Source organism: Propionicimonas sp. T2.31MG-18 (genome assembly GCF_964266745.1).
In the GTDB taxonomy this organism is placed as follows: domain Bacteria; phylum Actinomycetota; class Actinomycetes; order Propionibacteriales; family Propionibacteriaceae; genus Propionicimonas.
Genome location: NZ_CAXWGX010000001.1, coordinates 113,097 through 343,782, shown reverse-complemented (window position 1 = coordinate 343,782; position 230,686 = coordinate 113,097). Strand labels below are relative to the sequence as shown.

At 72.5% G+C, this 230,686-nt stretch carries 194 protein-coding genes, 2 pseudogenes and 1 riboswitch (1 of these 197 running past the window's edge); of the genes and pseudogenes, 111 read left to right on the top strand and 85 right to left on the bottom strand.

The window, feature by feature from the left end; genetic code table 11:
- Positions 1–545 carry the 3' portion of a trans-sulfuration enzyme family protein gene (locus tag ACFQQJ_RS01455; RefSeq protein WP_377103330.1) on the top strand. The gene continues 610 nt to the left of window position 1, outside the view, so 545 of the gene's 1,155 nt are visible here — the last part of the coding sequence; the start codon falls outside the window, past its left edge; its stop codon occupies positions 543–545.
- Between the two features lie 436 nt (positions 546–981).
- On the opposite strand, the gene ACFQQJ_RS01450 is transcribed toward ACFQQJ_RS01455, so the two are convergent.
- Both ACFQQJ_RS01450 and ACFQQJ_RS01445 read right to left on the bottom strand, forming a co-directional pair.
- On the bottom strand, positions 982–1,917 hold the full coding sequence (locus ACFQQJ_RS01450) for a proline dehydrogenase family protein (protein ID WP_377103328.1): 936 nt from the start codon (positions 1,915–1,917) through the stop codon (positions 982–984).
- The gene (locus ACFQQJ_RS01445; RefSeq protein WP_377103326.1) at positions 1,914–2,573 is read right to left on the bottom strand and encodes an HAD family hydrolase; all 660 of its coding nucleotides are present in this window, start codon (positions 2,571–2,573) and stop codon (positions 1,914–1,916) included. The genes ACFQQJ_RS01450 and ACFQQJ_RS01445 overlap by 4 nt, the downstream gene beginning before the upstream one ends.
- Before the next feature lie 114 nt (positions 2,574–2,687).
- Between ACFQQJ_RS01445 and ACFQQJ_RS01440 the strand changes: the two genes are divergently transcribed.
- The 7 genes from ACFQQJ_RS01440 (at position 2,688) to ACFQQJ_RS01410 (ending at position 9,895) form a co-directional block, all read left to right on the top strand.
- Positions 2,688–3,626: a hypothetical protein gene (locus ACFQQJ_RS01440; RefSeq protein WP_377103324.1), complete on the top strand. Its 939-nt coding sequence runs from the start codon at positions 2,688–2,690 to the stop codon at positions 3,624–3,626.
- Positions 3,627–3,769: 143 nt separating this feature from the next.
- A complete protein-coding gene (gene dnaK / locus ACFQQJ_RS01435) occupies positions 3,770–5,623 on the top strand; it encodes a molecular chaperone DnaK (RefSeq protein ID WP_377103322.1) in 1,854 nt (617 codons plus the stop codon).
- Complete coding sequence (gene grpE, locus ACFQQJ_RS01430; RefSeq protein ID WP_377103320.1) at positions 5,620–6,192, top strand: nucleotide exchange factor GrpE; 573 nt, start codon at positions 5,620–5,622, stop codon at positions 6,190–6,192. Before dnaK ends, grpE begins: the two co-directional genes overlap by 4 nt.
- A 16-nt stretch (positions 6,193–6,208) precedes the next feature.
- Positions 6,209–7,348, top strand: coding sequence for a molecular chaperone DnaJ (gene dnaJ / locus ACFQQJ_RS01425; RefSeq protein WP_377103318.1), 1,140 nt, complete (start codon positions 6,209–6,211; stop codon positions 7,346–7,348).
- Positions 7,345–7,764, top strand: coding sequence for a heat shock protein transcriptional repressor HspR (locus ACFQQJ_RS01420; protein ID WP_377103316.1), 420 nt, complete (start codon positions 7,345–7,347; stop codon positions 7,762–7,764). Before dnaJ ends, ACFQQJ_RS01420 begins: the two co-directional genes overlap by 4 nt.
- A 32-nt stretch (positions 7,765–7,796) precedes the next feature.
- Positions 7,797–9,230, top strand: coding sequence for a sensor histidine kinase (locus ACFQQJ_RS01415; protein WP_377103314.1), 1,434 nt, complete (start codon positions 7,797–7,799; stop codon positions 9,228–9,230).
- A complete protein-coding gene (locus ACFQQJ_RS01410; RefSeq protein ID WP_377103312.1) occupies positions 9,227–9,895 on the top strand; it encodes a response regulator transcription factor in 669 nt (222 codons plus the stop codon). Before ACFQQJ_RS01415 ends, ACFQQJ_RS01410 begins: the two co-directional genes overlap by 4 nt.
- A gap of 56 nt (positions 9,896–9,951) precedes the next feature.
- Here ACFQQJ_RS01410 and ACFQQJ_RS01405 read toward each other — a convergent pair whose 3' ends face one another.
- From ACFQQJ_RS01405 to ACFQQJ_RS01395, 3 genes are all read right to left on the bottom strand, one after another.
- Positions 9,952–10,206 (bottom strand): hypothetical protein, encoded by a 255-nt coding sequence (locus ACFQQJ_RS01405; RefSeq protein WP_377103310.1) that lies wholly within the window; start codon positions 10,204–10,206, stop codon positions 9,952–9,954.
- A 70-nt stretch (positions 10,207–10,276) separates the two neighbouring features.
- The gene (locus tag ACFQQJ_RS01400; RefSeq protein ID WP_377103308.1) at positions 10,277–11,431 is read right to left on the bottom strand and encodes a phosphotransferase; all 1,155 of its coding nucleotides are present in this window, start codon (positions 11,429–11,431) and stop codon (positions 10,277–10,279) included.
- A 4-nt stretch (positions 11,432–11,435) separates the two neighbouring features.
- Entirely contained in the window at positions 11,436–11,837 is a 402-nt protein-coding gene (locus tag ACFQQJ_RS01395) for a hypothetical protein (protein ID WP_377103306.1), read from the bottom strand.
- A gap of 513 nt (positions 11,838–12,350) precedes the next feature.
- Here ACFQQJ_RS01395 and ACFQQJ_RS01390 point away from each other — a divergent pair.
- From ACFQQJ_RS01390 to clpB, 11 genes are all read left to right on the top strand, one after another.
- Positions 12,351–13,562 (top strand): glycosyltransferase 87 family protein, encoded by a 1,212-nt coding sequence (locus ACFQQJ_RS01390; RefSeq protein WP_377103304.1) that lies wholly within the window; start codon positions 12,351–12,353, stop codon positions 13,560–13,562.
- Positions 13,559–14,755, top strand: coding sequence for a glycosyltransferase 87 family protein (locus tag ACFQQJ_RS01385; RefSeq protein ID WP_377103303.1), 1,197 nt, complete (start codon positions 13,559–13,561; stop codon positions 14,753–14,755). The genes ACFQQJ_RS01390 and ACFQQJ_RS01385 overlap by 4 nt, the downstream gene beginning before the upstream one ends.
- A complete protein-coding gene (locus ACFQQJ_RS01380; RefSeq protein ID WP_377103301.1) occupies positions 14,752–16,446 on the top strand; it encodes a DUF4185 domain-containing protein in 1,695 nt (564 codons plus the stop codon). The genes ACFQQJ_RS01385 and ACFQQJ_RS01380 overlap by 4 nt, the downstream gene beginning before the upstream one ends.
- A 49-nt stretch (positions 16,447–16,495) precedes the next feature.
- The gene (locus ACFQQJ_RS01375; protein WP_377103299.1) at positions 16,496–17,698 is read left to right on the top strand and encodes a glycosyltransferase 87 family protein; all 1,203 of its coding nucleotides are present in this window, start codon (positions 16,496–16,498) and stop codon (positions 17,696–17,698) included.
- Between the two features lie 166 nt (positions 17,699–17,864).
- Positions 17,865–19,082: a hypothetical protein gene (locus ACFQQJ_RS01370; RefSeq protein WP_377103297.1), complete on the top strand. Its 1,218-nt coding sequence runs from the start codon at positions 17,865–17,867 to the stop codon at positions 19,080–19,082.
- 177 nt (positions 19,083–19,259) lie between these two features.
- Entirely contained in the window at positions 19,260–20,207 is a 948-nt protein-coding gene (locus ACFQQJ_RS01365; protein WP_377103295.1) for a sulfite exporter TauE/SafE family protein, read from the top strand.
- Positions 20,197–21,408: an adenylyl-sulfate kinase gene (gene cysC, locus ACFQQJ_RS01360; RefSeq protein WP_377103293.1), complete on the top strand. Its 1,212-nt coding sequence runs from the start codon at positions 20,197–20,199 to the stop codon at positions 21,406–21,408. Before ACFQQJ_RS01365 ends, cysC begins: the two co-directional genes overlap by 11 nt.
- A complete protein-coding gene (locus ACFQQJ_RS01355; protein ID WP_377103291.1) occupies positions 21,398–22,156 on the top strand; it encodes a 3'(2'),5'-bisphosphate nucleotidase CysQ in 759 nt (252 codons plus the stop codon). The genes cysC and ACFQQJ_RS01355 overlap by 11 nt, the downstream gene beginning before the upstream one ends.
- The gene (gene cysD, locus ACFQQJ_RS01350) at positions 22,153–23,055 is read left to right on the top strand and encodes a sulfate adenylyltransferase subunit CysD (protein WP_377103289.1); all 903 of its coding nucleotides are present in this window, start codon (positions 22,153–22,155) and stop codon (positions 23,053–23,055) included. Before ACFQQJ_RS01355 ends, cysD begins: the two co-directional genes overlap by 4 nt.
- Entirely contained in the window at positions 23,055–24,302 is a 1,248-nt protein-coding gene (locus ACFQQJ_RS01345) for a sulfate adenylyltransferase subunit 1 (protein ID WP_377103287.1), read from the top strand. Before cysD ends, ACFQQJ_RS01345 begins: the two co-directional genes overlap by 1 nt.
- Before the next feature lie 127 nt (positions 24,303–24,429).
- Positions 24,430–27,024 carry an ATP-dependent chaperone ClpB gene (gene clpB, locus ACFQQJ_RS01340; protein ID WP_377103286.1) on the top strand — a complete coding sequence of 865 codons (2,595 nt, stop codon included), beginning with the start codon at positions 24,430–24,432 and terminating at the stop codon, positions 27,022–27,024.
- A 61-nt stretch (positions 27,025–27,085) separates the two neighbouring features.
- Here clpB and ACFQQJ_RS01335 read toward each other — a convergent pair whose 3' ends face one another.
- Positions 27,086–28,711: a hypothetical protein gene (locus ACFQQJ_RS01335; protein ID WP_377103284.1), complete on the bottom strand. Its 1,626-nt coding sequence runs from the start codon at positions 28,709–28,711 to the stop codon at positions 27,086–27,088.
- A gap of 98 nt (positions 28,712–28,809) precedes the next feature.
- Between ACFQQJ_RS01335 and ACFQQJ_RS01330 the strand changes: the two genes are divergently transcribed.
- The 3 genes from ACFQQJ_RS01330 to ACFQQJ_RS01320 all read left to right on the top strand — a co-directional run bounded on the left by ACFQQJ_RS01330 (position 28,810) and on the right by ACFQQJ_RS01320 (position 31,132).
- Positions 28,810–29,619: a spermidine synthase gene (locus ACFQQJ_RS01330; protein WP_377103282.1), complete on the top strand. Its 810-nt coding sequence runs from the start codon at positions 28,810–28,812 to the stop codon at positions 29,617–29,619.
- A gap of 17 nt (positions 29,620–29,636) precedes the next feature.
- A complete protein-coding gene (gene pyrE / locus ACFQQJ_RS01325) occupies positions 29,637–30,179 on the top strand; it encodes an orotate phosphoribosyltransferase (protein WP_377103280.1) in 543 nt (180 codons plus the stop codon).
- 131 nt (positions 30,180–30,310) lie between these two features.
- Complete coding sequence (locus tag ACFQQJ_RS01320) at positions 30,311–31,132, top strand: LemA family protein (RefSeq protein WP_377103278.1); 822 nt, start codon at positions 30,311–30,313, stop codon at positions 31,130–31,132.
- Between the two features lie 194 nt (positions 31,133–31,326).
- On the opposite strand, the gene ACFQQJ_RS01315 is transcribed toward ACFQQJ_RS01320, so the two are convergent.
- Both ACFQQJ_RS01315 and ACFQQJ_RS01310 read right to left on the bottom strand, forming a co-directional pair.
- The gene (locus tag ACFQQJ_RS01315) at positions 31,327–32,205 is read right to left on the bottom strand and encodes a Sir2 family NAD-dependent protein deacetylase (protein WP_377103276.1); all 879 of its coding nucleotides are present in this window, start codon (positions 32,203–32,205) and stop codon (positions 31,327–31,329) included.
- Positions 32,206–32,231: 26 nt separating this feature from the next.
- Positions 32,232–32,933, bottom strand: a complete 702-nt coding sequence (locus ACFQQJ_RS01310) for a DedA family protein (RefSeq protein ID WP_377103274.1) — start codon at positions 32,931–32,933, stop codon at positions 32,232–32,234.
- Positions 32,934–32,958: 25 nt separating this feature from the next.
- On the opposite strand from ACFQQJ_RS01310, the gene ACFQQJ_RS01305 reads away from it, so the two are divergent.
- The 7 genes from ACFQQJ_RS01305 to purB all read left to right on the top strand — a co-directional run bounded on the left by ACFQQJ_RS01305 (position 32,959) and on the right by purB (position 40,222).
- On the top strand, positions 32,959–33,618 hold the full coding sequence (locus ACFQQJ_RS01305) for a TrmH family RNA methyltransferase (RefSeq protein WP_377103272.1): 660 nt from the start codon (positions 32,959–32,961) through the stop codon (positions 33,616–33,618).
- 10 nt (positions 33,619–33,628) lie between these two features.
- The gene (locus ACFQQJ_RS01300) at positions 33,629–34,144 is read left to right on the top strand and encodes a hypothetical protein (RefSeq protein WP_377103270.1); all 516 of its coding nucleotides are present in this window, start codon (positions 33,629–33,631) and stop codon (positions 34,142–34,144) included.
- 132 nt (positions 34,145–34,276) lie between these two features.
- Complete coding sequence (gene fbaA / locus ACFQQJ_RS01295; RefSeq protein ID WP_377103268.1) at positions 34,277–35,299, top strand: class II fructose-bisphosphate aldolase; 1,023 nt, start codon at positions 34,277–34,279, stop codon at positions 35,297–35,299.
- A gap of 177 nt (positions 35,300–35,476) precedes the next feature.
- The gene (locus ACFQQJ_RS01290; RefSeq protein WP_377103266.1) at positions 35,477–36,109 is read left to right on the top strand and encodes a DUF1294 domain-containing protein; all 633 of its coding nucleotides are present in this window, start codon (positions 35,477–35,479) and stop codon (positions 36,107–36,109) included.
- Between the two features lie 75 nt (positions 36,110–36,184).
- A complete protein-coding gene (locus ACFQQJ_RS01285; protein ID WP_377103264.1) occupies positions 36,185–37,468 on the top strand; it encodes an adenylosuccinate synthase in 1,284 nt (427 codons plus the stop codon).
- Between the two features lie 85 nt (positions 37,469–37,553).
- Positions 37,554–38,798, top strand: coding sequence for a phosphoribosylamine--glycine ligase (gene purD / locus ACFQQJ_RS01280; protein ID WP_377103262.1), 1,245 nt, complete (start codon positions 37,554–37,556; stop codon positions 38,796–38,798).
- Positions 38,795–40,222, top strand: a complete 1,428-nt coding sequence (purB, locus tag ACFQQJ_RS01275) for an adenylosuccinate lyase (protein WP_377103260.1) — start codon at positions 38,795–38,797, stop codon at positions 40,220–40,222. The genes purD and purB overlap by 4 nt, the downstream gene beginning before the upstream one ends.
- A gap of 18 nt (positions 40,223–40,240) precedes the next feature.
- On the opposite strand, the gene ACFQQJ_RS01270 is transcribed toward purB, so the two are convergent.
- Both ACFQQJ_RS01270 and purL read right to left on the bottom strand, forming a co-directional pair.
- Positions 40,241–40,417 carry a hypothetical protein gene (locus tag ACFQQJ_RS01270; protein ID WP_377103258.1) on the bottom strand — a complete coding sequence of 59 codons (177 nt, stop codon included), beginning with the start codon at positions 40,415–40,417 and terminating at the stop codon, positions 40,241–40,243.
- Positions 40,418–40,645: 228 nt separating this feature from the next.
- The gene (purL, locus tag ACFQQJ_RS01265) at positions 40,646–44,536 is read right to left on the bottom strand and encodes a phosphoribosylformylglycinamidine synthase (RefSeq protein WP_377103256.1); all 3,891 of its coding nucleotides are present in this window, start codon (positions 44,534–44,536) and stop codon (positions 40,646–40,648) included.
- Positions 44,537–44,663: 127 nt separating this feature from the next.
- Between purL and ACFQQJ_RS01260 the strand changes: the two are divergent.
- A pseudogene (locus ACFQQJ_RS01260) lies at positions 44,664–45,515 on the top strand (phosphoribosylaminoimidazolesuccinocarboxamide synthase); the annotation flags it as partial.
- Positions 45,516–45,630: 115 nt separating this feature from the next.
- Positions 45,631–46,719 (top strand): hypothetical protein, encoded by a 1,089-nt coding sequence (locus ACFQQJ_RS01255; protein ID WP_377103254.1) that lies wholly within the window; start codon positions 45,631–45,633, stop codon positions 46,717–46,719.
- A gap of 54 nt (positions 46,720–46,773) precedes the next feature.
- Here ACFQQJ_RS01255 and ACFQQJ_RS01250 read toward each other — a convergent pair whose 3' ends face one another.
- The 4 genes from ACFQQJ_RS01250 to ACFQQJ_RS01235 are packed head-to-tail and all read right to left on the bottom strand — an operon-like array spanning position 46,774 to position 51,727.
- Positions 46,774–47,679 carry an N-acetylglucosamine kinase gene (locus ACFQQJ_RS01250; RefSeq protein WP_377103948.1) on the bottom strand — a complete coding sequence of 302 codons (906 nt, stop codon included), beginning with the start codon at positions 47,677–47,679 and terminating at the stop codon, positions 46,774–46,776.
- A 59-nt stretch (positions 47,680–47,738) separates the two neighbouring features.
- Entirely contained in the window at positions 47,739–49,463 is a 1,725-nt protein-coding gene (locus ACFQQJ_RS01245) for a bifunctional chorismate-binding protein/class IV aminotransferase (RefSeq protein ID WP_377103252.1), read from the bottom strand.
- The gene (locus ACFQQJ_RS01240; protein ID WP_377103250.1) at positions 49,460–50,245 is read right to left on the bottom strand and encodes an SDR family oxidoreductase; all 786 of its coding nucleotides are present in this window, start codon (positions 50,243–50,245) and stop codon (positions 49,460–49,462) included. The genes ACFQQJ_RS01245 and ACFQQJ_RS01240 overlap by 4 nt, the downstream gene beginning before the upstream one ends.
- Before the next feature lie 3 nt (positions 50,246–50,248).
- Entirely contained in the window at positions 50,249–51,727 is a 1,479-nt protein-coding gene (locus ACFQQJ_RS01235) for a succinic semialdehyde dehydrogenase (RefSeq protein ID WP_377103248.1), read from the bottom strand.
- A 145-nt stretch (positions 51,728–51,872) separates the two neighbouring features.
- On the opposite strand from ACFQQJ_RS01235, the gene ACFQQJ_RS01230 reads away from it, so the two are divergent.
- The 4 genes from ACFQQJ_RS01230 to ACFQQJ_RS01215 all read left to right on the top strand — a co-directional run bounded on the left by ACFQQJ_RS01230 (position 51,873) and on the right by ACFQQJ_RS01215 (position 55,788).
- Positions 51,873–52,898, top strand: coding sequence for a DUF4870 domain-containing protein (locus ACFQQJ_RS01230; RefSeq protein ID WP_377103246.1), 1,026 nt, complete (start codon positions 51,873–51,875; stop codon positions 52,896–52,898).
- A 42-nt stretch (positions 52,899–52,940) separates the two neighbouring features.
- Positions 52,941–54,398 carry an amidophosphoribosyltransferase gene (gene purF, locus ACFQQJ_RS01225; RefSeq protein ID WP_377103244.1) on the top strand — a complete coding sequence of 486 codons (1,458 nt, stop codon included), beginning with the start codon at positions 52,941–52,943 and terminating at the stop codon, positions 54,396–54,398.
- Positions 54,388–55,455 carry a phosphoribosylformylglycinamidine cyclo-ligase gene (gene purM, locus ACFQQJ_RS01220; RefSeq protein ID WP_377103242.1) on the top strand — a complete coding sequence of 356 codons (1,068 nt, stop codon included), beginning with the start codon at positions 54,388–54,390 and terminating at the stop codon, positions 55,453–55,455. Before purF ends, purM begins: the two co-directional genes overlap by 11 nt.
- A 102-nt stretch (positions 55,456–55,557) precedes the next feature.
- Positions 55,558–55,788 (top strand): DUF3073 domain-containing protein, encoded by a 231-nt coding sequence (locus tag ACFQQJ_RS01215; RefSeq protein ID WP_377103240.1) that lies wholly within the window; start codon positions 55,558–55,560, stop codon positions 55,786–55,788.
- Positions 55,789–55,828: 40 nt separating this feature from the next.
- Here the strand turns inward: ACFQQJ_RS01215 and ACFQQJ_RS01210 are convergent, their stop codons facing one another.
- A complete protein-coding gene (locus tag ACFQQJ_RS01210; RefSeq protein ID WP_377103238.1) occupies positions 55,829–56,710 on the bottom strand; it encodes a hypothetical protein in 882 nt (293 codons plus the stop codon).
- Positions 56,711–56,999: 289 nt separating this feature from the next.
- On the opposite strand from ACFQQJ_RS01210, the gene ACFQQJ_RS01205 reads away from it, so the two are divergent.
- Entirely contained in the window at positions 57,000–88,139 is a 31,140-nt protein-coding gene (locus ACFQQJ_RS01205; RefSeq protein ID WP_377103236.1) for a hypothetical protein, read from the top strand.
- On the top strand, positions 88,075–89,202 hold the full coding sequence (locus tag ACFQQJ_RS01200) for a right-handed parallel beta-helix repeat-containing protein (RefSeq protein ID WP_377103234.1): 1,128 nt from the start codon (positions 88,075–88,077) through the stop codon (positions 89,200–89,202). The genes ACFQQJ_RS01205 and ACFQQJ_RS01200 overlap by 65 nt, the downstream gene beginning before the upstream one ends.
- A gap of 4 nt (positions 89,203–89,206) precedes the next feature.
- Here ACFQQJ_RS01200 and ACFQQJ_RS01195 read toward each other — a convergent pair whose 3' ends face one another.
- The 8 genes from ACFQQJ_RS01195 to sucB form a co-directional block, all read right to left on the bottom strand.
- The gene (locus tag ACFQQJ_RS01195) at positions 89,207–91,009 is read right to left on the bottom strand and encodes an ABC-F family ATP-binding cassette domain-containing protein (protein WP_377103946.1); all 1,803 of its coding nucleotides are present in this window, start codon (positions 91,007–91,009) and stop codon (positions 89,207–89,209) included.
- 3 nt (positions 91,010–91,012) lie between these two features.
- Complete coding sequence (locus ACFQQJ_RS01190) at positions 91,013–91,774, bottom strand: DUF4191 domain-containing protein (protein WP_377103232.1); 762 nt, start codon at positions 91,772–91,774, stop codon at positions 91,013–91,015.
- A 15-nt stretch (positions 91,775–91,789) separates the two neighbouring features.
- On the bottom strand, positions 91,790–92,725 hold the full coding sequence (lipA, locus tag ACFQQJ_RS01185; protein WP_377103230.1) for a lipoyl synthase: 936 nt from the start codon (positions 92,723–92,725) through the stop codon (positions 91,790–91,792).
- A 99-nt stretch (positions 92,726–92,824) separates the two neighbouring features.
- A complete protein-coding gene (locus ACFQQJ_RS01180; protein ID WP_377103228.1) occupies positions 92,825–94,210 on the bottom strand; it encodes an FG-GAP repeat domain-containing protein in 1,386 nt (461 codons plus the stop codon).
- A gap of 26 nt (positions 94,211–94,236) precedes the next feature.
- Complete coding sequence (locus ACFQQJ_RS01175) at positions 94,237–94,938, bottom strand: hypothetical protein (protein WP_377103226.1); 702 nt, start codon at positions 94,936–94,938, stop codon at positions 94,237–94,239.
- 158 nt (positions 94,939–95,096) lie between these two features.
- The gene (locus ACFQQJ_RS01170) at positions 95,097–95,603 is read right to left on the bottom strand and encodes a VCBS repeat-containing protein (protein WP_377103224.1); all 507 of its coding nucleotides are present in this window, start codon (positions 95,601–95,603) and stop codon (positions 95,097–95,099) included.
- Positions 95,604–95,833: 230 nt separating this feature from the next.
- A complete protein-coding gene (lipB, locus tag ACFQQJ_RS01165) occupies positions 95,834–96,616 on the bottom strand; it encodes a lipoyl(octanoyl) transferase LipB (protein ID WP_377103222.1) in 783 nt (260 codons plus the stop codon).
- Complete coding sequence (sucB, locus tag ACFQQJ_RS01160; RefSeq protein WP_377103220.1) at positions 96,613–98,457, bottom strand: 2-oxoglutarate dehydrogenase, E2 component, dihydrolipoamide succinyltransferase; 1,845 nt, start codon at positions 98,455–98,457, stop codon at positions 96,613–96,615. Before sucB ends, lipB begins: the two co-directional genes overlap by 4 nt.
- A gap of 66 nt (positions 98,458–98,523) precedes the next feature.
- On the opposite strand from sucB, the gene ACFQQJ_RS01155 reads away from it, so the two are divergent.
- Positions 98,524–98,856, top strand: coding sequence for a hypothetical protein (locus ACFQQJ_RS01155; RefSeq protein ID WP_377103218.1), 333 nt, complete (start codon positions 98,524–98,526; stop codon positions 98,854–98,856).
- 25 nt (positions 98,857–98,881) lie between these two features.
- Here ACFQQJ_RS01155 and ACFQQJ_RS01150 read toward each other — a convergent pair whose 3' ends face one another.
- Positions 98,882–100,429: an FAD-dependent oxidoreductase gene (locus ACFQQJ_RS01150; protein WP_377103217.1), complete on the bottom strand. Its 1,548-nt coding sequence runs from the start codon at positions 100,427–100,429 to the stop codon at positions 98,882–98,884.
- Positions 100,430–100,431: 2 nt separating this feature from the next.
- Complete coding sequence (locus ACFQQJ_RS01145; protein ID WP_377103216.1) at positions 100,432–101,928, bottom strand: leucyl aminopeptidase; 1,497 nt, start codon at positions 101,926–101,928, stop codon at positions 100,432–100,434.
- A 168-nt stretch (positions 101,929–102,096) separates the two neighbouring features.
- On the opposite strand from ACFQQJ_RS01145, the gene ACFQQJ_RS01140 reads away from it, so the two are divergent.
- Together ACFQQJ_RS01140 and gcvT are read left to right on the top strand one after the other, a co-directional pair.
- On the top strand, positions 102,097–103,221 hold the full coding sequence (locus ACFQQJ_RS01140) for an iron-containing alcohol dehydrogenase (RefSeq protein ID WP_377103215.1): 1,125 nt from the start codon (positions 102,097–102,099) through the stop codon (positions 103,219–103,221).
- Between the two features lie 30 nt (positions 103,222–103,251).
- Positions 103,252–104,346 carry a glycine cleavage system aminomethyltransferase GcvT gene (gcvT, locus tag ACFQQJ_RS01135; RefSeq protein ID WP_377103214.1) on the top strand — a complete coding sequence of 365 codons (1,095 nt, stop codon included), beginning with the start codon at positions 103,252–103,254 and terminating at the stop codon, positions 104,344–104,346.
- A gap of 30 nt (positions 104,347–104,376) precedes the next feature.
- Here gcvT and hutI read toward each other — a convergent pair whose 3' ends face one another.
- Genes hutI through hutH form a run of 5 tightly spaced genes read right to left on the bottom strand, consistent with a single transcriptional unit; the run spans position 104,377 to position 111,002 of the window.
- Complete coding sequence (gene hutI, locus ACFQQJ_RS01130; RefSeq protein WP_377103944.1) at positions 104,377–105,522, bottom strand: imidazolonepropionase; 1,146 nt, start codon at positions 105,520–105,522, stop codon at positions 104,377–104,379.
- A 5-nt stretch (positions 105,523–105,527) separates the two neighbouring features.
- Positions 105,528–106,652, bottom strand: a complete 1,125-nt coding sequence (locus ACFQQJ_RS01125) for a formimidoylglutamate deiminase (protein WP_377103213.1) — start codon at positions 106,650–106,652, stop codon at positions 105,528–105,530.
- On the bottom strand, positions 106,649–107,836 hold the full coding sequence (locus tag ACFQQJ_RS01120; protein ID WP_377103212.1) for an allantoate amidohydrolase: 1,188 nt from the start codon (positions 107,834–107,836) through the stop codon (positions 106,649–106,651). Before ACFQQJ_RS01120 ends, ACFQQJ_RS01125 begins: the two co-directional genes overlap by 4 nt.
- Entirely contained in the window at positions 107,833–109,485 is a 1,653-nt protein-coding gene (gene hutU / locus ACFQQJ_RS01115) for a urocanate hydratase (protein WP_377103211.1), read from the bottom strand. Before hutU ends, ACFQQJ_RS01120 begins: the two co-directional genes overlap by 4 nt.
- A complete protein-coding gene (gene hutH / locus ACFQQJ_RS01110; RefSeq protein ID WP_377103210.1) occupies positions 109,482–111,002 on the bottom strand; it encodes a histidine ammonia-lyase in 1,521 nt (506 codons plus the stop codon). The genes hutU and hutH overlap by 4 nt, the downstream gene beginning before the upstream one ends.
- Positions 111,003–111,079: 77 nt before the next feature.
- On the opposite strand from hutH, the gene ACFQQJ_RS01105 reads away from it, so the two are divergent.
- Entirely contained in the window at positions 111,080–111,823 is a 744-nt protein-coding gene (locus ACFQQJ_RS01105) for an IclR family transcriptional regulator (RefSeq protein ID WP_377103209.1), read from the top strand.
- A gap of 12 nt (positions 111,824–111,835) precedes the next feature.
- On the opposite strand, the gene ACFQQJ_RS01100 is transcribed toward ACFQQJ_RS01105, so the two are convergent.
- Positions 111,836–112,039 carry a hypothetical protein gene (locus ACFQQJ_RS01100; protein ID WP_377103208.1) on the bottom strand — a complete coding sequence of 68 codons (204 nt, stop codon included), beginning with the start codon at positions 112,037–112,039 and terminating at the stop codon, positions 111,836–111,838.
- Positions 112,040–112,041: 2 nt separating this feature from the next.
- Complete coding sequence (locus ACFQQJ_RS01095; protein ID WP_377103207.1) at positions 112,042–112,620, bottom strand: DUF3043 domain-containing protein; 579 nt, start codon at positions 112,618–112,620, stop codon at positions 112,042–112,044.
- Positions 112,621–112,697: 77 nt separating this feature from the next.
- Between ACFQQJ_RS01095 and ACFQQJ_RS01090 the strand changes: the two genes are divergently transcribed.
- From ACFQQJ_RS01090 to ACFQQJ_RS01055, 8 genes are all read left to right on the top strand, one after another.
- Positions 112,698–113,042: a hypothetical protein gene (locus ACFQQJ_RS01090; protein WP_377103206.1), complete on the top strand. Its 345-nt coding sequence runs from the start codon at positions 112,698–112,700 to the stop codon at positions 113,040–113,042.
- Positions 113,039–113,995, top strand: a complete 957-nt coding sequence (locus tag ACFQQJ_RS01085) for a glycerate kinase (protein ID WP_377103205.1) — start codon at positions 113,039–113,041, stop codon at positions 113,993–113,995. Before ACFQQJ_RS01090 ends, ACFQQJ_RS01085 begins: the two co-directional genes overlap by 4 nt.
- Before the next feature lie 94 nt (positions 113,996–114,089).
- Positions 114,090–114,440: a HesB/IscA family protein gene (locus ACFQQJ_RS01080; protein ID WP_377103204.1), complete on the top strand. Its 351-nt coding sequence runs from the start codon at positions 114,090–114,092 to the stop codon at positions 114,438–114,440.
- A 210-nt stretch (positions 114,441–114,650) separates the two neighbouring features.
- Positions 114,651–115,364: a cytochrome c oxidase subunit II gene (coxB, locus tag ACFQQJ_RS01075; protein ID WP_377103942.1), complete on the top strand. Its 714-nt coding sequence runs from the start codon at positions 114,651–114,653 to the stop codon at positions 115,362–115,364.
- Between the two features lie 74 nt (positions 115,365–115,438).
- Positions 115,439–117,064: a cytochrome c oxidase subunit I gene (ctaD, locus tag ACFQQJ_RS01070; protein ID WP_377103940.1), complete on the top strand. Its 1,626-nt coding sequence runs from the start codon at positions 115,439–115,441 to the stop codon at positions 117,062–117,064.
- On the top strand, positions 117,061–117,456 hold the full coding sequence (locus tag ACFQQJ_RS01065) for a cytochrome c oxidase subunit 4 (protein WP_377103203.1): 396 nt from the start codon (positions 117,061–117,063) through the stop codon (positions 117,454–117,456). Before ctaD ends, ACFQQJ_RS01065 begins: the two co-directional genes overlap by 4 nt.
- Positions 117,457–117,543: 87 nt before the next feature.
- Positions 117,544–118,560 (top strand): alpha/beta hydrolase, encoded by a 1,017-nt coding sequence (locus ACFQQJ_RS01060; protein ID WP_377103202.1) that lies wholly within the window; start codon positions 117,544–117,546, stop codon positions 118,558–118,560.
- Positions 118,561–118,640: 80 nt separating this feature from the next.
- A complete protein-coding gene (locus tag ACFQQJ_RS01055; RefSeq protein ID WP_377103201.1) occupies positions 118,641–120,518 on the top strand; it encodes a hypothetical protein in 1,878 nt (625 codons plus the stop codon).
- A 238-nt stretch (positions 120,519–120,756) separates the two neighbouring features.
- On the opposite strand, the gene ACFQQJ_RS01050 is transcribed toward ACFQQJ_RS01055, so the two are convergent.
- The 6 genes and pseudogenes from ACFQQJ_RS01050 to ACFQQJ_RS01025 all read right to left on the bottom strand — a co-directional run bounded on the left by ACFQQJ_RS01050 (position 120,757) and on the right by ACFQQJ_RS01025 (position 126,995).
- The gene (locus ACFQQJ_RS01050) at positions 120,757–122,202 is read right to left on the bottom strand and encodes a GuaB1 family IMP dehydrogenase-related protein (protein ID WP_377103200.1); all 1,446 of its coding nucleotides are present in this window, start codon (positions 122,200–122,202) and stop codon (positions 120,757–120,759) included.
- A gap of 33 nt (positions 122,203–122,235) precedes the next feature.
- Positions 122,236–122,676 carry a GNAT family N-acetyltransferase gene (locus ACFQQJ_RS01045; protein ID WP_377103938.1) on the bottom strand — a complete coding sequence of 147 codons (441 nt, stop codon included), beginning with the start codon at positions 122,674–122,676 and terminating at the stop codon, positions 122,236–122,238.
- Between the two features lie 92 nt (positions 122,677–122,768).
- Positions 122,769–124,476 (bottom strand): annotated as a pseudogene (locus ACFQQJ_RS01040) (cytochrome bc complex cytochrome b subunit).
- The gene (locus ACFQQJ_RS01035) at positions 124,476–125,519 is read right to left on the bottom strand and encodes a Rieske 2Fe-2S domain-containing protein (RefSeq protein WP_377103199.1); all 1,044 of its coding nucleotides are present in this window, start codon (positions 125,517–125,519) and stop codon (positions 124,476–124,478) included. The pseudogene ACFQQJ_RS01040 and the gene ACFQQJ_RS01035 overlap by 1 nt, the downstream one beginning before the upstream one ends.
- Positions 125,516–126,352, bottom strand: coding sequence for a c-type cytochrome (locus ACFQQJ_RS01030; protein WP_377103198.1), 837 nt, complete (start codon positions 126,350–126,352; stop codon positions 125,516–125,518). The genes ACFQQJ_RS01035 and ACFQQJ_RS01030 overlap by 4 nt, the downstream gene beginning before the upstream one ends.
- A 22-nt stretch (positions 126,353–126,374) precedes the next feature.
- The gene (locus ACFQQJ_RS01025; RefSeq protein ID WP_377103936.1) at positions 126,375–126,995 is read right to left on the bottom strand and encodes a heme-copper oxidase subunit III; all 621 of its coding nucleotides are present in this window, start codon (positions 126,993–126,995) and stop codon (positions 126,375–126,377) included.
- Positions 126,996–127,167: 172 nt separating this feature from the next.
- Here ACFQQJ_RS01025 and ACFQQJ_RS01020 point away from each other — a divergent pair, with 172 nt between their 5' ends.
- Genes ACFQQJ_RS01020 through trpD form a run of 3 tightly spaced genes read left to right on the top strand, consistent with a single transcriptional unit; the run spans position 127,168 to position 129,622 of the window.
- Positions 127,168–128,169, top strand: coding sequence for a cytochrome c oxidase assembly protein (locus ACFQQJ_RS01020; protein ID WP_377103197.1), 1,002 nt, complete (start codon positions 127,168–127,170; stop codon positions 128,167–128,169).
- The gene (locus ACFQQJ_RS01015) at positions 128,166–128,579 is read left to right on the top strand and encodes a response regulator (RefSeq protein ID WP_377103196.1); all 414 of its coding nucleotides are present in this window, start codon (positions 128,166–128,168) and stop codon (positions 128,577–128,579) included. The genes ACFQQJ_RS01020 and ACFQQJ_RS01015 overlap by 4 nt, the downstream gene beginning before the upstream one ends.
- Positions 128,576–129,622: an anthranilate phosphoribosyltransferase gene (trpD, locus tag ACFQQJ_RS01010; RefSeq protein WP_377103195.1), complete on the top strand. Its 1,047-nt coding sequence runs from the start codon at positions 128,576–128,578 to the stop codon at positions 129,620–129,622. The genes ACFQQJ_RS01015 and trpD overlap by 4 nt, the downstream gene beginning before the upstream one ends.
- Here trpD and ACFQQJ_RS01005 read toward each other — a convergent pair.
- The 3 genes from ACFQQJ_RS01005 to ACFQQJ_RS00995 all read right to left on the bottom strand — a co-directional run bounded on the left by ACFQQJ_RS01005 (position 129,597) and on the right by ACFQQJ_RS00995 (position 131,667).
- Complete coding sequence (locus ACFQQJ_RS01005) at positions 129,597–130,268, bottom strand: prepilin peptidase (RefSeq protein WP_377103194.1); 672 nt, start codon at positions 130,266–130,268, stop codon at positions 129,597–129,599. The genes trpD and ACFQQJ_RS01005 overlap by 26 nt on opposite strands.
- Positions 130,269–130,277: 9 nt before the next feature.
- The gene (locus tag ACFQQJ_RS01000; protein WP_377103193.1) at positions 130,278–130,526 is read right to left on the bottom strand and encodes a hypothetical protein; all 249 of its coding nucleotides are present in this window, start codon (positions 130,524–130,526) and stop codon (positions 130,278–130,280) included.
- A 91-nt stretch (positions 130,527–130,617) separates the two neighbouring features.
- Positions 130,618–131,667, bottom strand: a complete 1,050-nt coding sequence (locus ACFQQJ_RS00995; RefSeq protein WP_377103192.1) for a hypothetical protein — start codon at positions 131,665–131,667, stop codon at positions 130,618–130,620.
- 101 nt (positions 131,668–131,768) lie between these two features.
- Here ACFQQJ_RS00995 and ACFQQJ_RS00990 point away from each other — a divergent pair, with 101 nt between their 5' ends.
- A complete protein-coding gene (locus ACFQQJ_RS00990; RefSeq protein ID WP_377103191.1) occupies positions 131,769–132,296 on the top strand; it encodes a peptidylprolyl isomerase in 528 nt (175 codons plus the stop codon).
- A gap of 38 nt (positions 132,297–132,334) precedes the next feature.
- On the opposite strand, the gene ACFQQJ_RS00985 is transcribed toward ACFQQJ_RS00990, so the two are convergent.
- The 3 genes from ACFQQJ_RS00985 to ACFQQJ_RS00975 are packed head-to-tail and all read right to left on the bottom strand — an operon-like array spanning position 132,335 to position 135,564.
- The gene (locus ACFQQJ_RS00985; RefSeq protein ID WP_377103190.1) at positions 132,335–132,613 is read right to left on the bottom strand and encodes an Lrp/AsnC family transcriptional regulator; all 279 of its coding nucleotides are present in this window, start codon (positions 132,611–132,613) and stop codon (positions 132,335–132,337) included.
- Positions 132,610–134,316 (bottom strand): DEDD exonuclease domain-containing protein, encoded by a 1,707-nt coding sequence (locus ACFQQJ_RS00980; protein ID WP_377103189.1) that lies wholly within the window; start codon positions 134,314–134,316, stop codon positions 132,610–132,612. The genes ACFQQJ_RS00985 and ACFQQJ_RS00980 overlap by 4 nt, the downstream gene beginning before the upstream one ends.
- Positions 134,317–134,376: 60 nt before the next feature.
- Positions 134,377–135,564, bottom strand: coding sequence for a hypothetical protein (locus ACFQQJ_RS00975; protein ID WP_377103188.1), 1,188 nt, complete (start codon positions 135,562–135,564; stop codon positions 134,377–134,379).
- Positions 135,565–135,622: 58 nt separating this feature from the next.
- Between ACFQQJ_RS00975 and ACFQQJ_RS00970 the strand changes: the two genes are divergently transcribed.
- From ACFQQJ_RS00970 to ACFQQJ_RS00960, 3 genes are read left to right on the top strand one after another with little or no spacing between them, the layout of a single operon-like run.
- Positions 135,623–135,856, top strand: coding sequence for a hypothetical protein (locus ACFQQJ_RS00970; protein WP_377103187.1), 234 nt, complete (start codon positions 135,623–135,625; stop codon positions 135,854–135,856).
- A gap of 36 nt (positions 135,857–135,892) precedes the next feature.
- Positions 135,893–136,951, top strand: coding sequence for an NlpC/P60 family protein (locus tag ACFQQJ_RS00965; RefSeq protein WP_377103186.1), 1,059 nt, complete (start codon positions 135,893–135,895; stop codon positions 136,949–136,951).
- Positions 136,952–136,989: 38 nt separating this feature from the next.
- A complete protein-coding gene (locus ACFQQJ_RS00960) occupies positions 136,990–138,021 on the top strand; it encodes a hypothetical protein (protein ID WP_377103185.1) in 1,032 nt (343 codons plus the stop codon).
- Between the two features lie 3 nt (positions 138,022–138,024).
- On the opposite strand, the gene ACFQQJ_RS00955 is transcribed toward ACFQQJ_RS00960, so the two are convergent.
- Positions 138,025–138,762, bottom strand: a complete 738-nt coding sequence (locus ACFQQJ_RS00955; protein WP_377103184.1) for an alpha/beta hydrolase — start codon at positions 138,760–138,762, stop codon at positions 138,025–138,027.
- Between the two features lie 23 nt (positions 138,763–138,785).
- Here ACFQQJ_RS00955 and ACFQQJ_RS00950 point away from each other — a divergent pair, with 23 nt between their 5' ends.
- The 7 genes from ACFQQJ_RS00950 to ACFQQJ_RS00920 are packed head-to-tail and all read left to right on the top strand — an operon-like array spanning position 138,786 to position 144,377.
- On the top strand, positions 138,786–139,547 hold the full coding sequence (locus tag ACFQQJ_RS00950; RefSeq protein WP_377103183.1) for a lysophospholipid acyltransferase family protein: 762 nt from the start codon (positions 138,786–138,788) through the stop codon (positions 139,545–139,547).
- Between the two features lie 44 nt (positions 139,548–139,591).
- Complete coding sequence (locus ACFQQJ_RS00945; protein ID WP_377103934.1) at positions 139,592–140,941, top strand: class II 3-deoxy-7-phosphoheptulonate synthase; 1,350 nt, start codon at positions 139,592–139,594, stop codon at positions 140,939–140,941.
- Positions 140,942–141,979 (top strand): threonine aldolase family protein, encoded by a 1,038-nt coding sequence (locus ACFQQJ_RS00940; protein WP_377103182.1) that lies wholly within the window; start codon positions 140,942–140,944, stop codon positions 141,977–141,979.
- Complete coding sequence (locus ACFQQJ_RS00935; RefSeq protein WP_377103181.1) at positions 141,976–142,791, top strand: shikimate dehydrogenase; 816 nt, start codon at positions 141,976–141,978, stop codon at positions 142,789–142,791. The genes ACFQQJ_RS00940 and ACFQQJ_RS00935 overlap by 4 nt, the downstream gene beginning before the upstream one ends.
- Complete coding sequence (locus ACFQQJ_RS00930; protein ID WP_377103180.1) at positions 142,788–143,288, top strand: shikimate kinase; 501 nt, start codon at positions 142,788–142,790, stop codon at positions 143,286–143,288. Before ACFQQJ_RS00935 ends, ACFQQJ_RS00930 begins: the two co-directional genes overlap by 4 nt.
- 5 nt (positions 143,289–143,293) lie before the next feature.
- On the top strand, positions 143,294–143,734 hold the full coding sequence (gene aroQ / locus ACFQQJ_RS00925; protein WP_377103179.1) for a type II 3-dehydroquinate dehydratase: 441 nt from the start codon (positions 143,294–143,296) through the stop codon (positions 143,732–143,734).
- Between the two features lies 1 nt (position 143,735).
- A complete protein-coding gene (locus ACFQQJ_RS00920) occupies positions 143,736–144,377 on the top strand; it encodes an MBL fold metallo-hydrolase (protein ID WP_377103178.1) in 642 nt (213 codons plus the stop codon).
- A gap of 45 nt (positions 144,378–144,422) precedes the next feature.
- On the opposite strand, the gene pknB is transcribed toward ACFQQJ_RS00920, so the two are convergent.
- Positions 144,423–146,429 carry a Stk1 family PASTA domain-containing Ser/Thr kinase gene (pknB, locus tag ACFQQJ_RS00915; RefSeq protein ID WP_377103177.1) on the bottom strand — a complete coding sequence of 669 codons (2,007 nt, stop codon included), beginning with the start codon at positions 146,427–146,429 and terminating at the stop codon, positions 144,423–144,425.
- A 118-nt stretch (positions 146,430–146,547) separates the two neighbouring features.
- Between pknB and ACFQQJ_RS00910 the strand changes: the two genes are divergently transcribed.
- Positions 146,548–147,255: a thiamine phosphate synthase gene (locus ACFQQJ_RS00910; RefSeq protein WP_377103176.1), complete on the top strand. Its 708-nt coding sequence runs from the start codon at positions 146,548–146,550 to the stop codon at positions 147,253–147,255.
- Between the two features lie 233 nt (positions 147,256–147,488).
- On the opposite strand, the gene ACFQQJ_RS00905 is transcribed toward ACFQQJ_RS00910, so the two are convergent.
- The gene (locus ACFQQJ_RS00905; protein ID WP_377103175.1) at positions 147,489–148,874 is read right to left on the bottom strand and encodes a DUF222 domain-containing protein; all 1,386 of its coding nucleotides are present in this window, start codon (positions 148,872–148,874) and stop codon (positions 147,489–147,491) included.
- Between the two features lie 350 nt (positions 148,875–149,224).
- Between ACFQQJ_RS00905 and ACFQQJ_RS00900 the strand changes: the two genes are divergently transcribed.
- Both ACFQQJ_RS00900 and ACFQQJ_RS00895 read left to right on the top strand, forming a co-directional pair.
- On the top strand, positions 149,225–149,719 hold the full coding sequence (locus ACFQQJ_RS00900; RefSeq protein ID WP_377103174.1) for a hypothetical protein: 495 nt from the start codon (positions 149,225–149,227) through the stop codon (positions 149,717–149,719).
- Positions 149,720–149,973: 254 nt separating this feature from the next.
- Positions 149,974–150,516, top strand: a complete 543-nt coding sequence (locus ACFQQJ_RS00895; RefSeq protein ID WP_377103173.1) for a hypothetical protein — start codon at positions 149,974–149,976, stop codon at positions 150,514–150,516.
- 71 nt (positions 150,517–150,587) lie between these two features.
- Here the strand turns inward: ACFQQJ_RS00895 and ACFQQJ_RS00890 are convergent, their stop codons facing one another.
- Positions 150,588–151,685: a polyprenyl synthetase family protein gene (locus ACFQQJ_RS00890; RefSeq protein WP_377103172.1), complete on the bottom strand. Its 1,098-nt coding sequence runs from the start codon at positions 151,683–151,685 to the stop codon at positions 150,588–150,590.
- 51 nt (positions 151,686–151,736) lie between these two features.
- Between ACFQQJ_RS00890 and metF the strand changes: the two genes are divergently transcribed.
- Positions 151,737–152,663: a methylenetetrahydrofolate reductase [NAD(P)H] gene (gene metF, locus ACFQQJ_RS00885; RefSeq protein WP_377103171.1), complete on the top strand. Its 927-nt coding sequence runs from the start codon at positions 151,737–151,739 to the stop codon at positions 152,661–152,663.
- Here metF and ACFQQJ_RS00880 read toward each other — a convergent pair.
- Positions 152,587–154,776 (bottom strand): HelD family protein, encoded by a 2,190-nt coding sequence (locus ACFQQJ_RS00880; RefSeq protein WP_377103170.1) that lies wholly within the window; start codon positions 154,774–154,776, stop codon positions 152,587–152,589. The two genes, metF and ACFQQJ_RS00880, sit on opposite strands and share 77 nt — an antisense overlap.
- A 70-nt stretch (positions 154,777–154,846) precedes the next feature.
- The gene (locus ACFQQJ_RS00875) at positions 154,847–155,746 is read right to left on the bottom strand and encodes an NADP-dependent oxidoreductase (protein ID WP_377103169.1); all 900 of its coding nucleotides are present in this window, start codon (positions 155,744–155,746) and stop codon (positions 154,847–154,849) included.
- Between the two features lie 158 nt (positions 155,747–155,904).
- On the opposite strand from ACFQQJ_RS00875, the gene infA reads away from it, so the two are divergent.
- From infA to rplQ, 7 genes are all read left to right on the top strand, one after another.
- Positions 155,905–156,126 carry a translation initiation factor IF-1 gene (infA, locus tag ACFQQJ_RS00870; RefSeq protein ID WP_083851572.1) on the top strand — a complete coding sequence of 74 codons (222 nt, stop codon included), beginning with the start codon at positions 155,905–155,907 and terminating at the stop codon, positions 156,124–156,126.
- Between the two features lie 77 nt (positions 156,127–156,203).
- Entirely contained in the window at positions 156,204–156,317 is a 114-nt protein-coding gene (gene rpmJ / locus ACFQQJ_RS00865) for a 50S ribosomal protein L36 (protein ID WP_002514836.1), read from the top strand.
- A 225-nt stretch (positions 156,318–156,542) separates the two neighbouring features.
- Positions 156,543–156,917 carry a 30S ribosomal protein S13 gene (gene rpsM / locus ACFQQJ_RS00860; protein WP_377103168.1) on the top strand — a complete coding sequence of 125 codons (375 nt, stop codon included), beginning with the start codon at positions 156,543–156,545 and terminating at the stop codon, positions 156,915–156,917.
- Between the two features lie 35 nt (positions 156,918–156,952).
- Positions 156,953–157,372 carry a 30S ribosomal protein S11 gene (gene rpsK, locus ACFQQJ_RS00855; RefSeq protein ID WP_377103167.1) on the top strand — a complete coding sequence of 140 codons (420 nt, stop codon included), beginning with the start codon at positions 156,953–156,955 and terminating at the stop codon, positions 157,370–157,372.
- Between the two features lie 25 nt (positions 157,373–157,397).
- Entirely contained in the window at positions 157,398–158,003 is a 606-nt protein-coding gene (rpsD, locus tag ACFQQJ_RS00850) for a 30S ribosomal protein S4 (protein ID WP_377103166.1), read from the top strand.
- 128 nt (positions 158,004–158,131) lie between these two features.
- The gene (locus ACFQQJ_RS00845; RefSeq protein ID WP_377103165.1) at positions 158,132–159,136 is read left to right on the top strand and encodes a DNA-directed RNA polymerase subunit alpha; all 1,005 of its coding nucleotides are present in this window, start codon (positions 158,132–158,134) and stop codon (positions 159,134–159,136) included.
- A gap of 28 nt (positions 159,137–159,164) precedes the next feature.
- Positions 159,165–159,755 (top strand): 50S ribosomal protein L17, encoded by a 591-nt coding sequence (gene rplQ / locus ACFQQJ_RS00840; protein ID WP_377103164.1) that lies wholly within the window; start codon positions 159,165–159,167, stop codon positions 159,753–159,755.
- A gap of 77 nt (positions 159,756–159,832) precedes the next feature.
- On the opposite strand, the gene ACFQQJ_RS00835 is transcribed toward rplQ, so the two are convergent.
- Positions 159,833–160,756 (bottom strand): oxidoreductase, encoded by a 924-nt coding sequence (locus ACFQQJ_RS00835; protein WP_377103163.1) that lies wholly within the window; start codon positions 160,754–160,756, stop codon positions 159,833–159,835.
- Between the two features lie 171 nt (positions 160,757–160,927).
- On the opposite strand from ACFQQJ_RS00835, the gene ACFQQJ_RS00830 reads away from it, so the two are divergent.
- The 4 genes from ACFQQJ_RS00830 to ACFQQJ_RS00815 are packed head-to-tail and all read left to right on the top strand — an operon-like array spanning position 160,928 to position 163,866.
- Positions 160,928–161,341, top strand: a complete 414-nt coding sequence (locus tag ACFQQJ_RS00830) for a hypothetical protein (RefSeq protein WP_377103162.1) — start codon at positions 160,928–160,930, stop codon at positions 161,339–161,341.
- Between the two features lie 58 nt (positions 161,342–161,399).
- Entirely contained in the window at positions 161,400–161,828 is a 429-nt protein-coding gene (locus ACFQQJ_RS00825) for a hypothetical protein (protein ID WP_377103161.1), read from the top strand.
- On the top strand, positions 161,828–163,246 hold the full coding sequence (locus ACFQQJ_RS00820) for a sensor histidine kinase (RefSeq protein WP_377103160.1): 1,419 nt from the start codon (positions 161,828–161,830) through the stop codon (positions 163,244–163,246). The genes ACFQQJ_RS00825 and ACFQQJ_RS00820 overlap by 1 nt, the downstream gene beginning before the upstream one ends.
- Positions 163,243–163,866, top strand: coding sequence for a response regulator (locus ACFQQJ_RS00815; protein ID WP_377103159.1), 624 nt, complete (start codon positions 163,243–163,245; stop codon positions 163,864–163,866). Before ACFQQJ_RS00820 ends, ACFQQJ_RS00815 begins: the two co-directional genes overlap by 4 nt.
- Before the next feature lie 111 nt (positions 163,867–163,977).
- Here the strand turns inward: ACFQQJ_RS00815 and ACFQQJ_RS00810 are convergent, their stop codons facing one another.
- From ACFQQJ_RS00810 to trmB, 11 genes are all read right to left on the bottom strand, one after another.
- A complete protein-coding gene (locus tag ACFQQJ_RS00810; RefSeq protein ID WP_377103158.1) occupies positions 163,978–165,099 on the bottom strand; it encodes a transglycosylase family protein in 1,122 nt (373 codons plus the stop codon).
- A gap of 117 nt (positions 165,100–165,216) precedes the next feature.
- Entirely contained in the window at positions 165,217–165,828 is a 612-nt protein-coding gene (locus ACFQQJ_RS00805; RefSeq protein ID WP_377103932.1) for a superoxide dismutase, read from the bottom strand.
- Between the two features lie 57 nt (positions 165,829–165,885).
- Positions 165,886–166,668: an ECF transporter S component gene (locus tag ACFQQJ_RS00800; protein ID WP_377103157.1), complete on the bottom strand. Its 783-nt coding sequence runs from the start codon at positions 166,666–166,668 to the stop codon at positions 165,886–165,888.
- Positions 166,668–168,260, bottom strand: coding sequence for an ABC transporter ATP-binding protein (locus ACFQQJ_RS00795; protein WP_377103156.1), 1,593 nt, complete (start codon positions 168,258–168,260; stop codon positions 166,668–166,670). The genes ACFQQJ_RS00800 and ACFQQJ_RS00795 overlap by 1 nt, the downstream gene beginning before the upstream one ends.
- Complete coding sequence (locus tag ACFQQJ_RS00790) at positions 168,251–169,438, bottom strand: energy-coupling factor transporter transmembrane component T (protein ID WP_377103155.1); 1,188 nt, start codon at positions 169,436–169,438, stop codon at positions 168,251–168,253. The genes ACFQQJ_RS00795 and ACFQQJ_RS00790 overlap by 10 nt, the downstream gene beginning before the upstream one ends.
- Positions 169,417–170,238, bottom strand: a complete 822-nt coding sequence (locus ACFQQJ_RS00785) for a hypothetical protein (protein ID WP_377103154.1) — start codon at positions 170,236–170,238, stop codon at positions 169,417–169,419. The genes ACFQQJ_RS00790 and ACFQQJ_RS00785 overlap by 22 nt, the downstream gene beginning before the upstream one ends.
- Positions 170,235–171,842 (bottom strand): hypothetical protein, encoded by a 1,608-nt coding sequence (locus ACFQQJ_RS00780; protein ID WP_377103152.1) that lies wholly within the window; start codon positions 171,840–171,842, stop codon positions 170,235–170,237. The genes ACFQQJ_RS00785 and ACFQQJ_RS00780 overlap by 4 nt, the downstream gene beginning before the upstream one ends.
- A gap of 80 nt (positions 171,843–171,922) precedes the next feature.
- Positions 171,923–172,064: riboswitch (cobalamin riboswitch) on the bottom strand.
- A 75-nt stretch (positions 172,065–172,139) separates the two neighbouring features.
- Positions 172,140–172,505 (bottom strand): hypothetical protein, encoded by a 366-nt coding sequence (locus ACFQQJ_RS00775; RefSeq protein ID WP_377103151.1) that lies wholly within the window; start codon positions 172,503–172,505, stop codon positions 172,140–172,142.
- Positions 172,506–172,574: 69 nt separating this feature from the next.
- Positions 172,575–173,123 carry a class I SAM-dependent methyltransferase gene (locus ACFQQJ_RS00770; RefSeq protein ID WP_377103930.1) on the bottom strand — a complete coding sequence of 183 codons (549 nt, stop codon included), beginning with the start codon at positions 173,121–173,123 and terminating at the stop codon, positions 172,575–172,577.
- A 50-nt stretch (positions 173,124–173,173) separates the two neighbouring features.
- On the bottom strand, positions 173,174–173,989 hold the full coding sequence (gene truA, locus ACFQQJ_RS00765) for a tRNA pseudouridine(38-40) synthase TruA (protein WP_377103150.1): 816 nt from the start codon (positions 173,987–173,989) through the stop codon (positions 173,174–173,176).
- Positions 173,986–174,699: a tRNA (guanosine(46)-N7)-methyltransferase TrmB gene (gene trmB / locus ACFQQJ_RS00760; RefSeq protein ID WP_377103149.1), complete on the bottom strand. Its 714-nt coding sequence runs from the start codon at positions 174,697–174,699 to the stop codon at positions 173,986–173,988. Before trmB ends, truA begins: the two co-directional genes overlap by 4 nt.
- A 120-nt stretch (positions 174,700–174,819) precedes the next feature.
- On the opposite strand from trmB, the gene ACFQQJ_RS00755 reads away from it, so the two are divergent.
- Positions 174,820–175,230 carry a YccF domain-containing protein gene (locus ACFQQJ_RS00755; RefSeq protein ID WP_377103148.1) on the top strand — a complete coding sequence of 137 codons (411 nt, stop codon included), beginning with the start codon at positions 174,820–174,822 and terminating at the stop codon, positions 175,228–175,230.
- Between the two features lie 70 nt (positions 175,231–175,300).
- A complete protein-coding gene (locus ACFQQJ_RS00750; protein ID WP_377103147.1) occupies positions 175,301–175,924 on the top strand; it encodes a MarC family protein in 624 nt (207 codons plus the stop codon).
- Positions 175,925–175,949: 25 nt separating this feature from the next.
- Here ACFQQJ_RS00750 and ACFQQJ_RS00745 read toward each other — a convergent pair whose 3' ends face one another.
- The 3 genes from ACFQQJ_RS00745 to ACFQQJ_RS00735 all read right to left on the bottom strand — a co-directional run bounded on the left by ACFQQJ_RS00745 (position 175,950) and on the right by ACFQQJ_RS00735 (position 180,163).
- Positions 175,950–176,645, bottom strand: coding sequence for a DsbA family protein (locus ACFQQJ_RS00745; protein WP_377103146.1), 696 nt, complete (start codon positions 176,643–176,645; stop codon positions 175,950–175,952).
- A 74-nt stretch (positions 176,646–176,719) separates the two neighbouring features.
- A complete protein-coding gene (locus ACFQQJ_RS00740) occupies positions 176,720–178,795 on the bottom strand; it encodes an elongation factor G-like protein EF-G2 (RefSeq protein ID WP_377103145.1) in 2,076 nt (691 codons plus the stop codon).
- A gap of 87 nt (positions 178,796–178,882) precedes the next feature.
- Entirely contained in the window at positions 178,883–180,163 is a 1,281-nt protein-coding gene (locus ACFQQJ_RS00735; protein WP_377103144.1) for a citrate synthase, read from the bottom strand.
- 161 nt (positions 180,164–180,324) lie between these two features.
- Between ACFQQJ_RS00735 and ACFQQJ_RS00730 the strand changes: the two genes are divergently transcribed.
- The 5 genes from ACFQQJ_RS00730 to glmM all read left to right on the top strand — a co-directional run bounded on the left by ACFQQJ_RS00730 (position 180,325) and on the right by glmM (position 184,882).
- Complete coding sequence (locus ACFQQJ_RS00730) at positions 180,325–181,539, top strand: hypothetical protein (protein WP_377103143.1); 1,215 nt, start codon at positions 180,325–180,327, stop codon at positions 181,537–181,539.
- On the top strand, positions 181,536–182,402 hold the full coding sequence (locus ACFQQJ_RS00725; protein ID WP_377103142.1) for a hypothetical protein: 867 nt from the start codon (positions 181,536–181,538) through the stop codon (positions 182,400–182,402). The genes ACFQQJ_RS00730 and ACFQQJ_RS00725 overlap by 4 nt, the downstream gene beginning before the upstream one ends.
- Positions 182,403–182,527: 125 nt before the next feature.
- Positions 182,528–182,971: a 50S ribosomal protein L13 gene (rplM, locus tag ACFQQJ_RS00720; protein WP_377103141.1), complete on the top strand. Its 444-nt coding sequence runs from the start codon at positions 182,528–182,530 to the stop codon at positions 182,969–182,971.
- Positions 182,968–183,501: a 30S ribosomal protein S9 gene (rpsI, locus tag ACFQQJ_RS00715; RefSeq protein ID WP_377103140.1), complete on the top strand. Its 534-nt coding sequence runs from the start codon at positions 182,968–182,970 to the stop codon at positions 183,499–183,501. The genes rplM and rpsI overlap by 4 nt, the downstream gene beginning before the upstream one ends.
- Before the next feature lie 13 nt (positions 183,502–183,514).
- A complete protein-coding gene (glmM, locus tag ACFQQJ_RS00710; RefSeq protein ID WP_377103139.1) occupies positions 183,515–184,882 on the top strand; it encodes a phosphoglucosamine mutase in 1,368 nt (455 codons plus the stop codon).
- 90 nt (positions 184,883–184,972) lie between these two features.
- Here the strand turns inward: glmM and coaA are convergent, their stop codons facing one another.
- Complete coding sequence (gene coaA / locus ACFQQJ_RS00705; protein ID WP_377103928.1) at positions 184,973–185,944, bottom strand: type I pantothenate kinase; 972 nt, start codon at positions 185,942–185,944, stop codon at positions 184,973–184,975.
- Positions 185,945–186,033: 89 nt separating this feature from the next.
- Here coaA and glmS point away from each other — a divergent pair, with 89 nt between their 5' ends.
- From glmS to ACFQQJ_RS00650, 11 genes are all read left to right on the top strand, one after another.
- Positions 186,034–187,878: a glutamine--fructose-6-phosphate transaminase (isomerizing) gene (gene glmS / locus ACFQQJ_RS00700; protein WP_377103138.1), complete on the top strand. Its 1,845-nt coding sequence runs from the start codon at positions 186,034–186,036 to the stop codon at positions 187,876–187,878.
- 5 nt (positions 187,879–187,883) lie between these two features.
- Positions 187,884–188,234, top strand: a complete 351-nt coding sequence (locus ACFQQJ_RS00695; protein WP_377103137.1) for a holo-ACP synthase — start codon at positions 187,884–187,886, stop codon at positions 188,232–188,234.
- A 1-nt stretch (position 188,235) separates the two neighbouring features.
- A complete protein-coding gene (locus ACFQQJ_RS00690; RefSeq protein ID WP_377103136.1) occupies positions 188,236–189,669 on the top strand; it encodes a bifunctional ADP-dependent NAD(P)H-hydrate dehydratase/NAD(P)H-hydrate epimerase in 1,434 nt (477 codons plus the stop codon).
- 135 nt (positions 189,670–189,804) lie between these two features.
- Positions 189,805–191,868, top strand: a complete 2,064-nt coding sequence (locus ACFQQJ_RS00685) for a PTS mannitol transporter subunit IICBA (protein ID WP_377103135.1) — start codon at positions 189,805–189,807, stop codon at positions 191,866–191,868.
- Positions 191,869–193,008 (top strand): mannitol-1-phosphate 5-dehydrogenase, encoded by a 1,140-nt coding sequence (locus tag ACFQQJ_RS00680; RefSeq protein ID WP_377103134.1) that lies wholly within the window; start codon positions 191,869–191,871, stop codon positions 193,006–193,008.
- Between the two features lie 78 nt (positions 193,009–193,086).
- Positions 193,087–194,031: a tRNA (adenosine(37)-N6)-threonylcarbamoyltransferase complex ATPase subunit type 1 TsaE gene (tsaE, locus tag ACFQQJ_RS00675; protein ID WP_377103926.1), complete on the top strand. Its 945-nt coding sequence runs from the start codon at positions 193,087–193,089 to the stop codon at positions 194,029–194,031.
- Positions 194,028–194,687 carry a tRNA (adenosine(37)-N6)-threonylcarbamoyltransferase complex dimerization subunit type 1 TsaB gene (gene tsaB / locus ACFQQJ_RS00670; protein ID WP_377103133.1) on the top strand — a complete coding sequence of 220 codons (660 nt, stop codon included), beginning with the start codon at positions 194,028–194,030 and terminating at the stop codon, positions 194,685–194,687. The genes tsaE and tsaB overlap by 4 nt, the downstream gene beginning before the upstream one ends.
- Positions 194,684–195,157 carry a ribosomal protein S18-alanine N-acetyltransferase gene (gene rimI / locus ACFQQJ_RS00665; protein ID WP_377103132.1) on the top strand — a complete coding sequence of 158 codons (474 nt, stop codon included), beginning with the start codon at positions 194,684–194,686 and terminating at the stop codon, positions 195,155–195,157. The genes tsaB and rimI overlap by 4 nt, the downstream gene beginning before the upstream one ends.
- Entirely contained in the window at positions 195,154–196,197 is a 1,044-nt protein-coding gene (gene tsaD / locus ACFQQJ_RS00660; RefSeq protein WP_377103131.1) for a tRNA (adenosine(37)-N6)-threonylcarbamoyltransferase complex transferase subunit TsaD, read from the top strand. Before rimI ends, tsaD begins: the two co-directional genes overlap by 4 nt.
- Before the next feature lie 2 nt (positions 196,198–196,199).
- Positions 196,200–196,685 carry an NUDIX domain-containing protein gene (locus ACFQQJ_RS00655; RefSeq protein WP_377103130.1) on the top strand — a complete coding sequence of 162 codons (486 nt, stop codon included), beginning with the start codon at positions 196,200–196,202 and terminating at the stop codon, positions 196,683–196,685.
- Positions 196,686–196,765: 80 nt separating this feature from the next.
- Complete coding sequence (locus ACFQQJ_RS00650) at positions 196,766–197,272, top strand: hypothetical protein (protein ID WP_377103129.1); 507 nt, start codon at positions 196,766–196,768, stop codon at positions 197,270–197,272.
- A gap of 6 nt (positions 197,273–197,278) precedes the next feature.
- Here ACFQQJ_RS00650 and ACFQQJ_RS00645 read toward each other — a convergent pair whose 3' ends face one another.
- Complete coding sequence (locus ACFQQJ_RS00645) at positions 197,279–197,542, bottom strand: hypothetical protein (RefSeq protein WP_377103128.1); 264 nt, start codon at positions 197,540–197,542, stop codon at positions 197,279–197,281.
- Positions 197,543–197,600: 58 nt separating this feature from the next.
- On the opposite strand from ACFQQJ_RS00645, the gene ACFQQJ_RS00640 reads away from it, so the two are divergent.
- The 4 genes from ACFQQJ_RS00640 (at position 197,601) to ACFQQJ_RS00625 (ending at position 202,232) form a co-directional block, all read left to right on the top strand.
- Complete coding sequence (locus ACFQQJ_RS00640; protein WP_377103127.1) at positions 197,601–198,764, top strand: class I SAM-dependent methyltransferase; 1,164 nt, start codon at positions 197,601–197,603, stop codon at positions 198,762–198,764.
- A 763-nt stretch (positions 198,765–199,527) separates the two neighbouring features.
- Positions 199,528–199,824 carry a co-chaperone GroES gene (gene groES / locus ACFQQJ_RS00635; protein ID WP_377103126.1) on the top strand — a complete coding sequence of 99 codons (297 nt, stop codon included), beginning with the start codon at positions 199,528–199,530 and terminating at the stop codon, positions 199,822–199,824.
- Positions 199,825–199,835: 11 nt separating this feature from the next.
- The gene (gene groL / locus ACFQQJ_RS00630) at positions 199,836–201,440 is read left to right on the top strand and encodes a chaperonin GroEL (protein ID WP_377103125.1); all 1,605 of its coding nucleotides are present in this window, start codon (positions 199,836–199,838) and stop codon (positions 201,438–201,440) included.
- A 204-nt stretch (positions 201,441–201,644) separates the two neighbouring features.
- Complete coding sequence (locus ACFQQJ_RS00625) at positions 201,645–202,232, top strand: calcium-binding protein (RefSeq protein ID WP_377103124.1); 588 nt, start codon at positions 201,645–201,647, stop codon at positions 202,230–202,232.
- A 17-nt stretch (positions 202,233–202,249) separates the two neighbouring features.
- Here ACFQQJ_RS00625 and ACFQQJ_RS00620 read toward each other — a convergent pair whose 3' ends face one another.
- On the bottom strand, positions 202,250–202,582 hold the full coding sequence (locus ACFQQJ_RS00620; protein ID WP_377103123.1) for a DUF3054 domain-containing protein: 333 nt from the start codon (positions 202,580–202,582) through the stop codon (positions 202,250–202,252).
- Positions 202,583–202,674: 92 nt separating this feature from the next.
- Here ACFQQJ_RS00620 and ACFQQJ_RS00615 point away from each other — a divergent pair, with 92 nt between their 5' ends.
- On the top strand, positions 202,675–203,640 hold the full coding sequence (locus ACFQQJ_RS00615) for an ABC transporter ATP-binding protein (RefSeq protein WP_377103122.1): 966 nt from the start codon (positions 202,675–202,677) through the stop codon (positions 203,638–203,640).
- On the top strand, positions 203,637–204,860 hold the full coding sequence (locus tag ACFQQJ_RS00610; RefSeq protein WP_377103121.1) for an ABC transporter permease: 1,224 nt from the start codon (positions 203,637–203,639) through the stop codon (positions 204,858–204,860). Before ACFQQJ_RS00615 ends, ACFQQJ_RS00610 begins: the two co-directional genes overlap by 4 nt.
- On the opposite strand, the gene ACFQQJ_RS00605 is transcribed toward ACFQQJ_RS00610, so the two are convergent.
- From ACFQQJ_RS00605 to mptB, 6 genes are all read right to left on the bottom strand, one after another.
- Complete coding sequence (locus tag ACFQQJ_RS00605) at positions 204,857–205,546, bottom strand: response regulator (RefSeq protein WP_377103120.1); 690 nt, start codon at positions 205,544–205,546, stop codon at positions 204,857–204,859. The genes ACFQQJ_RS00610 and ACFQQJ_RS00605 overlap by 4 nt on opposite strands.
- Complete coding sequence (locus tag ACFQQJ_RS00600) at positions 205,539–206,360, bottom strand: sensor histidine kinase (RefSeq protein ID WP_377103119.1); 822 nt, start codon at positions 206,358–206,360, stop codon at positions 205,539–205,541. Before ACFQQJ_RS00600 ends, ACFQQJ_RS00605 begins: the two co-directional genes overlap by 8 nt.
- Positions 206,361–206,370: 10 nt before the next feature.
- A complete protein-coding gene (locus ACFQQJ_RS00595; RefSeq protein ID WP_377103118.1) occupies positions 206,371–207,477 on the bottom strand; it encodes a GuaB3 family IMP dehydrogenase-related protein in 1,107 nt (368 codons plus the stop codon).
- Between the two features lie 18 nt (positions 207,478–207,495).
- Positions 207,496–209,016: an IMP dehydrogenase gene (gene guaB / locus ACFQQJ_RS00590; protein WP_377103117.1), complete on the bottom strand. Its 1,521-nt coding sequence runs from the start codon at positions 209,014–209,016 to the stop codon at positions 207,496–207,498.
- A 133-nt stretch (positions 209,017–209,149) separates the two neighbouring features.
- On the bottom strand, positions 209,150–210,028 hold the full coding sequence (locus tag ACFQQJ_RS00585) for a TIGR01777 family oxidoreductase (protein WP_377103116.1): 879 nt from the start codon (positions 210,026–210,028) through the stop codon (positions 209,150–209,152).
- A 40-nt stretch (positions 210,029–210,068) separates the two neighbouring features.
- A complete protein-coding gene (gene mptB, locus ACFQQJ_RS00580) occupies positions 210,069–211,430 on the bottom strand; it encodes a polyprenol phosphomannose-dependent alpha 1,6 mannosyltransferase MptB (RefSeq protein ID WP_377103115.1) in 1,362 nt (453 codons plus the stop codon).
- Positions 211,431–211,538: 108 nt separating this feature from the next.
- On the opposite strand from mptB, the gene ACFQQJ_RS00575 reads away from it, so the two are divergent.
- The gene (locus ACFQQJ_RS00575) at positions 211,539–212,879 is read left to right on the top strand and encodes an MATE family efflux transporter (protein ID WP_377103114.1); all 1,341 of its coding nucleotides are present in this window, start codon (positions 211,539–211,541) and stop codon (positions 212,877–212,879) included.
- A 10-nt stretch (positions 212,880–212,889) separates the two neighbouring features.
- Here the strand turns inward: ACFQQJ_RS00575 and ACFQQJ_RS00570 are convergent, their stop codons facing one another.
- From ACFQQJ_RS00570 to ACFQQJ_RS00550, 5 genes are read right to left on the bottom strand one after another with little or no spacing between them, the layout of a single operon-like run.
- Complete coding sequence (locus ACFQQJ_RS00570) at positions 212,890–213,174, bottom strand: chorismate mutase (RefSeq protein WP_377103113.1); 285 nt, start codon at positions 213,172–213,174, stop codon at positions 212,890–212,892.
- A 9-nt stretch (positions 213,175–213,183) separates the two neighbouring features.
- Positions 213,184–213,474, bottom strand: coding sequence for a hypothetical protein (locus tag ACFQQJ_RS00565; RefSeq protein WP_377103112.1), 291 nt, complete (start codon positions 213,472–213,474; stop codon positions 213,184–213,186).
- 19 nt (positions 213,475–213,493) lie between these two features.
- Positions 213,494–213,988, bottom strand: coding sequence for a serine O-acetyltransferase EpsC (epsC, locus tag ACFQQJ_RS00560; RefSeq protein ID WP_377103924.1), 495 nt, complete (start codon positions 213,986–213,988; stop codon positions 213,494–213,496).
- A gap of 59 nt (positions 213,989–214,047) precedes the next feature.
- The gene (gene cysK / locus ACFQQJ_RS00555; protein ID WP_377103111.1) at positions 214,048–214,980 is read right to left on the bottom strand and encodes a cysteine synthase A; all 933 of its coding nucleotides are present in this window, start codon (positions 214,978–214,980) and stop codon (positions 214,048–214,050) included.
- Between the two features lie 47 nt (positions 214,981–215,027).
- Complete coding sequence (locus tag ACFQQJ_RS00550) at positions 215,028–216,311, bottom strand: O-acetylhomoserine aminocarboxypropyltransferase/cysteine synthase family protein (protein ID WP_377103110.1); 1,284 nt, start codon at positions 216,309–216,311, stop codon at positions 215,028–215,030.
- 294 nt (positions 216,312–216,605) lie between these two features.
- Here ACFQQJ_RS00550 and guaA point away from each other — a divergent pair, with 294 nt between their 5' ends.
- A complete protein-coding gene (guaA, locus tag ACFQQJ_RS00545) occupies positions 216,606–218,159 on the top strand; it encodes a glutamine-hydrolyzing GMP synthase (protein ID WP_377103109.1) in 1,554 nt (517 codons plus the stop codon).
- Between the two features lie 72 nt (positions 218,160–218,231).
- On the opposite strand, the gene ACFQQJ_RS00540 is transcribed toward guaA, so the two are convergent.
- Genes ACFQQJ_RS00540 through ACFQQJ_RS00530 form a run of 3 tightly spaced genes read right to left on the bottom strand, consistent with a single transcriptional unit; the run spans position 218,232 to position 219,908 of the window.
- A complete protein-coding gene (locus ACFQQJ_RS00540) occupies positions 218,232–218,501 on the bottom strand; it encodes a PspC domain-containing protein (RefSeq protein ID WP_377103108.1) in 270 nt (89 codons plus the stop codon).
- A gap of 37 nt (positions 218,502–218,538) precedes the next feature.
- Entirely contained in the window at positions 218,539–218,712 is a 174-nt protein-coding gene (locus tag ACFQQJ_RS00535) for a hypothetical protein (protein ID WP_377103107.1), read from the bottom strand.
- Positions 218,709–219,908: a PspC domain-containing protein gene (locus ACFQQJ_RS00530; protein WP_377103106.1), complete on the bottom strand. Its 1,200-nt coding sequence runs from the start codon at positions 219,906–219,908 to the stop codon at positions 218,709–218,711. The genes ACFQQJ_RS00535 and ACFQQJ_RS00530 overlap by 4 nt, the downstream gene beginning before the upstream one ends.
- Positions 219,909–220,177: 269 nt before the next feature.
- Between ACFQQJ_RS00530 and ACFQQJ_RS00525 the strand changes: the two genes are divergently transcribed.
- From ACFQQJ_RS00525 to ACFQQJ_RS00500, 6 genes are all read left to right on the top strand, one after another.
- A complete protein-coding gene (locus tag ACFQQJ_RS00525; RefSeq protein ID WP_377103105.1) occupies positions 220,178–221,476 on the top strand; it encodes an ABC transporter substrate-binding protein in 1,299 nt (432 codons plus the stop codon).
- An 85-nt stretch (positions 221,477–221,561) separates the two neighbouring features.
- Positions 221,562–222,497, top strand: a complete 936-nt coding sequence (locus tag ACFQQJ_RS00520) for a carbohydrate ABC transporter permease (RefSeq protein ID WP_377103104.1) — start codon at positions 221,562–221,564, stop codon at positions 222,495–222,497.
- A complete protein-coding gene (locus tag ACFQQJ_RS00515; RefSeq protein ID WP_377103103.1) occupies positions 222,494–223,402 on the top strand; it encodes a carbohydrate ABC transporter permease in 909 nt (302 codons plus the stop codon). The genes ACFQQJ_RS00520 and ACFQQJ_RS00515 overlap by 4 nt, the downstream gene beginning before the upstream one ends.
- 189 nt (positions 223,403–223,591) lie before the next feature.
- Positions 223,592–224,599: a LacI family DNA-binding transcriptional regulator gene (locus tag ACFQQJ_RS00510; protein WP_377103922.1), complete on the top strand. Its 1,008-nt coding sequence runs from the start codon at positions 223,592–223,594 to the stop codon at positions 224,597–224,599.
- Complete coding sequence (locus ACFQQJ_RS00505; protein ID WP_377103102.1) at positions 224,596–225,912, top strand: PspC domain-containing protein; 1,317 nt, start codon at positions 224,596–224,598, stop codon at positions 225,910–225,912. Before ACFQQJ_RS00510 ends, ACFQQJ_RS00505 begins: the two co-directional genes overlap by 4 nt.
- Entirely contained in the window at positions 225,909–226,580 is a 672-nt protein-coding gene (locus tag ACFQQJ_RS00500) for a LuxR C-terminal-related transcriptional regulator (protein WP_377103101.1), read from the top strand. Before ACFQQJ_RS00505 ends, ACFQQJ_RS00500 begins: the two co-directional genes overlap by 4 nt.
- Before the next feature lie 70 nt (positions 226,581–226,650).
- Here ACFQQJ_RS00500 and ACFQQJ_RS00495 read toward each other — a convergent pair whose 3' ends face one another.
- Together ACFQQJ_RS00495 and ACFQQJ_RS00490 are read right to left on the bottom strand one after the other, a co-directional pair.
- The gene (locus tag ACFQQJ_RS00495; RefSeq protein WP_377103100.1) at positions 226,651–226,902 is read right to left on the bottom strand and encodes a GlsB/YeaQ/YmgE family stress response membrane protein; all 252 of its coding nucleotides are present in this window, start codon (positions 226,900–226,902) and stop codon (positions 226,651–226,653) included.
- A 66-nt stretch (positions 226,903–226,968) separates the two neighbouring features.
- Positions 226,969–227,220 carry a GlsB/YeaQ/YmgE family stress response membrane protein gene (locus ACFQQJ_RS00490; RefSeq protein ID WP_377103099.1) on the bottom strand — a complete coding sequence of 84 codons (252 nt, stop codon included), beginning with the start codon at positions 227,218–227,220 and terminating at the stop codon, positions 226,969–226,971.
- A gap of 57 nt (positions 227,221–227,277) precedes the next feature.
- Here ACFQQJ_RS00490 and pcrA point away from each other — a divergent pair, with 57 nt between their 5' ends.
- The gene (gene pcrA, locus ACFQQJ_RS00485) at positions 227,278–229,677 is read left to right on the top strand and encodes a DNA helicase PcrA (RefSeq protein ID WP_377103098.1); all 2,400 of its coding nucleotides are present in this window, start codon (positions 227,278–227,280) and stop codon (positions 229,675–229,677) included.
- Positions 229,678–229,680: 3 nt separating this feature from the next.
- Here pcrA and ACFQQJ_RS00480 read toward each other — a convergent pair whose 3' ends face one another.
- Positions 229,681–230,628 (bottom strand): M23 family metallopeptidase, encoded by a 948-nt coding sequence (locus ACFQQJ_RS00480; protein ID WP_377103097.1) that lies wholly within the window; start codon positions 230,626–230,628, stop codon positions 229,681–229,683.
- Positions 230,629–230,686 lie beyond the last annotated feature (58 nt).

Below are 230,686 nucleotides of genomic sequence, written 5' to 3'. Positions count from 1 at the left end.
ACGTCGTCGCGGGGGCGATCGTCGCCGGGACCCGCGAGGTCGCAGACGAACTCGCCTGGTGGGCGAACACGCTCGGTGTCACGGGCGGCGCGCTCGACTCCTACCTCGCCCTGCGCGGCCTCCGCACGCTCCACCTGAGGATGGCGGCCGCCCAGGCCAACGCCGCGGCCGTCGCAGACCTGCTGGTCTCCCACCCGGCCGTCACCGCCGTCCACTACCCGGGCCTGCCCACGCATCCCCAGCACGCCCTCGCCACCCGTCAGATGGACGGCTACGGCGCGATCGTCACGTTCGACGTCGGCACCGAGGCCGCCGTCCGGGCGCTGGTGGACGGGATGGAGTGTTTCTGTCTCGCCGAGAGCCTCGGCGGGGTGGAGTCGCTCATCTCGCACCCGGCCACGATGACCCACGCCGCGATGCCGCCGGAACTGCGGGCCGGGGCGGGCATCACCGAGGGCATGCTGCGGCTCAGCCTCGGCGTGGAGGACCCCGCCGACCTGGTCGCGGACCTGAGGAACGGGCTGGACCGGGCGCTCGACGCCTGACCCGGGCGGGCCTTCAGCGCGGCGGGGGCAGGGCAGCGCCGGGCGGCCTGGTGGGTCCGGAGGCGTCACCATGGCAGCCGCAGTCGCAGTGCCAGACGTACGTGGCCCTGGCCGGCCCCATCCGGATGCTCCCGACGCAGCCGTCGTGGTCCCGGGCGATGCAGCGCCCGCATCGAATGCCGCTCACGCCAGGCCCCGCGCCGGGCTCGGGGACACGTCCCACGGACACGCCGGACAAGAGCATCCGGGGCCACGGCCCCACCCACCGAGCGCCCGCGCTCCCTTCGCCGCCTCCATGGTCCGCCCTTCCCGATCGTTGCCCCCACCGTAACGCGGGGGCTGTCCGGGGCGGCAGGGGAGTTCCTGCCACCCCGACGGTGCGGCAGCGCCGCGAGGCTCCCCTTACCCGCCCGCGCTCCGGCCGAACCGGTGGCGGTCAGCGGCTGAACAGCGCGCGCAGGAAGAACAGCAGGTTGGCGGGACGCTCGGCGAGGCGGCGGACGAGGTAGCCCCACCAGTCGGTGCCGAAGGGGACGTAGACGCGCACGGTGTGGCCGGCGGCGGCCAGCCGCCGCTGCTCGTCGGACCGGATCCCGTAGAGCATCTGGTACTCGTAGCTGCCCGGCGCCCGGCCGTGTCGCAGGGCGAGCTCGCCGACCGCGGCCACCATCTCCGGATCGTGCGTGGCGAACATCGGGTAGCCCTCCCCTGCCAGCAGCGTGCGCGCGCAGGCGACGTAGGAGGTGGACACCTCCTCCCGCGTCTGGTGGGCGACCTCTGCCGGCTCGGCGTAGGCGCCCTTGCACAGGCGGATCCGCGAGCCGGGCCCCGCGAGAAGGACGCAGTCGTCGAGCGTCCGGTGGAGGTACGCCTGGAGCACGCCGCCGGCGTCGGGGTACGCGCGGCGCAACTCGGCGAGGATCCCCAGCGTCGCGTCGGTGGTCGTGTGGTCCTCTGCGTCCACCGTGATCGTCGTGCCGGCCCGGGCGGCCGCCGCGCAGATCTCGCGGGCGTGGGCGAGCGCGAGCTCTCGCCCGCCGGGCAGCGCCAGGCCGAGCGCGGTCAGCTTGACCGAGACCTCCGCGGTCGCGGCGAGGCCCTCCTCCTCCAGCCGCGAGAGCAGGCCGAGGTAGGCGTCCCGGACGGCCTCTGCCAACGCCGGGCTCGTGGTGTCCTCCCCGAGCACGTCGATGCTGGCCCGCAGCCCGTCGGCGGCCAGCCGGCGCACCGCGGCGATGCAGTCCTCCACCCTCTCGCCGGGCACGAAGCGCGCCACGAGCGCCGCCGTCGCCGGCAGCCGCAGCGCGAACGCCTTCAGCCGGGCGCTGCCAGAGGCGGCCAGCAGGCCGCGCCGCACCAGGTCGGCGATCATCGTGCCTCCAGCAGGTCGGCGACGCGGTCGGCGGTGAGCTCGTCGAGGGAGTCGAGGACGAGGTCGGCGAGGGCGAGGGTCTTCGCGGGAGGCGGGTTGAAGTGCGGGGGGATGGCGATGACGGCCAGCCCGGCGGCACGGGCGGACAGGATGCCGTTGTGGGCGTCCTCGACCGCGACCGACCGGGTCGGGTCGGCGCCGAGCCGGCGGCAGGCCTCGAGGTAGACGTCCGGCGACGGCTTGCCGGCCTGGAGTTCCTCCGTGCTCAGCGTGGTGCCGAACACCCCGTCCAGGCCCATCGCGTGGACGGCGGCGTCGATCAGGACTCTCGGGGACGAACTGGCCAGTCCCACCGGCCAGCGCCCGGCCATCCTGCGGACGGCGGCGACCGCCCCGGGCAGCAGGTCGAGCCCCGCCTCGTAGTGGGCCACCATCGCGCCGATCGTGCGGCGGGCGGCGTCGTCCGCATCCCCCTCCAGGCCCACCACGTCGCTGAGGTAGGCCGACCACTCCTGGGTCGACATGCCCATCATCGCCCTGCTCGCCTCGGCCGGCCAGGGGCGCCCTTCGGCCTCGGCGAGGCCGCGCCGCACCACGTCCCAGACGTGCTCGGTGTCGGTCAGCGTCCCGTCCATGTCGAACACCACAGCGCTCATGCCCGCCATTCTCACCCCTGGGACGGAGCGCGGCGAACCGGGTCCGGCCCGCGCCCGCCCCCGGCGGTGGCCGGGGATGCCCGGGGCCCTCGCGGCGTCGCTACCATCGAACCCGTGGACGATGTCGCGCGACCCCGGCTGGTGATCACCGCCGACGGGCGCGCCGTCCGGCCCCGCCCCGCGATCCAGGTGCGGCAGCACACCCTGCGTCCGCGCGGGCTCGCGCCGCTGGACGCGCTGGTGGCGACCCCACCGGAGCCGGCCGGGGTTCTCGTGTACTTCCCGGGGTTCAACACCACCCTCGGGCCATGGGAGATCGCGAAGTGCGCGCACCTCGCCGACGCCACGTCGCTGACCGTCGTGGTGACCGAGATCCCCGGCATGAGCAGGTTCGCCGACCCGATCCCGCGGACGATCCGCAAGGAGATGCTCCGGGGGCGCATCGAGGCGTGGGCCGAGCTGAATCTCGCCTACGTCCGCGAGGCGCTGGACGTCGGTGACGTCGGCAACACCGAGTACCTGCAGGTGCTCGGCTACTCGACGGGCTGCTCGCTGGCCGTCGCGTCGCTGCCCGTGCTGGGGGAGTGGGGGCCGATCGAGGGCCTCAACCTCGTGGAGCCCGTGGCGATCACCGAGCGCAACATCGCCGCGCTCCAGGCCCACAACCTCGCCGACTGGGGGCGCATGCCCCGCGTCCTGGCCACGAACAAGGGCCACGAGTGGGTTGTCGCCGCCCGGAGGGCGCAGGAGCGCGAGCCGTCGGTGCGCTACTCCCCGGTCGACCTGGTCGCGATCGCGCAGGTGCTGGCCACCCAGGGCCTCCTCGACGGGCTGGACGCGGTCGAGCTCGCACGGGTCGCGCTGGTGCGTGGCTCGCGGAGCTCCCTGTGCCGCCTTCGCGACTACGACCGGTTGCACGAACTGCTCTGCGAGCGGGGTGTTCCGGGGCCGACGATCACGGTGGACGGACTCGGCCACCAGCTGTGGCACTCCTTCCCGGTCATCGTCCAGCTCACGAAGGCGATGCTCGGCGACGTCGGCCTTCCGGGCTGACCCGCCGTGCCGGGTCGGCGACGGTGACAGGGCGATCAGGGAATACCCCCAGGCGACCCACAGTTGAGTCTGGTGAACTCAATCTGTGGAGTTGAGCGTGCTAAGCTCAACCCCGTCCAAGACTCAACCGGAGGTAGTACACCATGGCACGAGCAGTCGGCATCGACCTCGGCACCACCAACTCTGTCGTCGCCGTTCTCGAGGGCGGCGAACCCACCGTCATCCCCAACGCCGAGGGCTCGCGCACCACGCCGTCCGTGGTCGCCTTCGCGAAGGGCGGGGAGGTCCTGGTCGGTGAGGTCGCCAAGCGGCAGGCCGTCACCAACGTCGATCGCACGATCCGTTCGGTGAAGCGTCACATGGGCACCAACTGGACCGTCGACATCGACGACAAGAAGTACACCCCGCAGGAGATCTCCGCGCGGGTGCTGATGAAGCTGAAGCGGGACGCCGAGGCCTACCTGGGCGAGCCGGTCACCAACGCGGTGATCACCGTCCCGGCCTACTTCGGCGACGCCGAGCGGCAGGCCACCAAGGAGGCCGGCGAGATCGCGGGCCTCGTGGTCGACCGGATCATCAACGAGCCGACCGCCGCGGCGCTGGCCTACGGCCTGGACAAGGGCCACGTCGAGCAGACCATCCTGGTCTTCGACCTCGGCGGCGGCACGTTCGACGTGTCCCTGCTGGAGATCGCCGAGGGCGTCTTCGAGGTGAAGGCCACCAAGGGCGACAACCGCCTCGGTGGCGACGACTGGGACCAGCGCGTCGTCGACTGGCTGGTGACCCAGTTCAAGAACAAGAACGGCATCGACCTGAGCAAGGACAAGATGGCCCGCCAGCGCCTCCAGGAGGCGGCCGAGCGCGCCAAGATCGAGCTGTCCAGCGCCCAGGAGACCGCGATCAACCTGCCCTACATCACGGCCGGTGCCGAGGGCCCGCTGCACCTGGACGAGCGCCTCACCCGCGCGGAGTTCCAGCGCCTGACCCAGGACCTGCTGGACCGGTGCCGGGCGCCGTTCAACGCGGTGATCGCCGACGCCAACACCTCGATCGGCAAGATCGACCACGTGATCCTGGTGGGCGGCTCGACCCGCATGCCGGCCGTCGTCGACCTGGTCAAGGAGCTGACCGGCGGCAAGGAGCCCAACAAGGGCGTCAACCCCGACGAGGTCGTGGCACTGGGCGCGTCCCTGCAGGCCGGCGTGCTGAAGGGCGAGGTGAAGGACGTGCTGCTGCTCGACGTCACCCCGCTGAGCCTCGGCATCGAGACCAAGGGCGGCGTGATGACCAAGATCATCGAGCGCAACACGACGATCCCGACCAAGCGCAGCGAGGTGTTCACCACGGCGGAGGACAACCAGCCGTCGGTGATGATCCAGGTGTACCAGGGCGAGCGTGACTTCGCCCGCGACAACAAGAGCCTGGGCAACTTCGAGCTCACCGGCCTGATGCCCGCCCCGCGCGGCGTCCCGCAGGTCGAGGTCGCGTTCGACATCGACGCCAACGGCATCGTCCACGTCCACGCCAAGGACCTGGCCACCGGCAAGGAGCAGTCGATGACCGTGACCGGCGGTTCTGCCCTCGGCCGCGAGGACATCGACCGGATGGTGAAGGAGGCCGAGGCGCACGCGGCGGAGGACCACAAGCGCCGCGAGGCGGTCGAGATGCGCAACGAGGCCGACAACCTCGCCTTCCGCACCGAGAAGCTGCTGGCCGACAACGCCGAGACCCTCCCCGAGGACACCAAGGCGCCCGTCGTCGAGGCCCTCGCCACGCTGAAGGAAGCCCTGAAGACCGACGACAACGACGCGGTCAAGGCGGCGATGGACGACCTCAACACCAAGGCCGCGACCATGGGCCAGGCGATGTACGCGGCCGCCCAGGCCGCCCAGCAGGCCGAGGCCTCCGCCCCGTCCGACGCCGGCTCCGGCCCCGCGGCCGCGGACGACGACGTGGTGGACGCCGAGATCGTGGATGAGGACGGCAAGGAAAAGTGAGCGGATCCGACACGATGCCCGAGCCGGAGGACGGCCTGGTGCCCGAGCCCGGTGAGGGCTACGTGCCCGACGGCGAGGCCGGCGGGGACGGTGCGGAGGAGCCGCTGGAGGCGAAGGCCTCCCCGGTCCTGGACGCCAAGGTGGCCGAACTGCAGGAGCTGGTGGACGAGCGGACCGCCGACCTCCAGCGCCTGCACGCGGAGTACGCCAACTACAAGAAGCGGGTGGACCGCGACCGGGCACTGTCGCGCCAGGGCGGGATCGAGGCGGTCGTGCTCGACCTCCTCCCCGTCCTCGACAGCGTCGAGGCCGCGCGCGAGCACGCCGAACTGGTGGGCGGGTTCAAGCTGGTCGCCGACGAGCTGGAGAAGATCACGGCCAAGTACGGCCTGGAGACCTTCGGCGAGGTGGGTGAGCCGTTCGACCCGCAGGTGCACGACGCCCTGATGCAGATGCCGTACGAGGGAGAGGTCAGCGAACCGACGATCTCCGCGGTGATGCAGCGCGGCGTGAGGCTGAACGACCGGGTGCTGCGACCGGCCCGCGTGGGCGTCGCGAACCCCGAGTAGGAGGAGAGGAGGCGCGATGAGTACCAAGGACTGGCTGGAGAAGGACTACTACAAGGTGCTCGGCGTCGCCTCCGACGCCACGCCGGAGGACATCAAGAAGGCGTTCCGCAAGCTGGCCCGGCAGTACCACCCGGACCAGAACAAGGACAACGCCGGCGCGGAGTCACGGTTCAAGGAGATCTCCGAGGCCAACGCGATCCTGTCCGACCCGGCCAAGCGCAAGGAGTACGACGAGGCGCGCCGGCTGTTCGGCGGCGGGGGGTTCCGCTTCCCCGGCGCCGGGCAGGGCGGCCCGTCCATGGAGGACCTGTTCCGCAACGCGACGGGCGACTCCGGCATCTCCGACCTGTTCGGCAACCTGTTCGGCGGGAGCACCAGCCGCCGGACGAGCCGCGGCCCGCGCCGGGGCTCGGACATCGAGGGCGAGGTCACCATCGACTTCGCCGACGCCCTCGCCGGCTCCACGGTGACCATGCAGACCACCTCGGACGCCGCCTGTCCCACCTGCCACGGGACGGGGGCCCGCCCGGGCACCCAGCCCACGGTGTGCCGCGCCTGCCAGGGCAGCGGCATGCAGACGTCCACGTCCGGCGGGGTGTTCGCGGTGAGCGAGCCCTGCCGCGAGTGCCGGGGCCGCGGCATGGTGGTCGAGAGCCCGTGCCCCACCTGCGCCGGCAGCGGACGGGGGCAGTCCACCCGCAGCATGCAGGTGCGCATCCCCGCCGGCGTGACCGATGGCCAGCGCATCCGCATCAAGGGCAAGGGCGGCGCCGGCGAGAACTCCGGCGCGGCCGGTGACCTGTACGTGCTCGTGCACGTCCGGCCCCACCGCGTGTTCGGGCGCAAGGGCGACCACCTCACGGTGACGGTCCCGGTGACGTTCGCCGAGGCAGCGCTCGGCGCGGAGATCTCCGTGCCCACCCTCGACGACGGCCCGGTGCGGCTGAAGGTCCCGGCCGGCACCCCGAACGGGCGGACGTTCCGCGTCCGCGGTCGCGGGGTGAAGGGCGGGGCGGCCGACGGCGACCTGCTCGTCACCGTCGAGGTGCAGGTGCCCAAGCACCTGTCGGAGGACGCGCGGGCCGCGCTCGCGCAGTTCCAGAGCCTGGCCGGCGGCGGCGACCCGCGCGCCCACCTGCTCGAGGGCCACCGGTGACCGCGGGACTGCCGGACCGGCTGGACGCCGACGCCCCGATCTTCGTGATCTCCGTCGCGGCCCAGCTGGCCGAGATGCACCCGCAGACGCTGCGCGGCTACGACCGGCTCGGCCTGGTCGTGCCCGGCCGGACCCGGGGGCGCGGCCGCCGCTACTCGCTGCGCGACATCGCGAAGCTGCGGCACATCCAGTACCTGTCCCAGAACGAGGGCATCAACCTCGAGGGCGTGCGCCGGATCCTCGCGCTGGAGGCGGAGCTCGACGGGCTGCGCCAGCAGCTCACGCGGCTCGCCGAGGTCGTGCAGGAGCTCCAGCTGCTGCCGGAGGGATCGCGGCTGTTCACCGCGGAGGCCGGGGGGCCGGTGCACATCGGACGCGCGCGGCTGCGGCGTCCGCTGGCCCTGCCGCCGGCCTGAACCCGCTTCGGTCCTCGGGCAGACTGGGCGGCGTGCCCCGCTCCGTCCCCGGTCCGCTGCGTCCCGCCTGGAGCGTGCGCGCGCGAGTGATCGCCGCCGTCGTGGTGCTCACCGGGCTCGCCCTCCTGCTGTCGGGGGTCATCGTCTACAACCGGGGCCACGCGCTCACCCAGGAGCGCGTCGCCGCGGAACTGGGGCGCGCGGCCGACGAGTTCCGCGCCCTCGCCACCGAGGGGCTCGATGCCGCGACCGGTGCCCGGTTCGCCGCGGCGGAACCCCTGCTGCGCGTGGCCGTCCAGCGGTCGGTCCTCGCCCCCACCGAAGGCGTCCTGGGGATCGTCGACGGCCGGGTGCGCTGGGCCGCCCAGTCCGGCGTCGAGCTGAGGCTCGAGGACGACCCCGAGTTCGTCGCGGCCGTGCTGCCGCTCGCCAGTGCCTCGACGATCAGCCAGGGCACCCTGGCCACGTCCCTGCGCGACTACCGCTACCTCGTGGTGCCCGTCGGGTTCGGGGACGCCGCCCCGTCCGGGGCCCTCGTCCGCGCGGTCGACTTCGGCGCGGAGGAGGCGCTCCTGGGCGAGGTGTCGCGGAGCTTCGTCCTGGTGGCGGTCGGGTCGCTGCTGCTGGTCGGCCTGCTCATCTGGCTGCTGGTGGGACGGCTGCTCGAGCCCATCAGCTGGATGCGTCGGACGGCCGACGAGATCTCCGAAACCGACCTCGGCGCGCGCATCCCGGTGCGGGGGGCCGACGACGTGTCCGCCCTCGCGGAGACCTTCAACAGCATGCTGGACCGGCTCGAGGGCGCCGTCGGCGCACAGCGGGCCCTGCTGGACGACGTGGGCCATGAGCTGCGGACGCCACTGACGATCATGCGCGGGCACCTGGAACTGCTCGACCCCCACGACCCCGACGACGTCGCCGCCACCCGGGCGCTCGTGCTCGACGAGGCCGACCGGATGGGTCGCCTCGTGGACGACCTGCTCGCCCTCGCGAAGGCCGAGCGGGCCGAGTTCATGCAGCCCGAGGCCACGGACCTCGCCCGGCTGACCGACGAGACCCTGGTGAAGGCGACCGCGCTCGGCCCCCGTCACTGGGTGCTCGACGAGCTCGCGGAGGCGGAGGTGGTGCTCGACCCGCAACGCGTGGCGCAGGCGTGGCTGCAGCTGGCGGCGAACGCCGTCCGCTTCTCCGCGGACGGCAGCACAGTCGGCCTCGGCAGCAGGATCGAGGGGGAGCAGGCCCGGTTGTGGGTCCGGGACGAGGGCGCCGGCATCGACCCGGCCGACCACGAGCGCGTCCTGCGGCGCTTCGAACGCGGGTCGGCGGCCGGCGGGAGCGGACTCGGCCTGGCCATCGTGGCGGCGATCGCGCGGGCGCACGGCGGCCGGGTGGAGATCGAGTCGGAACGCGGACGGGGCAGCCGCATCAGCATGGTGGTGCCCGTGCGGACGGAGGAGGACGGATGAGCCAGATCCTGATCGTCGAGGACGAGCCGCGGATCGCGGCGTTCGTGGCGAAGGGGCTCCGGGCCGCGGGTTTCACGACCCTGGTCGAGTCCTCCGGGGAGGCCGCGGTCGAGCTGGCGCTCGGCGAGCAGATCGACCTCGTGGTGCTCGACGTCGGCCTGCCCGGCATCGACGGGTTCGAGGTGCTGGCCCGGCTGCGCGGCCAGGGTGCCACGATGCCGGTGATCATGCTCACGGCCCGCTCCTCGGTGGCCGACCGCGTCCAGGGGCTGCAGTCGGGCGCGGACGACTACGTCCCCAAGCCGTTCGCCTTCGAGGAGCTCCTCGCCCGGATCCAGCTGCGTCTGCGCACCGAGGGCGTGCCCGACCCGTCGCTCGTGCTCTCCCACGGCGACCTGTCGCTCGACCTGCGGACACGTCGCGCGGACGTGGCCGGGCGCAGCGTCGACCTGACCGCGCGCGAGTTCACCCTCGCCGAGATGTTCCTGCGCAACCCGGGGATGGTGCTCAGCAGGGAGCAGTTGTTGTCCGGGGCGTGGGGCTACGACTTCGACCCGGGCTCGAACGTCGTCGACGTCTACGTCCGCTACCTGCGCCGCAAGTTGGGGGCGGAGCGGTTCGAGACCGTCCGCGGGATGGGCTATCGCCTGGTCTCCCCGTCGTGATCGGTGAGGTCGCGGCGACTCCCCGCTGGGCGGCCACGCTTGCCGACCGGTGACTCCTAGTCGTCCGGCGTCTCCGCACTCGGCGGGGACACCGGCGAGGGGCCGGTGGTGTCGTCGGTGTCGGTGGGGTCGGCCGAGGGACGGGCCGTCGGGCTCTCGCCCGGGAGCGCTGTGCCGGAGACCGTGACCGCGGGACGCGGCGCAGGCGGCTCCGCGGCCTCGCCGTTCCCGGTCACCAGCAGCCCGGTGGCGAAGGTCGCCACCCCGAGCGCACCCGAGACGGCCCAGGCCGTGGTCGCCGTGATCCTCATCCGTCCTCCTCCTCCGTTCACCGTAGCCGCCGGCCGGTGACCACTGAAGGGCCCGCCGGTGAGGGTTCTCTCATGCTGCGCGGCCGGCCCACTGCTCGGCCGACGCGAGCCGGGTCGCCGCCTGGCCGGCGTCCCCGGCGACCAGGCTGAGCAGGACGGCGGACACGCGCGCCGCCAGCGCCGCCGGCTCGGGCGTGGCTGCGGCGAAGGCCTCCCACCAGGCCTCCAGCAGCGCGGGCACCGCCGCGTAGTGGCCGGGCGACAGCGACGGGAGAACCGCCAGGTGGGCGAGCAGGCAGGCCAGGTCGTCCTCCCGGTGGCCGGGGCCGGCCGCGTCCAGGTCGATCAGCGACAACCGGCCGTCCTCGACCATGATGTTGGCCTCGTGGAGGTCGCCGTGGGTGGGCACGGTGGGCCCGACGGGTGCGGTGGCGAGGACCCGCTCGAGCCGCGTCCGCAGTGCGCCGACCCGACCGGCGGCGTCGGGGAGGCGGTCGACAGCAGTGGCGGCGTGGAAGTCGAGCCTTTCTGCCCAGGGCGCGCGCCGGGGCAGCGACACCAGGCCGGGGGGCAGCCGGTCGAGGAGGGCGAGCAGGTCGCCGGCACCCGGCAGCCCGAGCCCCGGGTCGGCGAGGTGCGCGGCCAGGGGACGCCCGCCCGCGGCCGGCGTGACCAGCACGCCCGGCGCGGGCCGGGACAGCAGCGCGGGCGTGAGGCCCGCACCGGCGAAGAGCCCCTGCCGTTCGGCAAGGGCGTCGGCCCGCCCTGGCCGCAGCACCTTGAGATAGGCCACGTCGGCGTCCGCCGTGGCGCGCAGGACCGCCCGGCGCAGCGGCCGGTAGCCCAGCAGCGACAGGTCGAACCGTTCGGGACGGACGCCGAGCCACCCCATCACGGTCGCGGGGTCACAGGACGGGGCCAGGCCCGGCAGGCGGGGGTCGTCGGGATGGCGCCAGACGGCGAACCGCGACGCCCCCCGGGCCAGCACCGCCGCGGGGGCTCCGACGGCGGACGTGGTGGCGAACAGGTGTTCCACGACGTGGCCGCCCGGGGTGTCGTACCCGACGCGGTACCCCGCGGTCACCTCCGCGCCCGGGCGGTAGTGCCAGTCGGTGAGCGCTGCCGTGAACCCTGCGGGTTCCGGCCCGCCCGTGAGGGCGGCCGCGAGCAGCCCTCCCGCGTCCGTGGATCGCAGGAGGGCTGCCGCCGCCGTGAGGTCGTCCACCCGGTCAGTCTGCCGAAGGGGCGCTCGGAGCGCTGGTCGGGCTGGTGGGCGAGTTGGGGGTGTTCGGGGTGTTGGGGCTGTTGGGCGTGTTCGGGCTGTTGGGCGTGTTCGGGGTGTTGGGCGTGTTGGCGGTGTTGGGCGTGTTGGCGGTGTTGGCCGTGGCCGGTGTCGCCGGGGTGTTCGCGGTGGGCGCGGTGTTCGCCGTGACGACCGTGGGCGACGACGCCGCCCCCGCGGTGCCGGACGGGGTCGCGGTGGGCGCGGGTGACGACGGGACCGTCACGCTGCTCGTCGGGCTCGGCGTGGGCGTGGCCTCCTCGGCCATGGCGACGGCGGTTCCCCCCAGCAGCGTGACGCCGATCGCGCCGGTGACGGCCCACAGGGCGGTGGAGCGGTTGATCCTCATGGTGGTTCCTTCCTCGTGTCTTGCGGTGATGGGGACGAGTCCACCAGCGCCGCGTGAGACCACCGGGAGAACTCCATGAGAGACCTCTCACGCCCGACCGCAGCGCCAGAGGTGGCGGCGGGAGGCTGCGGCGTCAACCTTTGTCTACGACTGTCTTGAACAATTCGGGCCGCAGTGGTCAACTAACCCGTTGAACCGTGGACGCCGTTCGCGGGCTCGGGGTCACTGTGCGAAGGCATCAGGCCGTCCTCACCGACGGCCCCCACGCCGGGGTCCCGGGCAGGCCGCGCTGAGGGGAAACAGGGCGATCACGGTTCACTCGGACGACCGGGCTTGGCGGAGAACGGTCGTCCGGACCAGCCGGACCCACCCGCCGCGTCGGGAGACCGGCGCGGCCGGTGGGGCCAGCCGTCGCCGACGTTCCCGTCCCACCTGTCGCCGTCCCCGCGCGGGGAACAGACGCCGCACGCGCGCCGCGGCTAGCCTTTTCCGGACGAGACGGAAGGGCCGAGCGTGAGCGACACAGCGACCACGACCCGGCGTACCGGCATCCTCGCGGTGGTGCTGGTTGCCGGCGCGATCGCGGTCGGTGCGCTGCTGGTCTACGGGCTGGTGGTCACGTCCGGGACCGCGGGGATGCTGGGCGACCTGGACATCTACCGCGGCGCCATCTCCTACGCGTTCGGCGGCGGGAACCTCTACGAGTACACCTACACCCACCCGACGGTGCACGGACTGGGCTTCACCTACCCGCCGTTCGCCGCCATCCTGCTGACCCCGTTCGCCCTCATGGACTCCCTGACGGCCAAGGTCGTCTGGACCGTCCTCACCTTCGCCGTCGTCGTGGCCTGCCTCGCCGTCCTCGTTCGGGCGTCCGGACGCGACCGCGGGGCCGACGGGACGCGCTCGTCCACGCTCGGCGTGGCGTGGGTCGCCGGGCTCGCCGTACCGGTGATGGCGACCTACCCGTTCCTGCACAACCTGATCGTCGGCCAGGTCAGCCTCTTCGTGATCGCGCTCGCGCTGTGCGACCACCTGCTCCCACGCCGCTGGCAGGGTCTTCTCGTGGGCCTGGCGGGAGCGATCAAGCTCACGCCGCTGGTGTTCCTGCCCTACTACCTGCTCACCCGCCAGTGGCGGCAGGCCGCGGTCTGCGGCGGAACCTTCGCCGCGGCAACGGGGCTGGCTCTCGCCGTGCTGCCCGGTCCGTCCGTGGCGTACTGGACGGACAAGCTGTGGCAGACCGGCCGCGTCGGGCGGACCGACTCGACGGTGAACAAGTCACTGCTGGGCACGCTGGCCCGCCAGCTCCCCGACGGCGCCCCCGTGACGCTGGTGTGGCTGGGCGTGGCCGCCGCGGTCGCCGCGCTCGCGTACTGGCGGGCGGCGCAGCACCTCCGCGACGGCGACCTGCTCTCCGCCACCCTGGCGGTCGGAGCCCTCTCGGTCGCAGTGTCGCCGATCTCGTGGCCGCACCACCAGCTCTGGCTGGTGCTCGCCGCGGCCTGGTACCTGCTCCAGCGGGGTCCGCTGCCCGTGGCGCTGGGCGCCGTCCTGTTCGTCATCTTCCTCGGCTACCCGTGGTTCGGCGACTACCCGGCCGGCACGGTCGGCACCCTGCTGGGTGCCGGGGTCGAGCTGCCCGCCCTGGCCGTCCTGCTGGTGCTCGGGTTCGGCCTGCGGCCCGGGCGGCGGAGGCCGGACCTGCCCGGCGCGACGCCGTGACGACGACGTCGGAGCCGCGTCCGTGGGGGGTCGGGCGCCGGGGCATCGCCCTCGCGGGGATCGCCGGGGGGCTGACAGTCCTGGGCTCCTTCGTCGTCGCGCTGGTGCGGGACGTCCGGTACACCGACTACGAGGTGTACCGGGGGGCCGTCCAGTACCTCCTCGACGGACGCGGCCTGTACGACTTCGTGCTCGAGGGGCTCCCCGGCCAGCACATGCCCTTCACCTATCCGCCCTTCGCGGCGCTGGTGTTCCTCCCGTCGGCGTGGCTCCCCCTGGGCGTGGGGCTGTACGGCTGGATGGCGGTCCTCGCGCTGCTCACGGTGGGGCTGGCGGCGGTGGTGATCGACCGGTCACCCGCCCGCGCCAGGAAGGGGACGACGGAGGGCCGGCTCGTGCTCGGCCTCGGCGCCCTGGGCCTGCTGCTCAGCGAGCCCGTGGTGAACGGCATCACGGTGGGCCAGGTCAGCCTGGCGCTGGTCGCGGCGGTGATCGCGGACGCCGTCCTGGTGCCCCCGCGCTGGCGGGGCGTCCTCGTCGGCCTCGCCGGCGCGATCAAGCTGACCCCGCTGGCCTTCATCCCCTACTTCCTGGTCACCCGGCAGTGGCGCGCCGCGGCGGTCGCCTCCGCCACCGCTGCGGGGGCGACCGCGCTGGGCTTCCTGGTGCTGCCCGGGGAGTCGGTGCGGTACTGGACCCAGCTCCTGCTGGACACGAGCCGGGTCGGGGAGGTGGACGGGGTCCGGAACAAGTCCCTGCTCGGGGTGATGGCGCACTGGGGCATCGGGGGGGATGCGCAGCGCCTGCTGTGGCTGGTGCTGGTGCTCGTCATCGGTGGCGTCGCCCTGGCCAGGGCGCGACGCCACCACCTCGACGGGGACGAACTGGCCGCCGTCCTCGTCGTCGGAATGATGACCACCGTGGTCAGCCCGATCAGCTGGCCGCACCACCTCGTGTGGCTCCCCCTCGCCGGCCTGTTCCTCGCCCTGCGCGGGGGATGGGCCCGCTGGGCGGGGTGGGCGGTGCTCGTCGGCTTCTCCGCGCTGGTACCCACGATCAGCTTCCGGCCGGACCTTCCCACAGGCCTGCTGCTGCTCGGCGACTCGGCCACCCTCGTGCTCGTCCTGTTCTGCCTGCTCGGGCTGCCCAGGACCCCGTCGCAGGCACCGGCCGTGCCGGCGCACACGCGGTGAGCCGGCCGGGCATCGGACCGGCCAGCCTGGTCGCGTCCGGGTTGCCGCGTCCCCGCCTCGACGCGCTCGTGCTCACCGGCACCCGCCTCGACCACTACCGTCGGCGCCTCGACCGCCCCGACCGTCCGTGGGAGCGGGTCGCGACCGTCGTGACGGGGGCCACCGGCCCCGGCGTGCTCGTCCGCAGGGGGCGCCGCCTGTTCGCGGTCGTGCCGACCGGGAACGGCTCGACCGTCCACGTCCATGGGCGGGACGGCTGGCGACCGGCGATCGGCGTCACGATCCGGCCGCTGGAGGGCGCCGGGGACGCCGGAACGTTGTCCCCGGCGCAGGTCGTGGCCGGATCGCGACAGGTCCGGGCGGTGGCGGTGGCGTCGGTCCCGGGCGGCGGGCACGCCCTTGTCGACGAGGACGGGTCGATCTTCGGCTACCACCGCACCCCGGGCGGCGCCTGGGAGCGGTCCTCCTGCCTGCGCCTGGTCGACGAGGAGCCCTTCTCCGTCGCGACGACCGAGTCGGTGAAGCTGGCGCAGGTGACCGGCGAGCGGGACGCGACCCCGACGCCCTGGGGTGAGCGGGCACCGACCCTGTCGTCGTCGCTGTCGACCGCCGGAGTGCGCGGCACCGACCTCGGCGTGCGGGTCGACCACGCCGGCCGCAGCTTCCTCCTCTTCGGCGACACCCACTGGGCCGCACGGCCGTGGCTGGCCACCCGCGACGCGATCGCCGAGGTTCTGCCGGACGCGGGGCCTGACGTCCCCGGCCTGCTCGCGCCCGGGCTCCCCGGCGTCCGGTTCCACGGCTCTCCGCTGAAGGTCGTCGGACGCCGCGCCGGGCGGGTCACCATGCGCGAGTACGACGTGCCCCTGGACGGCTTCTCGCACGGCGGCCGGCTGTACGCCTTCTTCACGTCCGACCACTTCCGCGGCCACCGGGTGATGGGACGCTCGGTGCTGGCGAGGGCGGTCGAGCAGGACCTGGTGATCGACCCGTCCACGCGTCGCAGCCCGGTGCGGTTCGAGGCGGTCCGGACGTTCAGCGCGCGGCACTTCGTGAACGTGTCGGTGCAGCAGCGTCCGGCGGCAGCCGTGCCGGGCTGTGGTGGGGACGGAGAGGTGCTGCTGGTGTGGGGGAGCGGTCCGTACCGGGCCTCCGACCCCCGCCTCGCCGTGCTCGACCAGCCTGCCCTGGCCGCGCTCGCCGCCGGGGAGGCCCCGGCCGCGCGCTACTGGGCGGGGTCGGGCTGGTCGGACGCGGAGGACGACGCCGCGCCCCTGTTCGGCCCGGCAGCGCTGGGCGAGCTGTCGGTGCGCTGGGTGGCCGCCGCCGGACGGTACGTGCTGCTCACCACGTCCGCCCCGGAGGAGCCGATCGGCCCGTCCGTCGTGCTGCGCACCGCCACGGCGCCGCAGGGTCCGTGGTCGCCCCGGCTCCGGCTGCTGGACTGGGTGCGGACCGGCATGAGCACCGACCCGAACACGCGGTTCATCAAGGCCTCGCCCGCGGACGAGGTCGGCGACCGGGTGTTCCGCGCCCAGGCACGCCGGACGGGCGCCGCCTACGCGCCCTACCTCTTCGATGCCGCCGTCGAGGGCGACGACCTCGTGCTGCGCTACACCCTGTCGACGTGGAACCCCTACCAGGTGGTGCTGATGCGCCACCGCCTTCCGCGGGCGGACCTGCCGGGCTGAGCCGGCGCGCCCGCTCGCTACGCTTGGACGGGCCCGAGGAAGGTGAGGGATGGGGACGCGACTGCGGACATGGGCGGTGCGGGGTGCGCTCGCGCTGGTGCCGGTCCTTGCTGCGCTGTACGTGGCGGGCGTCCAGATCCCCGGCAGCACGCTCGTCCCCTGGCAACCGAACATGATGGACCTCGGCGTCTACCAGCGGGTCGGCCGGATCGTGCTGGACGGCGGCGACATCTTCGACCCCCAGGGCCAGCTGCCCTGGATCTACCCCGCCTTCGCCGCGCTGCTGACCGTGCCCTTCGCCGTGGTGCCGTTCACCGTCGCCGCCGTGGTGTGGCTCGTCCTGTGCACCGCGGCGCTGGCCGCCGTGCTGTACCGGCTCGGGCTGTCGGGGTGGCGGCTCAGCCTGCTCACCACCGCGGTGATCCTGCTCGTGCAGCCGGTGCGTGACACCCTCGGCTTCGGCCAGCTGGCGATCTTCCTCGTGGCCGCTGCCGTCCTCGACTCGATGCCGGGCCGGCGACTGCTGCGCCGGCGGATCCTGCCCGAGGGCTGGCTGGTGGGCGCGGCCACGGCGGTCAAGCTGACCCCGGCCGTGGTGGCCGCCTACAACTTCTTCGCCGGGCGCCGGCGCCCCGGCCTGGTGGCGTTCTCCTCGTTCGTCGTGGCCACCGGTATCGGCTTCCTGCTCCTCCCCGCCGCCTCGATGCAGTACTGGCTCAAGCTCGCCTCCGGCGACTCGGGGCTGAACTCCGGCATCGTGTTCGCGTCCAACCAGTCGGTGCTGGGCGTGTGGAACCGGCTCACGGGCGCGCCGAGCCGCGGCGGCATCATCCTGAGTGCGCTCGTCGTGGTCCTCGGGCTCGCGGCGGCGGTGCTGATGCACCGTGCCGGGCAGGTGGCCCTCGCGCTGTGCCTGGCGGGCTTCACCAGCCTGCTGGCGTCCCCGATCTCGTGGTCCCACCACTACGTGTGGGTGGTGCCGCTGGCCGTCGTGCTCTGGCAGGCCCGCGACCTCCCGGCGTACCTGCGCCTGCCCGGGCTCGGGTACGCGGCGTGGGTGGCGGTCGCGCCGTTCATGTGGCTGCCCTCCGGAGACAACGTCGAGCTCACCTACGCGCCGTGGCAGCAGGTGGTCGACAACATCGGCGTCGTCGCCGGCGTCCTCCTCCTCGCCGGGTCGCTCGCCACGGCCCTCGGCCCGTGGGGGCGGACGCGTGCCGCGGCCGCGCAGGAGCAGCCGGCGCAGGCGTGAGCCGTCCACGCCGCCGTCGCGGGCTGGCCGTCCGTCCCGCCGAGCCGGTAGGGTCCTCGATTGTGAGAAATCACAGCTGATTCTCAGCTGGCGATGCGTCTCCCCGCAGGGTCCGGTGATGTCCTGTCGTCGCCGGCTGCGCAGATCGAGAGGGGAACACACACCGATGACCCGGGTGGAACCACTGCCGCGCGGAGCACGACTGTTCCAGATCGGCCCGCAGAAGACGGGGACGACGGCCCTGCAGGCCGCCGGCGCGGCGTGCCGGACGGAGCTGCGCGCCCACGGCGTGCTCTACCCTGGCTCGGCGGTGAACCACCGGCTCCCGGTTGCAGCGCTCATCGGGAAGGGCATCGGGTGGAAGTCCTCTGCCGACGGCCGCCCGACCAAGCCCCCGCCCCGCTGGTACTGGACGCGGCTGGTCTCCGAGATCGACGCCCACCCCGAGCTGACGGCCTGGTTCGGCCACGAGTACGCCGCCGGCGCGAAGGAACCCGTGGTCGAGGAGGTGGCGCGCACCTTCGGCGACGACCTCCACGTGCTGGTGACGCTGCGCAGCGTCGCCCAGATGCTGCCGTCGATCTGGCAGGAGACCAACAAGTCCGCGGGCAACCGCGGCACGTTCGACAAGTGGCTGAAGGAGGCGTTCGAGCCCGGCTCGCGCATCCACGACATCGTCCAGACCCGGCACGACCAGGGGGCGCTGGTGCGCCGCTGGGCGAACGTGATCGGCCCTCGGAAGGTGGTCGTCGTCGTGCTCGACCCGGGCGACCACGACTTCCTGCACCACAGTGTGGAGGACCTCCTCGGCCTGCCGCGCAACCTGCTGGCGGAGGCCGAGACCGAGGCGCACGCCGCCAACCGCAGCATGACCGTCCCCGAGATCGAGCTGTTCCGGCAGTTCAACAAGCGCTTCCGGGCGGAGGCCACCACCTGGGAGCAGTACGACGCGCTCGCCGTCCGCGGGGCGATCGCCCGCGTGCTGGGGTACCGGACGCCGGCCCAGGGCGAGGCCCGCCTCACCATGCCCGACTGGGCGGCCGACCTCGCCGATGCGCAGGCACGGGCCAACGCGGACGCCGTCGCCGCGAGCGGCGTCCGGATCATCGGCGACGTCGAGCGGCTCGCCCGGCCGGCGCAGCGCCGTCGCAGCGCGGCGGAGGACCACCGGAAGGCGGGAGCCGTGCCGGTGGACCTCGCAGCGGAGGCGATGCTGGGGATCGCCGCGGCCGGGCTCGGCCTCGACGCCGGCTTCCGGACCGGCGAGGGGGCGGACGGGCGGACGCGGGCGCTGGCCCGGTTCACGTCGAAGGAGCTGCTCGACGAGCTGTACCAGCGGGGCAGGAAGAAGGCCACACGGACCCTGAAGAGGGAGCGCGACTGACCCCGTTTCGAACCCCCACAGGCCGGTTCGGTATCCTGAGCCGGCCCCCGCGGCCCCTCACGAGGGGGCCGTCGTCCGCCGGACCGGCCACGTCCCGGACCTGAGCGCGGGGCGAACGCCTGCCGGACGGGCTCCCGGCAGGACCCCCCAATTGACCGACGAACGAGGTGAGGACACATGGACGCGGGCATCGCCCTGGCCGGCCTTGTCGTCGGCATCGTCGTCGGCCTCACCGGCATGGGGGGCGGCGCGCTGATGACCCCGGTCCTGGTGTTCTTCTTCCGGGTGGACCCCCTGACAGCGATCTCCAGCGACGTCGTGAGCAGCCTGTTCATGAAGCCGGCCGGGGCGATCGTGCACATCGTGCGCAAGACGGCGAACCTGGAACTCGTGCTGTGGCTGTGCATCGGGTCGGTGCCGGCGGCGTTCCTCGGCGCGATGGTCGTCGACCACCTCAAGGTGATCCCCGGCTTCGAGCAGCTGCTGCTCGCGATGCTCGGCGTCGCGCTGCTGCTGGCCGCGTCCGGGCTGATCATCCGCTCGTGGTTCCAGATGACCCGCAAGCGACTGCCCTGGGGCGAGGGGCCCGCGCCGATGACCTCTGCCGACGTGCAGGTCCGCCGGCTGCCGACCGTCCTGCTCGGCGTGCTGGGTGGCGCGATGGTCGGCATGACCTCGGTCGGGGCCGGCTCGCTGATCCTCACCCTGCTGCTGGTGCTCTACCCGCAGCTGAAGCCGTCCCAGCTCGTCGGCACCGACCTGGTGCAGGCGGTGCCGCTGGTGGCCGCGGCCTCGCTGGGGCACCTGATGTTCGGGCAGGTGTCGCTGGGCATCACCGGCTCGATGCTGCTCGGCGCGATCCCGGGGGCCTTCATCGGCGCGCAGATCTCCTCGCGCGCCCCCGGCGGCATCATCCGCCGCGCGCTGGCCGTCCTGCTGATGGCCTCCGGCCTCAAGCTGCTGGGCATGCCGACCGCCGGCGTCCTGGCGGCCGGCGCAGCGGCGATCGTGGCCGGGCCACTCGCCTGGGCCATCCTGCGCCACCGCTACAGCTTCACCCACGGCACGCACTCGCCGAGGAACCGTGCCCCCGCCGACGATCTGGAGTCGATCGATGACCCCTGACCTGACCGACCTCGCCCAGCTGCCGACGCTGACGGTCGAGGCGGGCGACCTCGACCTCGTCGAGCTGGTCCAGCTGGGCCTGGTGCCACCGAGCCTGCGGCTGGGCCATTCCGCGCTGGCCGCGCTCGACGGTGTGGAGGAGGTCGTCGTCCGCGACGTGGAGGCGACCCCGCTGCTGCTGGCACGCCACGACGCGGGCACGCTGTCGGTCACGCCGCTGCGGCCCGTCGCCGGTTCCGCCGTCGGTGAACCGTCGCCGCGCGCCGGGCTGGTCGTCGTCGTGCGCGACACGCCGAACATCGCCGATCTCGCCCGGGTGGACGCGTTGACGCCTCCGCGGGCCACGGTGGTGTGGCTGGTGCTCGCCGGCCGGACGAAGGCGGGACGCCGGCTGCTGGCCGAACTGCCGGACGTGCTGGACGCGCGTCCGCACGGGGAGCACACGCTGGTGCGCGTCCCGTGGCCCGCGCCGGGCACCCGGGGCGTCTTCGAGCGCCCCGAGCTGCCCACGGTGGCCGCGCTGGGGCAGGCGTACGGCACGAGCAGGGTGGTCGCCGTCGGCGACGGCCATGCCGGCGAGCCCCCGCGCAAGGACCGCGGCGGAACGGTGGTGTTCTTCACCGGGCTGTCCGGCTCCGGGAAGTCGACGATCGCCCGCGCGCTCCACGATGCCCTCGAGCAGCGCACCGAGCGGGAGGTCACCCTCCTCGACGGCGACGACGTGCGCCGCATGCTGTCGGCCGGCCTGGGCTTCGACGCGGAAGGACGCGCGGCCAATGTGCGCCGGGTGAGCTGGGTCGCCGCGATGCTGGCGCGACACGGCGGCATCGCGATCACGGCCCTGATCGCCCCCTTCGCCGAGGGCCGCGCGGATGCTCGCCGGATGGCCGAGGACGGTGCGGAGTTCGTCGAGGTGTGGGTCTCCACGCCGCTCGAGGAGTGCGAACGACGCGACCGCAAGGGCCTCTACGCCCAGGCGCGCGCCGGCCGGCTCACCAACTTCACCGGCATCGACTCCCCCTACGAGGTGCCCACCGGCGCCGACCTGGTCATCGACACCACGACGACCGGCGTGACAGAGGCCGTCGAGCTCGTGGTCGCCGAACTGGAGGCGCGGGCGCTGCGGCGGGGCGAGGAGTTCGCGCCGCGCGAGCGTGCCGAGGCGCCGGCCGGGGGAGAGGTGCTGGGCTATGACATCTGACGCCGCGCTGGCCGCCGCACTCGCCGAGGGCGCAGGGCGCGTGCTGCTCGACCTCCGTGCGCAGGACCCGGCGGACCTGGGTGCGGAGGGCGACCGCCGTTCGAACGCCTTCCTGCTGGAGCGGCTCGGGCAGTTGCGCCCCGCGGACGCCGTGCTGTCGGAGGAGGCGAAGGACGACCACCGGCGCCTGTCCGCGGACCGGGTGTGGATCGTCGACCCGCTCGACGGCACCCGGGAGTACGCCGAGCGCACCGACGGTGCCTGGCGCACCGACTTCGCCGTCCACGTGGCCCTGTGGCAGCGCGGGGCCGGCCTGGTCGCCGGCGCGGTCGCACTGCCGGCCCGGGGCCAGGTCTTCGGCACCGAGCGACCCGTGCCGCCCCCGGCCGCGCGCGAGGACGGCCCGCTGCGGATCGCGGTGAGCCGCAGCCGCCCGCCGGAGCTGGTGCGTCGCCTCGGCGCGCTGCTGCCGGTGGAGCTCGTCGGGATGGGCTCGGCCGGGGTGAAGGCGATGGCGGTGGTCACCGGCGAGGCGGACGCCTACCTGCACGGTGGCGGGCAGTACGAGTGGGACTCCGCGGCCCCCGTCGCGGTCGCCGCGGCGTCGGGCCTGCACACCAGCCGGCTGGACGGCTCGCCGCTGGCCTACAACAATTCGGATCCCTGGCTGCCGGACCTCCTGGTCTGCCGGGCCGGACTCGCCCCCCGGCTGCTCGCCGCGGTGGCACAGATCGAAGGAGGACGATGACCGGCTACGTGCTCAGCCAGCTCCGCGCCCTGGAGGCGGAGAGCATCCACATCATCCGGGAGGTGGCCGCGGAGATGCAGCGTCCCTGCCTGCTGTTCTCCGGCGGCAAGGACTCGGTGGTGATGAGCGTGCTCGCGCAGAAGGCGTTCGCCCCGGCGCGCATCCCGTTCCCGTTCATGCACGTCGACACCGGGCTGAACTTCCCCGAGGTGATCGCCTTCCGTGACTGGTGGATGGAGCAGCTCGAGGTGCAGCTCGTCGTCGCGTCCGTGCCGGACGCCATCGAGCGCGGGCTGGTGCAGGAGGAGCCCAACGGCTCCCGCAACCGCATCCAGACCCCCGTCCTGCTGGACGCGGCGGAGCAGCACCGTTTCGACGCCCTGTTCGGCGGGGCCCGCCGCGACGAGGAGAAGGCCCGCGCCAAGGAGCGCGTGTTCTCCTTCCGCGACGACTTCGGCCAGTGGGACCCCAAGAACCAGCGTCCCGAGCTGTGGAACCTCTACAACGGGCGGGTGTTCTCCGGGGAGAGCATCCGGGTGTTCCCGCTGTCGAACTGGACCGAGCTGGACACCTGGGCCTACATCGAGGCCGAGGACATCCCGCTGCCGAACCTCTACTACGCCCAGGAGCGGGACGTGGTGAAGCGCGACGGGATGCTCTACGCGGTGAACGAGTTCGTCGTCCCGAAGGACGGCGAGGAGATCCGCCGTATGCGGGTGCGCTACCGCACGATGGGCGACGCGAACCTGACCGCCGCGGTCGAGTCCGACGCGGAGACCAACGAGGCCATCGTGGCCGAGATCGCCGCCGCCCGCCTGACCGAGCGCGGGGCCACCCGTGGCGACGACCGGGTGAGCGAGGCTGCCATGGAGGACCGCAAGAAGGAGGGCTACTTCTGATGAGCGACCTGTTGCGGTTCGCCACCGCCGGAAGCGTGGACGACGGCAAGAGCACCCTGATCGGGCGCCTGCTGTACGACTCGAAGGCGATCTTCATCGACCAGTACGAGGCCGTCGAGCGGGTCAGCACCCAGCGCGGCGACGACTACGTCGACCTGGCGCTGCTCACCGACGGCCTGCGGGCCGAGCGCGAGCAGGGCATCACGATCGACGTGGCGTACCGGTACTTCGCCACGCCGCGGCGCAAGTTCATCATCGCCGACACCCCCGGGCACCCGCAGTACACGCGGAACATGGTGACCGGCGCCTCGACGGCCGACGCGGCGCTGATCCTGGTGGACGCCCGCAAGGGCCTCACCGAGCAGAGCCGGCGGCACTCGTTCCTCGCCACGCTGCTGGGCGTGCGCCACCTCGTCGTCTGCATCAACAAGATGGACCTGGTCGACTTCTCCCAGGAGGTCTACGACGCGATCGTCGACGAGTTCACCTCGTTCGCGAGCCGGCTGCACGTCGGCGACCTGGAGTTCATCCCGATCTCGGCGCTCGCCGGCGACAACGTGGTGACCCGAAGCGCGCGGACGCCGTGGTACGACGGCCCGGCCCTGCTGTACCACCTGGAGCACCTCCACGTGGCCAGCGACCGCAACCTCAGCGACGTCCGCTTCCCCGTGCAGTACGTGATCCGTCCCCAGTCGGTGAAGGCGCGCGACTACCGCGGCTACGCAGGGACGGTGGCCAGCGGGGTGATCCGCGCCGGGGACCCGATCATGGTGCTGCCCAGCGGGTTCACGACGACGGTGGCCGGCATCGACACCCCGACCGGGGAGGTCCCCGAGGCGTACCCCCCGATGTCCGTGGTGCTGCGCCTGGCCGACGAGATCGACATCAGCCGCGGCGACATGCTGGTGCGCCCGAACAACCAGCCGACCGCCCGGCAGGACCTCGACCTGCGAGTGTGCTGGATGGACGAGTCCACGCCGTTGTCCGCCGGACGGACGCTGGCGATCAAGCACACCACGGTGTGGGCGCGGGTGAAGATCCGCGAGGTCGTCTACAAGGTCGACGTGAACACGCTGCACCGCGACGAGTCGGCCCAGCAGCTGGAGCTCAACGAGATCGGGCGGGTGCGCATGCGCGCCTCGCGTCCGCTGTTCATGGACGACTACGCGGAGAACCGTGCCACCGGCGCCGTGATCCTGGTTGACGAGGCCACGAACCGCACGGTCGGCGCCGGCTTCCTCGCCTGACGCACGTCCCGGCGCCCCGCCCCCGACACCGGGGCGGGGCGTTCGTCGTCCCCGGAATAGCAGGGGCGCTAAGCTAGTTGAGCCTGGTGAACTCAACTTTGCTTTCCCAAGGAGAAGACGACCCACGATGGACACCGAGAAGCTGACTTCCCGCAGCCGGGACGCGGTGTCGGCTGCCGTCCGCACGGCCCTGACCAACGGCAACCCCACCGCGGAGGCCGTGCACCTGCTGCACGCGTTGCTGCTGGTGCCCGACAACCCCGTGGCACCCCTGCTCACCGCCGTCGGCGCCGACCCGCAGGTCGTGGACGCCGCCGCCCGCGGCGCGATCACGAAGCTGCCGTCCGCCCAGGGCGCGTCGGTCACCCAGCCGGCCATGTCCGGCGGGCTGGCCCGCGTCCTCGCCGACGCGCAGACGCGGGCCCAGCAGCTCGGCGACGCCTTCGTCGCCACCGAGCACCTGCTGCTCGCCCTTGCCGCGGTGCAGACCGACGCCCGCACGATCCTCAACGACCTCGGCGCGACCCTGGAGAAGCTCACGGAGGCGTTCGCCCAGCTCCGCGGCACCAAGCGCGTCACCTCGCCCGAGGACGAGGGTGCCCAGTCGGCCCTCGACAAGTACTCCGTCGACCTCACCGCCCGCGCCCGCGAGGGCAGGCTCGACCCGGTGATCGGCCGGGACGCCGAGATCCGCCGCGTGGTGCAGGTGCTCGCCCGGCGCACCAAGAACAACCCTGTGCTGATCGGCGAGCCGGGCGTCGGCAAGACGGCCGTCGTCGAAGGCCTCGCCCAGCGGGTCGTGGCCGGCGACGTGCCCGACTCCCTGCGCGACCGGCGCGTGGTGTCGCTCGACCTGGCCTCGATGGTGGCCGGCGCCAAGTACCGCGGCGAGTTCGAGGAGCGGCTGAAGGCCGTCCTCAACGAGATCCGCGACGCGGAGGGGCGGATCATCACGTTCATCGACGAGCTGCACACCGTCGTCGGTGCCGGCGCGAGCGGCGACTCGTCCATGGACGCCGGCAACATGCTCAAGCCGATGCTGGCGCGCGGCGAGCTGCGGATGATCGGCGCCACCACCCTCGACGAGTACCGCGAGCGGATCGAGAAGGACCCGGCGCTGGAGCGCCGCTTCCAGCAGGTGTTCGTCGGCGAGCCGAGCGTGGAGGACACGATCGCCATCCTGCGCGGGTTGCGGCAGCGCTACGAGGCGCACCACAAGGTGCGGATCACCGACGCCGCGCTGGTCGCGGCCGCGTCCCTGTCGAACCGGTACATCACCAGCCGGCAGTTGCCCGACAAGGCGATCGACCTGATCGACGAGGCCGCGTCGCGGCTGCGCATGGAGATCGACTCCTCCCCGGAGGAGATCGACCAGTTGCGACGCGACATCGACCGGATGACCATGCAGGCCTTCGCCCTGGAGAAGGAGGAGGACCCGAGCTCGCGGGAGCGCTACTCCCGGCTGACCGCGGCCCTCGCCGACGCCAGGGAGGAACTGCGCGGGCTCGAGGCCCGGTGGGAGGCGGAGAAGTCCGGTCTCAACCGGGTCGGCGAGGTCAAGGAGAACATCGACAGGCTGCGCATCGAGGCCGAGAAGGCCCAGCGCGAGGGCGACCTGACCAAGGCGTCCGAGATCCTGTACGGGCGGATCCCCGCGCTGGAGGCGGAACTGGAACGGGCCACCGAGGCCGAGAAGGACGCGAAGCCGATGGTCAGCGAGGAGGTGTCGGCCACCGACATCGCCGAGGTCGTGGGCGCCTGGACCGGCATCCCGGTCGGCAAGCTCCTGCAGGGCGAGAGCGAGAAGCTGCTCGCGATGGAGGAGCGGCTGGGCGAGCGCCTCATCGGCCAGCGCGCAGCCGTCCAGGCCGTGTCGGACGCCGTCCGTCGCGCCCGGGCCGGCATCTCCGACCCGAACCGGCCGACCGGCTCGTTCCTGTTCCTCGGGCCGACCGGCGTGGGCAAGACCGAGCTCGCCAAGTCGCTGGCGGAGTTCCTCTTCGACGACGAGCACGCGATGGTGCGCATCGACATGAGCGAGTACGGCGAGAAGCACACCGTCTCGCGGCTGGTCGGCGCCCCGCCCGGCTACATCGGCTACGAGGAGGGTGGCCAGCTCACCGAGGCCGTGCGGCGACGCCCCTACTCGGTGGTGCTGCTGGACGAGGTGGAGAAGGCGCACCCGGAGGTGTTCAACATCCTGCTCCAGGTGCTGGACGACGGGCGCCTGACCGACGGCCAGGGCCGCACGGTCGACTTCCGCAACGTGATCCTGATCATGACCAGCAACCTCGGCTCGCAGTTCATGGCCGACCCGGCCCTGCACGCCGACACCAAGCGGGAGGCGGTGATGGGCGTCGTGCGGCAGGCGTTCAAGCCGGAGTTCCTCAACCGGCTCGACGAGATCGTGATCTTCGACGCCCTCGGTACCGAGGAGCTCACCCGGATCGTCGACATCCAGCTGCACCGGCTTAACCAGCGGCTCGCCGACCGCCGGATCGCGGTGGAGGTGAGCCAGGCCGGCAAGGACTGGCTGGCGCTCACCGGCTTCGACCCGGTCTACGGCGCGCGTCCGCTGAAGCGGCTGGTGCAGACGACGATCGAGGACGCGCTGGCCAAGCGCGTGCTGTCCGGGTCGGTGGTGGACGGCGACGTCGTGCAGTTCGACGTCGACCCCGACGGCACCGGTCTCGCGGTGACCGACACGGTCACCGTCGTCTGAGGCACCACGCAGGAAGGGCCGCCCGGGATCCCGGGCGGCCCGTCCTGCGTGTGCGACCGGGTCAGGGGAAGGTGACCTTCACCGACTCCCCCGACAGGTCGGCGAGCACCAGGTAGATCGCGCTGTAGCCGTACCAGCGGCGTCCGTTGGTCGAACTGAGGTTGACCTTGACCTGCACGTTCACGCTCGCCCGCGCCATCGTCGGGTTGCCCGCGTCGAGGGCCGGCTTGATCTTCTTCATGGCGTTCGCACCCTTGGTGACCGTCCAGCGGATCGTCGAGGTGCGGGCCTTGTTGCCCTTGGGCAGGTAGGTGCCGAACGCGCAGCCGGCGGGCGCCAGCGAGCGGGTCCGCAGGCACGAGTTCAGCTTCTTCTGCGCGGCCGCCCGCACCTTCGCCGTCCCGGCGGAACTGAGCTTCAGCTCCATCGAGAACGTGTCCGGCGTCGCGCCCGGCGACTCCACCAGGAAGGTTCCGTGGCTGACCGCGAAGCGCGCGTCCTGCGCGGCGACGGTGTAGCTGCCCGGGAACAGCATCACCGACGCGGAGCTCACCGGGACGCCGTTCACAGCGAGCGGGACGGTGGCCGGCGACAGCGAGGTGAGGCTCACGCTCGCGGCCACGTCCTGGAGCAGCCACGCGCTGCCGGTCTGGACGACCTCGAACGACGCGTCCACCACACGCTCGCCGACCTTGTAGCTGGCCGAGACGGTCTCCGTCCCCGAGGCGCCGGAGGACGGGGCCACGCGGATGTCGCTGATCGGCGCGACGAGGCGCCCCGCGGCGAGCATCTCCGCGGAGAGCAGCGAGGTGTCGGCCGGTGCCACCGCTGCGTAGGACAGCGCGGTCGCCGCGTCGCCCTGCGCGAGCGCGTCGAGGTAGCCCTGGACGGCGGCCGCGGCGTCGGCCGGCGTGGGCGGCGGCGCGGAGGTGCTCGTTCCCGTCGTGGGCGCCCCCGAGGTCGCGGGGGCTGTGGCTTGGGGGCCCGCCGTCGGGGACGCGGGGCGGAACAGGGCGAACACCGCGACCAGCGCCAGCACGAGCGCGCCGGCCCCGAGCAGGATGAACAGGCCGGTGCGGTTCTTGCGGGGCGCGGGCGGCGTACCCGGCGGCTGGGTGAACTGCCCGGGGTAGGACGCGCCGGCGTAGGGCTGTCCGGGGTAGGGCTGGCCCCCGGGGTAGGCCTGCGCGTACTGGTCGGCGGGGTACTGCTGCCCGGCGAAGGCCTGGTCGCCCGGGTAGGGCTGGCCGGGGTAGGGCTGGCCGAGGGAGGACTGATCGGCGGGGTAGCCCTGCGGCGGCACCGGGCCCGGCGGGTAGGCACCGCCCGCGACCGGGTAGCCCGGCGTGCCGGGCGGGTAGGGCGCGCCGGGCCAGGCCGCCTGTTCCGGATAGCCCGGGCCGGGGGCCGCCCCGGGCGGCGGGGCGCTCGCGAACGACCCGACCGGCGCCTGGGGCGCGGCGGGGTCGAAGGCCAGCGTCGGCTCCGGTTGCTGCCCGATCGGCTGGGTGGCCGTGAGGTCGGGTCCCGCGGTCGCGTCCCAGGCCGGCTGGTCGGCGCCCGGCGCGGCGTCCTGCGGTGGCGTCGCCTCCGCCGGCACGCCCTGGGTGGACTCCGGGTCCTGTCCGGTTCCTGCGGGCTGGGCGCCCTCGCCCGGTTCGGCCCCTGACTGCTGCTGTGTCACCATCGCCCCACCTGCGGAAGAGAAAGCCGGTCTGCTGGCCAAACCCTAGTGGCGCGGAGCGGATCCGAACCAGCACCCGGGGCGTCGCCTAGGCTCCGTGCATGAGCCAGGTGGTGCCCGCCCCGGACGACCGGCGCGCGTTCCTCGTGGTGAACGGGCGCACGGAGCAGTCCTGGGTGGACCCAACCGACCCGCTCCGGCTGGAGTTCGAGTACGTCCGCCGCATCGCGGAGGTCCTGGAGGAGACGGTGCTGGCCCGCCCGCCGCAGGAGCGGGTGCGCATCATCCACGTCGGCGGCGGCGGGCTCACGCTGCCCCGCTACGTCGAGGCCCGCCGTCCGCGCACCGCGCAGGTGGTGCTCGAGCCGGACGAGGCCCTGATCGCCCAGGTCCGGGACCGGTTGCCCCTGCCGCGCCACTCCGGGATCCGCATCCGGCCGGTGGACGGGCGCGCCGGCACCGCGGACCTGCCCAGCGGCTGCGCCGACACGGTGATCGTGGACGCCTTCGCCGGCGCCAGCGTCCCGCCGGAACTGGGCACGATGGAGTTCCTCGCCGAGGCCCGGCGCCTGCTGCGTCCCGACGGGCTCGTGGTGATGAACCTGACCGACGCCGCGCCGTTCGGGTGGGCGCGGCGCTGCCTCGCCGGGTTCGCGGCGTCCTTCGGGCAGGCGGCGGTCAGCGCGGAGGTGCCGGTGTGGAAGGGCCGCCGCTTCGGCAACCTCGTGGTCGCCGCCGGGGAGCGCGTGCCCGTCCAGGCGCTGGAACGCAGGGTCGCCCGCGCCGTGTTCCCCTACCGCCTGCTGGCCGGCCGCGAGCTCGCCCGGTGGCTGGGCGGCGCCGTCCCGTTCACCGACGCGGACGCGGAGCCGTCCCCCTCCCCGGCCTGGAGCCGGGGCTGGTTCTCCTGACCGCTACGGTTGCGCCCATGGCTGCGCGCGAAGAGCTCATCGAACAGATCCAGACCCTTGCCGTCGTCCGGGGACGGGTGACCCTCGCCTCCGGCAAGGAGGCCGACTACTACGTGGACCTGCGGCGGGTCACCCTGGACGGGTTCGCGGCGCCGCTGGTCGGGCAGGTCATGACCGACCTCGTCGCGGACTGGGACTTCGAGGCCGTCGGCGGGCTCACCCTTGGCGCCGACCCGGTCGCCGTCGCGATGCTGCACCACGCCGCCCACGCCGGGGGCCGGCTCGACGCCTTCGTCGTGCGCAAGGAGTCCAAGGCCCACGGGCTCCAGCGACGGATCGAGGGCACCGGGGTCGCCGGACGCCGCGTCCTCGTGGTGGAGGACACCTCGACCACCGGCGGTTCGGTGATGACGGCCGTGGAGGCCGTCCGGGAGGCCGGGGGAGAGGTGGTCGGCGTCGCGGTGATCGTCGACCGCAACACCGGCGCCCGCGAGCGCATCGAGGCTGCGGGCGTCCCCTACCGGTACGCCGTCGGCCTGGCCGACCTCGGCCTGGAGTGATCCGCGCGATCCTGCTCGACTGATCCTGCGCGACTGATCCTGCGCGGCCCTGCGCTCCCGGCCCTCGCCAGCACCGGTGGGGGTCGTTAGGCTGGGCTCGGCCGGTCACCTAACCGAATGGAGAAACCGGGATGCTGTGGTTCTTCCTCATCCTCCTGCTCGTCGTCCTCGGCATCGGGTTCTACGCGGTGTCGCTGTACAACGGCTTCGTCCGCTCCCGGAACCTGATCCAGGAGTCGTGGCGACAGATCGACGTCGAGCTGAACCGCCGCTACGACCTGATCCCGAACCTGGTCGAGACGGTGCGCGCCTACGCCGCACACGAGCGCAACACCCTCGAGGGCATCACCCGGCTGCGCAACCAGGCAGCGGCGCTGGCCCAGGCCGGTGGCGGCTCGGTGACCCAGGAGCGGGCGCAGGTCGAGGAGCAGCTGAGCGGCGCCGTGCGCAACCTGCTCGTCTCCGTCGAGGCGTACCCCGAGCTCAAGAGCAACGTGAACTTCCTCGAGCTGCAGCGCGAGCTGACCGCCACCGAGGACCGGATCGCGGCCGGCCGTCGCTTCTACAACGCCAACGTGCGCAACTACAACACGCAGGTCGAGTCGTTCCCCTCGAACATCCTCGCCGGGATGTTCACGTTCGAGAAGGCGACCTACTTCGAGGTCAACGAGGCAGCCGTCCGGCAGGCGCCGAAGGTCAGCTTCGGCGAGATCAGCGACCGGCCGGAGGGCGCCGTCCCCGAGCCCACCAACGACCAGCTCGCCGCCGGCAGCCAGCCGTCCGCCCTGCCGAACCCGCAGGCCTACCCGCAGGCGAACCCGGCCGCTCCGGCGCCGGGGGAGTTCGGCGCCCCGCAGCCGCCGACGTATGCCCCGCCGCCGCAGGCGCAGGCACCGGCTCCGCAGCCGCCGACCTACCAGCCGCCCACCTACCAGCAGCCCCCGCAGCAGTAGGACGTCTCCCGAGAGCCGCCGGCCCGCCGGCGGCTCTCGTGCGTCCTGCGTCCCCGGCATCCGTCCTGCGTCCCCGGCATCCGTCCTGCGTCCCCGGCATCGCCGAGGGCCAGCCTTAACGCCGAGGGCTCGCACCCCGGTGCTGGCCCTCGACGATAGGGCTGGCGCTCGATCGGGAGGGCTGGCCCTGGGCGCTAGGGCTGGCTATCGATCGCGAGGGGCAGGCGACGCTCGAGGTAGGTCAGCACCGGGGTCGTGCCGGCGTTGAGCCGGACGGTGGCCAGGTCGTCGCCGCGGGTGAGGCCGCGGTTCACCAGGACGATCGGCAGGCCGAGCCGGGCGGCGTGGCGGACGAACCGCAGCCCCGACATCACCGCCAGCGACGTGCCGGCGACCAGCAGAGCGCCCGCGTCCTCGACCAGCTCGAACCCGGCGCGCACGCGCGCGGGCGGCACGGACTCGCCGAAGAAGACGATGTCGGGCTTGAGGATCCCGCCGCACGCCGGGCAGTCGGCCACGCGGAAGCCCGCGGTCGCGGCGAGCACGACGTCGGCGTCCGGGGCCACCTCGATGTCGCCGAGCTCGTGGACGCTCTCCAGGAACCCCGGGTTCAGCTCCTGGAGGCGGGTGTCCAGCTCGCCCCGGCTGCACGTCCAGCCGCAGGAGAGGCACCGCACCAGCTGGTAGTGGCCGTGCAGGTCGACCACGTGCCGCGACCCGGCGCGCTGGTGCAGCCGGTCGACGTTCTGCGTGATCACGCCTGTCACCACCCCGGTGCGCTCGAGTCGGGCCAGGGCGAAGTGGCCGTCGTTGGGCTCGGTGGCGTGCATGTGGTGCCAGCCGAGGTGGTTCCGCGCCCAGTAGTGCCGCCGGAAGTCGGTGCTGGACACGAACTGGTCGTACGTCATCGGGTTCCGCGGACGCGCGTCCGGGCCCCGGTAGTCCGGAAGGCCCGAGTCGGTGGAGAAGCCGGCCCCGGTGAGCACCGCGACCCGGCGCCCGGCGAGCGCGTCGACGGCGGCGTCCAGGTCGGCCTGCCCGGCCGGCGGACGGGTGTCGGGTTCTCCGGGCATCCAGCCGATGCCCCCTCGGGGGACGCTCAGGGCTCGGTGACCTCCGCCGCCGCGCGGCGGCGGTGCAGCCAGGCCTCGATCACCATCGGCACGACCGAGACCAGGACGATCGCCACGAGGACGGCGTCGATGTTGGCCTTGATGAACTCGATCCGCCCGAGGAAGAAGCCGAGCAGCGTCACGCCCGCGGCCCAGATGACCGCCCCGATGCCCGTCCAGGTGATGAAGGTGCGGAAGCTCATGCCCGCCGCCCCCGCAACCATCGTCACGAAGGTCCGCACGAACGGGACGAAGCGTCCCAGGACGAGGGCCTTGGAGCCGTACCGCTCGAAGAACAGGTGCGTCTGGGTCAGGTGCCTGGCGGAGAAGATCCTGCCGATCACCCCCGGCCTCGGCGCGAACATCCAGGGCGAGATCGTCTTGCCGACCCAGTAGCCCACGACGTTGCCCAGGACGGCGGCGGTCACCAGCACCAGGATCGAGATGGCGAGCACGGCCGGCTTGTCGAGGTTGCCGAAGTGGATGATCTCGGCGTCGTTGGCGATGAACATGCCCACCGCGAACAGGAGGGAGTCGCCGGGGAGGACCGGGAAGATGGCGCATTCGATGAAGACGATGAACGCAGCACCCCACAGCGCCCAGTTGCCCAGGGAGGTCAGCAGGTACTCGGGATCCAACCAGTCGGGCAGCAGCAGCGGCACGAGGGTCAGCGGGAGCAAGGGGTTCACGATCACTCAGAGTACCGTGGCCGCCATGACGGGCCTGAGCGAGGACGAGCTGGCAGCGGTGAGCAGCCCCGGCGTCGGGCCCCATCCGCTGCCCTGGCCGGACGACCCCCGGCTGGACCCGGAACTGCTCGCAGGAGGCGACCGGCGCAATGTCGTGGACGCCTACCGCTACCTCAGCGTCGAGGCGATCGTGGCCGACCTGGACACCCGCAGGGCGCCGCTCCACGTGGCCATCCAGAACTGGGAGCACGACTTCAACATCGGCTCCATCGTGCGCACGGCCAACGCCTTCAACGTGGCCGGCGTGCACATCATCGGACGGCGCCGCTGGAACCGCAGGGGGGCCATGGTCACCGACCGCTACCTGCACGTGCACCACCACCGTGACGAGGCTTCCCTCCTCGACTGGCTCGCCGCGCACGGCGTGACGCCGGTCGGGGTCGACAACATCCCCGGTTCCGTCCCGCTCGAGGGGACGGCGCTGCCCCGCGACTGCTGCCTCGTCTTCGGCTCCGAGGGCCCCGGCCTCACCCCGGAGCTCGCGGCCGGCTGCGCGCGCGTGGTCGCGATCACCCAGTACGGGTCCACCCGCTCCCTGAACGCCGGTGCCGCCGCGGCGATCGCGATGTACCACTGGTCGCTGCAGTGGCCGACCGCTCCCGGGGCGGGGCGGACGGACGCCTAAGCTGGTCCCGATGAGCGACGAGTACGGCGTCTACTACCGCGCGGGCGTGGCCGAGCGCGAGATGGCTCGCGCACGCAGCCTGCTGCTTTGGCGGATCGGCTCGCTGGGCCTGAGCGTCGCGATCACCGCCGCCGTGTGGTGGGCCTGGCCCGGAGAGTTCGGGCAGTGGGCGCCTTGGATCCTGGGGACGTCGCTGGCGATCGGCCTGGTGACGGTCGTGGTCGGCGTGGTCCGGCTCGTCCGGGTGCGCGCGGACGCCGACGCCGCCCGCTCGGGCCTGGCGATCGGGCTCAACCGGGACGGCATGCTGGTCGGCCAGCACTGGCTGCCGTGGCCCGAGGTGGGTGCGGTCGTGGTCCGTCCGGGTGCCCTCGGTGCCTCCACGGCCCTGGTCGCCACCGGCCGCGACAGCGCCACGGTCCGGGTGCCGCTCGACTACACCGACACGATGCCGGCCACCCTCGACACCGCCGTCCGCGTGCTCTCCTCCGGCCGGGCCTGGCTCGACCTGTCCCGTCTCGACTGACGCCGGGGCGGCTGTCCGCGCCGTCCAATCTCCAGCCCGGTTCGGCAGGGCGAGCCGACATTTGAGAGACTGGGACCGTTCTGCCTGGCGGCCGCGATGTCGCGGGCGCAGTCACTGAGAGAGGCCAATCGCATGCCCATTGCAAGTCCGGAGAAGTACGCCGAGATGCTCGATGCCGCCAAGGCGGGCAAGTACGCCTACCCGGCGATCAACATCACCTCGTCCCAGACGCTCAACGCCGCGCTGGCCGGCTTCGCCGAGGCCGGGTCCGACGGCATCATCCAGGTCAGCATCGGTGGCGCCGAGTACGCCTCCGGCCCGACGATCAAGGACCGGGTCGCCGGTGCGGTCGCGCTCGCCGAGTACGCCCACGTCGTCGCCAAGAACTACCCGATCAACGTGGTCGTGCACACCGACCACGCCCAGGTCGACAAGATCGAGACCTGGGTCAAGCCGCTGATCGCGATCTCGCAGGAGCGCGTCGACCGCGGCCTCGAGCCCCTCTTCCAGTCGCACATGTGGGACGGCTCCGCGGTGCCGATGGAGCAGAACCTGGCCCTGGCCGACGAGCTGCTCGCCCTCACCAGCAAGGCCCGTCAGATCCTCGAGATCGAGGTCGGCGTCGTCGGTGGCGAGGAGGACGGCGTCAAGGCCGAGATCAACGAGAAGCTCTACACCACGGTCGAGGACGGCCTGCGCGCCATCGAGGTGCTCGGCCTGGGCGAGAAGGGCCGGTACATGACCGCCCTGACCTTCGGCAACGTGCACGGCGTGTACAAGCCGGGCGCGGTCAAGCTGCGTCCCGAGGTGCTCAAGGAGATCCAGGACGCCGTCGGCGCGAAGTACGGCAAGGAGAAGCCGTTCGACCTGGTGTTCCACGGTGGCTCCGGCTCCACCCCGCAGGAGATCTCGGACGCCGTCGACTACGGCGTGGTGAAGATGAACATCGACACCGACACCCAGTACGCCTTCACCCGCCCGGTCGTCGACTGGATGCTGAAGAACTACGAGGGCGTCCTCAAGATCGACGGCGAGGTCGGCAACAAGAAGCAGTACGACCCCCGCGCGTGGGGCAAGGCCGCAGAGGCCGGGCTGTCCGCCCGCGTCGTCGAGGCCTGCACCTACCTGCGCAGCGTCGGCAAGACCATCGGCTGAGACCGGCCGACGACCGACGGCCCGGGACGCTCGTCCCGGGCCGTCGGCGCGTCTCAGGCCTCGGGAACGCCCGTCCTGAGGGCCGGGACGCCGGGCTGCCGGCCGTTGCGTTGCCCGCCTGCGCACGTGTGCGGACATTCCCTGATTTCCGTAGCCAGTGGCCGTTATCATCGGCGCATGTTTCCCCGCGGCGAGCGCCGGACCGGCGTGCTCGCCGAATGGAATGACGAGCGTGGCTTCGGCTTCGTCGAGGTCGGTGGCCGCCGCACCTTCGTGCACATCTCCGCCTTCGAGACCGCCGCCGGCCGTCCGCAGTCCGGCGACTTCGTCGAGTTCGCGATGGGGGCGGACGCCGACGGGCGTCCCTGCGCCGTCGCGGCCACCCGCGTCTACCCGCTGCAGAGCGCGCCGGCCCCCGTCCGGCACCGGCCGTCCGGCCACCGCCGGGGTGAGGTCGAGTGGGTGGCGATCGGGATCGTCGTCGCTTTCGCCGCCTACGTCGCACTGGCGATCCACGCCCTCGGCGTGACGCCGTGGGTCGCGGTGTTCTACTCCGCGATCAGCCTGGTGACCTTCGGGGTCTACGTCGCGGACAAGCGCGCCGCCCTCAACGGCGAGTGGCGCACCAGCGAGCGCACGCTGCAACTGGCGTCGCTGGCGGGCGGCTGGCCCGGGGCGGTGCTCGCCCAGCAATTCGTCCGCCACAAGAACCGCAAGCCGAGCTTCCAGCTCACCTTCTGGTTCGCCGCCTCGGCGAACGTCGTGGTCTTCGTCGTCGTCACGATGGGCTGGCCCCGCCTGCTCGGCTGAGCCGAACCGCTAAGGTGTGGACGCAAGAGCCCGCTCGGCATTGCCGCGGGCTTTCCTGACGAAAAGGGGCAGGCCATGCCGGGAATCGTGGTCGTCGGCGCGCAATGGGGCGACGAGGGCAAGGGCAAGGCCACCGACCAGCTCGGTGACCGTGTCGACTACACCGTCCGTTACTCCGGCGGGAACAACGCCGGGCACACCCTTGTGGTGAACGGCGAGAAGTACGCGCTGCACCTGCTCCCCTCCGGCATCCTCAGCCCGACCAGCACCCCCGTGATCGCCAACGGCGTCGTCGTCGACCTCGACGTGCTGTTCGAGGAGATGGACGGGCTGAACGCGCGCGGGGTGGACACCTCGAAGCTGCTCATCTCCGCGAACGCGCACATCATCGCGCCCTACCACAAGGTGCTCGACAAGGTCACCGAGCGATTCCTCGGCAACCGCCGCATCGGCACCACCGGCCGCGGCATCGGCCCGGCCTACTCGGACAAGATCAACCGCCTCGGCATCCGCATGCAGGACCTCTTCGACGCGTCGATCCTGTGCCAGAAGGTGGAGGCCGCGCTGGAGCAGAAGAACCACCTGCTGGTGAAGGTGTACAACCGCCGCGCGATCGACCCCGCCGAGGTCGCCGAGGAGCTGCTGGCTCACGCGGAGCGCGTCCGCCCGATGGTGACCGACGTCGTCCGCGTCCTGAACGACGCCCTGGACGCCGGCAAGGTGGTGCTGTTCGAGGGTGCCCAGGCCCACCACCTGGACGTCGACCACGGCACCTACCCCTACGTCACCTCTTCGAACCCGATCGCGGCGGGCGCGTGCACCGGCGCGGGCGTCGGCCCCACCCGGATCGACCGCACGATCGGGATCATGAAGGCCTACACCACGCGCGTCGGCGAGGGCCCGTTCCCCACCGAGCTGCTGGACGCGGACGGCGAGAAGCTGCGGACCGACGGTGCCGAGTTCGGCACCACCACCGGACGCAACCGCCGCTGCGGCTGGTTCGACGCGCTGGTGGTCGAGGCAGCGGTGACCGCGAACGCGTTCACCGACATGTTCCTGACCAAGCTCGACATCCTCACCGGGTGGGAGAAGATCCCGGTCTGCGTGGCCTACGAGGTGAACGGCGAGCGCACCACGACGCTGCCGATGACCCAGACCGACTTCCACCACGCCGTGCCGGTCTACGAGTACCTGGACGGCTGGAGCGAGGACATCTCCGGCTGCCGCAGCTTCGACGAGCTGCCGGCGAACACGCAGGCCTACGTCCGCCGGCTCGAGGAACTCGTGCGCTGCCGGATCTCCGGCATCGGCGTCGGCCCCTCGCGCGAGCAGGTGGTCATGCTGCACGACCTCCTCTGAGGTCGTGGCGGCGTCCGCCGCCGCCGGCGCGACCGGGGACGGACGCCCCGTCCTGCCCCCGGCACCCCCTCGATAGGATCACGCCGTGACTCAGTCGGTGTTGGTGGTCGGATCCGGTGGACGCGAGCACGCCCTGGCGTGGGCGCTGGCGCGCGACCCGCAGGTGCGCGTCCACATCGCGCCCGGCAACCCGGGGACCGCTGCGGTCGGCACCAACCACCCGGTCGACGCGCTGGACGGCGAGGCCGTGGCGGCACTGGCCGTCGCCCTGGGCGCCGACCTCGTCGTGGTCGGACCGGAGGCGCCGCTGGTGGCCGGGGTGGCCGACGACGTCCGCGCGAAGGGCATCCCGGTGTTCGGGCCGTCCGCCGCCGCCGCGCGGCTGGAGGGCAGCAAGGCCTTCGCCAAGGAGATCATGGAGGCGGCCGGTGTCCCGACCGCGGACGCCCGGCTGTGCCTCGACATGGGTGAGGTCGTGGCGGCGCTCGACGAGTTCGGCCCACCGTACGTGGTCAAGGACGACGGGCTGGCCGCGGGCAAGGGCGTCATCGTCACCACCGACCGGGACGCGGCCATCCGCCACGCCGCCGGGTGCCGCGCGGTGATCGTCGAGGAGTTCCTCGACGGGCCGGAGGTGAGCCTCTTCGCGCTCAGCGACGGCACCCACGTGCTGCCGTTCGAGCCGGCCCAGGACTTCAAGCGGGTGGGCGACGGCGACGCCGGTCCCAACACCGGCGGCATGGGCGCCTACACCCCGTTGCCGTGGGCGCCGCCCGGGCTGACCGACGAGGTGGTGCGGACGGTGATCCAGCCGACCGTCGACGAGCTGCGTCGCCGCGGCACCCCGTTCGTCGGCCTCGTGTACGCCGGGCTGGCCCTCACCTCCCGCGGCCTGCGGGTCGTCGAGTTCAACTGCCGCTTCGGCGACCCGGAGACCCAGCCGCTGCTCACCCGCCTCGAGACGCCGCTGTTCGAGGTGCTGCACGCCGCCGCCACCGGCGGTCTCGGCGGGCACGCCCCGCTGGCCTGGGGCAGCGGCGCAGCGGTCGGCGTCGTCGTCGCAGCGCACGGCTACCCCGACTCGCCGCGCAGGGGTGACCCGATCACCGGCGCCGACCAGGACGGGGTCTTCCACGCCGGCACCGCCCTGGACGCGGACGGGCGCCTGGTGAGCGCCGGCGGGCGCGTCCTCACCGTTGTCGGCACCGGCGACACCCTCGCTGCCGCCCGGGACGCCGCGTACGCCACCGTCGCCCGGATCGGGCTCCCCGGCGGGTTCTCCCGCTCCGACATCGCCCTCAAGGCCGCCAACGCAGAGGTGAACGCATGATTCCCGACGTCCTCGCCACCCGGTACGCCTCGGCGGCGATGCGGGAGATCTGGTCGCCGGAGGCCAAGATCGTGGCCGAGCGCAGGCTGTGGCTGGCGGTGCTGCGCGCCCAGGCCGACCTCGGCGTGGACTTCGGCGGCGACGACCCGGACGCGGTGATCGCCGACTACTCCCGGGTGCTCGACCAGGTCGACCTGGCCTCCATCGACGCCCGCGAGCGGGTCACCCGGCACGACGTGAAGGCCCGCATCGAGGAGTTCAACGCCCTCGCCGGCCACGAGCACGTGCACAAGGGCATGACCAGCCGCGACCTCACCGAGAACATCGAGCAGCGCCAGCTGCTGTCATCGCTGGAGCTGGTGCGGGAGCGCATCGTCACCGTCCTGGTGAACCTCGCGCGCCTCGCCGTGCAGTACCGCGACCTGCCGATGGCCGGACGCTCGCACAACGTCGCGGCCCAGACGACCACCCTCGGCAAGCGGTTCGCCTCCGCCGCAGACGAGCTGCTCGTGGCCTTCGACCGGGTGGACGAGCTCATTCGCCGCTACCCCGCGCGCGGGATCAAGGGCCCGATGGGCACGGCGCAGGACATGCTCGACCTGCTCGGCGGGGACGCGGACCGGCTGCGACAGCTGGAGGAGCGGGTCGCCGACCACCTCGGCTTCGGCGGCGTGTTCACCGCGACCGGCCAGGTGTACCCGCGCTCGCTCGACTACGACGCGCTCACCGCCCTCGTCCAGGTGGCGGCGGCGCCGTCGAGCCTCGCGACCACGATCCGGCTGATGGCCGGCCAGGAGCTGGTGACCGAGGGCTTCGCCGAAGGGCAGGTCGGCTCGTCTGCGATGCCGCACAAGATGAACACCCGCTCCTGCGAACGGGTGAACGGCCTCATGGTGGTGCTGCGCGGGTACGCGTCCATGGCCTCTGAGCTCGCCGGCAACCAGTGGAACGAGGGCGACGTCTCCTGCTCGGTGGTGCGCCGGGTCGCCCTGCCGGACGCGTGCTACGCGCTCGACGGACTGTTCGAGACGTTCCTCACCGTGCTCGCCGAGTTCGGTGCCTTCCCGGCCGTGGTCGAGGCCGAGCTCCAGCGCTACCTCCCGTTCCTGACCACCACGAAGGTGCTGATGGCCGCCGTCCGGGCGGGGGTCGGACGCGAGGCGGCGCACGAGGCGATCAAGGAGCACGCCGTCGCCGTGGCCCTGGCGATGCGCGCGGGCGCGGCCACCAACGACCTCTACGACCGGCTCGCCGCCGACCCCCGCCTCGGCCTGAGCCGCGAGCAGCTCGCCGCGGTCGTCGTCGACCCGCTCGAGCTGACCGGCTCGGCGCGCGACCAGGTGGACGCGATCGCCGCCCGGGTCGCCGAACTGGCCGCGCGCTTCCCCGCGGGCGCCGCGTACACCCCGGGCTCGGTTCTCTGAACCACCCGGTGGTGGTGCTCAGGACGGGTTCGCCTCCACCAGGGCGTAGCGCGGGGCGTGCGGGCGCAGCACGTGGTGCCAGCCGGTGACCACACCTGCCAGGGGCGAGCCCACGGCGGGCTCGAGGGCGCGTCGCGCGGACGGGCGGTCCGCAGTGGGGGCGGAAAGGACGAGGGGTGCCTCGGTAGTGGCCATCGGACGACTCCGTTACTGGGGGGTGAGTACGGCGGATTCGGGAATCCGGTGAGGAATTCCCCGGGGGTGTTCGATCCGTTACCGGTTCGTCGGGCACCACTGTGACACAACGCGGCAGGGCGCGAGGAGAATTCCGGTGAACATTCCTCGCACCCGGTGACCGGCGTGTGAATCGATTCTCCCCGGGGCGGCGATCCTCACCGGTGGTGAGTTTCCCCGGTGGCCGGATCAGCCAACCCAGACCCTCGCGTTGCGGAACATCCGCATCCAGGGGCTGGCGCCCTCCGGGCCGTCCGGCGCCCAGGAGAGCTGGGCGTTGCGGGCCACCCGCTCGGGGTGGGGCATCATCGCGGTGAAGCGGCCGTCGGTCGTGGTCACGGCCGTCAGTCCCTCCGGTGAGCCGTTCGGGTTGGTCGGGTAGGTCTCGGCGGGGTTGCCGAAGCCGTCCACGAACCGGGCCGCCCGCCGCACCGTCGCGAGGTCTCCCCGTGCCCCGAAGTCGGCCAGGCCCTCGCCGTGCGCGACGGCGATCGGGAGCCGGCTGCCGGCCATCCCGGTGAAGAACACCGACGGCGACTCCAGCACCTCCACCTGCGCCAGGCGGGCCTCGTACTGCTCGGACCGGTTCCGGGTGAACAGGGGCCAGGCCTCCGCCCCCGGGATCAGGCCGGCGAGGGAGGCGAACATCTGGCACCCGTTGCAGATGCCGAGGCCGAAGGTGTCGGTCCGGGCGAAGAAGGCGGCGAACGCCTCGGTCAGCCGCGGGTTGAACAGCACCGTCCGCGCCCAGCCCTCGCCGGCGCCGAGGGTGTCGCCGTAGGAGAAGCCGCCGGCGGCCACCAGGCCGGTCGCGTCCGCGAGGTCGAACCGGCCCGCCAGCAGGTCGGTCATGTGGACGTCGTAGGCGTCGAAACCGGCCATCGCGAACGCGTGCGCGGTCTCCACGTGGCTGTTCACGCCCTGCTCACGCAGGACGGCGACCTTCGGCCGGGCGCCGACCGACAGGTACGGCGCTGCGACGTCGTGGGCCGGGTCGAAGGTGGGCGCGACGACCAGGCCGGGCACGTCCGCTCCGAACGCCGCGTGCTCCTCGTCCGCGCACTCCGGGTTGTCACGCAGCGCACAGATGCGCCACGACACCTCGTCCCAGGCCTGCGCGAGGTCGCGAAGGTCCTCGTCGAGGAACGGCTCCCCGGCCAGGCTCACCCGCACCCGCCGGTCCTGCGAGGTCTGGCCGACGAGGCGGGACAGGCCGCCCAGACCGTGCCCGGACAGCACGGCGAAGACCCGGTCGACGTCGTCGTCGGCCACGCCGAGAACCACCCCGAGCTCCTCGCTGAACAGCGCGGCCACGCCCGGCACGTCCAGGTCGACGCCGGTCGCGCCCGCGAAGGCCAGCTCGCAGGCGGTGGCCCACAGGCCCCCGTCGGAGCGGTCGTGGTAGGCGGTGACGAGTCCCTCTGCCCGGAGCTGCCCCAGCGCCGCTGCCAGCGCGACCAGCCGCGCCGGGTCGTCGAGGTCGGGCACGACGTCGCCGAACTGGCCGGTGACCTGGGCCAGCATCGAGCCGCCGAGCCGGTCGCGCCCGGCGCCGAGGTCGACCAGCACCAGGGAGGAGCCGGGCCTCAGCTGCGGCGTCCAGGTGCCCGCGACGCTGCGCAGGGACGCGAACGCCGACACCACCAGCGACACCGGCGAGGTCACCTGGCGGGGCCGGCCGGACTCGTCGGTCCAGCGGGTGCGCATCGACAGCGAGTCCTTGCCGACCGGGACGGAGATGCCCAGCGCCGGGCACAGCTCCATCGCCACGGCCCGCACCGTGTCGTAGAGGGCTGCGTCCTCACCCTCCTCGCCGCAGGCGGCCATCCAGTTGGCCGACAGCTTCACCCCGGACAGCTCCACCGGGGCGGCGAACAGGTTGGTGAGGGCTTCGCCCACGGCCATCCGCCCAGACGCCGGGGCGTCGACGGCCGCCAGCGGCAAGCGCTCGCCCGAGGACATCGCCTGGCCGGCGAGCCCGGTGTGGTCGGACAGGGTCACGGCGACGTCGGCCACGGGCACCTGCCAGGGCCCCACCATCTGGTCGCGGTGGTTGAGTCCGCCGACGGTGCGGTCGGCGATCGTCACGAGGAACCGCTTGGAGGCCACCGAGGGGTGGCGGAGAACCGCGTAGGCGGCGTCCCGCAGGTCGACGCCGTCCAGGTCGAGGGGCGGAGCACTGCGCGGGACGCGGGTCGCGTCGCGGGTCATGCGCGGCGGCTTGCCGAGCAGCACCTCCATCGGCATGTCGATCGGCCGATCGTCGCCCTCTGCGTCCTGCGGGCCGGGGGCGAGCACCAGCTGGCCGCCCTCACGGGCGACGCCCACGACCGCGTAGGGGCAGCGCTCCCGGTCGCACAACGCGGCGAACCGCTCCAGCGACCCCGGCGCGATGGCCAGGACATAACGCTCCTGGCTCTCGTTGCACCAGACCTCCTTCGGCGCCAGGCCCGACTCCTCCAGCGGCACGGCGGACAGGTCGAACCGGGCGCCGAGCCCGGCGCCGTCCACGAGTTCGGGGAACGCGTTGGACAGCCCGCCGGCGCCGACGTCATGGATCGAGAGGATCGGGTTGTCGGCGCCCAGGCTCACGCAGTGGTTGATGACCTCCTGCGCGCGGCGCTGGATCTCGGGGTTGCCGCGCTGGACGGAGTCGAAGTCGAGCTCGGCGGCGTTCGCGCCGGAGGCCATCGAGGACGCGGCCCCGCCGCCCATGCCGATGCGCATGCCGGGCCCGCCGATCTGGATCAGCAGCGTGCCCGCCGGGTAGGTGATCTTCTCGGTCTGGGACGCGCTGATCGACCCCAGGCCCCCCGCGCTCATGATCGGCTTGTGGTAGCCGCGGCGGACGCCGTCCACCGTCTGCTCGAAGACGCGGAAGAAGCCGCCCAGGCCGGGCCTGCCGAACTCGTTGTTGAAGGCCGCGGCGCCGAGCGGCCCCGCCGTCATGATCTCCAGCGGGGTGGCGATGTGGGCGGGCGCGCCGTACGGGTCGCGCTCCCACGGCTCGTCCGTGCCCGGGAGGTGGAGGTTCGACACGGCGAAGCCGGTGAGGCCCGCCTTGGGACGGGACCCGCGCCCGGTGGCACCCTCGTCCCGGATCTCGCCGCCGGAGCCGGTGGCCGCGCCGGGGAAGGGGCTGATGGCCGTCGGGTGGTTGTGGGTCTCCACCTTCATCAGCACGTGCACGTCGTCCTCGCGCGCGACGTACCGGCTGGGGCCGTCGGCACCCTCGGGTGCCCAGACGGTGATCCGCCCGCCCTCCATGATCGAGGCGTTGTCCTTGTAGGCCACCACGGTGCCCTGTCCGCAGACGGCCTCGGTGTAGCGGATCATCGAGAACAGCGACCGCTCCTGCGGGACGCCGTCGAGCAGGAAGTCGGCGTTGAAGATCTTGTGCCGGCAGTGCTCGGAGTTCGCCTGGGCGAACATCATCAACTCGACGTCGGTCGGGTTGCGGCGTAGTTCAGTGAAGGACGTCACCAGGTAGTCGATCTCGTCGTCGCTGAGGGCGAGGCCGAAGGCGGTGTTGGCCTCCTCGATGGCCGCCCGGCCGCGCCCGGTGACGTCGACATGCGCCATCGGCTCGGCTTCGCGCTCATCGAAGAGGGCGGCCGAGGCCTCGACCGACGCGAACGCCGACTCGGTCATCCGGTCGTGCAGCAGCGCGGCGCAGGCGGTGCGGTCGGCGTCGGTCAGCGGGGCGTCCGCCGCCAGCGTGTACTCGACCACCCGCTCCACGCGGTGGATGGCCACGCCGCAGTTGTGCGTGATGTCGGTGGCCTTCGACGCCCAGGGCGAGACCGTGCCCAGCCGCGGAGCGACGACCACGACGGCCGTCGCCGCGCCCGAAGCGGGCTCCCCGGCCGGCGGCCCGTAGGTGAGCAGGCGGCGCAGCGTGTCGGTGGTGTCGGCGTCCAGCGCGTGCGCAGAGGCCACCCAGTGCACGTGCCGGGCGCTGACGGCGGTGAGCCCGGGCACCGCCTCTCGCAGGCGGCGGACGAGCGCCGCGGCGCGGAACGGCGAGAGCGCGTTGCCGCCCCCGAAGCTGGTCAGCACGAACGCGTGCGAGGGGGGCATGGGACCTCCGGAACGGCTGGACGGACGGCGGGTACAGGCTAACGTCCCGCGGAGCCCACCGGTTCCCGGCCTCGGCCGGCGAGAACGCCCCGGACCCGTCGCCGCCTCCGGCCCCTGCGCCGTTAGGCTGGCCGTCGTGCTCGACGCCCCGATCCACACCGGCAAGGTCCGGCGCCTCTACGCCTGGCCAGGCGACCGCATCCTGATGGTGGCCACCGACGCCATCTCGGCCTTCGACCACGTGCTCCCCACGCCGATTCCCGACAAGGGCGCCGTCCTCGCCCAGCTGTCGCTGTGGTGGTTCGCTCAACTGGCCGACCTGATCCCCAACCACGTGGTCTCGACCGACGTCCCGCCGGAGGTGGCCGGACGGGCGATCGTCGTGGAGAAGCTCGACATGGTGCCCGTGGAGTGCGTGGCCCGCGGCTACCTCACGGGCTCGGGCTGGGCGGAGTACGTCACGGCCCGGTCGGTGTGCGGCGTCCCCCTGCCCGAGGGCCTGCTGGACGGCTCGCGGCTGCCCGAGCCCATCTTCACCCCGGCGATCAAGGCGCCGATGGGGGAGCACGACGAGAACGTGGGCTTCGACACGATCGTTGCCCTGCACGGGGCCGACCTCGCCGGACGCCTGCGCGAGGCCACCCTGGCCATCTATGCCCGGGCGGCGGAACTGGCCGCAGGTCGGGGGATCATCCTCGCCGACACCAAGTTCGAGTTCGGGCTGCGCCCCGACGGGACCCTGGTGCTCGCCGACGAGGTCCTCACCCCCGACTCCTCACGGTTCTGGGACGCAGCGGCCTGGCAGCCGGGCCGCAGCCTGCCCAGCTTCGACAAGCAGTACGTGCGCGACTGGCTGGCCAACGACTCCGGCTGGGACCGTGTCTCGCCGCCCCCGGACCTGCCGGACGAGGTCGTCGCGGCCACGCGGGAGCGATACCTCGAGGCCTACCGGAGACTGACCGGCCACGAATTCGGGGACGGCTTCACAACCACTTCCTGACGCACTATCCTGAGCGCAAGCTGAGAGGCTCTCAGTGATCTCCCCCGGGATTGCTGAGAGTTTCCCTGTTCCCCCCGAACAAGGAAGTCCGCCAATGACGTTCTCCCGCGCCCGTCTCGTCCGGGCCCTGGTCGCAGCCTTCGCCGCGACACTCGTCAGTGCGCCGGCGTGGGTGCCTGCCCCCGCCGCCGCCGTCGACACCCCCACCGCCGCGACCGCGGACGCCGCGCTCCGCGTGGGCACCTTCAACGTCCGCTGCGCCAACTGCTCGAAGAACCCGGTCAACAGCAGGGAGAAGAGCTGGAGCGTCCGCGGCCCGGTCGTCGCCCAGTCGATCGTCGACGAGCGCCTCGACGTGATCGGCCTCCAGGAGGCCTCCCCGGGCCTGCTCAGCGGCACGAAGATCGCCCAGTTCGAGAACCTGCTCTCCCTGGTGAACGAGCGCGGCGGCTCCTACGCCGTCACCAACGACGCCCGCTACAACTGCACGCGGACCTCGACCACCTTCAGCAGCTGTGGCGGGTACCTCAACCGTGGTGCCTCCCAGGACGCGCGCATCTTCTACAACACCCAGCGCCTGTCCCTGGAGGACAACGGCTCGCTGCGCCTGGACGGTCGCTCGATCGGCAACGGCAGCGCCCGCTACATGGCCTGGGCGCAGTTCAGCGACAAGGTGACCGGGAAGCAGTTCATCTTCGCCACCGCCCACTTCGAGCCCGGCGTGAGCAAGAGCAAGACCTCCGTGCGCGTGAAGCAGGTGAAGAAGGCCGTCGCAGAACTCAACCGGGTCAACGACGGACTGCCGATCATCTGGGGCAGTGACCTCGCCAGCAGCAAGCTGACCCACGTCGGCAACAAGGCCTACGACGCCTTCCGGGCCGCCGGCTTCACCGATCCGCTGGGCAACACCTACAAGTCGAAGGTCATCCCCACCAGCGCCGATCTGACGCCCTCGACGGCGGTGAACGAGGAGTACTTCACCCTCAACAACTTCGCGAGCGGCCCGAAGGACTACGTCAGCCGTGGCTACAAGCTCGGCGCCCACCTCGACTACATCCTGGTCAAGGGCAACGTGCGGACCACGGCGTGGAAGGAAGTCATGAACCTCGACTCCGGCGGCAAGTTCGCGGGGGTCATCCCGTCCGACCACAACATGGTGGTCGCCTCGGTCGCCCTGGCCTGATCTCCCGGTCTCCGGCCCGGTCCGCTGCGGCGGGCCGGGCCGAGCCGTGCCCGGCTAGGGGAGTTCCGCCCGGGCGACCAGGGCCGCCAGCGGGCTGTCCTCGCCGAGGTTGGCCAGCAGGGACGCGCCGTGCAGGGCGTTGCCGAGCGGCTCGGTGAGCGTCAGCGACGGCCACTGCATGCGCAGGTAGCTGGTGAAGCGGTCGCGCACGTGGCGCGAGCGCAGCACCTGGCCCAGCGCGCACACCTGCGGCGGCTCGTGGCCCATCAGCCCCACCCGGCGCAGCCCGGCCAGCACCGACTCGCTGAGCTCCGCCGCCGCGGCGTCCATGATCCCGGCCGCCACCGGGTCGGTGTCGGCGGCCTCGTCCACCACCCGGGCGAAGTCGGCGATGCGGCTCACCCTGCGATGGTCGGACTGGAGCTCGACGTACGCCGTGGACAGGTCGGGGAACAGCTCCGCCAGGCGCGCGGTCAGCCGGGTCATCCGCCCCCGGCCGTCGTAGCCGCGCATCGCGGCGTCCATGCCCGCACGCCCGATCCAGAACGCGCTGCCGGCGTCGCCGAGCAGGTGGCCCCAGCCGTCCACCCGTGCCACGGACCTCGGGCCGACGGCGAGCGCGACCACGCCGGTGCCGGCCGCGACCACGGCACCGGGGGAGTCCCCGAGCGCACCCAGGTAGCTGGTGGTGGAGTCGTGGGCGACCGCGACCTCGGTGATGCCGGCCGGCGCCACCAGCCCGAGGAGCTCTGCGGCCTCCGGCGCCACCAGGCCGGAACTGCCCACGCCGAGCACGGTCGGCGTCAGCCGGTGCTCGGTGAGGAACGCGATCGCCGCCTCCGCCACCTGGGGCATCAGCGGGCGGTCGGTGAGGATGCCGGGGGCGTCGCCCTCGAGGCGCTCCAGGCCGTGCTCCCACCGCAACCGGATCCCGCTCTGGCCGGCGTCCAGCGCCAACATTCCGCCCACGTCGGCAGCCTAATCCGCGATCGCGCCCCGGATCCGGGGAACGTACGGACTCACCCCGACAGGGTGGCCGGGCACCAGCCGCGCAGCCCGTTGAGGAAGGCGAGCCCCTCCGCCCGGTCGAGGTCGGCGACGACGAGCCGGGCCTCGCGCAGCCGTCCGGACGCGAGTAGTTCGGCGCGCAGCGTCCCCGGGAGCAGGCCCGAGGACGCCGGCGGTGTCACCCACGCGCCGTCGAGGAGTACCGCGAGGTTGCCCAGCGTGCACTCGGTCAGCTCACCGCGGGAGTTGTGGCACACGACGTCGTCGACGCCCGGCCCGGCCGCCCGGCGCAGCCGGTCGTAGTGCGCACGGTGGGTGGTCTTGTGCCGGATCACCGGGCCCAGCAGCCCGTCGGCGTCCAGCGGTTCGCGGGCCAGCGCGAGGCGCACCGGGCGGCCCTCCTCCGGTGCCGGCGCCACCTCGACCGCCGGCGGGCCGTCGCCCGCGACCAGCCGGACGCGGTGCCGTCCCGTGGGATGGGCGGACGCGGTGCGGTCCAGCAGGTCCTCCACCGCCGGGGCAGCCAGCGGCAGCCCGTGCGCGGCGCAGGTGGCGGCCAGCCGCGCGAGGTGGGCGGCCCGGCGGGCGAACCGGCCGTCGGCCAGCAGCATCGTCTCCAGGCCGCGCAGCGGGACGCCGGCGAGGAAGGCGGCCTTCGCGTGCCACTCGGCCACCTCCGCCGCGGGCAGGGAGTCGGCGACGACGCCGCTGCCGATGCCGCAGGTGAGCACCCCGTCCCGGGCGGTGACCGTCCGGATCGGCACGTTGAACACCGCGTCTCCGCCGGGCCGGATGAGCCCGAGCGCGCCGCAGTACCAGCCCCTCGGGGCGTCCTCGAGGTCGGCGATCACGCCCATCGCTGCGAGCTTCGGCGCGCCGGTCACCGACCCGCAGGGGAACAGTGCGGCGAAGACCTCCGCCAGCCGGGTGCCGGGCGGCGTGCGTCCGCTCACCGTGGAGGTGAGCTGCCAGACCGTCGGCAGCCGGTGCACCTCGAACAGCCGGTCCACGTTCACGGTCCCGGGGAGGCAGACCCGCCCGAGGTCGTTGCGGAGCAGGTCGACGATCATGAGGTTCTCGGCCCGCTCCTTGGGCGTCGCGAGCACGTCCGGCCCGGCGGACGCGGGCGCGGTGCCCTTCATCGGCTCGGTCACCACCCGCTCGCCGCGGCGCGCGAAGAAGAGCTCCGGCGACACGCTGGCCACGCCGGCGGCAGCCGAGTAGACGGCGTAGCCGCCCGGCTGGGCCGCGGCCAGCCCGCGGAAGAGCTCCCACAGGTCGGCTCCGGGGGCGACCGCCCGCCACCGCGAGGTGAGGTTCACCTGGTAGCAGTCGCCCGCGGCGATGTGCCCGACGACCCGCGTGACCCCGTCCTCCGGGCCCAGCCCGTGCGCCAGCGTCCGGTCGGGTCGCCAGTCGAGGGCGGGCAGTCCGGCCGGGTCCTCCGGCCAGGGTCCGGGCGGGTCGGCGTAGACCTCGAAGTGCGCGGCGGGGGTGTCGTCGCGCCGCGCGTGCTGGGCCGCGTCCCACGCCCCGGCGGCACCGTAGGACAACCCGCCGAGCACCCACGCGCCGGCCAGCGCCGCGGCCTCGGCCGCCTCGACGACGGCTGGCACCTCCGCGGGGGAGTCCGCCCGGAGCACCCGGGGACGCCCCAGGAACACCCCGCGCAGCCGTTCCTGCCTCCCCGGCGGATCGGCGGGCAGGTCGAACGCCGCGCTGACCGCTCGGCTCAACGGACCTGCCGTCCCCGGAAGTGGTCCATCGTGTGGTTGATGCCGAACAGGTCGACCAGCGCCTCGAAGGCCCGTCCCGGCAGCACGCGCAGCGCCGGGACCACGCGCACCAGCGGCGGGAGGATCAGCTGGCGGCGGTCGCGGGCGATGGCGTCGAGCACCTTGGCCGCCACCTCCGCCTCCTTCAGGATCGGCAGGAGCAGGGGGAACCTCGTCCGCACCCCGGCGAACATGCCGGTGTCGATGTAGTAGGGCGCCACCAGCACCGTGTGGACGCCGCTGCCGCGCAGCTCCGCCCGCAACGACTCGGTGAAGCCGACCGCAGCCCACTTGCTGGCCGCGTAGTCGGTCTGCCGGGCGACGCCCACCAGGCCGGCGGCGCTGGCGATGGTGACGAGGCTGCCGCGTCCACGGGCGACCATGCCCGGGAGGAAGGCGCGGGTGGTCCAGTACATCGCCAGGGTGTTCACCTCGAAGGTGCGCCGGATCCCCTCCTCGGTCGCCTCCAGCAGGGGCTTCCCGGTGACCACGCCGGCGCAGTTCACCAGCACGTCCACCTCCCCGGCGTCCGCGGCGGCGGCGGCCACCGCGGCGGCGTCCGTCACGTCCACGCGGGCGCCGGTCGCCCCGGCCCCCGCCTGTCGCGCGGTCTCGGCCGCGGCCTCACCGTCGAGGTCCCACGCGACGACGCGGGCACCGCGGCCCGCAGCCTGCAGGACGAGCCGGCGGCCCAGACCGCTGCCCGCACCCGTGACGAGCACCCTCGCACCATCGAGCTCCACGGCTCACCCCCACCGGTTCAGCAGGCCGATGGCCCGCGTCATGACGTCCGCGTACCCCTTGTTGCCCACCCCTCGCGGCGGCGCGATCGGGTGCAGCCGCTGCACGGCCACCGTCTGCGGCTCCGTGTACTTCAGCAGGCCGTGGCTGCCGTGCCGGCGTCCCATGCCCGACTCGCCCATCCCGCCCATGGACGCGGCGTGGGAGCCCCAGGCCGCGGCGTAGCCCTCGTTGACGTTCACCGTGCCCACGCGCAGGCGGGCAGCGACGGCCTCGCCCCGTCCGGCGGACCAGACGCTGGCGTTGAGCCCGTAGCGGGAGTCGTTGGCGCGCTCGACGGCCTCGTCCTCCGACGCCACCCGGTACAGCGAGAGCACAGGGCCGAAGGTCTCCTCCCGGCACAGCGCCATCTCCTCGGTGACCCCGGACAGCACGGTCGGCTCGTAGAAGAACGGGCCGAGGTCGGGCCGCGGCCGTCCGCCGGCGAGCATGAACGCGCCCTTCGCGACGGCGTCCTCGACGTGCCGGGAGACCGCGGCGAGCTGCCCCGCGGAGGCCAGCGAGCCGACGTCGACGTTCCAGTCCAGGCCGGCGCCGAGGCGCAGCGAGGCGACCTGGGCGAGGAGCTCCTCGACGAAGCGGTCGTAGACCTCGCCCACCACGTACGCCCGCTCGATGCCCACGCACACCTGGCCGGTGTTGGCGAAGGCCGCGCGGACGGTCCCTGCCGCGGCGGCCCGCAGGTTCGCGTCGGCGAGCACCAGCAGCGGGTTCTTGCCGCCCAGTTCCCCGGAGAAGCCGATCAGCCGCTCGGCGCAGGCGGCGGCCAGCCGGCGTCCGGTGGCGGTGGAGCCGGTGAACATCACGTAGTCCACCTCCGCGACCAGCGCCGGCCCGAGCACCGACCCCGACCCCGGCAGCACCTGGAAGAGGTTCTCCGGCAGGCCGGCCAGGGCGAACAGTTCCGCGAGCAGCCGCGCGGTGAACGGCGTCTGCGAGTCGGGCTTGAGCACCACGGCGTTGCCGGCCAGCAGCGCCTGGGCCGCGTCGGAGGCGGGCAGGTTGAACGGGTAGTTCCAGGGGTTGATGATGCCCACCACACCGACCGGGCGGTGGTACTCCCTGGTGCGGGTGAGCAGCGGGATGGCTCCGGCCCTTCGGGACGGCCGCAGCAGCCCGGGAGCCTGGGACGCGAACACGCGCACCGCGCGGGCCGCGTCCAGGAACTCCTCGAGGGCGCTGATCCGGGCCTTGCCGGTCTCCTCCTGGATGGTGTCGAGGATCCGGTCCCGGTGGGCGAGGATCAGCCGGGCCAGCTCGCGGAACACCGCGGCGCGCCGGGTGACGGGGACTCTCGCCCAGGCGCGCTGGGCGACCCTGGCCCGGGCGACGGCCGGCGCGATCGCGTCCGGCGGGGTCGCGGGCAGGACGCCGTAGACGGTGTCATCGAAGGGACGGCGAACGACCAGGTGCTCGGGGGCCACGGGCATCAGGGTACGCGGACGCTACCCGCGCGCGGCCCCCTTGTGCAGGTCGTGCCCCACGGGTCCCCGGGCGTACCCCGATCGGCCCCCGGCTTCCCCCGCGCGAGCCTGTGCAGCCACCCCACCCACGCCTAGGGTGAGCAGCATGGAACCGAGCAGCAACACTCCTGCCGACGAGCGCGAGCCGATCGAGACCGAGCCCGCCGTCGAGCCCACGACCCCCGCCGACACCGACCCCGAGCCGGTGGACGCAGAACTGGTCGATCCCGAGCCGGTCGCACAACCCGTCGCCGAGCCGGTGGACGCCGAGCCGGTGGACGCCGAGCTTGTCGATCCCGCGCCGGTCGCGCAGCCCGTCACCGCGCCGGTCGCGCAGCCCGTCACCGAGCCGGTCGAGGACGCCGTCCCCGCAGAGCCCGGCCCCCTCGCCCTCGACGACGTCGAGCCCGAGGCCCCGGTCGCCCCGGACCTCGGTGCGCTGGAGACGGAGGCGCGCCTGCCCGGCCAGGCCACCAACCTCGACCTGCCGAGCCTCGAGCTCCCGCACCCGGCGCCCGAGCCGGCACCCCCCGCACCGCCGGTGGCGCCGGCGGTGCCCTTCGGCGGCGACTACTCCCAGAACCTCGCGCAGTCGGCCTACGGCCAGCCCGCGCCCCAGCCGTCGCCGGCTCCGCAGGCGGTCCCGCAGCCGCAGGCGCCGTACGCGGAGTCCCCGTACGCCGTGCCCCCGGCGCAGCAGTACGCCCAGCCGGCCTTCGGGCAGGACCCCTACGCGCAGGCCGGCTACCAGCCCGGCTACGCCCAGCCCGGGCAGATGGTGCCCGCCGCCTCGATCTCGCCGGCGGAGGAGAACACCTGGGCAACGGCCGCGCACTGGTCGTCCCTCGTCGCCGGTCTGGTGAGCCTGCCGTTCCTCGGCCCGCTGCTGGTGATGCTGGTGCAGGGCCCGAAGAGCGCGCGGGTGCGCGCGAACGCGGTGGAGTCGCTGAACTTCGACATCACCATGTCGATCGCCATGATCGTCAGCATCGTGCTGATGGTGGTCATCGTCGGCTTCATCCTCGCCCCGCTGGTCGGCCTGCTCTGGCTGATCTTCAAGATCGTCGCGGCCGTCCAGACCACGAGCGGGCAGGACTACCGCTACCCGTTCAACATCCGCATCGTGAAGTGAACCCCGTCCGGGGTCGTCGGCCGCGGCCGGTAGACTCGGGCCGTGCAGAGCCCGGGTGACGACTGGACCGACGACCCCGGACCCAGGGACGCCTGTGGCGTCTTCGGCGTGTGGGCGCCCGGCGAAGAGGTGGCCAAGCTCACCTACTTCGGCCTCTACGCCCTCCAGCACCGCGGCCAGGAGTCTGCCGGCATGGCGGTCAGCAACGGCGAGCGCATCATGGTCTTCAAGGACATGGGCCTGGTCTCGCAGGTGTTCGACGAGCCCACGCTGAACTCCCTCAACGGGTTCCTCGCCGTCGGCCACTGCCGCTACTCCACCACCGGCGCCAGCACCTGGGACAACGCCCAGCCCACCTTCCGCGGCACCCGCGACTTCAGCCTCGCGCTCGCGCACAACGGCAACCTCACCAACACCGACGAGCTCGAGGCCTGGCTGGGCCAGAGCGTCGAGCCGTCCCAGGTGCCGCGCAAGAACCGCATGGACTCCACCTCCGACACCGCGCTGGTCACCGCCCTGATGACGGCCCACGCGGAGAACGGCCTGAAGGAGGCGGCGCTCGAGGTGCTGCCCCGGCTCCAGGGCGCCTTCTGCCTGGTCTTCGCCACCGAGCACACGCTGTTCGCCGCGCGCGACGCCCAGGGCATCCACCCGCTCGTGCTCGGCCGGCTGGCGTCGGGCTGGGTGGTCGCGAGCGAGACCGCAGCGCTCGACATCATCGGGGCGTCGCTGATCCGCGAGGTCGAGCCGGGCGAGCTGATCTGGATCGACGAGTCGGGGCTGAACAGCACGCGCTTCGCGCAGGCCGACCCCAAGGGGTGCCTGTTCGAGTACGTCTACCTCGCTCGTCCCGACACCCTCATCTCCGGCCGCCGGGTGCACGCGGTGCGCGTCGAGATCGGCCGGACGCTGGCCATGGAGGCCCCGGCAGACGCCGACCTGGTGATCCCCACCCCCGAGTCGGGGACGCCGTCGGCCATCGGGTTCGCGGAGGCGTCCGGCATCCCCTACGGCCTGGGCCTGGTGAAGAACTCCTATGTCGGGCGGACGTTCATCCAGCCGTCCCAGACCATCCGGCAACTGGGCATCCGGCTGAAGCTGAACCCGATCCGCGACGTCATCGAGGGCAAGCGGCTGGTGGTGGTGGACGACTCGATCGTCCGCGGCAACACCCAGCGCGCGCTGGTGAAGATGCTCCGCGAGGCCGGCGCGGCCGAGGTGCACGTGCGCATCTCGTCCCCGCCCGTGCAGTGGCCGTGCTTCTACGGCATCGACTTCGCCACGCGCGCCGAGCTGATCGCGCCCGGTCTCAGCGTGGACGAGATCTGCCGCTCGATCGGCGCCGATTCCCTCGGCTACATCAGCCTGGAGGGGCTCACCGCCTCCACCGGCATCTCCGGGCGCAAGCTGTGCCGCGCCTGCTTCGAGGGCACCTATCCGGTGCCGATCCCCGCCGACCGTGCCCGCCAGATGGGATTGGAGCAGAAGCTTGGCTGCTGAGCAGAGCGCCTACGCCGCCGCCGGTGTCGACATCGTCGCCGGTGACCGGGCCGTGGAACTGATGAAGGCCTCCGTCGCGGCCAGCCACCGGCCGGAGGTGCTGGGCGGCCTGGGCGGCTTCGCCGGCTTCTTCGACGCCTCGGCGCTCGCGCGCTACCGGCGTCCGGTCCTGGCCACCTCCACCGACGGGGTCGGCACCAAGGTGGCGATCGCCCAGGCGATGGGCGTCTACGACACGATCGGCTGGGACCTCGTCGGCATGCTCGTCGACGACCTGGTAGTCACCGGCGCCGAGCCGCTGTTCGTCACCGACTACATTGCGTGCGGGAAGGTCTTCCCCGAGCGCATCGCGGCGATCGTCGGTGGGATCGCTGCGGCGTGCACCGCGGCGGGCGCCGCGCTGCTGGGTGGCGAGACCGCTGAGCATCCCGGCCTGCTCGAGCCCGAGGAGTTCGACATCGCCGGCGCCACCACCGGCGTCGTCGAGTACGACCGGATCCTCGGGGCCGACCGGGTGCGTCCCGGCGACGCCGTGCTGGCATTGGCGTCCTCGGGGCTGCACTCCAACGGGTACTCCCTCGTGCGGCACGTGGTCGCTTCCGCCGGCTGGGAGCTCGACAGGGAGGTGCCGGAGCTGGGCCGCACGCTGGGCGAGGAGCTGCTCACCCCCACCCGGGTGTACGCCAGGGACCTGCTGGCGATCATCGACGCGGTCGAGGTGCACTCGATCAGCCACATCACCGGCGGCGGCCTGGCCAACAACCTCGTGCGGGTGCTGCCCGACGGTGTCGTCGCGGACCTCGACCGTGCGTCGTGGACGCCCCCGGCGGTCTTCGGCCTCGTGCAGGACCTCGGACGCATCTCGCAGCCGGACGTGGAGGCGACCCTGAACCAGGGCGTCGGCATGGCCCTGGTGCTCCCGGAGTCCTCGGTCGCCACCGCGAGCCGGCTCGCCGAGCAGGCGGGCATCGCGTCCTGGGTGCTCGGCGGGATCCGTCCCGAACCCGGGGCGCCCGCCCGCGTGGAACTGCACGGAGAGCACCCTCTCCGGGGCTGAGCGTCGTCTTTGCGGCCGTGCGCTGATTGGGTACCCTTGGCCTCACGAAGACACTTGATTGATTCTTGAAGCGGCTCGACCGCTGCGAAGGGGGCTGACCTCATGGGGCGCGGCCGTGCGAAGGCGAAGCAGACCAAGGTCGCTCGCGATCTGAAGTACCGTTCCTACTCCACCGACTTCAGTTCGCTCGAGCGCGAACTTCGTGGAGACGGCCTCGAGCCCGGGTTCCAGCCCGAGGACGAGGTGGAGGACGACCAGTACAGCGACCTGGCCGGTCGCTACGACGACGGTGACGACACCGACGACGCCCAGGATTACCGCCGCATAAGTTGAGCGGCACCCCCACGCACCACTGACACCCCTGGCCCGCGGGTCAGGCGTGTGGCGTGCGTGCGGCCAGCGCGGCCATGGTCGCCAGCAGCGCGCCGGTGACAGCGACGGCGAGCGCCGGGGAGGCGAGCGGCGCCAGGGCCGTCTCCGCCACCGCCCCCGCCACGGGGGAGAGTGCGGGAGACAGCCCGTCCACCAGCGCACGGACGAAGGCCGTCGTCGCCCACCACGTGGCGACGATGCCGACGGCGATCGCTGCGCCGACGGTAATCAGCGCGCGGCGCCGGGGTGGCCAGACCGCCACGGCGCCGATCGCCGCGAGGAACGCCAGGACCCCGAGCCAGGCGGCGCCGATACCGAGCACCCGGTAGGCCGCCTGGAGGGTGGGCAGCAGGGCGGGGTCGACCCGCAACAGCGTGAAGCCGCCGGTGACCTCCGGCAGGCGGTCCAGGAACGGGACGCCGGCCTCGGTCAGCCGCTGGGTGACGGCGTCCACGAACGGCGCGAAGCGCAGCTGCACCTCACCGTCCACCACCTGGAGCCGCCCGGGGTCGCCGGAGAGCAGCGCGCGCAGTTCGGCGTGCGCGAGGCGCAGGCTGGCCGTCCAGGCCGTCTCGAACGCGTCGCTGCCTGCAGCCTGCCCGACGGCCCGCTGGACGAGCGCGCTGGCGAGCCGGTTGTCCTCCAGCCCGAGCTGCCGGTTGATCGCGTCGGTGAGGGAGGCGGTCAGGGCCTCCTGCACGCGTGGGTCGCGGACGAGGGGGCCGTAGGCGGCAACGAAGGCCTCGGTGTCGTCGACCTGGTGGTGCGCCCAGTCCGCCACGACGGCCGCCGGTGCGAGCACGCCGGCCAGCACCGCGAGCACCACCCCCAGTGCCGCGCGCCACCACCGCGGAGGACGGCCGACGCTCTCGGATCGGGACATGGTGCCTCCACCTTCTCGGGTCAGGGCCGGTCCGGCCCGCTGCAAGGTGGTAACAGCGTCCTCCGCCGACGGCCGCGCCGCACCCCCGTGGAGGCAATTTCCCGTTCCCGACTTCCGGCACGGAATCCCTGTCACCTGTCCGGGTGACAGCGCCATTCACTGTCGTGTGAATTCGCAATTGGCGGGTAACAATTCCGGTCGGGCAGCGGTAGCCTCAGCACGAGATCTCGCCATTCGCTCCCGCCAGTGCACGGCACCGGCACGGAGCACCACATGGACGCGGAGCGCGATGAGGCTGAGCCGGGAGAGCAGGGGGCAGGGGGGCCGCCCCCGTTCCTGGCTGCGCCCGGTCTCGCTGGCCGTCTCCTACGCCCTCGTCGCGGGGCTCCTCCTCTCTGCTCCCGTCGCGCAGGCGGCCGAGCCCACAGCCCGGCCCGCCGGCACGGCGCCGGCCGCGGGCACAGGGTCGACACCTTCCTCCGAGACCGGGACGACCGTCCGCCTCAGGGACGCCGCCACACCGCAGCAGCCGCTCACCCGTGCGCGTGCGGCCGCCGTGATCAAGAAGCTCCTCGCCGAGCAGCGCCTGGCCGCGAGCCAGGCGGCCGCCGCCCAGCAGCGCACCGCCCTGCTGAAGAGGGCGAAGGCGATCGCCGCAGCCCGCGCGCGGGCGAACCGCCAGCTCCAGAAGGCGCTCGAGGCGTTGTCGAAGGCACTGTCCACCAGCCAGTGCGTGGCCGTCGGTGGGGCGACCGGCGGGGCCGCGTCCATCTCGTGCCCGCTGGCCTCCGACGGCAGCGGCGGCACGGGCGGCACCGGGTCGGGAGACACGTCCGGGGACGGGACCCAGGATCCCCCCGCGACCGGTGAACCGCTGCGCAGCGCGGTCGGGCCGTCCGGCGACGTACGCATTTTGTCCACCCGGGACCTGCGGGCGACCCTGCCGCGCGTGCTCGCCGAGTGGCGCGCCGCCGGTGCCGACACGGGCGGAGTCACCGCGCGGGTGGCGGACCTCCCCGACGGCTACCTCGGCCTGGCCGAGGGGCGCCGGGTGACCATCGACCGGGACGCCTCGGGCTGGGGCTGGGACCGGATGGACCTGGCGACCGTCCTGCGCCACGAGGTCGGCCACGCCATCGGGCTGGGCCACAGCCGCCACGGCGTGATGGCCCCGGAACTGCTGCCCGGCCAACGCAGGCACGTGCCCGCGGCGCTGCCGGCCACGGACGCGCCGGCTCGGGGCGCGCAGGCACTGATCACGCCGCTGGAGGAGACCGCGGGCGCCGCGGCGGACGCGCCGGCAGCGGACGAGCCCTCGGTCCCCGCCGCGGAGGAGCCGGCGCCGGCACCCACCACCGCGGACGAACCGGCGCCTGCCACGACGGACGCACCTGCCACCGATGCGCCCGCCACCACCGGTGCCGGCGACGGCGCAACGGACGAGCCGGCAGCCACCGTCCCCGCCCGCTGGCAGGTCGACGGGGCGAGCGCCGTCCTGTACCCGGGCACCGCCTCCGGCAAGGGCAGGGTCTGGTTCGACCCGGAGGCCGGCCAGTGGGTCTTCACCCGCGGTGACACCTCCGTCCGGGTCTCGGGCGACGGCATCACCCACGTCCGCGTGGCCGGTGGCCAGGCCTCGATCAGCATCGACCTGAGCGGCCTGCGCAGCAGCCTCGAGGTGGACGTCGAGGGCCAGGACGAGGTGGGCGTCGACGGCTCGGGCGACCTCTCGCTCACCGGGGACGACCACCAGCTCCTCATCCGCAGCCTGCTCGCGCTGCTCCGGGTCGTGGCCCCGTCGTACCGGTTCTCCGTGACGGCGAGCGGGTCGACGGTGACCTTCAGCGGACACGTCGAGCTCGCCACCGGCGCCGACCTCAGCGTGGTGGCCGAGAGCATCCTCGCCGACAGCGCCACCATCGACACCCGCGGCGGCGACGGTGCCGGGGACATCACGCTCGGCGCCGTCGCCGCGGGCGACGCGGCCCACGCGCTGCTCGTCCTGAAGGACACAGAGGTCTTCGGCGGCGACGTCGACCTGTCCGCCTCCGCCTCCGGCCGCTCGGACGCCGGCGCCGTCGTGCAGGTCACGGGCTCGACGATCGGGGCGACCGGCTCGGTGGCGATCAGCACGCGCGCCGACCTGCGGGCCGTCCTCGGTGACGGGACGGCGGCAACGGCCCTCGCCGCGACGACGGTGCAGGGCACGTCCGTCTCTGCGGGCCAGGAGCTGGCCGTGACCGCCGCGACCACGACGGACCTCTCCGCCGACGCCGGCACCGCACTGGTCGCGGGACTGACCCGGGTGACGAGCGTCTCGGTGTCCGATGCCGACCTGGCCGCAGCGGGCGTCCGGCTGGCCGCCACGGCCGGCGGGACGCTGTCCTTCTCTGCCGGCACCGACCTGGCAGCAGGGCTGTCCAGCACCACCTCCGCCGGTCTGTCCGGCACCGTCCACATCGCCGCCGGCTCGGCAACGCAGGTCGACGCGTCCACGACCGACCGGCTGCGGCTGGCCGCGGCCGGCGACGCCGTCGTCCGCGTCGTGCTGACCACCACGAGCGGCATCGATGACGGCGCACTGGTCAGCGTCGACAACGGCCTCGCCGTGAGCGCGAGCGCCGGCCACCAGCTCGAGGTCACCGCCGGCGGCCTCGGTGTCGCGGTCAGTTCGGCGCGGACCGCGGCCGGCGTCGGCGAGGCGGCCGACCTGCGGGGGGCGGGCTCGCTCGGCCTCGCCGCCACCAGTACCGATGCCACCTCGGTCACCGCCGGGGGGCCGGCACTGGTCTCCTCGCTCGCCGACACCGGTGCCCGGCTGTCCGCCGGGCCGGCCCTCACCGTCGGGGACCTCACGATTACCGCCACCCAGGACGCCACGGCGATCGCCAGCGGCCAGGGCACGGCCCTCGTCGCGGCCGACCACACCACGACCGCCGCCATCGGACGCTCCCTCCTGCTCACCGGCGCACTCGACGCCACCGCCACCGGAACCTCCCGCACGACCGCTCACGCGCTCGCCGGGCGGTGGACGCCGGTGGCCGCGGACGCCCTGGCCGGCCTGGGCGGGCTGCCCTTCACCGCTGTCGCCCTGCCGGTGCGGCTGTCGGGCCAGGCGGGCGTCGGCTCGTCCGCGCTGGCCGTCGTCGACCTTCCCGCGGGGCTCCTGGCCGAGGTGGCGGGCGGCGCGCGGCTGCAGGCTCTCGTCGGCGGTGCCTCCGCAGCGACGGTCGGTGGCGGCACGGGCCTCCCCGACCCGGGGGTGGCCGTCAACGACGCGGGGTTCTCCGCCGTGGTCGGTGCGTCGTCGCCCGTCCTCGCCGGCGGCCCCCTGGTGATCCACGCCGGACGCGGCCCACCGGCGATCGAGACCCGTACCGACGCCACCGTCACCGCAGACCTCACCCGCTTCGGCACCACCCTCCCGACCGGCCGTCCCGCCGGCGCCGTCCTCGTCCTCGCCGCCCTCGGCGGAACCCTCACCGCCCCCGGCGCCACCCTCAGCTTCGCCCCCGGATCGCTCCCCGCCGACGCATGGGTGAGCATGACCCCCCGCGCCGCGACGATCAGCGGCCTCCACCTCGGCTCCCCGGTCTACGATCTGCACGCCCGGGACGCCCGCACCGGCGCGGTGATCAGCACCTTCGCCATCGCACCCCGGCTGTCCATCCAGGTCGCGGCCGCCGACGCCGGTGCCGTCATCTACTACGTCGCCGCAGACGGGACGCTCCAGCAGCAGGCCACCACCTGGGACCCGGCCACCGGGACCCTCACCGCCGACCTCCCGCACTTCTCGGCCTACACCACCGGCAGCCCGCTGCAGGGCGTGGTCGCGTGGATCGTCGGGAAGCTCAACGGAACGCTCAGCGACACCACCCTCGCGCTCGCCCCCGGGGTCACCCTCAGCGGCCTCGCGGTGACCGCGACCTTCGACCCGGCCGGGGCCACCTGGAGCGGCAGCGCGAGCGTGACCGGCACGATCGCCGTCGACCTCGCCAGCGGTGGGTGGCGGGTGTCCGGAAGCACGACGCTCTCCGCCACCTACACGGTCACGGGCGAGCCCGACTCGGGCACCCTCACCCTCACCGTGACGAACCTGACGCTCAGCGTCGCCCAGGGCGGGGAGGTGGCGACGCTGTCGATCGCCTCGGCCTCGCTCAGCCAGACCGGACGCGACCTCGTGCTGACCGCGGCGGGCGTCACGGCGACGGTGGCGGGTGGCCTCGTCTCGATCGCCGGCGACCTGGTCCTCACCAGCCGCGCGGCCACGGGCCAGGTGGAGTTCTCCCTCACCGGCGCGGTGACCTTCGGCTCGGCGGGCGCGGGGCTCGCGCTGACCGGCGCCGAGCTCACCTACGGCGCCGATGGCCTGGTCGTCGGCGGCACCCTCGCCGCGAGCATCGCCGGCCAGTCGATCACCGCGACCGTCCGGGCGGCGGCGAGCGCCGACAGCCTCGAGCTGGCGGTGTCGGGCCTCGCGCTGGACCTCGGCGCGGGCACCGCGCAGCGCCTGGAGGTCACCGGCGGCGAGGGCAGCCTGACGATCACCGACGCCGGCTACGAGGGCACGATCACCGCGACGGCGGTCGCCACCGGGCTGCTCTCGGCGACGGTGGGCCTCCGCCTCGGCCTGGCGCGCTCGGCCACGAGCAGCACCGTCTCCGCGCTGCTGGCGCTCACCGCAGGAGACATCTTCCTCGGTGCGGACGGACGCGGCGTGCGGCTGTCGGGTGCGGCGGTCGCGCTGCTCGTCGAGGCCGACGGGACGGGCGTCCGCTACGCCCTGGACGCCTCCGGCTCGCTCGCGCTGGAGGGTTTCGCCGGAGTCACCGCAGCCGGCACCGTCCGTGCCCGGGTGAACAGCTTCGCCACGGCGGTCGACGAGACCGCTCCGGTGGTGGGCGGCACCGGTGACCGCCTGCTGTCGTTCACGGGAGCAGAGGTCGCGGACGCAGGGAACGCCTTCGTCCAGGTCATAGCGACCGGCGCCACGCTGGTGATCGGTGGCCAGGCGCTCACCGCAGACCTCGCCATCACCCAGTCCGCGGACGGGCTGACCGTGGCGGCGACCGCGCTGCGCCTGACGCTCGGCGGCGCGGGTTCCGGCATCGCCTTCACCGGGGCGGGCGACCTCGCCCTCACCAGCACCGGCGCGTCGGGCAGCATCGCCGGCACGCTCGTCGTCACCGCCCCCGGCCTGGCCGCGTCCGGCGACTTCAGCCTCGACCTGGCCTCCGACGCGTCCGGCCAGTCGCTGGCGATCACCGGCACCACCGTGACGGTGACGCTGGCCACCGTGGAGCTCGAGGTCGCATCGTTCCGCCTGTCGGCCACCACCACCGGCGGCGTCACCACCGTCGAGCTGGGCGTCACCGGCGGGTCGTTGCGCATCGCCGCCGGCGCCGCCACGCTGCTCGCGGTGGACGGCATCACCGGCGCGCTGGCGGTGAACAGTGCCGGGGTGTCCGGTTCGCTGTCCGGCACGGTGAGCTCCGACCTGGACGCCCTCCAGTTCAGCTCCGACGTCTCTGTCGAGGTCAACACCTCCGGTGTCGCCGTCGGCGGCCTCCCGGCCGGGCCGTGGCTGCGCGTGGTCGCCTCTGGCGCGCGGCTGACGATCGGCGGGCAGACGGTCACCGCGACGCTGGCGGTCAGCCGGGGCGTCGACGGCACCGGCGCCACCGTGGCCACCATCGCGGTGAGCGACGCGGCGTTCTCCCTCGGCGGAGGAGTGCTCACGCTGGCCAACGGCAGTGGCGAGTTCGTGGTCACCGCCGCGGGCCTCACCGGCACCGTCGCCGGCGACCTGGCGCTGGCCGTCACCGACGTCACGCTGTCCGGCTCGCTCGCCGCGTCCTTCGACACGGCCGCCGGCACCTTCTCCGTCGCGGGCACCGGCGTCACGCTCGCCGTCCTCGGCCAGACGATCAGCGGCGACCTCAGCGTCACCGCGGCGGACGACCTCGAGTTCGTCCTCGCCAACGGCACCGTCGAACTCGCGGGCGGGGCCGTCCGGCTGACCGGCGCGGCGGCCACCCTGACGGTCTCCGCCGCCGGCCTGACGGGGGCCTTCAGCGGCAGCGTCGCGCTGAGCGTCCCCGGGGTGAGCCTCGGCGGAGACATCGGCGCGGAACTCGACACCGCGGCCGGCAGGGTCAGGGTCGGCGGCAGCACGCTCGAACTGACCGTCGCCGGCGTCCTGATCCGGGCCGGCGAGGCCTGGTTCTCCCGCACCGCGGACGGCATCGAGCTCACCGTCGCCGACGGCGGCTTCTCCTTCGCCGCCGATCCGTCGGCCACCGATCCCGCGCTGGAGGTCTCCGAGCTCGACGCCACCCTGATCGTGGCCGCCGACGGCGTCCGCGGGACGCTGTCGGCGCGGGCGACGTTCGCGCTCGCCGACCTCGTCAGCGGAACCTTCGACGTGGCCGTGGCCATCGACACCGCCACCGGCGCCTTCCGCGTCACCCTGATCGTCCCGGCCGACCAGCCGCTCTCGGTGGCGTCCCTGGGCCGCATCAGCGGCGCGCTCTCCTTCTCCCGGGCCACGGTGGACGGCGGCGTGCAGACGGTGATCGCCGTCAGCGGGCTCACCGCCTGGATCGGCACCGCGACGGAGGCCGCCCTCACCAACGGGTCCGGCCTGCTGGTGATCAGCGACGGCGGCGTCGCCGGCTACCTGTCCGGCACCGCGGCCGCGTCCGCGGGTGGGGCGTCGATCTCCGGCAGCGCGCTGCTCCAGGTCAACACGACCAGCGGCGACGTCGAGGCGAGCGTCGAGCTCGACGGACGCACGCTCAGCGTTGCGGTGCCGGCGAACTTGTTCAGCCTCAGCATCTCCGACGCCACGCTCACCATCGGCGACTTCGTGACGATCGAGGGCAACGTCAGCTTCTCCGACGGCACGATCACCGTCGGCGGGGCGGGCGTCGCGGCCCAGGTGTTCGCGGGCACGGGCCTGATGGTGTTCCTCGGACGCGGCCCGGCCAAGCTTGCCAGTGGCGCGGTGAACCCGCTCGCGGTCGGCGTCCTGCTCAGCGACGCGCGGATCGGCCTCATCTCCTACAACGGCGGCTACGCCCTCGTCGCCTCCGGCACCGTCAGCATCGTCGGAGTGTCCGGGCTCACCCTCGCCGGCACGACGGCGGTGCGGGTCAACACCACCGGCGCGGTCATCGACGAGACCCTCGTCATCCCCGGCAGCACCGACGCCGGCGTCGACGTCGCCTTCGACGCCACGACGACGGTCACCGAGTTCACCGTGAGCGGGGCGACCCTCGCCTTCGGCGGCGTGGCGCTGACCGGCACGATCGGCTTCGGCCGCACGGGCGGCGACGTCACCGTCACGCTGGCGGACGCGGGCATCGACCTGGGTTCCGCCGTCACGGTCAGCGCCATCAGCGGCTCACTCACCCTCACCGCCGCCGGCCTGTTCGGCAGCCTCCAGGCCACCATCGACGTCCCCGCCCTCGGCCTCGACGGCACCACCGTGACGGTCGAGGCCGACACCCGTGCCGGCGCGGCCACACCGCTGCGGGTGGTCGCCGACGACCTCGCCCTGACCATCGCGGGCCAGGAGCTGACCGCCGACGTGCTCGTGCAGCGCGGGACGGACGCGGACGGCGCGGCCGTGACGATCCTCGGCCTCGCCGACGTGGGCCTGTCCATCGGCGGCCCCGGGTACGGCGTGGCGCTGGTCGGCGGCACGGGCCTGCTGGTGGTCTCCGGCAGCGGGCTCGCCGGCACCATCTCGGGCGCGATCACCCTCGACCTCGGCGCCGACGCGGGGTTCAGCGGGACGCTCTCGGTCGCGGTCAACACCACGGCGGCGGAGGTCGCGGCGTCGGTGACGTTCGCCGGCCACACCGTCGACCTCTCCCTCGCGGCCGGCCCGTACCTGCGGGTCGAGGGCACCGGCATCGCGCTGACGGTGTTCGGCCAGTCCTTCTCCGGCAACATCGCCGTCGAGAAGGCCACCACAACAGCCACCTCGCCCAGCACGGTGCTGCGGGTGGCCCTGAGCCAGGTGACGGTCAGCTTCGGGGGGTTGCTGACCGTCACCGGCGGGACCGCGCTGCTGGTCTCCGGCACGGACGGGCTGGCCGGCCGGATCGCCGGCACGGTCGCGCTCTCCGTCCCGCAGGTGAGCCTGTCGGGCAGCCTGGAGGTCGTGCTCAACACCGGCACGGCCGAGCTGTTGACGAGCTTCCGGATCGGTGACGGCGAGCCCATCGAGCTCGCCGCGCCACCCGGCGACTACCTCGCCGTGGTGGGAGAGGACATCACCCTGGAGGTGGCCGGCCAGCGGCTGGCCACCGACCTGGCCATCGTCCGCGACACCGCGGCAGGCACGCTCACCCTGCGCCTGCGCAACACCAGCCTCGCGCTGGGCGGGACGGCCGACGCGCCGGTCCTCACCGCGCGCCAGGTGACCGGCACGACCGCGGAGGTCGTGCTCTCCGCTGCCGGTCTCGTCCTGTCACTGGACGTGTCGCTCGCCCTCGCCGCGGGCGGGGTGTCCGTCACCGGTGACGTGTCGATCGACCTCGACACCACCGGTGCCTCACCGATCGCCGTCGCGCTCGCCGGCCACGCGCGGGTGGCCGTCCTCGGTCAGGAGCTCGAGGCGGACGTCGCCTTCGAACAGGCGACGACCGCCGACGGTGCCGCCGTGGTCCGCGTCGGGCTCGCCAACGGCTCCCTGGCCCTGGGCGGTTTCGGCGCGGACCAGATCTCGGGGCTGCTGGTCCTCACCGGCTCCGGTGTGGCCGGCACGCTGTCGGCCACCCTCCAGGTCGCGTCGGCGCCGTTCAGTGTGACCGGGACGATCCGGCTGGCCGTCAACACCAGCGGCGTCGCGGTCGCCGAGGAGCTCGTCGTGGGCGGCGGACGGGTGTCGCTCGACCTGCCCGCGGGCCCGTACCTGCGGGTCGAGGGCGTCGGCGTCACCGTCGTCGTGGCCGGCCAGAGCCTGCGTGGCAACCTCCTGCTCGAGAACGCGACGACCGACGACGGCGGCAGCGTGGTGCGCCTGGCCCTCACCTCCGTGCAGCTCTCCCTGGGCGACGGCACCCGCACCCTGCTGACGCTGACCGACGGCACGGCGCTCTTCGTCCTCCCCGGCACCGGGATCGCCGGGCGCGTGAGCGGCACCGTCGCACTGGTCGGCGTCCCCGGGCTCACGCTGGCGGGCACCCTCGGCCTGGAGCTGAACAGCACCGGCGGGACCGTCACCGAGTCGTTCACCGTCGCCGGAGTCACCACCCCCCTGAACATCGGCGCGGACGTCCCGCTGCGGATCTCCGGCACGGGCGTGACCCTCGCGGTCAGCGGCGCGGTCGAGCTGGTGGCCGACGTCAAGATCACGAAGGCGCCCGGCTCGCTGTCGATCGACGTCCGCAACGGCCGCATCGCGTTCGGCGCGGGACCCCTCGTGCTGGCCGGCGGGATCACCGGCACCCTGACCACGACGGCGGCCGGCAGCGTCGGCGCCCTGACCGTGACCACCCTCCAGGTGAACACCGGAGGGCTGACGGTGACCGGCTCGGTCGCGGTCGCCTTCAACAGCGGCACGACCACCTCCGGCGGGATCGCGCCGGGTGTCGCCATCCGTGTCACCGGCGCCTCGATCACGCTCGCCGCCCCCGCGTTCAGCCTCGGCGCCGACAGCCTCGACGTCCGCTACGACGCCCTGACCGGTGAGGTGGCGCTGGCGGCCACCACGGTCACCTTCACCCTCGGCTCCGCCGTCACCGTGACCGCGGACAACCACTGGTCCGGCGCACTGGTGGTCACCACCGCCGGCGTCGCCGCGAGCTTCAGCGGCTCGCTCGACGGCGTCTTCCACCTCCCCGGCGTGACGCTGGCCGGAGCGGTCGCGCTCCAGCTCAACACGACGGCCGCCGACGTCGCGCGACCGGAACTCGGCATCGACGTCGCCGCCGGACCCTTCGTCGCGGTGACCGTCGTCGACGGCGCCCTCGGCATCGGGGGGGCGGGCGGCTTCACGCTGCGCGGCAGCTTCGCCGTCAGCCGCAGCACCCAGGGGGCGACCACCTCGACGGTGGTCGCGTTCACGGGCGTCAGCGTCTCCCTCACCCCGACCGGCGGCACGGACGGCCTCTCGGTGACCGAGGGCGAGGGCGTCTTCCTCGTCACGGCGGCCGGCGTCGCGGGCTACTTCGCCGGCGCGGTGTCGGTGTCGGCGAGCAGCGCGTTCAGCGCGGGCGCCCGGGTCTCCGTCCGCTTCAACAACACCACCGGCGCGGTCGACCAGGCCGTGGCCGTGGGCACCGCGACACTCCAGCTCACCTTCAGCGACACCGAGGTCGCCAGCGCGGGCTCGCCGTTCGTCGTGGTGACCGTCTCCGGCGGCATCCGGATCGGCGACAACGTCGAGATCTACGGCGACCTGACCTTCGGCGCCGGCGTGCTGACGATCACCTCGGCGCGGGTCTTCGTCGGCAAGGGCCCGGGCTACCTCGACGACGCGGGCACCGAACCCAACCCGCTCGCCCAGGGCGTGTACATCGCGGTCACCGCGGGCCAGGCGATCAAGGCCGGCACAGGGCACGCCTTCGCCGTGACCGGCACGATCACCCTCGCCGGCTTCTCCGGGGTGACGCTCACCGGCACGGTGGACGTGCGGCTCAACAACACCGGTTCGCCGCAGACCCTGCTGGGGGAGTCGGTCGCCAACGGCACGATCAGCGTGGTGGGCGACGACCTGGCGATCGGCGTGGGCGGGCAGCTGCTCACCGGCACGGTCGCGGTGGCCACCTCACCCTCCGGCCTGACGATCAGCTTCGGCACCAGCGCCCGCGCGGGCGGCGACCCGCTGACCCTCAGCCTGGGCAACGGCGTCGCGGTCGTCACCGTGGCGGCGGGCCAGATCAGCCTGACCCCGGCCGGCACGGCGTTGGCGCTGACCGGCGACATCACCTTCGCCGGCGGCGCAGCCATCGACCTCGCCGGCGCGGTGAGCCTGCAGCTGAACACGTCCGCGGCGGCGAAGGTCGTCGACGGTGTCGAGCTCGCCGCACGCTCGGTGCGCGTCCAGGTCGGCACGACCGCAACCCCGGCACACCTCACCGTCGCCGGGCAGCAGCTCGGCGGTGTCTTCGTCTTCTCCCAGGTGACCGGCCAGGTCAGCCCGCAGGCCCCCGCCGGCACGCAGCCGCCGGTCACCGTCCAGGTCGTCGCCACCCGGGTCACGCTGGTGCTGGGCACCACGGACGCGGGCGGTGCGCTCACCGCCGGCGTCAGCCTCACCGACGGCACCGCGTACTTCGCGGTCACCGCTGCAGGCGTCGCCGGCCGGGTCGGCGGCACCGTCCGGCTGGTCGTCCCCGGGGACGCGGTCAGCTTCACCGGCACCTTCGCCGTCGCCGTGAACTCCACCGGCACGAAGGTGACCCAGGAGGTCTCCCTCGACGGCCAGACGCTCAGCCTCTCGCTGCCGGCGGGACCGTACCTGCGGGTCGAGGGCACCGGCGTCACCCTGGTGATCGCCGGCCAGCGGCTCTCCGGCGACATCAGCGTCGAGAAGTCGGGCACGACGACCACCGTCACCGTCGCCAACCTCCAGGCGGGCTTCGGCGACGGCACCACCGACGTCGTCCGGCTCACCAACGGCACGGGCTCCCTGGTGCTGGACGCCACCGGGCTGGCCGGCTCGGTGTCGGGAACCGTCAGCCTCGCCGTCCCCGGCCTCGACCTGTCCGGCGACCTCGCCCTCGCGGTGGACACCAGCCCCGCCCCCGGCGAGCCCAGCCTGTCGCTCAGCGCCGACGACGTCACCCTCACCGTGGGCGGCTTCGCCCTGGTGGGGAGCGTGGGCGTGGTCCAGGCCACCACCGCCGCCGGACGCACCACCAGGATCACCCTCTCCGTCGAGGTTGACCTCGGCGACCCGATCGGGCCGCTGAGCCTGGACGGGGACCTCACCCTCACGCCGACGGGCCTGCGCGGGACGGTCGCGCTGACGCAGACCAGCATCGACCTCGGCTCCGGCTTCACCCTCGACGCGGACGCGCTGCGCTTCGAGGTGGACACCGCTGCGGGAACGGTCGGCTTCACCGGCACCGGCATGGCGATCGGCCTGGGCGGCCCGGTGCTGTCCGGATCGTTCCTGGTCAGCCGCGCCACCACGAGCCTCGGGGCGGCCCGGACGGTGATCGCGGTCAGCGGGGCTGCCTTCGCCCTCTCGGCCACCGACACCCCCATCCTGGACGGGGTCACCGGCCTGTTCGTCGTCACCACCGCCGGCATCGCCGGCAGCCTTGCCGGCCGGATCGACCTCGGCAGCCTGCTGCCGGACTCCGTCGCGGTCTCGGGCACCTTCGCCCTGCTGGTGAACCGCTCCGACCAGCCGGTGCGCGAGTCGGTGACGGTGGGAGGCACCACCGTCGCGCTCGACGTGAAGGCGGGGCCGTACCTGCGGGTCGCCGGCACCGGGATCGCGCTCACGATCGCGGGGCAGACCCTGCGCGGCTCGGTCTCGGTGGAGCAGGACGGCACCACGACCCGCGTCGTGCTCGCCGACGCCTCCCTGCGCCTGGGCGACGGCACCACCGACCTGGTCGTCCTCACCGAGGGCAGCGGCAGCTTCGTCCTCACCGGTGGAGCCACCCCGGCGATGACCGGCTCGCTCAGCGTCACGGTCGCGCTGAACGTGCCGTCGGTGAGCCTGGGCGGCACGGTGCGACTGGAGATCGACACCGCGGCGAACAGCCTGCGCATCGGCGGCACCGACGTCCAGCTCTCGGTCGCGGGACAGACCCTGTCGGGCACCTTGTGGATCACCCAGTCCGGCCCGGCCGGCGCGCGCGTCACCACGATCAGCGCCAGCGGGGTGCGCCTCTTCCTCGGCGACGCCGGGTCCGCGTCCACGACGGACGACGACCGCGGGCTGCAACTCACCGACGGCCACGGCAGCCTGCTGCTCACCCGCGCGGGCCTCGCCACCCAGCTGGCCGGCACCGTCGAGCTGATCGGCCTGGACGACACCGGGCTCGTCCTCGGTGCGACCGACGTCGCCCTCTCGGTGAACACCACGACCTCCCCGGTGAAGGACGCCGGCCTGGGCCTCGACCTCCCCGCCGGGCGCTTCCTGCGCGTCGAGCTGGGCAGCACAGCGCACCCGGTGAGCGTGAGCATCGCCGGCCAGCAGTTCGGCGGCGCGTTCTCGTTCGAGCAGGTCGCCACCGCCGGCGCCGACCGCCGGCTGGGCACAGGGGACGACGGCAGCAGCCTCAAGATCGCGGCCACCGGCGTCACCCTCTTCCTGGGCGCGGACGGCGGCACGACCGATGACACCACCGACGACATCGGTGTCCGGGTCAGCGGCGGCACGGCACTGATACTGGTCACCGCGGACGGCCTGGCCGGCTCGGTCTCCGCCACGGCCACGATCAGCCTCGGCGCGGGCATGGCGCCCATCAGCGCGGGCGTCGCGGTCTCGATCAACCGGATGGCGCGCACGACGGGCGGCGTCACCACGCCGCTGGCGGTCGACGAGCTGTTCAGCGTCGGCGGCACCACCACCCGGCTCCGCCTCGAGGCCGGGGACTTCGTCGCCGTCGCGGTCACGGGCGTGTCGATCGACCTGGGCGGCCAGCGGTTCGCCACCGACCTCAGCGTCGAGCGCCGCGCGCAGCTCGACGACGACGGCAACCTGCCGGCGACCCGCAGCTACCTCACCACCGTCGGGTTCGCCAACCTGTCGCTCCGGCTGGGCAGCGACGGTCGCGACGTCGTCGTCGTCAGCAACGGCTCCGGCACCCTCCAGATCGTCCCGCCGTCCGCCGGTCAGCCGGGCGGCATCGCCGGACGCATCACCGCGACGGTAGCGATCGACATCCCCGGCGTCACGTTCTCGGGCACCTTCGAGGTCTCGGTCAACACCCTGACCCGCGCCTACGACCTCGACGGCACGACCCTGGCCGCGTCGTCGGTCGCGGTGAGCGGCGCCGGGCTGGTCGTGGGCATCGCGGGCCAGCGCCTGACCGGCGACGTCGGCTTCGCCCGCAGCGGCACGGAGCTGACGCTCGTGGTCAGCAACGCGAGCCTCACCCTCGGCGACGGCGCCACGAGTTTCGCCACCGTGACGGTGAGCACCGGCGCGCTCCTGATCACCCGCGGCGGGATCGCCGGATCGCTGGTGGCCGGGATCACGCTCTCGCCGACGCTGTCGAAGGACCTCAGCCTGGACGCCACCGTCGTGCTCCAGGTGAACACCACCGCCGCCGCGGTCTCGCGCACCATCACGATCGGTGCGGTCACGGCGTCGCTGGTCGTCCCGAAGAACACCCTGCGCGTGCAGGTGGGCCTGCTGGACGACCCGGCCGCGATCACCCTGTTCGGCCAGAGCCTGTCCGGCGTCGTGCTCTTCGAGCAGACCCGCACGGCGGCAGGGGTCAAGGTGGTCCGGATGGGCTTCAGCGACGTCAGCCTCTTCCTCGGCGACGCCGGCGACCCGGACACCACCGACGACGACACCGGCCTCCGGCTCACCGGCGGTGGCGGCGTCCTGCTGATGCTGCCCACCGGTTTCGCCGGTGAGCTCACCGGGACGATCGCCCTGGTGAACCTGCCGGTGGGGGTCAGGACCGACCTCACGCTCCAGGTGAACACGCTGGGCGTCGCGGTCAACCAGACCGTCTCCTTCACCGGCGTGGACGGGACGCCCGCCGGCACCCGCAGCCTCGTGCTCCGCAAGGGCCCCTACCTGCGGATCGCCGCCAGCAACATCGACATCACGATCGGCAGCCTCGCGGTGCACGGCGACATCGCATTCGACCGGTTCGGGTCGGGCACCGCGACCGTCACCCGGATCGCGATGGCGAACATCAGCATCGGCGCCGGTGCGGTCTCCGGGGGGCCGGGCGTCACCGGGGCCAGCGGCGCGCTGATCGTCTTCGGCGCGGGCGCGGTCACCGTCCCCGCGGTCGGCACCACCCCGGCCGTGCGGACGACCACCGGCGGCGTGGCCGGCGTGCTGACCGGCACGGTCGCGGTGGCCGGCGACGGCTTCGCGCTCGACGCGTCGGCCGGCTTCACCGTGAACACCACGGGCGTGGCGGTCGACCAGAGCATCGAGGTGGGCACCCAGACCCTCGACGTCACCCTGGCGGCGAGCCCGACCTTCGCCTTCATCGTCTCCGACGTGTCGTTCAGCTTCGGCGACATCCTGGAACTGCGGGCCGGCCAGTTCTCGATCGGCGCCGACGGCACCTTCGCCGGCACCGGGCTGGAACTGTTCGTCGGCAAGGGCCCCTCGAAGCTCGCCGACGGCAGCGACAACCCCGACGCGATCGGCGTGCTGGTCCGCAACGCCAGCCTCGCGTTCGTGAAGGACGCCACCGGCTTCGCCCTGGTCGCGTCCGGCACCTTCGCCCTGTTCGGACTCGACGGCCTCACCGTCTCCGGCACGGTCGCGTTCTCGGTCAACACCAGCACCGCAGCACTCACCCCGCCCGTCCTGCCCGGCTCGGGGACGCCCGCCGCCGCGATTCCGGCCGGCACCTTCTCGTTCCGGGCCACCAACCTGGCCATCTCGGTGGCCGGGGTCTTCCAGATCGCCGGCAACCTGGCGCTGACCCGCCAGCCCAACGGCGACCTGGACGTGGCGATCACCCCGGCGTCCATCGTGGTGAAGATCGGCGACACCCGCGTCGCGAGCCTGCTCGGCTACGGCGCCTTCAGCATCTCGCGGGCGACCGGCTTCCGGCTCACCACCTTCAAGATGGTCAGCTTCGAGCTGTTCCCGAACACCGACGTGCTCACCGGCGCCGTGACCGCGCCGACGCTCTTCCCGACCGCCGACCTCGCCGGCCCGCTGAAGAACCAGGTGCTGCCGACGGCGCCGACGACGATCAGGATCGCGGTCAACGACGTCAACGGTGTGGGCATCAACCCGCAGACGATCCTGGACGCTGCGCCGGAGTTCCAGGTGCTCGTGAACGGCACGGTCTCGACCACCGTCTCGATCGGCACGCCGAAGCTCGTCGGGAACGTCTGGGAGTATGCGGTCTCCGGCCTCCCCGCCAACGGGCTGGTCACCGTCCGCTTCATCTCCGGCTCGTTCGGCGACAACAACGGCGCGCTCACGATGGGAGAGGACGAGTCGTTCGTCCTGTTCACCGCCACGCCGACCCAGACAGCTCCCGGCCCGATCGCGGCCATCGCGTCGCCGGCCAACGGCGGCACGATCACCGTCGGGCAGCTGAACGCCCAGCGCTACCTCGACGTCACCTACACCAGCCTCGACGGGGCGGCAATCGACAAGACCGGCCTCGCCACCGCGCCGTTCGTGCTGTCGGGCAGCGGCGTCGCGGACGCGCAGTTCGCCGGAGCCCTGCTGATGTCCGGACGCGACGCGAGCGCCACCTCCGTGACGTACCGGTACTTCCTGACCGACAAGAACACGGCCAACCAGGTCGGGCTGTTCACCACCGGCACCGTGCTGCTGACCTTCGCCGCCAACGGGTTCGCCTCCACCAACGGCAACCGCAACTTCGCCCAGACCCAGTCGTTCACGATCGACCCGTCCGCGCCGGGGGAGAAGGTGGCCAGCGGAGCCCTCTCGCTCGGGCCGCTGACGCTGCAGGACCCGAGCATCGGGCTGGGCGACTTCGGGTTCGCCGACGGCATGGTCGTGATCACCATCACGCTCACGGTGAACCGCGCCAGCCTCGCGTTCGGCCGCACCGGCGCGACCAACGGCGCCGCCCCCACCAGCGCGCAGACCTCCAGCGGCGTCAGCGTCGACCTGATCGGGCTGAGCGGCAGCTTCGGCCTCGCGGTGGACGTCTTCGGCCTGCTCAGCGGCAACGTCCGGGTCGAGCCGACCGGCGCCTGGTCGATCGGTGTCGCCTCGCTGGCCGCGGAGATCCCGAACGTCGCACAGCTGAGCGCCACCGGCGTCCAGGTGAAGTACGACCCGGACGCGGCGGTCGGCCAGCAGCTGGTCGTGATCAACACCGCCACGCTCACCCTGCCGCGGTTCGGCATCACCGGGAACCTGCGGCCCTACAACCCGACGGCGAAGTCCAACATCACCGCCAACAACGACGAGGTGCTGGCCGCCGGGCTCGTCCCCGGCCTGGTGATCCGCGACAACGGCTTCACCCTCGGCACAGCGGAGCTGGTGTTCCGTTCGCCGTCCTCCACCCTGCCGGCGCCCGCGGACGGGAACGGCCTGACCTCCACCTCCGGCGCGTCGAAGCTGAGCTTCGGCGGCATCCTCGAACTGGACGACATCCGGGTCGGCGTGTCCGGGCTGAGCGTCACGATCACCGACGGCAAGGCGGACGCCGACTTCACCGGCCAGATCTACCTGGCCTCCGGCGGCGCGGCGCTGTTCCCGGGCAAGACGTTCTCCGCCACCCTCACCGACCGCAAGACCGCCGACGACAAGCGGGTCGACGGCACCGCGGACGACGAGGCCTTCCGGATCGCCGTCACCTTCACCCGCGGCAAGGTGGACGCCTTCCAGATGAGCGTCGACACGCTGTCGGTGGTGATCGGCAGCTACGTCACGCTGAGCGCCCGCGACTTCCGCCTTGACACCGGCGCGGCCGGCACCGACGCGCTGATGGTGAGCTTCGGCTCGGTCGGTGCCACGGTCAGCATCGGCTCGCTGGTCCTCGGTGGCGAGGGACGCAACTTCGCCTTCACCGGCAACGGCGGCTTCCGGGCGCTCACCGGCTTCGGCATCTTCCTTTCGGTGGGCTCCGCCACCGGCGACTCGTTCAAGTGGCCGAGCTGGCTGCCGATCCGCATCAACGCGCTCGGCATCCAGTGGGACGACATCGAGAACGCCCCCGGCGACTTCGTGATCACGCTGTCCGCCTCGGTCACCGGCCTCCAGGGTCTGGCCGGCCTCCAGTTCTCCGGCGCGGTCGAGGGCGTGAAGATCCAGCCGTCCCTGCTGGCGGAGGGCAGGTTCCCGATCATCGCGATCGAGTCGTTCGGCGTCACCGTCGCCGGCGACCTGTTCGGCGGCCAGATCAGCGCCGGCCTGGTCGGCGGCATCCTGCGCCTGGACTCCTCCTACAACATCATCGGCACCTTCGACACGACCACGCCGGTGGCCCAGCGGGTGTTCTACCTCGGCCTCCAGGGCGGCTTCTCGATCGCCGGACTGGCCGGGTTCACCATCCGGCTGGGCCTCAGCGAGCTCGGGCCGCTGTCGGTGTTCCTCAGCGTCGAGGTGCCCGGCGGCATCCTGCTCGAGCCGAACTCCGGCCTCAGCATCAACGACTTCGCCGCCGGGGTGGAGTTCTTCAAGTCCCTGCCCTCGCTGGACGACCCGTTCGCGCTGCGCTCCACGGTCGCCGGACTGCCGACCCAGGAGACCGCGGAGACCTGGCTGGCCTCCCTGAAGTCGCAGGTGGCCGCCCAGGCGAAGGCGATCGCGGCCAACCCGTCCATGGGCGGCTTCCTCGCGGCCTTCACCGCGCCGATGGTGATCACCGGCTCGGCCAAGATCTACTCGATCTATACCTCGGAGCAGCTGTTCAACGGCCAGGTGATCCTCAAGATCTCCACCGACGGCAAGGTGCTGATCATCGGCAAGCTGAACTTCCTCGCCGACCAGCTCTCGCTCTCCGGGCGCCTGTACGTCGACCTGTCCAAGGTCGCCCAGGGCAACGCCACCGTGCTGTTCCTCGCCGACATCCCCGACCAGGTCCGCCTGCTGACCCTGTACGGCAAGCTGAAGATGGGCTTCCGGAACTCCTCCGGCAACGAGGTCACCTTCGACGTGTTCGACGCGGCCGACCCCACGGCCACCACCGGCCAGCCGGGCGTCGACCTCGGCGGCCCGGGCAGCAACGGCGGCAGCGTGGACGTGGACAAGGCCTCCACCTGGGTCGACGTGGTGTTCACCGCCCCGTCCGGCGCAGCGCTCGACCTGGCCGACATCCTGGACACCGGCCAGGAGTTCACCCTGACGCTCAACGGCACCCCGCTGACGCTCGCCAGCGGCACCCCGGTGCCCATCGTCGCGGTGACCACCGCGACCGGGATCGTGTTCGCACCGTTGCTGGTCAGCAGCGGCGTGGCGTCCTACACCTACGACGACGACGGGGACGCGGCCACGGCCGCCGTGACCGTCCAGGTGCTGAAGCAGGCCGACCTCGCGAGCGGGCAGGACCTGCTCACTGCGGCGACCGCAGCCCTGGGCGTCAGCCGGTTCCGCTACAGCCTGGCCAGCGGCACGCTCGGGCTGGGCACCTACACGCTCACCTTCGCCGCCGGCGCGGTGAAGAACGCCGACGTCACCGCCAACGGCACGACCACCACCGGCGCCGGCAGCGCTGCGACGACGCTCTCCTTCACCGTTGTCGGCCCGACCGCCGTGATCACCGACCCGGCCTCCGGGGCGTCCATCGACATCCACGTGATCAACGGCCGCGACCCGCGCACCTGGATCGACGTGGTCTTCACCGCCCCCGACGGGCGCACCATCGACCTCGCCTCCCTGCTGGACGCCGCCGCGGAGTTCACCCTCTCCGGCGCGGGCCTGGGCAGCGCAGCCCTCGACGCCACCCGCGCGCCGCTGCTGGTGGCCGGCACGGGCAGCAGCTACACGATCCGCTACTGGATCACCGGCTCGTTCGGCAGCGGCACCGTCGCCGTCACCCCGCTGGCGGGCTCGTGGTCGTTCGCGACCACCGCACCGGTCACGCTCGGCACCGTCACGATCACGATCACGGCCGCAGGCAAGGCCGTGCTGTCGCTGGCCGTGGCCGACGGTGTCGACCTGGCCTCGCTGCTGGACGCGGCGTCCTACCTCGACGTCGACACGACCACCGAGGGACTCCAGCTGTACGTGGACACCGCCAACAACGTGTCGGTGACCCTCGATCCCACGCGCAACATCGTCCGGACCGCCGACGGCGTGGCGATCCCGGTCACGGTGGCCGGCACCGGGGCGCTCAGCGTCACGGTGACCGGCGCGACCGGGCAGGTGTCGGAGGTCCTCGCCGACGACGCGTACGCCGGGCATGCCGCCCCCATCGCGCTGGCGATCAGCGCCAGCAGCTACCTCGACATCACCTTCACCGGGCACGCCGGCTGGACCCTTGACCCGTCCCGGATCACCTCGGACAAGGTCACCCTGTCGGGCGCGGGCGCCACAGCGGTGACCGTCTCCGGCCAGGCGCCGATCCTCGTGTCCGGCACCACCTACCGGTTCCTGCTCGACGGTGCGTTCACCGTCGGCGCGGTGGTCGTCACGGTCTCGCTGGCGATGTTCACCCCCGAGGCCGGCCGGGCGCCACCGGCGGACGCCCGCTACGGCTTCACCGTCGTCGGCGCCACCGCGGACTCCGCGGACTCCGGCCAGACGGTCGGCCGCGACGTCATCAACCTCCGCAAGTACATCGAGATCACCTTCCGCGGGTCGTACGGCTACGACATCGACCCGGCCACGATCGGCGGCGGGGAGGTCATCCTCCGCGACGCGTCGGGCGCAGAGATCGCCCTCGGCACCCCCGTCCGGGTCGGCACAACCAACACCTGGCGGTACTCCTTCAGCGGCACCCTCGCCGTGGGGCGGTACACCATCACCTTCGTCTCCGGCAGCTTCGCCGACACCTCCGGCACCCGCAACGTCGGGGAGACAGAGACCTTCACCGTCGCGAGCCCGACCGCCACCGTGACCGGCCCCTACACCGGCCAGGTCGTCGACGTCGTGGTGTTCAACAACCGGGGTTACGTCGACATCACCTTCGCCGACATCAACGGGTACGCGGTCGATCCCGCGACGATCACCGACGCGGCCGCAGAGTTCACCTTCACCAGCGGCACGGTCACCCTGATCGGCACCCCGGTACTCGTCAGCGGTTCGACCTTCCGGTACTTCTTCGGCTTCACCGGCTCGATGCCGGCAGCCTCCGGCATCAGCTTCGTCGCCGGCAGCTGGGCCAGCACGACCGGCCAGGCCGCCACGGCGGGCGCCGCGACCGCGGCCACGCCCGTCCAGGCCGTGTGGTTCGACGTCACCTACAGCGGCGTCGGCGGCCTCACCCTCGCCACCCTGCTCACCCGGACGCTGTCGCTGAGCGGTGCGGGGGCCTCGGCGCTCGTCGCGGCCGGCGCGATCGCCGTCGACGGCGACACCGTCCGCTACTTCTACACCGGCAGCCTGGTCGCCGGTGCGGTGGACGTCGGCCTCGCCGCCGGCTGGACGGACGCCGCGGGCAACGCCGGCGCCGCCGCCGCGGGCCACTTCACCCTGATCGAGCAGGGGAAGTCGTTCTTCATCGAGCTCTCCGGCGGCATCCTGCTGCAGGCCCTGGGCCTGATGGACGACCCGCTGCTCGACCTGCACGCGCAGGTCACCCTCGAGATCGACGTGGCGCGCAAGGTGTTCATCCTGACCTTCTCCGGCGCGATGTCGATCTACGGGCTGGGTACGGTGGGCGCCACCGCCGGACGGTTCATCCTCGACCTGGGCGACCCCAGCACCTCCGTCCCGCAGTTCTGGGGCGTGGCGACGGTCAACACCGACTTCTCGGCCCTGGAGCCCTACGGCCTGTCGCTGTACGGCGCGGGCACGCTCCAGATCAACCTCACCGGCCAGACCCGCACCGAGACGCTCACGCTCGAGGGCCTGGGCGCCAACGGCGGGCCGCTCACCAAGACCTACGCGCTGAACCCGTACAGCTTCGGGCTCGAGCTGGCAGCGAAGGTCGAAGTGAAGATCCCCACCACCAGCACGGTGCTGTTCCGGGTGCAGGGCGGGGTGTACCTGTCGGTCTCGATGTCCGAGCACCCGCAGATGGACCTCTACCTCACCGGCGAGTTCACCTACGGCACCGGCGCGTACGCGATCACCTACGGCTCGGTGACCGGCGTCCTGTTCGTGCGCACCGACCCCGGCCACATCGGCGTGGCCGGCAGCATCACGGTCGGCGCGGGGGTATCGGTCGGCCTGCCGACCTTCGAGGACATCTTCGAGGTGACCGGCTCGGTGTCGCTGATGTTCAACACCACGCGCGAGACCCTGAGCCTGGACGTCCCGGTGGCGCTGCGTCCGCTGCTCAAGCCCGGCGACCCGACCACCCTCACCATCTACGCCAGCGCGCCGGGGCTGGACGGCAAGCCGGTGGCGGGCGCCACCCCGGAGTTCTACGTCAAGGCGACGGTGAAGGCGACCATCGCCATCACGAAGGTCATCCGGCTGGACGGCTACCTCGGCATCACGGCGGCCGGCTCCGGCCTCGACGCACGCCTGGAGGTCATCGGTGCCGTCGGCGGGACGATCCCGTTCCTCGGCGCCGTCACCGGCCTGGTGAACCTCAACGCCTACGTCGGGCCCGGCAACACCGGCTTCGTCGGCCGCATCGAGCTGCTCGTCGGCACGAGCTCCGTGCCGGGCGTGAAGTTCAACGGCGCGTTCCTGCTCAGCGTGAACACCTTCGCCGACGAGCGCGAGGTCGAGATCTTCGCCGTCGACCACGACGCGACCGGCGGCTTCACCGGCTTCACCCTCGACGGCGACGGCAACATGGTGCCCGAGACGGTCACCGTCCCCTCCGGGGTCGCACTGACGATGACCGGCGACCTGGTGCTGCTGAACGTGCTCACGATCCACGGCAGCGTGGAGTTCGCGGTCTCGACGACGGAGCTGTCCCTCCACGTCGTCGGTGACCTGGCCCTGGCCGGCATCGGGACCATCGGGGTGGACGCCGGCCTCACGGCGAACGCCAAGGGACTGGTGGCCTCGTTCGAGCTCGTCCTCGACGCGGGGCTGGGCTTCGGCTCCGGCATCGGGCTGACCCTGTCCGGGGCCGTGCTGGTGCAGGTGAACACCACCGGGGCGCTGGCGACGCTCCCCGGCGGCACCACCGTCGCGCCCGGCTTCCTGCTGCGCATCACCGGCACCGTCACCTTCATCGGCCTGGCCAGCGCGAGCGGCAGCGTCGAGATCGCGATCACGCCCGCGGGCTTCCAGCTCGCCTTCGCCGTGCACTTCGACATCGCCGGGCTCGCGTTCGACGCCGCCGGCGCTGCGACCGTGCAGAGCGCGGGCTTCGCCATGCGCCTCGCGGTGTCGGTGAAGGCCGGCGGCGACTCCGGGGTCTTCTCGATCGAGGGCAGCGGCTACCTCAGCCTGAACACCGCCGGCGTCGCACTGCTCGGGATCCGTGCCCACTCGTTCAGCCTCAGCCTCAGCGGCAAGGTGTCGATCCTGTCGATCATCGACGTCAGCACCACCTTCTCGATCGAGGTCGTGGGCAGCAAGTGGGAGCTGCGTGCCACCGCGAGCATGAAGCTGTTCGGGCTGGTCGGGATGAGCGGTTCCATCTGGCTGAACTCGGCCGGCAGCTTCGACGTGTCGCTGTCGGGCTACCTCCAGATCGGGTCGAGCAGCTTCGGCATCCGCGGCGACTTCAGCTTCCGCATCGCCTCGGTCGCCCGCGACAACGGCACCTACTACTTCACCCTCGGGCTGTCCGCGGACGTCTCGGTGCGCGCGTTCGGCTTCACGATCGCCGGCGCCGGCATCTCCGCCTGGTTCTCCCTCGACACCGCCACCGCGGGCCAGAACGGCCGGGTGAAGGTCGAGCTGAGCATCGAGGTCCGGATCAAGTTCCTGTTCTGGACGTTCCGCAAGACCGCCAGCTTCACCCTCGGCTACCTGCAGTTCCCGCAGCCCACCTACCTCGCCGGCGGGGCGGGCGAGACCGAGTCCGACCACACGTGGTCCGGCGGCACGCTCTACCTGAACGTCGGCGACCGGGCGAGCCTGCGCAACATCGGCGAGACCGACACCGCCGAGTCGTACGTGATCGAGCAGGTCGGCGGCACCGCGGACGACGCGACCATCAAGGTGACCGCGTTCGGGCGCAGCAACACCTACACCGGCGTGACGAGCATCGTCGGGAACCTCGGCGCGGGCGACGACTCGGTGGTCGTCGGCGACTCGGTGCTGGTGCCGGTGGAGCTCGACGGCGGCACCGGCGAGGACGTGATCACGGTCTCCGGCAGCGGGACGGCCACCGTCCGCGGCGGTGGGGACGACGACGTCCTGACCGCCTCCGGCACCGGCGGGGGCACGCTGCGCGGCGGCGACGGCAACGACGTCCTGTCCCACGAGGGACGCGGCGCCGTCCAGCTCTACGGCGAGGGCGGCGACGACCACCTGCTCGGCAACGGCTACACCGCGCGGCTGGACGGCGGCAGCGGCGACGACGCCCTGGAGGCCGTCCTCAACGGCGCCGCCACCACCGTGATCGACGGCGGGACGGGTGCCGACAGCCTGCTGCTCACCCTGACCGGCGGCAGCGACACCCTCGTCGTCGGTGCCAGCGGCACCTCGGTGAGCTACACCTCCGGCGCGACCTCCCGGACGTCGTCCGCGGTCGAGAGCATCGTCATCGACGCGGGCAGCGGTTCCGACAGCGTGACCGTGCAGGACCAGGACGGCACCGGGGTCACGGCGCTGGCCGTCCAGTTCGGCGCGGGCGGGTCCGACCGCCTGGTCGTGCAGGGCTCGGGCGCCGCGGACTCCTTCACCGTGGCCACCGCCACCTGGGACGACGGCAACCCCGACACCCCCGACAGCACCCAGCTGCGCATCACCCGGGTCTCCCACTACAGCGTGTGGGCCGTCGGTGCCGTGCGCGCGGAGGGCGACGCCGTGACCGTCCAGGGGCTCGGCGGCAACGACACGATCACCGCCTCCGGCATGGCCGACGACCGCGCGTCGCTGTTCCTCTCCGGCGGAGAGGGCGACGACGTGATCGTCGGATCGCCGTACGCCGACGCCATCGACTCCGGCCTCGGCGACGACACGGTCACCGGTGGCGCGGGCCGCGACACCTTCGCCGACGCGGGGGGCACGGACACCCTGGTGGAGACCTTCGACGCCGACATGGGCCTGTACGACAACCTGTTCGTCGTCGGCACGGTGAGCGGCACCGACTTCGCCGGCGACGTCACGGTCGAGGACCTGGGCGGCCTCTTCGAACGGGCCGTCCTCACCGGCGGCGCGGGGGCCAACCGCTTCCTCGTGGGCGACGCGGACGGCGTGCTGGTGGCCGGCACCACCCGCACGGTGCTGGCCTGGACCGGCGCCGTCACCATCGCCCCGGCCGGGGGCGACGACAGCGTCCGCGTCGAGCTGCGCGGGGCGGCGGGCGCTTCGATCGCCGTCGAGGCCTCCGCCGGCACCGACACCCTGAGCGTGTTCGGCACCAGCCTCCGCGAGGACGTCGTCGTGACCGTCGGGCAGGTCCTGGCCCGCACCGGGGCCGACGCCTGGGTGACGATCACCCACGGCGCGGACGAGGTGTCGATCGACACGGGCAACGGCAGCGACCGGGTCGCCGTCCGCGGCATCGCGGTGCCCCACACCGTCGTCACCGGGTCGGGCGACGACCTCGTGCTGGTCGGCAGCGGCGCGGCGAGCGGCGACTGGACGATCGGCAGCGGCACCCTGAACGGCATCGGCGCACTGCTCACCCTCGACCTCGGCATGACCGGTGACCAGGCCGGCCTCGACACGCTGGTGGCCTCGGACGCAGCGGACGGCGCGGACAACACCGGCACGCTGACCGCCACGGCGATCACCGGGCTCGGAATGACCGGCGGGATCGCCTACGCGGGCGTCGAGGCGCTGACGCTGCAGCTCGGCTCCGGCGACGACCTGCTCGCGGTCCTCGGCACGCACGGCGGCACCACCCTCGTGGACGCCGGTGCCGGCGACGACACCGTCCGGCTCTCCTCGACCGGCGGCGCCGCGGGCAGCGTGCTGACCGGCATCGACGGCGAGGTCACCCTCGCCGGAGGGGCGGGCACCGACAGCGTCGTGCTGGACGCGAGCGGGTCGCTCGCCGACCTGGCCGGTGTCGTCCGCGCCACGACCGTCACCGGCTTCGGCATGCCCGGCACCGTCACCTACGGCACCGCTGAGGCCCTGTCGGTGCTGCTGGGCAGCGGCGACGACACCGTCCTCGTGGCGTCGACCAGCGTCGCGACCCTGGTCGACGGCGGGGCCGGTGACGATGCCTTCACCGTCAACGAGACCCCGGACACCCCGGCGACGCCGAACGCCCTGGCCGGCCGCCTGCACCTCGAGGGCGGGCTCGGCGCGGACACCACCACCGTCCACCTGTGGGGCAACGGCACGTCCCGCGTCGACGTCACGGACGCGGACCTCGCGCACGTGCTGACGGTCAACGCCACCGGCCTCGCCGACGTCCTGCTGCTCCGGGCCACCGCGGCGCTGGGGCTCGTGGCCTCCCTGACCGCGGCGGTGGCCGGTGCCTGGACGGCCGCGGAGTGGGTCACCTACGCCGCCGACATCACCGGGGTGGCCCTGAACACCCTGGGCGGGGACGACGTGGTCGCCTTCGACAGCACGGCCGCGCGCGTGACCGCCGACCTCGGCGCAGGCAACGACCTCACGCGCATCGGCCAGGTGTTCACCGACTACGTGGCGAACGTGGAGTTCGGGGCGGGCGCCACCTTCGAGTCGACCCGCGGCTGGCTCTCCGACGGCGTCCACCGGGCCGCGACGATCAACGGCAACGCCGGCAACGACATCTTCGAGGTCTACCGCAACCAGGCGGCGATCGCGCTCAACGGCAACGACGGCGACGACATCTTCGTGGTCCGCACCTTCGTGGACAAGGACTCCCTCGCCGCGATCAACACCGGCGCCGGCTCCGACCAGATCACCTACTCGCTGAACTCCCCGGTCGACATCGACGGCGGCGGCGGCAAGGACCTGGTCGTGATCGTCGGCGACGAGTCGAACAACCTGTTCGTGATCACCGCGGACGGCATCTGGGGCAGCGGGATCCAGGTCAGCTACGCCAACATCGAGAAGCTCGTCGTCTACGGCATGCAGGGCGACGACCGCATCTACGTGCTGTCGACCTCCGCCGAGGTCGCGGTGTCCGTGTTCGGCGGCCTGGGCAGCGACCGCATCCAGGTCGGCGGCAGCGCGCCGGACGTGACCGTCCGGGCCGCGGACGGGACCACCACCACGGTGTCCTTCGCCACCACCACCCTCGCCGCCGTCCAGGGCGCCCTGGTGGTCGCCGGCGGCAACGACCCGGACCCTGACTACGACATCGAGATCGACACCTACCTGCCCGTGCTGCTGCCCGGCGAGTCGTCCGGGCACCCGCACCCGGTGACCGCCACCACCGGTGCGGCGATCGAGACGGGCCAGGTGGACACCGTGGTGTTCGACGACCGCGCACGGACGGCCGGGGCCTCCGGGACGCTGGACAGCGACACCCTCACCGGGTTCGGGATGCTCGACTCCGGCGTCACCTACCTCGACGCGGAGGCCGTCCAGCTGCTGCTCGGCAGCGGCGCCGACACCCTGACGGTCGAGGCGACCCACTCCGGCACCACGGAGGTCGACGCAGGAGAGGGCGACGACCGCGTGGTCGTCCGCACGATCGACGGCCACACCCGGATCGCCGGCGCCGGCGGCGACGACACGATCGTGGTCGGCAGCGCGGACGGGCTGCTCGACCTGCTCGCGGCCACGCTCCTGCTGGACGGCGGCGCGGGCGACGACACCGTCACCCTCGACGATTCTGGCGACACGAACGCCAACCTCGGGTGGCTGACCGGGACGACGCTGACCGGCCTCGACATGGTGGCGCGGGCCGCGCTCGACGCGCTCGGCCGCTCGCTCGACCTGCTGTACGCGGTCAACCCGGCCGCCGCCAGCTTCACCCTCGGCCTCGCCCGGCTGGTCGGTGGCGTGAGCAGCGCACTGGGCAGCATCATGGTGGCCGCCGGCACGAGCGCCGCCGACCTCGCCGCAGCCCTCCAGGCGCTGATCTTCCCCGACGCCACCAGTTGTGGCCTCGGCGGGGAGACCGTCTGTGCCGTGTCGGTCTACGTGTGGCAGGTCGGCACCGGCTACCTGATCGGGTTCCGCGGAGAGGCGAACGCCGATCCCGCGCACCCCGTCCAGTACGTGCTGACCGCCACCGGCGCGACGTCGGCGATCGACGGCCTCCTGCGCACCGACGGCATCACCTACACCGGCGTCGAGACCCTCGACCTGGCCCTCGGCACCGGCGACGACGTGCTCAACGTCCGCGGCACCACGGCGACGACGAACGTCGACCTCGGCGCGGGGGACGACCGGGTGTACGTCTCCTCGATCGCCGACGTCCGCCTCGACGGGCATCCCGACGCGCTCGGCGGCGTGCTGGACGACCTCCGTGGCACGATCAACCTCCAGCTGGGCGCCGGCCACCACACCCTGCTGGTGAGCGACCAGGCCTCGACCGCCGGCGACGAGGACGTGCTGGTCACCGACCGGATCGCCGCGGCCCGCGACCGTGACGCAGCGGTGGCGGACTGGGCGGAGATCGCGATGCTCGGCCTGGCCGGCGGAGCGCTCAGCTACGCGGCCGCCGGCGGCGACTTCTCCGGCGGGATCCGGGTGTGGCTCGGCGCGGGCGACGACCGCCTGCGGCTCGACGGCGCCTTCCGCCGCGAGGGCGTCCGCACCACCACCTGGCTGTCCACCGGGCTGGGCGACGACACGGTGGTCGCCACCCTCACCGACGGCGAGGACGGCTTCGTGGTGCTGCACCTGCAGGGCCCCGACCGCAGCCTGCCCACCGCCTCCGACGACGACACCCTCGACGCGTCCGGCTCGACGCTCCCGCTGGTGGTCTTCGGCGGCCAGGGCGACGACCGGATCACCACCGGCAGCGGCCGCGACGTCGTCGTCGGCGACCACGGGCTCGTCCTCTGGTTCGCCGTGGACGCCGTTCCGGTCCTCACCGGGCTGGCCGACGGCGTGCTGAGCGCGTCCGAGTACGCGGCGCTGGCAGCGGTGGCCGCCGGTGTGGCGGGCTGGGGAGGGCCGGGCGACTTCTCCACCAACACCGAGACGCTCTTCGGCCTCGTACTCGCCGTCACGCCTGCCGTGGCCGGCGACGACACCGTGTCCGCGGGCGCCGGCGACGACATCGTCATCGGCGGCACCGGCGCGGACGACCTTTCCGGCGACGCGGGCGACGACGTGGTGGTCGGCGACCTCGGCTACGTCGCGCAGACCCTGTCCTTCGACGAGCTGCTCCAGCGCCGGGTGTCGGCCCGGGGTGACACGCTCGGCGGCGACGACGTCCTGCGCGGCGGCGACGGGGCCGACCTGCTCGTCGGCGGCCAGGGCGACGACCGGGTGGACGGCGGTGCGGGCACCGACCTGCTGTTCGGCGACAGCGCCCGCGTCGACCAGGCCTGGACGCGGACCGCGACCGGCTGGAACCCGTCGTTCCTGCGGATCACCCTCCTCGACCACGACGTGCTGGCGCTCAAGGCCGCCGTGAAGGCGTTCGGCGACGACGACCTCGCCGGCGGGGCGGGCAGCGACGTGGTGTTCGGGCAGCTGGGTGACGACGTGATCCAGGGCGACGGCTCGATCGACCTGGCCGTCGGGGCGTCCCGCGACGAGCAGGGCCGCCTCGTGCTGAGCCCGTCCGAGCTGGCCCCCACCGATGGCGACGACTACATCGAGGGCGGCGGCGGCAACGACGTCATCTTCGGCAACGGTGGCAGCGACGACATCATCGGCGGCAGCTCGGCGCTGTTCTCGCTGGTCACCGTCGACGACCGCCCGGACGGCCGCGACATCCTGTTCGGCGGGGCGGGCACGCAGGCGGGACGCAACGACGACACCGTCGCCACCGGCGACTCCGACGTCCTCGTCGGCGACAACGGCTACGTGCTCCGGCTCACCCCGGTGGCCGCGATCCTCGCCGGGCTGACCGGCGTCCCGTCCGTCGCCGCGGGGGCACTGGGCGCCACGGTGCTGCGGGTCGTCGTGCTCCTCGACTACACCGACGGCGGGCCGGACGCGCGCACCTGGCTGTTCCCGCGGATCACCGCCACCCAGCTGGCGACCAGCGGCACCGGCCTGCTGGACGTGTGGGGCGCGGACGAGCTGCACGGCGAGGCCGGCAACGACGCCCTCTACGGCGGCGGCGGCAATGACGTCCTGTACGGCGACGCAGGCAACGACCACCTCGTCGGCGGATGGGGCCACGACTGGCTCTCCGGCGGCACCGGCGACGACGTCCTCTTCGGCGACGAGGCGTGGGCGGCCAACTCCGACATCAACGCCTCGCAGCCCAAGAAGGTGCGCTACTCCAACGACGTGATCTTCGGCGGCTGGGACGACGACATCGTCGATGGTGGCTGGGGCGACGACCTGGTCAGCGGCGCGGAGGCCCTCGCCGACTCCTGGGCGCTGGACAGTTCCGGGCGGGTCGTGGAGAGCAGCTGGAACCGTCCGTTCAACGACGGCACGCTGCTGACGCGGGTGATCATCGCCAGCGTCACCCGCAAGACGAAGGCGTTCGCGAAGCTGCTGAAGGCGTGGAACGGCCGCCTGCCGCTGTGCGCGGACGGGACGCTGAGCACGACGTGCGCCAGCCCGCTGGTGTGGTTCGGCAGCACAGACATCACCGACGGGCGGCCGGGCTCCTACGGCGTGGACACCGACGGCGCGGACCTGGTGATGGGCGGTGCGGGCCGGGACTGGGTGATCGGCGGCACCGGCCAGGACGCCCTGTGGGGCGGCAGGGACAACGACGTGCTCGCCTCGGTCGACGACCCCGCGCTGGTCGACGCCTCGACCGCAACCGGGGTCAACCCCGACTACTCCGACATGGTGGTGGGCGGCTACGGCTGGGACACCTACATCAAGCACAGCGCAGCGGTCGACCCGCGCTGGCGCGCCAACGGCAAGTCCTTCGCCTGGTCGTGGACGCCGCTGGGCAGCTTCCGCGGCGAGCCGATCAAGGTGCGCGTGCCGAAGATCCTGGCCGGGATGCTCGCCCGGGTGTCGCTGGACTCCGGCCCGCTGGTGGCCCGGGTCCTGTCCGCCGGACAGGCGTGGCTGTCGAAGGTCAGCTCGAAGTCGCTGTCGAGCTACCTCAAGCCGGTGGTCGTGAACGGCGTCCGCGTGGTGCCGCTGGAGAACAACTTCCGTCCGACCCCCGACCCCGCGGACTTCGCCCGGTGGGCGGGTGCCCTGTGGCGCGCCGTTGCCCCGGTCGACGCTCCCGCGCTCGTGCTGGTGGGCACGGTGGGGCCGCTGTCGCCGCTGAGCCCGCTCAGCGGCCTGCGGGCCGGCTGCCCGGCCGGCACCGCGCTCGCCGCCGGCGGGGCGTGCCTGCCGCTGGTGAGCCAGGTCGACGACATCGCGGGTGTATGTTCGCTCGGTGAGGACGGCCCGAACGCTGGTTGCCGCAGCGGTGTTGGTGGCCTGTGGTGGCTGTGGCGCGACCCCGCCGCAGGTACCGACGCCTTCACCGACGCCCGATCCCTGCCGGAGTGCAGTGTCGGCGGTGGTGACGGCAGTGGACCGGTACGTTGCGTCGTACGAGACAACCGCCGCTTCACCGCAGGCATCTGGCCCGTCTGAGCCGGCTCCCGACCCCGAGACCGCCGCCGCGGGCCTCCAGCAGGCCCTGGCCACCGCCAACGACCAGCTCTCCGCGGGCTGCGACAAGCAGGCGTTCGTCGACGGGCTGAAGGACGGGCTGGCCGGCGTCCGGGCCGAGTCGGACGTGGCCCTGGCCGTGCTCGCGCGCATCACCGCGAACCTCACCGGTGCCACCGGGAACCGCCGCAGCGTGCCGGTCGGCGAGGGCGAGGACCTGCTGGCCGCCGTCGCCACCGCCGCGCCCGGGGCGACCCTCAACCTGGCGGCGGGGGAGTACCGGCTCAGCCACAGCCTGGTGCTGCTGGACGGGATCACGCTGTCCGGCGCAGGCAGGGACGAGACCCGGCTGGTCTCCTCGGCCACCGACGTCAGCGTCCTGGTGATCTCGCCCGACCTCGTCGGCCTCGAACAGCTCACCGTCTCCCGCGACCACGCTGCCCCGGGCAGCGTGCTGATCGCCAGCGCGACCACATCGGTCTCCCTCGACGCCGTCACGCTGGAGGGTGCGCGGACGAGCAGCGACAAGCGCGGCGGCGCCGGGCTCGACCTGGCGTCCGCGTCCGGGACGACGTCGCCGGGACGCACCACGGTGCAACTGACCGACGTGGTGCTGCGGGACAACGCGTGGGCGGGGCTCGCCGTCGGCGGCGGGCACCGGGTGAGCGTGCTGACCTCGCGGTTCGCCGACAACGGCCAGTGCGGCGCCTGCTTCATCGGCGCGGCGGAGGGTTCGATCGAGCGCAGCCGGTTCACCGGCAACGGCGTCGGGGTCGCCGTGGTCGGCGCGTCGACGGCCGTGCTCGGCGACAACCGCATCGCGGGCGGCGACGTGGGCATCCAGGTGGGCGACCAGGCCACGCCGACGATCACCGGCAACCGGGTGTCGGGGTCGAAGCGCGCAGCGCTGATCTACACCGACACCGCCGGGGGGGTGCTGAAGGGCACGACCTGCTCCGGCGTGGACGTGGGGATCGTCCTGTCGGCGAAGGCACTGCCGAGCCTGTCCGGCAACGACTGCACGCTGGCGCGCGCGTCGACATAGGGCGCTACTCGCCGACCTGCTCCGCCAGTTCCAGCCACTGGGCCTCCAGGTCGTCCTGGCGGGCGAGCTCCGCGTCCAGGTCCGCGCCGAGGGCCACCAGCCGCTCGTAGTCGCTGGCGTGCCGGGCGAGCAGGTCGTGCAGCTCTGCGATCCGGGTGCCCACCCTGGCCAGCTGCGACTCCACGCGCGCGAGGTCTTTGCGCGCCTGCCGCAGCCGGGCGGCGTCCCCGGCCCCGCCACGGGGCGGGCCGTCCCCGCCGGACGGCGTGGGACGCGGCGCCCGCGCCCCTGCGGCAGCGGCGGTGCGGCGCCGCTCGAGGTACTCCTCCACGCCTCCGGGCAGCATCACGCAGCTGCCGTCGCCGAGAAGGGCGTACTGCACGTCGCAGGTCCGCTCGAGGAACCAGCGGTCGTGGGAGACGACCACGAGTGTGCCGGGCCAGTCGTCGAGGTAGTCCTCGATGACCGTCAGGGTGTCGATGTCGAGGTCGTTGGTGGGCTCGTCGAGCAGCAGGACGTTGGGCTCGCTCAGCAGCAGCCGCAGGAACTGGAGCCGCCGCCGCTCGCCGCCGGACAGCTCGCCGATGCGGGTCACCAGCCGCTGCCCGGAGAACCCGAAGTCCTCCAGAAGGCTGGACGCGGAGGAGTCCCGGCCGGTGGCCAGGCGCACCTGGCGCTGGAGGCGCTGCACCGACTCCAGCACCTGCTCGGAGTCGTCGAGCTGGGTCACGTCCTGGGAGAGGTGCCCCAGGCGCAGCGTCCGTCCCTGTTTCACCCGGCCGTGCTGCGGCGTCACCTCGCCCTCCAGCAGGCGCAACAGCGTGGTCTTGCCCGACCCGTTCACCCCGACGATGCCGATGCGGTCGCCCGGCCCGATCGACCAGTCGAGCCGGTCCAGCAGCGTGCGTCCGTCGGGCAGGGAGTAGCCCACCTCGTGCAGGTCGAACACGTCCTTGCCGAGCCGCGCGGTGGCGAACTCGCGCAGCCGGAGGCTGTCACGGGCGGGCGGCTCGTCGCGGATCAGCGCGTTGGCCGCGTCGATCCGGAACTTGGGCTTGCTGGTGCGCGCTGGCGGGCCCCGGCGCAGCCAGGCGAGCTCCTTGCGCAGCAGGTTCTGCCGTCGCGACTCGTTCGCCGCCGCCTGCCGGACACGCTCGGCGCGGGCCAGCACGTAGGCCGCGTACCCGCCGTCGTAGGCGTCGACCCGGGCGTCGTGGACCTCCCACACCCGGGTGCAGACGGCGTCCAGGAACCAGCGGTCGTGGCTGACCACGAGCATCGCGGTGCCGGCGGACTGCAGCAGGTTCAGGTGGGACGCCAGCCAGGCGACGGCTTCCACGTCGAGATGGTTGGTCGGCTCGTCCAGCACCAGCAGGTCGTGGCCGGCGAGCAGCACAGCGGCGAGGCTGACCCGCCGCCGCTCGCCGCCGCTGAGCTCCGCCACGTTCCGGGCGAGGTCGACGGTGCCGAGCAGGTGGGTGACCACCGCGCGCTTCGCGGCGTCCGCGGCCCACACGTGGTCGGCGCGCCCGCCCACCACGACGTCACGGACGGTCGCCGACTCGGCGAAGTCCTCCACCTGGCCCAGGTGGCCGATCGACGCGGAACGGTTGCGGACGACCTGGCCCGAGTCGGGCTCGCGCTCGCCGACCAGCACCTCCAGCAGGGTGGTCTTGCCGTCGCCGTTGCGTCCCACGACACCGACGACGTCGCCGGCGTCGAGGCCGAGGCTCACCTCGTCCAGGAGAATCCGAGTGCCGAAGGCGAGGGAGACCTTCTCGGCGTTGACCAGGTTGGCCAAGGTCAGCGATCAGCGCCCGCGCATCGCGCGGTTGACGCCCTTCATGGTGGGCAGGGGCCCGCGCGGGATCGGCACCTTCGGCCGCACCGCGTCCAGCGCCCGCAGGCGGGCCTTCAGGTCGTTGACCTGGCTGGCCTCGAGCTTGCGCGGCAGCTTCTTGATCGTGTCGGCGAGCTTCGCCAGCGGCACCTGCCCCTCGCCGTCGCCCATCACGATCGTGGTCACCACGACGCCGTAGGCGACCTGCTCGTGCTTCTTGGTCTCGCTGGCCAGCAGCGGCTTCACGCGGCTCGCCGCGCCCTCGCCGATGAGCACGATGCCGCCGGGGCCGACCGCGCGGTGCACGACGTCCAGCTGGCGGGTGGCGGTGATCACCGGGGTGTAGAACCACTTCTTCTTGTCCAGCATCGACAAGGCGACCTCGGCGGAGCCCGGCTGTCCGGCGTACCGGGTGAAGGTGGCCTTCTTCGCGCGGTCGAGCATCACCCACAGGGCGGCGGTGAGGCCGCCCATCACGCCGATGAGCAGCCACATCCACCACGGCGGCAGGAAGATGCCGACCACGACCGACAGCGCGACGACGCCGAGGAAGGACCCGGCGAGCAGCAGGTTGAGCTGCTTGTCGACCTCGGCGGTCACCTTGTAGGTCTGCCAGATCTGGCGGTACCACGGCCAGTCCGCGGGGTTGGTGGAGTTCTTCTTCGCCAGCTTGGCGGCCTTCACTTCGGCCTTCTGCTTGGCGGCCAGTTCCTTGGCCTTCTCGCTCGCCATCTCGGTGCTCCGGGTCTAGTTCTGCGGCTGCCGTGCGCGGGCCGCCATCGCCTGCCGGTACAACCGGCCGGCTCGGTAGGAAGAACGTACCAATGGTCCGCTCAGGACGCCCACAAAGCCAATTCCGGTGGCCTCGGCGGCGAACTCGTCGAACTCCTCCGGGGTCACCCAACGGTCGATCGGGTGGTGCCGCACCGACGGGCGCAGGTACTGGGTGATCGTCAGCAGTTCGGTGCCGGCCTCGAACAGGTCGCGCATCGCCTGGCTGACCTCCTCGCGCGTCTCGCCCATGCCGAGGATGAGGTTCGACTTGGTGACCAGGCCCTCCTCGCGGGCCCAGGTCAGCACCTGGAGGGACTTCTCGTACCGGAACCCGGGACGGATCTGCTTGAAGATGCGCGGCACGGTCTCGACGTTGTGCGCGAACACCTCCGGACGGGTGTCGAACAGCTGCTGGAGCAGCTCCCGGCGTCCGGAGAAGTCGGGGGCGAGCATCTCCACGCCCACGCCGGGGTTCAGCGCGTGGATCTGGCGGATGGTCTCGGAGTACAGCCAGGCGCCCTCGTCCTCCAGGTCGTCACGGCAGACGCCGGTGACGGTGGCGTACCTCAGGCCCATCGTCCGCACCGACTCGGCCACGCGCAGGGGCTCGGCCGTGTCGTAGCCGGACGGCTTGCGGGACTCGATCTGGCAGAAGTCACAGCGCCGGGTGCAGGAGTCGCCGCCGATCAGGAAGGTCGCCTCGCGGTCCTGCCAGCACTCGAAGATGTTCGGGCAGCCGGCCTCCTGGCAGACGGTGTGCAGGCCCTCGTCCTTCACCAGCTGTTGCAGCTCACGGTAGTCCGGCCCCATGGTGGCGGTGGTCTTGATCCACGGTGGCTTGCGCTCGATCGGGGTCTGCGCGTTGCGCACCTCGAGGCGGAGCAGCCGGCGGGGCTGGGTGTCGGTCACCGGGCAATCCTAACCGGCGTTGTCCGGACCGCCTCCGCCGGGTCCCGGCCGTTCGCTGCGGACGGAACCCGGACCCCGCGCCACGACGGGTCGTGCCGGTCAGCGTCCGGCGAAGCCGTAGATGAGGTCGTTCTCGTAGTGCAGCTGCGAAAGTGTCGTCGCCGACCAGCTGGCCATCACGCCGTTCGGGCCCTCGCTGAAGGAGCCCCAGCCCCCCATCAGGATCCGGTCGGCCGGCTCGCCCCCCTGGTGGATCACCGCGACGGAACTGCCGAGCGCACGCGAGTCGGCGGGCTTCACGCCGATGCCGTGACCCTCCCACAGCTGGCGGGCCGGGCACGCGCTGGTGATCTTCACCGGGATCACCCAGACCGAGCCGTCGTTCTCGTGGCCGTTGGCGACGGACTCGCCGAGCCCGCCCACGACCACCGCCGGGACGCCGGTGCAGGCCTGGCCGATCTCGACCGACGAGCCGAAGTAGTCGTACCGCTCGGCCTTGCCGGGCACGCCGGTCGTGCCCTGCCAGAGCCGTTTGACCGGTGTGACCGAGGCCGACCGGACGCTGAACAGCTGCACCGAGCCGGTCCTGGCGATGCCCCCGACGGTGTCACCCGGAGCGCCGACCGCCAGGTAGCCGTCCCGGGCGGCGAGACTGTCGCCGAACCGGTCGAGCTTGCCCGCCGCTCCGGTGACGCCCTTCGTGCTCTGGGTGATGAGCTTCGCCGAGCTCACGCCCGAGCTGCCGAAGACGATCTCGGTCACGGCGCCGGCGTAGCTCGCCGAGCCCACCTTGGCGTAGGGAGCACCGACGAACAGCTGGCTGCCCGAGACCGCCAACGCCGCCCCGAACGACCCGCGGTCGGTGAGCCTGGGGAGCCGGGCAGAGCCGGGACGCAGCACGCTGGCGGCGCCGAAGGGGAGCCCGGCCGGGCTCAGCGCGTAGACGACCACCACTCCGGACGTGCCGCTGTCCAGGGTCGTGGTCGCCCCGAGAGCGACCCGGGGCGCCGGGCCGGTCACGACGGCCAGCGAGAAGACGCGGTGGCTCGTGTCGACGGCGGGCACGGCCTGCAGGTGCAGCGTGGTGAGGTCGAGCCCGGATGCCGACCCGAACACGACGCCCAGTTGCTGCTCGTCGAACAACCCGTCCGCCGAGCCGCGGGCGGTGAACAGCAGGTCGGTGTACCCGTCGGCGTTCAGGTCGCGGGCGACGGGGTTGTCGGTGTACCCGGAGGGCTTGCCGATCGTCAGCTGGGTCGACAGCGTGAGCGAGCTCCCGCTCCCGTAGCGCACGACCACCTCGGGGAAACCGTCGCCGACGGCGTGGACGAACGCGTAGTCGACGAGGCCGTCGCGGTCGAAGTCCGGCGTGGAGGTACTCGCCGGCGCGACCTGTGGCGCCGACGTGGCCGGGGGCGCGGACGGCGTGCACGCGAGGCACAGCCCGGCGATCAGGGCGGTGATCAGGGTCCTTGTGCGGGTCATGGCTTCCTTCGTCGCTGTGTTCGGTGTCAGCGTCCGGCGAGGGCCAGGACGGATTCGGAGCGCGAGGCCAGCGTCGTGTGGGTGCGCGTCGACCAGGTGATCAGGCGGCCGCTCTTGTGGTAGTCCCCTGCACCGCCGATCACCACGGTGTCCCGACTGGTCCCGGCGTCCCTGGCGACGCCGACCGACGAGCCGAGGAACATGCCGTAGGCGGGCCTGCCGGGCAGGCCGTGGCCCGCGTACAGCTGGCGGGCCGTGCAGGTCCGGCTCTGTGACAGCGGGACGACCCAGGCCGCTCCTGCGAGGACGGACGTGCCGATGGCCTCGCCCGGTCCGCCGACGACCACGCCGGTGACGCCGGTGCACACGGTGCCGAGGGCGACGGCGTGGCCGAAACGGTCGTGCTTCTCCGCGATGCCGGGGACCCCGGAGGAGGACTGGGAGATGCGCGCGCGCGGGGTGACCGTGGTCCCGCTGATCCGGAAGACGGCGACCGAGCCGGTGGCCCGTGCCGGTCCGACCGCATCGCCGGGAGCTCCCACCGCGAGGTAGCCCTCGGACGCGGCGAGGCTGTAGCCGAATGCGTCCCCGCGCGCGGGAACCCCGGCGACGCCCGCCGTGGCCTGGGACAGGATCCTGCTGCTGTGGACACCGTCCGGGCCCATCGTGATCACGGCGACCGCCCCGGCGTTGAGGACCGTGCCGACGTCGGCGACGGGCGCCCCCACGAACAGCAGGCTTCCCGTCGCCGCGACGCTCTGGCCGAAGTAGGACGAGGAGTCGCTGATCCCGACCGAGGACGGGGTGACCAGCGTCGGTGCGCCGGACGGGACGCCGTCCGCGTCGAGGTCATAGACCGCGACGCCACCGGTGAAGTCGCCGTAGCCTAGCCGATCCCGACCGCGAGACGCCGCACCGGTGCGTCCAGGACGGCGAGCGACTCACCGAACACCCCCTTGTCGTCGACCTGGGTGGGTGCCGGCACGGCGACCGGTGCGGAGAAGTCCAGCCCGGACGCGGACCCGAACAGCAGGTAGACCAGCTGCGTGGTGCCGAAGGCCGCCCCGACCGCGAGGTCGGTGTAGCCGTCTGCGTCCAGGTCGTGGGCGACCAGCCCGCGCCGCACCTGGCCCTCGGCATCTCCGGTGAGCTGGGGCGCGCTGACGGTGACCGTCGCGCCCGAACCGTAGTGGACGCGCAGGGCGGTCATCTGCTCGTCCGGGATCACCGACACGGCGAGGTCCACTGTGCCGTCGCCGTCGAAGTCCGGTTCCGCCGCGGGAGCCGCGGGGGCCGACGGCGCGGTGAGCGGGCGCGCCACTGCCGGCAGCGGACCGGGCACGGCGAGCGCGATTGCCGCGGTCGCCGCGACGAGCATGAGCGGGAACCTCATCGATGGCCTCCTGGGGACACGTCCCACACGCGCGAAGGGCTGTGGGGATGCTCTTCACGCTGCCACGCGCCATCGCGGGAGGCACGTCGTGGACGAGAGTTCGTACAAGGTTCGTACGTCGCCCCGCGCCCCTGCCGCCCCCGCTCGCGCCCGCCTTCCCCCGCTCGCGCCCCCTTCGGCAGCAGGAACGGGAGGGGAGGGCCGGGCGGCCGCGGGGTGGGTGGCGGGCGTCAGCCGGTGAGGCCGTAGGTGATGGTGGGAGCGTCGGGGAGCTCCTCGGGGGCTGCGACGCCGGGGTGCAGGTCCGGTGACTGCTCGAAGGGCTGGAAGGCGAGCAGTTCGCGCAGGTGCGGCTCCAGGTCGCGGCCGACCTCGAGCAGGGACGGCGCCGGGCGGCCGAGCTCGGCTTCCAGGGACGTCACGCCGGCGTCGGTGATGCCGCACGGGACGATCCGTCCGAAGTCGGCGAGGTCGGACGCCACGTTCAGCGCGAAGCCGTGCATGGTCGTCTGCCGTGACACGCGGATGCCGATCGCGGCGATCTTGCGCTCCGGACGGTCGCCGTCGGCGGCGAGCCACACGCCGGTGCGACCCGGGACGCGTCCGGTGGCCACGCCGTAGCCGGCGAGCAGGCGGATCAGGGCCTCCTCGACCCGGCGCACGTAGTCGACCACCCCGACGGCCCGGGGCAGGAACACGATCGGGTAGCCGACCAGCTGCCCGGGGCCGTGGTAGGTGATCTTGCCGCCGCGGTCCACGTCCACCACCGGCGTGCCGTCGAACGGGCGCTCGTGCGGCTCGGTGCGCCGTCCCGCGGTGTAGACCGGCGGGTGCTCGACGTACAGCACCTGCGGCCCGAGCTCACCGGACGCGACCCGGGCGTGCACCTCACGCTGCAGGGCCCAGGCCTCGTGGTAGTCGCTCAGGACGCCCTCGGCCAGGCCGAGGTAGCGGAACTCGACCGGACGGGGGTCGGCGACCTGCTCGCGCGAGCCTGCGGGAGGGACCGTCACAGGTCGAAGTCGCCCTCCTCGAGCCGCGCCTTCACGAAGCTGAGGAAACGGGCAGCGTCCGCGCCGTCCACCAGTCGGTGGTCGTAGCTCATCGAGAGGTACATCATGTCGCGCACCGCGATGATCTCGCCCAGGTTCGGGTCCTTCACCACCATGGGGCGCTTCACCAGCGCGCCCGTGCCGAGGATGGCCACCTGCGGCTGGTTGATGATCGGGGTGTCGAACAGGGTGCCGGCCGAGCCGTAGTTGGTGATCGTGAACGTGCCGCCCGAGAGCTCGTCCGGGGTGACCTTGTTCGAGCGGCTGCGGGACGCGAGGTCGCCGATCTTCTTGGCCAGCCCGGTGACCGACAGGTCGCCGGCGTCCTTGATCACCGGGACCATCAGGCCCTTCTCGGTGTCGACGGCGACCCCCAGGTGCTCGGCGTCGGCGTAGGTGATGGTGCCGGCCTCGGTGTCGATGGTGGCGTTCACCTTCGGGAACTGCTTCAGCGCCTCGACGGCGGCCTTCGCGATGAAGGGCAGGTACGACAGTCCGACGCCCTCGCGTGCCCGGAAGGCGTCCTTCTCCTTCGCGCGGAGCTTGGAGATGGCCGTGAGGTCGACCTCGACGGTCGCCGTGAGCTGGGCCGACACCTGCAGCGACTCGACCATGCGCTTGGCGATCGTGGCGCGGATGCGGGTCATCTTCTCCGTCGTGCCACGCTTGCCGGTGCCGTCGCCACTCGGGGCGGGGCTGGACGGCGCCGCCGGCGCGGGCTGGGTGGCCTGCGGGGCGGGGGAAGCGGCCGCGCGGGCGGCCTCCTCCGCGGCCTTCCGTGCCGCCTCGTCCGCGGCCTTCTTGGCCTCGGCCGCGGCCAGGACGTCCTGCTTGCGGATGCGTCCGCCCACGCCGGTGCCGGTGATGGAGGCGAGGTCGACGCCTGCCGACTCGGCCATCTTGCGGACCAGCGGTGTCACGTACCCCGCCTCGGGAGCCTCCTCCGCGGCGCGGCGTGCCGGCACCGGGGCTGCCGGTGCGGCGGCAGGGACGGCCGGCGCGGCCGCGCGGGCGGGAGCCTCGGCGGCGGGAGCGGGGGCCGACGCGGCAGGGGCGGCGGGAGCGGGGGCGGCAGGAGCGGGGGCGGCCGGAGCCGGCGCGGGCTCCGCGGGGGCCGCCGCGGCCCCGGAGCCGATGACGGCGAGGACGGAGCCGACCGCGGCCACGGCGTCCTCGGCCACCCGGATCTCGAGCAGCACGCCGGAGGCGGGGGCGGGGATCTCGGTGTCGACCTTGTCGGTGGACACCTCGACCAGCGGTTCGTCGGCCTCGACCTGGTCGCCGACCTGCTTCAGCCAGCGCGAGATGGTGCCCTCGGTGACGGACTCACCCAGCTGGGGCAGCAGCACCTCGGTGCTGTCGGACCCAGCCCCGGCGGGGGCGGGGGAGGCCGCCTGCGGCTGCGCGGGGGCCTGCTCTGCGGGGGCCTGCGGTGCGGGCGCGGGGGGCTCGGGGGTCGCCTCCGCGGACTCCTCCTCCTGGTCTGTCTCGAGCGACTCGGCGGCGGCGGTCTGCGCCGTGGGCTCCGGCTGCGGCGCCGCCGGCGCCTCGCCCGCGGCCTCGCCGGGCTCGCCGATCGTCGCGAGCACCGCGCCGACGGCGGCGACACCGTCCTCCGGCACCAGGATCTCCAGGACGACGCCCGCGACGGGCGCCGGGATCTCGGTGTCGACCTTGTCCGTGGAGACCTCGACCAGCGCCTCGTCCACCTCGACCCGGTCCCCGACCTGCTTCAGCCAGCGGGAGATGGTGCCCTCAGTGACGCTTTCCCCGAGTGCCGGCAGCGGGACGGGAGTGGACATGTCGTGAGCTCCTTCGAGATCTGGTCAGTGCAGGTTTTCAGACTAGCCCGGTTTGCGCCAGCCATAATGGGCGCCGTGGGCTGGTTCTCAAGAAAGCGCGGGCGGGCCGCCGGCGGTGGTCGCGAGGCCGCCATGGAGCCCGCGACCGTCGCCCATCTCGAGGACTTCGTCGCCACCCGCCGTGGGGTCGAGGCATTCATCGAACTACCCACGACGATGACCCGCGCAACCCTCCTGCTGATCGCCTTCGACGGCGAATGGACGCGGCGCAGCGTCGCCAGCGTCGAGTGGGCGCGCCACTTCGCGGCCCGGCACGGCCTCCCGGCCTACGACGCGGGCGTGGTGGGCTACCCGCAGCGCATGCGCGACTACAACGCGCGCCGACGCTCGGCCGGCTGACCTCCACCCGCAGGGCGCTCGCGCCTCAGTCGAGGGGACGGTGGGTCGCGGCGAGGAACGCCTCGACCAGCGCCGACCCGAGCGCGGCGCCCGGCGCGGGGGAGACCCCGTGGAACAGGGACGCAGCGGACCCGCCGCAGGCGTACAGCCCCGCCAGCGGCGTGCCGTCCGGACGCAGCACGCGCGCGTCCGCGTCGATGAGGAGGCCGCCCTTGGTCCCGGCGTCGCCGGGGTACACCTTGACCGCCCAGAACGGCGACTTGTCGAGCTTGCCCAGGCTGGCGTTGCGGCGCTTCCCGCGTTCGCCCGCGGCCACGGCGGAGGCCGACTCCCCGCGCGAGAAGTCCAGGTCCTTGCCCTTGGCGGCGAAGCCGTTGAAGCGCACCACCGTGCCCAGCAGGCCGGCCCGGTCGACCCCGAGGGCCTGCGCGAGGTCGTTGAGGGTGCTCGCGCGGACGATCTCGCCGGCGTCCAGGGCCTTGCGGGGCGTGCTGCCCGCGGGCCACGGGCCGAGCTCGACCGACTGGCGGTGGCGGTTGTCGAGCACGAGGAAGGACGGCACGGCCCGCACCCCCCTGCTGCGCTCGTAGAGCGTCCGGCCGGCGGTGTTGGCCGGCAGCGTCTCGTCGAAGAAGCGGTCGCCCGCGGTGTCGACGATGACGCAGTGCGGACGCCCGCGGACCTCGTCCAGCGACCACGCCCTGCCCTCGGCCACCATCACGGGCACCCACCACGCGTCGTCCAGCCCGCCGGTCGCCGCCCCGTGCACGACGGCGAGGTTCAGCAGGTCGCCGTGGTTGGCGCCGCCCGACAGCGACCACGCCGCGTCGGTCGGCAGCGGCAGGTACTCCTCCCGCAGGCCCTGGTTGTGCTCGAAGCCGCCGGCGGCCAGCAGCACGCGGGTGGCGGTCACCGGGGTGACCACATCGTCGTGGCGCACGACCGCCCCGGTGACGCCGTCCGGGCCGGCCAGCAGGTCGACCACGGGCGACTCCAGCCAGAGGTCGACGCCGTTCGCGGTCGCGCGGTGCAGGAGGTGGGCGACCAGGGCCTCGCCGGGAGTGGAGGTGGTGCGCCGGAGCGGGAGGAAGCGGGCGAGCGGGCCGGGCGCGTCTGCCTGGCGCAGCGCGGCGTCCCACTCGCCCAGCACGCGGCGGTCCATCGGCTGGGCTGCGAGCACCCGCCCCGTGGTGCGCGAGCCGGGCAGGTCGGTCCGCTCGTCCGGTGCGCCCTTGACCACGCCGAGGGCGATGTTGGACGACGTCAGCCAGCGCGCCACCTTCCCGGCCGTGCGGACGTACGCCGCCCGCCGCTGCGCCGACGACGGGGTTGCGGCCGGACCCAGGAGCGCCTCGAGGTAACTGCTCGCCTCCTCGACGGTGTCCGGGCCGCCGGCCCGGGCGGCCAGGGGGTTGCCCGGCAGCCACATCCGGCCGTCGGAGCTGGCGGTGTTGCCGCCGGCGAGGGCGCCGGAGTCCACCACCAGCACGCGATCGCCGAGGCGGCGCGCGGCGACGGCGGCGAGCAGTCCGGCGGCGCCGGCGCCCACCACGAGGAGGTCGTAGTCGGACATCGTCAGTTGGCCAGGGCGTGGGCCAGCGCGATCAGGGTGCGCACCGCGGCGCCCGTCCCGCCGGAGGGGGTGTAGTCGTAGGCTGCGCCGGAGTTGAACGCCGGCCCGGCGATGTCGAGGTGGCCCCACGGGATGTCCGTGGGGACGAACTCGGACAGGAACGCCGCGGCCGTGAGCGCGCCGCCGTACTTGTCCCCGGTCGACTTCAGGTCGGCCACCTTGGACTCGAGCTTGGGCCGCGCGTCCTCGGGGATGGGGAGCTGCCAGAACTGCTCGCCGGCGGCCTCCGCCGCGTCCAGCACCAGGTCGGCGGTCTGGTCGTCGCGGGCCATCAGGCCGGCGACCCGCTCGCCGAGCGCCACCATGCACGCCCCGGTGAGCGTCGCGACGTCGAGCACCAGGTCGGGCTTCTCCTCCGAGGCCTTCGCGAGCGCGTCCGCCATCACCAGGCGGCCCTCGGCGTCGGAGTTGCCGTTCTCGACGGTCTTCCCGCCGTACATCGTGAGCACGTCCGAGGGCCGGAAGGCCGTCCCGGAGGGCATGTTCTCCGCCATGGCAGCCCAGGCGGTCACCCGGATCCGCAGCCCCAGCTCGGCGATCGCGGTGACCGCGGCGAGGATGGCGGCGGCGCCGGCCATGTCGCACTTCATGGTGTACATGCCGTCGGCGGTCTTCAGGTCGAGCCCGCCCGCGTCGAAGGTGATGCCCTTGCCGATCAGGGCGAGGTGGAAGCGGGCGCCGCGCGGGGCGTAGGAGAGCTTCAGCAGCCGGGGCTTGCGGTGCGAGCCGCCGCCGACGGCGAGGATGCCGCCGAAGCCGTCTCGCTCCAGCGCCTTGTCGTCCCACAGCTCGATGCCGATCTTCGCCCCACGGGCCAGTTGGCGCGCGTCGTCGGCGAAGCTCTCCGGGTAGAGCAGGTTGGCGGGGGTGTTCACCCAGTCGCGGGCGGTGTTCACGGCCTTCGCCGTGGTCGCGGCAAGGTCGAGCGCCTGCCGGGCCTCGGGCTTGCGGCTGGGGCTCACCAGCACGAGCTGGCTGATGCCCGCGGCCTCGCCGGTGGCCGGACGGTAGGAGTACGCGCCGAGCAGGGCGCCCTCCGCTGCGCCCTTGATGACCTGCGGCTCCGCGGTCTCCAGGCTGATCGCGACCACCTGCGGTGCGGACGCGGGCAGCCCGGCCACGAGGCGGACGGCGGCACCCACGGCGCGGCGGACCTGTTCGGGCGTGACGTCGATGGGGCCGACCCCCACGACCACGACGCGCAGGCCGGCGGGACCGGCGAGCAGGGCGGTCCTGCCGGGCTTCGCCGACGCGCCGAAGCGGCGGGCGAGCGCGATCGGCTCCAGCCCGGTGGTCTTCGACAGGCTCTTCGCCACGTCCTCGGGGAGGCCGATCAGGATCTCTGCGTCACTCGCCTCCGCGAGTCCGACCACGAGCGCGTCCAGCTGCCGGGGAACGCTCGCTGACAAGGTGATCGGGGGAACATCGGTGGTCGGCACGAAAGGTCCTCTCTGCACATCGCCAGGTCTGCTGCGACTCCTAAGGCTAGTCCCGACTCCGGCAGGGATGTTCCAGAACCGGTCCCGAAGCCGGACGGCGCCTCCGCGGACGGCCGGGCGACCGCGCGGAGGCCCGCGCCGCGGTCCGCGGTGGGGCAGACTGCACCCGTGACCTCCTTCACCTTCGCCACCGCCGCCAGCATCCGTTTCGGCGCCGGACGCAGCTCCGAGCTCGCCGCCGCCGTGGCGGCCCTGGGCTCCCGTCCCTTCGTGTGCACCGGCTCCGACCCGTCCCGCCACGAGCGCCTGATCGACACGCTCCCCGGCGCGGCCACCTTCCCCGTGAGCGGGGAGCCGACGATGGAGGTCGTGCGGGCCGGGGCACAGGCCGCGCGCGAGCACGGGGCGGACGTCGTGGTCGGCATCGGGGGCGGGGCCGTGCTCGACGCGGCCAAGATCGTCGCGGCGCTGGTGACCAACGGCGGTGACCCCCTCGACTACGCGGAGGTCATCGGCGAGGGCCGGCCGCTCGCGGCCCCGTGCCTGCCGTTCGTCGCCGTCCCCACCACCGCCGGCACCGGCTCGGAGGTCACGGCGAACGGGGTGGTGACCTCGACCGAGCACCGCGTGAAGGTCAGCCTCCGCTCGCCGTCCATGCTGGCCCGGGTGGCCATCGTCGACCCGGCGCTGACCCTGGAGTGCCCGCCGTCGGTCACCGCCCACGCCGGGCTCGACGCCCTCGTGCAGTGCATCGAGCCGTTCGTCTCCCCGTTCGCGAACCCGCTCACCGACGGGTTCTGCCGCGAGGGCATCCGGCGCGCCGGATCCGGGCTGCGGCGGGCCTACGACGACGGCACCGACCTGGGCGCGCGGACCGACGTCGCCCTGTGCTCGCTGCTGTCCGGGCTGGCGCTGGCCAACGGCAAGCTGGGCGCGGCCCACGGGCTCGCCGGGCCGCTCGGCGGCCACCTGGGCGCGCCGCACGGCGCCCTCACGGCGAGCGTGATGGTGGAGGTCTGCGAGTTCAACCTCGCCCACGGCACGGACGCGGTCGTCGCGCGCTACGCGGAGGTCGCCGCCCTCCTCACCGGCCGCGACGACCCGACAGCCCTCCTGGACTGGTGGAACGAGAGCACCGCGGAGCTCGGCGTCCCCGGGCTGGCCGCCCTCGGCCTCACCGAGGACGCGATCGCGCCGGTGGCCGCAGCGGCGGCCTCCGCGTCCAGCACGAAGGGCAACCCGGTCGCCGTGACCGCGGACGACCTCGCCGAGATCCTGCGCCGGTCGCTCTAGCTAGGCTGACCCCGACAGGAAGGGCCACCGATGACCGAACCGCTCACCTCGCCCCTGCACGACCGGCACGTCGCCCTCGGCGCAAAGTTCTCCGAGTTCGGCGGCTGGCTGATGCCACTGCAGTACTCCGGTGTCGTCGCCGAGCACCGCGCGGTGCGGTCCGCCGTCGGCGTCTTCGACGTCAGCCACCTCGGCAAGGCCCGGGTCCGTGGGGCGGGGGCGGCGGCGTTCGTCAACGCCTGCCTGACCAACGACCTCGACCGCATCGGCCCCGGGCAGGCGCAGTACAACCTGCTGTGCGCGGCGGACGGGGGAGTGGTGGACGACCTGATCGCCTACCTGATCTCGCCGGAGGAGGTGTTCCTGATCCCCAACGCCGCCAACACCACCACGGTGGTGCGCCTGCTGTCCGAGGCGGCCCCGGCCGGCGTCGAGGTGGTCAACGAGCACACCGCGCACGCGGTCATCGCCGTCCAGGGCACCAGCTCCGACGAGGTGCTGTCGGCGCTCGGGCTGCCGGTCGGCCAGGACTACATGAGCTTCGCCAGCGGCACGTGGGGCGGAAGCGGGCTGATCGTCTGCCGCACCGGCTACACCGGTGAGCGGGGCTACGAGCTGGTCGTCCCCGCCGAGGCCGCAGCGCCGCTGTGGGACGCGGTCCTCGCCGCCGGCGCCGAGTACGACATCCTGCCCTGCGGGCTCGGGGCCCGGGACACCCTGCGCACCGAGATGGGCTACCCGCTCCACGGCCACGACCTGAGCCCGGAGATCTCGCCGGTGATGGCCAACCTCGGCTGGGCCGTCGGCTGGGCCAAGCCGTCCTTCTGGGGCGCGGACGCGCTGCGCGCACAGCGGGAGGCGAAGTCCGGCCCGCTGCTACGCGGCCTGAAGGCCCTGGGGCGCGGCATCCCGCGTCCGCACATGCGCGTGCAGGCCGGCGGCGCGGACGTCGGCGAGGTCACCTCGGGCACGTTCTCGCCCACCCTGGGCACGGGCATCGCGCTGGCGCTCCTCGACCGCTCGGTGGCCGTCGGCCACACCGTCGACGTGGTGGTCCGCGACCGCCTGGAGCCGTTCGAGGTCGTCAAGCCGCCGTTCGTCACTCCCGGCGTCCGCGAGTCCTGACCCGTCGGCCCGCCCCGGGTGAGGGGTGGCTCAGGAGGCCAGCACCCGGGTCACCAGCGGGACGCCCGGCCGGTAGGCCAGGTGGACGTGGCTGGGCGCGTCCAGCAGGACGAGGTCCGCGCGGGCGCCGACGCGCAGGTGCCCGACATCGGTGCGACGCAGGGACGCGGCCCCGCCCTCGGTGGCGGCACGGAGCGCCTCCGTCGGGGTGAGCCCCATCTCGCGCACGGCGAGCGCGATGCAGAACGGGATCGACGACGTGTAGGAGGTGCCCGGGTTGCAGTCGGTGGCCAGGGCGATCCGCACGCCGGCGTCCAGCAGGCGGCGGGCGTCCGGGTAGGGGTGACGGGTGGAGAACTCGACACCGGGCAGCAGCCCGGCCACCACGCCGGTCCCGGCGAGGGCGCCCACGTCGGCGTCGCTGAGGTAGGTGCAGTGGTCGGCGGCGGCCGCGCCCAGCTCGCAGGCCAGCTGGACGCCGGGCCCGTGGCCGAGCTGGTTGGCGTGCACCCGCGGCTGGAGGCCGGCCGCCATGCCGGCGGCGAGCACGGTCCTCGCCTGGTCCGCGTCGAACGCCCCCCGCTCGCAGAACACGTCCACCCACTTCGCGTGCGGTGCGCAGCGGGCGAGCATCTCGCCCGTGACGAGGTCGACGTAGGCGTCGGCGTCCTGCCCGGAAGGGACGACGTGCGCGCCGAGGAAGGTCGTCTCCTGGGTGAGCCGGTGCGCGACGCGGAGCAGCCGCTCCTCCGTGGCGGTGTCGAGGCCGTAGCCGCTCTTGATCTCCACGGTGGTCGTGCCCTGCGCGCGCAGCTCGGCGAGCCGGGCGCGGGCGAGGCGGTCGAGGTCGTCCTCTGCGGCCGCCCGCGTCGCCGCGACGGTCGTCCGGATCCCGCCTGCCTCGTACGGCCGGCCGGCCATCCGCGCGGCGAACTCCTCCGCCCGGTCGCCGGCGAACACGAGGTGGGTGTGGGAGTCGACGAAGCCCGGCACCACGGTGGCGCCGCCCGCGTCCAGCGCGTGGTCGGCCGCGGGCGCGTCCGCGGTGTCGCCCACCCAGGCAACCCGCCCGTCCTGCACGACCAGGGCGGCGTCGTGCCGCACGGGACGCTCGGCCTCCCAGGTGACCAGTTCGCCGATGCCGGTGACGACCAGGCTCTCCGGCGCCTTCTCCACGACGCTCACACGCGCCTCCAGACCTCGTCGACGACGGCGGACAGTTCGGCACGCACCCACTCCGGGTCGAGCCCGTCGGGGGCCACCACGTCGGCGGCGGACGCCGCCCACAGCGGTTCCGGCGCACCGGCGGTGCGTACCGAACCGGCGAGCTCGAACCCGCCGAGCCCGTCGAAGCCGAGCGACGCGGCGCCGTCGGTGGTCGCGGCCCGCCACAACTCGGCTGCCGTCCAGCCCTCGCGGCGCCCGGACGCCAGGCGTTCGTTCATGGCGAGCCCGCGGGCCTCGGCGAACATGTCGATGACGGTGTTCGAGTCCGAGCCGAGGGTGATCCGCACCCCGGCATCGCGCAGCCGTGTGCTCGGGCCGATGCCGTCGGCCAGCTCCGCCTCCGTGGTGGGGCAGAAGCAGGCGTACCCGCCCGCGGCGCCCAGCGTGGCGATGTCGGCGTCGGAGAGGTGGGTGGCGTGGACGGCGGTCGTCCGGGGCTCCCACACCCCCGCGTCGGCCAGCAGGCCCACCGGGGTGCGTCCGGTCGCCGCGAGGCAGGCCTCGTTCTCCGCGGGCTGCTCGGACACGTGCACGTGCAGCGGCGCGTCCGGGAGGGCCGCGGCGACCACCGGCAGGGACGCCTCGTCGACGGCGCGCACGGAGTGGATGGCGGTCCCGACGACGACGGCCGGGTTGCCGGCGTACCGGGCGGCCAGGCCGGCGACGCCGGCGGCCCACTCGTCCGCGTCACCGTGCACGAAGCGGAGCTGCGCGGGGTGCAGCTGCTCGCCGGCGAAGCCCGCGCGCAGGTAGCAGGTGTCGAGCAGGCAGATCCGCACCCCGACCTCCCAGGCCGCGGCGACCACGGCGTCGGCCATCGCATGGGGGTCGTCGTACGGCACGCCTCCCGGCCCGTGGTGCAGGTAGTGGAACTCGCCGACGGCCCCGATCCCGGCGAGCGCCATCTCCGCGAAGGTCGCCCTGGCCAGCCGGTGGTAGAGGTCGGGGTCGAGCGCCTGGGCGACCGCGTACATGCCGTCGCGCCAGCCCCAGAAGTCCGCGCCGCCGACGGCGCGCCCCCGCAGCGCCCGGTGGAACGCGTGGGAGTGGCAGTCGGCGAAGGCCGGGTGGGACCTCATCCGAGTTCCCCGATCACCCGGGTGAGGGCCGCGACGCCCTCGTCGATGTCCTCTGGCGTCGCGGACTCCTGTGGGGCGTGGGAGACCCCGGTGGGGTTGCGGACGAAGAGCATCGCCGTCGGCAGCTGCGCGGCGAGGATGCCCGCGTCGTGCCCGGCGCCGGTCGCAAGGACCGGGGCGTCCAGCAGGCCGGCGAGCCGGTGGCGCAGGGCGTGGTCGAACTCGACCGCGCCGGTGACCGACTCCGGCGTCAGCGCCACGGTCGTGCCGTCGGCGGCCGCCGCGGCCTCCGCGCGCGCGGTGATGCCGGCGACGAGGGCCTCGAGCTCGCCCTGGTCGGACGCGCGGGCGTCCAGCCAGGCGGTCACGCGGGACGGGATGGAGTTGGTGCTGCCCGGCTCCACGCGGAGGCGCCCCAGGGTGGCGCGCTGCCCGGACGCGGACGCCAGCTCGCGGGCAGCCAGCACGGTGGCGGCGTAGGCGAGCATCGGGTCGTGCCGGTCGGCCATCGCTGTGGCGCCGGCGTGGTTGCCCTGTCCGCAGAACTCGAAGCGGTAGCGGCCGTGCGGCCAGATCGCCGACGCGACGCCGACGGCCGCCCCGTGGGGAGCGAGCCAGCGGCCTTGCTCGACGTGTAGCTCAACGTAGTACTTCACGTCGGTCAGCCAGTCGGCGGGACCCGCGGCGCGAGGGTCGCGCCCCTGCGCCTGCATGGCCTCGGCGAGCGACGTGCCGTCCTCGTCGCGCAGCCCCAGCGCGGTCCCCGGCGCGATCGCGCCGGTGGCCAGCCGCGAGCCCAGGCAGGCGATCCCGAAGCGGCCGCCCTCCTCGTCGGTGAAGTTGGCCACCGCCAGGGGGCGCGAGGGGGTCCAGCCCGAGGCCTTCAGCGCGCCCACAGCGGCCAGGGCGGAGGCCACGCCCAGCGGCCCGTCCAGAGGCCCGCCCTCGGGGACGGAGTCCAGGTGCGAGCCCACCAGCAGCGCGTCCGGGCCGTGCCCCCACCAGGCGAGCTGGTTGCCGTTGCCGTCCTCGACGAGGTCGAGCCCCAGCGCCAGCGCCTCCCCGGCGAACCACTCGCGCAGCGCCATCGTCGCCGGGTCCCAGGCCAGCCGGGTGTACCCGCCGCCGGGCGTCCGGCCGACGTCCCCGATCGAGGCCAGCAGTTCGTTGGCGCCCACGCTCACTGCTCCATCATGGGGATGCGGACGCCGCGCTCCCGGGCCACCTCGCGCGCCCGCTCGTAGCCGGCGTCCACGTGCCGCATGACCCCGGTGCCCGGGTCGTTCACCAGCACCCGGGAGATCTTCTCCGCCGCGAGCGGCGTGCCGTCGGCGACGACCACCTGCCCGGCGTGGATCGAGCGGCCGATGCCGACGCCACCGCCGTGGTGCAGCGACACCCAGGTGGCGCCGGACGCCGTGTTGAGCAGGGCGTTGAGCAACGGCCAGTCCGCGATCGCGTCCGAGCCGTCTGCCATCGCCTCGGTCTCCCGGTACGGAGAGGCGACCGAGCCGGAGTCGAGGTGGTCCCGCCCGATCACGACGGGCGCGGAGAGCTCTCCGGAGGCGACCATCTCGTTGAACTTCAGCCCGGCCAGGTGCCGTTCGCCGTAGCCCAGCCAGCAGATCCGTGCCGGGAGACCCTCGAAGTGCACCTGCTCGCCGGCCTTGGTGATCCAGCGCCGCAGGTGCTCGTCGTGCGGGAAGAGCTCGAGGATCGCACGGTCCGTCGCGGCGATGTCGGCGGGGTCGCCGGAGAGGGCCGCCCAGCGGAACGGGCCCTTGCCCTCGCAGAACAGCGGACGGATGTAGGCCGGCACGAAGCCGGGGAAGGCGAACGCCCGGTCGTAGCCGCCCAGTTCTGCCTCGGCCCGCAACGAGTTGCCGTAGTCGAACACCTCTGACCCGGCGTCGAGGAAGCCGACCATGGCCTCGACGTGCCGCGCCATCGACGCCCGGGCGCGGTCGGTGAACCCGGCCGGATCCTCGGCGGCGACCCGGTGCCAGTCCTCCACCGGGATGCCGATCGGCAGGTAGCTGAGCGGGTCGTGCGCGGAGGTCTGGTCGGTGACCACGTCCACCGCGACGCCCTCGGCGAGCAGCCGCGGGAACACCTCCGCGGCGTTGCCCACCAGCCCCACCGACAGCGGGCGCCGCTCCGCCTTCGCCGCCAGGACGCGCTCCACGGCGGTCGGGTAGTCGGCGGTGTACTCGTCGAGGTAGCCGTGCTCGACGCGCCGTGCGAGCCGGCCGGCGTCCACGTCGACGATCAGCACCGCACCCTCGTTCATGGTGACCGCCAGGGGCTGCGCTCCGCCCATGCCCCCGCAGCCGCCGGTGAGGGTGAGGGTGCCGGCGAGCGTGCCGCCGAAGCGCTTGCGCGCCACGGCGCCGAACGTCTCGTAGGTGCCCTGGAGGATGCCCTGGGTGCCGATGTAGATCCACGAGCCGGCCGTCATCTGGCCGTACATCATCAGCCCCTTGGCCTCCAGCCGGCGGAACTCCGGCCAGGTGGCCCAGTCGCCGACGAGGTTGGAGTTGGCGATGAGCACCCGCGGGGCCCACTCGTGCGTCCGGAACACCCCGACCGGCTTGCCGGACTGCACCAGTAGGGTCTCGTCGTCCTCGAGGTCGCGCAGGGTGGCGGCGATGGCGTCGAAGGCCTCCCACGAGCGCGCCGCGCGGCCGGTCCCGCCGTAGACGACCAGGTCGTCCGGCCGCTCGGCCACCTCGGGGTCGAGGTTGTTCATCAGCATGCGCAGCGGCGCCTCGGTCTGCCAGGACTTCGCGCTCAGCGCGGTCCCCCGGGGGGCGCGGACGGGATCGTGCGTCATGAGTTCTCCTTCGCTGCCGCCACCAGCGCTCCGCTGGCGACGAGTCGGTGGGTGGCTTCGATCTCGGGGGCGAGGAAGCGGTCGGGGCCCGGCCCGGGGACGGACGCGCGCAGCACGGCGATCGCCGCGGCCGTCGCGGGGGCCGGACGCAGAGGGGCGCGCAGGTCGATGCCGCGGGCCGCGGCCATCACCTCGACGGCGAGCACGCGGGCGAGCCCGTCCACGGCGGTGCGCAGCTTGCGGGCGGCCGCCCAGCCCATCGAGACGTGGTCCTCCTGGAGGGCGCTGGAGGGGATCGAGTCGACGCTGGCCGGGACGGCCAGCCGCTTCAGCGTGGAGACCACCCCTGCCTGGGTGTACTGGGCGATCATCAGCCCGGAGTCGATGCCCGGGTCGTCGGCCAGGAAGGGCGGGAGCCCGCGGTTCCTGGCGACGTCGAGGAAGCGGTCGGTGCGGCGCTCGCTGATGCCGGCGACGTCAGCGACGCCGATGGCGAGGAAGTCCAGCACGTGCGCCACCGGCGCGCCGTGGAAGTTGCCGTGGGACTCCACGCGCCCGTCGTCGAGCACGGAGGGGTTGTCGATGGCGGACGCGAGCTCCCGCTCGGCGATCGTCGCGGCGTGGTCCACGGCGTCGCGCACGCTGCCGTGCACCTGCGGGGTGCAGCGCAGCGAGTAGGCGTCCTGCACCACGCCGTCGCCGTGCCGGTGGCTCGCCACGATCGGGGAGCCGGCGAGGAACCGGCGCAGGTTGGCCGCGCTCGTGGCCTGGCCCACCTGGGGACGGAGCGCCATGAGGTCCGCGGCGAAGGTGCGATCGGTGCCGAGCTGGCCCTCGACGCTCATGGCCGCGGCCAGGTCGGCGGTGTCGAGCAGGACCTCGAGGTCGGCGAGCGCGAGCACGAGCATGCCGAGCATGCCGTCGGTGCCGTTGATCAGCGCCAGGCCCTCCTTCTCCGCCAGCACCACGGGGGCGAGGCCGTGGTCGGCGAGCGCCTCCGCCGCTGGCCGCACCACGCCGCCGTCGCGCACCTCGCCCTCGCCGATCAGGGCCAGCGCGCAGTGCGCGAGCGGGGCCAGGTCACCGGAGCAGCCCAGGCTGCCGTACTCGTGCACCAGCGGCACGAGCCCGGAGTTGAGCAGCGCCGCGTAGGCCTGCGCGGTCTCCAGCCGGACGCCGCTGTGGCCGCCGGCGAGCGTCCGCAGCCGCAGCAGCATCAGCGCGCGGACCACCTCGTCCTCGACGAGCGGGCCGTTCCCGGCGGCGTGGGAGCGGATGAGGCTGCGCTGGAGCCGCGTGCGCTCGGACGCGGGGATGCTGCGGGTGGCCAGCGCGCCGAACCCGGTGGAGACGCCGTAGACGCCGTCGCCGGCGGCGGCCAGCGCGTCGATGTGCCGGCGGGAGGCCCTGATGGCCGCCTGCGCACCCTCGTCCAGCCGGACGCGGGCGCCCTCGCGCGCCACCGCGACCACGTCCGTACGGGCCAGCGGCCCGGTGCCCACAGCGATCTCGACCATGGAGCCATTCAAGCCCCGCCGGGGCCGGGCGTGAACGCCCGTCCCGGCACTGCTGTCTCGGATGCGAGACTGGTGCCATGAGTCGTCCCGTCCCGGCTGCGACCGCGGCGCTGCGGGTGCTGCGCTTCCTCTCCGGGCGCACCGCACCCGTCCCGGCGCAGCGGATCGCCGCGGAGATCGGGCTGCCGCGCTCCACGACCTACCACCTGCTGCACGCGATGGCGGCTGAGTCCTTCGTCGTGCACTACCCGGAGGACCAGATGTGGGGCGTCGGCGTCGCCGCGTGGGAGGTCGGCCAGGGCTACACCCGCCAGGCGCCCCTGACCCGGCTGGCCCGGCTGCCGATCGCCCGGCTGGTCGACTCCCTCGGACTGTCGGCCCACCTGGCCGTGCTGTTCGGCGCCGACGTGGTCTACCTGGTCGAGGAGCGTGCAGCGGGGCGGGCGCGGCTGGTGACCGACGTCGGCGTCCGGCTGCCCGCCCACCTGACCGCGTCCGGGCGGGCCATCCTCGCCGGCCTGCCCCCCGCGCAGGTGCGTGCCCTCTACCCGTCGCGTGCCGCGCTGGTGCGGCGCACCGCCATCGGGCCGGGGACGCTCGCCGAGCTGCGCGGGATTCTCGCCGCCACCCGCCGGCAGGGATTCGCGGAGGAGGACTCCGAGGTCACGGAAGGCTTCGCGTCCGTCGCGGTGGCTGTGCCCTCGCCGTCGAACCTCGCGGCGGTCGCCGTCACCTGGCAGGCCCCGCTGCCGGTCGACCGCGACCGGGTGCTGGAGCGGCTGCGGGCGACCGTGGAGACGCTGGCCGCCCGGCTGCGCTGACCGCCCCTGCGGTCAGTCGTCCAGGCTCATCGGCCCGTAGACGAGCCGGTCGTTCTCGTACAGGGTCACTTCGTGGATGCCGGCACCGGAGAGCTCCAGGTAGCTCGTCGTGAGCCACGCCTCCGCCTGGCCCTGGTCGTCGAACTCGACCTCGAGGCCGAGCTCTGCGGCGTCCTCCTCCGTGGGCTCCGGCGTTACCGCCCAGTAGTAGCCCACGGCTAGATCTGGTCGCCCGGCTTCACCCGCGGCGCGGGCAGCCGCAGCCGGCGGATGTTGATGGCCCGGTTGAGCATGTAGCCGACCAGCCCCTTCAGGGGCTCCTTCGGCAGGCGCTCGGCGTGCAGCTTCTTGAAGCCGCGCCAGGTCAGGAACAGGTCGACGGCGATCAGCAGGAAGATCGAGTAGGTGAAGCCGGTGACGGCCAGCGCCGCGTCGTTGCCGAACCCGCTGATGACCAGCGAGAGGGCGAGCGTGATCATCAGGATCGGCATCGACCACTGGGCAACCCCGCGCCGGGAGTCGACGTAGTCGCGCATCAGCACCTTGCCGGGAGCCGCCTCCGTGCGGGCGAACTGCTCGTCGCGCAGGGCGTTCTTCGCTGCGCGCTCGCGCTGGCGGAGCTCCTTGGGCGACAGGGTCGGGTTGAGCCGCTCGCGGCGGGCGGCCTCCGCCTCGCGACGCGACGGGGTGGGCGCGCCCTTCCCCACCGCCCTGGCGGTGTCGGGGGTGGCGGCCGGGGTGGGCTCGGGCGTTGCCGATTCACCCTCGGGGCGCTCGTAAGGGCGGAACAGTCCCACTTCAAACCTCGCTTGGTGCGAACATGACTGCCACATCCTAGGTCACTCGGCGGCCCGGGGAACGAGGGGAGTCGGACGTGGTCGAAGCCGGTGGTCGCGAGGCGGCAGAGCTCGCCTACCAGCGCGCCCTCGCCTCCCTCCACGACGTGCGGGCCGACCTCGCGGACGTCGCCGCTGCCCGCCGGCGGCTCGCCTTCGACCGGCCGCGCCTCGACCCGCCCGAGGCACTGCGGCGCGAGCAGGCCCTCGCCGCCCGGTTCGACGAGTTGTCCGTGCGCGCCGGCCGGTTGCGCGACGAGGCCGCCGCGCTCCGCGAGGCCGTGCGGCGCCTGCACGGCGAGGGGGCCGTCGAGCCGGTGGAACTGCCCCCCGAGACGCCGTCCGGGCGCTTCGAGCAACCGCCGTTCCCGGAGCAGGCGTGAGCAGGCTGCGCGTCGCTGTCGTCACCGGCGCCATCGGCGACCTCGACCCGGTCGCGGCGGGGACAGCCCTCGGCCGCGGTTTCGCGCCTTCCGCGGAGGTGGCCGTCGTGCCGGTCGCTGCCGGCGGCCCGCCGCTGGCGATCGCGGTCGCGGCCCTGTGGGGCGTGTCGCCCCGGATCGAGGGCGATCGCTGGCTCGTGCGTGGCGACGGACGGCTCCTGGTGGGCCTCCAGCAACCGCAGACGGCACCCTGGGCGCCGGAGGCCGGCACAGCGGACGTCGGCGAGTGGCTGGTCGCGTCGCTTCGTCCCGACGACCGCGAGGTGGTGCTCGACCTGACCGGCGTCACCGCCCACGACGGTGGGGCCGGTCTGCGGGAGGTGGCCGGCGCGGCCCTCGCCGGACGCGTGGTCACCGGGCTCGTGCCCGCCGAGGAGCTGGAGCTCCCGGCGACCGGGATCGGGGGCGGGCTGGCCCGGCGGGCCTTCGCCGCCCGCCTCGACGTCGCCGAACTCCTGGCCGCCGACGCGGCGCTTGCCGCCCGTGCCGCGGAGTGGGGGGACGGCCTGGCGGTCGCGCCCGGTGGCGGGGCCGCCGGCGGGACGGGGCTGGCGATCCTCGCGTCCGAGGGACGGCTCCTCAGCGGTACGCAGTTTTGCCACCGGGAGGCGGGCCTCGAACGGACGCTGCGGGCGGCCGACCTGGTCGTCACCGGCTGCACAGAGCTGTCCGCCCTGGACCGCGGCGGCCCGGTCGTCGTGGCCGTCGCCGAGTGGGCCGAGCAGGCCCAACGCCCGTGCGTGCTCGTCACGACGGGGACGGGCCTCGCCCGCCGCGAGCTGCGCACGCTCGGCATCGAGGCCGCGCACCTGTTGCCGTCCGGGCCGGTGGACGCGGCAGCCCTGGCCGGCGTGGCGGCACGCATCGCCTCCGGCTGGGTACCGGGTTCCTGAGCCCCTCACGTAGACTGACCTGACTGCGGAATACCCGTCCCACAGGGGCGGTTGCAGTGCAGGAAGCCTCATTCCGGAAGGATCCAGGAACAATATGACCCTCGACTCCCAGGTCACCACCGACGGCATCACCCTCACCGAGGGGGCTGCCGCCAAGGTCAAGGACCTCATCTCCAACGAGGACGTCGACAGCCTGGCGCTGCGGATCTCGGTGGCCCCCGGCGGCTGCTCGGGCCTGCGCTACCAGCTCCAGCTCGACGACCGCACCCTCGACGGCGACGTCGTCGCCGACTGGTACGGCGTCAATGTGGTCACCGACCGCATGAGCGCCCCCTACCTCATCGGTGCCACGATCGACTTCGTCGACACCATCGAGCAGCAGGGATTCACCATCGACAACCCGAACGCGACGGGCTCCTGCGCGTGTGGGGACAGCTTCCACTGACCTGCCCCTGAAGCTAGGGTTTCGCGCATTCCAAGAGCAGGCATCGAACCGGAAGGGCACCTCGTGGGGCGACAGGGACGGTCGAGGCGACGTGTGCTGGCCACGACGGCCCTGGTCGGGACGGTGGCCCTCAGCGGCTGCAGTGCCGAGACCGTGGCCCAGTGGGGACGGTTCGGACTGCCGGAGGCGGCGTCCGACCGGGCCCCGCTGATCGGCAACCTGTGGGTGGGTTCGTGGATCGCGGCACTGGCCGTCGGCGTCTTCGTGTGGGGCCTGATCATCTGGGTGATGGTCCGCTACCGCAAGAAGGGTGACGACCACCTGCCGGCGCAGCGCCAGTACAACCTGCCGCTCGAACTGCTCTACACGCTGGTGCCGTTCCTGATCATCGGCGTGCTGTTCTTCTTCACCGTCCAGACCCAGAACGGCGTCCAGGCGAAGGTCACCGACCAGCCGGTGCACACCATCAACGTGGTCGGCCAGAAGTGGTCCTGGTCGTTCTCGTACATGGAGGACGCCAACCCGGCCGTCGGCGCCGTCGTCCACGAGGCCGGCACGATCGACAAGATCCCCGACCTGTACCTGCCGGTGGACAAGCCGGTGCGGTTCAACCTGCGTTCGGCCGACGTGATCCACTCCTTCTACATCCCGGCCTTCTACTACAAGCTGGACGTGATCCCCGGGCGCCTGAACTCCTTCGACGTCACCCCGGACAAGATCGGCACCTACTCCGGCAAGTGCGCGGAGCTGTGCGGGACGTACCACGCCGCCATGCTGTTCACCGTCCACGTCGTCAGCGAGGAGGACTACGTGGCCTACCTGAACACGCTGAAGGCGTCCGGCCAGACCGGCGAGATCACCGCCCCGGTCTACCCGAACGTCGTGCCCAGCGTCCCGGCAGCGGAAGGGGAGGAGCAGAAGTGACCGTCGCCCGCCTGAGCCTCGACGAGGTCGACGCCCGCCCGCTCGTCGAGCGCCGTCGCTGGGGTGCGCTCGCGATGAAGCTGCTCACCACGACCGATCACAAGGTGATCGGGAACATGTACTTCATCACGTCGCTGCTCTACTTCGCCTTCGCCGGCCTGATGGCGCTCGCGATCCGGGCAGAGCTGGCCTACCCGGGCCTGCAGTTCATGCACTACGAGACGTTCAACCAGCTGTTCACGATGCACGGCACGCTGATGCTGCTGATGTTCGCGACGCCGATGTTCGTCGCTTTCGCGAACGCGATCATGCCGCTCCAGATCGGCGCTCCGGACGTGGCCTTCCCGCGGCTGAACGCCTTCAGCTACTGGCTGTACCTGTTCGGCTCGGTCACGGCCTGCCTGGGCTTCCTGACCCCCGGCGGCGCGGCCAGCTTCGGCTGGTTCGCCTACGTGCCACTGTCGGACGCGGTGAACTCGCCGGGCATCGGCGGCGACCTGTGGATCATGGGCCTCTACGTGATGGGCCTGTCCACCATCCTCGGCGCGGTGAACTTCACCACCACGATCATCACGCTGCGCGCCCCGGGCATGACGATGTTCCGGATGCCCATCTTCACCTGGAACATCCTTGTCACCTCGATCATGATCCTGATCTGCTTCCCGGTGCTGGCCGCGGGCCTGCTGGTGCTGGAGGCCGACCGCCGGATGGGGACGCACATCCTCGACCCGGCCACCGGAGGGGCGGTGCTCTGGCAGCACCTGTTCTGGTTCTTCGGGCACCCCGAGGTCTACATCATCGCGCTGCCGTTCTTCGGCATCATCACCGAGATCCTGCCGGTCTTCAGCCGCAAGCCGATCTTCGGCTACATCGGGCTGGTGGCGGCCACGCTGGCGATCGGCGCCCTGTCGATCTCGGTGTGGGCCCACCACATGTTCGTCACCGGAGCGGTGAACCTGCCGTTCTTCTCGTTCATGACCTTCCTGATCGCCGTCCCGACCGGGGTGAAGTTCTTCAACTGGATCGGCACGATGTGGGGCGGTGCGCTGACCTTCGACACGCCCATGGTCTGGGCGATCGGCTTCCTGACCTCGTTCCTCTTCGGTGGCCTGACCGGCATCATGCTGGCGTCCCCGCCCCTGGACTTCCCGGTGTCGGACACCTACTTCGTGGTCGCGCACTTCCACTACGTCCTGTTCGGCACCGTGGTCTTCGCGATGTTCGCGGGCTTCTACTTCTGGTGGCCGAAGCTCACCGGACGGATGCTGAACGAGCGCCTGGGCAAGCTGCACTTCTGGCTGCTGTTCATCGGCTTCCACCTGACCTTCCTCGTGCAGCACTGGCTGGGCGTGGAGGGCATGCAGCGACGGATCGCCGACTACCTGCCGGGTGAGGGCTTCACCTTCCTCAACCAGGTCTCGACCGTCGGCGCCTTCCTGCTCGGGGTCTCGATGCTCCCGTTCCTGTGGAACGTGTGGATCAGCCGCAACGCCCCGCTGGTGAAGACCAACGACCCGTGGGGGTGGGGACGGTCGCTGGAGTGGGCCACGTCGAGCCCGCCGCCGCGGTTCAACTTCGACAAGATGCCGTCGATCCGGTCGTTCTCCCCCGCGCTCGACGCGTCCCGTCCGGAGCTCCGCCAGCCGGTCAACCCGGCCCAGGACACCATCGACGAACTGACGAGCGGAGACGCGAAGTGAAGGCCGAGCGGTTGATCTTCGTGATGATCACGGTCTTCTTCGTGGCCGTGGCACCGGTCTACTGGTTCGTCTCCCGCGAGATCATCGGGACGGTGGCGCTGCTGCTCACCCTGGCGTTCTTCGGGATGCTGTCGACGTACTTCTCGATCCAGTCGCGCAAGATCGACGCGCGTCCGGAGGATCGCAAGGACGGCGAGATCATCGAGGGCGCCGGCGAGGTCGGGTTCTTCCCTTCCACGAGCATCTGGCCGTTCTGGACCGCCCTCACCGTGATGCTGATGGGCCTCGGCCCGGTCTTCGGCTGGTGGCTCACTCTCCTCGGGGTGGGCCTGGGCATCTGGGCGGTCACCGGCTGGACCTACCAGTACTACCGGCGCGACTACCAGCACTGAGCATCGGTGCCGGCGCTCGGGAATCCGTGCAGCGGCTCGCGTCCGGATTCCCCGGTGGGGGAGATCCGTCCGTCCTAGCCTGAAGTCATGGCTCGTCGCCGCCGGAAGGTCCTCCGGCGCGTCCTGTGGGTGTTGCTCGCCCTGCTCGCCGCGCTCGCGCTCGTTCTCTTCACCCCGGTCCTTGATCCCGACCTGACCGCGCGTCCCGAGCCGGACGGGTCCTACGCGAAGGCGGTCGCCGGGATCGATGCCGTTCTCGCCGCGGAGAAGCAACTGCCGCTGCTCGCGCGGGGCGGCAGCATCGCCGCGCTGACCGGCGCCCGCTCCCCGGTGGCGCTGGTGATCTTCCACGGCTACACCAACACCCCCGACGGGTTCCGGCTCGTCGCGAAGGCGTACCGCGACCAGGGCTACAACGTGTGGGTGCCGCGCCTGCCGCACCACGGGCTGGCCGACAAGATGACCGACGAGTTCTCCCGGCTGACGGTGGAGGAGCTCCGCACCTTCGCCGACCAGGCGATCGACACCGGCGCGGGGCTCGGCGACCAGGTCCAGGTGATGGGACTGTCCGGCGGCGGGGCGCTGGCCATGTGGGCCGCGGCGGCGCGTCCGGAGGTGGCCCACACGGTGCTGATCTCGCCTCTGCTCAACCCCGGGGGCTACGCCAGCTGGGAGGTGCCGGCGATGACGCGTGCCCTGCGCCTTTCCCCGGTGGACAGCTATGCCTGGTGGGCGCCGGAGAAGGGCGCGGACAACGTGGCCGGGATGGTGTACCCGCGCTACTCCCTCAAGGGCATCGCGGCGTTCCTTGGGCTGCGGCTGTGGCTCGAGAGGCAGCCGGCCGCCTCGGTGCGCGGCTCCGTCCTGCTGGTGCGCAATGCGGGGGACGCCAGCATCGACCACGACTTCAACGAGCAGCTGGTGCGCCGCCTCGTCCCGCCCGACCGGGTGCAGGTCTACCAGGTGCCCCTGGAGGCCCACCTGCCCCACGACTACGTGTGCCCGGATCCGGAGTTCGGGCCCGACGCCCAGATCGTCGAGGGCTACCGGCAGCTCTCCCTGGCCCTCGGCATCCCGATGCCGGATCCCCTCGCCGAGCGCTGAGCGCGTCCCTGGCCGGACGGAGGCGTCCGCTGGCGCCCACCCAATAGGCTGCTGCCGCAGCGTGACAGGGGGAGAAGCCGATGAAGCACAGCGCCGGCGAGCGGTTCCGCTACTGGTTCGACAACGTCATGTCGCGCGGGACGATCGCGCTGATGGGGCTGCTCGGCCTGGCCACCGTTGCCCTGGTGCTGCTGGTCAGCGGCCTGGTCTGGGTGTTCCGCGCGTTCCCGGACGACGCAGGCGACGGCGACTTCATCGACATCCTCTGGGGCGGCCTGATGCGCACCCTGGATCCCGGCACCATGGGCGGTGACGCCGGCTGGGGCTTCCGACTGCTGATGCTGGTGATCACGATCGGGGGCCTGGTGATCGTCGCGAGCCTCATCGGCATCGTCTCGGGAGCCTTCGACGCGAAGGTCGAGGAACTCCGCAAGGGGCGCTCGACGGTGCTGGAGCACGACCACACGCTGATCCTGGGGTGGAACCCGAAGATCCACTCGATCATCCACGAGCTCTCGATCGCCAACCAGTCCCGTCGCCGGGCATCCGTCGTGGTGCTCGCCGAACGCGACAAGGTCGAGATGGAGGACGCGATCCGTGCGTCCGCCGGTGACCTGGGACGCACCTCGGTCGTCTGCCGCACCGGCGACCCCAAGCGTGCGGCGGACCTGACGCTCGTCAGCCCGGCGCAGGCGCGCAGCATCATCATCCTTGCCCCGGAGGGTTCGAACGAGCCGGACGCAGAGGTGATCAAGACGGCCCTGGCCCTCACCAACGACCCTGGCCGCCCGGACGGCCGCTACCACATCGTCGGGGAGCTGGCGGACCCGGCCAACCTCGAGGTGGCGCGACTGGTCGGCCGGGACGAGGCCCACTGGGTACTCGGGTCGGAGCTGATCGCGCGGATCACCGTGCAGACCTGCCGCCAGTCCGGACTCTCCGTCGTGTACTCCGAACTGCTCGACTTCGACGGCGATGAGATCTACTTCACCGAGCAGCCCTCGCTGGTGGGCGGGAGCTACTTCGACGCCCAGCTCGCCTTCGCCGACTGCACGGCGATCGGCCTGGTGGCCGACGGCCGGGTGCTGATCAACCCCGCCCCCGACACCGTCCTCGGAGACGGCGACCAGGTGGTCGTGATCGCGGAGGACGACAGCCGGATCAGCCTCGCCGAGCCCGGCACGCCCGACCTGGAGAACGTGGCGGACGGGGCGGTGGTCGCGATGCGTCCGGAGCGCACGCTGGTGCTCGGCGTCAACGCGAACCTGCCCCTGATGCTCAGCGAACTCGACGAGTACGTCGCTCCCGGCTCCCAGGTGCGCATCGTGGCGCCGACCGAGCCGCCGGAGCTGCCTGCGCTGGTGAACATCGAGGCGACCGTCCAGCACGCGTCCCCCACCCGGCGCTCGGTGCTCGAGGGGCTCGATGTGTCGGGGTTCGACCACATCCTCGTGCTCGCCGACACCTCTGATCCGGACCTCCAGCGGGCGGACAGCCGCACCCTGGTGACCCTCCTCCAGCTGCGCGACCTCTCCAGCCACGGCGGGTTCACGCTGAACATCGTGAGCGAGATGCTGGACGACGCCAACCGCGAACTCGCCGAGGTGACCCAGGCCGACGACTTCATCGTCAGTGACAAGCTGATCGCCCTGCTGCTCTCGCAGGTGTCGGAGAACCGTCGCCTGACGGAGGTGTTCGAGACCCTCTTCGAGAGCGAGGGCAGCGAGATCTACCTCAACCCGGTCACTGAGTACGTCGTCCCGGGCCGACCCGTGGATTTCTACACGGTGCTGGAGGCGGCCCGCCGCCGCGGCGAGACCGCGATCGGGTACCGGGTCGCCGAGCACGCCCACCACGGACGCCACGGCTACGGCGTCCGCGTGAACCCGAAGAAGGCCGAGCGGATCACGTTCGATCCCGCCGATCGCGTGATCGTCCTCGCCACCGGACGCGCCTGAGCCGCTCGGCGCATCCACACGGCACGTCCACCCGGGGCGTCCGCCCGGCTGGACGCGTCAGCCCGGCTGAACACGTCCGCCCGGCTCGACTGCGAGGGCCAGCGTTACGGCCGAGGGCTCGCACACCGGTGCTGGCCCTCGACGCGAAGGCTGGCCCTCGAGTGGGAGGGCTGGCCCTCAAGCGAGCCGGCCCGCCTCAGGTGGGCTGCTCGCGGGCAGCGGGACGGACGGGAGCGTCCTACCAGCTCGAGTGCAGCGGACGGCCTTCGGCGTAGCCGGACGCGGACTGCACGCCGACGATCGCCTGCGATGCGAACTCGTGCAGGGTGCGGGCGCCGGCGTAGGTGCAGGAGCTGCGGACGCCGGAGGTGATGAAGTCGAGCAGGTCCTCCACGCCGGGTCGGGCGGGGTCGAGGTACATGCGGGAGGACGAGATCCCCTCCTCGAACAGGGCCGCGCGTGCCCGGTCGAAGGCGGACTGAGTGCGGGTCCGGGCCCGCACCGCACGGGCGGAGGCCATGCCGAACGACTCCTTGTAGGGACGCCCGTCCGAGGCGAACAGCAGCTCGCCCGGAGACTCGTGCGTCCCGGCGAACCACGACCCGATCATCACCGCGCCCGCGCCGGCGGCCAGTGCGAGGGCCACGTCTCGGGGGTGCCGGACGCCGCCGTCGGCCCAGATGCTCTTGCCGGCATCCTGCGCCTCCTGGGCACACTCGAGCACCGCGGAGAACTGCGGGCGCCCGACGCCGGTCTGCATGCGCGTGGTGCACATGGCGCCCGGCCCGACACCGACCTTCACCACGTCGGCGCCGGCCTCGATCAGGTCGGCGGTGCCGTCGGCGGTGACCACGTTGCCGGCCACGATCGGCACGTCCAGCCCGGACGCGGCGACGACGGCCCGGCAGCGCTGGACGGCGCTGATCATGCGCTCCTGGTGCCCGTGTGCCGTGTCCATCACCAGGACGTCCGCCCCGGCCTCGAGCAGCGACTCCGCACGGTGCTCCACGTCGCCGGAGATGCCGACGGCCGCCCCGATCCGCAGGCGCCCGTCGGCGTCAAGGGCGGGCGCGTAGAGGCCGGCCCGCACGGCGCCCCGGACGGTCAGCAGGCCCACCAGTTCGCCGTCGGAGACGGCGAGGGCGGCCTTGTGGCGCCGGGTGGTGAGCTCGTCGAACACCTCGGTCGGCGTCGTGTCGGGGGAGACCAGCGTGAGGTCGGTGACCATCGCCTCGTGCACCTGGGCGAAGCGGTCCATGCCCTCCAGCTCAGCCTCGGACACCGTGCCCAGGGGTGCGCCGGTGCCGTCGACCACGACGACCATGCCGTGGGCGCGCTTGGGCATCAGCATCAGCGCCTCGCCGACCGTGGCGTGGGGGCCGATCGTGAGCGCGGTGTCGAACACCGTGTGGGCAGCCTTCACCTTCGCGATGGCGCCACCGACGATGTCGACGGGGAGGTCCTGGGGGATGATCGCGACGGCGCCGCGCCGGGCGACGGTCTCGGCCATCCGGCGGCCGGCGACCGCGGTCATGTTGGCGACGACCAGCGGCAGGGGCAGGCGCAACCCGTCCGTGCTGGTGAGGTCGACGTCGAGCCGGGAGGTGACCGACGAGCGCCGCGGCGCCATGAAGACGTCGTCGTAGGTCAGGTCGTAGCTGGGCTTGCCGGTGAGGAAACGCACCGGACAAGGGTACCGGGCGCCACCAACGGGGGGTCAGCCGTGGATCAGCACCAGCCCCGGGCTGCCGCTGGGCGTCTCGGGCCCGTATCCGAGCGGACGGTAGCCCATGCGGCGGTACAGCCGTCGCGCAGGGGTGTCCAGGTCGCTGGTCGCCAGCCAGTGGACGGCCGACGCGGACGCGATCATCAGGCGTTTCAGCAGTTCGAAGCCCAGCCCGTTCCGGGTGAAGGACGGGTGCACGGCCAGCAGCTGGACCGCGAAGGACCCGTCCAGGCCCGGCGCGTCGTCACCGAGGCGCCCGGCCAGGTCGGCCGACCACTCGTCGGTCTGCTCGCTCCAGCGCCACGCGTGCCCGTACGCGAATCCGACGAGTTCGCCGACCTCGCGGGCCGTGACCGCCACCAGGTCGGGCCGGTCCAGCGTGAGGTCGTACAGCGTCGCGTAGAGCTCCGCGACCTCGACCGGCTCGGCCAGCGGCCCGCGGGCGGACGCGAGCGCGTACAGCTGCTCGACCTCCTGCGGCGACGGCAGCGTCGACCCGGCGCGCGCGACCTCGACGACGGGGCTCAGCGTGCGTCCCCGGCGTCGCTGCCCTCGAGGGCGGGCGCGTCGTGGCCGGCGTCCACCGCGGGGGTGTCGTGGTCTGCCTCGAGGGCACCGTGGTGGGCCGCTCCGGCGATCTCGGCGGCCGTCGGCTTGGGCAGCTGCCCGTCGGCGTACCACGCGGAGAGCCGGCGACGCAGCCGTCCGACCTTCTTCCCGTTCGGCACCAGTGCCTGGGGCTGCGGGTGCCGGGTCAGCGAGTACGCCTCACCCGGGGTGATCGGCACGTGCGCCTCGGAGAAGCCGCCGTCGGGGCTGCGGACGATCACGCCGGATTCCGACCCGTGCAGGACACGCTCGGCGTCCTGGCGCTGCAGTGAGATGCAGATGCGCTTGGTGACGATGAACGCGATCACCGGGGCGACGAAGACGGCGACCCGCATGACGTACGTCACGGCGTTCAGCGACACGTGGAACTGCGTGGCGATGATGTCGTTGCCACCCGAGAGCCAGAACATCGCGTATGCGGTCATCCCGGCCACGCCGATGGCCGTCCGGACGGGCGCGTTGCGCGGACGGTCGAGCAGGTGGTGCTCGGAGGTGTCGCCGGTGATCCAGGCCTCGATGAACGGGTAGAGCGCCAACCCGGTGAACAGCAGGCCCATCAGGCCCACGCCGGGGAGGAAGATGTTCCACGACCAGGTGGTGCCCAGGATGTGCCACTCCCAGTTCGGGATGATGCGGATCGCGCCCTCGACGAAGCCCATGTACCAGTCCGGCTGCGAGCCGGCGGTCACCTGCGACGGGTTGTACGGCCCGTACAGCCACACGGGGTTGATCTGCATCAGCGCGCCCATGAGGATCGTCACGCCGAACACGATGAAGAAGAAGCCGCCGGCCTTCGCCACGTAGATCGGGAAGAACGGGTAGCCCTGGATGTTCCGGTTGGTGCGCCCGGGGCCCGGCCAGTGGGTGTGCTTGTGGTAGCGCTAGCAGCGCCATGTGCGCGCTGATCAGGCCGAGCAGGAGCCCCGGGATCAGCAGGATGTGCACCATGTACAGCCGCGGGATCACCAGCTCTCCGGGGAACTCGCCGCCGAAGATGAAGAACTCCGCCCAGGTGCCGATCAGCGGGATCGAGCGGACGAGCCCGTCCACGAACCGCAGGCCGGTGCCCGACAGCAGGTCGTCAGGCAGCGAGTAGCCGGCGAAGCCTTCGACCAGGCCCATGGAGAACAGGCCGATACCGATGATCCAGTTGAGCTCGCGCGGCTTGCGGAACGCGCCGGTGAAGAACACGCGCAGCATGTGCGCGGTCATCGCCGCCACGAAGAGCATCGCCGCCCAGTGGTGGATCTGCCGAACCAGCAGGCCGCCGCGGATGTCGAAGCTGATGCTCAGCGTGGACGCGAACGCCTCCGACATCGGGATGCCGTGCATGAGCTCGTAGGTGCCGGCGTACTCCACCTCGGCCATCGAGGGCTTGAACCAGATGGTGAGGAAGACTCCGGTCAACAGCAGGATCACGAAGGAGTACAGCGCGATCTCGCCGAGCAGGAACGACCAGTGGTCGGGGAAGACCTTGCGGATGTTGCCGGCGAGCTTCGCCAGGCCGATCCGGTCGTCGACCCAGGTGGCCGGGCCGGCGAGCTTGCCCGGTCCAGAGTCCTTGGGCGGTGTCCGGACCTCCAGCGCGGGGGAGTCGGGGTTGAGTTCTGCTGGCTTGGCCATCAGCGGTCACCCTCCTGGAAGTCCTTCGACGAGTCCCGTTCGAAGTAGCTCGGCCCCACCGGGACGGTGAAGTCGCTCCTGGCCACCAGGTACCCCTCCGCGTCCGTCGTGATCGGCAGCTGCGGCAGCGCGCGGGCGGCCGGGCCGAACACCACGACGCCGGAGTTGCCCAGGTCGAAGGTCGACTGGTGGCACGGGCAGAGCAGGTGGTGCGTCTGCTGCTCCCACAGGCTGATCGGGCAGCCGACGTGCGTGCAGATCTTGGAGTAGCAGAGGATCCCGTCCACCTGCCAGTCCCGCCGTGACTCGGGGATGCGGATGCTGTTGGGGTCCATCCGGACGACGATGATGGACGCCTTCGCCTTCTGCTGCTGGAGCGCGGCCCCGTGGTACTCCTGAAGCGTCTCCGGCTGGGCGTTCACCAGCTGTCCGACCACCAGTTCGGTGGCCTTCAGCCGGGTGAAGGTGACGTCGTTGACCAGGTGGACGCCCTCTGCCCAGATCGTCTTCTCGATGGTCTTGGCGCGCAGCTCCGCGGTGGGCCACGGGCCCATGTCGGCCAGGCTCACCACGGCCGGAAGGGCCATCATGCCGAGCGCGCCGGCCATGCCGGTGCCGAGCAGCTTGCGCCGGCGGATGCCGGACGCCTCGATGCCGGTCTCCAGGTCGGTCAGCACGCGCTCGCGCGCCTCGGGCGGGGACGCGGCACCGTGCCGGTCGCCGACGATCTCCTCGTCGCTCATCAGCATGCGCGCCCAGTGGATCGCGGAGATGCCGATCAGCAGCGTCGCCACCCCCGCGGTCAGGCCGAGGAGGGTGGTCTGCATCTTCAGGTTGGCGCCGAACAGCACGAGCTCCGCGTCCCTGGGGACGGCGAAGTAGACCACGAGGAACGCGACCACGAGCACCGGGACGGCGGCCAGCATGCCGACGATCTGCTTGTAGGCGCGGTCCGCGGCGGCGTCGTCCACGTCGGTGAAGCGCGGCGGGTGCTCCTCCAGTCCGGGGTCGGGCACGGGGAGGTCGGTCTGCGGGTCGTTCATGCGCGGGCTCCCCGGGAGGCGATCCAGACGGCGAACAGGACGAGGCCGCCGATCCCGACCACCCAGGCCCAGAAGCCCTCCGAGACCGGGCCGAGGCCGCCGAGGGTGAGGCCGGCGGACGGCGTCGCGTTCACCTGCTCGAGGTAGCCGATGATCGACTTGACGTCCTCGTCGGGGACGGCGCCGGGGGCGAAGACGGGCATCTGGCCGGGGCCGGTGCGCAGCGCCTCGTAGACCTCCCTGGGGGTCGACTCCTGCAGGCTCGGGGCGACCAGGCCGTTCGGCAGGGCACCGCCGGCGCCCTTGAAGTTGTGGCAGGCGGAGCAGTTGGTGCGGAACAGCTCACCGCCGCGGGCGACGTCCTCCGGGCTCAGCCCGGCCGGGTTGTACTGGTCCTCGGTGGGGATCCCGGGGCCGTCGCCGAGGCTGGCGACGTAGGCGGCCAGCGCTGCGATCTCGTCGTCGGTGAAGACGTTCTCCTTGCGCGGGGCCTGGGCCAGAGGGTTGGCCATCGGCATGCGGCCGGTGCGCACCTGGAAGTCGACCGCGGCGGCGCCGACGTTGGTCAGCGACGGGGCCCCCTGCTGGGCGAGGCCCTCGGCGTTGAGCCCGTGGCACGACGCGCAGTTCACGGCGAAGAGGTTCTTGCCCTGCGCGACGAGCTGCTGGTCCGTGGCACCCTCCGCGGAGGACGGCGCTGCCGGGGTGAGCGCGGCGTAGAGCGTGCCGACGAAGAGCAGGCTGAGGCCGAGCAACAGGGGACGCGCAGCGCGGTGCCGGCGCAACGATGCTCGGGGTTTCGGCGACCGACCTCCGCGGGTCAGGAATCTCATCAGGGGTTCCTCCTTGGGAAGTTCAGCGCAGCAGGTAGAGCACGCCGAAGAGCACGACCCAGATCGCGTCGACGAAATGCCAGTAGTACGAGGTAACAATGGCGTGGACGGCCTGTTCATGGGTGAACCGGCGGGACAGATAAGTCCGTCCCAACATAAGCAAAAATGCCACCAAACCGCCGATCACGTGCAGACCGTGGAAGCCGGTGGCGAGGAAGAACGCCGACGTGTAGGCATTCACCGAGAGCGTGAAGCCCTCGCTGACGAGGGTCGCGTACTCGAACGCCTGGCCGCCGATGAACACCGCGCCCATCACGAACGTGAGCGTGTACCACTCGCGCAGGCCCCAGCCGCCGATCCGCGCCAGCGAGCCGGAACGACCCACCTGGCCGCGTTCCGCGGCGTGCACGCCGAGCTGGCAGGTCACCGACGACAACAGCAGGATCGTGGTGTTGATCGTCGCGAACCACGGGAAGCTGATCCCGAACCAGTCGTTGAGTAGGTGGTTCGACCCCCACTCCCACATCGGGGTGGTGCCGGCGGCGACCGCGGCCGCGGTCGTCGTCTCGCGCAGCGAGAAGTACGCACCGAAGAGGGCGGCGAAGAACATGAGCTCGCTGGCGAGCCAGATGATGACGCCCACCGACAGCGCGTCTGGGCGTCCGCGCAGGCCCTGCAGGCGGCTGGGCGCGACCTCGTGGACGGCTCCGTGGGGCAGGCCGGTCGGTGCGCTCAGCGGTGTGGTGTGGGCCATTGCGCCATTATGACGAACGGCTGCCTTAATGGGCACCACCCGATCCATCGATAATTGCCCCATGGGATTCGCCGGACTCGTGCCGCTGCATGCCGACCCCACCAACCAGCCGCCGCCGCTGACCTGGCTCCGCCTGCTCACCGAGTGGAAGTGGGACTGGCTGTTCGCCGTCCCCGCGACCCTGGGACTGGCGCTCTACCTGTGGGGGGTGTGGCGGCTGCGCGCGCAGGGCGTCCGGTGGCCGGCGGTGCGCACCTGGTCGTGGTGCGTGGGCGGCATCGGGACGGCGACGGTGGCCGGCATGAGCGCACTCGGCGCCTACGACACCGTGCTGTTCAGCGTGCACATGGTGCAGCACACGATCCTGACGATGATCACTCCGGTCTTCCTCGCGATCGGGGCGCCGGTGACCCTGCTGCTGCGCAACCTCGGCAAGGACGGGCGTCGCCGCGTGATGCGGGTCCTGCACTCCTGGCCGGCGAAGGTGCTGTTCAACCCGGCGCTGGCGACCGCCCTGCTCATCACGACACCGTTCGCGCTCTACCTGACCGAGCTCTACCGCTTCACCCTCGACGTCGACTGGGCGCACGACCTGCTGCACGTGTACATGGTCACCGTCGGCTGCCTGTTCTTCTTCCCGCTGCTGGGCAACGACCCGATGCCGAACCGCCTGCCCTACCCGATGCGCATGCTGCTGCTGTTCCTCACCATGCCGGCACAGGCGTTCCTCGGCGTGACGATCATGGGCTCGCCCCGGCTGATCGCCGAGGAGTGGTACCTGGCGTTCAACCGCGCCTGGCCCCCGGCACCGATCGACGACCAGTACCTGGCGGGCGCGATCATGTGGGCCACCGGCGACCTCACGATGGGCATCATCATGGCGGTGTTCCTCGCCCAGTGGTACGCCGACAGCCGGCGCGAGGCCGCCCGCGAGGACCGGCGACTCGACCGGGAGGAGCGCCTGGCTGCGCAGCGGGCGGCCGCCGGATCGGGGCCCTCGACCGGTTACGATGACGCCACAGGTGGACGCGAGGCGGCGACGCCGGATGAGGAAGATCGATGACCGAACAGACGACCGCGCGGGTGCTGGTGTACTCCGACGACCGGACCACGCGTGAGCAGGTTCGCCTGGCGCTGGGACGCCGGGTCGCGGCCGACCTGCCCGAGCTCGACGTGTTCGAGGTGGCCACCCAGCCGGTGGTCCTCCAGACCATGGACGCCGGGGGCGTCGACCTGGTGATCCTGGACGCGGAGGCCACGCCGTCCGGCGGCATCGGGCTGTGCCACCAGCTCAAGAACGAGATCACCGACTGCCCGCCGGTGCTCCTGCTCCTCGCGCGCGTGGCGGACGCCTGGCTGGCCACCTGGTCGGAGGCCGACGGCATCACCCCCTACCCGATCGACCCTGTGCGCCTGCCCGCGGCGGCCGCCGACCTGCTGCGCGCCCGGCTCGCGGAGAAGGCGACCGCGTGACCTTCACCTGGGCGGGCCTGCTGTCCGACCTGGTCCGCGGCAACCACCTCGAGCCCGAGGCCACCTCCTGGGCGATGGACCAGGTGCTCGCCGGCGACGTCACCCCGGTGCAGATCGCCGGCTTCGCGATCGCGCTGCGTGCCAAGGGCGAGACCGTCTCCGAGCTGACCGGCCTCGCCCAGGCCATGCTGGCGCGCGCCACCCCGATCGACCTCGACGCGGAGGCGGTCGACGTCGTCGGCTCCGGGGGCGACCGCGCGAACACCGTGAACGTGTCCACCATGGCGGCGATCGTGACCGCCGCCTGCGGGGTGCCCGTGGTCAAGCACGGCAACCGCGCCGCATCGAGCGCGAGCGGCACCGCGGACTGCCTGGAGGCGCTGGGCGTGGTGCTGGACGTGCCGCCGGCCGCCCAGGCACGGGTGCTGGCCGAGGCCGGCATCGTGTTCCTGTTCGCCCCGCTGTACCACCCGGCGCTGCGCTTCGCGTCGTCCGCCCGCCGCGAGCTCGGCGTGCCGACGGCCTTCAACTTCCTCGGCCCGCTGGCCAACCCGGCCCGCCCGCACGCCTCCGCTGTCGGCGTGGCCGATGTGCGGATGGCGCCGCTCATGGCCGGTGTGATCGCCGGTCGCGGGCACCGGGGCCTGGTGTTCCACGGTGAGGACGGGCTCGACGAGCTCACCACCACGGGACCCTCCCAGGTGTGGGTGATCGGTGGGGGCGAGGTGTCCACCACCCGCCTGGACCCGTCCGAGCTGGGCGTGGCCCCGGCGGGCAGGGACGACCTCGTCGGCGGCGACCCGGCCCACAACGCTGCCGTCGTGCACGACGTGCTCTCCGGGACGCCCGGCGCGGTGCGCGACATCGTCGCCCTGAACTCCGCGGCCGCGCAGCTGGCCTTCGCCGGGCCGGACCTCGGCACGCCGTTGGCCGCGCAGCTCGCCGCGCCGCTGGAGCGCGCCTTCGCCGCCATCGACTCCGGCGCAGCGGCGCGGGTGCTCGAGGACTGGGTCCGCGTCACCCGGGCAGCAAGGCCCGCCTGACCAGCAGCGCCAGGAGCGGACCGAGCCACAGGGCGGGCCCGTAGGGGAACGCGCCGTCGCCACCGCGTCGCAGCCAGGACACCACGCCCCACACCGCCCCGGTCGCGCTTCCCAGCACGAAGGCCCACACCGGCAGTGGCAGGCCCTGTGTGCCCGTCACGACCCCGATGAGCCCGGCCAGCCGGACGTCGCCGAACCCGAGCCGGCCGCCGCTGGCCCGCCACACCAGCCACAGGACGCCCGCCGCGACAGCACCCGTCACCGCAGCGCCCACCAACGGCTGCCAGGTGCGCGTCAGGGCGGCCGCCACGCCGGCGCCGGCGAGGGAGAGCGCGAGGACGAGGTAGTTCAGGCGCAGCGGCAGGTAGGTCGTGCGGAGGTCGACCAGCACGAGCAGGGCGCCCAGGCTGGTGAACGGCGCCCAGACCGCCCAGTGTTCGGGTGCGGTGAGCAGCAGCGCGAGCGTGGTCGCCAGCGCGGAGACGACAAGGACGGCCAGCCGGAACCGGGGGGTGGCCAGGTCGGCGAACGGAGGCAGGTCGTCGGCGTCCTCGGGCAGCGGCTGGCGGCGCAGCAGGGCCGGCGTCGCCAGGGCGACGGCGGCGGACAGCAGGACCGCGACCAGCACGGTCACCGGGGTGGGCACGGGCGCAGACTACCGGCGTTGCCGGGCGAGATGGGTGAGCGCGTGCCCGTCGAGGGCCAGCAGGCGGGCGGCGCAGTCGCGCGGGATGCGGGCGGGACGGCGTCCGCCCCGTCCGTGGAGCAGCCGGTGCACGACGGCCGGCGGCACCTCGGCCTGCTCGGCGAGGACGACCCACGGCAGCCCGGTGAGCTCGACGAGCCAGAGGACAAGGGCGCGGAACGGCGCGGCCTGCACCCAGTGGTGATTGGTTTCCTGCACACCCGGGAAGGTCGGAATCCGGGGCCCCGTGTGAGTCGGGACCCCGGATTCTCAGTGTCTTTTCAGCATCCCGCCTCGGGGCGGGATGCGGTCACCGCTGGGCGCGGACGAAGCCGGCGGCCTGCGCCGCCTCCTCGGTCTCGAACCACACCTCGGCGATGGTCCGCTCGTAGGCGGCGCTCCCGGGGACGTGGTACTTCATCGAGCGGTCGTTGCCCTTGATGGTGTACCCCTGCGGCGGTTCGTCACCGACGTACGAGCCGTCACCGTAGGGGCTACCGGCTAAAGGGGAGGCATCGCCCCCCTCGGCCTCGTCGGCGAGCTTGCTCAGCTTCTCCTCGATGTCCTCGCCCGCGTCGGCGGCCGCGTCCTTCACGTCCTCGACGACGTCGGCGGCCGAGTCGGCGAGGTCCTCGACCGCGGCACCGGTGGCACCAGCCGCCTGCTTCGCGGCGTCCGCGACGTCTCCGGCGACGTCCTTGGCGGCGTCGGCCAGGTCGGCGGCCTTGTCGGTGACGTCATCGACCACGTCGGCGACGGGATCGGCGACGTAGGCGGTCTTCGGGGTGTGGGTCTCCCAGCCGCTGGACGGGTCGGCGAGCAGCTTGCGCAGCGCTGCGACCACGCCACCGAGCACCGCGCCGGCCAGCAGGATCTTGCCGAAGGTCTTCCAGCCCGACTTCTTCGGCCGGGAGGCCTTCTCCAGCTCCTTGGCCAGGGCCGCGGACGCCACTGCCACCTTGAGTTCCTTGGCCAGCGGCTGCCGGGCGAGGTCACGCAGGAGTTCTGCGACTCGCGGCAGGTAGTCGGCCTGCACCTTCTCGCGCGCGTAGTCGACGGTCGGCGGGATGCGGCCGAGCACGTCGTCCACGGCGGGACGGACGGCCTTCACGGTGGCGTCCACCGCGGGGGACACCCGGTCGAGGGCGTCGTCGATCACGGGGTGGACCCGCTCGAAGGTGTCGGAGGCGAGCCTCGCCCCACGGATGCGCGCGTCCTTCAGAACCGGACGGATCCGCTGGTAGGTCTCGTCGGCCAGCTCGCCGCCCTCGCGGAGGGCCTGCTCGACGTATGGCGACAAGTACTCGACCGCGGTCTGCGTCCCGTCCTCGACCACCCTGAGCAACTTCTTGGTCTTCACTCTGCCTCCCGATCCTCGGCTAGCACCCACCGTACCCGTAGCGGCGCCGCGAAACACAGCATCTGTCAGGATGGGGCGACCGCAGAAGAAAGGAAGGCCACATGGCCCAGGCAACCCTGCACACCAACCACGGCGACATCGTGGTGACCCTGTTCGCAGACCAGGCACCGAAGACCGTCGCGAACTTCGTCGGCCTCGCCACCGGCACCAAGGAGTACACCGATCCGCAGACCGGCGCGCCGACCACCGGCAACTTCTACGACGGGCTCACGTTCCACCGCGTCATCGACGGCTTCATGATCCAGGGCGGCTGCCCGCTCGGCACCGGTACCGGCGGCCCGGGCTACAACTTCGACGACGAGATCCACCCCGACCTCGTGTTCAACCGCCCCTACCTGCTCGCCATGGCCAACGCCGGCATCCGCATGGGCCGGGGCACGAACGGCTCGCAGTTCTTCATCACCGTCGTCCCGACGCCGCACCTGAACCGCAAGCACACCATCTTCGGCGAGGTCGCGGACGAGGCCTCGCGCGCGGTCGTCGACAAGATCGCCGCGGTGCGGACCGGTCGGATGGACCGGCCGGTCGAGCCGGTGGTCCTCGAGTCGGTCGAGGTCACGCAGGACTGAGGACGCTCCGGCACCCGGCGGGGGGACGGCTCCCTGACCTAGTCGGCCCCGATCGCGAAGGCCGCCTCGAGGTCGTGGGTGGAGTAGGCGCGGAACGCGATGTGCGTCTCCGTGCCCTCCACCCCGGGCACCTTGTTGACCTGGTCGGCCACGGTGGTGGCCACCTGGTCGATGGTGTGGACGCGGACCATCGCGATCAGGTCGATCGTGCCGGTCACCGAGTACACCTCGGACACCCCGTCGAGGTCGGCGATCTGCTGGGCGACCTCGGGGATGCGGGCGACATCGGCCTTGACGAACACAATCGCGGTGATCATGCGCTGATCCTAATCCGCACCGACGCCGCCGGGCCGATCCGCAGCGGCCAGCTCCACTCGCCCTCGATCTCGATGATGCGGACGCCCGGCCGCTCCAGCCAGTCGGCGATGCGCTCGGTCTCCTCCACGATCGCCGCGGGGGCCGGGCCCACCGGTGGCGCCACCCACTCCGCGACGGTCACGGCGTCCCTCGCCACCTGCTGGGGCACCTCGCCGGGACGTGCCAGCGCCGCCGCGGCGAGCCGTCCGTGCCGGATCACGTGGATCTCCCAGCCGGGCTCGCTGCGGTAGGCGGCGACGATCTGGGGGCAGCCGGCGAGGCTGGCGAGCCGGTGGTGGCGCAGGGCCGCCCGGCTGAGCCCCTCCACGCGGTCGGTGAGCACGGCGGCGTCCTCGAAGCGCTCGGCCCGCACGAGCTGGCGCAGTCGCGGCTCCACCTGGCTCACCAGCGGGCCGACGTCGGTGGTCAGGCAGGCGCGCACGCGGTCGGTGAGTTCCGCGTACTCGGCGGGAGTGACCGCCAGTTCGCACGGGGCGCAGCACCTCCCCATCCCCGCCAGAGCGCAGGGGCTGGTCGCGCGTCGTGGCGAAAGCCGCGCGGTGCACTGCCGGATCGGGAACGCGTCGTAGAGCGCGAGCATGGCCTGCTCGGCCGCGGCACGGCGGCGGAACGGGCCGAAGTAGAGCGCGGCGTCGTCGGCGATCGCCTTCACGATGGACAGGCGCGGGTACGGCTCGCGGGTGAGCTTCAGCCAGACCTGGCGCTCGGGGAACTTCGAGCGCCGGTTGTAGCGGGGGGAGTGGGCGGCGATGAGCCGGAGCTCCAGGACGTCGGCCTCCAGCGGCGTCCGGCAGACGGTGGTCTCGACGCCGGTGGCGATCCGCACCATCTCGTCGATCCGCGGACGGGTCTCCGCCGCGGTGAAGTAGCTCGCCACCCGGCGGCGCAGGTTGCGGCTCTTGCCCACGTAGAGCACCTGCCGGCGCGGACGCCCGTCCGGCCCGGCGAGGTCGGCGACGAACTGGTAGATCCCCGGCGAGGAAGGCACGCCGTGGGCCAGGGTGCGCTTGGCGCGGCGCTCCGGGGAGACCCGCCGGGTGAACTCCAGCAGATCCTCGATGGTGTGGCAGCCGAGGTTGCCGACCCGCTCGAGCAGGCCGTGCAGCACGTCGACGGTGGCGCGGGCGTCGGCCAGCGCCCGGTGGTTGGGCGTGGTGGACGCGCGGAAGTGCGTGGCGAGCGTGGCCAGCTTCACGTTGGGGACCTCGTCGCGCAGCAGCACCTGCCGGGCGAGCGCGACGGTGTCGAGCACCTCCGGGCCCGGCCACGGGTAGCCGTGCGCGGCGCAGGCGCGCTTGAGGAAGCCGACGTCGAAGGCGGCGTTGTGGGCCACCAGCACGCAGCCGGAGGCGAACTCGAGGAAGCTGGGCAGCACCTCGGCCAGCTTCGGCGCCCCCGCGACCATGACGTCGGTGATCCCGGTGAGCACGGCCACCAGCGCCGGGATGTGGGTGTTGGGGTTGACCAGCGTCTGGAACTCCCCGAGCACCTCCCCGCCGCACACCTTCACCGCGCCGAACTCGGTGATGGTGTCCTCCCCGGTGCTGCCGGTCGTCTCCAGGTCGACGACGCAGAACGTGACCTGCGACAGCGGACGGCCGAGGTCGTCGAAGCTCGGCTGCGCCATGGCGGTACTGGTCACGGGACGGACGCTAGCCCGGCCCTCTGACACTGCCGGCACCGAGCGTGGCGCGTGTCGCGCTCAACAGGAAGGGAGGTCGAGCCGCCACAGGACGCCGTCCGACACGGCGTAGGCCGAACCGCCGGCCGCGGCCAGGGCGGTCGTGCGGCCCTGCGGACCGGGCAGCGCGAGCCAGCCGGTCGCGCACTGCACCGCGGTCGTGGGCACGTTCGCGTTGGTGGTCACCACCGGACGCCCGCCGGCGAGCGTCACCAGGGCCGTGGGGTCGTTCCCGCCGGGGGGATCCCCGGGGAGCACGGCGGGCGCAGCGGCCGTTGCCTCGCCCGCGGCCGGCACGGTGAGCGGCCACGCGAGGGCGTGCCCGCGCGCCCAGCCGGCCACCCAGCAGGTCGTGCCGGCGGCGGTGCACGCGACCGACGTCGCCCGCGTCAGCTGGCCGGGCACGGGCGGGGGGTCGGCCGGCACCGGGAGGGGCAGGTGCTGCCACGGGCCGGCGACGCCGCCGACGAAGGCAACGGGCAGCTGGGTGAGCCCTCCGGCGAGACCCAGTTCGTCCCCGGTGATGACCACGCGGCCGCCGGACGCGGCCACCGCGCTGAACCCGAACTCCCGGTCCGGCGTGGATGCCAGGCCGGACGGCCGCTCCTGCGCGGTCCACGTGTGGCCCCTGCGTGTCCACAGCACGCCGTACGGGCCGCGGCCGCCGACGCGGCTCCCGGCGATCACCGGCCGTCCGTCGACCACCACCGTGCCGAGCAGCGGGCCGGCGTCGTGGCCGCCGAAGGTGAAGAACTCCTGGGGCCGGCTGGCCAGCCGGGAGGTGGACAGCGAGCCGTCCCACACCGTCAGGCGCGGGTTGGAGTGGGCGCCGGCGATCATCGAGCCGATCGCGTGGACGTCGTCGCCGGCCACGGTGAGGCGGACGAGGTCGGCGGCCTCGGCGTTCGGGTCGGCCGGCGCCAGCCGGAACCGGGCGGCCGGCGAGCCGTCGTGCAGCCGCACCAGCATCGGGGCGGGGGCATCCGTCCGCCCGCCCACAAGGAGGTCGTCGCCCGCCGTGGCGAGGGCAGAGGGGCGGAGCCCTGCGGGCAGGGCGACCTGTTGCCAGGTGGCCGGCGGTACGGACGGGGAGGGCGCGGCCGACGAGGGGGACGTGGCGGCCGAGGTGGGCGCCGGCGGGGGCGACGGCGTCGTGCAGCCGGCCAGCAGCAGCGCGGCGATGGCCGCGGCGACGATCCGGGCACCCATGGGGGCAGCCTAGGTGCACCCGCGCGGAGTGTCAGAGGGGGCCGTCACGATGGTGGGCATGGACGTACTGCATGTCGACTGCGGCACCTGCCGGGCGAGGGGCCCGGCGTGTGCCGACTGCGTGGTGTCGGTACTGCTCGGCCCGCTCCCCGACGCCCTGGTGCTGGACGACGAGGAGCAGGCGGCCTTGAGTGCCATGGCGGCGTCGGGGCTCCTCCCGCCGTTGCGCCTTGTCCGGTCCGAGTCACCCGCCCGAACGGACGGAGTTGCCTTCGGCACCGCCCTCCCTTAGGATTTTCTCAGTTTTGTTTCAGCGGGAGGGGATGCAGTGGGGGCTCGGCGAAGCACGCGCACCGCGGTCGCCGTGGCGGTCGCCACGCTGGTGTTGTTCGGCGCGCAGGCCGTTGACCCGTCCCAGGCCACTCCTCCGAGCCCGTCCCCGTCCCCGTCCGCACCGAGCGCGACCGAGACCAAGCTGAAGGACGCCAAGGCGCAGGTGCTCGCGCTCGAGGAGCAGGCCAGCGCTGTGGGCGAGGACTACGACACCGCGGCCCAGGCCCTCGCCGAGAGCAAGGACCGGCTGGCCGTTCTCCAGGCCGACATCGCCACGCAGCAGGCGAAGGTCGACGCGCTGGCCGAGCAGGTGCGGGCCATCGCCCTGATCCAGTTCCGCAACCGTGACCTCGACCCGACCGTCCAGGTGTTCACCAGCGGCGACCCCGAGACGATGCTCGACCGGCTGTCCACGGCGGACAAGGTCGACCAGGACATGAACGCCACGCTCGCCGAGCACGAGGCCGAGCAGGCCAACCTCGCCGACATGCGTCGCACCGAGGCGGCCGAGTCGGCGGCGCTGGGCGAGCAGGAGCAGAAGCTCGCCGCGCTCAAGAAGGACTTGCAGGACAAGGTCGACCGGGCGCAGGCCCTCGTCCTCCAGCTGACCGCCCAGCAGCGCGCGGAACTGGACGCGGCCGAGGGCGGCACCACCTCGTGGAGCCTGAACGACCTCGACGGCGTGACCGCGAATGCCAAGGCCCTCGGAGCGATCCGGTACGCGGTGTCGAAGGTGAAGATCGGCCAGTACGTGTGGTCGCGGTCCGGCCCCACCCAGTTCGACTGCTCGGGCCTGATGCTCGCCGCCTACCGCTCGGTCGGGATCTCGTTGCCGCACTCCTCGTCCGCGCAGTCGCGCCTGGGGCGTCCGGTGTCGCGCAGCGAACTGAAGCCCGGCGACCTGATCTTCTGGTACCACCCGGTGCACCACGTGGGGATGTACATCGGCAACGGCAAGATCGTGCACGCGCGGAACACCCGGGCCGACCTGGTGATCCAGACGCTGAATTCCTACCCGGCACCGTGGGCCGGCGCGCGTCGCATCGTCGGCTGAGGCGCCCCGGGCCCTGGCTGGCGACGGCACTGCTGCTCGTGGGCGGCTGCGTCGCACCCCTGGAGCCCACCACCACCGATCCGCACCCGGAGCAGACCCTCGCCTCCCGGCTCAACCTCGCCGCGCGGAACAAGGATCCGGGCGCGTTCATGGCCAACTTCGCCAATCCCGACGGGTACCGCCTCGGCGCCCGCTGGTACCGCGTGATGACGTCGGCCGGCGCGTCGGTCGAGGTCCCGCCCGGCGGCTCGATGCTCGAGGTCTCCTGGAAGCTCCCGGGCGACGACGAGGAGGCGAGCAACATCCTCTACGTCGCCCTCGGGACGCAGGCGGGCCGCCCGGTGATCACCGGCTTGCGTACCTCGCCGCAGGTGCCGCTGTGGACGCTGGAGATGCTGGACGTCACCGCGGCCGGCCACGGCACCCTGCTCAGCTCCGGCCTCACGGCCGACGAGCGGGCGCGGCTGGGGCAGCAACTGGACGCGGCCGCAGCGCTGGTCGCACGCGCAGACGTGGTCCCCGACGGGATCGAGTGGGACGGCGGCATCGTGGTCGAGCGGCCGCGCACGTCGGCGGACTTCGTCGTCGTGACCGGGCTGAACGCCGCAGAGACCGGCGGCGTCGCGGCCTGCGGCACGGGGACGCCGCGGATCACCCTCAGTCCGCAGCTCACCGACGAGTGGCTCGAACCCGTCCTGCTGCACGAGTCCGTGCACGCGGCGGTGGAGTCACCGTGCAGCAGCGCAGGGGAGCACTGGGCGGTCGAGGGTCTGGCGGAATGGGTCAGCCAGGAGGCGTACCCGGTGCTGGCGGACGAGAACCGGGCGCTCGTCCGGTCCCGCCTCGCCGCGAGCGGTGTCCCCTACGACCTCCCCGACGCCATCGACTCGACCACCGACTACGCCCTCGCAGCGGTGGCCGTCGGCCAGGTGTTCGCGCACCTCGGCCACGACGACGCGGTCGAGCTGGTCGACCGCTTCGCCCGCACGGACGCGGCGACCAAGGCCGAGCGGGACCAGGTGCGCACGTGGTACCTCGACGAGCTCACGCGGCGGGCCGCGACGCCCTGAGCCCTAGTGGGCGGCGAAGAACTCCAGCGACTCGGTGAAGATCTGCTCCTTGTCGTGGTCCATCGTGGCCACGTGGTAGCTGCGCTCGAGCACGCGCTCGGTGACGTCCTCGCTGGACACGTGGCTCAGCACGAAGGCGGTGGACGCCGCGGGCACCACATGGTCGTTGGTCGACCGGAAGACCAGGATCGGGCAGCTGACGAGGTCGAGGCAGGAACGGACGTCCAGCCACATCTTCATCATGGAGTTGGCGGCGCGCAGCGGCGTCCGGTCGTAGGCGAACTCGTCGACGCCGGCGTGGGCGATGTCCGAGCCGATCGACTTCGACGACGCCTTCACCAGCGAGAGCACCGGAAGCGCCAGCATCTTCGGCGCGCCGAGCACGGCCGGGTTCACCAGCACGAGGCCCGCCACATCGTCCGGGTACTTCTCGGCCAGGCGCAGCGCGAGCCCACCACCCATGCTCAGGCCGGCGACGAACACCTTGTCGCAGGAGGCGCGCAGTTCGAGGAACGCCCGCTCGACCGCGGCGTACCAGTCACGCCAGGTGGTCAGGTTCAGTTCCTGCCAGGTCGTGCCGTGCCCGGGGAGCCGGGGGAGCGACACGCGGTAGCCGGCGTCCGCGGTGATGCGCGCCCACTCCATCAGCGACCACGGGGACCCCGTGAAGCCGTGGCAGAAGAGCACGCCGATCGAGCCGACATCGGTGTGGAAGGGCTGGGCGTGATCGCTCACCTGCATGCGGTCATCGTAGGCTGTCCGCCGTGTGGTACGGCCTCTTCAAGAACCTGTTGTTCTGGCCCGTCGTCCGGTTCGGCTTCCGTGCCCGGATCGAGGGCGAGGAGCACATCCCGCGCACCGGTGGGGCCATCCTGGCCAGCAACCACCTCGCCGCCGGTGACACCTTCGTGCTGCCCGCGATGCTGCACCGTCCCCTGACCTTCCCGGCGAAGGCGGAGCTGTTCGCCGGACGGGGCGGGATCGGGGCGAAGATCGTGGCCTGGTTCCTCAAGGCCGTCGGCCAGGTGCCGCTCGACCGGTCGGGGGGACGGGTGAGTCTCGACGGCCTCGGCCCGGTGCTGAAGGTCCTGTCCGACGGCGGCATGGTGGGCATCTACCCCGAGGGCACGCGCTCCCCGGACGGCCGCCTGTACAAGGGACGCACCGGCGTGGCCCGGCTGGCGCTCGCCGCGGGCGTCCCGGTGATCCCGGTGGCGATGTTCGACACCGCGGCCGCGCGCACCCGCATCGGCATCCCGTGGATCCGCCGGCCGCGGATCGTGATCGGCGAGCCGCTCGACTTCTCCGCCTACGCGGAGCTCCACGACGACCGCAACGGGCTGCGCTGGGTGACCGACGAGGTGATGGCGGCGATCCAGGATCTCTCCGGCCAGACCTACGTCGACGCCTACGGAACCTCCCTCAAGAGCGGCTCGTTGTCGGCCGCGGAGGCCGACGCCCGAGTGCTCCCGCGTCCGGGGTACGGCACCCCGGCGCCGGAGTTGCCCTCGGGCGGACTATCCTGACCGCCGTGTTGGAACCGATCCCGTCGCTGGCCGAACTGCACCGGATGGGCGCAGCCCAGCAGCCGACGTACCCGGACGCGGACGAGGTCGCCCGGGTGCTCGCCGAGCTGCGGCACCGTCCACCCCTGGTGTTCGCCGGGGAGTGCGACGACCTGCGCGGCAAGCTGGCGGAGGTGGCGGCCGGGCGCTCGTTCCTGCTCCAGGGCGGCGACTGTGCCGAGACCTTCGACACCGTGACCGCGGCGAACATCCGCGGCAAGCTGCGGGTGCTGCTCAGCATGGCGGTGGTGCTCACCTACGCCGCACAGGTGCCGGTGCTCAAGGTCGGACGGATCGCCGGGCAGTACGCCAAGCCCCGCAGCCGCGACACCGAGACCCGGGGCGCGACCACGCTGCCGGCGTACCGGGGCGACGCGGTGAACGCCCTCGACTTCGAGCCCGCCTCGCGCCGGCCCGACCCGCGGCGGCTGATCGAGGTCTACAACCACTCGGCCGCCACGCTGAACCTGCTGCGGGCGTTCGTGAAGGGCGGCTTCGCCGACCTCCGCGCGGTGCACTCGTGGAACTCCGACTTCGTGCGCAACTCCAACGTCGAGGAGCGCTACGAGCAGCTGGCCGCCGAGATCGAGCGGGCGCTGGCGTTCATGGTGGCCTGTGGGGTCGACAACGAGTCGTTCCGGACCGTCGACTTCTACTCCAGCCACGAGGCGCTGCTGCTGGAGTACGAGCACGCACTCACCCGCATCGACTCGCGCACCGACACGCCCTACAACGTGAGCGCCCACATGGTGTGGATCGGCGAGCGGACGCGCCAGCTGGACGGCGCCCACGTGGAGTACCTGCGCCACCTGCGCAATCCGATCGGGATCAAGCTCGGCCCGTCGGTCACCCCGAGCGAGGCGGTGGCGCTGGCCGAGCGGCTGGACCCCGACCACGAGCCGGGCCGGCTGACGGTGATCTCCCGCATGGGGGCTGCCAGGGTGCGCGACGTGCTGCCGCCCATCGTCGAGGCCGTCGAGGACACCGGGCGCAAGGTCGCCTGGGTCTGCGACCCCATGCACGGCAACACCTTCGAGACCTCGCTCGGCTACAAGACGCGGGCGTTCAGCCAGGTGGCCGACGAGCTCAACGGGTTCTTCGACGTGCACCAGGAGCTGGGCACCTGGCCGGGCGGGGTGCACATCGAGCTCACCGGGGACGACGTCACCGAGTGCGTCGGCGGCGTGGACGAGCTCGCCGAGGCGGACCTGGCGAACCGGTACGAGACCGCCTGCGACCCGCGGCTGAACCGCAACCAGTCGCTCGAGCTGGCGTTCCTGGTGGCCGAGCGCCTCACCGATGGACGGATCCGTCGGGTCAACCCGGTGCAGGAGTACTCGGCAGAGGACTTCTAGATGATCGACCTCCGCAGCGACACCCTGACCCGGCCGACCCCGGGCATGCTCGCGGCCATGGCGGCCGCACCGGTGGGCGACGACGTGTACGCGGAGGACCCGACCGTCAACGCGCTCGAGGCGAGGGTGGCCGCGCTGCTCGGCCACGAGGCGGGGCTGTTCTGCGCGACCGGCTCGCTGGCGAACCTGCTCGGGGTGTGGCTGCTCGTGCCGCCGGGGGCCGAGGTCGTCTGCGACGTGCGGGCGCACATCGCCCGGGCCGAGATGGGCGCCCACGGCGCGCTCCACGGGGTCACCATGCGCACCTGGGACTCCCCGGACGGGGTGGCCGACGCCGCCACGATCGAGCGGCTGATCACGCCGGACGCCGGTCCCTATCTGGTCTCGACCGCAGCGGTGGCCCTGGAGAACACGCACAACTTCGGCGGCGGCACCGTCCAGCCGTTCGCGCACCTGGCCGAGGTGTCCGCGCTGTGCCGCGACGCCGGAGTGGGGCTCCACCTGGACGGCGCACGGCTGTGGAACGCCCACGTGGCCACGGGGGTGGCGCTGGCCGACTATGGGCGGCTGTTCGACACCGTGAACGTGTGCTTCTCCAAGGGCCTGGGCGCCCCGGTCGGCTCGATGCTCGTCTCCAGCAGGCAGAACATCGCCCGGGCGCGGGTGCAGCGCAAGCGGCTCGGGGCGGGCTGGCGGCAGGCCGGGGTGCTGGCCGCGGCGGCCGGGTACGCCCTCGACCACCACCTGCCGCGCCTGGGTGAGGACCATGTCGCCGCGGCCGCGTTCGCCACAGAGGTGGCCGCCGCGACGCCGGAGGCCGTCCGTCTGGGGGCGGTGACGACGAACATCGTGGTGATGGACACGGGCCGGCAGGCGGCTGCGGAGGTGGTGGCGGCCGCCTCGCGGGCGGGCGTCGCGCTGTCCGCTGTGGGTGCGCGCCAGGTGCGCGGCGTCACCCACCAGGAGGTGTCGATCGACGAGGCGACGACGGCGGGACGGCTGGTCGGCGCCGTGCTCGCGGGGGTGCCGGCGGCGTGAGGGCCGCGGTGCTGGGCTCGCCGATCGCGCACTCCTTGTCGCCGGTCCTGCACACCGCGGGCTACGCCGCGCTCGGGCTCGAGGGCTGGACCTATGACCGCGTCGAGCTGGTCGCCGCCGAGCTGCCCGGGTTCCTCGCCGGGCTGGACGCCGCGTGGCGTGGGCTGAGCCTCACCATGCCGCTCAAGGAGGCATGCCTCGAGGTGGCCGACGAGGTGACGCCGCTGGCGGCACGGGCGGGGGTGGGCAACACGCTGGTGCGGTCGGCGCCCGTCGGCTGGGTGGCCCACAACACCGACGTCCCCGGGCTGGTGGACGCGCTGCGCCCGGCGTGGCGGGACGGGTGGACGCGGGCCGCGATCCTCGGTGCCGGTGCGACGGCCCGCTCGGCGGTGCTGGCGCTGGCGGAGCTCGGTGTGCGGGAGGTGACGTCCTACGCCCGTGCGAGCGGACGTGCCGCGGGCCTGCGCGACTGGGCCGGGGTGGCCGCGCCGGAGGTGGTCGTGCGGACGGCGCCCCTGGAGGAGTGGTCGTCCGGCCCGGAGCCGGTGGTGCTGTCGACGCTGCCGGGGGGTGCGGCCGACGGGTTCGCCCTCGCCGGGGCGCGCGAGGGGCTGTTGTTCGACGCCGTGTACGCCGGCTGGCCGACGCCCCTGGCCGGCCGGGCCGCGGCGGCCGGCATGGCGGTGGTCGGCGGGCTCGACCTGCTGGTGCACCAGGCCGCGCGGCAGTTCACGCTGTTCACGGGGCGACCGGCGCCGGTGGAGGCCATGTTCGCCGCGGGACGGGCGGCGCTGGAGGTGGGCCGGTGATCGTCCTGGTGGGGTTCATGGGCGCCGGCAAGTCGACGGTCGGACGGTTGCTCGCCGCGCGGCTGGGGGTCCCGTTCGTCGACGCGGACGCCGCCATCGAGACCGCGGAGGGACGGACGATCCCGGCGATCTTCGAGGCCGACGGAGAGCCCGGCTTCCGCCGGATCGAGGCAGAGGTCGTCCGTGGCCTGCTGGACGGGCCGGAGGCCGTGCTCGCCCTCGGCGGGGGGACGCTCGGCTCGGCGTCGGTCAGGGAGGCGCTCACCGGCCACCGGGTGGTGCTGCTCGACGTGAGCCTGGAGCACGCGCTCGCTCGGGTGGGCGACGACGCGTCCCGCCCGATGCTGCGCAACCGGGACCTCCCGGAGCTGTACGCCGCGCGGCAGCAGGCGTACCGGGAGGCCGCCGACATCGAGGTGTGCGTGGACGGCCGCGCCCCCCAGCAGGTCGTCGCGCGGGTCCTGGAGGCGCTCGGCGAGGCGGGCGTGGGAGAGTAGGCCCCATGGACGTGCTGGTCATCAACGGGCCCAACCTCAACACGCTCGGCACTCGCGAGCCGGACATCTACGGGGCCACGACGCTGGCGGAGATCGAGGCCGGGCTGGTCGCCCAGGGGGCGGCAGAGGGACTCGAGGTCGACACCTTCCAGAGCAACCATGAGGGCGCCATCGTCGACCGTCTGCACGCGGCGAGGGCCGAGGGCACCCGCTTCGTGATCATCAACCCGGGCGCGTTCACGCACACGTCGGTGGCGATCCGGGACGCGTTCGCCGCGGTCGCGATCCCGTTCTGCGAGGTGCACATCTCGAACGTGCACGCGCGCGAGGAGTTCCGGCGGCACTCCTACCTCTCCGACATCGCCGTCGGCGTGCTGACCGGGTTCGGCGCGACGGGGTACACGATGGCCATGCACTACGTGATCGAACGACTGAAGGGCGAGTGAGATGAGGATCACACACCTGGGGCACGCCGCCGTCCTTGTCGAGACGCCGGGCATGCGCGTCCTGGTCGACCCGGGCAACCTCTCCGACGACTGGCACGGACTGACCGACCTCGACGCGATCCTCATCACCCACCTGCACCCCGACCACGTCGACCCCGCGCAGGCCCCGGCGCTGGTGGCGGCCAACCCGCAGGCCCGCGTCCTCGTCGAGCCGGGGGTGCTGGACGCCGTCGACCTGGGGCGCGGGGAGGCGATCACGGCCGACACCCGGGTGGAACTGGGCGGGCTGAGCGTGGCGGCCGTGGGCGGGCTGCACGCCGTGATCCACCGCGACATCCCGCGGATCGGCAACGTCGGCCTGGTGTTCAGCGCCGAGGGCGAGCCCACGTTCTTCCATCCCGGCGACGCGCTGGCCGCGGTCCCGTCCGGGGTGGACGTGTTGGCCGTCCCCGCCTACGGGCCGTGGGCAGCGATGAAGGAGACCGTCGACTTCGCCCGCGAGGTGGGGGCGTCGCAGGGCTTCCTGATCCACGACGGCCTGCTCAACGAGCGCGGCCTGTCGCTGGTGTTCAACCGGGTGCGGGACATGACGCCGTGCGCGCTCACCGACCTGCGCGGCAAGGGCGCCTGGACGCCCGCCTGAGCCGGCCGCCCGTGTTCGGTGCCGGCTCTCCGGCCGGTCGGCCGGTCAGCTGATGTAGATGGTGACCGTCGAGCCCTTGGGGGCGAGGTTGCCCTCGCCGGGGTCGCTGTAGGCGACGCGGTTGAACAGGCCGCCGGCGTCGATGACCTTCACCTTGAAGCCGGCGTCCTTGAGGGTCTTGGTCGCCTGCGACTGGGTCATCAGCCGGGTGTTGGGCACCTCGATCATCTCCGGTCCCTTGGAGACGGTGAAGGTGATCGTCTTGCCGCGGGCCAGGCTGCCGCTCTTGGGGTCGGAGGAGATGACGTTGCCGGCGGCGATGGTGGGATGGAACTTGTCCTCGGCTCGCTGGACGACGAGGCCGGCGTTGGTGAAGTAGGCCTCGGCGTCGGCGAACGGCTTGTTCACGTAGCTGACGATCTTCACGGGGGCGGGGCCCTTGGACACGTTCAGGTCGACGACCGTCCCCGGTTTGACCAGCTTGCCGGCCTCGATGGAGCCGCTGACGACGGTGCCGACGGCGATCGACTCGTCATAGACCTCGACCTGCTTGCCCACCTCCAGGTGGGCGTCCTGGAGGGCCTGGGCCGCGTCCTCGGGGGAGCGTCCGGCCAGGGACGGGACGGCGTACCGCTCGGGGCCCTTGGAGAGGAAGGCGGTGACGGTCCCGCCGCGGAGAACCCGGTCGCCGGCCGCGGGATCGGTGCGGGTGATCTGGTCGACCGGCACGTTCTCGCTGAACTCGTGGTCCCAGTTGATCAGGAGGCCGTTCTTGGCGGCCAGCTTGATGGCCTGGTCCTGGGTCAGGTTGTCGAAGTCGGGGGTGGTCGTGAAGCGTCCGGCGAGCAGGTACCAGGCGCCCACGCCGAGGACGGCCGTGACCAGCAGGACCATCACCAGCGAGAACGCGCCGCGGCGGCGACGCTTCGCCTGGCGCTGCTGGAGGGGAACTGCGGCCGGGCTGGGTACGGGTAGCGGGGGAGGAGCGTCGTAGTACGGCATGCCGTCGGCGGCGCCGGGGTGGTTCGGGCTGATCGGCGTGGACGGGGTGAAGCGGAGGGTCGCCGTCCGCTGCACCTCGGGGACCGGGGAGACCAGCGAGGGGACCTGCTCGGTCACCTGGCTGGCGAGGTCGACGCTGGTCTCGCGCATCCGCGCGGTGAGGAGCGGGTCGTCCATCACGCCCAGCCCGATCGCCTCGCGGGCCTGTCGCAGGTGGTCGAGCAGCACCTTCGCGTCGCCGGGGCGGTCGGCCGGCTGGCGCGCAGCAGCGGCGAGCACGAGCGCGTCCAGGTAGGGCGGGACGGCGGCGCGGGTGTCGCGCCACTGGGCGGGCGCGCTGAGGGACGGCGCGGTGATCTCGTTGTGCACGTGGCTGTAGGCCACCTGGATGGGGGTGTCGCCGGTGTGCGGCTTCTTGCCGGTGAGCATCTCGAACAGCAGCACGCCGAGGGCGTAGACGTCGCAGCGGGTGTCGGCGTGGCCGTGGGTGACGAGCTCGGGGGCGATGTAGGAAACGGTGCCGATGAGCATGCCCTGGGCCGTCGCGGTGTGCGCGGTGACCGCGCGGGCCAGCCCGAAGTCGGCGACCTTGATCTGGCCGCGACTGGAGATCAGGACGTTCTCGGGCTTGAGGTCGCGGTGGATGATGCCGCCCTCGTGGGCCGCGGCGACGGCGGCGGTCACCGGGATCAGCAGGTCGAGGGCACGCTGGGGCTCCATCGGGGCCTCGCGGCTGATCAGGCTGCGCAGGGTGGAACCCTCGACGTACTCCATGACCATGTAGGGGCGGCCGTCGTCGATGCCCTGGTCGAAGACGGAGACGACGTTGGGGTGCGAGAGGCGGGCGGCGGCGCGGGCCTCGCGGTCGAAGCGCGAGACGAAGTCCTGGTCGCTGCCGAGGTTGTCGTGCATGACCTTGACCGCGACGGTGCGCGTCAGCCGCCGGTCGGTGGCGAGGTAGACCGTCGCCATGCCGCCTCGGGCAAGCTTGCGGAGGATCTCGTACCGACCGTCCAGCACGTGCCCCAGGAGGGGGTCGGTGTTGCTCATGGTCGTCACGCTGGCTCCGGACAAGTCGGGGAAGTAGGCCGTCCAGACCTAGTGGCGATTGTAGGAGTGCGCCGCAAGTTCGTCGCTCTCAACGCGCCGTCGGCCGTAGTCTGGTCCAATGACCGCGCTTCTCGGCCTTTCCACCCGCCTGGGGCTGGCCCGCCTGCTGCTGATCACCGGCGCCCGGGCCGACGAGGGCGACCTGTCGGAGTTCGTCGACGCCTGCTTCTCCGGCGGGGTGGACCTCATCCAGCTGCGTGACCCCAGTGCCGACCAGGATCGCCTGCTCGAGGCGCTCAGGACGATGAGGCGCGCGTCGTACCGGTACCAGGGGCTGGTGAGCGCGTACAAGTCGGTGGAGCTCGCCGAGGAGTTCGAGGCCGACCTGCTGCACCTTCCCGAGCGGGGGGAGTCGCCGTCCGCCGCGCGTGGGCACCTGCACCGCTGGGCGCTGATCGGCCGCTCCTGCCACACCAACGAGCAGGTGGACGCCGCGCTGGCCGACCCCGAGGTGAACTACCTGACGGTCGGCCCGGTCTTCGGCGGGCTCACCCCCGATGCCGGCCTCGAACTCGTGCGCTACGCCACGCGCGTGGCTCCTCCCGGCGACCCGGGCTCCAAGCCGTGGTTCGCCGTCGGCGGCATCACCGCGGCGACCCTCGACCGCGTGCTCGACGCCGGTGCCAAGCGCATCGCGGTGTCCCGGGCGATCACCGCCGCCGCCGACCCCGAGGCGGCCGCGATCGCGCTCAAGGACCGCGTGCGGCAGGCCTGGAACGCCGATCCCGCGATGCAGAGCCTGACCTTCCAGGTCTTCCGCCACTGAGGTGAGGCGGGTCGCCCGGCTCGCGTGACCCTGGCCTGCTCCGCTCGCCCAGAGCGGGCGCTGTTCGGAACCCGTTCCGGCAGGCGGCATTTCGTCGCGTGCCCTGGCCCAGCTCGGGGCCGAGTCGCCGTCTGCGTCTCGCTCGCCGCCAAGCCCGACCTCCGCCGTTCCCGGAGGCCCCCGCGAACGACTCGCTCGCGACCGGGCACAGGTTCTGGGTGGCCACAAGCGCGCTACGACTCGTCCTTCTCCCCATGGGTATCGCGCACACAGGTCTCCCTCCTCACGGCGCTCAGGAACCGGGTGTGCCGGCGTGGTCTCCGGCGAGGATCGACGCGCAGCGGCGGCAGCACCTCGGGCACGCCATCCGCGCCGAGGCGCGCCTGCCAGCGGTCCGCGGTGGGGTCGTGGCCCGGCTCGACGATGCCGTGGTGGTGCGCGCACACGAGCAGCAGGTTGTCCAGCGCCGTCCGTCCTCCCGCCCACCACGGAACGATGTGGTGGGCGTGACAGGCGCTGGGCGGCTTGTCGCAGCCGGGAAAGACGCAGCCGTCGTCCCTGACCTCGAGCGCCGCCCTGATCGGCGTTGTCACCAGCCGCTGGGCTCGTCCGACGTCGAGCACCTCGGACGGCCCCCCGAGCACCGCCGGGAGCACGTCGGCGTCGCACAGCCACTGCCGCAGCACCGACGCGGAGACGGGCTCGCGTCCGCCGATCGCGGTGCCGGCCAGGAGCCCACGGTCCCGCGCGGCGGTGGCGAGGGTGTCGTAGGACACCGTCACCACCACGCGCGGCCGGTCGCCCCCGTGCGAGGGGGCGAGCGACTGCTGGGAGTGCTGAGCGACCATCGCCAGCAGCGCATCAGCCCGCCACATCGCGGGGGTGAGGTGCTCGGCGGCCGGGTCGATGCGGTCCAGTCCGCGCCGGGCCGCAGCGGCGTACGCGTCGATGATGCGGATGAACGGCCCGGCCTCGGCTGACGGCAGGCTCCCGTGGAAGTGCACCGACCCGTGGTGGTCGTGGGTGAAGGTCAGGTGGCGCGAACGCATCGCGAGCCGGTGCTCCCGCTCCAGCCGGGCGGCGTCCCGCTGCTCGGCGCCCACCGGGTCGAGCACCTCCAGCAGCCGGTGTCCGAGACGGCCCAGTTCGGTGGCGTTGTGGCTCGCCGCGAACCCGAGCATGAGCTGCTCGGCCTCGTCGAGGGATCCGGGAGGCAGGTCCTCGGACAGCCCGCTCAGCACCCCGGTGATCGCCCCGGCCTGGCCCGGAAGGACGCTGCCGGCGGCCAGCGCCCGTCCCACGGCAGCGAAGCGTTGCAGTCCCTGGCCAGAGGCGACGAGCCGGGCGGCCTCGCGGCGGGTGAGGTTCGCCGCGTCCGCCAGCCACGTCGAGGTCGAGGTTCCGTGCTCGTGCCACGCGGCCTCCGTCGCCTCGGCGCGCGCCGCCAGACCGGACTGCCATGCCTCCAGCCGGGCACCGATCCCGAGCGACGCGCGAAGAAGCGTGAGCAGCTGTCGGTCGTCCGGAGCGGGCGCGCGGTCGGACAGCAGGACGTCGAGGGCACGCCCGATGACGGTGAGCAACTCACCGTCGGACAGGTGCTCGAACTCGGCTTCCATAACCCCACGCTAAGAGCCCGCACTGACAGTTCCTGCGCCCGCAAAGTGGTTATCCACAAGGGGTTTTGAATCAACGAAGTTATCCACATTCAGGCTCTGGGCCCTTGACATCAGCCGGCGCGGGAGCCATGCGAGCGGCCGTCGCTGGGCGGTTGTGGACAAGTGCACGACTTTCCAGGGATTGGTGTGGATAACCGCCTCGGGGCCTGTTTCGAGGGGGTGCGGCTGTGCCAGACTCCTGCCACCCCCAGGAGGTACCCATGCTGTCTTGGCCCGGGCGACTCGCAGTGACACTGTTCGCTGCCTGCCTTTTGGCGGGGTGCCAGCCGGCCGCGCCCCCTCCGACGCCGTTGCCCACCTACGCGTGCACGCCCGAGGCCGGAGGCGCGGAGTTCAGCTGCTCGCAGCAGCAGTACGACGAGATGGTGGCCAAGGACAAGCTCTACGCCGAGGCCGAGGCTGTCTATCGCCGGTTCCTCCAGGAGGATCTTCGAATTTCCCGCACGGGAGGCACAGAGTCGGCGACGTCCGTGCTGCTGGAGACCACCGCTGAAGCGTTTCTCAAGAAGGCTCTGGAGGGATACCGCCAGGACCGAGCGGAAGGGCTCTCAGCGCGCGGGGGAGATCGCGTGGTGAGGTCGATTGAGAGGCTTGCTGGAGTTTCCAAGGGAGGCTCACTTGTCGCGTTACGCGCATGCGTGGATGCCAGCTCGGTAACCGTATATAAGGCCGGCAAGTACGTGGGGAAGGGATTGGTCACGCGAGATGACCTCTACTTCAAGCGGATCGGCTCGGCATTGAAGGTAATTGGTGCGGATGGGAGTGAGGTCTCGTCATGCGGCTAGTCGTTGGACTCGCAGCGGCGATATGTCTGACGCTCGGAGGTGGGCCGACCGCAATCGCCAGCCCGGCCGACGGAACTGACGGAACGAGTGTCACCGACAACGGGACGGGTGGGTTCACGGGACAGGCTCGATGGACGGAACGCAAGAGCTCAAAGAAGGACGTGCACTCCCCGGGTGGGGAGTCACGCGGCAACTCCCCAGAACCCAAGCTCACCGCTGAACAGTGGCGCGCGTTCGTCGGAGCCTGCCGACGGATGAACCAGGCCTTCTCGTGCACCACGCCGACGGAGAGCACGAAGCCGTCGCGGGCGCAGCTGATGCTCGACCTGAGCGCGATGGCGCGCACGCTGATCGTGCGGCTGCAACTGCCCGACCCCACCCCGCGGTTCGGTCCTGACCCCGAGGCGAACGAGTGGAAGATGGCCGCGGTCGGCTACCCGCTGTGGCTGTGGACGGACGGCCCCCGCACGGTCACGAGCAGGGTGCGGGCGTACGGCATCACGTTCACGCTGCGTGCGACCTGGCTCTCGACCACCTTCGAGATGGGGGACGGCCACACCGTGACCTGCACGGCCACCCGCGCCTACCCCCGCACGGCCAGGCCCGGAACGGCCTCTCCGGACTGCGGCTACACCTACGAGAAGGCGTCACTGCCGAAGGGCAGCTACACGGTCACCGCGACCACCAACTGGCGGATCGGCTGGTCGGCGCTGGGCGCCTCGGGGAGCCTTCCCGGCAGCTACACCGCCACCCGGGCGCTGGCGGTCGGCGAGCTGAACGCCCTCGTGGTCCGCTGAGCAGGCAGACGAGCAGGGACGCTGAGCGGGAACCGGAGCCAGGGGCGCCACGCCATCGGCGAACGAACGCCTCACGCGTCGCGACGCGTCGCCAGGTCGACCAGGGCGTCCAGGCCACGAGACGCAAGGTCGCCCAGCCCGACCAGCGCGGCCCTCGCCTCTTCGGACGCCGACTCGATCTCCGCCTCTGCCGCCTCCCGCGCACCGGACGCGATGATCAGCGCCCGCGCCTCCGCGACCTCGGCGTCGCTGAGCTCCCTGCCGAGCAGCGTGTCCAGCCGCGTGGCGGCCTCCTTGCCGCTGCCGGCCATGGCATTGGCGATGAGCACGGTCAGCTTGCCCTCGCGCAGGTCGTCCCCGGCCGGCTTGCCGGTGACCGCCTCGTCGCCGAACACGCCGAGCACGTCGTCGCGGTACTGGAACGCCCTGCCGAGCGGTGAGCCGTACCGCTCCAGCCGGTCGAGCAGGACTGCGTCCGCGCCGCCCAGCGCCGCCCCGATCTGCAGCGGACGGATCACCGTGTACCGCGCGGTCTTGTATTCCACCACCCGCCGCACCTGCGCGACGACGGACGCGGGGTCGGTGCGCGCGTCCAGCGGCGACCGCGTCTGCGCGGTGATGTCCAGGTACTGCCCGCCCGTCACCTCCGCACGCATGGACGCCAGCAGCGGCTGCGCCGCGGCCAGCGCGCCCGACGGCGCTCCACACTGGTTGAACAGCTCCACCGACCACATCAGCAGCAGGTCGCCGAGCAGGATCGCCCCGGCCCGGCCGAACTCCTCCGAGCCGCCCCTGCCGCCGGCCGCGGCGTGCCGCGCGGCGAGCTGAACGTGCGCCGCCGGCAGGCCCCGGCGGGTGCGGGAGCCGTCCATGACGTCGTCGTGCACCAGCGCGCTCACGTGCAGGAGGTCGAGGCTCGCTGCGGCGCGCACCACCCAGTCCGGCACCCGGCTGTCGCCGGTCGCGGCCAGGTAGCCCCAGCAGCAGAACGCCGGACGCAGCCGCTTGCCGCCGTCGGTGAACACCGTGGCCAGCCGGACCAGGTCGTCCACCTCGGGCCCCAGCGTGCCGAGCGCCCGTCCGCGCGAGTCGAGGAAGGCGGCCAGCTCGTCGCCGACGGCGGCGCGCAGCGGGTCCGACAGCGGGTCGGCGGCGTCCAGGGTGACCACGGTCTGAGCCTAGACTGCCCCACGCGCAGGCGCTCGCCTACCCTTGCCCCCATGCCCGGACCCGAACCGACCATCGCCGACGTGCTCGCCGCAGGCGACCACGCCACGATGTCGTTCGAGTTCTTCCCTCCCAGGGACGACGCCGGCCAGGCGCAGCTCCTCGACGCGATCGGCGGACTCGACCCGCTCCACCCCGACTTCGTCTCCGTCACCTACGGCGCCTCCGGCTCCACCCGGGCCCGCACCATCGACGCCACCCGCCTGATCCGGCAGCGCACCTCCGCCATCACCATGGGCCACCTCACCTGCGTCAGCCAGTCGGTCGCCGACCTCCGCGGCGCACTGGACGCCTATGCCGAGGCCGGCGTCCGGCACATCCTCGCGGTCCGTGGCGACCCGCCCGGCGGCCCCTCGGCTCCCTGGGAGCGGCACCCGAACGGGCTCGACCACGCCACCGACCTCGTCCGGCTGGTGAAGGCCAGCGGCGACTTCTGCGTGGGCGTGGCCGCCTTCCCCGACGGGCACCCCGAGCACTTCGACCTCGACCTCGACGCCCGGATCCTCGCGGAGAAGGAGCAGGCCGGCGCCGAGTTCGCGATCACCCAGCTCTTCTTCGATGCCGACGCCTACTTCCGCCTCGTCGAGCGGGTGCGGGCCCTGGGCTGCGCGCTGCCGGTCATCGCCGGCATCATGCCCGTCACCAACGTGCGCCAGATCGAGCGCATGGCCACCTTCTCGGGTGCCGACCTGCCCCGCGTCGTCGTCGACCGGCTGCACGCCGTCGCCGACGACCCCGCAGCGGTGCGTCAGGTGGGGGTCGACATCGCGGTGGAACTGTGCGACCGGCTGCTCGCCGGCGGGGCGCCGGGCCTGCAGTTCTTCACCCAGAACCGCTCGCGGGCTACCGCAGAGATTCTCGCCAGGCTCCGGGAGATCGACCCACATCGATCGTCACCAGCCGCTGCGTCGGCCGGGTGAGCGCGACGTAGAGGACGCGGACGCCGCCCGGCGACTCCGCGACGATCTCGTCCGGACCGACCACCACGACCGCGTCGTACTCCAGCCCCTTGGCGTTCAGCGGGGTGAGGAACGTGATCCGTCCCGCCTCGCCGGGCACGGACGGCAGCTCGGCACCGGCCAGCGCGTCGAGCCGTGACGGCGCGGCGATCACGCCGATCGTCCCCTCGACGCGTCCGGCCAGATCGGCCAGCACCCGGTCGAGTTCGGCGACCAGCGCCTCCTCCGGCACGGCGAGCAGTGCGGGATCCACGCCGGTGGAACGGACGGCCACCGGCAGGTCGGCGTCCGGGAAGGCCGGACGGACCACCTTCGCGGCCAGCTCGAACACCTCCGCGGGGCTGCGGTAGTTGGTGGAGAGCCGGTACCGGCGGTTCGGCGCGGAACCGATCAGGTCGGCCAGCGCGCGCTCGGACTCCGCCGGATCGGGCCAGCTGCTCTGCGCGGGGTCGCCGACGATCGTCCAGCTCGCCTGCGAGCCGCGCCGACGCAGCATCCGCCACTGCATGGGGCTGATGTCCTGCGCCTCGTCGACGAGCAGGTGCGTGAACGTGTCGTGCGGGTCCGCCTGGGGGTCGTGCTCGCGGACGGTGCGCAGCCGGTCCGCCGTCGTCACCACTTCGGTGATCTCCGTCCCGTCCGGCAGGAACAGCAACGGCTCGTCAGGCTCCTCGGAGTCGTCGATCGGCCCCAGCATGGAGACCAGCTCGTCGAGGAGCGCCACGTCCGCCACCGACCAGTCGGCGAACGCGAAGGACGCCGCGAGGGCGCCCTGCTCGGTCCCGTCGAGGATGCCCTCGCCCACGCGCGCCACCACCTGCGGCGATGCCAGCCGGCGCAGCACGTCGGTCGCGGTCAGGTCGGGCCACCACGCCTGGAGGAACATCCGGTAGAGCGCGGAGTCCTTCACCAGTTCGGTCATGGTGGGCAGGTCGAGCTCGAGGTCGCCCGGCAGCCGCTCGTACAGCGCGGCCATCACCGCGGTCTCCGCCGCGGGGCGCCCGGCGTTCGCCCGGGTGCGGGTGAGCACGTCGCGGCGGATCCGGCCGAGCGTGGCGGCGTCGAGCGTCAGCGCCTCGCCCTTCACCGTCACCCGGAGCGGCGGCTGGTCCGCGCCCGGGTCGAGCAGTGGCAGGTTCACCAGGCGCTTCAGCAGCGGCACCATCCGCAGGCTGCCCTTGATCGCGGCGGCCTCGGCGGCGTCGTTGCGGGACGCGCTGAACCCGAGCGTGTCGACCGCCACCCCGCCGATCGGACGCAGCGTCACCGAGTCCTCGCCGAGGGACGGCAGCACGCGCTCGATGTAGTCCATGAACAGCCCGCTCGGGCCGACCACGAGGATCCCGCCGCGCTCGAACCGGCGCCGGTTCGAGTACAGCAGGTAGGCCGCCCGATGCAGTGCGACCACGGTCTTGCCTGTGCCCGGGCCGCCGGAGATGACCGTGACGCCCGCGTGCTCGGCGCGGATCGCCTCGTCCTGCTCGGCCTGGATCGTCGCGACGATGTCCCGCATGCGCGGGCCGCGGGCACGCTTCAGGGCGGCCATCAGGGCGCCCTCGCCGATGATCACCAGGTCGTCGCGGCCGTGGTTGCTGTCGAGCAGGTCGTCCTCGATGCCGACGACGATGTCGTTGCGGCAGCGCAGCACCCGCCGGCGCACCACGCCCATCGGATCGGTGGCGGTGGCGCGGTAGAACGGCTCCGCTGCGCGCGCCCGCCAGTCGATCACCAGCGGCTCGTAGTCGGCGTCGCGGACGCCGATCCGACCGATGTAGCGGGTCTCGCCGTCGGTGTGGTCGAGGCGGCCGAACACGAGTCCCTCGTGCTCTGCGTCGAGGATGGCGAGCCGGCGTGCGGCCTGGAAAGCGAACGCGTCGCGCTCGAACAGGGCGGTGCCGTCCTCCTCGCGAACCCAGGTCTCACGGTCGGACCGGTACAGGTCCTGGCCCTGGGATGCCACCTTGCGGGCCGAGCGGGTGGCCTCCTCGAGGTGCTCGTAGACGAGGTCTACGTGCGCCTGCTCGATGGCCAGCTCCCTCGCGAGGTCGCTCGGGGGTGACGAGGGTGAATCCACGTGGTGTCCTTCTGCAAAGGTGCGCGACGGACAAGTCTACGCCGCACTCCCGCGGCGCAGCAGGGAACGCTCAACTCACGGTCAGCACGATCTTCCCGCCGGAACTGCGCGCCTCGCTCAGGGTGTGGGCCTCCGCGGCCTGCTCCAGCGGGAGCGTGCGGACGACCCGCACCCGCAGGCGTCCGGACGCGGCCAGGCCGGCCACGGTGGCCAGGGCCGCGGACGCGTCGCCCCCGCCCCCGGTGACGTGGACGCCGCGCTCCGCCGCGGTGTAGTTGGCGATGGTGACGACCTTCGCCGGCGATCCCGCGATCGCGATGAGGTCGTCCAGCTGGCTGCCGGCCGTGTCGAGGACGCCGTCGACGCCGTCCGGGGCGAGTGCGCGCACGCGCTCCACCAACCCCTCGCCGTAGGCCACCGGCTCGGCGCCCAGTTCCCGGAGCCAGTCGTGGTTGTGCGTGCTCGCCGTCCCGATCACCCGCAGCCCGTTCGCGACGGCGATCTGCACGGCCGCCTGGCCGACACCGCCCGCCGCCCCGTGCACGAGCACCGTCGCGCCCGGAGCCGGGCGCAGCACGTCGAGCATCCGGATCGTCGTCTCGCCCGCCACCGACAGGGCCGCAGCGTCGGTGAAGCCGAGGCCGGCCGGCAGCGGTGCCCAGGCGCGGAGGACCGCCTGCTCGGCGTAGGTCGCCCTGCCGAGGCCGAACACCTCGTCGCCGACGGCGACCCCCTCGACGCCCTCGCCGACCGCGTCCACGACGCCGGCGGCCTCCAGGCCCGGCACCACCGGTGCCTCGAGTGCCGCGCCGCGGGACATCATCCCCGAGCGCTGCTTGTAGTCGAAGGGGTTCACCCCGGCCGCCCGCACCCGGATCCGCACCCGTCCGGGTGCCGGGGTGGGTTCGGCCACCTCCGCGGTGTGCAGGACGTCTGGGGGACCGTAGCTGTCGAAGACCACTGCTCGCATGACAGCAGGTAACGTGGAGGCATCCCGCCGGCATTCCCGGCAACAGTGTGGTCGCCGGCCCCGATTTGGGGCCGCTTGGGCTTGTGAAGTAGTCTTGACCCTTGCATGACCTGTGCCTGCACAGGCGTGCGTCCACACACACTCAACGATTGGGAGTAATGGCGAAGAAGGAAGGCGCCCTCGAACTGGAGGGAACCGTCGTCGAAGCCCTGCCCAACGCCATGTTCCGGGTGGAACTGGCCAACGGGCACAAGGTTCTCGCGACCATCAGCGGCAAGATGCGGCAGCACTACATCCGCATCATTCCGGCCGACCGGGTGGTCGTCGAACTGTCCCCCTACGACCTGAGCCGTGGACGCATCGTCTTCCGGCACCGGTAAGGCACGTCCGCAAGAATCCACCACCAGTCCGACCACGGGATATCCCTGCGCTCGGCGATGAGTCAGAAAGTTGCTCGATGAAGGTTCAGCCGAGCGTCAAGAAGATCTGTGACAAGTGCAAGGTGATCCGCCGGCACGGTCGCGTGATGGTGATCTGCGACAACCCGCGCCACAAGCAGCGCCAGGGCTGAGCTCCGGCTCATCCAGGCCCCGCGAGCGCGGGACGCGGAACACCGGCCTGAGGGCCAGCGCACAACTGAATAACCACACAGAACGTGATAGCAACACCGGGGAGTGCCCCGGTGGCCACCCCCGGACGAAGGCCGGGGCCCATGCCAGGCGGCAAGGGGACGCATCACGCCAGACACCTTCGCGAGTCGGTCCGCCGGCTCGAACAGTTGAAAGGTAACCGCCTGATGGCACGTCTCATCGGGGTCGATCTGCCGCGCGAGAAGCGGCTCGAGATCGCCCTCACCTACATCTACGGCATCGGCCGTACCCGCGCCAAGGAGACCCTGGCCGCCACTGGCATCAGTGGCGACATCCGTGTCCACCAGCTCACCGACGATCAGCTGGTCGCCCTGCGCGACCACCTCGAGGCCAACTACGAGACCGAGGGTGACCTCCGTCGCTCGGTGGCCGCAGACATCCGTCGCAAGATCGAGATCGGCTCCTACCAGGGCCGTCGTCATCGCATGGGCCTGCCGGTCCGCGGTCAGCGCACCCGGACCAACGCCCGCACCCGCAAGGGCAAGAAGAAGGCTGTCGCCGGGAAGAAGAAGGCCCGCTGATAGCGGCCTAGGACAAGGATCCAGGAGTAACTGAATTGGCTACTGCAGGCCGCACCGCGAGCCAGAAGGCCGCCGCAAAGGGCAAGGTTCGCCGCAAGGAGAAGAAGAACGTCGTCGCCGGTCAGGCGCACATCAAGAGCACGTTCAACAACACGATCATCTCGATCACCGATCCCACGGGTGCCGTGATCTCATGGGCCTCTGCCGGCACCGTCGGCTTCAAGGGCTCCCGCAAGTCCACCCCGTTCGCCGCCCAGATGGCCGCTGAGGCCGCGGGCCGCCGCGCCATGGAGCACGGCATGAAGCGGGTGGACGTCTTCGTCAAGGGTCCCGGCTCCGGCCGCGAGACCGCGATCCGTTCGCTCGGCGCCGTCGGCCTGGAGATCGGTCCGATCTCCGACGTCACCCCGGTGCCGCACAACGGTTGCCGTCCGCCGAAGCGCCGTCGCGTCTAGTACCTGAGCCGAAGAGGAGAGAAACATGGCCCGTTACACCGGCCCCATCACGAAGAAGTCCCGCCGGCTCGGCACCGACCTGGTGGGCAACGACAAGGCCTTCGAGCACCGTCCGTACCCCCCGGGCATGCACGGTCGCGGCCGCACCAAGGAGTCGGAGTACCTGCTCCAGCTCCGCGAGAAGCAGAAGGCCCGCTACGCCTACGGCATCCTCGAGAAGCAGTTCCGCCGCTACTACGAAGAGGCCAACCGCCTCTCCGGCAAGACCGGTGACAACCTGCTGATCATCCTCGAGTCCCGCCTCGACAACGTCATCTACCGGGCCGGCCTCGCGTCCACCCGGCGTCAGGCCCGGCAGCTGGTCGTCCACGGTCACTTCCTGGTCAACGGCAAGAAGGTGAACGTGCCGAGCTACCGCGTCAGCGCGTACGACGTGATCGACATCAAGCCGAAGTCGCTCAACATGTACGTGTTCCAGGTGGCCCGCGAGACCTACAACGAGAAGGTCGTGCCCGGCTGGCTCACCGTCCGCCCCAACAAGGGCCGGGTCCTGGTGCACCAGCTGCCCGTCCGCGAGCAGATCACCATCGACGTCACCGAGCAGCTGATCGTCGAGCTCTACTCCAAGTGAGCCCAGGTTCTCCTCCTCGTCCCCCGCGGACGGGGAGGAGAACTGGCCTCGCCCCCCGTGCCGGGCAGGGCGTCCGGCACCACTGATCACCGTCAAATAGCGGGCGGTGGAGAGGAAGAAACCACTACATGCTCATCGCACAGCGTCCGATCCTTACCGAAGAGGTCGTCGACGAGTTCCGTTCCCGGTTCGTCATCGAGCCGCTGGAGCCGGGCTTCGGCTACACCCTCGGCAACTCGCTGCGTCGCACCCTGCTCTCGTCCATCCCGGGCGCGGCGGTCACCAGCATCAAGATCGAGGGCAACCAGCACGAGTTCTCCACGCTCCCGGGTGTGGTCGAGGACGTCACCGAGGTCATCCTGAACCTGAAGTCGCTGGTGCTCTCCAGCGAGGAGGACGAGCCGGTCGTCATGTACCTGCGCAAGTCGGGCGCCGGCGCGGTCACCGCTGCCGACATCGCGCCGCCGGCGGGCGTCGAGGTGCACAACCCCGACCTGCACATCGCCACCCTCAACGAGACCGGCAAGATCGAGATGGAGCTGGTCGTCGAGCGCGGCCGCGGCTACGTCTCCGCCGTCCAGAACAAGAACCCGGACTCCGAGATCGGCCGCATCCCGGTCGACTCGATCTACTCCCCGGTGCTCAAGGTGACCTACAAGGTCGAGGCCACCCGTGTCGAGCAGCGCACCGACTTCGACAAGCTGATCGTGGACGTGGAGACCAAGGCCTCCATCAAGCCGCGGGACGCGATGGCGTCCGCCGGCAAGACCCTGGTCGAGCTGTTCGGCCTGGCCCGCGAGCTCAACGTCGACGCCGAGGGCATCGAGATCGGCCCGTCGCCGGTGGACGAGCAGCTCGCCGCCGACCTCGCCCTTCCGGTCGAGGAGCTCAAGCTCACGATGCGCAGCTACAACTGCCTCAAGCGCGAGGGCATCCACACCGTCTCCGAGCTGGTCTCCCGCTCCGAGCAGGACCTGCTGGACATCCGGAACTTCGGCTCGAAGTCCATCGAGGAGGTCAAGCTTCGCCTGCACGAGATGGGCCTCTCGCTCAAGGACAGCTCCCCGGGCTTCGACCCGCTGAGCGCCCTCACCAACTACGACACGGACGTCGACTACGACGATTCGTACTGATCCACAGCCATACAGGAGATAGCGAACAATGCCCCAGCCGACCAAGGGCCCCCGTTTCGGGGGTAGCCCGGCCCACCAGCGGATCATCCTGGCCAACCTGGCCAGCCAGCTGTTCCAGCATGGCAAGATCACCACGACCGAGGCCAAGGCCAAGCGCGTCCAGCCGCTGGCCGACCGCCTGATCAGCAAGGCCAAGCGCGGCGACCTGCACAACCGCCGCATCGTGCTCCAGACGATCACGGACAAGGGCGTCGTGCACGTCCTGTTCACCGAGATCGCGCCGAAGCTCGCCGAGCGCGAGGGTGGCTACACCCGGATCACCAAGATCGGGCCGCGCAAGGGCGACAACGCCCCCATGGCCGTGATCGAGATCGTGACCGAGAGCGTCGAGGAGTCCCGCAAGGCCAAGGCCAAGGCGAGCGGCAAGAAGGCGGAGCCGGCCAAGGCCGAGACCGCCAAGAAGGCCCCCGCCAAGAAGGCCTCCGCCAAGAAGGCGAAGGACGAGGAGGCCGTCGAGGTCGTCGAGGCCCCCGCCGCCGAGGCTGAGGTCGAGGCTCCCGCCGCGGTCGACGCCGAGACCGAGGCTGCCGCCCAGGCCGACGAGGACGCGAAGGCCTGATCCCGCACGACACGAGAACCGCCCGCTCCCTGCCCGGGGGCGGGCGGTTCTCGTCGTAGGGGCCGGGTTCTCCCGGGTCAGGCCGTGACCCGCAGCGGGACGCCGGTCTCGCGCTCCGACACCTGCCACAGGATCGCGATCGCCCCGTCCGCGCCCGGACGGAACAGCGGCAGCCGCACGGGCGGGCCGGTGTTGATCCAGCGCGGCCCGTAGAGCTCCCCGCCGCGGGCCCAGGGATCGGTGGCCGCCCGGAGCTGGGGCAGCGCGCCGTCGGCCGGCGCCATGCCCGCGCGGGCGGTGACCCAGTGGGCCGCGCTGCCGGCGGCCCCGCCACCGCCCTCCCGGACGGTCCGGCTCTGCAGGTCGGTGTTCGTCAGCCCGGGATGGGCCATCAGGCTCTGGGCGGCCACGCCCACCCGCTCGAACTCGCGCTGGAGGCCGAGGGCGAAGTGGTAGTTGGCCAGCTTCGACTGCCCGTAGGCACGCCACGGCTCGTAGCGCCCGTGCAGGTGGGGGTTGCGCGGGTCGATCACGCGGCCCATGTGGTGCGCGGTGCTCGTCACCGACACCACGCGCGCGGCGGGCGCGGCCAGCAGCAGGGGCATCAGGTGCGCGGTCAGCGCCCAGTGTCCCAGGTGGTTCACGCCCAGCTGCATCTCGAAGCCGTCCGCCGTGCGGCGCTCCGGCATCGCCATCACCCCGGCGTTGTTGACCAGCAGGTCCACCGAGCCGGTGAGGGCGGCGATGCGGTCGGCGGCCTCCCGCACCGAGGCGAGGGACGCGAGGTCGAGCGGCACCAGGTCGAGGCGGGCCCCGGGCGTCGCGGCGCGGATGCGGTCCACGGCGGCCGCGGCCTTGTCCTGGTCGCGGATGGCCATCAGCACGTGGGCGCCCTTCGCGGCGAGCGCGTCCGCTGTCTCCAGGCCCAGCCCACCGTTGGCGCCGGTGACCACGGCCACCTTCCCCGACAGGTCCGGGATGTCAGCCCTGCTCCAGCCCACGACCGCTCTCCCTCCGCCGGCCGCGTCGCGCCGGACGAGCAGAACCTACCGGGCGCAGCCAAGCCGCGCGTGGTACTACGACCATCGCCCGATGGCGGGCTGGACCACGACGCCCGCAGCCTTGTGGTGTGGAACCGGGGCAGCCGGTCCGAAGATCCAGAAGGAGTCCTCATGAACATCACCCGACTCGCCGGAGCATTCGTCGCCAGCGCAGCCCTCGCCGTCCCGGCCGTCGCCCTGAGCGCCCCCGATGCCCACGCCCGCCACGGTGGCGCCTCCGCCGTCCGCGTCGCCGGCACCTGCACCGCCTCGACCCACGCGAAGCTGAAGGCCAAGGCCGACGACGGCCGCCTCGAGGTCGAGTTCGAGGTCGACGCCAACCGGAAGGGCCAGCGCTGGTCGGTCGCGATCACCGACAACGGCGAGAAGGTCTGGTCGGGCACCCGCGTCACCAAGGGGCGCAGCGGCTCGTTCTCGGTGGAGAAGAGGACCGCGAACCGCGCCGGCGTGGACGTGATCTCGGCCACGGCCACCAACGCGCGCAGCGGCGAGACCTGCACCGCGACCCTCACCTACAGCCGCTGACCCTCTGGAACGCGCGCCGCCTCCCCTGACACACTGACTCCCCGGAAGGACCACCCACATGATCCGCATCGCCCTCGCCATCGGCGCCACCGTCGCCGCGCTGGTGCCCGCCACCGTCGGCCTGGTCGGCAACGGGACCTTCTCGCAGAACGTCCCGGTGCGCATTCCCGGCACCGCCCAGGTGCTCCCGGCCGACGACTCCACCCCCGGCCGGTCGGCGTCCGCGTCGCCGGAGGCGGGGGACGACCACGGCGGCGACCGCCCCCGCGACAGCCGCACCGAGCCCGGCGACGACCGCGACTCCCGCTCCCCGTCGGCCTCCGCCGGCCACGACGCCGGCGACGACCACGGCGGCGACCGCTCCCGCACGGGCTCGGACGACCGCAGGGGCTCGGACGACCGCAGGGGGTCGGACGACTCCGGCCGGGGCTCCGACGACTCCGGGTCGGACGACCACGGCGGCTCCGGGCACGGTTCCGACGACTGATGAGCCCCGACTCCCCCACTGAGGTCCCGGTCACGGCCCCCGCCGCGGCCGGGACCTCGCCCGCCTGGATCCGGGTCTCCGGCGACGCCGGCGCCCCCGCGGACCTCGCCCCGCTGGACCTGCGGCGGCTCGTGCTGCGGCTGGTGCTCGGCGCCGTCGGCGTGCTCGCGGTGGTGGGGGTCGGCAGCGTCTTCGCCGCCAGCCAGCTCGCCGAGCGGGAGGCGGTCAACGACGCCGCGGGGATCGCGGACGTGCTGGCCGAGTCCGTCGTCCAGCCCGTTCTCACCGAGGAGCTCGCGCAGGGCGATCCCGCGGCGGTGGCCGCCTTCGACGCGATCGCCCGCACCCGGATCCTCAGCGACGACATCGTGCGCGTGAAGTTGTGGTCGCCGCAGGGACGGGTGGTCTACGCCGACGAGCCGCAGCTGATCGGGCAGACCTTTCCGCTGGAGGAGGAACAGCTGGACGCGCTCCGCAGCCCGAGCGTGCGCGCGGAGGTGTCCGAGCTCGACCGCAGCGAGAACGTCTTCGAGCAGTCCACCGACAAGCTCCTGGAGGTCTACCGTCCGGTGTGGACGCCGGCCGGCACCCAGATGCTGTTCGAGATCTACGCCGCCTACGACCCGGTGCGGGAGCGTGCCGCGGAGTTGTGGCGGGGCCTCACCGGGGTGATGCTCACCAGCCTGCTGCTGCTCTTCGTGCTCACCGTGCCGATCCTGTGGCGGGTGTTCACGCGGCTGCGCACCACCCAGCAGCAGCGCGAGGAACTCCTCGTCCGGGCCATGGACGCCTCCGCGGAGGAGCGCCGCCGCATCGCCGGCACCCTGCACGACGGCCCGGTCCAGGACCTGGTCGGCACGTCCTTCACCGTGGCGGGCGCGGAGGCGCGGGCGGAGGCCCTCGGCGACGCGGCCCTGGCCGACGACCTCCGCCGCTCCGCAGCAGCCGTGCGCAGCAGCATCGGCGGCCTGCGCTCCCTGCTCGTCGAGCTCTACCCCCAGGGGCTGCCGGCGGCCGGCCTCGCCGCCGCGCTGGCCGACCTGGCCGCGCAGGCGAGCTCCCGCGGGCTGCGGGTCACCCTCGACCTCGCCGACGGCGTCGCAGACGGCCTCGACTCCGACCGGCAGCGCCTGGTCCACCGCATCGCGCAGGAGTGCCTGCGCAACGCCGCCCGGCACGCCCCCACAGCCCACGTGGTGCTCGCCCTGCGCGCCGAGGGTTCCTCCACCGTGCTGGAGGTGAGCGACGACGGTCCGGGCTTCGACGCCGCCGCAGCCCTCGCCGAGCCCGCGGACGGGCACTTCGGCCTGCGCGTGCTCGGCGACGTCGCGGCGTCCGCAGGGGCACGGCTCGACCTCGCCGCTGCGCCCGGCCACGGCACCCACTGGCGCCTCACGATCCCGGGAGGGAAGGCATGACCACCGTCCTGCTCGTCGACGACCACGCGATGGTCCGCTCCGGGCTGTCCGCCCTGCTGGCGGCCACCGCCGACCTGACCGTGGTCGGCCAGGCCCGCGACGGCGCGGAGGCGGTCGAGCTGGCCGGGCGCGTGCGTCCCGACGTCGTGCTGATGGACCTCTCCATGCCCGTGATGGACGGCATCGAGGCCACCCGGCACATCGTCGCGGCGAACCCCGAGGCCAAGGTGGTGGTGCTGACCTCCTTCTCCGAGGCGGCCAAGGTCACCGAGGCCCTCGCCGCGGGCGCGATCGGCTACCTGCTCAAGGACGGCGAGCCGGACCAGTTGCTGGCCGGCGTTCGCGCGGCGGCCGAGGGTCACGCACCACTCGACCCGAAGGTCGCCCGGGTGCTGCTCCCGGCGGCGCGGCCCGCCCGGCCGGAGGAGTCGCTGTCGGCCCGCGAGCTCGAGGTGCTCCGGCTGGTGGCCAAGGGCCTGGCGAACAAGCAGATCGGACGCCGCCTCGGCATCACCGAGCGGACGGTGAAGTCCCACCTGGGACAGGTGTTCCGCCAGCTCGGCGTCCCCGACCGCACGAGCGCGGCCCTGTGGGCGCGCGACCACCTGCCCCCGCAGTAGGGGGCTCCCGGGCGGGGACGGGCAACGGCCCCGGAAACCAAGGGGGAGGAGGTTTCCGGGGCCGTCGGACCGGGGGAGGGTGCTGCGCTGACGCCGAGGGGGAGGGGGCCGTCAGGCGCAGGTCCAGGGTCTGGTTCCGGCCTTCGCGTAGTAGCGGTTGGCCACGGTGATCTGCTCGGCGCGGCTGGCCTGGTGCGGGTAGGCGGCGAAGTCGCGCCCGCCGTTGGAGTTCCACGACGCCAGGTTGAACTGGAGGCCGCCGTAGTAGCCGTTGCCGGTGTTGATGCTCCAGTTGCCGCCGGACTCGCAGCGCGCGATGCGGTCCCACATCGCCGCCCGGGCGAGGTTGATCCCGACGCCGTTGCTGGTGGTCTTCGTGCCGACCTCGAGCACCTGGGTGACGGGCTTGGTCAGCACCTTCTCGGTGAGCACGACCTTCTTCTCGACCTTGCCGTTCACCACGGTGATCTCGTAGGTGCGCCTGGCCTTGCCCGCCTTGCCGGCGGTCGTGACGCGGGACTCGCCCTTCCACAGGCTGGAGTTCTTCTTCTGCACGGTCTCGAACTTCACCGGCTCGGTCTTCGTCTTCGTGCTCACCGTGACCCGGTCGAGGGTGATGGTGGCGCCCTCGTCGATCGGGGTCCCCGCGACCGGATCGAGGCGGTCGGTGGCAGAAGTGGTCAGACCCTGCTCGAGGAGCAGGTCGCCGACCGTGGGGGCGGTGGTGGTGAGCTTCGTCTTCGTGCCGCCCACGCTCAGGACGATGTCCTTGGGGGTGGTCACCTGGACGGTCAGCCCGTCGCGCGGCAGCGGCGTGGCGAGCGGGACGGACATCCGTGCGCCGGCCAGGCCGGCGTTGTTGGAGCTGGCCATCAGCGAGACCGGCTCCGTCGACAGCGCGTTGGACAGCAGCGCCTCGTCGAGGGTGGCCGCCGTAGTCAGGAACGTGCGCGGGCTGCCGTCCACGTTCAGCGTGACCTGCTTGCTGTAGCGGACGGTGACCGTCGTGCCGCTGGTGACCGGGGCGGACGGCTCCGGGGTGACGATGTCGCGCTCGGTCAGCGCGATGCCTCTCGTCGCGAGCACGTCGGAGACGGTGAGGGCGAAGCCCGAGGCCTCCTGCACCTGTCCGTCGACGCTCAGCTGCACGCTCTTGTACAGGGCAGAGGCGGTGAAGGCGCCGCCGGCCAGCAGTGCTGCTGACAGCGCGGTCGCAGTGATCGCCTTGTTCAAGACGCAGTCCCCCGAAGGTCTAGGCGTGCAGTTCCTGAGAAGAGCCTGCCTGATCCTGAGAGTTAGGTCAAGTTTCTCTCAGAATTGACCGTCGGGGGACTGTCGGATCCCGGGGTCCTAGAGGACGACCGCCGCACGCGCCTTGGCGAGCCGGGCAGCCACGTCCGCCCAGTTGACGACGTTCCACCAGGCCTTCACGTAGTCGCCCTTGACGTTCTTGTACTGGAGGTAGAACGCGTGCTCCCACATGTCCAGCTGGAGCACCGGCAGCTGGCCGACCGGGACGCTGTTCTGCTGGTCGTAGAGCTGGTTGATGTTCAGGCGCGCGCCCAGCGGGTCCCACACCAGCAGCGCCCAGCCGGAGCCCTGCAGGGAGTTGGCGGCGGCCTCGAACTGGCCCTTGAAGCCGGCGAACGAGCCGAAGAACTCGTCGATGGCCGCGGCCACGTCGCCGTCGGGCTCACCGCCGCCGTCCGGCGACATGTTCTTCCAGAACACCGAGTGGTTGATGTGGCCACCGAGGTGGAAGGCGAGGTCCTTCTCGAGCTTGGGGATGTTGGCGAAGTCGCCCTTGTCGCGGGCCTCGGCCATCTTCTCCAGCGCGGTGTTGGCGCCGGCCACATAGGCGGCGTGGTGCTTGCTGTGGTGGAGCTCCATGATCTCCGGGGCGATGTGCGGGGCGAGTGCGCCGTAGTCGTAATCGAGATCGGGCAGCGTGTAGGCCATCAGGTTTCCCTTCGTTGCGTGACTGGCTATCACCTACCCCCAACCTGCCCCCTGCGGTGGCTATTCCGCCAGAGGTTGGGCCGAACTCGCGGGCGCGAACCGGGCCTGGCGGGCGCTGCGGCGCAGCAGTCGCAGCAGCGGGACGCCGAGCAGGGCGATCACCACGGCGTTGGTGAGGGCGCGGCCCAGGTTCCACCCCATCGAGGTGGCGATGTTGTACAGCACGAACCGGTGCAGGTTCTCCAGCGGGCCGAGCGTCGGGTCGAACGAGATCTGGGTGTCCTCGCCGATCCCGAACGGCCAGAACGAGAAGTCCATCACCCAGCCGTAGGCGAAGGCGGACACCATGCCGTAGGCGGCCAGAAGCAGGATCTCGGCCCGTCCGCCCGCCCGCGGCAGGAGCCCGGCGAACAGTCCGACCATGCCCGCCGCCAGCATCTGGTACGGCAGCCAGGGCCCGACCCCGGACGTGATCAACGCGGAGGTGAACAGGGTGATCGCGCCGAGCGCGAAGCCGAAGCCGGCACCGAACACCCGCCCGGCGAGGATCATCAGGAAGAAGACCAGCTCGAACCCCGCCGTCCCCGCGCTGAGCGGGCGCAGGATCGTGCCGACGGCGGCCAGCACCCCCAGCATCGCCAGCGAGCGGGCGTCCATGCGGCCCCCGGCGATCTCGGACAGCACCACCGCCAGCACCGTGGGCAGCACGAGCGCGAACATGATCGGCGCCTGCGTGGCGGACATGCCCGACTCCGGACGCAGGAACAGCGGCCAGCTGAAGGCGACCAGCCCGATCAGGGCCGCGGCCACCACGGCGACGGGCACCCGCGCACGGCCGTCCATCACAACCCCCCGCGGACGTCGGCCGGCGTGAGCACAGGGAGGGGCGCGAACACCTTCGCCATCTGTGGGGCGTAGGCGGGGGAGGAGGTGAGCAGGTCGGCGGTGGTGCCCTCGGCGATGATCTCGCCGTCGGCCATCAGCAGCGTCCGGGTGCTGGCGAGGGCGGCGAACTCGACGTCGTGGGTGCTGATCACGACCGCCACCCCCGTGGCGGCGAGGCGGTCGACGATCCGGTGCAGCTCGGCCTTGGCGCGGTAGTCCAGGCCGCGCGTCGGCTCGTCGAGCAGCAGGACGGGCGGCCGCGCCGCCAGCTGCACGGCCAGCACGAGGGCCAGCCGCTGGCCCTCCGACAGGTCCCGCGGGTCACGCTCGTCGGGCACGTCCACCCCGAGCGCGCTGAGCAGCGCCGCCGTCGTTCCGGGGGCGGCGTCGCTCTCGGCGTCCGCCTGGGCACACTCCGCGGCGACGGTGGGCAGGTACAGCAGGTCGGCCGCCGTCTGCGGCACGAGCGTCACCAGCCGCCGTGCCTCCGCGGCGGACAGGCGGCGGGGGTCCTGGCCGCCGGCGGTGATCTCGCCGGCGCAGGTGAGCGCGCCCTGGAGGGCCCACAGCAGCGACGACTTCCCGGCGCCGTTGCGTCCCAGCAGCGCGGTCACCGAGCCCTTCGGCAGGGCGACGTCCACGCCGTCGACGGCCACCACGTCGCCGAAGCGCACCTCGACGCCGCGGGCGGCGAGCGCGACGGGCCGTCCGGCGGCGGGGGCGCGCCGGGGGGCGGTCGGCGCGAGGTCCTCGGCCAGCGCCCGTCGCCGGGCCTCGCGGACGCTGAGGGGCACCTCGTCCCACCCGACGATGCGGGCCAGCTCGGCGAGCGGGGGAGTGACGGTGGCGCGCGCGAGCACCTCGCGCGGGCTGCCGTGGACGAGGCTGCCGTCCCCGGGCAGCCAGATCATCGAGTCGGCGGCCTGCATCACCCGCTCGAGGCGGTGCTCGGCCAGCACGACGGTGAGCCCGACCTCGTGGACGAGCGTGGCGATCGCCGACAGCACGTCCTGCGCAGCGGTGGGATCGAGGGCTGAGGTGGGCTCGTCGAGCACCAGCACCCGCGGCTGGGCGGCGAGGACGGCGGCGATCGCGACCCTCTGCTGCTGCCCGCCCGACAGCTCGACGAGCGGACGCCGCCGCAGGTCGGCGATGCCCACCAGGTCGAGGGTCTCCTCGACGCGCTTGCGCATGGCCACCGGGTCGATGCCGAGCTGCTCCATGCCGTAGGCGACCTCGTCCTCGACGGTGTCGGTGACGAACCCGCGCAGTGGGTCCTGGCCCACGTAGCCGACGACGTCGGCGAGGTCGCGCGGACGGTGGTGCGCGGTGTCGCGCCCGTCCACGAGCACGCGGCCGGACAGCAGCCCGCCGGTGAAGTGCGGCACCAGGCCGTTGATGGCGCCCAGCAGGGTGGACTTGCCGGTGCCGGTGGAGCCGACGACGAGGCACAGGTCGCCCTCGGGCAGGGCGAACGAGACCTGGTCGAGCGTCGGGCGATCGGCCTCCGGGTAGGTCACGGAGACCCGGTCGAAGGTGATCACCGCCATGCCGGCACCTTCGGGCGCTCGACCTGCGGCCGCAGCGAGCGGACGCGGGTGTCGTTGCGGGTCGAGGCCGTCTCGGCGACCTTCCGCGCCCGGGTGAGCGGGACGGGAGCCAGCACCAGGCCGATCACCACGAACATCGGCAGGGTGAGTTGCGGCCAGGCGAGCGGGTCTGTGGTGGGTGCCAGCGCCGCCGGGTCGAGGATCGCGGCCAGCGCAGGGCTGAGCGTGGTGGGGTCGAGCCAGCCGAGGCCGAGCACGAGCACGGCGGCCAGCACGCCGGTCGCGGCGACGAGGGTGTCGCGCCCGCGCCACGGCTGCGGACGGTAGGTGGTCACCCGCAGCCGCCGTCCGGCAGCCCGGAGGCCGAAGCCGGCCACGGTGACGCCGGCCACCAGCAGGCCCAGCGCCGGCTGCCACCAGGAGGTGCTGAGCAGCAGGAAGACCCCGATGGTGGCGGCCATCGAGGAGACCAGCATGAGTGGCAGCGTGCCCCGGGTGGGCAGGCCACGCGTCCGGGCGAAGCCGCGCGCCTCCATGCCGGCCGCGAGCGACATCGAGCGTTCGATGGCGTCCGCGAGCACGGGCATGGCGACCGTGGCCAGCGCCTTCAGGCTGGTCGACGACGCGCCGCGCAAGCGGCGCGCCCTGCGTACCCGCTGGACGCTCTCGATCAGCTGCGGCGCCACACTCAGCGCGATCACCACGGCGACCGATGCCTCGTACAGCGCGGCCGGGACCGACCGCAACGCCTGGCGCGGGTTGGCCAGGGCGTTGGCGGCACCGATGCACAGCAGCATGACCGCGAGCCGCAACGCGTCGTACAGCGTCGCGGTCAGGGCCTCTGCGGTGACGGTGCCACCGAGCTGGATGCCCGCTGCCCAGGCGGGCAGCGGGATCTCGGGAAGGGTGAACAGGACGGTCTCGCCCCGCCCGCCGCCCAGCACGATCTGGAAGAACACCCGCATGCCGATCACGAACAGCGACAGCAGCAGGTAGGCGCGGACCGACCGTGCCCAGGGTGCGGCGCTGCGACGCAGCATCACGACCGCGATCATCGCGGTCGCGACGAGCGCGAGCAGCAGCGGGTTGGTGGTGCCACTCACGGCGATCCCGATACCGATCGCCCAGCACCACCACGCCCACGGGTGCACCTGGTTCAGGGCTTCCGTCCTCTCCACAGCCACCAGCCGCCCAGGCCGGCGGCACCGGCCACGACGACCCCGCCGGCGACGAGGGCGCCCAACGGGCTGCCGCTGCCGGGGTCCTGCGGGGGACTGGTCTCCCCGGTCGCCATCGGGGTCGCCTGGTCCGCCCCGAGCGGGGTGGCTGTCGTCGCTGCCGGCGTCGGGGTCGGCGTCGGCGTGGTGCTCGGTGTGCTGCTCGCGGTGGCCGAGGCGGACGCGCTCTTCGTCGCCGTGGCCGTCGCGCTGGCGCTCGGGCTCTTCGTCGCCGACTTCGTCGGCTTGGGGCTCGGCTTGGTCGTCGTCTTCGTCGGCGACGGCGTCGGGGACGGGGTGGACGTGTCCTCGGCCGGGGGCGCGACGTTCGGCGGCACGTTCCCGCCGTCCAGCGACTGGTAGTGCCAGCCCTCCGCGTTGCCCTTCGTCGGGTGGGACGCGGTCGCCCCGAGGGTGGAGTACTTCCAGTTGGAGTAGGTGCCATCCTCGGACCGCGTCGCCTGCCAGTACGACCAGTACGCCTTGTTGATGTCGGGGCTGCCCGGCTTGCCGTTGATCTTCAGCAGGAAGCCGCCGTCGAGCACGATGCTGAAACCGGCGCTCTTCAGGGCTGCCGCACCGGTGCTGTAGCTGGTCGCGCACTTGGTGCTCGTGCCGCCCAGCGACCCGTAGTCGACGACCACCCAGACCCCGCTGCAGGCGGAGGCCTGCGGCAGCGGCGCGGCCTGGACGGGCGCGGCCGCGGCCGCGCCGACGGCGAGGGGAACCGTCAGCGCGGCCGCGAGGAGGAGACGCCTCACTTGGTGACCTTCGCGGTCGGAAGCGACGTGCGGGACACCGTCTGGTGGCCGCTGAGCTTCGCGGTCACCTTCACCGTGATCACCCGGCCGACGTCGTACTTCGTCAGCTTGTAGGTGGCCTTGGTCGCGCCGGAGATCGAGCTGCCGTTGCGGTACCAGCGGTAGCTGAAGGCGGGGACGGGATCCCAGGTGCCGGTGACGGCTCCGAGGGTCTCGCCGACCTTCGGCGTGGTGCTGGCCGGGGTGGTCTGGTTCTCGATCGTCGGCACGGGGGACGCGGCGTAGCCCTTGGGGACGCTCACCTTCAGCGTATCGTTTGAGCTGCCGGTGGGAACCCAGAGGTGGCCCTCCGCAACTCCCTTCTTGGGCGTGGAACTCGACGGGCCGGTTGACGCGTAGTCCCAGGCAGCCCACGTGCCGTCTTCATTCTGGGTCGCCTGCCAGTAGCTCCAGTAGCCGGTGTCGAACGTCGTATCGCAGGTGAGCGGGAAGCCGGTGACCTGGCACACCGATGGGCCCCACGTGGTGCTGAAGGTCTTCACGGTGAACCCGGCGCTCTTCAGCGCCGCGATGCCCGTGGAGTACGAGGTGGCGCAGCGCACGGTCTCCTGGCCGTTGCCGCGGTCGACGACCACCCACACGCCGGTGCAGGAGGTGGTGGCCGCCGGCAGCTTCGGCGCGTTCTTGGGGCACTTGCCCAGGTTGACCGAGGCGTCGAGCAGGCTCTTGCCGCTGATCAGGTAGAGCGCGTCGACGGTGGCCATCAGGTCAGACGCGGTTCCCTCGTCCAGCGAGTTCGGGAACCCGCCGTCGGCGTTCTGCACGCTCCCCAGCCACGTCTTGGCTGTGGCGACGTCCTCGCCCTCTGCGGCCAGCGCGGAGCCGAGCAGGCCGGTGGAGTCGACGGGGGAGTAGCTCGCCCAGTAGCCGTCCTCCACCTGGTTGTCGTCGGCCCAGTCCTTCGCCGCGTCCACCTGCGGGTCGAGCTGGCCGATGGCGTGCAGCGCGAGGATCCCCATGCCGGTGGTGTCGGGGTCGGCCTGGAAGCCGTTGAAGTCGTAGCCGAAGGCGCCGGTGTCGTCCTGGAGGCTGAGCAGCTTGGTGAGCAGCGTCACCGGGATGGTCGCGTCCGCCCGGTCGAGGGCGATGATGCCCAGGCTCTGGCTGAACGCGGAGTCCGACGAGCCGATCCGGCCGTCGGCCGGCAGGCCCTTGGTGACCAGCGAGACGAGGTTGTAGCCGGCGAACTTGCGCGGGTTGAGGCCCAGCGCCTCCACCGCGATCGCCAGGTTGGCCGCGCGGGCCGGGTTGAGCTTCTTGCCCGGGTACAGGTAGCCCTTCGCGCCCTTCTCCATCTGGCTCACCAGCGTGCGCAGCGCGGGCGCGTAGGTGCAGTCGTTGGCGGTGGCCAGGCCGAGCGCGACCGTGGCCGAGGCACCGACGCCGTCGGCGGTCTTCGGCAGATTGCGCACCAGGTAGTTCGCGGCCCGGGTGGCGTCGGCGGCGGCGGGCGCGGCGTCGGCGGTCGGGACGGCGGGCAGGCCGAGCAGTGCGATCACGACCGCAGACCCGGCAGCCAGGGATCGTCGGAATGAGTTGAACACGGAAGTCCTTTCGCGCGGGGCCTCCAGGTGATCCGGGGCCAACTGCGCGCGTCCGACTCGCCCGTATGCCACGACGGGTGTGAATGAGCCAGAACTTGTGCAGGCATTCCGACTTGGACGGCAGTTGCCGTCGTCACGGTTGCGGGTCAGTCCCGGACTTGCACCGGGTTCCCCTGCAAAGGTTCAGGTGGCCTCAGGCTAACCCATGGGCGGTGGCGACGGTGGCCGTGACAAGGGGTGAACCAAAAAGTACAACGGGGTGCCCGAATCGGGCACCCCGTTGCGTGGACGGCAAGGTCAGGCGGTCGGAGCCGGCGGGTCGGCCGGGGTCTCCGCGGGAGCCGGTGCCGGCGGCTCGGCCGCAGCCGCGTCCCCGTCGATGAGGTCCTTGGCCTTCTCGACAGCGTCGCCGGCCAGCTTCTGGGCGCCGGCGGCGAGCTTCTGGGCGTTCTCGGGCAGGTCCTCCGCGAAGTCCTTCGCTGCCGCGGACGCGTCGGCGGCGAGCTTCTGGGCGTTCTCGGGCAGGTCCTCCGCGAAGTCCTTCACCGCCTCGAAGGCGTCACCGGCGACGTCCTTGGCCTTCTCGCCGAACTCCTTGGCCTTGCCCAGCAGGCCGCCGAGGAAGCCTTCCGCGCCTTCCTTGGGGGTGTTCTCTTCAGTCATGCGTTGCCCTTCTGTTCTCGTAGGGAGCGACGCTGCAAGCCTAGGACGCGAGGGCCTCCGCGGGGAGGGCTACGGCGCGGATTCAGCACGCACGGAGAACACCCGGAATCCCTTGGCGCTGGCCTCCCGCTCGCAGCGGTAGCCCGAGGAGTTGAGCCACGCCTGGAGCGAGTCCGCGCCGAGGTTCCGGCCGACCACCAGGCGCGCCGTCCCGCCCGGCGCGAGCCGCGGCAGCCAGGTGAGCAGCAGTTCGTGCAGGGCGGCCTTTCCGATCCGGATCGGCGGGTTCGACCAGATCTCGTCGTAGCGGGCGTCCGGGTCGGCGTCCGCGGGCGCCAGCGGACGGACGCGGTCGCCCACGCCGTGGGCCGTGGCGTTCGCCGCGCACAGCTCCAGCGCACGGGCGTTGGTGTCGACGGCGTCCACCACCGCCTCCGGGCAGGCGGTGGCGAGCGCGACGGCGAGCACCCCGTACCCACACCCCAGGTCGAGCAGCCGGGTGGCCCCGGCCGGCGGCACCGACTCGCGCAGCAGCACAGACGTGCCCAGGTCGAGCCCGTCGGCGGAGAACACCCCGTCCGCGGTCGTGAACGTCCAGTCGGTGTCCCAGAACCGCATGCCCACCTCGCGGCGGTGCTCCTCGCCGGTGGGTGTGTGGAAGTAGTGGCTCACGACTGCTCCTCCAGGGTCCGGAACGCTCTCGCCTCGCGTGCGCGGTCGGCCAGCCGGTCGTCCGGCGGGTAGCCGACCTCCTCCAGCACCAGCCCGCGCGCGGCCATCACCGGCACGTCGCCCGCACGCCCCGGCGCCTCCAGCAGACCGTGCAGCCAGTCGCCGTCGCGACGCCCGGTGCCCACCTCCACCAGGGCGCCCACCAGCGAGCGCACCATCGAGTGGCAGAACGCGTCGGCCCGCACGCCGATCTCGACGCGGCCGTCCGCGGTGCGCACGGCGTGCAGCACCTGGAGTTCGCGGATCGTCGTCGCGCCCTCGCGCGCCCGGCAGAAGGCGGCGAAGTCGTGCAACCCGAGCAGTCCCCCGCCGGCCTCGTTCAGCCGGTCGACGTCGACCTCGCCGCGGACGGTCGCCGTGGTGTGCCGCACCAGCGGGTCGAGCGTCCGGTCGGCCAGGCGGTAGGCGTAGCGGCGCCAGATCGCGGCGAAGCGCGCGTCGAACCCCGGCGGCGCCACCCGCACGCTGTGCACGGCGAGGTCCTCGGGAAGGGCGCGACGCAACCGGCGCTGGAGCGTGGCGGCCACGTCCTCGGGCCCGGACAGGTCGAGGTCGACGTGCGCCACCTGCCCGCGGGCGTGGACGCCGGCGTCCGTCCGTCCCGCGCAGGCCAGCACCGGGGGCGCGGGCAGCCGCAGCACGCGGCCGATCCACGACTCCAGCTCGCCCTGCACGGTGCGCAGGCCGGTCTGGGCCGCCCACCCGTGGAAGCCGGTGCCGTCGTAGCCGAGGTCGAGGCGGTAGCGGGTCATGCGCGGCGGTAGGCGAGGTCGTGGATGGTGCGCCCGGCCTCGAGGCCGCGCCGCTCGTACTTGGTCACCGGGCGCGCAGCGAAGCGGGGGGCCCACCCGTCGTGGCAGTTCACCAGGCCCGGCTCTGCGTCCAGCACCTCGCGCATCGCCTCGGCGTAGTCGTCCCAGTCGGTGGCCAGCCGCCACACCCCGCCCGGCGCGAGCCGGGAGGCGACCAGGGCGGCGAACGCCGGCCCGACCAGGCGCCGCTTGTGGTGGCGCGCCTTGTGCCACGGGTCGGGGAAGAACGTCCACAGCTCGCTGAGCTCTCCCTCGCCGACCACGCTCGCCAGCGCCTGCGCACCGTCGGCGACCACCAGCCGCACGTTGCCCACGCCGTGGCGCGCCAGCCGTCCCAGCGTCGAGGCGACCGCGGGGGTGAACACCTCGAACGCCACCAGGTTCGCCTCCGGCATGGCTTCGGCGAGCGCGGTGATCGCGTGCCCGGTGCCCGAGCCGATCTCCACCTTCAACGGCGCCTCGCGGCCGAACACCGCCGTCCAGTCGACCGTGGCGTGGCTCGCCACGGACGTCTCGCGCTCCCCGGCGGGCAGCGCGACCACCCAGGCGTCCCGGTGGGCGTCCCACGCGCGCTGCTGGGACTCGTTCATGCGCCCGCTGCGCCGCACGTAGGAGACCACGTCACGATGGATGCGCTGGTCGACGGGCATGGCCGACATTGTAGGGACGCGGCCGCCGGGGGCACGTCAGGGGAGCGTCAGGGTCGCCACCGCTGGGGAAACGGCCCGGCACCCGGTTTGATGGACGGTGCGTTTCGAACAAGGAGAGGTATGCGCGCGATTCTGAACATCATCTGGCTGGTCCTGGGCGGGTTCTGGCTGGCCCTGGGCTACATCGCCTTCGGCGTGCTCGCCTGCGTCCTGATCATCACCATCCCGTTCGGCATCGCGTCCTTCCGGATGGCCGGCTACGCGCTGTGGCCGTTCGGCCGCGCGGTGGTCGCCAAGCCGTCCGCGGGCATCGGCTCCGGCCTGGCCAACGTGATCTGGTTCCTCATCGCCGGGCTGTGGCTGGCCATCGGCCACGTCACCACCGCCGTCGCGCAGGCCGTGACGATCATCGGCATCCCGCTGGCGGTCGCCAACCTGAAGATGATCCCGGTCACCTGCTTCCCGTTCGGCAAGGACATCGTCGACAGCCGGCTGCTGCCCCCGGGCACGCGTCCGCTGCACAGCCTCTGAGCCGCGCGGGCGCCGCCGGCGGCGTCCCCCCGATTCTGCGGTGCGGGCCCCCCGGCCCTAGGCTGGGCCGGTGGGCCAGTTCTTCAACCTTGATCTGTTCCTCGCCACAGCCGTCACCCTCTGGGTGATCGTCGACCCTCCCGGCCTGCTGCCGGTGTTCCTCGGCCTCACCAACTCCCTGGACGAGAAGCAGCGCCGTCGCGCCGGCGACCGGGCCTCCCTCGTCGCGTTCGGTGTGATCGCCCTGTTCGCCCTCTTCGGGCGCCAGATCCTCGACTACCTCCACGTGTCGGTGCCCGCCATGCAGGTGTCCGGCGGGTTGCTGCTGCTGCTGATCGCCCTCGACCTGCTGATGGGCGGGGGCTCGGAGCCCACGAGCCACGACGGCGTGAACGTGGCCATCGTGCCGCTCGGGACGCCGCTGATGGCCGGCCCGGGCGCGATCGTCGCCACCATGCTCGCCGTGCAGGAGGCGCCGGGGGTCACCGGCTACCTCACCGTCGGCGCTGCGCTGGTGGTCGTGATGGTGCTGGTGTGGCTCTTCCTGCGCTACGCCGGCCTGATCCGGGCCGTCCTGCGCGAGTCGGGCACCGTGCTGGCCTCGCGCATCGCGGGCCTGCTGCTGTCGGCGATCGCCGTGCAGATGGTCGCCGACGGGGTCTTCGGGTTCCTCGCCGACCAGGCCGCCCGCTGAGCCGGGCCGCGGCGGGGCTCCCGCGTCAGCCCGCCGCCGGCACGGCCTCGTCCCACACCTGGCGCAGGGCCTGGTCGAACACCTCCGGCGGCTGGGCCCCGGACAGGCCGTAGCGCCCTGCGAGCACGAAGAAGGGGACGCCGCGGATGCCGAGTCGCGACGCCTCGTCGACGTCGGCGCCGACCAGGGCGTCCAGCTCTTCCGACGTGAGCGCCTCCCGGGCCGCGCCGGCGTCCAGGCCGACCGAGGTGGCGATCCCGACCAGGGTGTCCGGGTCGCCGGTGTCGAGGCCGTCGCTGAAGTGCGCGGCGAACAGCGCCAGCTCCAGCCGCCAGGCGGCGTCCCCGGTGGGGTCGGCCTGCTTCGCGTGCTGGATGAGCCGGTGGGCGCGCCGCGAGTTCGCCACCTTCAGGGCGTCGAAGTCGAGCGAGAGACCGTCGGCGGCCGCGATGCCGGCCACCCGTCCGACCATCTGCGACACCGAGGCCGGGTCGAGCCCCTTGGCCGCGGCGAGGTACTCCGCCTCCGTGCCGGGGTAGGAGTCGGGCAGGCCGGGGTCGAGCTGGAACGAGTGCAGTTCCACCTCCACGGCCTCCGCGTGCTCGAAGCGGGCCAGCGCCGCCTCCAGGCGGGTGAGGCCGATGAAGCACCACGGGCAGGCGATGTCGGACCAGATGTCGATGCGCACGACGACCCCGAACGCCGCGGCGCCCGTCCCCATTCCCCCCACCGACGCCGGAACGCCGTGAGCGGCCGACGGTGCGGCCGGCTCACGGCGTACGGAGTGCGTGGCGGTCAGTTCGTCTTGGCGTACTTGTCCATCAGGGACGCGGGCAGGAGCTCGTAGCCGTGGAACTCGCGGGTGAAGGTGCCCGAGCCGTGCGCGATGCCGCGCAGGTCGATGGCGTAGCGCGCGAGCTCGGTCTGCGGCACGAGGGCCCGGATGATCGCCTTGTGGTTGTCGGAGTCGGAGCCGAGCAGCTGCCCGCGGCGTCCCGACAGGTCGGTCATCACCGCGCCGAGGTACTCCTCGCCGACGGTCACCGTCACCAGGTCGAGCGGCTCGAGCAGGGCCACGGTCTTCGGGGTGGCCGCCTCCTTGATCGCCAGCGAGCCGGCGAGCTGGAAGGCCATGTCGGAGGAGTCCACCGAGTGCGCCTTGCCGTCGAAAAGGGTGACCCGCACGTCGACCATCGGGTAGCCGGCGAAGACGCCCTTCTCGAGCTGGTTGCGGATGCCCTTCTCGACGCTGGGGATGAACTGCCGCGGGACCGCGCCACCGACGACCTTGTCGACGAACTCGAAGCCGGCGCCGCGGGGCAGCGGCTCGACCTCGATGTTGCACACCGCGTACTGGCCGTGCCCGCCGGACTGCTTGACGTGGCGTCCCAGCGCCGTGGCCTTGGCGATGAAGGTCTCGCGCAGCGGGATCTTCAGCTCCTCCTGCTCGACCTTGACGCCGTAGCGGTCGGTGAGCCGTGCGGTCAGCAGGTCGGCGTGGGCCTGGCCGGTCGTCCACAGCACCAGCTGGTCGCTGCCACCCCGGTCGAGCCGGACGGTGGTGTCCTCCACGGCCAGGCGCTGGAGGGCGCCGGCCAGCTTGTCCTCGTCGTTGCGGGTCGCCGCGCGGATGGCCAGCGGCAGCAGCGGCTCGGGCAGGTTCCACGGCGCCACCAGGGCCGGGCGGTCCTTCGCCGACAGGGTGTCGCCGGTCTCGGCCGTCGACAGCTTGGGCACCATCACGATCTCGCCGGCGATGGCGGACGGGCGCGGCTTGAGCTCTGTGCCGACCGCGGCCTGGATCAGGCCGACCCGCTCGTCGTTGTCGTGGTCGGGGTGGGCGTCGTCGGCCTTGGGGCGGTGGCCGGAGATGTGCACCAGGTCCTCGGCCTTCAGCGTGCCGGAGAAGATGCGCACCATCGACAGCCGGCCGGCGAACGGGTCGGTGGTGGTGCGGATGACCTGGGCCACCAGCGGCGCGGACGGGTCCGTCGGCGGGGTGGGCAGCTCCTTGCCGTCGGGGGAGGTGACCGGCGGGTTCGGGTGCAGGGACGGGGTCGGGAACCCGTGCTCGATCAGCCGCAGGAGCTCCTCGACGCCCACGCCGGTGTTCGAGGCCACCGGGACGACCGGGTACAGATTGGCGGTGGCGACCGCCTTGCGGAGGTCGTCCAGCAGGTACTCGGTGTCGAGCTCCTCGCCGCCGAGGTAGCGGTCCATGAGGGAGTCGTCCTCCGCCTCCTGGATGATCGCCTCGATCAGCGGGCCGCGCCACGTCTCGACGTGGGAGTCGTCGGCGGTGAGCTTGCGGTTGACGACCTCGCCGCCGGAGTAGTCGTGCTCCTCCAGGCTCAGCAGTCCGATGTTGCCGATGATGCCGTCCGGGCTGATCGTCGGCACGTGGGTGGGCAGGACGCCCTCGCCGAACTTGTCCTGCGCCTCCGCGACCGAGCCGTCGAAGTCGGCGTGGCCGGCGTCCAGCTTGGTGAGCGCGATGATCCGCGGCAGGTTGGCCGCGGTGCACTCCTCCCACAGGGCCTGGGCCGCGCCGTCGATGCCGTCGGCGGCGGAGATGACGAAGATGGCCGCGTCCGCGGCGCGGATGCCGGCCCGCAGCTCACCGACGAAGTCGGGGTGCCCGGGGGCGTCCAGCAGGTTGACCAGCACCTCGCCGCTGACGATCGAGGCCAGGTAGAGCTGCGCGGCGCGCTCGGCGTCCTCCTTCTCGCCGCGGTAGCCGGCCAGCCGAGCCTTGAGCAGCTGCTCGAACAGTGACGTCTTCCCCGAGCCCGCGTTTCCGATCAGTACGACATTGCGGACGTCGTCGGGACTGGTCACCTGCATCGAGGCAGCGCTCAACTTTGAACTCATGGGGAATACCTTGCCACGCAGGCTCTGCTCCGCAAGGGCAAACCCGGCAATCCCCGCTGACTTGGGCGGGGACGGTCCACAGCGCCCCTAGGCGCGCTCCTCCATGGGCACGTACGCGCGGGTCCGGTGACCGGTGTAGATCTGCTTGGGCCGCATGATCTTCTGCTCGGGATCGGTGATGAACTCCTGGTACTGGGCGGCCCAGCCGGACGTCCGCGGCACCGCGAACAGCACCGTGAACATCTCCGGCGGGAAGCCGAGCGCCTCGTAGATCAGGCCGGAGTAGAAGTCGACGTTCGGGTAGAGGCGCCGCTTCACGAAGTACTCGTCGGTGAGGCCGTACTTCTCCAGTTCCTGCGCCACCTTCAGCAGCGGGTTCACCCCGGTCACCTCGAAGACGTCCTCGACGGACTTCTTGATGATCTTCGCGCGCGGGTCGTAGTTCTTGTAGACGCGGTGGCCGAAGCCCATCATCCGGGCCTTGCCGGCCTTGACGCCCTCGATGAACTCGGGCACGCGCTCGACCGTCCCGATCTCGCGCAGCATGCGCAGCACCGCCTCGTTCGCGCCGCCGTGCAGCGGCCCGTGCAGCGCGCCGATGCCGGCCGAGCAGGACGTGAACAGGTCGTTGCCGGAGCTGGCCACCGAGCGGACGGCGTTCGTCGAGCAGTTCTGCTCGTGGTCGGCGTGGAGGATGAACAGCACCTCCATCGCCCGGATGAGCCGCGGGTCCGCCTCGTAGCGCCGCTCGTTCTGCTTGAACAGCATGGCCAGGAAGTTGTGGCAGTACCCGTACTTGTCGTCGGGGTTGATGTAGGGCTTCGCCTTGCCCTTGCGGTAGGCGAACGCGGCCAGCGTCGGCATCTTGGCGATGAGCCGGGCGATGTTCAGGTCGCGGGCCGACTTGTCCTCGAAGTTCTGGGCGTCGGGGTAGAAGGAGAAGAACGCCGCCACCGACGCCATCAGGATCGTCATCGGGTGCGCGTCGTAGGGGAAGCCGGCCAGCACGGTCTTGAGCTTGTCCGGCAGCATCCGGTGCTCGGTGATCAGCAGCTCCCACTCCTGGAGCTGGGCCGCCGTCGGCAGCTCGCCGTTCAGCAGCAGGTAGGCGACCTCGAGGTAGGTGGACTTCTCGGCCAGTTCCGCGATCGGGTAGCCGCGGTACTCCAGCACCCCGGCATCGCCGTCGATGTAGGTGATCGAGGAGTGGCAGACGGCGGTGTTCATGAAGCCCGGGTCGAAGGTGGCCAGCGGCTCGCCCCCGACCGGGAACTGTCGCAGGTCGGTGGCCCGGATCGTTGCCTCGGTGACCGCCAGTTCGGCCTCGACGCCGGCGGCGGGAAAGCGGATCTCGAGAGTGTCGGGCATGGGGGTCACGATAGGGGGGTTGTATTTCCGGCGGATGTCGTCTTGCGGTGAGGCGCTCCGGGCGGTGCCGTCGCACGAGTGGTACACGCCGTCGGTAACGATCGGGTTGCTCCCCATTCAACGGCCGGTGAGAACGGCCGGCCGTCCCTAGGGTGGCGGGCATGATCCGGAACCGGTTGCCCTGGCTGGCCAGGCCCTGGTTCTTCGTCGCCGTGCTGCTCCTGGCCCTGAACGACCACCTGTTCAAGGCGACGTGGCCGGGCCCGGTCACAGGGAAGCTCAGCGATGTCGCGGGACTGGTGGTGGTCGCGACCCTGGTTTCCGTGCTGGTCGGGCCGGGCCCGGGGACCGTGCTGGCCGGCCTGGCCTTCCTCGCGCTCAAGACCGTGCCGGGCGTGGCCGAGGCGGTCGCCCCGCTGCTGGGTGGCGGCACCACGCTGCGCGACGCGACCGACCTCGTGGCGCTCCTCGCGCTGCCCCCGCTGTGGGTCGTCCTCCGGCGGCGCGGTCCCGTCCCGTCCTCGCGTACCCGGCGGGGCTGGGCCGTGCTGGGGCTGCTCGCCGCGGTGGCCGCGACCACGGCGACCTCGCCCCCACCGCCCAGCGAGGTGCGGGCCGTCGGGTACACCGACGGCGCCTTCCACGCCGAGGTGTACCTCGAGGGCGGGTACGGCAGCCGGTGGATGCGCAGCACCGACGCCGGGGTGACGTGGGCGAGGGAGGACGACCCGGGCCCGATCCCCGAGGCCGAGCGCCTCGGGCACGACGGCAGCCAGCAGTCCTGCGTTCCCGATGGCGTGTGCCTCCGGGTGGCCGGGGTCCACGTCGCGGGCAGCCAGGAATGGGACCGGGGCTGGTGGATCCAGCGGCGGGTGCCCGGGGGCGACTGGAGGGCCGAGAAGTACCTCGGGTCGAGCAGCTACCGGGTCAACGGGATCGCGATCGACCCGGCGAGCAGCGAGCACGCCGTGGTGGCGGTGGGGACGACCGTGCAGGTGCGCACCCCGTCCGGCGCCTGGCGCGCGGTGGACCTGGTGGCGCCGGCCAGCGACCCCGAGTGGCAGCGCGAACTGGTGACATCGCTGGGCACCCCCGGGTTCGGCCTCGTGGTCTTCGTGCTGGCCAGCCTCCTGGGCTGGCTCCTGGTGCCGTGGCTCGCCGCACGGGTGGTGTTCCAGGTGATGAACGTCCTCGCGCTCGGGGTCGTGTTCGTCCTCGGCGTCCTGGCCTCCCCGGTGAGGCGGGTGCAGATGTATGCGACGTGGGCGCTGGTCGTGGTCGTCCTTGCCGTCCTGATGAGGTTCACGTGGTGGCTCGACCGGCGATCCCGGCGGGCGGCCGGGGGGACGGAGCCCCCGGAAGCGGGATCGGGATGACGGCCGGGCCGGCCGCGAAGAGGATCGTGGCCGGGGTCGGGCTGCTGGTCGCGGCGTGGGTGGTCGTGACCGGCGGCGCCGCGACGCTCCGGGCGCCAGCCCCCTTCGGCGGGGTGGAGGAGGCCGGCTACGCCGGTGGCGCCTTCTACGTCCGGGTTGAGCCGGACTACGGCGTCGGCGAGCGCTGGCTCGCGAGCACGGACGGGGGACTCACGTGGTGGCGGTCCGGGCGTCCGCTCGCCCTGGCGTCCGCGCCGAAGGTCGGGTCCGAGGCCTGGTCGGCCTGCGCCGGGGACGGCACCTGCTACCGGGCGCGGATGGACTACCCGGAGGGTTACCCGAGGACCTCCCGCAGCCGTCACCTGGTGGAGCGCCGCGTCGGGGGCGGCGACTGGGTGGTCGAGGCCGACCCCGACACCGCACCGGCCTTCATCGGACTCGCGGTGGACCCTGCCGACAGCGCGCGGGCCGTGGCGATCAGCTGGCGCTACGCCTTCGTGCGCGATCCCGCCGGGACCTGGCTGGAGCGGGACGTCGTCGAGATCGGCAGCGATCCGCCGCCGGTCCGCCGCCTCGTCGCGTGGGTGGACAGCGGCCTCACCAGCACCGTCCTCGCGGTGCTGCTCAGCGTGTTCTGCTGGTGGGCTCTGCCGTCCCTGCAGGCGAAGTGGATCGCCCAGCTGTCGATCCTCGCCGTGCGCGGTGTGCTGTACGCGGCCGGCCTGTTCATGCTCGGTGGCGGGATGTTCTGGGCGAACATCGTGTGGCCCGCGGTGACGGTCGGCGTCGTCCTCCTCGTGCGGCGCGGTCAGGGCCGGCCCGGGCGGAGTGTCACGCCCCCGGAGGGGCGCGGGCAGTGGTAGGAGAGCCCGGTTTTGACCCCCTGATCAGGGCACGGTAATCTAAGGCGCTGTTGCGCTGAGGTCCGCCCTGAGGGTGGATCCCGCACCGCGAAGAGCTACAACTCATGGAAGCAGGTCGCAGACTCGTGTCTACGTACAGCCCCAAGCCTGGCGAGATCACCAGGGACTGGCACGTGATTGATGCCGAGGACGTCGTCCTCGGCCGGCTGGCCGTCACTGCGGCTACCCTGCTGCGCGGCAAGCACAAGCCGCAGTTCGCGCCGCACGTCGACACCGGCGACTTCGTCGTGGTCGTGAACGCGTCCAAGATCGCCCTCACCGGCAACAAGGCCACCGACAAGATGGCGTACCGCCACTCCGGTCGTCCGGGCGGCCTGAGCGCGGTTCCCTACGGCGAGCTCCTCAAGACCGACCCGCGCAAGGCCGTCGAGCGCGCGGTGTGGGGCATGCTGCCCAAGAACAAGCTGGCTCGTCAGCTGATCAAGAAGCTCAAGGTCTACAGCGGCCCCGAGCATCCCCACAGCGCGCAGAAGCCGCAGCCCTACCAGATCACCCAGATCGCTCAGTGAGCCGAGGAAGCACCGTGACCGAGACCGTCGAAGAGACCGTGGCCGACGAGGTCGTCCCCTTCGTTGAGGACGATCGGGAGATCGCCTACCGCGCCGAGGCCCAGCCGAGCGCCCCGCTGCCGGGCGGCCGTCCCGCCGTCGTCGCCCCTGCCGGCGCCACCGGCCGCCGCAAGGAGGCCATCGCCCGCGTCCGGATCAAGCCGGGCACCGGCCAGTTCTCGATCAACGGTCGCACCCTCGAGGACTACTTCCCGAACAAGCTGCACCAGCAGACCGTCAACGAGCCCTTCGTGACCGCTGCGGTCGTCGGCTCCTACGACGTCATCGCGACGATCGTCGGCGGCGGCGTGACCGGCCAGGCCGGTGCGCTGCGCCTGGGCATCGCCCGCGCGCTGAACGCCGTGGACGCAGAGGCGAGCCGTCCGGCCCTGAAGAAGGCCGGCCTGCTGACCCGCGACGCCCGCGTCAAGGAGCGCAAGAAGGCCGGCCTCAAGAAGGCCCGCAAGGCTCCTCAGTACAGCAAGCGCTGATCCGGGTCGGGCCGTGGCTCGACTTTTCGGAACCGACGGGGTTCGCGGCACCGCGAACCTCGAGCTGACCGCCGAGATCGCTCTCGAGCTGTCGGTCGCGGCCGCCCACGTGCTGGGCGAGGCGGGCGCGTTCGGTGCGTCCCGCCGTCCCGTGGCACTGGTCGGGCGCGACACCCGTGCCAGTGGGGAATTCCTTGAGGCCGCAGTGGTCGCTGGCCTGGCGTCCGCCGGGGTGAACGTCGTGCGGCTGGGCGTCATCCCGACCCCGGGCGTCGCCCACCTCGTGGGACACCTCGACGCCGACCTCGGCGTGATGCTGTCGGCCAGCCACAACCCGATGCCCGACAACGGCATCAAGTTCTTCGCCCGTGGCGGCGTCAAGCTCGACGACACGATCGAGGACGCCATCGAGCAGCGCATGGACGAGGTGTGGCTGCGTCCCACCGGAGCCGGTGTCGGCCGCGTGATCGACGACCCCGGCGCCATCGAGGCCTACGTCGCGCACCTCGTGGCCAGCCTCGGCGCCGACGCCAGCCTCGAGGGACTCACGGTGGTCGTCGACTGCGCCAACGGTGCGGCCTGCCTCACCGCCCTGGCCGCCTTCGACGCCCAGGGCGCGACCGTCGTCCCGCTGCACGCCGAGCCCGACGGGCTGAACATCAACGACAACTGCGGCTCCACCCACATGGCCTCGCTCCAGGCGGCCGTTCTCGAGCACGGCGCGGACCTCGGCATCGCGCTCGACGGGGACGCCGACCGCTGCCTGGCCGTCGACCACACCGGCGAGGTCGTCGACGGCGACCAGATCCTGGCCATCCTCGCCCTCGCCATGCGCGAGCAGGGCACGCTGCACAGTGACACCGTGGTGGCGACCGTGATGAGCAACCTCGGCTTCCTCAACGCCATGCGCGACGCCGGCGTCCACGTCGACCAGACCAAGGTCGGCGACCGGTACGTGCTGGAGGCGATGAACGCCAACGGTTTCACCCTCGGCGGCGAGCAGTCCGGCCACGTGATCATGAGCGAGTTCGCCACCACCGGCGACGGCGTGCTCACCGCCCTCCACCTCGCCGCCCGCATGGCGCGGACGCGGCACACCCTGCGCGACCTCGCCGCGGTCGTGACCCGTCTGCCCCAGGTGCTGGTGAACGTGCCGAACGTGAACAAGGCGCGGGCCGGCATCGACCCGGTGGTGAACGCCGCCGTGTCCGCAGAGTCGAGGGCACTGGGCCGCAACGGCCGCGTACTGCTGCGTCCGTCCGGCACCGAACCGCTGGTGCGGGTGATGGTCGAGGCCGACACCGCGGAGCGTGCCATGGAGGTCGCCCAGCGCCTGGCAGAGGTGGTCCGCGACCGCCTGAGCCTCGAGCCCGCGCGCTGAGCGCCTCGCCCGTCCCTCGTCCCGGTCCCCGTCCGCCTACGGGGGCGAAGTGGGCGACGTCAGGGCCGAGGGGGACGAGCAGTCCGGACGTCAGACCTTGCGGATCCGCACCCAGCTGACCTGGTGGTCGGGACCCTTGCGCAGGATTGCGGTGGCCCGTGCGCGCGTCGGGCGGATGTTCAGCTCCAGGTTCGGCCCGTTGATCCGGCCCCAGATGTCGAGGGCCACCTGGGTGGCCTCGGCCTCCGACAGCCGGCCGTAGCGGACGAAGTAGGAGCCCGGGTCCTGGAACGCGGTCTCCCGCAGCCGCAGGAAGCGCGACACGTACCAGTTACGGATGTCGGTGTGCGCGGCGTCCACGTACACCGAGAAGTCGAAGAAGTCGCTCAGTGCCAGTCCGGTCGTGCCGTCGGTGCGGCGGCGGGCCGGCTGGAGGACGTTCAGTCCCTCGACGATGAGCACGTCGGGCTGGGAGACCGTGATCACCTCGTCCGGCACGATGTCGTAGACGAGGTGGGAGTACACCGGGGCGGTCACCTGCGGCGCACCCGACTTCACGTCCATCACGAACTGCACCAGGCGCCGCCGGTCGTACGACTCCGGGAAGCCCTTGCGTTCCAGGAGCCCGTCTCTCTCCAGCCGGGCGTTCGGGTACAGGAAGCCGTCGGTCGTCACGAGGTCGACGCGCGGGTGCCACGGGAACCGCGAGATGAGCTCCTTCAGCAGCCGGGACGTGGTGGACTTCCCGACCGCCACCGAGCCGGCCACACCGATCACGAACGGCGTCCGCTGGCCGGACAGGCCGAGGAACTCGTGACTGGCGGAGAACAGGGCGCCGGTGCGCTCCATGTACAGGCTGAGCAGGTCGGTCAGCGGCGCGTAGACCTCGCGCACCTCCGCGGCGTCCGTGGGGTCGCCGATGCCGCGCAGGCGCTCAAGGGTGGCCTCGCCGAGGTTCGCCGGACGGGACGCCGCGAGCGCGGCCCAGTGGCGCCGGTCCAGCGTGAGGTAGGGCCCGTACGGGTTGTCCTCTGGCGCGCCCACCTCGTCGTGGACGTTGATCGCTGGTGCCATTACCACCTCACCTCGTGCCGGGCCCGCCACCGGGATTAGGGCACAAGTGTGCCGAACGCGCCACTACAGTGGCCGCTATGTGCGGAATTATCGGCTACACGGGGCCTCGTGTCGCTCGCAATGTCGTGGTCGCCGGCCTCCGGCGGATGGAGTACCGGGGGTACGACTCGGCGGGCGTCGCCGTCGTGTCGGACGGGCGGATCGAGTACCGCAAGAAGGCGGGCAAGATCACGAACCTGGACGCCGAGCTGGACGACCACCCCATCCCCGACACCGGCCTGGGCATCGGCCACACCCGGTGGGCGACCCACGGCGGTCCCACGGACGCCAACGCGCACCCGCACCTGTCCGCCGGCGGCCGGGTGGCCCTGATCCACAACGGGATCATCGAGAACTTCGCGGTGCTGCGCACCGAGCTCGAGGCGGACGGCGTCACCTTCGCCTCCCAGACCGACACAGAGACCGCCGCCCAGCTGCTGGGCCGCGAGGTGGAGGCGGGCGCCGACCTCGCCGACGCCATGCGCACGGTCTGCGGACGCCTGGAGGGTGCGTTCACCCTCGTCGCGGTGGACGCCGCCGAGCCGGACAGGCTCGTGGCCGCGCGCCGCAACTCCCCGCTGGTCGTCGGCGTCGGCGAGGGCGAGAACTTCGTCGCGTCCGACGTGGCGGCGTTCATCGAGTTCACCCGCAACGCCATCGAGCTCGGACAGGACCAGGTGGTCGACGTCACCCCGACCTCGGTCACGGTCACCGACTTCGCCGGACGTCCGGCGCCGACCCACCCGTTCGAGGTCACCTGGGACCTGTCCGCCGCGGAGAAGTCCGGCTACGACTGGTTCATGCGCAAGGAGATCTACGAGCAGCCGCGGGCGGTCGCCGACACCCTGCTGGGCCGGTTCAACCCGGACGGGTCGCTGCGCCTGGACGAGCTGCACATCCCCGAGGCGGAGCTGCGGTCGATCGACAAGATCATCATCGTCGCGTGTGGGACGGCGTACTACGCCGGTCTGGTGGCCAAGTACGCCATCGAGCACTGGACCCGCATCGCCTGCGAGGTCGAGATCGCCAGCGAGTTCCGCTACCGCGACCCGATCATCACCGGCTCGACCCTCGTGGTCACCCTGAGCCAGTCGGGGGAGACCGCCGACACCCTGATGGCGATCCGGCACGCCCGCGAGCAGCGTGCGAAGGTGATCGCGATCTGCAACACCAACGGCGCGACGATCCCGCGCGAGTCGGACGCCGTGATCTACACCCACGCCGGCCCCGAGATCGGCGTCGCGTCCACCAAGGGCTTCCTGACCCAGGTCGCGGCCTGCTACCTGCTCGGCCTCTACCTCGCCCAGGTGCGGGGGAGCATGTACGACGACGAGATCCACGCGGTGATGAGCGAGCTGGCGGCCACGCCGCCGCTGATCCAGAAGGTGCTCGACGAGCTCGACCCGATCAAGGAGCTCGCGAAGCGGTTCGTCGACCAGAAGTCGGTGCTGTTCCTGGGCCGCCATGTCGGCTACCCGGTGGCGCTGGAGGGCGCGCTGAAGCTGAAGGAGATCGCCTACCTGCACGCAGAGGGCTTCCCCGCGGGCGAGCTGAAGCACGGCCCGATCGCCCTGGTCGAGGACGGCATCCCGATCTTCATCGTCGTCCCGCCGCAGGGCCGCGACCAGCTCCACGACAAGGTCGTCTCCAACATCCAGGAGGTGCGGGCGCGCGGCGCGCTGACCGTGGTGCTGGCCGAGGAGGGGGACGCGGAGGTCGAGCCGTACGCCGACGTGCTGTTCCGGCTGCCCAAGGTGTCGACCCTGCTCCAGCCGCTCGTGGCGACAGTCCCCCTGCAGATGTTCGCCTGCGAGCTGGCCACGCTGAAGGGCTACGACGTGGACCAGCCCCGCAACCTCGCCAAGAGCGTCACGGTCGAGTAGCGGCGATGATCGTCGGCATCGGCATCGACGTCACCCAGGTCTCGCGCTTCAGCGAGGCGGTGGCGCGCACGCCCGGGCTGCTCGACAAGATCTTCACCCCCGCCGAGCACGACACGTCCATGCAGCGGATGGCCGGCCGTTTCGCGGCCAAGGAGGCCTTCGCGAAGGCGCTGGGCGCGCCGACCGGGCTGGTGTGGACCGACGTCGAGGTGCGCAAGGACGAGGCCGGGAAGCCCTTCTTCTCCTGCGCGGGCACGGTCGCGGCCCTCGTGGCGGAACGCGGCATCGCGACGATCCACCTCTCGATCACCCACGACGCCGGGATCGCGTCCGCGGTGGTGGTCTGCGAGGCCTGAGATGATCCACGGCTACAGCGTCGCCCGGATCCGCGAGGCCGAGTCCCGGGCGATGGCCCGTGCGGGCGGCGACGCCCTGATGCAACGGGCGGCAGCCGGCCTCGCAGCCGCGATCCTGCGGCGGCTGCACGACGGCCGCCTGGGTACCGGCCGAGGCGGCGCGTACGGCTCCCGCGTCCTGCTGGTGGTCGGCTCGGGCAACAACGGCGGGGACGCGCTGTTCGCGGGCGCGCGGCTGGCCCGGCGGGGCGTCCGCGTCGGCGCGTGGCGCACCGGCTCCGGCGTGCACCCGGGCGGCTGGGACGCGTTCCTCGCCGCCGGCGGACGGGACCTCGACGCGGCGGCCGCGAGGGCCGAGCTCCCGCGCACCGACTGTGTCGTGGACGGCGTGGCCGGCATCGGCTCGCGCCCGGGCCTGGCCGCGGACGTGGCGGCGTTCGCGTCGGCGTGCGCCGAACTGCGGGTGCCCGTGGTGGCCGTCGACCTGCCGTCGGGGCTCGCGCCCGAACCGCCGTTCTCGCAGGAGCCGCACGTCGTCGCCCGGCTCACCGTCACCTTCGGCGGCCACAAGGTGTGCCAGCTCCTGGAGCCCACCCGCTCCGCGTGCGGCGAGGTCGAGCTGGTGGACCTCGGCCTGGACCTGTCCGGGCCCGCGGTCACGCAGTGGACGGACGCGGACCTGGCGTCCGCGTGGCCGGTGCCCGACGCGCGCAGCGACAAGTACTCCCGCGGGGTGGTCGGGCTCGACACCGGCTCGGTGGACTACCCCGGCGCCGCGGTGCTCACCGCCGCCGGCGCGGTGGGAGCCGGGGCAGGAATGGTCCGCTACCTCGGCGCGCCCGCGGTGGCCGCCCGCATCCTCGACCGGTTCCCCAACGTGGTCGTCGGCCAGGGACGCGTGCAGGCCCTGGTGCTCGGCTCCGGCTGGGGCGACCGGAAGGACCGCGGCGTGGTCGCCCGCGCGGTCGGGGCCGGCGTCCCCCTCGTCGTGGACGCGGACGCCCTGCGCCACCTGCCCGAGCGCGGGCACGCCGGCGTCCTGCTGACGCCGCACGCTGGCGAGCTGGCCAGGCTGCTGGGGTCCTCGCGTCCGGAGGTGGAGGCCGACCCGCCCGCCGCCGTGCGGGCCGTCGCGGACGCCACCGGCTGCACGGTGCTGCTCAAGGGCGCGACGCAGTACGTCGCCTCGCCCGGGGACGACCGGATCTGGCTCGCGCCGCCGGGGCCCGCGTGGACGGCCCAGGCGGGGTCGGGCGACGTGCTGGCCGGAGCCTGCGGGAGCCTGCTGGCTGCCGGCCTCGGCGCGGCCGAGGCGGCCCTCGCCGCCGCCGGGCTCCAGGCGCTCGCCGCCCGGCGCACGCCGGGGCCGCTGCCTCCGCAGGAGCTCGCCGCGACCTTCCCAAGGGCAGTCTGGGAACTTGCGCAGAATTCGTGAGTGTCCCCACCGACGCCATCCCGGCGTCACAGGGAGGGTTTAGCCTGCTGGGAGGCGGCCAGCGAAGGACGGTTGCCGCGTCGCGGCCCTCGGTGTGGAGTGCCCCGGCGGACACCTACGGCACGAGGGAGTGACATGAGTACCGACGTCTCGGCGCAGAAGGGTTCCGCGAGGGTTGCGGTGCAGCGGTTCGGCACCTTCCTGTCGAACATGGTGATGCCGAACATCGGCGCGTTCATCGCGTGGGGCCTGATCACCGCGATCTTCATCAAGGTCGGCTGGATCAATGTGTTGTCGCCGCAGCCGGAGGACGGCTGGGTGGCGGCGCTGGGTGGCTGGGGTGCGTTCGACGGCAAGGGCATCGTCGGGCCGACGATCACCTACCTGCTGCCGATCCTGATCGGCTACACCGGCGGCAAGAACGTCTACGGCACCCGTGGTGGTGTGGTGGGTGCGATCGCGACGATGGGTGTGATCACCGGCACCAGCATCCCGATGTTCATGGGTGCGATGATCATGGGCCCGCTGGGCGGCTGGACGATGAAGAAGCTCGACGCCTTGTGGGAGCACAAGATCCGTCCCGGCTTCGAGATGCTGGTCAACAACTTCTCCGCCGGCATCTGGGCCGGCATCCTGGCGATCTTCGGCTTCTTCTTCATGAGCCCGATCGTCACCGCGATCTCCAACGCCGCCGGTGCCGCGGTGGGCTTCCTGGTGAACACCGGGCTGCTGCCGTTGACCTCGATCCTGATCGAGCCGGCCAAGGTGCTGTTCCTGAACAACGCGATCAACCACGGCATCCTGACCCCGTTGGGCACCCAGCAGGTGGCCGAGGTGGGCAAGTCGGTGCTGTTCCTGCTCGAGGCCAACCCCGGCCCCGGCCTGGGCCTGCTGCTGGCCTACATGTTCTTCGGCAAGGGCGCGGCCAAGGCCTCCGCCCCCGGCGCGGCGATCATCCACTTCTTCGGCGGCATCCACGAGATCTACTTCCCCTACGTGCTGATGAAGCCGATCCTGATCCTGGCCATGATCGCCGGCGGCATGACCGGGGTGTTCATCAACGTCCTGTTCGGCGTCGGCCTGCGCGCCCCCGCCGCCCCCGGCTCCGTCTTCGCCGTCTACATCCAGACCGCCACCGACAGCTACCTCGGCGTCACCCTCGCCATCGTCGGCTCCGCAGCCGTGACCATGGTGGTCGCCTCGCTGCTGTTGGGCTTCGGCCGGAACAAGGGTGGCGAGGACGACCTTGCGGCAGCGACGGCGGAGATGGAGGCCCTCAAGGGCAAGAAGTCGTCGGTCTCCGGTCTGCTCACGGGCGCGGCGGCAGCCGCCGGCCCCATCCACTCCATCGTGTTCGCCTGCGACGCCGGGATGGGCTCCTCCGCCATGGGCGCCTCCGTCCTCCGCAAGAAGATCCAGGCCGCGGGCTTCGACGACGTGACGGTCGTGAACAAGGCGATCGCCAACCTCGGTGACGACTTCGACGTCGTGGTCTCCCACCAGGACCTGATCGACCGGGCGAAGCAGAGGACGCCGTCGGCCGTCCACGTCTCCGTCGACAACTTCATGGCGAGCCCCAAGTACGACGACGTCGTCGAGCTCGTCCGGGAGTCGCACGAGGTGACCGGTGCTGCCGTACCCGCGGCCGTCGCCGCGGCGCCCGCACGTGCCGTCGCGCCGGAGCCGTCCGCCCCGGTGCCGCCGGCGGCCGCCGCTTCAGCCCCGCAGCGACTGGCCGAGGCCCCCTCGGGTGAGGAGGATGCCGGCGAGGGCGTGCTGAAGCTGTCCTCGATCGTCCTGTCCGGGACGGCCACCGACCAGAGGTCGGCGATCGACGAGGCGGGCGCCCTGCTGGTCTCCGCCGGAGCGGTGGAGGACGGCTACGTCATGTCCATGCACGACCGCGAGCGGTCGGTGTCAACCTACATGGGCAACTACCTCGCCATCCCCCACGGCACCAACGAGGCGAAGGGGATGATCCGCACCTCTGCGATCTCCGTCGTCCGCTACCCGTCCGGCATCGACTGGAACGGCAACCCGGTAAAGTTCGTGATCGGCATCGCCGGCGCGAACGACGAGCACCTCGAACTGCTCAGCAAGATCGCCGAGGTGTTCCTCGACGCCGACGCGGTGAAGGCGCTGGAGAGCGCCGGCACCGCCGAAGAGATCGCAGACACGTTCAAGAAGGTGAACACCTAGATGAAGGCAGTGCACTTCGGAGCGGGAAACATCGGACGCGGGTTCGTCGGACTGTTGCTCCACCACGCCGGGTACGACCTGGTGTTCGCCGATGTCGCGGACGCGCTGATCCAGCGCCTCAAGGAGGCGGACAGCTACGAGGTGCACGAAGTCGGGGACGACCCGCGGACCCACGTGGTCCGCGGGTTCTCCGCCCTCAACTCCGCCGCCGAGCCGGAGGCCCTGACCGACGCCATCGCTTCGGCCGACATCGTCACCACCGCGGTCGGGGCGCACATCCTGAAGTTCGTGGCCCCGGCGATCGCCGCCGGCGTCGCGGCCCGCCCGGCGGGCGCGGGACGGCTGGCGGTGATGGCCTGCGAGAACGCGATCAACGGCACCGACATCCTCGCCGCCGAGGTGCGCAAGGCCTATCCGGGCACCGACCTGGACGCGCGGGTGATCTTCGCCAACACCGCCGTCGACCGCATCGTGCCCAACCAGGACCCGGCCGCCGGCCTGGACGTGACCGTCGAGAACTTCTACGAGTGGGCCATCGAGACCCCGCCGTTCGGCGACGCCCACCCCGACATCCCCGGCGTCACCTGGGTGCCCGACCTCGAGCCCTACATCGAGCGCAAGCTGTTCACGGTGAACACCGGTCACGCCACCAGCGCCTGGTTCGGCTACGCGGCCGGGATCGAGAAGATCTCCGACGCGCTCGCCGACCCCGGCGTGCTCGCCCGGGTGCGCGCGGTGCTCGTCGAGACGGCCTCGCTGATCGTCGACAAGCACGGCGTGCCGGCCGAGACGCAGGCCGCGTACGTGGAGAAGATCCTCAAGCGCTTCGCCAACCCGGCCCTGCCCGACACCACGCTCCGGGTGGGCCGGGCGCCTCTGCGCAAGCTCAGCCGCAACGACCGGTTCATCAGCCCCGCCTCGCAGCTCGCCGAGCGCGGGATGGGGCACGCGGCGCTGCTGGAGGCGATCGGTGCCGGCCTGCGCTTCGACCCGTCCGACGACCCCGAGGCGGTGGAGCTCCAGGCGCTGCTCGCCACGGCGACCGCGCCCGAGGTGGTGGCCACGGTGACCGGGCTCGCCCCGGAACACCCCCTGTACGCGGGGGTGCTGGCGGTGGTCGAGGCACGGCAGGCCCGCTGAGCCCCGCTGGTAGCATTCTCCGGGCGGCTTCGGACCGATGTCCCGTCCTGTCCGTCCGCGGGAGGTACTGAATTGAGCGTGCTCGCCGAGACCCTGCTCGGTGACGGCCGCACCCTGAGCATCGTCGAGCCGAGCGCCGACGACGCCCCCGCGCTGTGCGACCTGATCCGCGAGGCCTTCGGTAGCCGTCCCGTCGTCCAGCCGCCCCCGCCCGCGCTGTCCGAGACCCCGGAGCGGGTCGCCGAGGCGCTCGCCGGCGGCTTCGGTGTCCTCGCGCTCGTCGACGGTGAGCCTGCCGGCGTGGTGATCGTGAGCGTGGACGGCCCGATGGCCGGCATCCACCGGGTGTCGGTGCGCCCGTCCTTCCAGCGCCAGGGCATCGCGTCCGCCATGGTCGAGGTGGCCATCGAGGTGCTCACCGCCCGCGGCGTCGCCGCTGTCGAACTCGTCGCCCGCGAGGAGTTCCCGCAGGTGGTGGCGTGGTGGCGGCGGCACGGCTTCGTCGAGGTCGACCGCATCGGCACCAGCCTCACCCTCGCGCGCCAGCTGCCCGTGCGCCGCGCAGCTCCCACAGCGGAGGACACCCAGGCGATCGGACGCCGGCTGGCCGGCGTCGTGCGCGCCGGTGACGTGATCATCGCCTCCGGCGACCTCGGCGCGGGCAAGACCACGCTCACCCAGGGCCTCGGCGAGGGGCTCGGGGTGTCCGGGGCGATCATCTCGCCGACCTTCGTGCTGTCCCGCGTCCACCCGTCCACCACGGGCGGCCCGCGCCTGGTGCACGTCGACGCGTACCGGCTCGGGTCCTTCGCCGAGCTGGAGGACCTCGACCTCGAGGTCTCCCTCGACGACTCCGTGACCCTGGTCGAGTGGGGCGCGGGGATCGCGGAGGGCCTGGGCGACGGCTACCTGGAGGTCGACATCCGGCGCACCCTCGACCCCGAGGACGAGACCCGCTGGATCTTCTTCACCCCGATCGGTGAGCGCTGGACCGCCGCCCGCGCAGAACTGGAGGCGCTATGAGCCTGGTGCTCGGCATCGACACCGCCACCGACGTGCGCGTGGGCCTTGCCCGCGACGGCGTCGTCGTCGCCCGGGGGGTGGTCGAGGACCGGCGCGCCCACGCCGAGCAGTTGCTGCCGCTGGTGCGCGCAGCGCTCGCCGACGCCGGCCACACGGTGGCGGACCTCACGGCCATCGCCGTCGGCGTCGGGCCAGGGCCGTTCACCGGCCTGCGGGTCGGTGTGGCCGCGGCCCGCACGCTCGCCGAGGCCCTCGGGCTGGGAGTCCGCGGCGCGTGCAGTCTCGACGTCGTGGCGCTCGACTGGGCCGGACGCCCCGACGCCCCCGCCGGCGAGTTCGCGGTCGTGGCCGACGCCCGCCGCAAGGAGGTCTACTGGGCCCGGTACGCGGCCGACGGGTCCCGGGTGGCCGGGCCCTTCGTGACCGCGCCCGCCGAGGTCCCGGAGCTCCCGCTCTGCGGTCCGGGTGCCGCGCTCACCGGACGCGAGGCCGCCGGCCCCGACGCCCTCGACGCGGGGCTCCTCGCCGCGTCCACCGACCGGCTGCCCGACGCCGGCCTCGTGCCGCTCTACCTGCGCCGTCCGGACGCGGAGGTGCCGACCGCCCGCAAGTCGACCCTGCTGCAGCCGCGGCTGGCCATGATGGGGAACCGATGATCATCACGCACGCCCGTCCCGACGACCTCGCCGACATCGTCGCCCTCGAGCAGGACGGTTTCGACGCCACCGAGCAGTGGTCGGAGGCCGCCTGGGCGCAGGAACTCGCCGCCTCCGACCGTCGCGTGCTCGCCCGGCTCGACCTGCACGCCCGGGTGATCGGCGTGGCCAGCTTCAGCTGTGTGGAGGACATGGCCGACCTGCATCGCGTGGTCGTCCGGCCCTCCGCCCGCGGCGCCGGCATCGGCGCCTCCCTCGTCCGGGCCGGGCTCGAGTGGGCGTCCGCGGTCGGCGCGCGCCGGATGCTGCTCGAGGTGCGCCCCGACAACCACTCGGCGGTCGCGCTCTACCGGCGCCTCGGCTTCGAGCCGATCAGCACCCGCCGCGACTACTACGGCCCCGGCCGGGACGCGCTGGTGATGCAGGTCTCGCTGGCCGGCGACGACGCCTGGGCGGTGGTGTGCGCGTGAGCGGCCCCCTGATCCTCGGCATCGAGTCCTCCTGCGACGAGACCGGCATCGGCATCGTCCGCGGCCACGAACTGCTGGCCAACGAGGTCGCCTCCTCGGTGGAGGAGCACGTGCGCTTCGGGGGAGTGGTGCCCGAGGTGGCCAGCCGCGCGCATCTCCAGGCGCTGGTGCCCACGCTGCGGCGGGCGTGCGAGAAGGCCGACATCGACCTGTTCGAGGTGGACGCCATCGCGGTCACCGCCGGCCCAGGCCTGATGGGTGCCCTCGTCGTCGGGCTGACCGCGGCCAAGGCGCTCGCGGTGGCGCTCGACAAGCCCCTGTACGGGCTGAACCACCTCGTCGGTCACGTCGCCGTCGACCTGCTCGACCACGGGCCGCTGCCGCAGCCCTGCGCCGCGCTGCTGGTCTCCGGCGGCCACACCTCGCTGCTCGGCGTGAACGACATCACCGGCGACATCGTCGAGCTCGGCGCCACCATCGACGACGCCGCGGGCGAGGCCTACGACAAGGTCGCCCGGCTGCTCGGCCTGCCCTACCCCGGGGGACCGGTGATCGACAGGGCGGCCGCCGACGGCGACCCGCACGCGATCGCGTTCCCGCGGGGGCTGACCGCGCAGAAGGACCTCGCTCGTCACCGCTTCGACTACTCGTTCTCCGGGCTGAAGACCGCGGTCTCGCGCTGGGTCGAGACCCGCCGGCGCGACGGGCTCGACGTCCCGGTCGCCGACGTGGCCGCGTCCTTCCAGGAGGCGGTCTGCGACGTGCTCACCGCCAAGGCCGTGGACGCCTGCGAGCACCTCGGCACCACCGACATCCTGCTGGGCGGGGGCGTGGCGGCGAACTCGCGGCTGCGGGCCCTGCTGGAGGAGCGCACCGCGGCTGCGGGCATCACGCTGCGGCGGCCGCGCCCGGCGCTGTGCACGGACAACGGCGCGATGATGGCCGTCCTCGGCGCGGAGGTGGTGACCGCTGGCCTGCGTCCGTCGTCGCTCGACATCGGCGCGAACTCGGGCCTCCCGGTGTCCACCGTGCTGGTCTGACCGTGCCCTACACCCCGGTCGTCGGGACCCTCGGCTACCTCCTCAGCCCGGACGGGCGCCGCGTCCTGCTGGTGCACCGCACGCGGGAGGGCGACGAGCACGCGGGGAAGTGGAACGGCCTGGGCGGCAAGCTCGAGGCCGGGGAGGACGTCTACACCTGCCTGTGCCGGGAGCTCCGGGAGGAGGCGGGGATCACGGTCACCTCCGCCCGCCTGAGGGGCACGATCTCGTGGCCGGGCTTCGGCGCGGGCGGGGAGGACTGGCTCGGCTTCGTGTTCGTCGTCGACGCCTGGGAGGGGACGCCGCCGGAGAGCAATGACGACGGCCCCCTGGCCTGGCACGACCTCGACGCGCTCGGCGACCTGCCGATGTGGGAGGGCGACCGCTCGTGGCTCCCGCTGGTCTTCGGCGACGGCCCGGCGTTCCACGGTGTCATGCCGTACGTGGACGGGCGTCCGGCCGGCTGGAGCTACACCGTCGCGGGCTGAGCACTCCCACCCCTCCCCACGACGCGGTCCGGCGACTAGCGTGGATATCGATGGCTCCCGGGTACCCACAGGAGGCACCGATGACGGACGGACCACGACCGGAGCGCCCCGACTTCATGCCCCCGCCCGCCCCTGCGCCCGTGGCGTCCCCTGCGGCCACCGGCCAGGCGCCCCGCCCGGCCAGGGCGGCGCCGGGCACGGGCTCCCTCGCCACGTCGCCGGGCCCCACTTTCCAGCAGCAGGACGTCCTGCCGCCCGGGCCCTACAAGCACGCCCGGCGGCCGCCCCGTTCGGCGCGGCCCGTGGCGGGCCGCGGCTCGGTGGCGATGGGCCTGGGAGTGACGCTGGTGCTGGTGTCGGTGGCAGCGTGGCTGAGCGCGGCGATGCCCTCGATCCCGCCGTTCGTCAGTCCGGCCAGCGGTGCGGTGCTGGTGGTGCCGGTGGCCCTGCTGGTCGTCGGCGTGGTGCTGCTCTCGATCAGGCGGACGGCCCGCACCGGGGTCGGCGTCCTGTTGGGCCTGGCCCTCTCGGTATTCGCCGCCGGCCTGCTGTGGGTCCTGATCCTGCTGCTCGGTTCGGCCGGCTGATTCCGCTCAGGCGGACGGCGGGGTGGCCTCGGCCGGCGAGATGACGCGGCGCGGGCGCCCGAGGCCGAGCCCGAGAAGGAAGCCGCCCACCAGCAGCCCCGCGCCGCCGATCAGCAGCGGCAGGGTGGCGGTCTGCACCTCGGCGCTCCGCAGGGCGTCCAGGGCGAGCCACTGCCGGTACGAGACCCAGCCCGCCCAGACCGTCCCGCCGACACCGACGAGGGCCAGCACGACGCCGAGGGCAACGCTGATCGCGGACATCACCTTCATGCGCCGATCATAGGAGCGGGCGCGCCGGCCGCGGGTGCCCGGCGCTAGGTTTCTTGCCGTGGACGCCGAACTCGCACGCTGGCTGGTCTCGCCGCAGGCGGAGGCGGCCCTCGCGGAGGCGTCGTCCCAGCCCGACCCGGGCTCCCTCGCCGCGGCGACCGCGCTCCGGCGCCACTGGCCGCCTGGCCAGGCGGCGGCCGTGCTCACCCAGGCGGTGCTGCGCCGGCGCGCGGTGGCGAAGTTCGGCGACCGGGCCACCGGCCTGTTCCTCACCCCCGACGGCCTGGAGCAGGCGACCCGGGCGGACGTTGCCCGCTGGCGCGCGGACCGGTTCCGGGCCGCCGGCGTCCGGACGGTTGTCGACCTGGGCTGCGGCGTGGGCGCGGACGCCCTCGCGCTGCTCGACGCCGGTCTCGAGGTCGTGGCTGTGGAGGCGGACCCGGCGACCGCCGTCCTCGCGCAGGCGAACCTCGGCGACAGCGCGACCGTGCGGTGCGCGGACGCGGTGGACGTCGCCGACGAGCTTCTCGGCGAGGGCGCGGCCGTGTTCGCCGATCCGGCCCGGCGCACGGCCGCCGGCCGCACCTGGCGCGTGGCCGACTTCTCGCCGCCGTGGGAGTTCGTCACCGGCCTGCTGGCCGGCCGCACGGGCTGCGTGAAGGCCGCGCCGGGGCTGCCGTCCGGCTTCATCCCCGACGGCGTGGCCACCACCTGGGTGAGCCATCGCGGTGACCTGGTCGAGGCGTCGCTGTGGTCGGGGGCAGGGGAGCCCGGCGGGCGGACGGCAGTGCTGCTGCCCTCCGGCGAGCAACTGGACGCGGGGGAGCGGCGTGACACCGCGGCCGGACCGGTCGGCCGCTACCTCCACGAGCCCGACCCGGCCGTCATCCGGGCCGGTGCGCTCGCCGCGCTGGCGAGGCTGCTCGACGCGCGGTGCCCGCAGCCCGGGATCGCCTACCTGTTCTCCGACGGTGCGGCCACGACCCCGTTCGCCACGACCTTCGAGGTGCTCGAGGAGCGCCCCTTCGATGAGGCGGACCTGCGTCGCTGGGTGCGCGAGCACGGGATCGGCGTGCTCGAGATCAAGGTGCGCGGCCTCGACGTCGACCCCGCGGTGCTGAGGCGTCGCCTCCGGCCGAAGGGGCCGGCGTCCGCGACGCTGGTGCTCACGCCCACCCCGTCCGGCTCGCGGGCGCTGGTGGTGCGCCGGCTGATCGCCTGAGGACGTGCCTGCGTCGCGCGTCCGCGTCCAGCTTTCGTGACCACCCCCCCGTGCCGAGGGCCAGCCCTCCCGTTCGAGGGCCAGCCCTCCGTGCCCAGGGCCAGCCTTAGCGTCGAGGGCTCGTCCCTGTGTGCTGGCCCTCGGCCGTAAGGCTGGCCCTCACCGGACGGGGCAGGGCGCGGACGGGGGCAGCCGTCGTCCCGGGGCGTGGCCACCGCCCTCGCCCCAGCGGAACGTCGCCAGCTCGGGCACCAGCGCATAGCACCGTCGAACCGTCTCCCGGGGGGCCGCGCCAGCCCGCGTCCACGTCCGTCACGGCGCGACACCGCCTCCGATCGCCGGGCACCTCCACTGCACGGGAGGTGGTAGCGGTGCCGATGGTGGACGTGCCGCCCGTGGTTGAGAACCGCCACGAGTGATCGAGGGCCAGCGCTCACTGCCGAGGGCCAGCCCCAGCGTCGAGGGCTCGTCCCTGTGTGCTGGCCCTCGGCCGTAAGGCTGGCCCTCGACGGAGGGGCGGGGACGGAGGGGGCGGCGAGCGTCGGGGACGGTGCCCTCGGGGCCGTCACCGGGCGGGGACGGGCGCCGGGCGGACCATGGCTTTGGCACTCGGCTTGATCGAGTGCTAAGCCCGCGATAGATTCGCCTTAGCACTCTCGTACAGAGGGTGCCAGCCGGCCTCCGGTGGCACCGCGACGACGCCGAGGCCCTCCACCTTGACCATCACAAGGGCAGCAGCCCTGCAGAACGAAAGGGTTTTGACGTGGCAGTCACGATCAAGCCGCTCGAGGACCGCATCCTCGTCCAGCCGCTGGAGGCTGAGCAGACCACCGCTTCCGGGCTGGTCATCCCCGACACCGCCAAGGAGAAGCCGCAGGAGGGCAAGGTCCTCGCCACCGGCCCCGGTCGCATCGACGACAACGGCAACCGCATCCCGCTCGACGTCGCGGAGGGTGACGTGGTCATCTTCAGCAAGTACGGCGGCACCGAGGTGAAGTACGACGGCCAGGAGTACCTGCTCCTGAACGCCCGCGACATCCTCGCCATCGTCACCAAGTAAGGAACGTGTAGATGCCCAAGATCCTTCAGTTTGACGAGGAGGCACGGCGCTCGCTCGAGCGCGGCGTCGACATCCTCGCCAACACCGTGAAGGTGACGCTCGGCCCCAAGGGCCGGTACGTCGTCCTCGACAAGAAGTGGGGTGCGCCGACCATCACCAACGACGGCGTGACCGTCGCGAAGGAGGTCGAGCTCTCCGACCCGTTCGAGAACCTCGGCGCGCAGCTCGCCAAGGAGGTCGCCACCAAGACCAACGACGTGGCCGGTGACGGCACCACCACCGCCACCGTCCTCGCCCAGGCGCTCGTCCACGAGGGCCTGCGGGCGGTCGCGTCCGGCGCCAACCCGATCGCGCTCAAGCGCGGGATCGACGCCGCCGTCGTGGCGGTCGAGGACGAGCTGCGCCGGCTCGCCCGCGATGTCGAGACCACCGACGACATGGCCCACGTCGCCACCATCTCCGCCCGTGACGAGCAGATCGGCGCCCTGATCGCCGACGCGTTCGACAAGGTCGGCAAGGACGGCGTGATCACCGTCGACGAGTCGAACACCTTCGGCACCGAGCTCGAGTTCACCGAGGGCATGCAGTTCGACAAGGGCTACCTCTCCCCGTACTTCGTGAGCGATCCGGAGCGCATGGAGGCCGTCCTCGAGGATCCCTACATCCTGATCAACCAGGGCAAGATCTCCTCGATGAACGACCTGCTGCCCGTGCTGGAGAAGGTCATCGGCGCCGGCGGCACCCTGTTCATCGTTGCCGAGGACGTGGACGGCGAGGCGCTGTCCACCCTCGTGGTCAACAAGATCAAGGGCACCTTCACCTCGGTCGCGGTCAAGGCCCCGGCCTTCGGTGACCGTCGCAAGGCCATGCTGGAGGACATCGCGATCCTCACCGGCGGCAAGGTCGTGGCTCCCGAGGTCGGGCTGAAGCTCGACCAGGTCGGCCTGGACGTGCTCGGCCGCGCCCGTCGCATCGTGGTGACGAAGGACAACACCACGATCGTCGAGGGTGCCGGGCACGCGGCGGAGGTCACCGGTCGCGTCGCGCAGCTGCGCGCCGAGATCGAGCGCACCGACTCCGACTGGGACCGCGAGAAGCTCCAGGAGCGGGTGGCCAAGCTGGCCGGCGGCGTCTGCGTGATCAAGGTCGGCGCCGCCACCGAGGTGGAGCTGAAGGAGACCAAGCACCGCATCGAGGACGCGGTTTCCGCGACCCGCGCGGCCATCGAGGAGGGCATCGTCGCCGGTGGCGGCTCCGCCCTCGTCCACGCCTCGCGCGTGCTGGCCGACGGCCTCGGGCTGACCGGTGACGAGAAGGCCGGCGTCTCGATCGTCGCCAAGGCGGTCGGCGAGCCGCTGCGGTGGATCGCAGAGAACGGCGGCGAGCCGGGCCTGGTGATCGTGCACAAGGTGGCCGAGATGGAGCCGGGCAGCGGCTACAACGCGGCGACCGGCGAGTACGGCGACCTCGTCGCCCAGGGCGTCATCGACCCGGTCAAGGTGACGCGCTCCGCGCTGGCGAACGCCGCGTCGATCGCGTCGCTGCTGCTCACCACCGAGACCTCGGTGGTCGAGAAGCCGGCCGAGGAGGACGACGACCACGGTCACAGCCACTGAGCTGACACCCGAAGGCCCCCACCCGATCGGGTGGGGGCCTTCGTGCACCCGGACGGGGGAGGCCCTGCACCCTCCCACCGCGAGGAAGCTGGACGTTTGCTGGAGGCGACTGGCGGTTTGCTGCCGAGGCCGACGGATCGCTGGCCGGGGCCGCCCGGCCGTTGCGACGATGGCAGCGCAGGTCCCCACGACAAGGAGCACGACATGAACAGGACCCTCCGTACCGGGCTGGCCACCCTGGCCTCGCTCGGCGCCGGCCTCGGCCTGGCGCTGGTGAACAGCCCGGCGGCCTCCGCGGACGAGACGCCCGCGCCCACCCCGGTGTACCGGTGCGACGGCGTCGTCGCGACGATCGTCGGCACCGACGGCGCCGACACCCTCACCGGCACGCCCGCACGGGACGTGATCGTCGGCCTCGGCGGCAACGACACCATCACCGGCATGGGTGGCGACGACCTGATCTGCGCGGGGGCGGGCGACGACGTCGTCACCACCGGTGCCGGCTCCGACCGCGTCTTCGGCGGCTCCGGCCGTGACGTGATCCGGGGCGGCGAGGGACGCGACAAGCTCTTCGGCGGCTCCGGCAACGACCACCTCGTCGGCGGTGCCGGGCGCGACCGGATCTTCGGCGAGTCCGGCCGGGACCTGATCGAGGGCGGCGCGAACCTCGACCGGCTGTTCGGCGGCAGTGGCGGGGACATCGTCCGCCAGACCGCGGCCTCTGCCACCGTCCGGGCGGCCTGGTACGCGGCGTTCGGGCCGGTGCCGGTCACCCCGCCGACGGCCGGCTGACGCCTGGCGGCGGACCGCTACAGCACGGCACGCAACAGGGCGCGCCAGCCGATCAGGAACAGCGCGAGGACGGCCGCGGTCACCAGCACGAAGGTGGGCTCGGCCGTTCCGCCGCTGACGAGGCGGAGCACCACCCCGCCGATCGTGGTGATCAGCCACACGGTGATGCCCTGCACCCACCACGCGCCACGTCGCCAGCTCGCCACGAGCGAGCCGACCGTGGTGGCCATCACGAAGGGCCATGCTGTCGCCCCCAGCTGCGAGAGGTCCTCACCGTGGCTCAACCGCCCGATGGCGGTGAACACGAACACCAGCACGATGTCGTAGGTGAGCGCGCGCAGGATCCGCATGCGCCGACCTTAGCGAGAATCGTCCGCAAGGAGGATCCGATCCGCCGCGGAGGATGACGTGCCGCCGGGGCTGGGGGCCCTACCGTGGCACCATGAGCGAGACCCCTCCCGCCGTCGCCGGCCTCCCGGCGTCCCCCGGCGAACCCCCGGTGCCGGGGATCGAGGCCATCGGGCTGAAGCGAGCGTTCGGTCCGGTGAAGGCGGTGGACGGGATGACCTTCACCGCCCCCGCCGGTGCGGTGACGGCACTGATCGGCCCCAACGGCTCGGGGAAGACGACCCTCCTGCTGCTGCTCTCCGGGCTGCTGCGTGCCGATGCCGGACGGGCCAACGTCGCGGGCTACGACCTCACCACGAACAACCTGGACGCCCGGGCACGGATCGGCTGGATGCCCGACGTCTTCGGCACCTGGGACGCGCTGACCTGCACCGAGATCCTGCGCACCTTCGCCCACGCCTACGGCCTCGACCGGAGAACCAGTGGCGACCGCGTGGCAGCCATCCTCGCGAGGGTGCACCTGTCCGAGTTCGCCGAGCGCCCGGCCCGCGTGCTCAGCCGCGGCCAGAAGCAGCGGCTGGGGCTGGCCAGGGCGCTCGTGCACGACCCCGAGGTGCTGCTGCTGGACGAGCCGGCCTCCGGCCTCGACCCTCGCTCCCGGATCGAGCTCAGGGACCTGCTGCGTGGGCTGGCCGCCGACGGCAAGACCGTCCTGGTCTCCTCGCACGTGCTCTCCGAGCTGGAGGAGGTGTACGACCACGCGGTCTTCGTCTCCCGAGGACGGACGGTGGACACCGCGGGCCCCGCTGCCGAGCCGGTCAAGCGCGGCTGGCGCCTGGACGCCCTCGACCCGGTCGGGCTGCGGACGTTCCTGGACAACGCCGGCATCCCCTGGTCCGGGCAGGCCGGGGGCGACGTGGTCGTCCAGCTCGGCGGGTACGAGTCGGCCCGCGAGCTGATCCGCGCGGCCGTTGCCGCCGACGTCCCGCTGCACACGGTGAGCCCGGTGTCCGGACGCCTCGAGGAGACCTACCTGTCGCTGGACGAGGAGCGGATATGACCAGCTGGACCCTGAGCTGGAACGGGCTGCGCACCGTCGTCGAGCTCGAACTGAAGCAACGCGTGCGGTCGCGGCGCTGGATCTGGGCGCTCGTGGGCTGGTTCGTCGTGATCGGACTCATCTCCTGGCTGATCGTCGCGGCGACCGACCAGGTGCGCGGTGGGGGAGCGAGCGACTACTCCGCCGGGGCGATGGCCTTCGGCATGATCACCTACTTCGTGCTCGGCATGGGCCTGGTGATCGCGCCGGCGTTCACCGCCACGTCCATCAACGGCGACCGCAGCGCCGGCACGCTGGCCACCCTCCAGGCCACGCGGCTGAGCGCGCTCGAACTGGCCACCGGCAAGCTCGTCGCCGCCTGGCTGGCGGCGGCGGTCTTCCTGGTCGTGGCGCTGCCGTTCATCGCCTGGTCGATGCTGCTGGGCAACATCTCGTTCTGGCAGGTGCTGGTCACCTTCGCCGTCGTCTTCGCCGAGGTCGCCGTGGTCTGCGCGATCGGCCTGGGCTGGTCGGCGCTGGTGTCACGTCCGGCCGGGTCGACGTTCCTCACCTACTTCAGCGTGGTGGTGCTCACCGCGATCACGGTGATCGTGGTCGGCATGCTCGCGCTGCTGGTGACGCGGCCCGAGCCGGTGCGGGTGTGGGGCCTCAACCCTGCCGACGACGCCGCCTACCAGCTCGAGGTCGAGCGGTACTGGCAGGAGCACCCCGAGGGCGGGGACGAGCCGCCACCCCCGGTGACCAAGTGCACCTGGTACGACGACACCGAGTCGGTGAGCCACCTCGACCAGATCTGGTGGATCCTCGCCGCGAACCCGTTCGTCGTGGTCGCGGACGCAGCCCCGCTGCCCCCGGGCAGCGCGGCGAACCTGTCCGACTACCGCCAGCTGAACTCCGACCCGCTGGCCCTGCTGCGGTGGGGCGTGCGCCGGATGGCGATCCCGCCCGCCCTGGAACGGGACCGCTGCACCCCGCTGTACGACTCGCTGCCCGGCTACACCGTCGAGTGGGACAACGGCGGCACCCCGCGCGTCTACACCTCCGGGGGGACGCTGGTGAACGTGTCCCCGGTGCAGGTGCAGCCGGTCAACGTGGAGAACCCGATCTGGCCGTGGGGGCTCGGTGCGAACGTGCTCCTCGGGGCGGTGTTCTTCTGGGTAGCGGTGCGCCGGCTCTCCGTGCCGTACGGCACGCTGCCCAGCGGGACGCGGGTGGCCTAGGCTCCGCCGCGCGCCAGGCCCGACTCGTAGGCGACCACCACGGCCTGCACCCGGTCGCGGACGCCGAGCTTGGCCAGCACCCGCCGTACGTGGGTCTTCACGGTCGTCTCGGACAGGTAGAGGCTGGAGGAGATCTCCGCGTTCGACAGTCCGCGGGCGATCAGTTCGAGCACCTCCCGCTCGCGGTCGGTGAGCGTGGCCAGGCGCGGGTCCACCGGGTCCGGCCCCGGCGCGGACGGGTTGGCGGCGACGTGGGCGAGCAGGCGTCGGGTGGCCGACGGCGCGATCACCGCGTCGCCGGTGTGGACGGTCCGGATGGCGGCCAGCAGGTCGGCCGGCGGCGCGTTCTTCAGCAGGAACCCGGAGGCCCCCGCCGAGATCGCCGACAGCAGGTACTCGTCGAGGTCGTAGGTGGTCAGCATCACCAGCCGGGGCGGGGACGCGGCGCCGCCGGCGTCCGCGGCCTCGAGGATCCGCCGCGTCGCCTCCAGCCCGTCCATCCCGGGCATCCGCACGTCCATCAGCACGATGTCGCACGGCGTGGCCGCGACCAGCGCGATCGCCTCGGCGCCGCTGCCGGCCTGGCCGGCCACCGTCATGTCCGGCTGGGCGTCGATCACCATGGCCAGCCCGGCCCGGACGAGCTGCTGGTCGTCGACCAGGACGACGCGGATCTGCTCAGGCATCGATCGCCACCTCCTCGGGGACGGCCACCAGGGGGATCCGGGCCCGCACCCGGAAGCCGTCCTCGCCGGGTCCGGCCTCCAGCGTGCCGCCGACGAGCTCGACCCGCTCGCGCATCCCGATGAGGCCGAGGCCGAGGCCGTCCAGCGGCTCCTCGGTGCCCGGCTCCGGAGGCGTGGCGCCCCGGCCGCCGCGGTCGGTCACGGTGAGGGTGACCTCGTCGTCGGTCCAGCTGACGGCCACGATCACCTGTGCGCCGTCGCCGGCGTGCTTCATCACGTTGGTGAGCGCCTCCTGGCACACGCGGTACAGCGCCAGCCGGGAGCCGGACGGCAGAGCGCTCGGCTCGCCCACCCTGATCAGCGACACCTGGAGCCCGGCCTGCCGCGCCTGCTCGACGAGCTCGTCCAGCGGTGCCTGGTCCGGCACCGGCGACAGTTCCGGGCCGGAGCCGCCGCGGAGCATGCCGAGGATGCGGCGGGTGTCGGCTAGGGCGGCGCGTCCGGTCTCTGCGATGGTCAGGAAGGCGCGGCGTGACGCCGCGTCGTCTGCGACGACGTAGCTGCCGCCGTCGGCCTGGGCGATCATGATCGCCAGCGAGTGGGCGAGGACGTCGTGCATCTCGCGGACGATCCGGATGCGCTCGGCCGAGACCGCCAGTTCCGCGGCGTGCTGCTGGGCGTGCAGGGCACGGACGCGCGCCGCGCGCGCCTGGGACAGCTCCCGGCGGGAACGGCGGTGGGCCAGGGTGAGGCCCGCGGCGACGGACGCCAGCACCGCGGCGACGGCCGCGAGGCAGAGTTCGAGCGGGTTCACCCGGGCTTCCTCAGGAGTGGACGACGACCTCGACCCGCTGGAACTCCTTCACGTCGGAGTACCCGGTGGTCGCCAGGGCGCGGCGCAGCGCGCCGACGAGGTTCATCGTGCCGTCGGCGATGTGGGACGGCCCGAGGAGGATCTCCTCCAGCGTCCCGATGGCGCCGAACTTCACCCGCTCGCCGCGCGGCAGCGTGGCGTGCCAGGCCTCCGGGCCCCAGTGGTAGCCGTGGCCGGGGGCCTCGGTGGCCCGCGCGAGCGGGGAACCGACCATCACCGCGTCCGCCCCGCAGGCGATCGCCTTTGCGATGTCGCCGGAACGGCCGAGCGCGCCGTCGGCGATCACGTGCACGTACCGGCCGCCGGACTCGTCCAGGTAGTCGCGCCGCGCCTCGGCCACGTCCGCCAGCGCCGAGGCCATCGGCACCTCGACGCCCAGCACGTTGCGGGTGCGCTTGGTCGCACCGCCGCCGAAGCCGACGAGCACGCCGGCCGCGCCGGTGCGCATCAGGTGCAGCGAGGACTGGTAGGTGGCGCAGCCGCCGACGATCACCGGTACGTCGAGCTCGTAGATGAACTTCTTGAGGTTCAGCGGCTCGGCGACCGCGGAGACGTGCTCGGCCGACACGGTCGTGCCGCGGATCACGAAGAAGTCCACGCCCGCCTTCTCCACGACGCCGGCGAACTCCGCGCAGGTCTGCGGCGAGAGGGAGCCGGCCACCGGCACCCCGGCCTCGCGGATCTGGTGCATGCGCTCGCTGATCAGCTCGGCCTTGATCGGCTCCGCGTACACCTCCTGCATGCGCCGGGTGGCCGCGACCGGGTCGTCGATCGAGGCGAGCTGCTCCAGCAGGGGCTCCGGGTCCGCGTAGCGCGTCCACAGCCCTTCGAGGTTCAGCACGCCGAGGCCGCCCAGCCGGCCCATCGCGATCGCGGTGGCCGGGGACATCACGGAGTCCATCGGCGCGGCGACGATCGGGAAGTCGAAGGTGAGCGCGTCGATCCTCCAGGCCAGGTGCACCTCCTCGATGCCACGGGTGCGCCGCGTGGGCACGATGGCGATGTCGTCGAACCCGTACACGGGCAGGGCGCGCTTGGAGCGGCCGATCTCGATCATGGTGGTGAGCTCCCTTGCTCAGGACTTGGAGGAGTAGTTGGGTGCCTCGATCGTCATCTGGATGTCGTGGGGGTGCGACTCGCGGAGGCCGGCAGAGGTGATGCGGACGAAGCGTCCCTTCGCCTGGAGCTCGTCGATCGTGGTGGCGCCGGTGTAGAACATCGACTGCCGCAGGCCGCCGATCAGCTGGTAGGCCACCGCGGACAGCGGCCCGCGGAACGCCACCTGGCCCTCGATGCCCTCGGGGATGAGCTTGTCGTCGCTGCTGACGTCGCTCTGGAAGTAGCGGTCGCGCGAGTAGGACGTCGTGCGACCGCGGGCGGCCATGGCCCCCAGCGACCCCATGCCGCGGTACGACTTGTACTGCTTGCCGTTGATGAAGACCAGCTCGCCGGGGCTCTCCTCGCAGCCGGCCAGCAACGAGCCCAGCATGACCGCGTTCGCGCCCGCGACGAGGGCCTTCGCGATGTCGCCGGAGTACTGGAGGCCGCCGTCGCCGATCACGGGCACTCCGGCGGGACGGCACGCCTGGGCGGCGTCCCAGATGGCGGTGACCTGGGGGACGCCGACGCCGGCCACCACGCGGGTCGTGCAGATCGAGCCGGGGCCCACACCCACCTTCACGCCGTCCGCACCGGCATCGACCAGGGCCTTGGCTCCGGCGTAGGTGGCGACGTTGCCGCCGATGATGTCGACCTCGGCCGCCGCCGGCTCGGACTTCAGCCGGGCGATCATCTCCAGCACGCCGCGGGAGTGGCCGTGCGCGGTGTCGACGACGATCGCGTCCACGCCGGCGTCGACCAGCATCATCGCGCGCTCCCAGGCGTCGCCGAAGAAGCCGATCCCGGCGCCCACGCGGAGCCGGCCCTGCGGATCCTTGCTGGCCAGCGGGTACTTGTCGGACTTCACGAAGTCCTTCAGGGTGATCAGGCCGCGCAGCCGTCCGTCGGGGTCGACCAGCGGCAGCTTCTCGATCTTGTGCTTCGCCAGCAGGCGCAGGGCCTCGTCCGACCGGATCCCGGGCCAGCCGGTGACCAGCGGCATCGGGGTCATCACCTCGCCGACGGGCCGGTTCGGGTCGTCCTCGAACCGCATGTCGCGGTTGGTGACGATGCCCAGCAGCTTCATGTCGGAGTCGACGACGGGGACGCCGGAGATCCGGAACTGGCCGCACATCTCGTCCACCTCGCCGATGGTGGCGTCCAGGGTGGTGGTGATCGGCTGGTCGATCATGCCGGCCTCGGAGCGCTTCACCCGGTCGACCTGGCCGGCCTGGTCCTCGGCGGACATGTTGCGGTGCAGGATGCCCATGCCGCCCTCGCGGGCCATGGCGATCGCCATCCGCGACTCGGTGACGGTGTCCATCGCGGAACTCAGCAGCGGGATGCGCAACTGGATGCGCTTGCTCACCCAGGTCGTCGTGTCCGCCGCGGAGGGGATCACGTCGCTCTCGTTGGGCTGGAGGAGCACGTCGTCGAAGGTGAGACCAAGGGCGGCGAAGGGCTCCGGAACGCCGGATGGGGAGAGCGGACTCGACACAGGGCACCTATCTTTCGGCGGACCGGCGGGCGGCAGGGTCCGGGTGGGACAGAGTGGTCAGTGTATCGCCGGAGGGGGAGGCTCCCGGCCGGGACCAGACCGCGGGTGCGGGCGGCGGGGCCGGCGCCCCGGCTCACCCGAGAGCGGACAGCGCCTGGGCCAGCCGGGGGTGCTCGAAGGTGAAGCCGGCGGCCAGCAGGCGAGCCGGGTGCGCCCGCTGGCTGGCCAACAGGGCCTCGTTAACGAACTCGCGGCCGAACAGCAGTGACACCGCTGTCAGCGGGACGGGCAGCGGCGTCGGCCGGCGCAGGAGCCGGCCGTAGGCCCTGGTGAACTCGAGGTTGCTCACCGGGTTCGGGGAGGTGAGGTTCACCGGGCCGGTGAGGTCGGAGCCGAGCAGGAACCGGGTGGCGCGGACGTGGTCGGTGAGGCTGATCCAGGACAGGAACTGCCGCCCGTTGCCGATGCGCCCGCCCAGCCCGAGGGCGAACAGCGGGCGCTGGAGGCCCAGGAAGCCGCCGTCGTGGGACAGCACCTGCCCGGTGCGCAGCACGGCGGTGGGGACGGGGGAGTGGGCGGCCGCGGCCTCCCAGTCGCTGACCACCTCGGCGAGGAACCCGCGGCCGGCCGGCATGGTCTCGTCGACGATCTCGGTGCCGGTGTTGCCGTAGTAGCCGATCGCGGAGCCGTTCAGCAGGCGCTGGCAGCGTCCCTCGGGGGTGAGGCTGGTGACGATCGTGAGGGTGGACGTCACGCGCGAGCGCAGGATCTCCGCCTTGCGTTCCCGCGTCCACCGGGCGCCGGCGATGGGCGCACCGGCGAAGTTCACCACGGCGTCGACGTCCTCCAGGCCCGGGCCGGCGATCCGGCCCGCGTCGGGATCCCAGTGCCGCTGGTCGGAGGAGGTCACCCGGCCGCGCACCAGGCGCACCACCTCGTGGCCGTCCCGCACCAGCGCCCGCCCCAGGGCGGTGCCGATCAGTCCGGTACTGCCGCCGATCGCTACCCGCATGCGTCCGATCCTGCCACTGCCGGCCAACCCTTCGCCGGGATCAGTTCAGGCCGTGCCAGATCGCCGTCTGGATGGCGTTCCACACGCCGAAGGTGATGGCGAAGCCGAACACCCACCACCGTTGCCGCCGGGTGAGCGGGACGAGGCCGAGCAGGGCGAGGCTCCACGGCAGGTACCACGGGTGCAGCGCCTGGCCGAGGACGGCGATCACCAGCGACCCCCAGGCCACCAGGCTGAGCGGACGGTCGGCGAAGCGGACGCCGATCCAGGCGAGCACGGCCAGCAGCACCAGCGTCCCCACCCGGCCGGCGAGGATCAGGAAGCCGGTGTAGGAGCCCCCGGCGGACGACCACAGCAGCGCGCCGCCCTTGGCCAGCAGTGCCAGCGGCGCGGGGGTGTTCGCCAGGCCCATCAGGTCGAGCCACTCCACCCAGCCGAAGCCCAGGCCGGAGGCAAGGCTGACGGCGGCGAAGGACGCGAGGGCGACGAGGGTGGCGAAGACCGTGCGTCGTCCGAGCAGCCACAGCCGGCGCCCCAGCGGCAGGGCCGCGAGCGCCGCGGCGACCGGCAGCCCCGCGACGGCGACCACGGCCAGGCCGCCCTGCTGCTTGAACGCCATGGCCACCCCGACGAGCACCGGCCCGGCGAGGAACGCCGTCCACGGACCCGGGCGGCGGAGCACCACCCAGATCGCCGCGAGGGTGGTGGCCACCATCGGTGCGTCGTTGTGCGCCGCGCCGATGAAGTGCAGCACGAGCAGCGGGTTCAGGACGCCCAGCCACACCGCGCTGCGTCGGGGCATCCCGAGCAGGGACGCGATCCGGGGCACAAGGAAGAGCATCGCAGCCACCGCCAGCAGGGCCGGCACCCGCATGGCCACCACCGACCAGTACGGGTGTGCGCCGGTGGCGGCCACCACGAGCTGGTTGAGCCGCAGCGTCAGCGGGGGGTACGCGACGCCGCTGCCCGCCCACAGCGGGTCCACCTGGTGCGCGAACGGGCCGCCCGAGGTGGCCAGGCCGACGTCGTAGGGGTTTGCGCCGGTGGAGAGCGTCCAGCCGAGGTCGGCGTAGAGGACCGCGTCCGGGCTGAGCACGGGCGGCACGAGGAGCAGGGGCAGCGACCACAGCGCGAGAGTGGTGCCGGCGTGGACCGGCGCCCGGTCGCGGGTCGGGCGGACGTGCCACCACGCCCAGGTCAGGAGCACGGTCCCGGCGATGAGCACGACCCGGTTCCACGGCAGCGGCGCGGCCAGCCCGACGGCGTTGACGGCATCCGACGGCCAGCCGTCCGGGGCGAAGGCGAACTCGGGATGGCAGCTGCCCCACGCGACGAGAAGGGACCCCACGAGGCCGAGCCAGACCCCGCGTGAGCGCAGGGCCGCGGCCGGTCGGACGGTCATGGTGGCTCCTGCGCGAGGGATGGGACGCGCCACCAGTGTAGGGCGGGTGCCCCGTCCGCCCGCCGGTGGCCCGGGCCCGGGCTGCCGTCCACGCCCTACCGTGGGCGCGTGGACAAGGGTGATCGGCAGGCGCGCCAGATCCTCGCGCTCGCCGTGCCCGCCTTCCTGGCGCTGGTCGCCGAGCCGCTGTTCCTGCTGGCCGACACCGCCATCGTCGGGCACCTCGGCACGCCGCAGCTGGCCGGCCTCGGGGTGGCCGGCGCGATCCTGGTCACCGCCGCGGGGCTGTTCGTGTTCCTCGCCTACGGCACCACCTCGATCGTCGCGCGGCAGGTCGGTGCGGGGCACCAGCGGGCGGCGCTCGCCTCCGGGCTGGACGGGGTGTGGCTGGCGCTCCTCCTGGGCGTCCCGACCGCTGCCGGCGTCGCGCTCGCCGCCGAGCCGCTGTGCGCGGTGTTCGGGGCGTCGGCCGACGTGCTCGCGCACGCGGTCACCTACCTGCGCATCTCGTCGGCGGGCGTTCCCGGGATGCTCGTCGCGCTGGCCGCCACCGGTGCGCTGCGCGGTCTCCAGGACACCCGGACGCCGCTGGTCGCCTCCATCGGGGGGTTCGGCGGCAACGTGGTGCTCAACCTGTGGTTCGTCCTCGGCCTCGGGTGGGGGATCGCCGGCTCGGCCTGGGGGACGGTGGCCGCCCAGACCGCCATGGCCGCCGGGCTCGTGGTGGTCGTGGTGCGCCGCGCCGTGGGCCTGCGGGCGCCGCTGCGGCCCGAGCCCGGCCGCGTGCTGCGGGCCGCGGTCACCGGCGTCCCGCTCCTGGTACGGACGGTGGCGCTGCGCGCCATCCTCCTCGTCACCACCTGGGTGGCCGCGGGCCTGGGGGACGTCCCGCTGGCCGCGCACCAGGTGGCGAGCACCATCTGGACGTTCCAGGCGTTCGCGCTCGACGCGCTCGCCATCGCCGCCCAGGCGCTCACCGGCAAGGCCCTGGGAGCCGGTGACGTGGCCGGCGCCCGGTCGGCCACGTCCACGATGGTCCGCTGGGGTGGGTGGTCGGGCCTGGTGCTCGGCCTGCTCCTGGCGTCCCTGCACCGGGTGCTGCCGGTGCTGTTCACCACCGACCCCGCCGTCCGGGACGCCCTCGCCGTCGCGCTGCTGGTCGTCGGGGCGACCGGCTGGCTCTCCGGCCTGGTGTTCGTGGTGGACGGGGTGCTCATCGGCGCCGGCGACGGTCGCTGGCTTGCCGGGGCGATGGCGGCGACGTTCGCGCTCTACCTGCCGCTGGTGCTCCTGGTGCATGCGGGGACGGAACGCCTGGAGCCGCTCGGCGACCCGCTCGCCGTGGGCGTGCTGTGGGTCGTGTTCATGGCGTTCATGGCAATCCGCTGGGGCTTCCTCCGCCACCGCGTCCGCGGCGACGCCTGGCTGGTGACCGGCGCCGGCCGGTGAGGAGGGCGTGCTACTCGGCCGCGATCGCCTCGTGGTGGCGGACCACTTCCGCGACCACGAAGTTCAGCCACTTCTCGGCGAACTCCGGGTCGAGGTTGGCGCCGTGCGCCAGTTCGCGCAGCCGGGCGATCTGCTGCACCTCGCGCTCGGGGTCGGCGGCCGCCAGCCCGCGCTCGCGCTTGAGGAGGCCGACCCGCTGGGTGATCTTGAACCGCTCGGCGAGCAGGCAGATGATCGCCGCGTCGAGGTTGTCGATGGAGCCGCGGAGCCGCTCGAGTTCGGGGTCGCTCTGCACGCGTTCAGCCTAGCGGGGGCCGAGCACGCCCTGCGGCAGCAACCCGAGCCTCGCCAGCGCGTAGGACAGCGCGGCGCCGACGACGAGCCCGAGCCCCAGGCGCGCGATCGTCCGCGGTTGCCACGACGTCGCAGGGATGAACCAGAACGCTCCGGCCACCACGACGCCGGCCACGCCGGCGATGATCGCGTAGAGCGGTGCCACCAGCCCGGCGATGAGCCCGATCGCCAGCCCTGCCATGGTCAAGGTGGCGGCGGCACCGCCGACCGTGGTCTTCGGGTCGTAGGAGAGTGGGCTCATGGCAGCACTCTAGGACCGCTCAGGCGATGACGTCGCCCGGGATCGTGTTCGCGGGGATGCCGGTCACCACGGAGTTCGGCGGCACGTCCTTCACCACGAGGGCGTTGGCGCCGATCTTGGTGCCGTCGCCGATCGTGATCGGCCCGATGATCTTGGCGCCGGCCCCCAGCAGCACGTTGTTGCCGATCGTCGGATGGCGCTTGAACCTGCCCCGGCTGCGCCCGCCGAGGGTGACCTGGTGGTACATCAGCACGTCGTCGCCGATCTGCGCGGTCTCGCCGATCACGACGCCCATCCCGTGGTCGATGAAGAAGCGTCGCCCGATGACCGCGCCCGGGTGGATCTCGATGCCGGTGAGCCCCCTGGACCACTGCGAGAGCAGTCGGGCCAGGGGGCGCAGCGCCGGGGTGGTGGTCCACAGCCGGTGGCACAGCCGGTGGATCCACACTGCGTGGATCCCGGGGTAGGTCAGGGCGACCAGCACCTTCGAGGTGGCGGCCGGGTCCTCCCGCATCGCGGTGTCGAGGTCCTCCTGGATGCGCGCCCACGCGCGTCGGGGCAGGGTCAGGTGCACTAGTCCAGTAGATCCGCGTACAGCACGGTGGACAAGTACCTCTCTCCGAAGGATGGGACGACGACCACGATGGTCTTGCCCGCGTTCTCCTCCCTGGCGGCGAGTTCGCCGGCCGCGGCGAGCGCAGCGCCGGAGGAGATGCCGACCAGCAGGCCCTCCTCACGGGCGGCCCGGCGGGCCCACTCCACCGCGGTCTCGCTGGACTGCGGCAGCACCTCGTCGATCACCGACCGGTCGAGGATGTCGGGCACGAAGTTCGCCCCGATGCCCTGGATCTTGTGCGGGCCGGGCTGGCCGCCGGACAGCAGCGGGGACTCGGCCGGCTCGACGGCGACGATCCGGACCTCCGGCTTGCGCTCCTTCAGCACCTGGCCCACACCGGTGATCGTGCCGCCGGTGCCGACGCCGGCCACCACGTAGTCGACGGTGCCGTCGGTGTCGGCCCAGATCTCCTCTGCCGTGGTGCGCCGGTGGATGTCTGGGTTGGCCGGGTTGGCGAACTGGCGGGCCAGCACCGCTCCGGGGGTCTCTGCCGCGATCTGCTCCGCGCGGGCGACCGCGCCCTTCATGCCCTCCGGGCCCGGGGTGAGCACCAGCTCGGCGCCGAAGGCCCGCAGCAGCGCCCGCCGCTCCTTCGACATCGTCTCGGGCATCGTCAGGATGACCTTGTAGCCGCGCGCCGCGCCCACGAACGCGAGCGCGATCCCGGTGTTGCCCGAGGTGCCCTCCACGATCGTGCCGCCCGGCTGGAGCTCACCGGACGCCTCGGCGGCGTCGATGATCGCCACGCCGATGCGGTCCTTCACCGAGTTCGCGGGGTTGTAGAACTCCAGCTTCGCCAGCACCAGCGCGGTGCTGTCGCCGTAGAGCCGGTTGATCTTCACCAGCGGGGTGCGCCCGATGAGCCGGGTCGCGTCCTCGAAGTACGCCATGGTCGTTAGTCCGCCTTTTCCTTTGTCGTGTCGTCGGTTGTTGTCGGTCAGATCCGGGCCAGCGCCTGGTCGAGGTCGGCGATCAGGTCGTCGACGTGCTCGATGCCGAGGCTGAGGCGCACCATCTCCGGGGCCACGCCGGCCGCGACCAGTTCGTCCTCGGTCAGCTGGGAGTGGGTCGTCGTCGCGTTGTGGATCGCGAGCGACTTCGCGTCCCCGATGTTCGCCAGGTGCGAGAACAGCTCCAGCGACTCGATGAAGGTCGAGCCGGCCTCGCGTCCGGCCTTCAGCCCGAAGGCCAGGATGCCGCCGTAGCCGCGCCCGGTGAAGACCCGGTCGGCCACGGCCTTGTACGGGGAGGAGTCGAGGCCCGGGTAGTTCACCCAGGCCACCTTCTCGTGGCCCTCGAGGTAGGTCGCCACGGCGAGGGCGTTGGCCGAGTGGCGCTCGAGGCGGAGGTGGAGGGTCTCCAGCCCCTGGAGGAACAGCCAGGAGTTGAACGGGGAGACCGCCGCGCCGGTGTTGCGCAGCAGCACGGTGCGCGCCCGGATGATGTAGGCGGCCGGGCCGGCGGCGTCGGTCCACACCACGCCGTGGTAGGCCGGGTCGGGCGCGGTGAGGCCGGGGAAGCGGTCGGCGTGGGCGGCCCAGTCGAAGTTCCCCGAGTCGACGATGATGCCGCCGACCGACGTCCCGTGGCCGCCGATGTACTTGGTCGCGGAGTGGACGGCGACGTCGACGCCGTGCTCGAACACCTTCGCCAGGATCGGGGTGGTGACGGTGGCGTCCACGATGAACGGCAGTCCGAGGGCGTGCGCGGCCTCGCTCCAGGCGTCGAGGTCGATCACGTTGATGGCCGGGTTGCCGATCGTCTCGCCGAACACCAGGCGGGTCCGGTCGTCGACCGCGGCCGCGAGGTCCCCGGGCTTGTTCGGGTCGACGAAGCGCACGGTCACCCCGTACTGGGGCAGGGTATGGGCGAACAGCGCGTAGGTGCCGCCGTAGAGCGTCGACAGCGCGACGATGTTGTCGCCGGCGTAGGTCAGGTTCAGCACCGCGTAGGTGATGGCCGCGGCGCCGGAGGCGGTGGCCAGGGCTCCGACGCCCCCCTCGAGCGCGGTGAGCCGGGTCTCGAACACGCTCTGGGTCGGGTTCATGATCCGGGTGTAGATGTTGCCCGGCACCCGCAGGGCGAACAGGTCGGCGGCGTGCTCGGTGTCGTCGAACACGTAGGAGGTGGTCTGGTAGATCGGCACCGCGCGGGCGTTGGTGGCCGGGTCGGCCTCCTCCTGTCCGGCGTGGACGCTCAGGGTGTCGGGATGGTAGGACATGTCGCTCCTGGTTGTGCTGCGTTTGCTGGACGGCCTTCGTGGCCGCCCGAGGGCATGGGTGAGGGGTCCCGCGTGGGGGATCCGATGGTGGTGTCGTCGGTGTTTCGGGCGCGGCTGGTCAGCGCATTCGACAACAGGCCATCGACGGCGCACAAGAGCAACACATGGTTGCGGGGCTCGTCGAGGTCATGGCTGGAGGGTAGCGGCGCGTCCGTTGAACGGTCAACCGTGTCTTGCCATCCGAGAGCGGGCAGGCGTCCGGCGCCCCGGTGCCGCGGCCCTAGACTTCCCGCCATGAGCGCAGATCACGATCTGGTGCTGGTCGTCGACTACGGCGCCCAGTACGCCCAACTCATCGCCCGGCGGGTCCGTGAGGCGAGGGTCTACTCCGAGATCGTCCCGCACACGATGCCGGTCGCGGAGGTGCTGGCCCGCGGGCCGAAGGCGGTCATCCTCTCCGGCGGGCCCAGTTCGGTGTACGAGCCCGGTGCCCCGCAGCTGGACGCGTCCCTGCTCGCTGCCGGGGTGCCGGTCTTCGGCATCTGCTACGGCTTCATGGCGATGGCCCAGGCGCTCGGCGGGACCGTCGCCCGTACCGGCCAGCGCGAGTACGGTCGCACCCGCGTCGAGGTGCTCGCCCCGGGACGACTGCTGGAGGGCCTGCCGTCCGAGCTCACCTCCTGGATGTCCCACGGCGACGAGGTCACCGCCGCCCCGGCCGGCTTCACCGTCACCGCCCGGTCGCCGCGCGCGACCGTCGCTGCCTTCGAGGACACGGACCGCCGCCTTGCGGGCGTCCAGTGGCACCCGGAGGTGCTCCACTCCGAGCACGGCCAGCGCGTCCTGGAGCACTTCCTGTACGACCTCGCCGGCTGCCGTCCCACGTGGACGTCGGCCAACATCGCCGACGAGCAGGTCGCCCGCGTCCGGGCCGAGGTCGGGGATGCGCGCGTGCTCTGCGCCCTGTCCGGCGGCGTCGACTCCGCGGTGGCGGCGGCGATCGTCCAGCGGGCGATCGGCGACCAGCTCACGTGCGTGTTCGTCGACCACGGCCTGCTGCGCGAGGGCGAGGCCGAGCGCGTGGAGCAGGACTTCGTCGCCTCCACCGGGGTGCACCTCGTCGTCGCGAACGAGCAGGAGCGGTTCCTGGGCGCGCTCGCGGGGGTGAGCGACCCGGAGGCCAAGCGCAAGATCATCGGACGGGAGTTCATCCGGACCTTCGAGGACGCGGCGCGCCGGGTCAACGCCGAGGGGCCGATCGACTACCTCGTGCAGGGCACCCTCTACCCCGACGTGGTCGAGTCCGGGGGTGGAGAGGGCGCGGCCAACATCAAGAGTCACCACAACGTGGGCGGCCTTCCCGACGACCTCCAGTTCCGGCTCATCGAGCCGCTGCGCACCCTGTTCAAGGACGAGGTGCGCGAGGTCGGTCGCCAACTGGGCCTCCCCGAGCACATCGTGGGCCGGCACCCGTTCCCCGGGCCCGGCCTGGGCATCCGCATCGTGGGGGCCGTGGACGCGGAGCGGCTGCGCATCCTGCGGGCCGCCGACGCGATCGTGCGGGCCGAGACCACCGCCGCCGGGCTCGACGGCGCGATCTGGCAGTTCCCCGTGGTGCTGCTGGCCGACGTCCGCTCCGTCGGCGTCCAGGGCGACGGGCGCACCTACGGGCACCCGATCGTGCTGCGGCCGGTCTCCAGCGAGGACGCGATGACCGCCGACTGGAGCCGCCTGCCCTACGACCTGCTCGAGCGGATCAGCACCCGCATCACGAACGAGGTCCCGGAGGTCAACCGGGTGGTGCTGGACGTCACCAGCAAGCCCCCGGGCACCATCGAGTGGGAGTAGGGCGCGCCCTGACAGCACACGAGCGGTGAGGGACGGTGGTGTCACCGCCCTCACCGCTCGTGCTGGTGTGGGTCAGCGGAAGTCGCTGTTCCCGCTGTTGGTGTTGCCGGAGTTGCCGCCGAACATCTTCTTCAGCTCGTCGAAGCCGGTCGGGCCGCCCTCCTCCAGGGGCAGGACGAGCCAAAGGGCGACGTAGATCGCGATCACGACGCCGAAGAACAGCGACAGCACGACCGTGAGGATCCGGACCAGGCCGGAGTCGATGCCCAGGGAGCGGGCCACACCGCCGCAGACGCCGGCGATGAACTTGTCGCTCGAGGAGCGGGTGAGGGGTTGCTTCATGGTGGTTGTTTCCTTTCGTGAAATCTCTTGTGGGTGATCAGTGGGGCCGTCGGGAGAGGACGAGGATGCCGATCCCCGCGACGACCATCACGACGGGGGCGAGCATTCCGGCCAGCTGCCAGTCGACCCGTCCGTAGGCGGACCACAGGCCGAGGCCCGCGAGGACGAGGGCCAGCAGCCCGAAGGCGAAGGCGGCGCGGTCGCGGCTCATCGCGTCACGTCCAGTTCGCCGAGGTCGACGGTTGCCCTGACGTGCAGCACGGGGGCGTCAGGGTCTGCCGCCGCGTAGGTGGTGGCCCCGGAAAGGTCGAGCCCGTCACGGCTCTCGGTCCGCGTCCCGTCCGTGGTGTGCGCCTCGCCGGCCTTGACCGTCCAGTCGACGACCACCGTGACATCACTGGGCACCTGGAGGGTGAGTTGCCCTGCGCCGACGTGGACGTCGAGCGACTGGTCCCCGGCCAGCGCGAGGCCGGTCAGGTCGACGGTCAGGTCGCCGGCCGTGAGGTCGAGCTGCCGCGGCATCTGGGCACCCGAGGCGAACCGGTGCACCTGCTCGCCGACCGACGGCGGCTGCAGCCCGTGGGAGGCGACCAGCAGGTTCGCGGTGGCCACGGCCGCGACGATCGTGGCCGGCAGCAGGAGGGGCGGGCGACCCGGGCGGGTGGACGCGAGCAGGGTGAGCCCCAGGCCCGCCAGGACGGCGGAGGCGTAGGCGAGAGGGGTGGCGGGGAACCCGGCGAGCCCGAGGAGGGTGACCGCCAGCACCGCACTCCCGACCAGGACCAGCGCGAGCCACCACAGCCGCCAGCTGCGTCGCGTCCGCCGGACGGGCACCTGCGCAGGGAGGTCGTCGTCGCGGACGGCGAGATCGGAGGCCGGGTCGGTGTACGGCTGCTCCCACCGCTGCGTCTCCGGCGCGGCGAGCGCCGTCGACTCGTACCCCGGCGTCTGCTGCTCGACGAGCCGCACGCGCCAGTTCTCCGCCGCGCGCTCGAAGGGAGTGGGCTCGGGCGGGGGAGTGGGGACCCGCGAGCCGCGTCCGCGGAACCCGAAGAACCAGACGAGGAAGATCACCACGGCAGGGCCGAGGCCGATGCCGTTGAAGCCGCCGATCGCGAGCACCACGACCGCCGTCGCGATGGTGGCGGCGACCACCGCGCCGGTCGACCAGTTCCGGGTGAACGGGAGGATCCGCCGCACCGGCATCTCCGCCTGCCCGTCGCGCGGCATCAGCAGCAGGCCGGAGCCGTACGCGACGAGGCCGAGCCCGCCGAACACGCTCAGCACGACCAGCGCGATGCGCAGGAGGTTGGGGTCGAGTTGCCAGCGGCGGGCGAGGCCCGCGCACACGCCGCCCAGCATCGCGCCGTCACGGGGACGGCTGATCACGGGCAGGTTCTCTGGCACGTCTCCATTCAACGCACCGGGGGTCGCGCCGACCATGGGGGATGACCCTGAAGCCTCCCCGCATCCTCGCCCGGGGTTGTGGGTGACATGGTGACCGCGTGCACGAAACGTTCTGTTTGATAACGATCCGGAAACGTCGCTTGACGGTGAGAGCGTTTGCAGTATTGACTTGCGGAGATCCCTCAGAGCGCTCTCATTTCTTTCCGGGCGTGGGGGTCCCAGTTGATGGCATTACCGCGGGTCCATCCCGCCGCAGACGAAGGAGTCCAATGCGCTCATCCCTGATTCGGGGGGCCGCCACGGCTGCAGGTCTCGCCCTGTTGCTCGCCGGTTGCACCTCCGCCGCCCCCGCCCCGTCGGCCACGTCGGCGGCGCCGAGTGACCAGAAGGTCACCCTGACCGTCGCGACGTTCAACGAGTTCGGCTACGACGACCTGTTCGCCGAGTACACCGCTTCCCACCCGAACGTGACGATCGTCCCGAAGAAGGCCGCGACCTCGAACGAGGCCCGTGAGAACTACTTCAGCAAGCTCGCGGCGGGCTCGGGCCTGAGCGACATCGAGGCCATCGAGGTCGACTGGATGCCGGACGTCATGCAGACCGCCGACAAGCTGATGGACCTCAGCGGTGACGACGTGGCCGGGCGTTGGCTGGACTGGAAGACGAAGGCCGCGACCACCACCGACGGCAAGCTCGTCGCCTTCGGCACCGACATCGGCCCCGAGGCCGTGTGCTACCGCTCCGACCTGTTCAAGAAGGCCGGCCTGCCGACCGACCGTGAAGAGGTCGCCAAGGCCCTGGGCACCACGTGGGACGACTACTTCAACCTGGGCAAGCAGTTCGTCGCCAAGTCCGGCGGCGTGGCCTGGTTCGACTCGGCCGATGCGATCATGCAGGGCCAGATCAACCAGCTGCCGAACGCCTTCTCCTCCTCCGACACCGAAGAGGTCCTGATCCCGCTCGGCGAGAACCAGCCGGTCAAGGACATGTACACCTCGATCCTGAAGGCGTCGGTCGATGACAAGCTGTCCGCGAACCTGCAGCAGTGGCAGCCGGACTGGGTGAACGCCTTCCAGAAGGGCAAGTTCGCCACCATGCTGTGCCCGGGCTGGATGCTCGGCGTGATCGAGGGCAACGCCAAGGGCGTCGAGGGCTGGGACATCGCCAACACCTTCCCCGGTGGTGGCGGCAACTGGGGTGGCTCCTACCTGACCGTCCCGGCGCAGGGTGCGAACCAGGCTGCGGCTCGTGAGCTGGCTGCGTGGCTGACCGCTCCGGAGCAGCAGATCAAGGCGTTCAAGGCCAAGGGCACCTTCCCGAGCCAGGTCGAGGCGCTGAGCAGCCCTGACCTGCTGGGTGTGAAGAACGCCTTCTTCAACGACGCGCCGACCGGGCAGATCCTGGCCGACCGCGCCAAGGCCGTCACCGTGGTGCCGTTCAAGGGCCCGCAGTACTTCGCGGTTCGTCAGGTCGTCTCCGACGCCATCAACCGGGTCGACGTGACCAAGAAGCAGTCCGCGACCGACTCGTGGGCGCAGGCCATCAAGGAGTTCGAAGCCCTCGGCTGACCGGTCGAGCACCAACTCCGACGGTGGGGTGGGGTGCACCTGTGCACCCCACCCCACCGCCTGACCCCCGCGAAAGGTGTCAACGATGACCTGGCGTCAACGACTCGGCCGATGGGACGTCAAGAGCGCTCCCTACCTCTACATCGCACCGTTCTTCATCCTGTTCGCCCTCGTGGGCATGTTCCCGCTGCTGTACACCGGCTGGGTCGCCCTCAACAAGTGGAGCCTGATCACCGGGAACCAGGGTTTCATCGGGTTCGGCAACTTCCAGTACGTGCTGGCCCAGCCGCGGTTCTGGGACGCGGTGGTGAACACCTTCAGCATCTTCCTGCTCTCCTCGGTCCCCCAGATGATCCTGGCGATCGGGATCGCGAGCGTGCTCGACGCCAACCTTCGTGCCAAGACCTTCTGGCGCATGGGCGTCCTGGTCCCCTACGTCGTGGCCCCGGTCGCGGTGTCGCTGGTGTTCGGCCAGCTGTTCGCCGACGAGTCCGGCGTGATCAACGCCCTGCTGACCAACATCGGGCTGGACCCGATCGGCTGGCATTCGGACCGGCTGTGGTCGCACGTGGCGATCGCCACGATGGTGAACTTCCGCTGGACCGGCTACAACACCCTGATCTTCCTCGCCGCCATGCAGGCGATCCCGCGCGACGTGATCGAGGCGGCCGTCGTCGACGGCGCCAGCCGGTGGCAGACCTTCATCAACGTGACCGTGCCGATGCTGCGCCCCACGATCATCTTCGTGGTGATCACCTCCACGATCGGCGGCCTGCAGATCTTCGACGAGCCTCGGATGTACGACAACTTCGGCCTCGGCGGACCCGACCGCGAGTGGATGACGGTCACCATGTACCTCTACGAGCTGGGCTGGAACAGCCAGCGCAACCTCGGCCGTTCGGCAGCGGTGGCCTGGCTGCTGTTCCTCATCATCGTCGCGTTCGCCCTCATCAACTACGCGATCACGCGCCGGATCTCCAGCGGTGACGTCCGCCCGATGCGAAAGGCGCTGGTGAAATGACCTCCGTCGCCACCACCCACCAGCTGGCCGGCAAGGGTGCCGCCCGCGCCGCGGCGCGTCGTCGCGACCGGATGGAGGGCGGCCTGCGCCGTCCCGGCTGGGTCACCTACACGTTGCTCTCGCTGGTCGTGCTGATCTCCGCGTTGCCGTTGTACTACGCGTTCCTGCTGTCCACCTCGACGGCCGGCGACATCGCCCGTAACCCGATCCCGTCCCCGATCCCGCAGGGTCACTTCTTCGAGAACGTGAACCGCGTGCTGACCGCCGGCATCGGCTTCTGGCAGGCCATGGCCAACAGCGTCATCGTCAGCGTGGTCACGGCGGTCGCGGTGGTGTTCTTCTCCACCCTGGCCGGCTACGCCTTCGCCAAGCTGAGGTTCCGCGGGCGCAACGGGCTGCTCGCCTTCGTCATCGGGACGATGGCCGTGCCCACCCAGCTCGGCATCATCCCGCTGTTCATCGTGATGTCGAAGCTCGGCTGGACCGGGAAGCTGATCGCGGTGATCGTGCCGGCGATGGTGACCGCGTTCGGCGTGTTCTGGATGACCCAGTACCTGTCCGAGGCGCTGCCGTACGAGCTGATCGAGGCCGCCCGCGTGGACGGCTGCTCGATGATCCGCACGTTCTGGCACGTCGCCCTCCCCGCGGCCCGCCCGGCGGCGGCGATGCTCGCCCTGTTCACCTTCGTGGGCAGCTGGACGAACTTCTTCTGGCCGTTCATCGTGCTGGGATCCTCCAACCCGACCCTGCCGGTGGCCCTCCAGCTGCTCCAGGCGTCCTACTTCAAGGACATGTCGCTGATCATGGCCGGTGTCGTCCTCGCCACCTTGCCGCTGCTGGCACTGTTCGCGGTGGCCGGACGCCACCTCGTCTCCGGCATCATGGCCGGCGCCGTCAAGGGGTGAGGGGACGGGCCGTCCGCCCGGGCAGGCGGCCCGGGGGCGGAGGTTCGAAAGGGCGCTCCGCCCGTGGGGGCGCTTCGGTATCCTTCGCTCGATGAGCAGCCCCACCGGCTGCCCGGGGCCAGTGCAGGCTGGTTTCAGTGAGGACCACGGGCCCGAGCGGTTCAGGTGAAGGAGGCATCGGTGAGCAGGATGCTGAAGGTGGGCCACGTGGCGCCGACCCTTGAGGACGTGGCGCGGGTGGCCGGGGTCTCGCGCGCCACCGTGTCCCGCGTGGTCAACGGTGGCGAGCTCGTGGCGGAGAAGACGTCGGAGACGGTGAACCGGGCGATCGCACAGCTCGGGTACCACCCCAATCGTGCGGCGAGGGCGCTGGTCACGCGGCGGACCGGGGCGATCGCGGTGATCGTGCCGGAGGCCGACGAGCGGGTGTTCACCGACCCCTTCTTCCCGCAGGCCTACCACGGTGCGCTGCAGGCGTTCACCGATTCCGACGTGCAGGTGGTGCTGGCCATGGCACAGCCCGGCGACAACGCGTCGCGGATGGTGCGCTACCTGGAGTCCGGCCACGTGGACGGCGCGATCATCGTGTCCCACCACGGCCCCGGCCTGGCCCGGGCGCTGGCCCGCACGAACCAGCCGGTGGTGTTCGTCGGCGACCCGGAGACGCCCGGTCTCAGCTACGTGGACGTCGACCAGGAGACCGCGGCCCGGACCGCGACCGAGTACCTGCTGGCCCGCGGCTCACGGCGGCTGGCGATGATCACCGGCCCGATGGACATGGCCGCCGCCCGGCAGCGTGCCCGCGGCTACGAGCTGGCCATGGGCGCGGCCGGGCTGGACTCCTCGCTGCGGGCCGGTGGGGACTTCTCGACCAACGGCGGCGCCCAGGCGGCCGAGCGGCTGCTCGCCCAAGGGCGCGACTTCGACGGCCTGTTCGTCGCCAACGACCTGATGGCCGTCGGCGCGATGCGGGTGCTGGCCGAGGCCGGACGGCGCGTCCCCGACGACGTCCGGGTGGTCGGCTTCGACAACTCCATCGCCGCCCTGCAGACCAACCCGGGCCTGACCACCATGACCAACCCCGCCTCCGACCTGGCGAGGATGGCCGGGGAGATGCTGATCGGACTGCTCGCCGGCCAGCGCCCGGACTCGCCGGTGATCCTGTCCAGCGAACTGGTGGTGCGCGGCTCGGCATGAGCGCAGGCGAAGACCGGCCCGGCCCGGTCCAGGTCCCTCCCGACGTGGCGGCAGCCGCGCCGGCGCTCCCGGCCGAGTCGTCCGTGCAGCCCCGGTCGACCCGTCCCCTCGGTGAGGCCTGGATCGGCGGGGTGTGCGCAGGACTGGCCGAGCACCTGGGCTGGTCGGTACTGGTGGTGCGGGTGATCTTCGTCGTCGCGGCGGCCCTGGGGCTCGCCGGCGTCGCTCTCTACCTCGCGTTGTGGCTGGTCATGCCCCAGCAGGCGGGCCAGCGGTCGGCGCCGGGCCTGGAGGCGGGGGCCCGCAAGGGCCTGCGTCCGGACGCCGCGGCCACGCTGACCCCGGTGGACTACGGGGTGGCCAGTGCCCTGGTGCTGCTGGGTGGTGGCCTGTTCTGGCTGCTCCAGTCGTCGGCCTGGGCGCTCCCGCCCGCGCCGCTGCTGGCGGGCGCGCTGGCCGCGGCCGGGCTGGGCATGATCTGGTGGCAGGCCGACCGGGCGTCCACCCGCGAGCTGCGCCGCGGTTCGGGCTGGCGGCGGGTGATCGCCCCGCTCCTCGTCCACTGGACGACGGTCGTGGCGGTGGTCGTCGGGCTCGCCGCACTGGCCGCAGCGGTGACGGTGGTGGTGACGACGGTGGACGGGATCGGCGAGGTCCCGCGCATGCTGCTGCTCCTCGCGCTGGCGGTCGCCGCGCTCGCGCTGGCGGCGCTGCCGTGGTTCCTCCGCGTGCGCCGGGCGCTGGCCAGGGCGAGGGACGACGCGCTGGTGGCCGACGCGCGGGCCGACATGGCGGCCCACCTGCACGACTCGGTGCTCCAGACGCTGGCCCTGATCCAGCGGCAGGCGTCCGACCCGAAGGCGGTGACGGCCCTGGCGCGGCGCCAGGAGCGCGAGCTGCGCCAGTGGCTGTACGGGGAGAGCCTCGGCTCGGCGACGCTCGCCGAGGCGCTGTCCGGCGAGATCATCGACGTGGAGGACCGGCACGGCGTGGACGTCGAACTCGTCAGCGTCGGCGACTGCGAGCTGACGCCGGAGGTGACCGCCCTGGTCCGCGCGGCGCGCGAGGCGATGGTGAACGCGGCCAAGCACTCCGGCGCCGACCGGATCGACGTGTACGCGGAGGTCGATCCCGAGCTGGTGTCGGTGTACGTGCGTGACCGCGGCAACGGGTTCGACCTCGCCGCGGTGGAGGAGGACCGGATGGGCGTGCGCGGCTCGATCGTCGAGCGGGTGAAGCGCGCGGGCGGACGGGCGATAATCAGGACGGCGCCCGGCGAGGGCACCGAGGTGAGACTGGAGTTGCCACGATGAGCGAGACCGAGACCGAGCGACCCACCCCCGCGGCCTGGCGGGTGGTGGTGGTGGACGACCACGCGATGTTCCGCAGCGGGGTGAAGCACGACATCGGCGGACGGGTGCAGCTGGTCGGCGAGGGTGAGGACGTGCCCACGGCCGTGGCGGCGATCCTCGCCGCCGTCCCCGACGTGGTGCTCCTCGACGTCCATCTCCCCGGCGGCGGCGGGATGGAGGTCATCAAGCAGGTCGGCGCGCTCGAGCCGGGCGTGAAGTTCCTCGCGCTGTCGGTGTCGGACGCTGCCGAGGACGTCATCGGCGTGATCCGCGCGGGCGCCCGCGGCTACGTGACCAAGTCGATCTCGGCGGACGAGCTCGTCGAGGCCATCGGCAGGGTGGCGACCGGGGACGCCGTCTTCTCCCCGCGCCTGGCGGGATTCGTGCTCGACGCGTTCTCCGGCGCGATCGACGTGGCGAGCATCGACGAGGACCTGGACCGGCTCAGCGTTCGCGAGCGCGAGGTGCTGCGGCTGATCGCGCGCGGCTACGCCTACAAGGAGGTGGCCCGGGAGCTGTTCATCTCGATCAAGACCGTCGAGACCCATGTCAGCAGCGTCCTGCGCAAGCTCCAGCTGTCGAACCGCCACCAGCTCACCCGGTGGGCCACCGACCGCAAGCTCGTCTAGTCGTCCTGCCGCGCCGCGGGCAGCAGGAAGGGACGGCCCCGGCGCGCCGGAACCGTCCCCTCCTCTCGCGCTACTTCCGCCTGGTGATCAGGGAGTAGACCCACAGGACGAGGACCGAGCCGCCGATGGCCAGCAGCCAGGACCACAGCGAGAAGAAGCCGGTGACGCCGCGGTCGAAGAGTGCGCTCCCGATCCAGCCGCCGACGACACCACCGATGAGACCGGTGACCAGGCTGGACAGCCAGCCGCCCCGTTCCTTCATGATCGACTTGGCGATGGCGCCCGCGATCAGGCCCATCAGAATCCATGCAATGAAACCCATGGGGACACCGTAGGGGCCGCCTGGTGCCGGTCCCATCGGGTGGCACCCTGAATCGTCCCGAGGTGGTCAGCGGCGCGCGATGACCCGGCCGTAGATCCACAGCACGATGACCGAGCCGAGCACGGCGAGGGCCCACGAGCTGAGGGAGAAGAAGGGCAGGTCGCCGCTCCCGCTGAGCACCAGCCCGATGCCGCCGCCGACCATGGTGCCCGCGAGCGCGAGCAGCGTGGTGGCGAGCCAGCCGCCCTCGACGCCCATGATCGACTTCGCGATGACCGCCGCGATCAGCCCGAGGATCAGCAACGGGAGGAAGGTCATGCCGCCACCCTAGCCATGGCGATCAAGGTCGGTGGCAGCGCTTAGGCTTGTGCAGCCATGACTGACACCCTGTTCCCCGACCTCTTCGCCGCCCCCGGGCCGGCCACTCCCGACGACGCCGCACCGGCGCCCCGGCGCGCGCGGCTGTCGGAGGAGGAACTGCTGGCCGACCTGAACCCGCCGCAGCGCGCGGCGGTCGTCCACGCCGGGAGCCCCGTGCTGGTCGTGGCAGGCGCGGGGTCGGGCAAGACCAGGGTGCTGACCCGCCGGATCGCCCACCTGGTGAGCCAGCGCTCCGTGCACCCGGGGTCGATCCTGGCGATCACGTTCACCAACAAGGCCGCGGCGGAGATGCGGCACCGCGTGGTGGAGCTGGTGGGCAACCGGGCGAAGTTGATGTGGGTCTCGACGTTCCACTCGGCCTGCGTGCGGATCCTGCGCAGCGACGTCTCGCGCTTCGGGCTGAGCCGGACGTTCTCGATCTACGATGACACCGACGCTAAGAGGCTGATGACACTGGTGCTCCGCGATCTCGACCTCGACCCGAAGCGCTACCCCGTCCGCGCGGTGCTCAACTGGGTGTCCACCTGCAAGAACGAGCTCGTCGACCACGAGTCGGCGCGCAGCCGGGCGGCCGAGGGCAGCACGGAGGAGACCTACGCCGAGGCGTACGCGGAATACCAGCGGCGGCTGAAGGCGGCCAACGCGCTCGACTTCGACGACCTGATCATGACCACCGTGCACCTGCTGCAGGCCTTCCCCGACCTCCGCGAGCAGTACCGCCGCCGTTTCCGTCACGTGCTGGTGGACGAGTACCAGGACACCAACCACGCCCAGTACGCCCTGGTGAGGGAGCTCTGCGGCACGCACCCGACCGCGGCCGGCGACGGGGACGGGCCGGAGGTCGAGCCGCCGGAACTGATGGTCGTGGGCGACTCCGACCAGTCCATCTACGCCTTCCGCGGGGCGACGATCCGCAACATCCTCGACTTCGAGTCGGACTTCCCGGGCGCCCGCACGATCGTCCTCGAGCAGAACTACCGGTCCACCCAGAACATCCTGAACGCCGCGAACGCGGTGATCACCCGTAACCCGAACCGCCCGGAGAAGCGGCTGTGGTCGGACTCGGGCGACGGCGAGCTGCTGGTCGGCTATGTCGCCGACACCGAGCACGACGAGGCGCAGTTCGTTGCGGACGAGATCGACCGGCTCACCGACGCCGGCACCAGCCGCCCGGGCGAGGTGGCGGTGTTCTACCGGACGAACGCGCAGTCGCGGGCGTTCGAGGAGGTCTTCATCCGGGTCGGCCTGCCGTACCGCGTGGTCGGTGGCGTGCGGTTCTACGAGCGCAGGGAGATCCGGGACGCGATCGCCTACCTCCGCGCGATCGCGAACCGTGACGACGACGTCTCCGTCCGCCGGGTGCTGAACGTGCCGAAGCGGGGGATCGGCGACCGTGCGGAGGCGATGATCGAGGCGTTCGCCGCGTCCGAGCAGCTCTCCTTCGGTGCGGCGCTCGACCGGGCCCGCGAGGCGAACGGCCTGGCCACCCGGTCGCTGAACCAGATCGAGGGGTTCGCGGCCCTGCTGGCCGGCTACAGGCAGAAGGTGGCCGACGGCGTGCCCGCGGACGAGATCCTCGCCGGCATCCTGAAGGACTCCGGCTACCTGGACGAGCTCAGCCACTCCACCGACCCGCAGGACGAGAGCCGGCTGGAGAACCTGGTCGAGCTCGTCAGCGTGGCCGGTGAGTTCGTGGCGGCCGCGCACGCCGTCGACCTGCCCGCGGACGAGAGCGAGCTGGCGGCCGGTGCCCCCGAGCCTGACGATTCGCTGCCCGCGTTCCTGGAGCGCATCGCCCTCGTGGCCGACTCCGACCAGATCCCCGACAACGACCCCGACGCGGCGGGCGTGGTCACGCTGATGACCCTGCACACCGCGAAGGGCCTGGAGTTCAACACCGTGTTCCTGACCGGCTTCGAGGACGGGATCTTCCCGCACCAGCGGGCGCTGGTCGACCGCAACGAGCTGGAGGAGGAGCGGCGGCTGGCCTACGTGGGCATCACCCGCGCGCGCCAGCGGCTCTACCTGACGCGGGCCACCGTCCGCTCGCAGTGGGGGGCGCCGCAGTACAACCCGGCCAGCCGGTTCACCGAGGAGATCCCCGCGCACCTGATCGACTGGCGACGCCTCGGCGTGGCACGGACCGGCTACGCCTCCAGCGCGGCGGCCAGGACGCAGCAGTCGTGGCGGTCGACGGTGGGTTTCGGAGCGCGGCCGGGGATCAAGACCGTCCCGTCCGTCGACGTGGGCGACCGGGTGCTCCACACCACCTTCGGGATGGGCACGGTCATCGCCACGTCCGGGGTCGGGGACGCGGCGAAGGCCGATGTGGACTTCGGGTCCTCAGGGGTGAAGCGGCTCTCGCTCAAGCACGCTCCGATGGAGAAGCTGTAGGGCTCAGCCCTCGGTGGGCGACGCGGCGTAGGGGTCGCCCTTCCGGTTCGCCTCGGGGTTCCAGCCGATGAACTGCATCGGGTCGGTGCCGCGGCCGTTGATGTAGGCGGAGAAGTGCAGGTGGCAGGCGGTCGACATGCCGGTGGAGCCGACGTGCCCGACCAGCTGGCCCTTGTCGACCTTCTCGCCGACCGTGACCACGTAGTCGGTCATGTGCAGGTAGGCGGTCGCCACGTTCTGGCCGTTGATGTCCCCGTGGTCGATCCGGACATTGTTCCCGGACCCACCGTTGTAGCCCATCTCCGCCTTGACGACCGTGCCGGACTGGGCGGCGTAGATCGGCTGGCCGCACTTGCCGCCGATGTCGTCGCCGTCGTGCAGGCGGTAGTAGCGCAGGATCGGGTGCAGGCGCATCCCGTACGGCGAGCTCACGCCGCCGGCCGTGGGCCACAGGAACTTGCTCAGCGTCTTGAGGCGGTCGATCTCCTTGGAGATCACGGTCGCCTGGCCGCTCAACTCGGAGCTGCGGGCGGAGGCCGCCGCGCTCTCCTGGGTGTCGGTGACCTGCTCACCGCTCTGCGCGAGCTGCTCGGAGCGTTGCGCCGCGAGGTCCTCCAGCGAGGGGCCCTCGGTCGCGGTGGCCACAGTGAGGGCCGGGATGCTCGAGACGACGAGGGGGCCCTGGTCGGCGAAGGCGGTGCCGGTGGCGTTCGTGGAGGAAGCGGTGAAGGCTGAGAAGCCGGCGACCGCGATGCCCGAGACGACCACGACGGTGGCGCCGCGCTTGATCAGCTGGCGGATTCCCTGAGCCGGCTTCGCGGGGGCGGGCGCCGAGGGGAGAGCGCGACGTGGCTTGTCAGGCCGCAGTCGAAGTCCGTTCACCAGTCCCCCGTCGAGTTCCCCAGTACACCGCTCGGGCCCGGTCCGGCCGGGCAGGAAGGAGCTTAGCATTTCTTAGGCTCTTTCTCAGAATCGTTCAGGATTTGGGTAGGAGATCTTCTTCGTGCCG

Coding starts and splice junctions, on each gene's coding strand:
- ACFQQJ_RS01450 (WP_377103328.1), bottom strand. CDS start 1,917: ATGATCGCCGACCTGGTGCGGCGCGGCCTGCTGGCCGCCTCTGGCAGC.
- ACFQQJ_RS01445 (WP_377103326.1), bottom strand. CDS start 2,573: ATGAGCGCTGTGGTGTTCGACATGGACGGGACGCTGACCGACACCGAG.
- dnaK (WP_377103322.1), top strand. CDS start 3,770: ATGGCACGAGCAGTCGGCATCGACCTCGGCACCACCAACTCTGTCGTC.
- dnaJ (WP_377103318.1), top strand. CDS start 6,209: ATGAGTACCAAGGACTGGCTGGAGAAGGACTACTACAAGGTGCTCGGC.
- ACFQQJ_RS01410 (WP_377103312.1), top strand. CDS start 9,227: ATGAGCCAGATCCTGATCGTCGAGGACGAGCCGCGGATCGCGGCGTTC.
- ACFQQJ_RS01405 (WP_377103310.1), bottom strand. CDS start 10,206: ATGAGGATCACGGCGACCACGGCCTGGGCCGTCTCGGGTGCGCTCGGG.
- ACFQQJ_RS01395 (WP_377103306.1), bottom strand. CDS start 11,837: ATGAGGATCAACCGCTCCACCGCCCTGTGGGCCGTCACCGGCGCGATC.
- ACFQQJ_RS01375 (WP_377103299.1), top strand. CDS start 16,496: ATGGGGACGCGACTGCGGACATGGGCGGTGCGGGGTGCGCTCGCGCTG.
- ACFQQJ_RS01370 (WP_377103297.1), top strand. CDS start 17,865: ATGACCCGGGTGGAACCACTGCCGCGCGGAGCACGACTGTTCCAGATC.
- ACFQQJ_RS01365 (WP_377103295.1), top strand. CDS start 19,260: ATGGACGCGGGCATCGCCCTGGCCGGCCTTGTCGTCGGCATCGTCGTC.
- cysC (WP_377103293.1), top strand. CDS start 20,197: ATGACCCCTGACCTGACCGACCTCGCCCAGCTGCCGACGCTGACGGTC.
- ACFQQJ_RS01355 (WP_377103291.1), top strand. CDS start 21,398: ATGACATCTGACGCCGCGCTGGCCGCCGCACTCGCCGAGGGCGCAGGG.
- cysD (WP_377103289.1), top strand. CDS start 22,153: ATGACCGGCTACGTGCTCAGCCAGCTCCGCGCCCTGGAGGCGGAGAGC.
- ACFQQJ_RS01345 (WP_377103287.1), top strand. CDS start 23,055: ATGAGCGACCTGTTGCGGTTCGCCACCGCCGGAAGCGTGGACGACGGC.
- clpB (WP_377103286.1), top strand. CDS start 24,430: ATGGACACCGAGAAGCTGACTTCCCGCAGCCGGGACGCGGTGTCGGCT.
- ACFQQJ_RS01335 (WP_377103284.1), bottom strand. CDS start 28,711: ATGGTGACACAGCAGCAGTCAGGGGCCGAACCGGGCGAGGGCGCCCAG.
- ACFQQJ_RS01330 (WP_377103282.1), top strand. CDS start 28,810: ATGAGCCAGGTGGTGCCCGCCCCGGACGACCGGCGCGCGTTCCTCGTG.
- pyrE (WP_377103280.1), top strand. CDS start 29,637: ATGGCTGCGCGCGAAGAGCTCATCGAACAGATCCAGACCCTTGCCGTC.
- ACFQQJ_RS01320 (WP_377103278.1), top strand. CDS start 30,311: ATGCTGTGGTTCTTCCTCATCCTCCTGCTCGTCGTCCTCGGCATCGGG.
- ACFQQJ_RS01315 (WP_377103276.1), bottom strand. CDS start 32,205: ATGCCCGGAGAACCCGACACCCGTCCGCCGGCCGGGCAGGCCGACCTG.
- ACFQQJ_RS01305 (WP_377103272.1), top strand. CDS start 32,959: ATGACGGGCCTGAGCGAGGACGAGCTGGCAGCGGTGAGCAGCCCCGGC.
- ACFQQJ_RS01300 (WP_377103270.1), top strand. CDS start 33,629: ATGAGCGACGAGTACGGCGTCTACTACCGCGCGGGCGTGGCCGAGCGC.
- fbaA (WP_377103268.1), top strand. CDS start 34,277: ATGCCCATTGCAAGTCCGGAGAAGTACGCCGAGATGCTCGATGCCGCC.
- ACFQQJ_RS01290 (WP_377103266.1), top strand. CDS start 35,477: ATGTTTCCCCGCGGCGAGCGCCGGACCGGCGTGCTCGCCGAATGGAAT.
- ACFQQJ_RS01285 (WP_377103264.1), top strand. CDS start 36,185: ATGCCGGGAATCGTGGTCGTCGGCGCGCAATGGGGCGACGAGGGCAAG.
- purB (WP_377103260.1), top strand. CDS start 38,795: ATGATTCCCGACGTCCTCGCCACCCGGTACGCCTCGGCGGCGATGCGG.
- ACFQQJ_RS01270 (WP_377103258.1), bottom strand. CDS start 40,417: ATGGCCACTACCGAGGCACCCCTCGTCCTTTCCGCCCCCACTGCGGAC.
- purL (WP_377103256.1), bottom strand. CDS start 44,536: ATGCCCCCCTCGCACGCGTTCGTGCTGACCAGCTTCGGGGGCGGCAAC.
- ACFQQJ_RS01255 (WP_377103254.1), top strand. CDS start 45,631: ATGACGTTCTCCCGCGCCCGTCTCGTCCGGGCCCTGGTCGCAGCCTTC.
- ACFQQJ_RS01250 (WP_377103948.1), bottom strand. CDS start 47,679: ATGTTGGCGCTGGACGCCGGCCAGAGCGGGATCCGGTTGCGGTGGGAG.
- ACFQQJ_RS01230 (WP_377103246.1), top strand. CDS start 51,873: ATGGAACCGAGCAGCAACACTCCTGCCGACGAGCGCGAGCCGATCGAG.
- ACFQQJ_RS01215 (WP_377103240.1), top strand. CDS start 55,558: ATGGGGCGCGGCCGTGCGAAGGCGAAGCAGACCAAGGTCGCTCGCGAT.
- ACFQQJ_RS01210 (WP_377103238.1), bottom strand. CDS start 56,710: ATGTCCCGATCCGAGAGCGTCGGCCGTCCTCCGCGGTGGTGGCGCGCG.
- ACFQQJ_RS01205 (WP_377103236.1), top strand. CDS start 57,000: ATGAGGCTGAGCCGGGAGAGCAGGGGGCAGGGGGGCCGCCCCCGTTCC.
- ACFQQJ_RS01190 (WP_377103232.1), bottom strand. CDS start 91,774: ATGGCGAGCGAGAAGGCCAAGGAACTGGCCGCCAAGCAGAAGGCCGAA.
- ACFQQJ_RS01180 (WP_377103228.1), bottom strand. CDS start 94,210: ATGACCCGCACAAGGACCCTGATCACCGCCCTGATCGCCGGGCTGTGC.
- ACFQQJ_RS01170 (WP_377103224.1), bottom strand. CDS start 95,603: ATGAGGTTCCCGCTCATGCTCGTCGCGGCGACCGCGGCAATCGCGCTC.
- sucB (WP_377103220.1), bottom strand. CDS start 98,457: ATGTCCACTCCCGTCCCGCTGCCGGCACTCGGGGAAAGCGTCACTGAG.
- ACFQQJ_RS01155 (WP_377103218.1), top strand. CDS start 98,524: ATGGGCGCCGTGGGCTGGTTCTCAAGAAAGCGCGGGCGGGCCGCCGGC.
- ACFQQJ_RS01150 (WP_377103217.1), bottom strand. CDS start 100,429: ATGTCCGACTACGACCTCCTCGTGGTGGGCGCCGGCGCCGCCGGACTG.
- gcvT (WP_377103214.1), top strand. CDS start 103,252: ATGACCGAACCGCTCACCTCGCCCCTGCACGACCGGCACGTCGCCCTC.
- ACFQQJ_RS01125 (WP_377103213.1), bottom strand. CDS start 106,652: ATGAGGTCCCACCCGGCCTTCGCCGACTGCCACTCCCACGCGTTCCAC.
- hutU (WP_377103211.1), bottom strand. CDS start 109,485: ATGACGCACGATCCCGTCCGCGCCCCCCGGGGGACCGCGCTGAGCGCG.
- hutH (WP_377103210.1), bottom strand. CDS start 111,002: ATGGTCGAGATCGCTGTGGGCACCGGGCCGCTGGCCCGTACGGACGTG.
- ACFQQJ_RS01105 (WP_377103209.1), top strand. CDS start 111,080: ATGAGTCGTCCCGTCCCGGCTGCGACCGCGGCGCTGCGGGTGCTGCGC.
- ACFQQJ_RS01080 (WP_377103204.1), top strand. CDS start 114,090: ATGACCCTCGACTCCCAGGTCACCACCGACGGCATCACCCTCACCGAG.
- ctaD (WP_377103940.1), top strand. CDS start 115,439: ATGAAGCTGCTCACCACGACCGATCACAAGGTGATCGGGAACATGTAC.
- ACFQQJ_RS01060 (WP_377103202.1), top strand. CDS start 117,544: ATGGCTCGTCGCCGCCGGAAGGTCCTCCGGCGCGTCCTGTGGGTGTTG.
- ACFQQJ_RS01055 (WP_377103201.1), top strand. CDS start 118,641: ATGAAGCACAGCGCCGGCGAGCGGTTCCGCTACTGGTTCGACAACGTC.
- ACFQQJ_RS01035 (WP_377103199.1), bottom strand. CDS start 125,519: ATGAACGACCCGCAGACCGACCTCCCCGTGCCCGACCCCGGACTGGAG.
- ACFQQJ_RS01030 (WP_377103198.1), bottom strand. CDS start 126,352: ATGAGATTCCTGACCCGCGGAGGTCGGTCGCCGAAACCCCGAGCATCG.
- ACFQQJ_RS01020 (WP_377103197.1), top strand. CDS start 127,168: ATGGGATTCGCCGGACTCGTGCCGCTGCATGCCGACCCCACCAACCAG.
- ACFQQJ_RS01015 (WP_377103196.1), top strand. CDS start 128,166: ATGACCGAACAGACGACCGCGCGGGTGCTGGTGTACTCCGACGACCGG.
- ACFQQJ_RS00990 (WP_377103191.1), top strand. CDS start 131,769: ATGGCCCAGGCAACCCTGCACACCAACCACGGCGACATCGTGGTGACC.
- ACFQQJ_RS00985 (WP_377103190.1), bottom strand. CDS start 132,613: ATGATCACCGCGATTGTGTTCGTCAAGGCCGATGTCGCCCGCATCCCC.
- ACFQQJ_RS00975 (WP_377103188.1), bottom strand. CDS start 135,564: ATGGGTGCCCGGATCGTCGCCGCGGCCATCGCCGCGCTGCTGCTGGCC.
- ACFQQJ_RS00970 (WP_377103187.1), top strand. CDS start 135,623: ATGGACGTACTGCATGTCGACTGCGGCACCTGCCGGGCGAGGGGCCCG.
- ACFQQJ_RS00955 (WP_377103184.1), bottom strand. CDS start 138,762: ATGCAGGTGAGCGATCACGCCCAGCCCTTCCACACCGATGTCGGCTCG.
- ACFQQJ_RS00945 (WP_377103934.1), top strand. CDS start 139,592: ATGGGCGCAGCCCAGCAGCCGACGTACCCGGACGCGGACGAGGTCGCC.
- ACFQQJ_RS00940 (WP_377103182.1), top strand. CDS start 140,942: ATGATCGACCTCCGCAGCGACACCCTGACCCGGCCGACCCCGGGCATG.
- aroQ (WP_377103179.1), top strand. CDS start 143,294: ATGGACGTGCTGGTCATCAACGGGCCCAACCTCAACACGCTCGGCACT.
- ACFQQJ_RS00920 (WP_377103178.1), top strand. CDS start 143,736: ATGAGGATCACACACCTGGGGCACGCCGCCGTCCTTGTCGAGACGCCG.
- pknB (WP_377103177.1), bottom strand. CDS start 146,429: ATGAGCAACACCGACCCCCTCCTGGGGCACGTGCTGGACGGTCGGTAC.
- ACFQQJ_RS00910 (WP_377103176.1), top strand. CDS start 146,548: ATGACCGCGCTTCTCGGCCTTTCCACCCGCCTGGGGCTGGCCCGCCTG.
- ACFQQJ_RS00905 (WP_377103175.1), bottom strand. CDS start 148,874: ATGGAAGCCGAGTTCGAGCACCTGTCCGACGGTGAGTTGCTCACCGTC.
- ACFQQJ_RS00895 (WP_377103173.1), top strand. CDS start 149,974: ATGAACCAGGCCTTCTCGTGCACCACGCCGACGGAGAGCACGAAGCCG.
- metF (WP_377103171.1), top strand. CDS start 151,737: ATGCCCGGACCCGAACCGACCATCGCCGACGTGCTCGCCGCAGGCGAC.
- ACFQQJ_RS00875 (WP_377103169.1), bottom strand. CDS start 155,746: ATGCGAGCAGTGGTCTTCGACAGCTACGGTCCCCCAGACGTCCTGCAC.
- infA (WP_083851572.1), top strand. CDS start 155,905: ATGGCGAAGAAGGAAGGCGCCCTCGAACTGGAGGGAACCGTCGTCGAA.
- rpmJ (WP_002514836.1), top strand. CDS start 156,204: ATGAAGGTTCAGCCGAGCGTCAAGAAGATCTGTGACAAGTGCAAGGTG.
- rpsM (WP_377103168.1), top strand. CDS start 156,543: ATGGCACGTCTCATCGGGGTCGATCTGCCGCGCGAGAAGCGGCTCGAG.
- rpsD (WP_377103166.1), top strand. CDS start 157,398: ATGGCCCGTTACACCGGCCCCATCACGAAGAAGTCCCGCCGGCTCGGC.
- ACFQQJ_RS00845 (WP_377103165.1), top strand. CDS start 158,132: ATGCTCATCGCACAGCGTCCGATCCTTACCGAAGAGGTCGTCGACGAG.
- rplQ (WP_377103164.1), top strand. CDS start 159,165: ATGCCCCAGCCGACCAAGGGCCCCCGTTTCGGGGGTAGCCCGGCCCAC.
- ACFQQJ_RS00830 (WP_377103162.1), top strand. CDS start 160,928: ATGAACATCACCCGACTCGCCGGAGCATTCGTCGCCAGCGCAGCCCTC.
- ACFQQJ_RS00825 (WP_377103161.1), top strand. CDS start 161,400: ATGATCCGCATCGCCCTCGCCATCGGCGCCACCGTCGCCGCGCTGGTG.
- ACFQQJ_RS00820 (WP_377103160.1), top strand. CDS start 161,828: ATGAGCCCCGACTCCCCCACTGAGGTCCCGGTCACGGCCCCCGCCGCG.
- ACFQQJ_RS00815 (WP_377103159.1), top strand. CDS start 163,243: ATGACCACCGTCCTGCTCGTCGACGACCACGCGATGGTCCGCTCCGGG.
- ACFQQJ_RS00800 (WP_377103157.1), bottom strand. CDS start 166,668: ATGGACGGCCGTGCGCGGGTGCCCGTCGCCGTGGTGGCCGCGGCCCTG.
- ACFQQJ_RS00795 (WP_377103156.1), bottom strand. CDS start 168,260: ATGGCGGTGATCACCTTCGACCGGGTCTCCGTGACCTACCCGGAGGCC.
- ACFQQJ_RS00775 (WP_377103151.1), bottom strand. CDS start 172,505: ATGACTGAAGAGAACACCCCCAAGGAAGGCGCGGAAGGCTTCCTCGGC.
- ACFQQJ_RS00770 (WP_377103930.1), bottom strand. CDS start 173,123: ATGCGGTTCTGGGACACCGACTGGACGTTCACGACCGCGGACGGGGTG.
- truA (WP_377103150.1), bottom strand. CDS start 173,989: ATGACCCGCTACCGCCTCGACCTCGGCTACGACGGCACCGGCTTCCAC.
- trmB (WP_377103149.1), bottom strand. CDS start 174,699: ATGCCCGTCGACCAGCGCATCCATCGTGACGTGGTCTCCTACGTGCGG.
- ACFQQJ_RS00755 (WP_377103148.1), top strand. CDS start 174,820: ATGCGCGCGATTCTGAACATCATCTGGCTGGTCCTGGGCGGGTTCTGG.
- ACFQQJ_RS00745 (WP_377103146.1), bottom strand. CDS start 176,645: ATGGGGACGGGCGCCGCGGCGTTCGGGGTCGTCGTGCGCATCGACATC.
- ACFQQJ_RS00740 (WP_377103145.1), bottom strand. CDS start 178,795: ATGAGTTCAAAGTTGAGCGCTGCCTCGATGCAGGTGACCAGTCCCGAC.
- ACFQQJ_RS00735 (WP_377103144.1), bottom strand. CDS start 180,163: ATGCCCGACACTCTCGAGATCCGCTTTCCCGCCGCCGGCGTCGAGGCC.
- ACFQQJ_RS00730 (WP_377103143.1), top strand. CDS start 180,325: ATGATCCGGAACCGGTTGCCCTGGCTGGCCAGGCCCTGGTTCTTCGTC.
- ACFQQJ_RS00725 (WP_377103142.1), top strand. CDS start 181,536: ATGACGGCCGGGCCGGCCGCGAAGAGGATCGTGGCCGGGGTCGGGCTG.
- glmS (WP_377103138.1), top strand. CDS start 186,034: ATGTGCGGAATTATCGGCTACACGGGGCCTCGTGTCGCTCGCAATGTC.
- ACFQQJ_RS00695 (WP_377103137.1), top strand. CDS start 187,884: ATGATCGTCGGCATCGGCATCGACGTCACCCAGGTCTCGCGCTTCAGC.
- ACFQQJ_RS00690 (WP_377103136.1), top strand. CDS start 188,236: ATGATCCACGGCTACAGCGTCGCCCGGATCCGCGAGGCCGAGTCCCGG.
- ACFQQJ_RS00685 (WP_377103135.1), top strand. CDS start 189,805: ATGAGTACCGACGTCTCGGCGCAGAAGGGTTCCGCGAGGGTTGCGGTG.
- ACFQQJ_RS00680 (WP_377103134.1), top strand. CDS start 191,869: ATGAAGGCAGTGCACTTCGGAGCGGGAAACATCGGACGCGGGTTCGTC.
- tsaB (WP_377103133.1), top strand. CDS start 194,028: ATGAGCCTGGTGCTCGGCATCGACACCGCCACCGACGTGCGCGTGGGC.
- rimI (WP_377103132.1), top strand. CDS start 194,684: ATGATCATCACGCACGCCCGTCCCGACGACCTCGCCGACATCGTCGCC.
- ACFQQJ_RS00650 (WP_377103129.1), top strand. CDS start 196,766: ATGACGGACGGACCACGACCGGAGCGCCCCGACTTCATGCCCCCGCCC.
- ACFQQJ_RS00645 (WP_377103128.1), bottom strand. CDS start 197,542: ATGAAGGTGATGTCCGCGATCAGCGTTGCCCTCGGCGTCGTGCTGGCC.
- groL (WP_377103125.1), top strand. CDS start 199,836: ATGCCCAAGATCCTTCAGTTTGACGAGGAGGCACGGCGCTCGCTCGAG.
- ACFQQJ_RS00625 (WP_377103124.1), top strand. CDS start 201,645: ATGAACAGGACCCTCCGTACCGGGCTGGCCACCCTGGCCTCGCTCGGC.
- ACFQQJ_RS00620 (WP_377103123.1), bottom strand. CDS start 202,582: ATGCGGATCCTGCGCGCGCTCACCTACGACATCGTGCTGGTGTTCGTG.
- ACFQQJ_RS00615 (WP_377103122.1), top strand. CDS start 202,675: ATGAGCGAGACCCCTCCCGCCGTCGCCGGCCTCCCGGCGTCCCCCGGC.
- ACFQQJ_RS00610 (WP_377103121.1), top strand. CDS start 203,637: ATGACCAGCTGGACCCTGAGCTGGAACGGGCTGCGCACCGTCGTCGAG.
- ACFQQJ_RS00605 (WP_377103120.1), bottom strand. CDS start 205,546: ATGCCTGAGCAGATCCGCGTCGTCCTGGTCGACGACCAGCAGCTCGTC.
- ACFQQJ_RS00595 (WP_377103118.1), bottom strand. CDS start 207,477: ATGATCGAGATCGGCCGCTCCAAGCGCGCCCTGCCCGTGTACGGGTTC.
- ACFQQJ_RS00585 (WP_377103116.1), bottom strand. CDS start 210,028: ATGCGGGTAGCGATCGGCGGCAGTACCGGACTGATCGGCACCGCCCTG.
- mptB (WP_377103115.1), bottom strand. CDS start 211,430: ATGACCGTCCGACCGGCCGCGGCCCTGCGCTCACGCGGGGTCTGGCTC.
- ACFQQJ_RS00565 (WP_377103112.1), bottom strand. CDS start 213,474: ATGAGCCCACTCTCCTACGACCCGAAGACCACGGTCGGCGGTGCCGCC.
- epsC (WP_377103924.1), bottom strand. CDS start 213,988: ATGCGGGAGGACCCGGCCGCCACCTCGAAGGTGCTGGTCGCCCTGACC.
- cysK (WP_377103111.1), bottom strand. CDS start 214,980: ATGGCGTACTTCGAGGACGCGACCCGGCTCATCGGGCGCACCCCGCTG.
- ACFQQJ_RS00550 (WP_377103110.1), bottom strand. CDS start 216,311: ATGTCCTACCATCCCGACACCCTGAGCGTCCACGCCGGACAGGAGGAG.
- guaA (WP_377103109.1), top strand. CDS start 216,606: ATGAGCGCAGATCACGATCTGGTGCTGGTCGTCGACTACGGCGCCCAG.
- ACFQQJ_RS00540 (WP_377103108.1), bottom strand. CDS start 218,501: ATGAAGCAACCCCTCACCCGCTCCTCGAGCGACAAGTTCATCGCCGGC.
- ACFQQJ_RS00535 (WP_377103107.1), bottom strand. CDS start 218,712: ATGAGCCGCGACCGCGCCGCCTTCGCCTTCGGGCTGCTGGCCCTCGTC.
- ACFQQJ_RS00525 (WP_377103105.1), top strand. CDS start 220,178: ATGCGCTCATCCCTGATTCGGGGGGCCGCCACGGCTGCAGGTCTCGCC.
- ACFQQJ_RS00520 (WP_377103104.1), top strand. CDS start 221,562: ATGACCTGGCGTCAACGACTCGGCCGATGGGACGTCAAGAGCGCTCCC.
- ACFQQJ_RS00515 (WP_377103103.1), top strand. CDS start 222,494: ATGACCTCCGTCGCCACCACCCACCAGCTGGCCGGCAAGGGTGCCGCC.
- ACFQQJ_RS00510 (WP_377103922.1), top strand. CDS start 223,592: ATGCTGAAGGTGGGCCACGTGGCGCCGACCCTTGAGGACGTGGCGCGG.
- ACFQQJ_RS00505 (WP_377103102.1), top strand. CDS start 224,596: ATGAGCGCAGGCGAAGACCGGCCCGGCCCGGTCCAGGTCCCTCCCGAC.
- ACFQQJ_RS00500 (WP_377103101.1), top strand. CDS start 225,909: ATGAGCGAGACCGAGACCGAGCGACCCACCCCCGCGGCCTGGCGGGTG.
- ACFQQJ_RS00495 (WP_377103100.1), bottom strand. CDS start 226,902: ATGGGTTTCATTGCATGGATTCTGATGGGCCTGATCGCGGGCGCCATC.
- ACFQQJ_RS00490 (WP_377103099.1), bottom strand. CDS start 227,220: ATGACCTTCCTCCCGTTGCTGATCCTCGGGCTGATCGCGGCGGTCATC.
- pcrA (WP_377103098.1), top strand. CDS start 227,278: ATGACTGACACCCTGTTCCCCGACCTCTTCGCCGCCCCCGGGCCGGCC.
- ACFQQJ_RS00480 (WP_377103097.1), bottom strand. CDS start 230,628: ATGCTAAGCTCCTTCCTGCCCGGCCGGACCGGGCCCGAGCGGTGTACT.